At 67.5% G+C, this 230686-nt stretch carries 189 protein-coding genes, 2 tRNA genes and 5 pseudogenes (1 of these 196 only partly in view); 85 read left to right on the forward strand and 111 right to left on the reverse strand.

Annotated features, from left to right (window positions below):
- The 4 genes from hxsB to AC5Y43_RS11485 form a co-directional block, all read right to left on the reverse strand.
- Positions 1-604, reverse strand: partial view of a His-Xaa-Ser system radical SAM maturase HxsB gene (gene hxsB, locus AC5Y43_RS11470; protein ID WP_499972849.1) — the beginning only. The gene continues 851 nt to the left of window position 1, outside the view; the window shows 604 of its 1455 coding nt (coding positions 1-604); the start codon lies at positions 602-604; its stop codon lies off the left edge, out of view.
- 3 nt (positions 605-607) lie between these two features.
- Entirely contained in the window at positions 608-895 is a 288-nt protein-coding gene (locus tag AC5Y43_RS11475; RefSeq protein WP_499972403.1) for an HxsD-related protein, read from the reverse strand.
- Positions 895-1191 (reverse strand): His-Xaa-Ser repeat protein HxsA2, encoded by a 297-nt coding sequence (gene hxsA2, locus AC5Y43_RS11480; RefSeq protein WP_499972405.1) that lies wholly within the window; start codon positions 1189-1191, stop codon positions 895-897. Before hxsA2 ends, AC5Y43_RS11475 begins: the two co-directional genes overlap by 1 nt.
- A gap of 673 nt (positions 1192-1864) precedes the next feature.
- The gene (locus AC5Y43_RS11485) at positions 1865-2317 is read right to left on the reverse strand and encodes a VOC family protein (protein ID WP_499972407.1); all 453 of its coding nucleotides are present in this window, start codon (positions 2315-2317) and stop codon (positions 1865-1867) included.
- A 128-nt stretch (positions 2318-2445) separates the two neighbouring features.
- Here AC5Y43_RS11485 and AC5Y43_RS11490 point away from each other — a divergent pair, with 128 nt between their 5' ends.
- Positions 2446-3711, forward strand: a complete 1266-nt coding sequence (locus AC5Y43_RS11490; RefSeq protein ID WP_499972410.1) for a cytochrome P450 — start codon at positions 2446-2448, stop codon at positions 3709-3711.
- 105 nt (positions 3712-3816) lie between these two features.
- Here the strand turns inward: AC5Y43_RS11490 and AC5Y43_RS11495 are convergent, their stop codons facing one another.
- Positions 3817-5466 (reverse strand): SWIM zinc finger family protein, encoded by a 1650-nt coding sequence (locus AC5Y43_RS11495; protein ID WP_499972413.1) that lies wholly within the window; start codon positions 5464-5466, stop codon positions 3817-3819.
- Between the two features lie 48 nt (positions 5467-5514).
- Between AC5Y43_RS11495 and AC5Y43_RS11500 the strand changes: the two genes are divergently transcribed.
- From AC5Y43_RS11500 to AC5Y43_RS11510, 3 genes are all read left to right on the forward strand, one after another.
- Positions 5515-6849 carry a plasmid pRiA4b ORF-3 family protein gene (locus AC5Y43_RS11500; protein ID WP_499972414.1) on the forward strand — a complete coding sequence of 445 codons (1335 nt, stop codon included), beginning with the start codon at positions 5515-5517 and terminating at the stop codon, positions 6847-6849.
- Between the two features lie 67 nt (positions 6850-6916).
- The gene (locus AC5Y43_RS11505) at positions 6917-7777 is read left to right on the forward strand and encodes a phytanoyl-CoA dioxygenase family protein (protein ID WP_499972416.1); all 861 of its coding nucleotides are present in this window, start codon (positions 6917-6919) and stop codon (positions 7775-7777) included.
- Between the two features lie 146 nt (positions 7778-7923).
- The gene (locus AC5Y43_RS11510; RefSeq protein ID WP_499972418.1) at positions 7924-8955 is read left to right on the forward strand and encodes a TQO small subunit DoxD; all 1032 of its coding nucleotides are present in this window, start codon (positions 7924-7926) and stop codon (positions 8953-8955) included.
- 34 nt (positions 8956-8989) lie between these two features.
- On the opposite strand, the gene AC5Y43_RS11515 is transcribed toward AC5Y43_RS11510, so the two are convergent.
- Together AC5Y43_RS11515 and AC5Y43_RS11520 are read right to left on the reverse strand one after the other, a co-directional pair.
- Positions 8990-9394, reverse strand: coding sequence for a type II toxin-antitoxin system VapC family toxin (locus tag AC5Y43_RS11515; protein ID WP_499972419.1), 405 nt, complete (start codon positions 9392-9394; stop codon positions 8990-8992).
- Positions 9391-9651, reverse strand: a complete 261-nt coding sequence (locus AC5Y43_RS11520) for a type II toxin-antitoxin system Phd/YefM family antitoxin (RefSeq protein WP_499972420.1) — start codon at positions 9649-9651, stop codon at positions 9391-9393. The genes AC5Y43_RS11515 and AC5Y43_RS11520 overlap by 4 nt, the downstream gene beginning before the upstream one ends.
- 109 nt (positions 9652-9760) lie before the next feature.
- Between AC5Y43_RS11520 and AC5Y43_RS11525 the strand changes: the two genes are divergently transcribed.
- Positions 9761-11143 carry an FAD-binding oxidoreductase gene (locus tag AC5Y43_RS11525; RefSeq protein WP_499972422.1) on the forward strand — a complete coding sequence of 461 codons (1383 nt, stop codon included), beginning with the start codon at positions 9761-9763 and terminating at the stop codon, positions 11141-11143.
- On the opposite strand, the gene AC5Y43_RS11530 is transcribed toward AC5Y43_RS11525, so the two are convergent.
- A complete protein-coding gene (locus tag AC5Y43_RS11530) occupies positions 11140-11289 on the reverse strand; it encodes a hypothetical protein (RefSeq protein WP_499972423.1) in 150 nt (49 codons plus the stop codon). The genes AC5Y43_RS11525 and AC5Y43_RS11530 overlap by 4 nt on opposite strands.
- Before the next feature lie 195 nt (positions 11290-11484).
- Positions 11485-12120, reverse strand: a complete 636-nt coding sequence (locus tag AC5Y43_RS11535) for a TIGR03085 family metal-binding protein (RefSeq protein WP_499972424.1) — start codon at positions 12118-12120, stop codon at positions 11485-11487.
- 159 nt (positions 12121-12279) lie between these two features.
- Between AC5Y43_RS11535 and AC5Y43_RS11540 the strand changes: the two genes are divergently transcribed.
- Together AC5Y43_RS11540 and AC5Y43_RS11545 are read left to right on the forward strand one after the other, a co-directional pair.
- Positions 12280-13098: a PPE family protein, SVP subgroup gene (locus AC5Y43_RS11540; protein ID WP_499972426.1), complete on the forward strand. Its 819-nt coding sequence runs from the start codon at positions 12280-12282 to the stop codon at positions 13096-13098.
- Positions 13099-13149: 51 nt separating this feature from the next.
- Positions 13150-14283 (forward strand): PPE family protein, encoded by a 1134-nt coding sequence (locus tag AC5Y43_RS11545; protein ID WP_499972427.1) that lies wholly within the window; start codon positions 13150-13152, stop codon positions 14281-14283.
- Between the two features lie 14 nt (positions 14284-14297).
- On the opposite strand, the gene AC5Y43_RS11550 is transcribed toward AC5Y43_RS11545, so the two are convergent.
- On the reverse strand, positions 14298-14720 hold the full coding sequence (locus tag AC5Y43_RS11550) for a hypothetical protein (RefSeq protein ID WP_499972429.1): 423 nt from the start codon (positions 14718-14720) through the stop codon (positions 14298-14300).
- Between the two features lie 38 nt (positions 14721-14758).
- Here AC5Y43_RS11550 and AC5Y43_RS11555 point away from each other — a divergent pair, with 38 nt between their 5' ends.
- Complete coding sequence (locus AC5Y43_RS11555; RefSeq protein WP_499972431.1) at positions 14759-16033, forward strand: alpha/beta hydrolase fold domain-containing protein; 1275 nt, start codon at positions 14759-14761, stop codon at positions 16031-16033.
- 2 nt (positions 16034-16035) lie between these two features.
- Here AC5Y43_RS11555 and AC5Y43_RS11560 read toward each other — a convergent pair whose 3' ends face one another.
- Positions 16036-16470, reverse strand: a complete 435-nt coding sequence (locus AC5Y43_RS11560; protein ID WP_499972435.1) for a protease inhibitor I42 family protein — start codon at positions 16468-16470, stop codon at positions 16036-16038.
- Between the two features lie 168 nt (positions 16471-16638).
- On the opposite strand from AC5Y43_RS11560, the gene AC5Y43_RS11565 reads away from it, so the two are divergent.
- The 3 genes from AC5Y43_RS11565 to AC5Y43_RS11575 are packed head-to-tail and all read left to right on the forward strand — an operon-like array spanning position 16639 to position 20423.
- The gene (locus AC5Y43_RS11565) at positions 16639-18234 is read left to right on the forward strand and encodes a Na+/H+ antiporter (protein WP_499972437.1); all 1596 of its coding nucleotides are present in this window, start codon (positions 16639-16641) and stop codon (positions 18232-18234) included.
- Between the two features lie 55 nt (positions 18235-18289).
- Positions 18290-18922, forward strand: coding sequence for a TetR/AcrR family transcriptional regulator (locus AC5Y43_RS11570; protein ID WP_499972439.1), 633 nt, complete (start codon positions 18290-18292; stop codon positions 18920-18922).
- Complete coding sequence (locus AC5Y43_RS11575; RefSeq protein WP_499972441.1) at positions 18915-20423, forward strand: FAD-dependent monooxygenase; 1509 nt, start codon at positions 18915-18917, stop codon at positions 20421-20423. Before AC5Y43_RS11570 ends, AC5Y43_RS11575 begins: the two co-directional genes overlap by 8 nt.
- A gap of 5 nt (positions 20424-20428) precedes the next feature.
- On the opposite strand, the gene AC5Y43_RS11580 is transcribed toward AC5Y43_RS11575, so the two are convergent.
- Entirely contained in the window at positions 20429-20755 is a 327-nt protein-coding gene (locus AC5Y43_RS11580) for a DUF732 domain-containing protein (RefSeq protein WP_499972444.1), read from the reverse strand.
- Between the two features lie 220 nt (positions 20756-20975).
- Here AC5Y43_RS11580 and AC5Y43_RS11585 point away from each other — a divergent pair.
- Positions 20976-21806, forward strand: a pseudogene (locus tag AC5Y43_RS11585) (sulfurtransferase).
- 18 nt (positions 21807-21824) lie between these two features.
- Here AC5Y43_RS11585 and AC5Y43_RS11590 read toward each other — a convergent pair.
- Positions 21825-22649 carry a 5'-methylthioadenosine/S-adenosylhomocysteine nucleosidase family protein gene (locus tag AC5Y43_RS11590; RefSeq protein WP_499972445.1) on the reverse strand — a complete coding sequence of 275 codons (825 nt, stop codon included), beginning with the start codon at positions 22647-22649 and terminating at the stop codon, positions 21825-21827.
- 35 nt (positions 22650-22684) lie between these two features.
- Here AC5Y43_RS11590 and AC5Y43_RS11595 point away from each other — a divergent pair, with 35 nt between their 5' ends.
- From AC5Y43_RS11595 to AC5Y43_RS11605, 3 genes and pseudogenes are all read left to right on the forward strand, one after another.
- Positions 22685-23464, forward strand: coding sequence for an SDR family NAD(P)-dependent oxidoreductase (locus tag AC5Y43_RS11595; RefSeq protein WP_499972447.1), 780 nt, complete (start codon positions 22685-22687; stop codon positions 23462-23464).
- Between the two features lie 4 nt (positions 23465-23468).
- Positions 23469-23956, forward strand: a pseudogene (locus tag AC5Y43_RS11600) (hypothetical protein).
- 56 nt (positions 23957-24012) lie between these two features.
- The gene (locus AC5Y43_RS11605; RefSeq protein ID WP_499972449.1) at positions 24013-24528 is read left to right on the forward strand and encodes a lipoprotein LpqH; all 516 of its coding nucleotides are present in this window, start codon (positions 24013-24015) and stop codon (positions 24526-24528) included.
- An 18-nt stretch (positions 24529-24546) separates the two neighbouring features.
- On the opposite strand, the gene AC5Y43_RS11610 is transcribed toward AC5Y43_RS11605, so the two are convergent.
- Together AC5Y43_RS11610 and AC5Y43_RS11615 are read right to left on the reverse strand one after the other, a co-directional pair.
- A complete protein-coding gene (locus tag AC5Y43_RS11610; RefSeq protein ID WP_499972450.1) occupies positions 24547-25173 on the reverse strand; it encodes a TetR/AcrR family transcriptional regulator in 627 nt (208 codons plus the stop codon).
- Entirely contained in the window at positions 25173-25943 is a 771-nt protein-coding gene (locus AC5Y43_RS11615; RefSeq protein ID WP_499972453.1) for an SDR family NAD(P)-dependent oxidoreductase, read from the reverse strand. Before AC5Y43_RS11615 ends, AC5Y43_RS11610 begins: the two co-directional genes overlap by 1 nt.
- Before the next feature lie 42 nt (positions 25944-25985).
- Between AC5Y43_RS11615 and AC5Y43_RS11620 the strand changes: the two genes are divergently transcribed.
- The 5 genes from AC5Y43_RS11620 to AC5Y43_RS11640 are packed head-to-tail and all read left to right on the forward strand — an operon-like array spanning position 25986 to position 31172.
- The gene (locus AC5Y43_RS11620; RefSeq protein WP_499972455.1) at positions 25986-27230 is read left to right on the forward strand and encodes an alkyl sulfatase dimerization domain-containing protein; all 1245 of its coding nucleotides are present in this window, start codon (positions 25986-25988) and stop codon (positions 27228-27230) included.
- Positions 27227-27976: an SDR family NAD(P)-dependent oxidoreductase gene (locus AC5Y43_RS11625; protein ID WP_499972457.1), complete on the forward strand. Its 750-nt coding sequence runs from the start codon at positions 27227-27229 to the stop codon at positions 27974-27976. Before AC5Y43_RS11620 ends, AC5Y43_RS11625 begins: the two co-directional genes overlap by 4 nt.
- Positions 27977-27979: 3 nt before the next feature.
- On the forward strand, positions 27980-29155 hold the full coding sequence (locus tag AC5Y43_RS11630; RefSeq protein ID WP_499972459.1) for a sulfotransferase family protein: 1176 nt from the start codon (positions 27980-27982) through the stop codon (positions 29153-29155).
- Complete coding sequence (locus AC5Y43_RS11635) at positions 29152-30162, forward strand: zinc-dependent alcohol dehydrogenase (RefSeq protein WP_499972461.1); 1011 nt, start codon at positions 29152-29154, stop codon at positions 30160-30162. Before AC5Y43_RS11630 ends, AC5Y43_RS11635 begins: the two co-directional genes overlap by 4 nt.
- A gap of 20 nt (positions 30163-30182) precedes the next feature.
- On the forward strand, positions 30183-31172 hold the full coding sequence (locus AC5Y43_RS11640; RefSeq protein ID WP_499972463.1) for an alpha/beta fold hydrolase: 990 nt from the start codon (positions 30183-30185) through the stop codon (positions 31170-31172).
- A gap of 75 nt (positions 31173-31247) precedes the next feature.
- Here the strand turns inward: AC5Y43_RS11640 and AC5Y43_RS11645 are convergent, their stop codons facing one another.
- The gene (locus AC5Y43_RS11645) at positions 31248-32435 is read right to left on the reverse strand and encodes a cytochrome P450 (RefSeq protein WP_499972465.1); all 1188 of its coding nucleotides are present in this window, start codon (positions 32433-32435) and stop codon (positions 31248-31250) included.
- Between the two features lie 13 nt (positions 32436-32448).
- Complete coding sequence (locus tag AC5Y43_RS11650; protein ID WP_499972467.1) at positions 32449-33099, reverse strand: TetR/AcrR family transcriptional regulator; 651 nt, start codon at positions 33097-33099, stop codon at positions 32449-32451.
- 173 nt (positions 33100-33272) lie between these two features.
- On the opposite strand from AC5Y43_RS11650, the gene AC5Y43_RS11655 reads away from it, so the two are divergent.
- Positions 33273-34058 carry a spirocyclase AveC family protein gene (locus AC5Y43_RS11655; protein ID WP_499972468.1) on the forward strand — a complete coding sequence of 262 codons (786 nt, stop codon included), beginning with the start codon at positions 33273-33275 and terminating at the stop codon, positions 34056-34058.
- A gap of 10 nt (positions 34059-34068) precedes the next feature.
- Positions 34069-35180: pseudogene (locus AC5Y43_RS11660) on the forward strand (ABC transporter substrate-binding protein).
- Between the two features lie 145 nt (positions 35181-35325).
- On the opposite strand, the gene AC5Y43_RS11665 reads toward AC5Y43_RS11660, so the two are convergent.
- The 4 genes from AC5Y43_RS11665 to AC5Y43_RS11680 all read right to left on the reverse strand — a co-directional run bounded on the left by AC5Y43_RS11665 (position 35326) and on the right by AC5Y43_RS11680 (position 39603).
- Positions 35326-36522, reverse strand: coding sequence for a cytochrome P450 (locus AC5Y43_RS11665; protein ID WP_499972471.1), 1197 nt, complete (start codon positions 36520-36522; stop codon positions 35326-35328).
- A complete protein-coding gene (locus AC5Y43_RS11670; protein ID WP_499972474.1) occupies positions 36519-37511 on the reverse strand; it encodes an LLM class flavin-dependent oxidoreductase in 993 nt (330 codons plus the stop codon). The genes AC5Y43_RS11665 and AC5Y43_RS11670 overlap by 4 nt, the downstream gene beginning before the upstream one ends.
- Positions 37512-37580: 69 nt before the next feature.
- Positions 37581-38642 (reverse strand): NAD(P)H-dependent amine dehydrogenase family protein, encoded by a 1062-nt coding sequence (locus AC5Y43_RS11675; protein WP_499972476.1) that lies wholly within the window; start codon positions 38640-38642, stop codon positions 37581-37583.
- Between the two features lie 10 nt (positions 38643-38652).
- On the reverse strand, positions 38653-39603 hold the full coding sequence (locus AC5Y43_RS11680) for an LLM class flavin-dependent oxidoreductase (RefSeq protein ID WP_499972477.1): 951 nt from the start codon (positions 39601-39603) through the stop codon (positions 38653-38655).
- 90 nt (positions 39604-39693) lie between these two features.
- On the opposite strand from AC5Y43_RS11680, the gene AC5Y43_RS11685 reads away from it, so the two are divergent.
- Both AC5Y43_RS11685 and AC5Y43_RS11690 read left to right on the forward strand, forming a co-directional pair.
- Positions 39694-40788: an NAD(P)H-dependent amine dehydrogenase family protein gene (locus AC5Y43_RS11685; RefSeq protein WP_499972479.1), complete on the forward strand. Its 1095-nt coding sequence runs from the start codon at positions 39694-39696 to the stop codon at positions 40786-40788.
- A 9-nt stretch (positions 40789-40797) separates the two neighbouring features.
- Positions 40798-41991, forward strand: coding sequence for a MalY/PatB family protein (locus tag AC5Y43_RS11690; protein ID WP_499972481.1), 1194 nt, complete (start codon positions 40798-40800; stop codon positions 41989-41991).
- Positions 41992-42022: 31 nt separating this feature from the next.
- On the opposite strand, the gene AC5Y43_RS11695 is transcribed toward AC5Y43_RS11690, so the two are convergent.
- Complete coding sequence (locus tag AC5Y43_RS11695; protein ID WP_499972483.1) at positions 42023-42751, reverse strand: DUF2652 domain-containing protein; 729 nt, start codon at positions 42749-42751, stop codon at positions 42023-42025.
- 109 nt (positions 42752-42860) lie between these two features.
- Between AC5Y43_RS11695 and AC5Y43_RS11700 the strand changes: the two genes are divergently transcribed.
- On the forward strand, positions 42861-43766 hold the full coding sequence (locus AC5Y43_RS11700; RefSeq protein WP_499972484.1) for a haloalkane dehalogenase: 906 nt from the start codon (positions 42861-42863) through the stop codon (positions 43764-43766).
- Positions 43767-43770: 4 nt separating this feature from the next.
- Here AC5Y43_RS11700 and AC5Y43_RS11705 read toward each other — a convergent pair whose 3' ends face one another.
- Entirely contained in the window at positions 43771-44499 is a 729-nt protein-coding gene (locus tag AC5Y43_RS11705; protein WP_499972486.1) for a 3'(2'),5'-bisphosphate nucleotidase CysQ, read from the reverse strand.
- A 185-nt stretch (positions 44500-44684) separates the two neighbouring features.
- Between AC5Y43_RS11705 and AC5Y43_RS11710 the strand changes: the two genes are divergently transcribed.
- Positions 44685-45218: a hypothetical protein gene (locus tag AC5Y43_RS11710; protein ID WP_499972851.1), complete on the forward strand. Its 534-nt coding sequence runs from the start codon at positions 44685-44687 to the stop codon at positions 45216-45218.
- 52 nt (positions 45219-45270) lie between these two features.
- On the opposite strand, the gene AC5Y43_RS11715 is transcribed toward AC5Y43_RS11710, so the two are convergent.
- Positions 45271-46446, reverse strand: a complete 1176-nt coding sequence (locus AC5Y43_RS11715; protein ID WP_499972487.1) for a thiolase family protein — start codon at positions 46444-46446, stop codon at positions 45271-45273.
- A 116-nt stretch (positions 46447-46562) separates the two neighbouring features.
- On the opposite strand from AC5Y43_RS11715, the gene AC5Y43_RS11720 reads away from it, so the two are divergent.
- From AC5Y43_RS11720 to AC5Y43_RS11735, 4 genes are all read left to right on the forward strand, one after another.
- Positions 46563-47690 carry an NDMA-dependent alcohol dehydrogenase gene (locus AC5Y43_RS11720; RefSeq protein WP_499972489.1) on the forward strand — a complete coding sequence of 376 codons (1128 nt, stop codon included), beginning with the start codon at positions 46563-46565 and terminating at the stop codon, positions 47688-47690.
- Positions 47691-47749: 59 nt separating this feature from the next.
- The gene (locus AC5Y43_RS11725) at positions 47750-50425 is read left to right on the forward strand and encodes an ATP-binding protein (RefSeq protein WP_499972490.1); all 2676 of its coding nucleotides are present in this window, start codon (positions 47750-47752) and stop codon (positions 50423-50425) included.
- Positions 50426-50498: 73 nt separating this feature from the next.
- A complete protein-coding gene (locus AC5Y43_RS11730; RefSeq protein WP_499972492.1) occupies positions 50499-50888 on the forward strand; it encodes a DoxX family protein in 390 nt (129 codons plus the stop codon).
- 148 nt (positions 50889-51036) lie between these two features.
- Entirely contained in the window at positions 51037-51948 is a 912-nt protein-coding gene (locus AC5Y43_RS11735; protein WP_499972493.1) for a DMT family transporter, read from the forward strand.
- Here AC5Y43_RS11735 and AC5Y43_RS11740 read toward each other — a convergent pair.
- The 3 genes from AC5Y43_RS11740 to htpG are packed head-to-tail and all read right to left on the reverse strand — an operon-like array spanning position 51934 to position 54535.
- Complete coding sequence (locus tag AC5Y43_RS11740; RefSeq protein WP_499972853.1) at positions 51934-52293, reverse strand: bleomycin resistance protein; 360 nt, start codon at positions 52291-52293, stop codon at positions 51934-51936. The genes AC5Y43_RS11735 and AC5Y43_RS11740 overlap by 15 nt on opposite strands.
- Positions 52294-52322: 29 nt before the next feature.
- A complete protein-coding gene (locus AC5Y43_RS11745) occupies positions 52323-52538 on the reverse strand; it encodes a hypothetical protein (RefSeq protein WP_499972495.1) in 216 nt (71 codons plus the stop codon).
- 59 nt (positions 52539-52597) lie between these two features.
- A complete protein-coding gene (gene htpG, locus AC5Y43_RS11750) occupies positions 52598-54535 on the reverse strand; it encodes a molecular chaperone HtpG (protein WP_499972496.1) in 1938 nt (645 codons plus the stop codon).
- A gap of 91 nt (positions 54536-54626) precedes the next feature.
- Here htpG and AC5Y43_RS11755 point away from each other — a divergent pair, with 91 nt between their 5' ends.
- Positions 54627-55247 (forward strand): TIGR03085 family metal-binding protein, encoded by a 621-nt coding sequence (locus tag AC5Y43_RS11755; protein WP_499972498.1) that lies wholly within the window; start codon positions 54627-54629, stop codon positions 55245-55247.
- On the opposite strand, the gene AC5Y43_RS11760 is transcribed toward AC5Y43_RS11755, so the two are convergent.
- From AC5Y43_RS11760 to AC5Y43_RS11770, 3 genes are all read right to left on the reverse strand, one after another.
- Complete coding sequence (locus tag AC5Y43_RS11760; RefSeq protein ID WP_499972499.1) at positions 55242-56756, reverse strand: class I adenylate-forming enzyme family protein; 1515 nt, start codon at positions 56754-56756, stop codon at positions 55242-55244. The genes AC5Y43_RS11755 and AC5Y43_RS11760 overlap by 6 nt on opposite strands.
- Positions 56753-57535 carry an acyl-CoA thioesterase domain-containing protein gene (locus AC5Y43_RS11765; protein WP_499972855.1) on the reverse strand — a complete coding sequence of 261 codons (783 nt, stop codon included), beginning with the start codon at positions 57533-57535 and terminating at the stop codon, positions 56753-56755. Before AC5Y43_RS11765 ends, AC5Y43_RS11760 begins: the two co-directional genes overlap by 4 nt.
- Positions 57536-57670: 135 nt before the next feature.
- Positions 57671-58384 carry a VIT1/CCC1 transporter family protein gene (locus AC5Y43_RS11770; RefSeq protein ID WP_499972501.1) on the reverse strand — a complete coding sequence of 238 codons (714 nt, stop codon included), beginning with the start codon at positions 58382-58384 and terminating at the stop codon, positions 57671-57673.
- Positions 58385-58524: 140 nt separating this feature from the next.
- Here AC5Y43_RS11770 and AC5Y43_RS11775 point away from each other — a divergent pair, with 140 nt between their 5' ends.
- On the forward strand, positions 58525-59088 hold the full coding sequence (locus AC5Y43_RS11775) for a chitin-binding protein (protein WP_499972503.1): 564 nt from the start codon (positions 58525-58527) through the stop codon (positions 59086-59088).
- A 63-nt stretch (positions 59089-59151) separates the two neighbouring features.
- On the opposite strand, the gene AC5Y43_RS11780 is transcribed toward AC5Y43_RS11775, so the two are convergent.
- The 4 genes from AC5Y43_RS11780 to AC5Y43_RS11795 all read right to left on the reverse strand — a co-directional run bounded on the left by AC5Y43_RS11780 (position 59152) and on the right by AC5Y43_RS11795 (position 62219).
- Entirely contained in the window at positions 59152-60072 is a 921-nt protein-coding gene (locus AC5Y43_RS11780; protein WP_499972504.1) for a TIGR03619 family F420-dependent LLM class oxidoreductase, read from the reverse strand.
- Between the two features lie 217 nt (positions 60073-60289).
- A complete protein-coding gene (locus AC5Y43_RS11785) occupies positions 60290-60925 on the reverse strand; it encodes a class I SAM-dependent methyltransferase (RefSeq protein ID WP_499972505.1) in 636 nt (211 codons plus the stop codon).
- A complete protein-coding gene (locus AC5Y43_RS11790; protein WP_499972509.1) occupies positions 60922-61854 on the reverse strand; it encodes an SAM-dependent methyltransferase in 933 nt (310 codons plus the stop codon). The genes AC5Y43_RS11785 and AC5Y43_RS11790 overlap by 4 nt, the downstream gene beginning before the upstream one ends.
- 86 nt (positions 61855-61940) lie before the next feature.
- Positions 61941-62219, reverse strand: coding sequence for a hypothetical protein (locus AC5Y43_RS11795; RefSeq protein ID WP_499972512.1), 279 nt, complete (start codon positions 62217-62219; stop codon positions 61941-61943).
- A gap of 151 nt (positions 62220-62370) precedes the next feature.
- On the opposite strand from AC5Y43_RS11795, the gene AC5Y43_RS11800 reads away from it, so the two are divergent.
- Complete coding sequence (locus AC5Y43_RS11800; RefSeq protein ID WP_499972514.1) at positions 62371-63375, forward strand: YihY/virulence factor BrkB family protein; 1005 nt, start codon at positions 62371-62373, stop codon at positions 63373-63375.
- Between the two features lie 2 nt (positions 63376-63377).
- Here the strand turns inward: AC5Y43_RS11800 and AC5Y43_RS11805 are convergent, their stop codons facing one another.
- Genes AC5Y43_RS11805 through AC5Y43_RS11820 form a run of 4 tightly spaced genes read right to left on the reverse strand, consistent with a single transcriptional unit; the run spans position 63378 to position 69550 of the window.
- The gene (locus AC5Y43_RS11805) at positions 63378-64460 is read right to left on the reverse strand and encodes a PDR/VanB family oxidoreductase (protein ID WP_499972515.1); all 1083 of its coding nucleotides are present in this window, start codon (positions 64458-64460) and stop codon (positions 63378-63380) included.
- Positions 64461-64462: 2 nt separating this feature from the next.
- Positions 64463-65368 carry an alpha/beta fold hydrolase gene (locus tag AC5Y43_RS11810; RefSeq protein WP_499972517.1) on the reverse strand — a complete coding sequence of 302 codons (906 nt, stop codon included), beginning with the start codon at positions 65366-65368 and terminating at the stop codon, positions 64463-64465.
- A 20-nt stretch (positions 65369-65388) separates the two neighbouring features.
- On the reverse strand, positions 65389-66297 hold the full coding sequence (locus tag AC5Y43_RS11815; protein WP_499972856.1) for a metal-dependent hydrolase: 909 nt from the start codon (positions 66295-66297) through the stop codon (positions 65389-65391).
- 13 nt (positions 66298-66310) lie between these two features.
- Complete coding sequence (locus AC5Y43_RS11820; protein WP_499972858.1) at positions 66311-69550, reverse strand: thioester reductase domain-containing protein; 3240 nt, start codon at positions 69548-69550, stop codon at positions 66311-66313.
- A 568-nt stretch (positions 69551-70118) separates the two neighbouring features.
- Here AC5Y43_RS11820 and AC5Y43_RS11825 point away from each other — a divergent pair.
- Positions 70119-70427 carry a hypothetical protein gene (locus tag AC5Y43_RS11825; RefSeq protein ID WP_499972518.1) on the forward strand — a complete coding sequence of 103 codons (309 nt, stop codon included), beginning with the start codon at positions 70119-70121 and terminating at the stop codon, positions 70425-70427.
- A 10-nt stretch (positions 70428-70437) separates the two neighbouring features.
- On the opposite strand, the gene AC5Y43_RS11830 is transcribed toward AC5Y43_RS11825, so the two are convergent.
- Positions 70438-71427, reverse strand: a complete 990-nt coding sequence (locus AC5Y43_RS11830) for a diacylglycerol/lipid kinase family protein (RefSeq protein ID WP_499972520.1) — start codon at positions 71425-71427, stop codon at positions 70438-70440.
- Positions 71428-71616: 189 nt separating this feature from the next.
- Between AC5Y43_RS11830 and AC5Y43_RS11835 the strand changes: the two genes are divergently transcribed.
- The 5 genes from AC5Y43_RS11835 (at position 71617) to AC5Y43_RS11855 (ending at position 87246) form a co-directional block, all read left to right on the forward strand.
- Entirely contained in the window at positions 71617-72486 is an 870-nt protein-coding gene (locus AC5Y43_RS11835) for an oxidoreductase (RefSeq protein ID WP_499972522.1), read from the forward strand.
- Positions 72487-72562: 76 nt separating this feature from the next.
- Positions 72563-73480 carry a DMT family transporter gene (locus tag AC5Y43_RS11840; protein ID WP_499972524.1) on the forward strand — a complete coding sequence of 306 codons (918 nt, stop codon included), beginning with the start codon at positions 72563-72565 and terminating at the stop codon, positions 73478-73480.
- A gap of 121 nt (positions 73481-73601) precedes the next feature.
- Positions 73602-74285: an esterase gene (locus tag AC5Y43_RS11845; protein WP_499972526.1), complete on the forward strand. Its 684-nt coding sequence runs from the start codon at positions 73602-73604 to the stop codon at positions 74283-74285.
- 24 nt (positions 74286-74309) lie between these two features.
- Positions 74310-75542, forward strand: coding sequence for a hypothetical protein (locus tag AC5Y43_RS11850; protein WP_499972527.1), 1233 nt, complete (start codon positions 74310-74312; stop codon positions 75540-75542).
- A 172-nt stretch (positions 75543-75714) separates the two neighbouring features.
- Positions 75715-87246, forward strand: a complete 11532-nt coding sequence (locus AC5Y43_RS11855; protein ID WP_499972529.1) for a BTAD domain-containing putative transcriptional regulator — start codon at positions 75715-75717, stop codon at positions 87244-87246.
- Between the two features lie 19 nt (positions 87247-87265).
- Here AC5Y43_RS11855 and AC5Y43_RS11860 read toward each other — a convergent pair whose 3' ends face one another.
- The 8 genes from AC5Y43_RS11860 to AC5Y43_RS11895 all read right to left on the reverse strand — a co-directional run bounded on the left by AC5Y43_RS11860 (position 87266) and on the right by AC5Y43_RS11895 (position 94873).
- The gene (locus AC5Y43_RS11860; RefSeq protein WP_499972532.1) at positions 87266-87661 is read right to left on the reverse strand and encodes a type II toxin-antitoxin system VapC family toxin; all 396 of its coding nucleotides are present in this window, start codon (positions 87659-87661) and stop codon (positions 87266-87268) included.
- Entirely contained in the window at positions 87658-87921 is a 264-nt protein-coding gene (locus AC5Y43_RS11865) for an antitoxin (protein WP_499972536.1), read from the reverse strand. Before AC5Y43_RS11865 ends, AC5Y43_RS11860 begins: the two co-directional genes overlap by 4 nt.
- Before the next feature lie 57 nt (positions 87922-87978).
- Positions 87979-89580, reverse strand: a complete 1602-nt coding sequence (locus AC5Y43_RS11870) for a PPE family protein (protein ID WP_499972538.1) — start codon at positions 89578-89580, stop codon at positions 87979-87981.
- Positions 89581-89745: 165 nt separating this feature from the next.
- Complete coding sequence (locus AC5Y43_RS11875; protein WP_499972542.1) at positions 89746-90060, reverse strand: STAS domain-containing protein; 315 nt, start codon at positions 90058-90060, stop codon at positions 89746-89748.
- Positions 90060-92525 carry a SpoIIE family protein phosphatase gene (locus AC5Y43_RS11880; protein WP_499972860.1) on the reverse strand — a complete coding sequence of 822 codons (2466 nt, stop codon included), beginning with the start codon at positions 92523-92525 and terminating at the stop codon, positions 90060-90062. The genes AC5Y43_RS11875 and AC5Y43_RS11880 overlap by 1 nt, the downstream gene beginning before the upstream one ends.
- A gap of 276 nt (positions 92526-92801) precedes the next feature.
- On the reverse strand, positions 92802-92981 hold the full coding sequence (locus tag AC5Y43_RS11885; RefSeq protein WP_499972544.1) for a hypothetical protein: 180 nt from the start codon (positions 92979-92981) through the stop codon (positions 92802-92804).
- A gap of 93 nt (positions 92982-93074) precedes the next feature.
- A complete protein-coding gene (locus AC5Y43_RS11890) occupies positions 93075-93761 on the reverse strand; it encodes a TylF/MycF/NovP-related O-methyltransferase (protein WP_499972545.1) in 687 nt (228 codons plus the stop codon).
- 209 nt (positions 93762-93970) lie between these two features.
- Positions 93971-94873, reverse strand: coding sequence for a TPM domain-containing protein (locus AC5Y43_RS11895; protein WP_499972547.1), 903 nt, complete (start codon positions 94871-94873; stop codon positions 93971-93973).
- A 223-nt stretch (positions 94874-95096) separates the two neighbouring features.
- Between AC5Y43_RS11895 and AC5Y43_RS11900 the strand changes: the two genes are divergently transcribed.
- The 3 genes from AC5Y43_RS11900 (at position 95097) to AC5Y43_RS11910 (ending at position 97902) form a co-directional block, all read left to right on the forward strand.
- Positions 95097-95801: a nitroreductase family protein gene (locus AC5Y43_RS11900; protein ID WP_499972862.1), complete on the forward strand. Its 705-nt coding sequence runs from the start codon at positions 95097-95099 to the stop codon at positions 95799-95801.
- Between the two features lie 68 nt (positions 95802-95869).
- The gene (locus AC5Y43_RS11905; RefSeq protein WP_499972549.1) at positions 95870-96793 is read left to right on the forward strand and encodes an NADP-dependent oxidoreductase; all 924 of its coding nucleotides are present in this window, start codon (positions 95870-95872) and stop codon (positions 96791-96793) included.
- A 107-nt stretch (positions 96794-96900) separates the two neighbouring features.
- Complete coding sequence (locus tag AC5Y43_RS11910) at positions 96901-97902, forward strand: glycoside hydrolase family 6 protein (protein WP_499972551.1); 1002 nt, start codon at positions 96901-96903, stop codon at positions 97900-97902.
- Here AC5Y43_RS11910 and AC5Y43_RS11915 read toward each other — a convergent pair.
- Both AC5Y43_RS11915 and AC5Y43_RS11920 read right to left on the reverse strand, forming a co-directional pair.
- Positions 97899-100436, reverse strand: coding sequence for an excinuclease ABC subunit UvrA (locus AC5Y43_RS11915; protein WP_499972553.1), 2538 nt, complete (start codon positions 100434-100436; stop codon positions 97899-97901). The two genes, AC5Y43_RS11910 and AC5Y43_RS11915, sit on opposite strands and share 4 nt — an antisense overlap.
- 95 nt (positions 100437-100531) lie before the next feature.
- Positions 100532-102370, reverse strand: coding sequence for an N-acyl-D-amino-acid deacylase family protein (locus AC5Y43_RS11920; RefSeq protein ID WP_499972555.1), 1839 nt, complete (start codon positions 102368-102370; stop codon positions 100532-100534).
- 59 nt (positions 102371-102429) lie between these two features.
- Here AC5Y43_RS11920 and AC5Y43_RS11925 point away from each other — a divergent pair, with 59 nt between their 5' ends.
- Entirely contained in the window at positions 102430-103488 is a 1059-nt protein-coding gene (locus AC5Y43_RS11925) for an AraC family transcriptional regulator (protein WP_499972863.1), read from the forward strand.
- Positions 103489-103720: 232 nt separating this feature from the next.
- On the opposite strand, the gene AC5Y43_RS11930 is transcribed toward AC5Y43_RS11925, so the two are convergent.
- From AC5Y43_RS11930 to AC5Y43_RS11965, 8 genes and pseudogenes are all read right to left on the reverse strand, one after another.
- Positions 103721-104413, reverse strand: coding sequence for a TetR/AcrR family transcriptional regulator (locus AC5Y43_RS11930; protein WP_499972559.1), 693 nt, complete (start codon positions 104411-104413; stop codon positions 103721-103723).
- Entirely contained in the window at positions 104406-105659 is a 1254-nt protein-coding gene (locus AC5Y43_RS11935; RefSeq protein WP_499972562.1) for a cytochrome P450, read from the reverse strand. Before AC5Y43_RS11935 ends, AC5Y43_RS11930 begins: the two co-directional genes overlap by 8 nt.
- Before the next feature lie 686 nt (positions 105660-106345).
- A pseudogene (locus AC5Y43_RS11940) lies at positions 106346-107206 on the reverse strand (metallophosphoesterase family protein); the annotation flags it as partial.
- Between the two features lie 513 nt (positions 107207-107719).
- Positions 107720-107818, reverse strand: a pseudogene (locus AC5Y43_RS11945) (helix-turn-helix domain-containing protein); the annotation flags it as partial.
- Between the two features lie 666 nt (positions 107819-108484).
- A complete protein-coding gene (locus tag AC5Y43_RS11950) occupies positions 108485-109657 on the reverse strand; it encodes a CaiB/BaiF CoA transferase family protein (RefSeq protein WP_499972566.1) in 1173 nt (390 codons plus the stop codon).
- 27 nt (positions 109658-109684) lie between these two features.
- Positions 109685-111208 carry an aldehyde dehydrogenase family protein gene (locus AC5Y43_RS11955; RefSeq protein ID WP_499972570.1) on the reverse strand — a complete coding sequence of 508 codons (1524 nt, stop codon included), beginning with the start codon at positions 111206-111208 and terminating at the stop codon, positions 109685-109687.
- Between the two features lie 23 nt (positions 111209-111231).
- Entirely contained in the window at positions 111232-112326 is a 1095-nt protein-coding gene (locus AC5Y43_RS11960) for an amidohydrolase family protein (RefSeq protein ID WP_499972572.1), read from the reverse strand.
- Between the two features lie 155 nt (positions 112327-112481).
- On the reverse strand, positions 112482-113702 hold the full coding sequence (locus tag AC5Y43_RS11965; protein WP_499972573.1) for a cytochrome P450: 1221 nt from the start codon (positions 113700-113702) through the stop codon (positions 112482-112484).
- A gap of 336 nt (positions 113703-114038) precedes the next feature.
- On the opposite strand from AC5Y43_RS11965, the gene AC5Y43_RS11970 reads away from it, so the two are divergent.
- The 5 genes from AC5Y43_RS11970 (at position 114039) to AC5Y43_RS11990 (ending at position 119670) form a co-directional block, all read left to right on the forward strand.
- Complete coding sequence (locus AC5Y43_RS11970; RefSeq protein ID WP_499972574.1) at positions 114039-114728, forward strand: TetR/AcrR family transcriptional regulator; 690 nt, start codon at positions 114039-114041, stop codon at positions 114726-114728.
- A 217-nt stretch (positions 114729-114945) separates the two neighbouring features.
- The gene (locus AC5Y43_RS11975) at positions 114946-117294 is read left to right on the forward strand and encodes a CaiB/BaiF CoA transferase family protein (RefSeq protein ID WP_499972576.1); all 2349 of its coding nucleotides are present in this window, start codon (positions 114946-114948) and stop codon (positions 117292-117294) included.
- A gap of 5 nt (positions 117295-117299) precedes the next feature.
- The gene (locus tag AC5Y43_RS11980; RefSeq protein ID WP_499972579.1) at positions 117300-117500 is read left to right on the forward strand and encodes a ferredoxin; all 201 of its coding nucleotides are present in this window, start codon (positions 117300-117302) and stop codon (positions 117498-117500) included.
- Positions 117497-118612 carry an NDMA-dependent alcohol dehydrogenase gene (locus AC5Y43_RS11985; RefSeq protein WP_499972581.1) on the forward strand — a complete coding sequence of 372 codons (1116 nt, stop codon included), beginning with the start codon at positions 117497-117499 and terminating at the stop codon, positions 118610-118612. The genes AC5Y43_RS11980 and AC5Y43_RS11985 overlap by 4 nt, the downstream gene beginning before the upstream one ends.
- A gap of 353 nt (positions 118613-118965) precedes the next feature.
- On the forward strand, positions 118966-119670 hold the full coding sequence (locus AC5Y43_RS11990) for a TetR/AcrR family transcriptional regulator (RefSeq protein WP_499972583.1): 705 nt from the start codon (positions 118966-118968) through the stop codon (positions 119668-119670).
- Here AC5Y43_RS11990 and AC5Y43_RS11995 read toward each other — a convergent pair.
- Both AC5Y43_RS11995 and AC5Y43_RS12000 read right to left on the reverse strand, forming a co-directional pair.
- Positions 119656-121422: a class I adenylate-forming enzyme family protein gene (locus AC5Y43_RS11995; RefSeq protein ID WP_499972587.1), complete on the reverse strand. Its 1767-nt coding sequence runs from the start codon at positions 121420-121422 to the stop codon at positions 119656-119658. The two genes, AC5Y43_RS11990 and AC5Y43_RS11995, sit on opposite strands and share 15 nt — an antisense overlap.
- Before the next feature lie 16 nt (positions 121423-121438).
- On the reverse strand, positions 121439-122647 hold the full coding sequence (locus tag AC5Y43_RS12000; RefSeq protein ID WP_499972590.1) for a MaoC family dehydratase: 1209 nt from the start codon (positions 122645-122647) through the stop codon (positions 121439-121441).
- Between the two features lie 268 nt (positions 122648-122915).
- Here AC5Y43_RS12000 and AC5Y43_RS12005 point away from each other — a divergent pair, with 268 nt between their 5' ends.
- From AC5Y43_RS12005 to AC5Y43_RS12035, 7 genes are read left to right on the forward strand one after another with little or no spacing between them, the layout of a single operon-like run.
- Complete coding sequence (locus AC5Y43_RS12005) at positions 122916-123914, forward strand: acyl-CoA dehydrogenase family protein (protein ID WP_499972592.1); 999 nt, start codon at positions 122916-122918, stop codon at positions 123912-123914.
- Positions 123898-125070 carry an acyl-CoA dehydrogenase family protein gene (locus tag AC5Y43_RS12010; RefSeq protein WP_499972596.1) on the forward strand — a complete coding sequence of 391 codons (1173 nt, stop codon included), beginning with the start codon at positions 123898-123900 and terminating at the stop codon, positions 125068-125070. The genes AC5Y43_RS12005 and AC5Y43_RS12010 overlap by 17 nt, the downstream gene beginning before the upstream one ends.
- 26 nt (positions 125071-125096) lie before the next feature.
- Positions 125097-125951, forward strand: coding sequence for an enoyl-CoA hydratase/isomerase family protein (locus AC5Y43_RS12015; protein ID WP_499972599.1), 855 nt, complete (start codon positions 125097-125099; stop codon positions 125949-125951).
- Positions 125952-126009: 58 nt separating this feature from the next.
- Positions 126010-126378: a nuclear transport factor 2 family protein gene (locus AC5Y43_RS12020; RefSeq protein ID WP_499972601.1), complete on the forward strand. Its 369-nt coding sequence runs from the start codon at positions 126010-126012 to the stop codon at positions 126376-126378.
- A gap of 41 nt (positions 126379-126419) precedes the next feature.
- Positions 126420-128000: an AMP-binding protein gene (locus AC5Y43_RS12025; protein ID WP_499972602.1), complete on the forward strand. Its 1581-nt coding sequence runs from the start codon at positions 126420-126422 to the stop codon at positions 127998-128000.
- An 18-nt stretch (positions 128001-128018) separates the two neighbouring features.
- On the forward strand, positions 128019-129341 hold the full coding sequence (locus AC5Y43_RS12030) for a cytochrome P450 (protein ID WP_499972603.1): 1323 nt from the start codon (positions 128019-128021) through the stop codon (positions 129339-129341).
- Positions 129338-131191 (forward strand): flavin-containing monooxygenase, encoded by a 1854-nt coding sequence (locus AC5Y43_RS12035; RefSeq protein ID WP_499972605.1) that lies wholly within the window; start codon positions 129338-129340, stop codon positions 131189-131191. Before AC5Y43_RS12030 ends, AC5Y43_RS12035 begins: the two co-directional genes overlap by 4 nt.
- A gap of 291 nt (positions 131192-131482) precedes the next feature.
- Here the strand turns inward: AC5Y43_RS12035 and AC5Y43_RS12040 are convergent, their stop codons facing one another.
- The 4 genes from AC5Y43_RS12040 to AC5Y43_RS12055 all read right to left on the reverse strand — a co-directional run bounded on the left by AC5Y43_RS12040 (position 131483) and on the right by AC5Y43_RS12055 (position 134318).
- Positions 131483-131914 (reverse strand): hypothetical protein, encoded by a 432-nt coding sequence (locus tag AC5Y43_RS12040; protein WP_499972606.1) that lies wholly within the window; start codon positions 131912-131914, stop codon positions 131483-131485.
- Between the two features lie 22 nt (positions 131915-131936).
- Positions 131937-132677 (reverse strand): hypothetical protein, encoded by a 741-nt coding sequence (locus AC5Y43_RS12045; RefSeq protein WP_499972608.1) that lies wholly within the window; start codon positions 132675-132677, stop codon positions 131937-131939.
- On the reverse strand, positions 132674-132805 hold the full coding sequence (locus AC5Y43_RS12050; RefSeq protein ID WP_260060476.1) for a hypothetical protein: 132 nt from the start codon (positions 132803-132805) through the stop codon (positions 132674-132676). The genes AC5Y43_RS12045 and AC5Y43_RS12050 overlap by 4 nt, the downstream gene beginning before the upstream one ends.
- Before the next feature lie 295 nt (positions 132806-133100).
- Entirely contained in the window at positions 133101-134318 is a 1218-nt protein-coding gene (locus AC5Y43_RS12055) for a cytochrome P450 (protein WP_499972609.1), read from the reverse strand.
- 476 nt (positions 134319-134794) lie between these two features.
- Between AC5Y43_RS12055 and AC5Y43_RS12060 the strand changes: the two genes are divergently transcribed.
- The 8 genes from AC5Y43_RS12060 to AC5Y43_RS12095 all read left to right on the forward strand — a co-directional run bounded on the left by AC5Y43_RS12060 (position 134795) and on the right by AC5Y43_RS12095 (position 143601).
- The gene (locus tag AC5Y43_RS12060; protein WP_499972612.1) at positions 134795-135907 is read left to right on the forward strand and encodes an ABC transporter substrate-binding protein; all 1113 of its coding nucleotides are present in this window, start codon (positions 134795-134797) and stop codon (positions 135905-135907) included.
- Between the two features lie 4 nt (positions 135908-135911).
- A complete protein-coding gene (locus AC5Y43_RS12065; protein WP_499972613.1) occupies positions 135912-137057 on the forward strand; it encodes a spirocyclase AveC family protein in 1146 nt (381 codons plus the stop codon).
- Positions 137050-138063 carry an SDR family oxidoreductase gene (locus tag AC5Y43_RS12070; protein WP_499972614.1) on the forward strand — a complete coding sequence of 338 codons (1014 nt, stop codon included), beginning with the start codon at positions 137050-137052 and terminating at the stop codon, positions 138061-138063. Before AC5Y43_RS12065 ends, AC5Y43_RS12070 begins: the two co-directional genes overlap by 8 nt.
- A complete protein-coding gene (locus AC5Y43_RS12075) occupies positions 138056-139540 on the forward strand; it encodes an aldehyde dehydrogenase family protein (protein WP_499972616.1) in 1485 nt (494 codons plus the stop codon). Before AC5Y43_RS12070 ends, AC5Y43_RS12075 begins: the two co-directional genes overlap by 8 nt.
- A 10-nt stretch (positions 139541-139550) precedes the next feature.
- Complete coding sequence (locus AC5Y43_RS12080) at positions 139551-140765, forward strand: cytochrome P450 (protein ID WP_499972618.1); 1215 nt, start codon at positions 139551-139553, stop codon at positions 140763-140765.
- An 18-nt stretch (positions 140766-140783) separates the two neighbouring features.
- Positions 140784-142049 (forward strand): cytochrome P450, encoded by a 1266-nt coding sequence (locus tag AC5Y43_RS12085; protein WP_499972622.1) that lies wholly within the window; start codon positions 140784-140786, stop codon positions 142047-142049.
- 13 nt (positions 142050-142062) lie between these two features.
- Entirely contained in the window at positions 142063-143133 is a 1071-nt protein-coding gene (locus AC5Y43_RS12090; protein ID WP_499972623.1) for an NAD-dependent epimerase/dehydratase family protein, read from the forward strand.
- 81 nt (positions 143134-143214) lie between these two features.
- Positions 143215-143601, forward strand: a complete 387-nt coding sequence (locus tag AC5Y43_RS12095) for a nitroreductase family deazaflavin-dependent oxidoreductase (RefSeq protein ID WP_499972624.1) — start codon at positions 143215-143217, stop codon at positions 143599-143601.
- Between the two features lie 11 nt (positions 143602-143612).
- Here the strand turns inward: AC5Y43_RS12095 and AC5Y43_RS12100 are convergent, their stop codons facing one another.
- Positions 143613-144560 (reverse strand): SAM-dependent methyltransferase, encoded by a 948-nt coding sequence (locus tag AC5Y43_RS12100; protein ID WP_499972626.1) that lies wholly within the window; start codon positions 144558-144560, stop codon positions 143613-143615.
- The gene (locus AC5Y43_RS12105) at positions 144557-144976 is read right to left on the reverse strand and encodes a limonene-1,2-epoxide hydrolase family protein (RefSeq protein ID WP_499972628.1); all 420 of its coding nucleotides are present in this window, start codon (positions 144974-144976) and stop codon (positions 144557-144559) included. Before AC5Y43_RS12105 ends, AC5Y43_RS12100 begins: the two co-directional genes overlap by 4 nt.
- A gap of 105 nt (positions 144977-145081) precedes the next feature.
- Here AC5Y43_RS12105 and AC5Y43_RS12110 point away from each other — a divergent pair, with 105 nt between their 5' ends.
- A complete protein-coding gene (locus AC5Y43_RS12110) occupies positions 145082-145708 on the forward strand; it encodes a TetR/AcrR family transcriptional regulator (RefSeq protein WP_499972630.1) in 627 nt (208 codons plus the stop codon).
- A 519-nt stretch (positions 145709-146227) separates the two neighbouring features.
- On the opposite strand, the gene AC5Y43_RS12115 is transcribed toward AC5Y43_RS12110, so the two are convergent.
- The 6 genes from AC5Y43_RS12115 to AC5Y43_RS12140 form a co-directional block, all read right to left on the reverse strand.
- Positions 146228-146896 (reverse strand): hypothetical protein, encoded by a 669-nt coding sequence (locus AC5Y43_RS12115; RefSeq protein WP_499972631.1) that lies wholly within the window; start codon positions 146894-146896, stop codon positions 146228-146230.
- Between the two features lie 352 nt (positions 146897-147248).
- Positions 147249-147325 (reverse strand) — tRNA-Ile (locus AC5Y43_RS12120).
- A 25-nt stretch (positions 147326-147350) separates the two neighbouring features.
- Entirely contained in the window at positions 147351-147890 is a 540-nt protein-coding gene (locus AC5Y43_RS12125; RefSeq protein WP_499972633.1) for a nitroreductase family deazaflavin-dependent oxidoreductase, read from the reverse strand.
- 13 nt (positions 147891-147903) lie between these two features.
- On the reverse strand, positions 147904-148731 hold the full coding sequence (locus AC5Y43_RS12130) for a carboxymuconolactone decarboxylase family protein (protein ID WP_499972635.1): 828 nt from the start codon (positions 148729-148731) through the stop codon (positions 147904-147906).
- Positions 148732-148738: 7 nt separating this feature from the next.
- A complete protein-coding gene (locus AC5Y43_RS12135; protein ID WP_499972638.1) occupies positions 148739-150112 on the reverse strand; it encodes a metallopeptidase TldD-related protein in 1374 nt (457 codons plus the stop codon).
- Complete coding sequence (locus tag AC5Y43_RS12140; RefSeq protein ID WP_499972641.1) at positions 150109-151626, reverse strand: TldD/PmbA family protein; 1518 nt, start codon at positions 151624-151626, stop codon at positions 150109-150111. The genes AC5Y43_RS12135 and AC5Y43_RS12140 overlap by 4 nt, the downstream gene beginning before the upstream one ends.
- A 33-nt stretch (positions 151627-151659) precedes the next feature.
- On the opposite strand from AC5Y43_RS12140, the gene AC5Y43_RS12145 reads away from it, so the two are divergent.
- From AC5Y43_RS12145 to AC5Y43_RS12155, 3 genes are read left to right on the forward strand one after another with little or no spacing between them, the layout of a single operon-like run.
- Entirely contained in the window at positions 151660-152532 is an 873-nt protein-coding gene (locus AC5Y43_RS12145) for a carbohydrate ABC transporter permease (RefSeq protein ID WP_499972642.1), read from the forward strand.
- Complete coding sequence (locus AC5Y43_RS12150) at positions 152519-153343, forward strand: carbohydrate ABC transporter permease (protein WP_499972643.1); 825 nt, start codon at positions 152519-152521, stop codon at positions 153341-153343. The genes AC5Y43_RS12145 and AC5Y43_RS12150 overlap by 14 nt, the downstream gene beginning before the upstream one ends.
- The gene (locus AC5Y43_RS12155) at positions 153340-154674 is read left to right on the forward strand and encodes an ABC transporter substrate-binding protein (RefSeq protein WP_499972644.1); all 1335 of its coding nucleotides are present in this window, start codon (positions 153340-153342) and stop codon (positions 154672-154674) included. The genes AC5Y43_RS12150 and AC5Y43_RS12155 overlap by 4 nt, the downstream gene beginning before the upstream one ends.
- Here AC5Y43_RS12155 and AC5Y43_RS12160 read toward each other — a convergent pair.
- Positions 154671-155549 carry a universal stress protein gene (locus AC5Y43_RS12160; RefSeq protein WP_499972646.1) on the reverse strand — a complete coding sequence of 293 codons (879 nt, stop codon included), beginning with the start codon at positions 155547-155549 and terminating at the stop codon, positions 154671-154673. The two genes, AC5Y43_RS12155 and AC5Y43_RS12160, sit on opposite strands and share 4 nt — an antisense overlap.
- Positions 155546-156985 carry an amino acid permease gene (locus AC5Y43_RS12165; protein WP_499972647.1) on the reverse strand — a complete coding sequence of 480 codons (1440 nt, stop codon included), beginning with the start codon at positions 156983-156985 and terminating at the stop codon, positions 155546-155548. Before AC5Y43_RS12165 ends, AC5Y43_RS12160 begins: the two co-directional genes overlap by 4 nt.
- A gap of 125 nt (positions 156986-157110) precedes the next feature.
- Here AC5Y43_RS12165 and AC5Y43_RS12170 point away from each other — a divergent pair, with 125 nt between their 5' ends.
- On the forward strand, positions 157111-158262 hold the full coding sequence (locus tag AC5Y43_RS12170; protein ID WP_499972648.1) for an alpha/beta fold hydrolase: 1152 nt from the start codon (positions 157111-157113) through the stop codon (positions 158260-158262).
- Here AC5Y43_RS12170 and AC5Y43_RS12175 read toward each other — a convergent pair.
- From AC5Y43_RS12175 to AC5Y43_RS12190, 4 genes are read right to left on the reverse strand one after another with little or no spacing between them, the layout of a single operon-like run.
- Positions 158259-160025, reverse strand: a complete 1767-nt coding sequence (locus AC5Y43_RS12175; protein WP_499972650.1) for a sulfatase-like hydrolase/transferase — start codon at positions 160023-160025, stop codon at positions 158259-158261. The two genes, AC5Y43_RS12170 and AC5Y43_RS12175, sit on opposite strands and share 4 nt — an antisense overlap.
- A complete protein-coding gene (locus AC5Y43_RS12180) occupies positions 160018-160470 on the reverse strand; it encodes an SRPBCC family protein (RefSeq protein WP_499972653.1) in 453 nt (150 codons plus the stop codon). The genes AC5Y43_RS12175 and AC5Y43_RS12180 overlap by 8 nt, the downstream gene beginning before the upstream one ends.
- Positions 160471-160491: 21 nt before the next feature.
- Positions 160492-161331: a CbiQ family ECF transporter T component gene (locus tag AC5Y43_RS12185; protein WP_499972655.1), complete on the reverse strand. Its 840-nt coding sequence runs from the start codon at positions 161329-161331 to the stop codon at positions 160492-160494.
- Positions 161328-163298 (reverse strand): ATP-binding cassette domain-containing protein, encoded by a 1971-nt coding sequence (locus tag AC5Y43_RS12190; protein ID WP_499972866.1) that lies wholly within the window; start codon positions 163296-163298, stop codon positions 161328-161330. The genes AC5Y43_RS12185 and AC5Y43_RS12190 overlap by 4 nt, the downstream gene beginning before the upstream one ends.
- 196 nt (positions 163299-163494) lie before the next feature.
- Between AC5Y43_RS12190 and AC5Y43_RS12195 the strand changes: the two genes are divergently transcribed.
- Complete coding sequence (locus AC5Y43_RS12195; RefSeq protein WP_499972656.1) at positions 163495-163992, forward strand: MarR family winged helix-turn-helix transcriptional regulator; 498 nt, start codon at positions 163495-163497, stop codon at positions 163990-163992.
- A gap of 84 nt (positions 163993-164076) precedes the next feature.
- A complete protein-coding gene (locus AC5Y43_RS12200) occupies positions 164077-166275 on the forward strand; it encodes an ABC transporter permease (protein ID WP_499972867.1) in 2199 nt (732 codons plus the stop codon).
- A 128-nt stretch (positions 166276-166403) separates the two neighbouring features.
- Here the strand turns inward: AC5Y43_RS12200 and AC5Y43_RS12205 are convergent, their stop codons facing one another.
- Entirely contained in the window at positions 166404-166970 is a 567-nt protein-coding gene (locus AC5Y43_RS12205; protein ID WP_499972657.1) for a methyltransferase family protein, read from the reverse strand.
- Positions 166971-167034: 64 nt separating this feature from the next.
- Between AC5Y43_RS12205 and AC5Y43_RS12210 the strand changes: the two genes are divergently transcribed.
- Positions 167035-168984, forward strand: a complete 1950-nt coding sequence (locus AC5Y43_RS12210; protein ID WP_499972659.1) for an acyl-CoA dehydrogenase family protein — start codon at positions 167035-167037, stop codon at positions 168982-168984.
- A gap of 26 nt (positions 168985-169010) precedes the next feature.
- On the opposite strand, the gene AC5Y43_RS12215 is transcribed toward AC5Y43_RS12210, so the two are convergent.
- A complete protein-coding gene (locus AC5Y43_RS12215) occupies positions 169011-169490 on the reverse strand; it encodes an LppP/LprE family lipoprotein (protein WP_499972870.1) in 480 nt (159 codons plus the stop codon).
- A 291-nt stretch (positions 169491-169781) separates the two neighbouring features.
- On the opposite strand from AC5Y43_RS12215, the gene AC5Y43_RS12220 reads away from it, so the two are divergent.
- From AC5Y43_RS12220 to AC5Y43_RS12245, 6 genes are all read left to right on the forward strand, one after another.
- Positions 169782-173927 carry a bifunctional nitrate reductase/sulfite reductase flavoprotein subunit alpha gene (locus AC5Y43_RS12220; protein WP_499972660.1) on the forward strand — a complete coding sequence of 1382 codons (4146 nt, stop codon included), beginning with the start codon at positions 169782-169784 and terminating at the stop codon, positions 173925-173927.
- 69 nt (positions 173928-173996) lie between these two features.
- Positions 173997-174200 (forward strand): hypothetical protein, encoded by a 204-nt coding sequence (locus tag AC5Y43_RS12225; RefSeq protein WP_499972661.1) that lies wholly within the window; start codon positions 173997-173999, stop codon positions 174198-174200.
- 232 nt (positions 174201-174432) lie between these two features.
- The gene (gene cysK / locus AC5Y43_RS12230) at positions 174433-175365 is read left to right on the forward strand and encodes a cysteine synthase A (protein WP_499972663.1); all 933 of its coding nucleotides are present in this window, start codon (positions 174433-174435) and stop codon (positions 175363-175365) included.
- A gap of 2 nt (positions 175366-175367) precedes the next feature.
- Complete coding sequence (gene cysE, locus AC5Y43_RS12235) at positions 175368-176063, forward strand: serine O-acetyltransferase (RefSeq protein ID WP_499972664.1); 696 nt, start codon at positions 175368-175370, stop codon at positions 176061-176063.
- Between the two features lie 31 nt (positions 176064-176094).
- A complete protein-coding gene (locus AC5Y43_RS12240) occupies positions 176095-177744 on the forward strand; it encodes an NAD-dependent malic enzyme (protein WP_499972665.1) in 1650 nt (549 codons plus the stop codon).
- A gap of 66 nt (positions 177745-177810) precedes the next feature.
- On the forward strand, positions 177811-178323 hold the full coding sequence (locus tag AC5Y43_RS12245) for a nuclear transport factor 2 family protein (protein ID WP_499972667.1): 513 nt from the start codon (positions 177811-177813) through the stop codon (positions 178321-178323).
- A 285-nt stretch (positions 178324-178608) separates the two neighbouring features.
- On the opposite strand, the gene AC5Y43_RS12250 is transcribed toward AC5Y43_RS12245, so the two are convergent.
- Positions 178609-178681, reverse strand: a tRNA-Asn gene (locus tag AC5Y43_RS12250).
- 105 nt (positions 178682-178786) lie between these two features.
- Between AC5Y43_RS12250 and AC5Y43_RS12255 the strand changes: the two genes are divergently transcribed.
- Positions 178787-179071 (forward strand): hypothetical protein, encoded by a 285-nt coding sequence (locus tag AC5Y43_RS12255; RefSeq protein ID WP_499972871.1) that lies wholly within the window; start codon positions 178787-178789, stop codon positions 179069-179071.
- Here AC5Y43_RS12255 and dnaG read toward each other — a convergent pair.
- The 3 genes from dnaG to AC5Y43_RS12270 all read right to left on the reverse strand — a co-directional run bounded on the left by dnaG (position 179046) and on the right by AC5Y43_RS12270 (position 182968).
- Entirely contained in the window at positions 179046-180968 is a 1923-nt protein-coding gene (gene dnaG, locus AC5Y43_RS12260) for a DNA primase (RefSeq protein WP_499972669.1), read from the reverse strand. The genes AC5Y43_RS12255 and dnaG overlap by 26 nt on opposite strands.
- 99 nt (positions 180969-181067) lie before the next feature.
- Positions 181068-181679, reverse strand: a complete 612-nt coding sequence (gene sodC / locus AC5Y43_RS12265) for a superoxide dismutase[Cu-Zn] (RefSeq protein ID WP_499972672.1) — start codon at positions 181677-181679, stop codon at positions 181068-181070.
- An 11-nt stretch (positions 181680-181690) separates the two neighbouring features.
- Positions 181691-182968, reverse strand: a complete 1278-nt coding sequence (locus AC5Y43_RS12270; protein WP_499972675.1) for a deoxyguanosinetriphosphate triphosphohydrolase — start codon at positions 182966-182968, stop codon at positions 181691-181693.
- 52 nt (positions 182969-183020) lie between these two features.
- Between AC5Y43_RS12270 and AC5Y43_RS12275 the strand changes: the two genes are divergently transcribed.
- Positions 183021-185006: a TPM domain-containing protein gene (locus tag AC5Y43_RS12275; protein ID WP_499972678.1), complete on the forward strand. Its 1986-nt coding sequence runs from the start codon at positions 183021-183023 to the stop codon at positions 185004-185006.
- A 64-nt stretch (positions 185007-185070) separates the two neighbouring features.
- Here the strand turns inward: AC5Y43_RS12275 and AC5Y43_RS12280 are convergent, their stop codons facing one another.
- The 5 genes from AC5Y43_RS12280 to AC5Y43_RS12300 all read right to left on the reverse strand — a co-directional run bounded on the left by AC5Y43_RS12280 (position 185071) and on the right by AC5Y43_RS12300 (position 189865).
- Positions 185071-185355, reverse strand: a complete 285-nt coding sequence (locus AC5Y43_RS12280; protein WP_046182844.1) for a WXG100 family type VII secretion target — start codon at positions 185353-185355, stop codon at positions 185071-185073.
- Between the two features lie 38 nt (positions 185356-185393).
- A complete protein-coding gene (locus AC5Y43_RS12285; RefSeq protein WP_499971240.1) occupies positions 185394-185690 on the reverse strand; it encodes a WXG100 family type VII secretion target in 297 nt (98 codons plus the stop codon).
- A 119-nt stretch (positions 185691-185809) separates the two neighbouring features.
- Complete coding sequence (locus AC5Y43_RS12290; protein WP_499972873.1) at positions 185810-186070, reverse strand: hypothetical protein; 261 nt, start codon at positions 186068-186070, stop codon at positions 185810-185812.
- Between the two features lie 511 nt (positions 186071-186581).
- Positions 186582-187784 carry a PPE family protein gene (locus tag AC5Y43_RS12295; RefSeq protein ID WP_499972680.1) on the reverse strand — a complete coding sequence of 401 codons (1203 nt, stop codon included), beginning with the start codon at positions 187782-187784 and terminating at the stop codon, positions 186582-186584.
- 683 nt (positions 187785-188467) lie between these two features.
- Positions 188468-189865: a glycine--tRNA ligase gene (locus AC5Y43_RS12300; protein ID WP_499972683.1), complete on the reverse strand. Its 1398-nt coding sequence runs from the start codon at positions 189863-189865 to the stop codon at positions 188468-188470.
- Positions 189866-190053: 188 nt separating this feature from the next.
- Between AC5Y43_RS12300 and AC5Y43_RS12305 the strand changes: the two genes are divergently transcribed.
- Positions 190054-190464, forward strand: coding sequence for an ArsR/SmtB family transcription factor (locus AC5Y43_RS12305; RefSeq protein WP_499972685.1), 411 nt, complete (start codon positions 190054-190056; stop codon positions 190462-190464).
- Positions 190461-190853, forward strand: coding sequence for a Fur family transcriptional regulator (locus AC5Y43_RS12310; RefSeq protein WP_499972686.1), 393 nt, complete (start codon positions 190461-190463; stop codon positions 190851-190853). Before AC5Y43_RS12305 ends, AC5Y43_RS12310 begins: the two co-directional genes overlap by 4 nt.
- Before the next feature lie 15 nt (positions 190854-190868).
- On the opposite strand, the gene AC5Y43_RS12315 is transcribed toward AC5Y43_RS12310, so the two are convergent.
- The 3 genes from AC5Y43_RS12315 to recO are packed head-to-tail and all read right to left on the reverse strand — an operon-like array spanning position 190869 to position 192977.
- Entirely contained in the window at positions 190869-191297 is a 429-nt protein-coding gene (locus tag AC5Y43_RS12315; protein ID WP_499972688.1) for a hypothetical protein, read from the reverse strand.
- Positions 191297-192187 (reverse strand): decaprenyl diphosphate synthase, encoded by an 891-nt coding sequence (locus AC5Y43_RS12320; RefSeq protein WP_499972689.1) that lies wholly within the window; start codon positions 192185-192187, stop codon positions 191297-191299. The genes AC5Y43_RS12315 and AC5Y43_RS12320 overlap by 1 nt, the downstream gene beginning before the upstream one ends.
- Complete coding sequence (recO, locus tag AC5Y43_RS12325; RefSeq protein ID WP_499972691.1) at positions 192180-192977, reverse strand: DNA repair protein RecO; 798 nt, start codon at positions 192975-192977, stop codon at positions 192180-192182. The genes AC5Y43_RS12320 and recO overlap by 8 nt, the downstream gene beginning before the upstream one ends.
- Before the next feature lie 62 nt (positions 192978-193039).
- Between recO and AC5Y43_RS12330 the strand changes: the two genes are divergently transcribed.
- A complete protein-coding gene (locus AC5Y43_RS12330; protein WP_499972693.1) occupies positions 193040-194533 on the forward strand; it encodes an amidase in 1494 nt (497 codons plus the stop codon).
- 114 nt (positions 194534-194647) lie between these two features.
- Positions 194648-196114: an aminotransferase class I/II-fold pyridoxal phosphate-dependent enzyme gene (locus AC5Y43_RS12335; RefSeq protein ID WP_499972695.1), complete on the forward strand. Its 1467-nt coding sequence runs from the start codon at positions 194648-194650 to the stop codon at positions 196112-196114.
- Between the two features lie 42 nt (positions 196115-196156).
- On the opposite strand, the gene era is transcribed toward AC5Y43_RS12335, so the two are convergent.
- The 10 genes from era to hrcA all read right to left on the reverse strand — a co-directional run bounded on the left by era (position 196157) and on the right by hrcA (position 205912).
- Positions 196157-197056, reverse strand: a complete 900-nt coding sequence (era, locus tag AC5Y43_RS12340) for a GTPase Era (protein ID WP_499972696.1) — start codon at positions 197054-197056, stop codon at positions 196157-196159.
- 28 nt (positions 197057-197084) lie between these two features.
- Complete coding sequence (locus tag AC5Y43_RS12345) at positions 197085-198371, reverse strand: hemolysin family protein (protein WP_499972698.1); 1287 nt, start codon at positions 198369-198371, stop codon at positions 197085-197087.
- Positions 198368-198901, reverse strand: coding sequence for an rRNA maturation RNase YbeY (ybeY, locus tag AC5Y43_RS12350; protein WP_499972699.1), 534 nt, complete (start codon positions 198899-198901; stop codon positions 198368-198370). The genes AC5Y43_RS12345 and ybeY overlap by 4 nt, the downstream gene beginning before the upstream one ends.
- Positions 198902-198905: 4 nt before the next feature.
- Positions 198906-199955 carry a PhoH family protein gene (locus AC5Y43_RS12355; protein ID WP_499972701.1) on the reverse strand — a complete coding sequence of 350 codons (1050 nt, stop codon included), beginning with the start codon at positions 199953-199955 and terminating at the stop codon, positions 198906-198908.
- Between the two features lie 111 nt (positions 199956-200066).
- On the reverse strand, positions 200067-201500 hold the full coding sequence (locus AC5Y43_RS12360; protein ID WP_499972703.1) for a cytochrome P450: 1434 nt from the start codon (positions 201498-201500) through the stop codon (positions 200067-200069).
- Positions 201493-202284: a phthiotriol/phenolphthiotriol dimycocerosates methyltransferase gene (locus AC5Y43_RS12365; RefSeq protein WP_499972706.1), complete on the reverse strand. Its 792-nt coding sequence runs from the start codon at positions 202282-202284 to the stop codon at positions 201493-201495. The genes AC5Y43_RS12360 and AC5Y43_RS12365 overlap by 8 nt, the downstream gene beginning before the upstream one ends.
- A gap of 28 nt (positions 202285-202312) precedes the next feature.
- A complete protein-coding gene (locus tag AC5Y43_RS12370; RefSeq protein WP_499972708.1) occupies positions 202313-202816 on the reverse strand; it encodes a hypothetical protein in 504 nt (167 codons plus the stop codon).
- Positions 202817-202862: 46 nt separating this feature from the next.
- The gene (locus AC5Y43_RS12375) at positions 202863-203624 is read right to left on the reverse strand and encodes a 16S rRNA (uracil(1498)-N(3))-methyltransferase (RefSeq protein WP_499972710.1); all 762 of its coding nucleotides are present in this window, start codon (positions 203622-203624) and stop codon (positions 202863-202865) included.
- Positions 203625-203649: 25 nt separating this feature from the next.
- Complete coding sequence (gene dnaJ / locus AC5Y43_RS12380; protein ID WP_499972712.1) at positions 203650-204795, reverse strand: molecular chaperone DnaJ; 1146 nt, start codon at positions 204793-204795, stop codon at positions 203650-203652.
- Between the two features lie 73 nt (positions 204796-204868).
- Complete coding sequence (gene hrcA, locus AC5Y43_RS12385) at positions 204869-205912, reverse strand: heat-inducible transcriptional repressor HrcA (protein ID WP_499972714.1); 1044 nt, start codon at positions 205910-205912, stop codon at positions 204869-204871.
- A gap of 135 nt (positions 205913-206047) precedes the next feature.
- Here hrcA and AC5Y43_RS12390 point away from each other — a divergent pair, with 135 nt between their 5' ends.
- Positions 206048-206347 (forward strand): type II toxin-antitoxin system VapB family antitoxin, encoded by a 300-nt coding sequence (locus AC5Y43_RS12390; RefSeq protein WP_499972716.1) that lies wholly within the window; start codon positions 206048-206050, stop codon positions 206345-206347.
- Positions 206348-206697: 350 nt separating this feature from the next.
- Here AC5Y43_RS12390 and AC5Y43_RS12395 read toward each other — a convergent pair whose 3' ends face one another.
- The 9 genes from AC5Y43_RS12395 to AC5Y43_RS12435 all read right to left on the reverse strand — a co-directional run bounded on the left by AC5Y43_RS12395 (position 206698) and on the right by AC5Y43_RS12435 (position 227465).
- On the reverse strand, positions 206698-207213 hold the full coding sequence (locus AC5Y43_RS12395) for an MTB12 family secreted protein (RefSeq protein ID WP_499972717.1): 516 nt from the start codon (positions 207211-207213) through the stop codon (positions 206698-206700).
- 35 nt (positions 207214-207248) lie between these two features.
- Positions 207249-207758 carry an MTB12 family secreted protein gene (locus AC5Y43_RS12400; protein ID WP_499972718.1) on the reverse strand — a complete coding sequence of 170 codons (510 nt, stop codon included), beginning with the start codon at positions 207756-207758 and terminating at the stop codon, positions 207249-207251.
- 153 nt (positions 207759-207911) lie between these two features.
- Positions 207912-208127, reverse strand: coding sequence for an MbtH family protein (locus AC5Y43_RS12405; protein ID WP_499972720.1), 216 nt, complete (start codon positions 208125-208127; stop codon positions 207912-207914).
- Positions 208105-209400, reverse strand: a complete 1296-nt coding sequence (gene mbtG, locus AC5Y43_RS12410) for an NADPH-dependent L-lysine N(6)-monooxygenase MbtG (RefSeq protein WP_499972722.1) — start codon at positions 209398-209400, stop codon at positions 208105-208107. The genes AC5Y43_RS12405 and mbtG overlap by 23 nt, the downstream gene beginning before the upstream one ends.
- The gene (locus tag AC5Y43_RS12415; protein ID WP_499972875.1) at positions 209397-213716 is read right to left on the reverse strand and encodes an amino acid adenylation domain-containing protein; all 4320 of its coding nucleotides are present in this window, start codon (positions 213714-213716) and stop codon (positions 209397-209399) included. Before AC5Y43_RS12415 ends, mbtG begins: the two co-directional genes overlap by 4 nt.
- A 35-nt stretch (positions 213717-213751) precedes the next feature.
- Positions 213752-218935, reverse strand: a complete 5184-nt coding sequence (locus AC5Y43_RS12420; protein ID WP_499972723.1) for an amino acid adenylation domain-containing protein — start codon at positions 218933-218935, stop codon at positions 213752-213754.
- Positions 218928-221906, reverse strand: coding sequence for a mycobactin polyketide synthase MbtD (mbtD, locus tag AC5Y43_RS12425; protein ID WP_499972725.1), 2979 nt, complete (start codon positions 221904-221906; stop codon positions 218928-218930). Before mbtD ends, AC5Y43_RS12420 begins: the two co-directional genes overlap by 8 nt.
- A complete protein-coding gene (locus AC5Y43_RS12430) occupies positions 221906-223219 on the reverse strand; it encodes a beta-ketoacyl [acyl carrier protein] synthase domain-containing protein (RefSeq protein ID WP_499972727.1) in 1314 nt (437 codons plus the stop codon). Before AC5Y43_RS12430 ends, mbtD begins: the two co-directional genes overlap by 1 nt.
- A complete protein-coding gene (locus tag AC5Y43_RS12435) occupies positions 223209-227465 on the reverse strand; it encodes an amino acid adenylation domain-containing protein (RefSeq protein WP_499972728.1) in 4257 nt (1418 codons plus the stop codon). The genes AC5Y43_RS12430 and AC5Y43_RS12435 overlap by 11 nt, the downstream gene beginning before the upstream one ends.
- A 129-nt stretch (positions 227466-227594) precedes the next feature.
- On the opposite strand from AC5Y43_RS12435, the gene AC5Y43_RS12440 reads away from it, so the two are divergent.
- The gene (locus AC5Y43_RS12440) at positions 227595-229223 is read left to right on the forward strand and encodes a (2,3-dihydroxybenzoyl)adenylate synthase (protein WP_499972729.1); all 1629 of its coding nucleotides are present in this window, start codon (positions 227595-227597) and stop codon (positions 229221-229223) included.
- Here the strand turns inward: AC5Y43_RS12440 and AC5Y43_RS12445 are convergent.
- Entirely contained in the window at positions 229220-230668 is a 1449-nt protein-coding gene (locus tag AC5Y43_RS12445) for an FAD-binding oxidoreductase (protein ID WP_499972730.1), read from the reverse strand. The genes AC5Y43_RS12440 and AC5Y43_RS12445 overlap by 4 nt on opposite strands.
- Between the last annotated feature and the right edge of the window lie 18 nt (positions 230669-230686).

The following is a 230686-nucleotide window of genomic DNA, read 5'->3' on the forward strand; positions in this document are numbered from 1 at the left end:
GTATCTCGTCATTCAGCAGCGCCAGGTTGGTCGTGATGACGAACTGAAGTAGTTTCCCGCGAGCGGCCGCACGGTCCTCGGCAGCAAGGACAATCCATTGGATTAGTTCGAAGTTGAGGAACGGCTCGCCCCCCTGAAACTCGATCTTGATCAGCGGAGCTGGCGCGGAAAGCGCAATATCCAGCGCCTTCGAGGCCGTGGCCTGGTCCATGTCGTAGCGGGAGCGGTCCTTGCTTTGCCTGGACACTTGGCAATACGGGCAGGAGTGCTCGCAACGCAGTGTGACCACGAACAGGTGAAGTGGCGTGGCTGCTCGCAAGAAGCTCAGCCGGCTACGCAAACGAAGCGCTAGGAGCTGCTGCTGGGTCGGTTGCTCAACCGACCCGACGAAGAGCTTTTCGAACGCACGCTCATATAGGCCGTCGCCTGCTTGGAGGTCGAGCGCACACAGGCGGTCCAGCTCGACTTGGGTCATCTCCAGCATGTCGCCAACCAAATTGCCTACAAGGAAGCGGTCCTCGCCGAGCCGCTCAAAACGGATTGGCAGAAGTTGAATCGCCGACGCGTGGGGTACAAAGGCGTCTGTTCCGGCGAAGCCTCCCAGGAGTCACCCCTCCTCCACTAGGGAACCAAAGGCTAAAGCGACGATGACGTCGCGGAGCCGATCAGTCTCTCGGCTCACTTTCTCGCGAAGATTTTCATCTGTAACGAGATTCAAAAAGTGAATCCTCAGCTCGTCAGCTTTATGCGGCTGAGACGGTGAGAGCCGACAAACATATCGCCCGTCCGCTTTGTCTATCTGGCAAGCGGCCAGCCCGATCAAGCGATACGCAGCCTCTTGCAGTGCACCGAGCGACTGCATCGATGCGTTGAAGTCGACAATGACATCCGACATCAATACGAGCTGGAAGCATGCGACGCATGCGATGCGTGAGAACCATGCGATGCGTGAGATCCATGCTGCGGGACCATTATGCCGTCGCTGTTCTGGTGAACGGTGAAGCTCATAAGGTCTTGGCCAAGCGGAGGGCTTGCCGTGGCCTTCGTCTCAACTTCGGCGGCGGTCGCAGACCCTTCTGCGATAAGCGCTTCGTCGCACTTGGCCTCGTTCGCGACTGTTGGCGCGGCGGCCGGTGCCGCGAGGGCGCCAAGCGCGGTAGCAAGGTTCACGACTTTCGTAGTCCTACGCACGTAACATCCTCTCAAGCTTGCCTAATGTCCCGTTTGGCGGTCCTCATGTCCGGTGACGTGCAGCCCGATTCGTCGATGAGAGCGTAAACGGTGCCACGCTTATCCATATCGGGATTTCTGAAAATTTTTTGCAGGTTGTCGCCGCCGTTATCAGATCCCAACTAAACGCGCGGCGTCCGCCAGCGGCGCGTCCACTACACCTATCGACAGAAGCGGCCCGTACGCCTATCGGCAGCAGCGGCCCGCGCGCTTCGCTCCCGCGCCCGCACCTGCGAAGAGTCGCCGCCAACGACGGCGTGGCGTCGACGCTTCCAATGTCGCGCATGCGCGAAGCAAGAGATCGGCCGTTCGCGGCACTTCTCCGCGCGCGTCAGATAGAGGCGGAGGATCAACTGAAAATGTGGTCTGTCATGTCGAGCCACCTCTAGCATCGGGCTGGCACCACCGCGAGGGGATTTCGTAACTTTTCCAATCGATCGTCGAAATTTCCCCGGCCAAATCGACCTGAGCCTGACTTTCCGATCCGTGGCGCTGAGCCAGACCGCTCGACGCGTGATCGCGTTCCGTTTTCCAGGCTGCCACTCGCGACGCCTCGAATCCGCTCGTCGGTTGCACCCGTTTGTCCAATTCGGGCATGCACGGCCACGTCAACCGCCGAATACAGCCCGCAATGTTATGGGCGCCGCGGCAGCATCGAAAGCCACCCCTCCGAAAGCAACTCCAGCAGCTGCCCATCCGGATCCCGAATCATCGCGGCTCCCTCGGACACCGACCCCTCGACCACAGCTCCCCCGAACTCGGCCACCTTCGCCAACACACCCGGCAGATCCGACACCGAAAACGAGATATGCGTCAGCCCGATCTGGTCCATGGTGCGCTCGGACCCGGCATGCACCCGGCGCTTCGAGTAGTCCATCAGCTCGAGCACTAACCCGTCCCGCACCAAGTACGTCGCGTGCACACCGAGCGGCTCAGGCAGCCCGACGAGCTGGGCGGTCATGTTGTCCGGCGGGTCGAGTTCCCACCAGAACTGGAAACCGAGCAGGCCCTCGTAGAACCGGCGCGACCGCTCGCGATCCGAGACGCACAACCCCACATGGTTGAAAACCGTTCGATGACTAGCCATTCCAACCTCCGTCGCGAGCCGCCCCCAGCCCTATCTGCACACACCCAAAAGCGTGACAATGCGAAGATAGCCGAACACGCGGCCACGACCGGCAAATAAGCACACCGCTTCGCTTGGAGGGCTCCCCGATGGCCACCCGCCCCGACGTCACCGACGACGCCGTCGTCGACTTCGACCATCACTCCGACGACTTCAACCTCCACGAACTGGCCATCAACGCCGACCTCCGAAGCAAATGCCCCGTCGCCTGGAACACCAACTACGACGGGTTCTGGTACCTGGCCAGCTACGCCGCGGTCAGCCACGCGGCACGAGACGGCGACACGTTCGCCCACAAATACGAGCCGAACGCCCAAGACGGCGTCGACTACCAGGGCGAGATGGGCGTCCCGCGCCCCGAAGGCCAACCGGCCCTGGGCATCGGCGAGGTCGACGGCCCCTACCACCAGGCCCTGCGCCACGCCCTGGCCCCGTTCTTCTCCCCCGGCGCCGTCCACAAACTCAAGCCGTTCATGGAACAAAAAGCCCATGAGTTCCTCGACGCAAAAATCCACGACGGACGCATGGACCTCGTGCTCGACTACGCCAGCCCCGTCCCGGCCATCCTCACCATGAAGCTGATGAACCTGCCGTACGACAACTGGCACCTCTACGCCAACCTCTTCCACTCCGTCATGGCCGTCCCCCAGGACAGCCCCGCCTACCTCGACGCCATCGCCCAAGTCCCCGCCATGATGCAAGGCGTCCTCGACCACGCGGCCACCCGGCGCGCCAGCCCCGAGGACGACCTGACCAGCTTCCTCATCCAGTTCGAATTCGACGGTCGGCGCCTGTCCGACGAGCAGCTGCTCAACATCATCTGGAACCTCATCGGCGGCGGCGTCGACACCACCACCTCCCAGACCGCGCTGACGCTGCAGCATCTGGGCACGCATCCGGCCCTAAGACAGCAACTCATCGACCACCCGGAGCTCTACCGCACCGCCATCGACGAATTCCTGCGCTACTTCTCGGTCAACCAAACCCTGAGCCGCACCGTCACGAAAGACGTCGAGCTGCACGGCCAGCGCCTACGCAGGAACGACAAAGTCGTCATCAGCTGGCTCTCGGCCAACCACGACGAGAAAGAATTCGACAAGCCCGACGAGGTCATCCTCGACCGAACACCCAACCGCCACCTCGCCTTTGGGCTCGGGCCGCACCGCTGCATCGGCTCACACCTCGCGCGCTCGATGTCCGAAACCATGGTCAAGGCGGTCCTCGACCGCATCCCCGACTACCAAGTCGACGTCGACAACGTCCACCAATACCTGGGCAACCCGAGCATGACCGGGCTGGGCACGCTGCCGGTCACCTTCACGCCCGGAGCGACGCGCGGCTCAACGAACGCGTGACCGACACCGTCGTCGTCAAGGTCAAGCCGGGCCGCCGCGAGGGCCTCGGCGAGCGCTGGCGGCATTAAATGCGACGCAAGTAGGGCGACGAAAATGCGACGTCGCTCAGAGCCCCCTCGCCTTGAGCGCCTTCATCAGCGAGGGGCGCCTGCCGTAGCCTTGGCGGATCTTGGCGATGTGCGACGCGAAATCTGCACTGCGACCGCCCCTTTCATACAGCTTGGCCATCGTTGCCAGCGTCGCAGCAATGCCCGGGTAGAGCCTGGTGTTGGGAAACCGCAGGTCGTTCTCGAGCTGCGGCCAGTACAGATCAGCGGCGGCCACCGGCCGGGCTCCGGCTCCTTGGGTAGCGAGTTCCTTCCATGCCCATCCGGGACCGTAGCGGTCGGCGGCCTCCCAGGCGGCGTCCACGTCTCCCTCGCTCAGGGCGAGCTGGACCAGGACCGCCCCCGAGCCGGGGCCACCAGCGAGTTCTCGCGCCTGGTCGAACGCCCAGGTGCGTTCGGCATCCGCGCGATCGACCGTGGCGGCAAAGTCCAGCAATGACCGAAATGCCTGGACCGTAGGCCGCTTGACGAAATCGTTGCGCAGGACGGCGATCGCGTCGTCGACGCGGCCGAGGTCTCGGTACGTCTCGGCTACGGCCGATGGGCTCAGCCAGTAGTCATTACCGCCGCCGTGACCGCTTACCCGGCCTTCGGCAACCGCCCGATCGATCCAGCTCACTACCTCGTCGTCACGTCCCGCTTCCCGCAAACGGGCAGTGATCGCACCGTACTGCGGGTGCTCGCGTTCGTTCAGCAGCTCAATAGCTCGATCGACGTCGCCGTCGTGATCGGCGAGCTCCAGCAACATGGCGTCGACTTCAAACCGGTGCCAGTGGTCGGCACCTGCGTGCTGGCGGTCCAAGTCCGCGACCGCCGCGCGGTAGATCTTGAGGGCATGGTCGTCGAATACGTCGACGAAATCGGCGAGCACCACCGTCGGCCATCCCGGCGAGGTTGCACGAAACGTCGCCAGCCACTCTGCGAGTTCGGCTGGGTCCGGTGCGCCCAGTCGACATGCCCGTGCGAATAGTTCGGCGGCCCGCGCGCATGCACCGCCGAGCACCCCCGACGAGTCGTCAGCATTTCCGGTGATCGTGCGCAACAGGGTCAGCGCGCACAGCAGGGCAGGCCGCACGATTTCGGCGGACCCTGCGTTCAGGTGAGTCTCGAGTTCGTCGAGTACCTGGCCGGCGGTTTCCGCAGCCGCGTAGGACTCGCGATAGTCGATGAATCCGCGGAATTCCAGGGCGTTTCGCACATAGGCTTCGAATTCGGCCTTCGCGGTCGTGTCGTCACCGGATGCGGCCGTGGCACGAACCTCCAGCATGCGGCGCACTTCGCCGTCGCGGCGGGCGAGGGTCAGGACGAGTTCGCGAAGCTCGTCGACGCCCATCGCCTGCACGGTCGCTTCCAGCGCCGACTCCACCCGAGCGGCGTCGGCGACGGCGCCGCCGTCGATCACGGCGAGTCCGACCGCGACCAGGTGCTTGCAGAAGTGACCATTGCCGGCGTGCGGGCACGTGCAGAAACCATCGGGCTGCGGACCCGACCAATCAAGCTCCACGGCGTAGACCCGCTTGGCCTGGACCGAGGCGTAGGCCGTATCGGCGGTGATCCGAAGTCCTCGGACGTAGCGGACATAGTCTTCGCCTCGCACGTAGCTCCGGTCACCGGCCACCTCGAGCAGCGCCCGCTCCGACAACGGCATACCGACATGGTGCCCGATCGACTCGGCAACGGCTCTAAGGTGGGCGACATGAGCGCGCGCCCACCCCTGCATCTGGTGCCGGAACCGGTATCGCGCCCCGATCTGCGTCGCGCGCGACGGCGTGATGTCGTCGTCTACCGGGTCCGGGTGCACCTCGACGACAGCGATCCGGCGATCTGGCGACGGCTGGACCTGCGCTCGAACCTGACGCTGGACCTGGTCCACCAGGTCCTGCAGGTGGCGTTCGACTGGACCGACTCGCACCTGCATCGCTTCTCACTCGGCGGCGACGCCTTCGACCACCACAGCCAGCTGTTCCTGTGCCCGTACGACGTGGACAACAAGGAGTGGCCCGAAGACGACGACGGCCTGCCCGCCGCCGAGACGCGACTCGACGAAACCCTCAGTGCGCCCGGCGATGTCCTGCACTACCTCTACGATTACGGCGACAACTGGGAGTTGACGCTGTGTCTCGAAGACGTACTTCCCGCCGAGACCAACTGTCCCGCGGCAGTTGTCGTCGACGGTGAGCGAGCCGCGCCGCCGGAAGACTGCGGGCACTTGGTCGACGCCGACAGCCTCGCCGAGGTGCTCCCCGACCCCGCGCTGTTCGAGCCCGAACGGGTCAACAAGGGGTTCGGCGACGCATACTTCGTGCTGCGGGAGGCGGGCATCGACGTCCGCCTGGTCGACCTGGTTCATCAGCTCACGTACACTCCGTATGGCGACGACCTGAGGAAGGCGACGCTCACGCTGGCCGGTGCGCCACCGCTGGACACGATCGCCGTTGCCGACAATATGCGGGCGTATCAGTGGTTTTTGGACCGCGCCAAGGGCGGCGGCATTCCGTTGACGGCCGCCGGATACCTCAAGCCGGCTGACGTCGAGGAAGCCGCCAAAGTCGTTCCCGTAATGGATGATTGGCCTGGCACGCGCAACCGCGAGGTCGATTGCTACCCACTGCTGCGGTTCCGCGAAGGCGTGCAGTCGTTGGGACTGCTGCGCAAGCACAAGGGCACGCTGTTGCTGACGAAGGCCGGCGTGGCGGCCCAGCGTGATCCCGACAGACTATGGGAGCATCTGGCCGATCGGTTGATTCCCAAGTCCGACCCGAAGTTCGAGGAGCAGGCCACCCTGCTGATGCTGGCCTTTGCGGCGGCTTCGGCCGGTTCCAGACTGCCGTTCGACAAAGTGGTGGCGCTGCTGGCCGAACTCGGCTGGCGCTACTCCGACGGCCGGTCTATCTCCGAGTCGCCGCTGCACCACCTTCCCGTCTACCAAGTCCTGATCAACGTGACCAACCAGCCCGTCACCCGGGCGCTACGGGATGTCGTGAGTCCAGCGGCAGCGGCATTGGCGCGCAGGGCGCTGACCCGCGCGTGACGCTCATAGGACTCACGGGCCACCACCCCACTTGACCAGCGGGCCAGCGGGGTCCAGGGTCGGACATATGAGCATCGACGACGACCCCGTCACGACGCTGGACGACCTCAAGACCGATCTCGCGGGCCGGCACAAGTGGACGACGAGCGCCGGCGCCTCGGTGGACCCCGCGCTCGTCGACGCCGACATGGCGGCCCTCGACCGCGACGGCTACCTCATCTGGGAAAACCTGCTCTCCGCCGAGGAATGCCAGCAGATCCGCGACACCGTCGCACCCTCGCTCGGGCCCACCGGACGCAACTCCTTCGAGGGACGAAGCACCCAGCGGATCTACAGCGTGCTGAGCCGCACCCGCGCGTGCGATCCCCTGGTCGATCACCCGCGCGTGCTGGCGGTGCTCGACCGGCTGCTGATGGCCAACTATCTGCTTTCGGCGTTGCAGGCCATCAACATTCAGCCCGGCGAGTCCGCACAGCTGCCGCATCACGACGACGGCTTCTACCCGATCCCGCGGCCGCGGGAGCCGCTGGCCGCCGCGACGATCTGGGCCATCGACGACTTCACCGCCGACAACGGCGCCACCGTCCTCTATCCCGGCAGCCACCGCTGGGGCCGGCGCCCGCCGGGCCCCGACGACCCCGTGCTGCCTGTCGTCATGCCCGCCGGATCGTGCGTCTTCTTCGTCGGCACCCTGTGGCACGGCGGCGGCGCGAACACCACCGGGCGCGCGCGCCTGGCCGTCACCGCCCAGTACTGCCAACCGTGGCTGCGCCCGATGGAGGCGTTCACGCTGTCGATCCCGCGCGACGTCGCCCGCACCGTCTCCGACGACATCAAACGCATGCTCGGCTACAGCATCCACCCGCCGTTCGTCGGCGCCGTCGACGGCCTGCACCCGCTGCGGTTGTTGGACGAGCCCGTGCGATAGGCTTTGCGAACCGGAGGTCACCCGGAAGAGACTGCGGCACAACGCCTCCACCGACAACGTGCTCGGGCAGCACGAAAAATCGAGGCTAAGGTGGCGGGGACATCCCGCGTACGCGCGTCATCGCCGACTGACAAAGGCCACCTCACATGACCGCCACCAACACCGACAACACCCACGCGTGCACGAACACCGCGGCGCTGATCACCTTGCCGATTCGGCTGGTCATCGGATGGACATATTTTTCGGCGTTCTGGCGGCGAGTGGCCCTGGCCGACAAACTTGACCGCGACCTCCCCGGCTACATCGGCGAAAAGTTCAACCACTTCTTGCCCAACTCACTCGGGATCAAGCCGATCATCGAGCATCTGCTGACCCACCCCGACCAGCTGCGGGTAGCCATGACGGTGTTCACCATGGTGGAAGGCCTTGTGGGGGCCTGCATCATGGTGGGGCTGTTTACCCGCATTATGAGCGCGGCTGTCCTGGGCCTGGCGTTCGGGATCCTGATCAGCGCGGGATGGCTGGGCACTACCTGCTTGGACGAATGGCAGATCGGAATCTTGGGCGTCGCGGGCGGATTCACACTGCTTTTCAGCGGCGGCGGACGCTATTCGCTCGATTACCTGCTGGCCCGACGCCCTACTCGGCTCACACACACCGCGTGGTTCAACTGGGCGGCCTCCGGGCCGGTGACGCTGAAAGCGCCCGTGGTGCTCACCGTGGCGGCCGCGGCTTTGGCGCTCACACTATTCACCAACCAGTACTTTCATGGCGGTGTCTACGGCCCGCTGCACAACAAGTCGGTCGCCCCGCGCCTCGAAGTCTCGGACGCTCGAATCGCCGATGACACACTGCAATTCGAGGTGTACCGCACCGAGGGCGCCGACGTGTACGGGTCGTTTTTGATCGGTGTCGCCGTCATCGACGACGCGACCGGCGCCAAAGCCCTCGACGTGCACGCGGACCGACTCAGTGCGCTGCCCAAGCAGGCCATCACCAACCGCTACGTCGCCAAGGTGAAGTCCGGCGCGCACAGCCTCGTCGTGCCCCTGGGCGCCAGGGCTCGGGTGGCGATCGCGACCGGCGCCGCACGGTTCGACAGCGGCCACCACTACGCGTTGGTGCTGACTGACGTCAGCGGGGCCACCTGGACGACCCCGGTCGAGATCGCCGGCTGATGATGCTGTTGGTCGAACTGGAGTCTCCCCAGCCTTAGACCCGGATGATCGTCACGTTGGGGGCGCCCTCCAGGGCGGCGAAGTCGTCATCCTGCGTGACGACCGGCAGTCCTCTCGATGCCGCGATGGCAGCGATCCACAGATCGTTGATCCGTACCCTCCGGCCGCTCTCGGCTAGATAGATCCGCAGCCGCGCCCACGTTCGGGCCGCTTCATCGTTGACCGGCAATGTCTCGATATCCGCGACGGCATCCAGTGTGGCGAGACGTTGCGCCCGCACGTCGGAGGTCTTCGCGGCCAGCACGCCGGCGTGAAGTTCGGCGAGCGTGACGACGGTGGTGGCGACCTCGTCAGGGATCAGCGTCTCGTTCAGTGGCCGGCTGGTTTCGCTCGCGATGAACACCGAGGTGTCAAGCACCCCGGCCGTCGTCGCAGTCACCGGAGCGGCCCGAGATCGTCAGTGGTGTCGCCTGCTAGCGCCGCGAGGTCCTGACGCAGCCCCGGATCGGCTTGAGCGCGGCGCAATCGCGATAGAAATTCCGCTTTGCTCAGCCAACGCCTGCGTGGAACCCCAACCGCGGAAAGAACCGCAACAGGGCGGCCATTGACAGTGACGGTGACGTCCTCCCCGTCCCGCACGCGTCGCAGCACACCAGCCGTATCGTTGCGCAGCTCACGGGACGCCACTTCAGACATGCTACGATCGTAGCACAACTGTAGGCGTCCAAATCATGATGCTGATTCTTGTTCGGCTGCAACGAATTTCGCTGTGGCCGACTGACCAGCCGAGAAGGTGAGGCCTTCGATGAGCAACTTGACGGCCCGGTTCGCCGAGATCGTCGGCGACCAGAACCTGCTCACGGGCGACGCGATCCCGGACGACTACGCCCACGACGAGGAACTCACGCAGCCACCACAGAAACCGGCGTACGTCGCCAAACCGGCCACCGCGGAAGAGGTTTCGCAGCTACTGAAAGCCGCAACCGAACACAACGTCCCCGTGACCGCCCGCGGCTCCGGCACCGGCCTGTCGGGCGCGGCCATCCCCCGCGAGGACGGGCTGGTCATCTCCTTTGAGCGGATGAACGCCGTCCTGGACGTCGACACCACCAACCAGGTCGCCGTCGTCCAACCCGGCGTGACGCTCACCGCCCTCGACGCCGCCACCGCCGACACCGGCCTGCGCTACATGGTCCACCCCGGCGAGCTGTCCTCCAGCGTCGGCGGCAACGTCGGCACCAACGCCGGCGGGATGCGCGCGGTCAAGTACGGCATCGCCCGCCACAACGTGCTCGGACTGCAGGCGGTGTTGCCGACGGGCGAGATCATCCGCACCGGCGGCAAGATCGCCAAGGTGTCCACCGGCTACGACCTCACCCAGCTCATCGTCGGCTCCGAGGGCACCCTGGCCCTGGCCACCGAGGTCATCGTCAAGCTGCACCCGCGCCTCGACCACGCCGCCACCGTGCTCGCCCCGTTCGCCGACTTCGACCAGGTGATGGAGGCGGTACCCAAGGTCCTGGCCAGCGGCCTGGGGCCCTACATCCTGGAATACATCGACAACATGACGATGGCCGCGCTCATTCACACCCAGAACCTCGAGCTCGGCATCCCCGATGCGATTCGCGACAGCTGCCAGGCGTATCTCGTTGTGGCCCTGGAGAACCGGACTTCGACCCGAATGGACGAGGACGTCGAACGCGCCGGTGAGCTGCTGGCCGCGCTCGGAGCCGTCGATGCCTATGTGCTGGAAGGCGTTTCGGCGCGCAAGCTGATCGAGGCGCGCGAGAAGGCGTTCTGGACGGCCAAGGCGATCGGTGCCGACGACATCGTCGACACCGTCGTACCGCGCTCGGCGATGCCGAAGTTCCTTGCCGGCGCGCGGGGTCTGGCTTTGGAGGCGGGCGGGGCCGCGGCGGGCTGCGGACACGCCGGCGACGGCAACGTGCACCTGGCCATCATCTGCACGGACCCCGTGCAGCGCAAGCAGCTGATGACCGACATCTACGCGCTGGCAATGGAATTGGGCGGTGCGATCTCCGGCGAGCATGGGCTCGGTCGCGCCAAGACACCGTACTATTTGCGGCTCGAAGACCCGGCGAAGGTGGCGCTTTTGCGCCGCATCAAGCAGAGCTTCGACCCGGCGGGGATTTTGAACCCGGACGTTCTGTTTGCCGCGCGAGATTAACCGGAATCGCGGTCGGCTCGAACGTACTCAGCGGCATCTTGAAAGGAAATCCGGCCACCACGGCGCTTCGCGACACGCTCGAGCACCTCGTCGACAGTGGGGCGGTTCTCGTCGGGGCGCTCCTCGGGAATCTCTTTGCTTCCCATGGCGGACATCATGTCATCTGGGCTCGATCGGCTCAATCGCTGCCAAACCCCATGCGTCACAAGACATCAGACATATGCTAATGCCCGCCTCAGAGCGACAACCCGAGGCCACCTCGGCACTTGTCGCTATGAGGCGGGCAAACATAGTGCCGGCTTTTCCAGAGACGCATGAGGCGGATGTGACACAACGCCGCCCTACATCCCGAAGTGCGCACCACGCACCAGAGCGACGGCCTCCACCGCCCCGCTCACCTCAACCCCGGCCACCGCCTGCCGCCCAAACAAATACAACAGCAGCTCCCCCGGCGAGCCGCTGAGCACAGCCGAAGGCGCGCCACCGCGCACCACGACGCGCGAGCCGCCCCACGAGACCTCGAGGCCGCAACCTAGCCGCCGCGAAAGGTACCGACCCCCGCGGCACACGTTTCGCCACAACGCCGCGTCCATCTGAGACCCGAGTTCACGAGGCCCGAGCCCGTTGGCCCGGCGCACGTCCTCGTGGTGGATGAAGAACTCGTTGAGGTTGGCCAACGAGCGCACCCATCCGAGGCGGAAGAACCCAAAAGGCGGCCCGCCCCGCACCCGCGCGACAAGCGACGAAAACTCCCGACGCCGCGCCAACGACACCCGCCGCCGCTCGGCGAACCGCCCGAAGGGACCGGGCAACACCAGACACGGGCCGGCGACGGCGTCGTGTTCGCGCAGCACGAGATGCGCGACGAGATCGTGCGTGGTCCAGCCGTCGAGCAGGGTGGGAGCCGACGGGCCCAGGCCCAGTAACAGCTCACACAGCTCCCGACGCTCCCGCGCATCCAGCGGAACCTCAGCCATACCCGGCAGGCTCCGAAACATATGAAATGCCAATGTGTTTAGCCGTCAACCACAGGCCCAACGGAATACTCCTTCCCGGCGGAAACCCAGACCTCGAAATGCTTGAGTGCGCTGGCAATGCGTTGGACCATTAATACACACCCGACACAGGAGGCACTCATGTCTTTCCTCACCGCACACCCTGAAGCGTTGCTCTATGCGGTCGGCCAGCTGCAAACTCTCGGCTCCGCGATGGCCGCCGAGAGCGCGGCCGCCGCGACGCCCACCACGGGCGTGGTCCCCGCGGCCGCCGATGAGGTATCAGCGCTGCAAGCAACGATTTTCACGGCGTACGGCACGCTGTACCAGTCCGTCAACGCCCAGGCCGCGGCGATTCACGACCTGTTCGTGAACACCCTGGGCGCCAGCGCCGGCTCCTACGCGGCCACCGAGTCCGCCAACTCCGCCGCGACCGCTTCGCCCCTGTCACAAGGGGTGTCGAATCTCGTCGGTGCGGCCACCAACGCGGCCGCAGCCGATCCGCCGCCCGGCAGCGCGTTGGCCAATATCCTCGACGTCGGGTTTGGGAACTGGGGTTCGGCCTCGTCGGACATGGCCGCGCTGTTCGGCGGCGCCATCCTTCCCGCTGTCAACGAGACCGGCGTGCCCGTCGGCGACGTAGCCGGCTTGGAGGGAGCAGCCCTCGCGGGCGCCACCACAGGGCCCACCGGCTTCGGCACCGTCCCGGTGATGCCGGCGCTGGGCCAGGCGGCCTCGGTCGGCGGGTTGTCGGTGCCACCCAGTTGGGCGGCCGGGCCGGCCGCGGCGGCAAGCCCCGTGACAACCGCGGGCTGGACCGCCCCGGCCGCCCACAGTGCGCCGGCGACAGCCGTGCCCGCAGGGGTGCCCGCGATGGCCACCGCCGGGAAGTCCGGCGGCCTGGGTGCGCCGCGGTACGGCGTCCGGCCCACCGTGATGGGGCGCCCGCCGGGCGTCTAACGCGCAATTCGTTTGCAGGGACAGGGATTTACTCATAGGAGGGACACAGAAATGGACTTCGGAGCGTTACCCCCAGAGATCAACTCCGCACGCATGTACGCCGGTCCGGGTGCGGCACCGATGATGGCCGCCGCCACGGCATGGAACAGCCTGGCCGCCGAACTGAGTTCCACGGCGGCCGGCTACCAATCGGTGATCACCGAGCTCACCGGCGAGCAATGGCACGGCCCGGCGTCGGCATCGATGGCCGCCGCCGTCCAGCCCTACGTGACATGGATGAACCTCACCGCCGGGCACGCCCAGCACGCGGCCGCGCAGGCGACGGCGTCGGCGGCCGCGTTCGAAGCCGCCTTCGCGGCGACGATTCCGCCGCCGCTCGTCGCGGCCAACAGGGCCCAGCTGGCCGCGCTGGTCGCGACGAACGTCCTGGGCATCAACACCCCGGCGATCATGGCCACCGAGGCCCACTACGCGGAGATGTGGGCCCAGGACGCCGCCGCCATGTACGGTTACGCCGCCGCCTCGGCCGGCGCCGGGGTGCTGAGCCCATTGATCCCGCCCGCGCCGACCGCCAACCCCGCGGGGCTGGCCGGCCAGGCCGCCGCGGTCGCCAACGCCGGTGCCACAACCGGCACGCAGGCGGGCCTGATGCAGACCATCTCGAGCCTGCCCAATGCGGTTGCCGCACTGGCGACCCCGGCCGCCGCGGTACCCGCTCAGGCCACGCCCGTCCTGGGCCTGCCGATCGTGTCGAACACCATTAACGGGGCAGTGAACACGGCAGCGTGGTGGATGATGAACATCATCGCCAACGGGGCACTCCTGGGCCACGCCATGACTAGTGCCCCGGCAACCGTCGCCGCAGCCGGCGGCGCGGGCGGATTGGGGATAGCGGGTCCGATCGGCGCTCCCGGCTTCAGCGCGGCGCCGATGCTGGCGGGATTGGGCCAGGCGTCAACGGTCGGCGGTTTGTCGGTGCCGAGCAGTTGGTCTGCGGCCGCCCCGGCGACAAGCTCCACGGTGCTGGCCGGCTCGAGTTGGGCCGCCGCCCCGGAGGAAGCGGCCCAGATGACGGCGGTGCCGACCGGCATGCCGGCGATGGCCACGGCCGGGACGTCCAACGGCTTCGGCGGTCCGCGGTACGGATTCAAACCGACCGTGATGCCCAAATCGGTTCTCGTGTAACGGATCCGGCTGCGTCACTGACGCCGCAGTTGTATCTGGTTGGTTTGGGTGTATCCCGGCGGACGGCCGCAAGCCGCCTGCGCGTAAACCTGTTGATCCGTGCCCGCAAGGGTATTCGGGTCCCACGTCAGGTGCGCGTTGATGGCGTAGGAGACCCTGACGCCGTCCGCGCAGCGCACGTTGTCGAACATGTCCAGCACCCACTGACCGTCGACCAGCTGCGCCCGGCTGGTTCCCACCCCCGCCTTGATGTCGAGGCATCCCTCACCACAGGGGTTGACATTCCAATTGGTGACGAAAGCTTGGCCGGCCGGGTTGGTCTCGGTGAGGACGTAATCGCCCATCATCCCCGGAGCGGCCGACGCGGTCCCCCCGGCCGCCACGGCAACCCCGGCGACCACGGTCGCGACCACGGAGACCCGCTTTTTGCTCCCCATCCTTCGACTGTAGAGACAGCTCGGGCAAAATTGGGCGGATGCAGAAGGCTCGACTCATCCACCAGGCCCGCCAGGCAGCGTCGCTTCTCGTCACGGCCATCACCGCCGCGTCCACCGTCAACGCCTACCGACCGCTGGCCCGCAAAAGCTACCCGTCGCTGTTCTCGTGGATGTTCGGCCTCGTGGTCACCGAGCTGCCCCTGCAAACGCTGGCCAGCCAGCTCACCGGACTGGCGCTGACGACTCGCCGCCTCACCCGGCCGGTCAAAGCCCTAGCCTGGCTCACCGCGGCCGTCTCCGCGCTGGGCCTGCTGAACTTCAACCGCGCCGGCCACCAGGCCAACGTGCCGCTCACCAAGGCCCTCGACAAAGACCTGGGCCCCGCCCGGCGCACCGACTCCGAGGGCCTGTGGCGCCGGCCCCAAGGCCCCGGCACCGCCAAGGCCCCCGGACTTCTGCGCATGCTGCGCATCTACAACGACTACGCCCACGACTCCGACATCAGCTACGGCCCCTTCGGCGGCGCCAACCACCTCGACATCTGGCGGCGCCCCGACCTCGACCCCCACGGCAAGGCGCCGGTGCTCTTCCAGATCCCCGGCGGCGCCTGGACCACGGGAAACAAACGCGGACAAGCACATCCGCTGATGAGCCACCTCGCCGAACTCGGCTGGGTGTGCGTGGCGATCAACTACCGGCACAGCCCGCGCAACACCTGGCCCGACCACATCGTCGACGTCAAGCGCGCCCTGGCCTGGGTCAAGCAGCACATCGCCGACTACGGCGGCGACCCCGAGTTCATCGCCATCACCGGCGGCTCGGCCGGCGGCCACCTATCGTCGCTCGCGGCGCTCACCCCCAACGAGCCGCAGTTCCAGCCCGGATTCGAGGACGCCGACACCCGGGTGCAGGCGGCCATCCCCTTCTACGGCATCTACGACTTCACCCAGTTCGACGACACGCTGCACGCGATGATGCCCGGGCTGCTGATCAAGTCGATCATCAAGCAGAAGCCGGCGACGCACCTGCAGACGTACACCGCCGCGTCACCGATCCACCATGTAAACCCCGACGCCCCACCGTTTTTCGTGTTGCACGGGACCAACGACTCACTGGCCTTCGTCGAACAGGCGCGCGCCTTCACCACCGAACTGCGCAACGTCAGCAACAACCCCGTCGTCTACGCCGAATTGCCCTACACCCAGCACGCTTTCGACATCTTCGGCTCGGCCCGCGCCGCGCACACGGCCGTCGCCGTCGAGCACTTCCTGGCCGAGGTATACACCGCAAAACTCAAGGCCAACGTCGCCTGAAACTACTCCACCGTCACGTTCGCCGTGTAGGTGCACGTGGGCTTGGCGTCCTTGCCCACGATGCTGGCGTAGGCGGTTGAGATCGTCGTCGTCCCGGGCTTCAGCGCCGTGAACGTCCACATCTCCATGCCCGGGGCGCCCAGCGCGTCGGAAGTCGGTTGGACGAACTCGTGGCCGGTTTGCTTCAGGACCGCCGGGTCGCCGATCGTCGTGTCGATCGTCCACCGGTACGGCGTGCTGTAGTTCGAGCCCAACTTCACCGTCAGCGTGTTGCCGACCCCCAGCGTCACGCTCTGCGCGATCGGGCTCTGCTTCAGCACCTCGCTCATGGGCACCTCGAGCGTCTGGCTCGTCGGCGGGTTCCTCGACCCGAAGTGGCAGCCCACGACCATCGACGCCACGAGCACGGCGACGGCCAGCAGCGGCCTGGTCTTCACGAAAGCCCCCTTCGGTTTCGTCTCCGAACCCTAATATCTTGCGCTGACTCTGCGCTGAGGGTGCGCCCCACTCGCACTTTCGCGCCCTGGGCGCAGAGTCAACGTCAAGCGGCGGCCTCGGCGGGCGCCGCTGCGGCGCAAGCCAACCCGATCCGGCAGGATTGACCCGTGTTTGGCCTCGTCCTGATCGTCGCGCTGGTGTCCACCGTCATTGTGGGGACGGTCATCGGCCGCCGCTATCGCGTGGGTCCTCCGGTGCTGCTCATCGTGCTCGGCGCGCTGCTGGGCCTGATCCCCCACTTCGGCCACGTGCACGTCGACGGCGAGGTCGTGCTGCTGCTGTTCCTGCCCGCAATCCTGTACTGGGAGGGCCTGAACACCAGCTTCCGCGAGATCCGAGCCAACGCGCGCATCATCGTGTTCCTCAGCGTCGTCCTGGTCATCGCGACCGCCGCGGCGGTGTCGTGGACGGCGCGGGCGCTGGGCATGGACCCGCACGCGGCGGGCGTGCTGGGCGCGGTGCTGTCCCCCACCGACGCCGCCGCCGTGGCCGGCCTCGCCAAAAAACTGCCGCGACGCTCGCTGACCGTGCTCAAGGCCGAGAGCCTCATCAACGACGGCACTGCGCTGGTCCTGTTCGCGCTCAGCGTCCAGGTCGCGATCGGCGGGGCGGCGATCAGCCCACCGCAGATCGCCGGCCGGTTCGCCCTCTCGTACGTCGGCGGCATCACCGCCGGGCTGGTCGTCGGCCTCCTGGCCACCCTGGTGCGCAAACGCCTCGACGCGCCGCAGGAGGAAGGCGCGCTCAGCCTGCTGACCCCGTTCGCGGCGTTCCTGTTGGCCGAGGCCGTGCATTGCAGCGGCGTGGTCGCGGTCATGGTCTCGGCGCTGGTGCTCGCCTACGCCGGGCCGGTGGTGATCCGCGCCCCGTCGCGCCTGGCCGCCTTCGGCTTCTGGGACATCGCGACGTTCCTCATCAACGGCTCGCTGTGGGTGTTCGTCGGCGTCCAGATCCCCGGCGCGATACACGGCATCGCCAACGTCGGCGGCGGACTGCGCCACGCCGCCTACCTCGCGCTGGCCATCACCGGCGTCGTGATCGCGTCGCGCATCGTGTGGGGCGAAGCCACCACCGTGCTGATTCGCCTGCTCGACCGCCGCGCGGTGCAGCGCGAGCGCCGCGTCAGCCTGCGCCAGCGTTTCGTCACCGCCTGGGCGGGATTCCGCGGCGCCGTGTCGCTGGCCGCGGCGCTGGCCGTGCCCGCGACGACGCTCAGCGGCGCGCCGTTCCCCGACCGCAACCTGCTGATCTTCATCGTCGTCGTCGTCATCCTGGTGACCGTGCTGGTGCAGGGCACCACGCTGCCGGCCGTGGTCCGCTGGGCCCGGATGCCCGACGACACCAGCCACGCCGAGGAGCTGCAGCTGGCCCGCACCCGCGGCTCGCAGGCGGCCCTGGAGGCGCTACCGGCGGTGGCCGACGAGGTCGGCGTCGGCGACGACCTGCGCCGGCGGTTGCAAAAGGAATACGAGGAGAAGGCGGCGCTGGTGCTGGCCACCGAGGACGCGTCGACGCAGGCCCGTCTGTTCAAGGGCAGGGAGAAGGTGCGGCGGGTGCGGCTGGGCGTGCTCGATCGCAAGCGCCGCGAGATCACCGCCCTGCGCAACCAGAACCTGATCGACGACATCGTGCTGCGCGAGCTGCAAACTGAGATGGACCTCGAGGAAGTGCAGCTGCTCAACGCCGCCGACGACGAGACCTGAACCTGCCCGCCAGGCAATATTACCCACCGTGCATTTTTCACGTACGGTGGTGCCCATGACGGGGCTGCGCGAACGCAAGAAGGCCGACACCCGGCGCGCGCTCAGCGACGCCGCGCTGAGCCTGGCCTTCGAGCGGGGGCTGGAAAACGTGACGCGCGACGAGATCGCCAACCTGGCCGGCGTCTCGCTGCGCACCTTCAACAACTACTTCGCCGGCAAGTACGAGGCGGTCGCCTACCGGCAGACCGAACGCATGCGCCGCAGCGTCGCCGCCTTGCGGCAACGCCCGGCCGACGAGCCGCTGTGGACGTCGATCAGCCACGTCGTGGTCGAAACCCTCGAGGCCGATTTCGGCGACGTCTACGGCGCGGAGAATCGGGTGCCGACGCGCCAGGAGCTCGTCGAGGTCCGCAAGCTGCTGATGAATCCGCTGGTTCGAAACGCGTTGCCGCAGCGGGTGTTCGACGAGTGGCTCGAAGTGATCGCCGAGCGCACCGGCACCGACCCCGATCGCGACCTGTACCCGCGGCTGGTCGTCGCGGTGGTGCGCGCCGTCGGCGACGCGGCGGCCGACGCCTACGGGAACGCGGACCCGCCGGTGGCGATCACCGACCTGATCCGCGACGGCTTCGCCGCCGTGAGCGCGGGCCTTCCGGAACCGACATCCAAGGCGGTGCGCCATGGCTGACGAACACGCCGACATCGTCATCGCCGGCGCCGGACCCAACGGGCTGATGCTGGCCTGCGAGCTCGCCCTGGCCGGGATCCGGCCCGTCGTGCTCGACGCCCTGCCCGGCCCCAGCTCCGAGCCCAAGGCCAACGGCCTTGTCGGGCAGGTGGTTCGGATGTTGGACATGCGCGGCCTGTACCGGGAGTTCACCGGCGACATCAATCCGCCCCGGCCCGCGGGCGGCTGGATATTCGCGGCGATGACGCTCAACTTCGCGGGGATGCCCGACAACCCGATGTACGCGATGCCCATGCAGCAACCCCGCCTGGTGCGGCTGCTGGAGAAGCGCGCCCGCGACCTCGGGGTCGACCTGCGCTGGGGCCACGAACTCGTCGACCTTTGGCAGGATCCGGAATCCGTTGCGGTGACGGTGCGTTCGCCCGAGCGCGAATACGTCATTGAAGCCGGCCATTTGGTGGGTGCCGACGGCGGGCGCAGCCTGGTCCGCAAGACCGTGGGCATCGACTTCCCCGGCACCACCTCCGATTTCGTGGGCCGGCTCGCCCACGTACACATCCCCGACGAGCTGCGCCGCACCGACGGCGGCATCGACATCCCGGGATTCGGCCGGATCGGGTTCGGCCACAATCGCTTCGATGGCGGCGGGGTGATATTCGCCGAGTTCGAGGCGGGCCGGCCGCTGTTCGGCACCTTCGAGTTCGGCCCGCCGGTCGAGGACGTCCCGATGAGCCTGGGCGAGCTGCGCGACAGCGCGCGCCGCGTGCTCGGCGTTGACGTCCCCCTCGAGGAGCCCAAAGGCCCTGGGCCACATGCCCTGCGCCGGATCAACGGGCAGAACACCCGCCACGCGGCGCACTACCGCGCCCAACGGGTGCTGCTGCTCGGCGACGCCGCCCACGTGCACAGCGCCATCGGCGGGCCCGGCCTGAACCTGGGCCTGCAGGACGCGATGAACCTCGGCTGGAAGCTCGCCGCCCACCTCGACGGCTGGGCACCGCCCAGATTGCTCGACACCTACGAATCCGAGCGCCACCCCGTGGGCGAGCGCGTCATGATGCACTCGCAGGCCCAGATCGCGCTGATGTCACCGGGACCCGAAGTCGCCGCGCTGCGAATACTTTTGGGCGAGCTGTTCGCCATTCCCGACGCCGCGCAGCACATGGCGCGGCTGCTGGCCGGCAACGACGTGCGCTACGACGTCGGCGACGACCACCCGGTGTCCGGGTGGCCGGTACCCGAGCTGACCCTCGACGACGGCCGCCGCGTCGCCGAGCTGCTGCACGACGCCCGCTTCGTGCTGCTCGACCTCGATGGTGGGTTCGGCGCCGCGGCGCGCGGATGGGCCGACCGGGTCGACATCGTCACCGCGACCGCCGCCGACCGACCCGCCGCGGCCCTGCTCATCCGGCCCGACGGGTACGTCGCCTGGGCGGCCGGTGCCGAGGCGGGCCTGCGAGCGGCGCTGCACCGCTGGGCCGGGCCCGAGGCGGGCCCGTAAGTCCCCTACTTGCCGGCCGGCTTGGCCCCACTGTGCTTGCCCGGGCAGTAGTCCGCGGTGGCCGCGCCGATGAAGGTCTCGGCCTGCGCCTGCGACAGGTGGCCCGCCCCGGTCAGCTGGTCGACCTCGTCTTTCTGGCTGTAGCCCGCCTCGAGGTCCTGACACATCACGCGCGCCATGTTCACCGCCTGGGCGGAACCGAGGCTGATGCCGTGCGCGGTCAGGTAGTTGGTGAAGTCCTGGTCGGTCTGGTCGGCGTGCGCGGTCCCGGTAGGCACCACCATCACGGCCAGCAGCGTGCCGAATGCGTACGCGGAGATCTTCTTTTTCATGCCCCCATCACTTCCGATGTTCGACTGGATCGATCGTTGCGCGGTAGCGCACCGGTGGTCAACGGCCCCTCCTCCGCGGGGCCTGCCGAAACCCAAAGTTCAATCCGCAGTTCATGTTTTAATTCTCATCGAGTTTAAATCGGGTGCGCGGCGTGGCTCGCCCGGGCAACATGAAGTTCACCTTCATTTTCGATCGCGTTTACGCCCAGGGGGTGCGCAGTTGGGGGCACGGGAGCGGGTGCTGATCACGGTCACCGAGTTGGCCGCCCTCATCGATGCCGGCCGCCCGCCGGCGATCCTCGACGTGCGCTGGCGCCTCGACGAGCCCGACGGCTGGGCGGCCCACCTGACGGGCCACCTGCCGGGCGCGGTGTACGTCTCGCTCGAGGACGACCTCAGCGACCACGGCGTCGCCGGCCGCGGCCGCCATCCGCTGCCGTCCGGCCCCAGCCTCCAGGCCGCCGCACGGCGCTGGGGCATCCGGCAGGGCGACGCGATCGTCGTCTAGGACGACTGGAACCGGGCCGGCTCGGCGCGCGCCTGGTGGGTGCTCACCGCGGCCGGGCTGCCGGACGTGCGCATCCTCGACGGCGGCCTGCCCGCCTGGCGCGCGACCGGCCGCGCCCTCGAGACCGGCCCCGTCGACCCACCGCCGGGCGACGTGAGCGTGCCCCACGACGACCTGTACGCCGGGGCCCTGCCCACGCTGACCGCCGAGCAGGTCGGCGGCGTCGCGCTGCTCGACGCGCGCGCACCCGAGCGATTCCGCGGTGACGTCGAACCCCTCGACCCCGTCGCCGGCCACATCCCCGGCGCCGCAAACCTTCCCAGCGGCGCGGTGCTGTCGGGCGACGGCACGTTTGCCGGCAACGACACGCTCGGGCAGCTAGTGCCCGACGGTGCCGTGGGTGTCTATTGCGGCTCGGGCGTCACCGCGGCCATCACGATCGCCGCGCTGGCCGCCGCGGGCCGCGAGGCCGCGCTGTACCCGGGGTCGTGGTCGGAGTGGTGTTCGGATCCGGCCCGTCCGGTCGCCCGCGGCCCGAACTGACCTGCGCCCCAAGCCCATTCAGGCACCGGCCCAGCTACGCAGGAATGCCACGGTCACCCGGGCGGCGTTGGCGGCCGCGACCCGCTTGTAACGGAAGAACTGGAACGGGAAGCCCGGCAGGTGCAGCGGGTCGCCGGCGCCGTCCGAGATGCCGCGGATCCCCAGGAATGGGGTCGCGTGCGCGTCGGCGACGGCCTGCACCGCGGTGGTTTCGTTGTCGGTCGCGTCGAAGGCCGGGTCCCCCGTCAAGGCGATGTTGGCGTTGGAAAGCAACGAGTGGCGCAGCCACGGCCCCACGTCCCGGAAGAAGTTGCCGGTGTAGAAGAGCGAGCGGTCCGGCGCGCGGCGGGGCTGGCACCCGAACACGTCGCCGCCGTTCGGGATGCACGGGAACGCCCGGCCGTTGTGGTTGTCCGCGCTGCACCCGTCGCCGCCGACCACCAGCCGCGTGCGGCGCTTCGGGTCGACCGTAAGCTCCCGGGCCGCGGCCAGCATCCCGGGATCGACTGGGCGGAAGGTCGCGCCGCCGTCGGAGGTCCATCGGGCCGGTACGGCGACGTCGGCGATGTTGAGGCCCGCCCCGCCGCCCGCGACACCCGAGAACACCACGGCCCCAATCGAAAACGGCGAGGAGAACGCGGTCCGGGCCGTCTCGGTCGCGTTGACCAGGCCGATGCCGGTCATCGCCACGATCACCTTCGCGCCGCCGATCGAGCCGAGGTAGAAGTGCCGGCGGTCGGCCACCACCACCGGATCGGGGTCGAGCGCGGTGTGCGAGAGCACCGCGTCCGCCTCGGCCGGGAACGCGGACAGCACCAGCGTGCGCCGCTGACGGGCTGGCATGAGATCAGATTTTCGCCTATCGCTAGTGTCGACGCGTGCACAGGCTCGACGGCAAGGTCGCGATCATCACCGGGGCGAGCACCGGCCTCGGGCCGGTGATGGGCAAGCTGTTCGTCGCCGAGGGCGCCCGGGTGCTGCTGGCCGCGAGGCGCGAAGAGCTGGTCCGCGAGGCCGCGGCAGCGGCGGGGCCCGGCGCCATCGCGATGCGCGCCGACGTCACCGACGAGGACGACGTGGCTGCCATGGTGGCACGGGCGGTCGACGAATTCGGTCACGTCGACATCCTGTGCAACAACGCCGCCGCGCCCGGGCGGGACCGCTGGATCTGGGAACAGACGCTGGACAACTGGAACTCCACCCTCGCCATCGACGTCACGGCGGCGATGCTGTGCACCCGCGAGGTGCTCAACCAGTCGATGCTGCAACGCCGGCAAGGGGTGATCCTGAACTTCTCCTCGACCGTCGGCTACACCGGGATGGTCCGCAAGACCCACTACGTCACCGCCAAGGCGTCGCTGCGGGCGTTCACCAAAGCCGTTGCGCTAGAGGTCGGCCCGCACGGCATCCGGTGCAACTGCATCGTGCCGGGCGTCATCGACACCGACCTGTGGCGCAACTGGATGCAACGCACCGCCGACGAGCAGGGCGTCGACGTCGCCGCCGTGCGCGAACGCACGCTCAAAGCCGTGCCCTTGCAGGACGTTTCGTCACCGGACGACGTCGCCAACCTGGCGCTGTTCCTGGCCGGCGACGAGAGCCGCACCATCACCGGCCAATCGATACCCGTCGACGCCGGCGGGTACATGCAGGGCTGAGCGCGTGAACCGAGTCAAGGCAGGCTTTTTCAGCCTCACCGCCCCCACCCCGCTCGGGGGCGACGACGGCTACCTGCGCTGGCACCTGCTGGACCACATGCCCGAGCAATACCAGCTGCCCGGCATCGTGCACGGGCCGCGCTGGATCGCCGACGGCGACTATCCCGATCACCGCCTGGCGGCCGACGGGCCGCTGGGGCAGGTCGGCAACGCGGTGCACTACCTGGTCGGCGACCCCGTCGAGCAAACCTTCGACGACTTCGTCGCGCTCGGCCGCACGCTGCGCGAGAACGGCCGCTTCCCCGTCACCCGGCCGTCGCTGCAGGTGGCCGGGCTGCGCCTGCTACAGTGCCACGCCGCGCCGCACGCGCTGGTGTCCGCGGAGCCGCAGCCCTGGCTCCGCTCATCGAGGAGCGGTGGCGCTCGGGCGCGGTGCGGCCCGCGTTCGCCGGGCCGTTGCCCAGCATGGTCAGCTGGGAGGCATGGCGCTGACACCCGGGCTCTATAGTCCTCGTGGTGCTCTGGCAAGGGGGCAGAGGGGGAACGTGATGGCCTATTCATGCCGGCGGCGGGTTTTTCGCGCCGCCGCCGGGCTCGGCGTGCTCGTGTGCGGGGCCGGTCTGCCGGCCTGCTCCGGCCACAGCGCTCAGGCGCCGTCCGCCACGAGTTCGAGCGCGCCCCCGCCGGCCACGACCGTGATGGCGGGCGGCGACAAGCACACCATCACGACCAAGGTCGACTGCCAGCGCTCGGCCGCGCAGGCCGACGCGAACCCGCCCGAGTCGGGAACCCTGACCACCCGCATCACCGTGCGCGACGACTCGGCCTCGGTGTCACTGACGCTGTCGGACGAACAGCCGCCCACCGTCGACGGCTTCGGCTTCTCGCTCAAGGCGGCATCCGGGCAGTATCACGTGCCCTTTCAAATTCCGCAGTCCGCGACACAGGTCCACGCCGCCAAGGACGGCAACAGTTACACGGTGACCGGGACGGGTGACGGCGTGTCACCGAATCAGGGCGACGTGCACCCGGTGACGTTCGGGATTCACGTGACCTGTCCGTGAGACCCGCTGCGGCACTTGCTATGTGACGTCCGATGCAAAGCCAGCGCCCACCGCGACCACGACGGCCTGCAGCAGCCTCGCGAACTGCCCGGCGTCGCCGATCGTGCGGTCCCCGGCGGCCAGCCGCGCGAACACGCCCGCGATGAACGTCGTGACGGCCGTGGTCTGCGCGTCGAGCAGCGCGGGGTCGTCGGTGTCGGGCTGCAGGTGGGCGACGGCCTCGCGGGCCATCGCGTTGATCCGCGCGACGAACCCCTGTGACGTCTCGGCGAGGCCGGGGTCCCGCGCGGCGCCCAGGAGCAGTTCGTGGCGCGCCCGGTTCAGCATCAGCCCGGGCCCGTCGGCCTGCATCATGGTCAGCTCCGCCAGGTGCGCGAACGGCGACTGCGGGTCGAGCGGCCGGTCGATCACCGACTTCAGGTTGGCGATGTCGATCTCGGCGACGCGCTTGCCGACACCGCGCAGCAGCGCCTCGCGGGTGCGGTAGTAGTACGACGTGGTGCCGTCGGGGACGTCCGCGTCGCGGTCGACCCGCCCGTGGGTCAGCCCGCGAGACCCGTGCTCGGCCAGCACCCGGATCGCCGCGTCACACAGCGCCCGGCGGCGTTCGTCGCCGTCGCGTTTGCGTGGTGTGCTGCCGGCCATCAGCGCAGGACGGTCCCGCCGTCGATGTTGATGACCTGCCCGTTGATCCAGAAGCCTTCCTCCGACAGCAAAAACGCGACCAGCGACGCGATGTCGGTGGGCTCCCCCACCCGGGTCCCGCGTATCCGTTTCAGCGCACCGGCTTCCAGGTCCGGCCACTGCGGCACCGACCGAATCGCCTCGGTCGCGGTGAACCCCGGCGCGACCGCGTTGCACCGGATGTTCTCCTTGCCCCACCGGGACGCGACATGCCGGGTGAGCGCGCCGATTCCGGCCTTCGCGGTGGCATAGGCAGGCCGCGCGGGCTCGCCCTGGAACGCGGCGGCCGAGGACATGTTGACGATCGCCCCGCCGCCGCGGCCCAGCATCGACGGGATCGCGTACTTCATCGCCGCCACATACCCACGCAGGCTCACCGCCATCACGCGATCCCACACGTCGAAAGCGATGTCGACCACGTCGGTGTCCGACCGGATCGTGCTCATGTCGGCGCCGACGTTGAACAGCAGGTCGACGCCGCCGTAGCCGTCGGCGGCGGCGCGCATCAGGTCGGCGACCGACCCGGGATCCGCCAGGTCGAAGGCGACGTGGGTCGCCGTCCCGCCCGCCGCGGTGATGCGCTCGGCGGTCTGGCGCGCCGCCTCGGCGGCGATGTCGCCGACGACCACCCGGCAGCCCTCCTCGCCGAGCCGCGCGGCCGTCGCCGCGCCGATGCCCGTCGCGCCGCCGACCACGACCGCGACCTTGTCCGTCAAACCCCGCAACGTCATGGTTGTTGACTTTACCTCTAGAACTGTAGAGGATCGCCAGTCATGGCCGGAATTCATCGGGAGCGCCCGGGCGCCGAGGATCTCGCGGCGGCGTCCGACACCCCCGCGCTGCCGCTGGGCGACGACGTCTGGATGTCGCCGGGCGTCTCCAACGCGTACGCGGTCGGCACCGGCGACGGGAGGGTCATCGTCAACAGCGGGCTGGTGTTCGAAGGCCCGTTGCACCGCAAGGCATTTGCCGACGTGCCCGGGCCGACGCGCGCCATCGTCGTCACCCAGGGCCACGCCGATCACTGGGGCGGGGTGCACTCGCTGCGCGACGACGACACCGAAGTGATCATGCACCGCAACTACCGGTACTGGCGCGACGACAACCAACGCCTGATGGGCTATCGCGTGCCCAAAACGTCGTTCGCGTTCCAGAAGTTCTCCGACGCCATGCTCGAGCACTTCGAGACCCTCGACCCCGCCACCATCGACTTCTCCTTCCCCGAGCCGACCACCACGTTCGACCAGCGGCACGAGCTGACGATCGGCGGGCGCACCTTCGAGCTGGCGTGGACGCCCGGCGGCGAGACCACCGACGCGCTGGTGGTGTGGCTGCCCGAGGACCGGATCCTGTTCAGCGGCAACCTGTTCGGCCCGCTGTTCGGGCACGTGCCGAACCTGATGACCATTCGCGGCGACCGCTATCGCGACCCCGTGCTCTACATCGAGTCGCTGAACACCGTGCTGGAATACGGGCCGCGCCGGCTGATCACCGGCCACTTCGACCCCATCGAGGGCGCCGACCGCATCGCCGAGGAGGTCACCGCCATGCGCGACGCCATGCAGGCCGTGCACGAGCGCACCCTCGAGCTGATGAACTCCGGTGCCGACCTGCACACCGCCATGCGCGAGGTCGCGGTGCCCGAACACCTCGACATCGGCGAGGGCTACGGCAAGACCTCGTGGAACGTGCGCGCGATCTGGGAGATGTACACCGGCTGGTTCCGGCACCGCTCCACGACCGAGCTCTACGGGGTGGCACCGGATTCCGTCGCCGCCGACGTGGTCGAGGCCGCCGGCCCCGACGCGCTCGTCGATGCCGCGCGCACCCACGCCGCCGCCGGGCGGGCGGTGCAGGCGATACACCTGACCGACCTGATCCTGGCCGCGCGGCCCGGCCATGCCGCGGCGCGCGCGGTCGCCGCCGACGCCCACGAGGCGCTGCTCGGCGACACCGAAAACTTTTGGGAAAAGGCCTGGCTCACCAGGAACATCGACGAATTGAGGGCGCGCGAATGAACACCGTCAGCTTCGACTTCACCGGCGCCAACGTGCTGGTGACCGGCGGCACCAGCGGCATCGGCAACGCGATCGCCGCCGAGTTCGCCAAGGCCGGCGCCGCGGTCACGGTGACCGGCACCCGCGTGGCGGCCGCGGACTACACCGACACAGACCTGGCCGCGTTCACCTATCAGCAGTGTCAGATCCAGGAGCCCGACTCCGTCGACGCCCTGGTGGAATCCCTGGGCGCACTGGACATCCTGGTCAACAACGCCGGCGGGCCCTATCCCGCGGGCGACGAATACGACCCGGACGGCTACGTCGCGTCGGTGGCCCAGAACATGTTCGGCCCGATGCGGCTGACCATGCGCTGCCACGAGCGCCTGAAGGCGAGCGAGGCGCCCGGCGGGGCCAGCGTCGTCAGCGTCGTGTCGATGTCGGCCTTCCGGTCGGCGGTGTTCGTGCCCGGCTACGCCTCGTCGAAGATGGGCCTGCTCGCGCTGACGATGAACCTCTCGCGCCGCTGGGCCGACGACGGGATCCGGGTCAACGCGATCGCGCCCGGGCTGATCGACACCCGAATGACGCACCCCGCCATGGGGATTCCCGAGGTGATGGACGTCGAGATCGGCTTCCACACCCCACTCGGCCGGCCCGGGACACCCCAGGACTGCGCGGGCGCGACGCTGTTCCTGTGTACCGACGCCGCCTCGTACATCACCGGCAGCACCATCGCCGTCGACGGCGGATACCTGACGGTCTAAACCATGGACTCGATCAGCACCCCCGACGACGTCTTCAAGCTGGCCGCGCAGCGCACCGGGCTCAGCGAGGTCGACTCCGATTCGTGGCGCGAGGGCCTGCAGCTCATCCTCGACGACGTCAACGACTCGCCGGCGTTCACGCCGTTCGGCCGCGAACGCATCCTCACCGACGCCACCGACGCGCTGGGCCGCCGGCTGCAGGTGCACGCCTACATCCAGGCCCACCCCGAGGTCCTCGACGCACCCGTCGAGCGGCCCCTGTTCGTGCTCGGCATGCCCCGCACCGGCACCACGGTCATCAGCTACCTGCTCGACCAGGACCCGGGCCGCCGCTCGCTTTTGCACTGGCAGTGCGTCGACCCGATCCCGCCGGCCCCCACCGAGACGCTGCGCACCGACCCGCGGTGCCTGGCCCTGCTCGAGGAGCAGCGCAAGATCCTCGACATGGTCACGCAGGCGAAAGTCGCGCTGCCGCACTGGGAAGACGCCGACGGCCCCACCGAGGACATGTTCATCCACAACCAGGACTTCAAGGGCCTGTCCTGGGACTCGTTCCTGTCGACCCCGCGATATGCCGAGTGGCTGTTCCACGAGACCGACATGACCAGCACCTACGAGTACCAGAAGCGCTACCTGCAGGTGCTGCAGTCCACCGCGCCGGGCGCGTGGAGCCTGAAGATGCCGTCGCATTCGGTGCACATCGACGCGCTGCTCAAGGTCTTCCCCGACGCCCGGCTGGTGTGGGCGCATCGCGACCCCTACAAGGCGACCGGCTCGCTGTGCAACCTGTGGAAGCTGCCCAAGGGGATGGTGCTGCACCCCGACGCCGTCGATCCGAATGCCCTGGGCCGCAACGCCATGGCGCAGATGCGATACCACGTCGAGCGGCCGCTGCGGGCGCGCGACCGCATCGGCGACGACCGCTTCTTCCACATGTACTACCACGAGATGATGCGCGACCCGATGGACGTGATGCGTCGCATCTACGAATGGGCCGACCAGCCGCTGACCGCGGAAACCGAAGCGCGCATGCGGGATTGGCTCGCCGGGCATCCGCAGGACCGGTTCGCCCTCAACGCGTACAGCCTCGACCAGTACGGGCTGACCGTGCAACAGCTCGAGCCGATCTTCGCCGAATACCTCGATACCTTCGACATCGAACTGGAAGGAACGCCATGAAGGCGGCAATGGTGACGGGCCCGGGCAAGACCGACGTCGTCGAGGCCGACCGCCCGCGGGTCGGCCCGCGCGACGTCCTCGTCGCGATGCGCGCCTGCGGCATCTGCGGGTCCGACGCGTTCTACATCACGATCGGCGGGGTCCCGCCGCGCCAGGGGCACATGCCGCTCGGCCACGAGCCCGCCGGGGAGGTCGTCGAGGTCGGCGACGACGTCACCGGCATCACCGTCGGCGATCACGTCGTCGTCAACCCCATGACCGCCCCCAGCGGCATCATCGGCAACGGCGGCGCCACCGGCGGGCTCGCCGAGTACCTGCTGATCGAGAACGCCGTGCGCGGAACGAGCTTGGAGGTCATCCCCGACCACATCCCGTGGGAAGTCGCCGCGCTCAACGAGCCGATGGCCGTCGGCCGCCACGGGGTCAACCGCTGCAGTCCCAAACCGTCGGACAAGGTCGTCGTGTTCGGCGCCGGCCCGGTCGGCCTCGGCGCGGTGCTGGCCTTCAAATCCCTTGGCGTCAGCCACGTCGTGGTCGCCGACCTGGTGCAGGCGCGGCTGTCGAAGGCGCTGCTGATCGGCGCCGACGCCGTCGTCAACGCCGCCGACGAGGACGTCGTGAAGCGCCTCATCGAATTGCACGGCGAGGGCGAAAGCATGTTTCCCGGCAAGGCGGGCACCGACATCTACCTCGACGCCGCGGGCGCGTCCGCCGTCGTCAACACCGCGCTGGCCGCCGCGAAGAAGGGGGCCACGCTGGGCATCGTCGGTGTCCACAAGGAGCCGGTGCCCGTCGAGCTGGTCAACGTGATGAGCAACGAGATCAACATCGTCGGCTGCATGGGCTACCCCGACGAGATCTTCGAGGTCACCGCGGATCTGGTGGAGAACTGGGAGCGCTACGCGCTGATCGTCAGCCACACCGTCCCGTTCGAGAACCTCGACGCCGCACTCGAATTGGCGAGCACGCCCGGCGCCGCCGACAAGGTCGTCGTCACGTTTCCCTGACGCGCGTCTATGCTGGCAGCTTGGACATCTTCGCGGAGTGGCAAAACCGCGGCACCGAGCTGCGCTGGCGCTCGACGACGGCCGCCAACGAGGGCCGCGAACTGTCGGTGTTCACCCGCCGGCGCGGCACCTCCGGGGCACCCGCCCTGGTGCTGGTGCACGGATTTCCGACGTCGAGCATCGACTACTTCGCCCTGACCCGCGAGCTGGGCGCCGATTTCGACATCTACGCGCTGGACTTTCCCGGGTACGGGTTGTCCGACAAGCCGCCCGCGCCGCACGTCTACTCGCTCTACGACGATGCGCGGCTGCTGGTCTACGCGATCACCCAGGTGTGGCAGCTGCCCGAATTCCGGATGCTCGCCCACGACCGCGGCAGCAGCGTGGCCATGATCGCGCTCGAGATGCTGGCCGCCCAAGATCCTCCCGCCGCGCCGGTCGATCTGTTCCTGACCAACGCCAACATCTATCTCCCACTGTCGAATCTGACGGTCTTCCAGACCGCGCTGCTCGATCCCGCCACCGGGCGCGACACCGCGGCCGCGACGACGCCCGAAACGCTCGCGGCCGGCCTCGGGTTCAGCACCTTCATGCCGCGCCGCACGCTCGAGGACCCCGAGATCGCCGCGCTGGCCAAGTGCTTCGCGCACAACGACGGGATCCGCGTGCTGCCGGACACGATCCAATACCTCAACGAACGCGCCGCCGACGAAACCGGTTGGCTGGAGGCGCTTTCCGCGAGCAACGTCGACACCACGGTGGTGTGGGGCATCCACGACAACGTTTCGCCGCTGCGGGTCCCCAACTTTGTCTGGCACACCTATTTGAAGAACAAGCCGGGCCGCAACCGCTACTGGGTGGTGCCCGGCGCCGACCACTACCTGCAGTGCGACGCGCCCGCGCAGTTGGCCCAGATCGTGCGCCTCACCGCCGGGGGCGAGGACCTCGCGCTGCAGACGCTCGGCAACCGGCCCGACGGCGCCGTCCTGGTGGACGCAAGCGCCTCCTGACCGCCGCGAGCGTGCTGCTGGCCGCACGGTCGAGTTCGAATGTGCGGCTGGCCGCACATTCGCGCGTCGAGAACGTCATCGCGTGACGACCGGCAGGCGCGCCCAACCGCGCACGCTGGCGGTGTGCGCGCGCTCGGCGTTGGCGTAGTCGACCTCCCAGTCGGGCCAACGCTTGAGCACCTCCTCGAACGCCACCCGGGCCTCCATGCGCGCCAGCGCCGAGCCGAGGCAGAAGTGCACGCCCTGCCCGAAGCTGAGGTGGCTGCCCTGGCGGTGGATGTCGAAGCGGTCCGGGTCCGCGAACTGGCGCGGGTCGCGGTTGGCGGAACCGTTGAGCAGCAACATGAATGAGCCCTCGGGCACGGCGCGGCCGTAGTGCTCGGCGTCGCGGGCCACGTAGCGCGCCTGCACCGGCGACGGGGGCTCGTAGCGCAGCGTCTCCTCGACCGCGCCGGGGATCAGCGACGGATCGGCGACGAGCTCGCGGCGCTGGTCCGGGTGATCCGACAGCAGCTGGCCCATGAAACCGATGAGCCGGGCGGTGGTTTCGTTGCCGGCGCCGGCGATCATCGCGGTGTAGGCCAGCACCTCGGTGCGCGACAGCGGGCGCCGCGTGCCGTCGGCTTCGTCGATCTCGGCGCGCAGCAACTCGGTCATCAGGTCGTCGGACGGATGGTTGGCGCGCCACTCGATGTACTCGGCGAACATGATGATGGAATCCTCGAACACCTTCTGGGTGACCTCGCCGGGGTCGCGGCTCTCGATGAACGACTGGTTGCGATCCCGGATGGCCTCTTGGTCGGCCTCGGGGATGCCCAACAGGTAGCCGATGGTGCGCATCGGCATCATCGCCCCGAGGTCGGCGATGAAATCGAACCCGCCCGCCCCGACCAACGGATCCAGTTCGCGCACACAGAATCCCCGCACCAGATCCTCGACGGCCAACATGCGCCGGGGCGTGAACACGCGCGACAGCAGGCGGCGGTGCAGGTCGTGCAGCGGCGGATCCTCGAACAGCAGGATGCCCGGCGGCACCTCCAGGTTGTTGAACAGGATGTCGGCGGTGGTCCCGCGTCCGGACCGGTAGGTCTCCCAGTTCGGCAGCTCGCGCGCCACGTCCTCGTAGCGGCTCAGCGCGAAGAAGTTGTACTTCTCGTTGTAATACAGCGGCGCCTCTTCGCGCATCCGCTTCCACACGGGATACGGATCGTCGTCGATCTCGACGTCGAACGGGTCGTAGTACAACTCGATCGCACTGGTCATTCTTCGTTACCTTTCAACCGTTCCGGTGCAGGAAGCCGTGCAGGATGGCCTGGACGAGTTCGTCGACGATGGTCTCCCGCGGCGGCGGCTTCGTGCCGAAGTACGTCGAGCGCAGGGCGGCCATGCCGGCGATCATGGCCACCGTCGAATGTGCCGGCAGGTCAGGGTGATCCGAGCGCAGCCCGCGCAGATGCATGCCCTCGGCGCTGATCTGGCCGAGCGCCGTGATCGCCTGGCGGATCTCGGCGATGCCCGCGTCGGCCTTCTCCTCCTCGCTGAGGGCCTCGGAGGCCATCAGCGTCAACAGCAGGCCCTGATGTTCGACGAACACGTCGTAGAGCTGCCCGACGAAGCGGCGCGCCAGCTCCTCCTCGTCGGTCTCCTCGGGTACGACCGCCCGCCACGTCTGGCCGAACTCCTCGACGAAGTCGGTGAACGGCAGCACGAGCGCCTCACGGAACAGCGCCGCCTTCGAGCCGAAGTGGCGGAACAACAGGTGCTCGGTGACGCCCGCGGCCTGGGCGATTTCCCGCGTCGTCGTGCTGCGATAGTCCTGCCGCGCGAACCGGGCCCGGGCGGTGTCCAGCAGCAGCTTGCGCGGGGCGCCGCGGGCGCGGCGCGTCGCCGGCTCGCTCGACTCGGCGGGGGCGGCTCGCTGGGGCACGACTTTTAAGATAGCATCCACTATCTACAGATTCGAACTCCGATCGGAAGGGGTGCGACCGTGGGCGCCGTCATCATGCTGGGCACGCTGTTCGGATTGATCGTCCTGATATTCGGGCTGGTGCTGCGCTTCGATCCCGAGGCGCGGCGCGCGCCGAGCGACGAGGGCCGCCAGTGAGCACCCAGATGACGCCGGTGATGGCCGGGGCGCAGTACTTTTCCTACGCCGCGAGCATCGCGTTCCTGATCGCGGGGATCTTGCTGAGCTACCGGCGCCGCCGCATCCACCCGCTGTTGTTGCTCGGCATTTCGGCGATCTCGTTCTCCTGGATCGAGTCACCGTATGACTGGGCGATGTACGCGCAGTTTCCGCCCGGCCTCCCCCGCATGCCGTCCTGGTGGCCGCTGAACGTGACCTGGGGCGGGTTGCCGCTGGCTGTGCCGATCGGCTACGTCTCCTACTTCATCATTCCCGCGGTGACCGCGGCCGCCCTGGGGCGATGGCTGAGCGCAAAGTTCAACTGGCGCAGGCCGATTACCCTGCTAGTCGTCGGCCTCGTCGTCGGTTTCTGCTGGGCGTTGTTCTTCAACGGGTACACCGGGGCGCAGCTCGGCAACTTCTACTACGGCTACGTGATTCCCGGCCTCGCGATCTTCGAGGGCACCAAGCACCAGTACCCGCTGTACGACTCGTTGGCCATGGGCATCCAGATGATGCTTTTCACCTATCTGCTCGGGCGCACGGATGCCGAAGGACGAAACGTCATCGACATGTGGGCCGACAAGCGATCGAAGACCCGGGGGCAGTCGGCGGCGCTGTCGGTCGTGGCCGTCATCGCCATCGGCCACCTGGTGTACGGCGCGGTATTTGCACCACACCTGATTACCAAGCTGGGCGGCTACGTGACCGCGGGCCCGACGGAGCAGCTGTACCCCGGCGTGCCGAACCAGCCCAAGTAACGGAGAGCGCGTGAGCTACGAGAGCACCGCCGAGCCGATCAAAATCGGTTACCTGATGGACTTTTTGCTGCCCGAGGGTTTCCCCAAGGCGTACTTCGAGGACCTGACGAAGCCGTTCGATCTCGTCTTCGCCCAGGGCGTCGAGCAGGGGCTGATCGACCGGCCGATCGAGATCATCTACCGCGAGGTCGAGGGCCTGCCCAAGGGTTCGGTCAAGGCGGTCATCGACGCCTACGGCGAGCTGTGCGACGAGGGCTGCCTGGCCGTCTTCGGCCCGAACATCGCCGACAACACGATCCCGGCCCGCGAGGCGATCGAGGAGCGCTTCAAGGTTCCCTGCATCAGCGTGACGGGATCCGATGTCGCGCTGGGTGAATGGCTGTTCGCGTTTCCGATGGGTTCGCACACCGACGAGCCGATCTTCTGGTCGGACCTGCTGGCCAAGGGCGGGCACACCGAGGTCGGGGTCCTCATGGAGCAGTCGGTGGTCGGCGAGACCTACCTCAAGCACTTCCGGGAAGCCTGCAAGCGCAAGGGCATTCGCATCGTCGCGGAGGCCACCATCGCGCAGACCGCCGCCGACGTGACCGCCGCCGTCACCGCGCTGCACGACGCGAAGGCGCAGGCCATCGTGCACTGCGGGTCGGGTTCGGAATCGTGTTCGTCAACCCCGCGCTGGAGGCCCTGGGCTGGGACCCGCCCCGATTCTGCGGCACCGCCTTCCAGAACGCCTGGCTCAACCCCATCATGTGGAACGCCTTCATGGGCTGGACCGGCGTCGACCAGTACGACGAGGGCAACATGGTCGGCCAGAACTTCCTCGACGAGTACAACAAGGCCTACGGCCGGCGCCCGGAATGGTGTGTGCCCGTGGTCAATCGGGACGTCGCGTGGACGTTGCTGCGGGCGCTGGCCGACGCGCACCCGCTCAGCCCGCGCGGGGTGAAGGAGGCGCTCGAGCGCGTCAAGATGCTGCCCGCCGCGTCCGGCGCGCCCGGGACGCGCGTGTCATTCGGCAACTGGACCCGCCGGGCGTGGATGGGCGCGGGCTATCTGGTGGCGCGCCGGCTCGACGCCGACGGCGTCAACTCCCATCTCGTCGACCGCTTCGGCGTCGAGTAGCGATAGTCACACCGCCCACTTCCGCACCCAGAACGGGCGGCATGATGCGCGCCGCAAACTGATGTCGCATGTGATGTCGAGTTGGAGAAGATGTTGTGCCGACCGGCGCAGTGACACATGTGACTGGTGAGACGGCAGACGGCCGCTACCCCGTGAAGACCGGCAGCTTCTCCCAGCCCCGCACGCTCGACGTGTGCGCCTTGCGGGCGTTCGCGTAGTCGACTTCCCACTCCGGCCAGCGCGCCAGGACTTCCTCCAAAGCGACGCGCGCCTGCATGCGCGCCAGCGCCGAGCCGAGGCAGAAGTGCAGCCCGTGCCCGAAGCTCAGGTGGGTGGCGCCGCGATGGATGTCGAACTTCTCCGCGTCGGGATACCGGCGCTCGTCGCGGTTGGCGGATCCGTTGAGCAGCAACATGATCGAGCCCTCGGGAACCGTCGTGCCGTGGCATTCGACATCGCGGGCGACGTAGCGCGCCTGCACCGGCGAGGGCGCCTCGTAGCGCAGCACCTCCTCGATGGCCGCCGGGATCAGCGACGGGTCGGCGACGAGTTGGCGGCGCTGGTCGGGGTGCGCGGCCAGCAGCTGGCCCATGAACCCGATGAGCCGCGTCGTGGTCTCGTTGCCCGCGCCGGCGATCATGCTGGTGTACAGCAGTACCTCGGACCGGGTCAGCGGCCGCGCCCCGTCACCGTCGGGGACCTCGGCGTTGAGCAACTGCGTCATCAGATCGTCGGAGGGGTGGTCGACGCGCCAGTCGATGTAGTTGGCGAACATCTCGTGGCTGTGCTCCAGAAAGTCCTGCGGCACAGCGCGAAACGTCCCCTCCTTCAGGGTGAGCTGGCTGCCGCCCTTGTCGCGGATCGCCTCCTGGTCGTCCTCGGGGATGCCCAGCAGGTAGCCGATGGTGCGCATAGGCACCATCGCGCCCAGGTTCTCGACGAAGTCGAACCGCCCCGTCCCCACCAACGGGTCGAGCGCGCGCACACAGAACGCCCGCGTGAGCGGCTCGATGGCCTCCATCCGCCGCGGGGTGAAAACCTTCGAGAGCACGTGGCGATGGACGTCGTGGATCGGCGGGTCCTCGAACAGGATGACGCCGGGCGGCAGCTCGATGCCGCTCATGATGATGTCCATCGTGGTGCCGCGGCCGGACTGGAAGACCTCGAAGTTCATCAGCTCGCGGGAGACGTCGTCGTAGCGGCTCAGCGCGTAGAAGTCGTACTTGTCGTTGCGGTACAGCGGGGCCTCGTCGCGCAGCCGCTTCCAGATCGGGTACGGATCGTCGTCGATGTCGAAATCGAACGGGTCGTAGTAAACCTCGGCGGTGCTTGCTCCCGTCACCGCGGCGCCTTTCTCTCCGACAGGGCCTCGGGCAACACGACTTCGCCCACGCGCTTGAGATAGGGCCACGCGACTTCCGGCGGCAGTCCACCGCACAGCGGCGACAGGTTGAGCACCTGGCCGGCACGAACCCGCGAGATCGCCTCGGGCACAGAGATGATCACGTGCGACGTCGGCGCGGCGCGCAGCTCCTCGACGGTCTGCACGTGCGAGAACCCGGCCGAGACCTCGTTGCCGGGATTCCATGCGGCATAGGTCTTCACGTCGTGCAGAAGGTGCTCACCGAGCTCCGCCCAGGCGTGCTCCACGTCGTCGGCGACGAACACGACCGACGGGTGGTCACGGGCGGGCAGCAGCGTCGGGCCGGGCTGGTGACCGTGCTCTCGGCAGGCGGCCTCGTACGCTTCGGCCATGCCTGGCACGTTGGCGTTCGCCAACAGACCCAGCCCGTACCGTCCCGCGCGACGCGCGGCCGCCACCGTCCCGCCTCCCCACATCATCGACGGACCGCCCGCGCTCAGCGGCGTGGGCGTCACCGTGATGCGGCGCCCGTCATCGTTCACAGATTCCCCGGCGAGCAACCGGCGCAGCAGCCCGAGCTTTTCGTCGGCGAGCCTGCCGCGCTTGCTGATGTCCAGGCCGAAGTGCTCGAACTCCTCGGGCCGGTAGCCCAGCGCCAGGGTGTAGGACGCCCGCCCGGCGCTGACGAGGTCGAGGACCGCCATTTCCTCGGCCAGCCGGACCGGGTCGTAGAACGGCAGGATCAGGATGAGGTTCATCGGGAGCCGTCGGGTGCGCGCCGCGATGGCCGGCGCCAGGATCATCGGCGAGGGCAGGTAGCCGTCCTCGGACCCGTGGTGCTCACACAGCACGGCGGCCAGGCCGCCGTGATCCTCGGCCCATGCGCACATCTCGGGCACGGCGCCGTACAGCGCTACGGGCGGGGCTCCCCACGACGGGGCTCGCATGTCGAAGCGCAGCGTGTACACACCCAACTCCTAGACAACCTAATCTTTGTGCCACGTACGGTACGTGGCCCGCGAGAGCGGCGTCAACGGTTAGGCAAACACGTGCCGCGGCAAGGTCGTCGGGATGTCCAGCGAGCTGAGCAGCCCCGGCGGCGCCTCGACGACGTAGGGGATCGCGTTGACCACCCGCATGGCCGTGGACGCCATCGCGGCGTGGCCCGCGCCGTGGCCCTCGGCCTCCCCGAGGGTCATGACGCAGTGGATGTCGGGGTCGCCCTCGATGTCGACCCGATAGGTCGCGTCGCACTCCGAGCGCGGCCAGTCGGGCGCGACGTCGCGGGCCATCCGGATGACGTGCTCGACGACGATGGCCTCGCGGCCGTCGACCACGCCCGCCGCGCGGGTGCGCACCGCCCCGCAGGTGCCCGCCGGCACGGTGCCGAACGCCACCTCGATGTCCCGGTGGGTCAGCTCCCGATCGAGGGAACCGTTGATGTGTTCGACCTCGACCCCGAGCCCGGCGGCCATCATGTGTATCGGTGCCTTCCAAGCCATTTCGATGAAGCCGGGCTGGCTCATCATCGGTGCGAAGTCCAGTGGGCGGGCGAATCCCAGCCCGTCCATCATCACGTCGGCCACTGGGTAGTGGTCGTTGAGTGCGACCTCGCTGGCGGTGATGGTGCGGATGCGCTTCGACTGCGTCGTCATCAGCAGTGCCAGCTGATCGGAGGCGAAGCCGGGAAAGATGCCCGAGCCGTAGAGCGAGGCGCCGCCCGCCTCGGCCGCCGCGTCGAGCTGGTCGCGCCAGTCCGGGGCGAAGTACGACGGCGGATACACCAGGCTCGTCGACGACGTCGACACCACGTTGATGCCGGCCTCCAGCAGCCGCACGTAATCCGGAACCGCGGCGCCGTCGCGGTCCGGGCCGCTGGCGGCGTACACCACGACGTCGGGTGCCAGCGCGATCAGCGCGTCGGCGTCATCGGTGGCCGCCACCCCGATCGGCCCGATGCCGGCCAGCTCGCCGGCGTCCTTGCCGACCTTGTCGGGCGAATGCACCCATACGCCAACCAGTTCCAGGTCCGGGCGGCGGTTGACGGCATCGATCGCGATCGAGCCCACTCCCCCCGTCGACCACACGACAACACGCACATCAATCTCCTTACTTGCAGGCCGCTGCGCGTTCGAGGTAGGGCCACGCCACCTCGGGTGGCACGCCGCCGCACAGCGGGTGCAGCGGCAGGGGCCGCCCGCCGCGCACGTACTCCGTCGCCTCGTCGGGGCTGAATATGCGGTACGGGCCGCCCTCGGCGCGCAGCGCGTCGACGCTGTCGGCGCGGGTGATGCTGGCCACCGAATCGTCGTGCGGGCGGTACGACGCCGCCGTCACCGCGTCGTGCACCAGGTACGGACCCAGCGCGTCCCACGCCGCGTCCGGGTTGTCGGCGACGAAAACCGTTGTCGGCGTGTCCTTTGCGGGGAACTGGATCGGCCCGGGTTCGTGGCCGTGGGCGCGGCACTGCTGCTCGTAGAACTCCTTCAGGCCCGGCAGCTCGGTCTGGGAGACGAACCCGAGGCCCAGGGCGCCCGCGCGCCGCGCGGCCGCCTTGCTGCCCCCGGCGATCAGCATCATCGGCCCGTCACACGGCGGCGTCACGCGCACCGTGCGCCCCCGATACTCGACCGGCTCGCCGCGCACCAACGGGCCCAGCACGGCCAGGATCTCGTCGGCCACGCGACCGCGGGTGGCCATGTCGACCCCGAAGTGCTCGTATTCCTCGCGCCGATGTCCGACCCCGAACACGTAGGACACCCGGCCCCGGCTGATCAGGTGCAGGACGCTCATCTCCTCGGCGAGCCGGACGGGGTCCCAGAACGGGATCGGCACCGCGGCCAGCAGGATCGCCAGGCTAGATGTCCTGCCCGCGATCGCCGACGCCAGCATCAGCGGCGCGGGCAGGTGACCGTCCTCGGCGCCGTGATGCTCGGACAGGATGGCGAGCACCGCGCCGCGCGTCTCGGCCCATGCGCACATGCCGATCGCCGCGGCGTAGAGCTCGGTGGCCGGTGCGGCCCAGTTCGGGGCCCGCATGTCGAACCGGAGCGTGAACATCGACAGCAACCCTAACCTAAAATTTGTTCGTTAAGATAGTGTCTGCTTTCTTAACCCTGGAAAGTGCGGACTACCCAAGGAGGAACTTCGATGACGGCTCATCGCGTGGTGGTGTGGGCGACCGGCGGCATCGGGTCGATCGCGATCCGCACCATCCAACAGCGCCCGAACCTGGACCTCGTCGGCGTCTGGGTGCACTCCGAGGACAAGGTCGGCAAGGACGCCGGCGAGCTCGCCAACGGCGAGCCGATCGGCTTAAAAGCCACCAACGACGCGGACGCGCTGATCGCGCTGAAACCCGACTGCGTGATCTACGCGGCCAGCGGCCCGGAACGCGATGCGCTGGCCATCCCCGACTACGTCCGGCTGCTCGAAGCCGGGATCAACGTCGTCACCACCAGCACGACGCGGTTGGTCAACCCGCACGCCTACACACCCGACGAGTGGCGCGACCAACTGGTCGCCGCAGCCAAGCAGGGCCGGGTGTCGTTGTACGCGTCGGGGATCGAGCCGGGCTTCGCCGCCGACTACCTGCCGTTGGTGCTGTCCACGCAGTCGTCGTCGATCGAGAAGATCCACGCGTTCGAGATCGGCCTGTACGACGACTACGGCGTTCCCGACATCATGAGCGACGCGCTGGGATTCGGCCGCCCGCTCGACTACCAGCCCTGGATCAGCTTCGAGGGCGCGATCGCCGGCGAATGGCAGGGCCAGATCCGGTTGGTCGCCGACGCCCTCGGCGTCGAAGTGCAGGAGGTCCGCGAAGAATTCGACCGCGCGGTCACCAACCGGACCCTGGAGGTCGCGATGGGCACGGTGGAGGCCGGAACCTGTGGGGCGCTGCGGATGAAGGCGATCGGCGTGGTCGACGGCCGCGAGGCCATCGTCATCGAGCACGTCACCCGGCTGGCCCACGACGTCGCCCCGGACTGGCCGACCGGGATCGGCGACCTGTCCTACCGCGTCATGATCAGCGGCGACCCGGACATCGACTGCACGCTGGCCGCGACGCTCAAGGACCCGGCCAAGGCCGGGGTCGGGGGCATGACCTCCGGGGCCGGCGCGATGGTCGCCACCGCGATGCGCGTCGTCAACGCCGTGCCGTATGTCGTCGCCGCGGACCCGGGGCTGTTGAGCTCGGTCGACCTGCCCCTGACGATTCCCAAGCATGCGTTCGGCTCGTAATCTGCCCGAGTGACGGCTAATCCACTCGAGGACTTCACGCTCGAGCAGCTGCGACTGCGCACCAGCATGAAGTGGCGTGCGCACCCCGACGACGTGCTGCCGCTGTGGGTCGCCGAGATGGACGTCAACCTGGCGCCGACCGTGGCCGACGCGTTGCGCCGGGCCGTCGACATCGGTGACACCGGATACCCCTGCGGCACCGCGTTCGCCGAAGCGGTCGCCGAATTCGCCTCGCGGCGTTGGCAATGGCACGACCTGGAGGTCGGTCGCACCGCGCTGGTTCCCGACGTCATGCTCGGGGTCGTCGAGATGTTGCGCCTGGTCACCGAGCGCGGCGACGCCGTCGTCGTCAACCCGCCCGTTTACGCCCCCTTCTACGCGTTCGTGTCGCACGACGGTCGCCGGGTGATCGAGGCACCGCTCGGCGCCGACGGCCGAATCGACTTGGGCGCCTTGGCAGAAGCGTTCGCGCGCGCCGGCGCCCCGGACCGCAGGGTCGCCTACCTGTTGTGCAATCCGCACAACCCGACCGGGACGGTGCACACGGCCGAGGAGCTGCGCGCGGTGGCCGAGCTGGCGCGGCGGTTCGGTGTCCGGGTGGTCTCCGACGAGATCCACGCGCCCGTCGTGCTGGCGGGCGCGCGGTTCGTGCCGTACCTGACCGTGCCCGGCGCGGAGGACGCCCTGGCCCTGACGTCCGGCTCCAAGGCGTGGAACCTGTCCGGGCTGAAGGCGGCGCTGGCCGTCGCCGGCCCGGAGGCGGCCTCGGACCTGCGCCGGATGCCCGAGGAGGTCGGCCACGGCCCGAGCCACCTGGGCGTGATCGCGCACGCCGAGGCGTTCCGCAGCGGCGGCGAGTGGCTCGACGCGCTGCTCGACGGGCTGGACGCCAACCGCGCGTTGCTGGGTGAGCTGGTCGCCGAGCACCTGCCCGGGGTGAAATACCTATGGCCGCAGGGCACTTACCTCGCCTGGCTGGACTGCCGGGACCTCGGCTTCGAGGAGGAGGCGTCCGACGGGCTGGCGGTGGTGGCCGACCTGGCCGGGCCGGCGCGCTGGTTCCTCGACCACGCAAGGGTCGCGCTCAGCTCCGGGCACGTCTTCGGAACCGGTGGCGACGGGCACGTGCGGCTGAACTTCGCGACCTCGACGGCCATCCTCGAGGAGGCCGTCTCGCGCATGGGACGGGCGTTGCAGCGGTAGCGCAATCAGCTTCGGGGGTCTGGCTTTTCGGTTATGCGGGTATGTCCTCGGCACCGCGGTCGAGGTTGCGGAAGCCCGCCGCGGGCTTCTTGAGGCCCACCAGGAACGGCAGCGAGCTCAACTCGAATTTCGCCGTCGCCCCGAACCGGCCGAAGAAACCGCGATCAGTCGGCACGGTCGGCACCTCGGAGGTGGCCAGGTCGATGTAGTGCGTCGACGTTTGCCCGATGCCCTCGAAGTGGTGGAGCAGCGGCCGGCACATCCCGCGCACCGGTTCGTCGAGGCACGCCGCGACCGGGTCGGTCATCAGCACGTACTCGACCACCGGCACCGTGTTTTTCAGCATCCGGTGCACCAGGATGACGTCGACCCCGGCCAGTTCGGCGTGCCGCTTGACCCGTTGCTCCGCCACCTCGCCGAGGTGGACGACGAACTTGAGCGACAGGTTGTCCAGCTGCGAGCAACTCGCGCATTCGCAGGCGATGTCGCGTTTGAACCGCTCGCGCCGCGTGAGGAACGCCTGACGCATCCGTGACAGCCGGTCGCACACCAGCACTTTGGCGTTCCCGTCCGGCTCCCAGAAGAACGCGGCGTCACCCTCGAGCTTGGCCAGCTTCAGGCCTTTGCCGGCGTCGATGACCGACTCCAGCAGTCCGGCCACCGTCTGTTGCGCGTGCGCCAGGTGGGTGCGGTTCCAGTGCATGTAGTGCGTGTAGCCGCCGATGTCGGCGATGAGCAGGACCGCGCGCCGGATGGCCATGATGTGGGCAGCTTAGTGGTTGCCGACCACCGCCTCAACGAATTCCCCACTGGACGAAAGCGCCGCGCCGCGAGAGGCTTGCACAGGTGCCACCCCGGAGGAGCCGAATATGCGTGTGCTGCGAACGCCCGAATCCCGATTCGAAAATCTGGAGGGCTATCCGTTCGTAGCGAATTACGTTGAGGTGGCGGCCAGCGACACCCGCCCGCTGCGCATGCACTTCCTCGACGAGGGTCCGTTCGATGGCCCGCCGATCGTGCTGCTGCATGGCGAGCCCACGTGGAGCTACCTGTACCGCACGATGATTCCGCCGCTCGCCGATGCCGGGAGCCGCGTGCTGGCGCCCGACCTCATCGGTTTCGGGCGTTCCGACAAGCCCAGCGAGATCGCGGATTACACCTACCAGCGGCACGTCGAGTGGGTGACCGCCTGGTTCGAGCGCCTCAACCTGAGGAACGTCACCCTCGTCGTGCAGGACTGGGGATCGCTCATCGGGTTGCGCATCGCCGCCGAGCAGGGCGAGCGCATCGCCCGGCTGGTGGTGGCCAACGGCTTCCTGCCCACGGCGGAGCGGCGCACGCCCCCGGCCTTCTACGCCTGGCGGGCCTTCGCGCGCTACTCGCCCGTGCTGCCCGCCGGTCGCATCGTGTCCGTCGGCACCGTGCGCAGGGTGCCGGCCAAGGTGCGCGCCGGCTACGACGCACCCTTCCCGGACAAGACCTATCAGGCCGGGGCCCGCGCGTTTCCTCAGCTGGTGCCGACGTCGCCGTACGATCCGGCGATCCCGGCCAACCGCGCGGCCTGGAAGGTCTTGGGCGGCTGGGAAAAGCCGTTTTTGGCCATCTTCGGCGCGCGTGACCCCATCCTCGGGCAGGGCGACCGTCCGCTGATCAAGCACATTCCCGGCGCGGTCGGGCAGCCGCACGCGCGGATCAACGCCAGCCATTTCATCCAGGAAGACGCCGGGCCGGAACTGGCCGAGCGGGTGCTGTCCTGGCAGCAGGCGCTGCGCTGAGCCATTAGCCCGTGACGGCGAGCACCCTCGCGGCCAGCTCCGGGCGGCACACCACCACGTCCGGCAGCTTGGGGTCGGGCTGGTTGTAGGCCAGCGCCGACCCGTCGATGCGGGAGGTGTGCAAGCCGGCGGCCCGGGCCACCGCGACGGGAGCGGCCGAGTCCCATTCGAACTGGCCGCCGGCGTGCACGTACACGTCGGACAGGCCCTGGACGATCGACGCCACTTTCGCTCCGGCAGAACCCATTTCCACCAGGACACCGTCCAGCGCGTCGCGCACGGCCAGCGCGATCGCGGGCGGGCGGGTCCGCGAGACCACGATGCGCGGCTGGTCGGGCGCGGCGGGGGGCGCGGCGACGTGCGGTGTCGCCAGCGTGGCGCCCTGCGCCGGCAGCGCCACGGCGCCCGCGACGAGCTCACCGGCCTGCCACAGCGCGACATGCACCGCCCAGTCGTCGCGGCCGAGCTCGGAGAATTCGCGCGTCCCGTCGAGCGGGTCGACGATCCACACCCGCTCCGAGCGCAGCCGCACCGGGTCGTCGGCGCCCTCCTCCGACAGCACCGCGTCGGAGGGCCGCTCGCCGGTCAGCGCCTGCATCAGGAAGTCGTGGGACCGCTTGTCCCCCGCGGCTTTTCGCTCGCCGGCGTCGGCGTCGGCGAATTCCTCCCGAACCGCCAGCAGCAGTCGCCCCGCCTCGGTGGCCAACCGCGCGGCCAGTTCGTGATCGTTCATGCGTTGCCAATCCTCAAGTTGGTAGTTTTGGCCAAATTTACCCTGCTATGACTCGCGTGCCGGACGCCACCCACGCCCGCCGTTTCTGACTTAACCTGGTCTTTGTGAGCGGGGGCAACGTCTCATCCTCGAACAGGTTGCGGTTTCCGGGGGGACACCCGGGAGTGGCCGGCGCCGTCGTCGGCGTGCTGCTGATCGCTGCGGCCGTGTTCGCCGGGATCAAGCTGACCCAGGGCAACGACAGCGCCCCGGCGCCGGCGACCCCACCGGCCCCGCCGAGCTACTTCGCCATTCCGGGCTGCTACAACCCGTCGGTCCCGCCGACCGAGCGCCCGAAGAAGCTCAACGTGCTGGGGTGCGCCAGCGTAGCCGTTGCGCTGCAAGACATGTCGTGGAGCTCATGGGGCCCGGACGGCGCAGACGGCAACGGAACCGCCGTTTTCAAGATCTGCGAACCCAATTGCGCGACCGGCTATCAGCTCACCGACCCTGTCGTCGTGCACGCATGGAACCCGCAGCCGCCGCGGCCCGACGCGATCTGCCAGGCGGGGCTGAAGATCTACGCCGACATGGTCCTGGCGTTCCCCAAGGCGCCCCCACCGCCGTCCGCGCAGAAGACCAACACGCAGTACAACGGGATGCCCGCGGTGCATTACGTCGACTACTCGGGCGCCAACGGCCGCGACGCCCAGTTCATCGGCTACACGTTCTGCAACTAGACCTGACGGCGGCGACCCGCTTCGCCCGACTCTGCCGCGCTCGCGATCGCCGCTAGACCTCGATGACGACGGCGCCGCCCTGGCCCCCGCCCGCGCACATCGCGGCGACGCCGATGCCGCCGCCGCGGCGGGCCAGCTCGTAGGCCAGCGTGGTGACCATGCGGGCGCCCGAGGCGGCGATGGGGTGGCCGAGGCTGCAGCCGCTGCCGGAGAAGTTGACCTTCTCCTCGTCGATGCCGTGCTCGCGGCACGCCGCGATCGGCACGGAGGCGAACGCCTCGTTGATCTCCCACAGCGCAACGTCATTCACCGACAGCCCGGCGCGCTGCAGCACCTTGCCGATCACCTTGACCGCACCGAGTCCGGTGTCCCGCGGCGCCACGCCCGCCGCGGCCCATGCCCGCACGGTGCCCATCACGTTGAGCTTTTCGGCCTCGGCGTAGTCGCGGTCGACGAGCGCGATGGCCGCGGCGGCGTCGTTGGTGCCGCTGCTGTTGCCCGCGGTGATCGAGAACCCCTCGATCTCGGGATGCAGCACCTTGAGGCCGGCCAGCTTCTCGACGGTGGTGTCGCGGCGGGGGTGCTCGTCGACGGAGAACTCGGTCACCGACCCGTCGGGCTGGGTGATCTTCAGCGGGACGATCTCGTCGAGGAACTTGCCCGCGTCGATGGCGGCGATGGCCCGCTGGTGCGAGCGGGCGGCCCAGGCGTCCATGTCCTCGCGGCTGATGCCGGCCGCCTGCGCGGTGTTCCATCCGACGGTGATCGACATGTCCTTGGTGGGGGCGTCGGGCGCCTCGACGTGGGTGGGCGGCATCCAGCGTTCCTCGAACTTGAGCTCGGGGCCGGGGATGCGCTGGGTCATCAGCGGGGTCATCGACAGCGACTGCACGCCGCCGGCGATGAGCACGCGCTCCATCCCGGAGCCGATCTGGGCCGCGGCGTTGCCGATGGCCGTCAGGCTGCCCGCGCAATGCCGGTTCACAGACTGGCCGGGGATGTCCTCCAGACCCGTCGCCGCGGCGGCATATCGCGCCAAATCGCCTCCGCCGTAATGGGATTCGGCGAAGATCAGGTCGTCGATGGCCGACGGGTCGATGCCGGAGCGGCGCACCACCTCGGGCAGCAGCGTGGTGATCAGCGTCTCCGGCGGCGTGTTGACCAGCGTCCCCTTGAAGGAGCGGCCGATCGCCGTCCGGGCGGCTCCGACGATCACGGGAGTAGCCATGTTCTCAACCTCGCTGTAAGTGGGCTTGTATGCAGACCTCGTAGCCGCGAATCGTATCAAATACTGTATGAGCAATAGTAACGGGCTAAGTTCCCGACCAGGGCGGAGGTCGACCGTTGAGAACCAAGGGCGCATTGATCTGGGAGACGAACCGGCCGTGGTCGGTCGAGGAGATCGAAATCGGCGATCCCCGCCGCGGCGAGGTGACGGTCCAGTTGGAGACCGCCGGGCTGTGTCACTCCGACCACCACCTGCTGACCGGCGACTTCCCCATCCCGAGCTTTCCCGTCCTGGGCGGTCACGAGGGCGCGGGCATCGTCACCGAGATCGGTGAGGGCGTCGAGAACCTGGCGGTAGGCGATCACGTGGTGATGTCGTTCATCCCGTCCTGCGGCACCTGCATTCCGTGCCAGACCGGGCTGCGCAACCTGTGTGACCTCGGGATGGGACTGCTGTCGGGCGCCTCGGTGTCCGACGGGTCCTTCCGGGTGACGGCCGGCGGTCGCGACGTCATCCCGATGTCGCTGCTGGGGACGTTTGCGCCGTACGTGGTCGTGCACCACACCTCGGTGGTCAAGATCGACCCGACGATTCCGTTCGACGTGGCCTGCCTGGTGGGCTGCGGAGTGACGACCGGCTTCGGCTCGGCGGTGCGCAGCGCGGCGGTCGGCCCGGGCGACGACGTGGTTGTCGTCGGCATCGGCGGGGTCGGCGTCGCCGCGCTGCAGGGCGCCCGGATCGCCGGTGCCCGGCGGGTGTTCGCCGTCGACCCGGTCGAGTGGAAACGCGAGCAGGCGCTCAAGTTCGGCGCCACCGAGGCGTTCGCGGATGTCACCGAGGGCTTCGCCCGCATCGCCGAGGCCACCTCCGGTCGCATGTGCCACAAGGTGATCGTCACGGCGGGCCGGTGCGAGGGCCACGAGGTCGAGTCGTGGATGGGGCTGACGGCCAAGGGCGGGGTGTGCGTGCTGACGTCGATGGGCAGCGTGATGGCCACCGACGTCACACTGAACCTCGCGGGGCTATCGCTGCTGCAGAAGAGCTTGCAGGGCAGCCTGTTTGGTGGTGGCAACCCGCAATACGACATCCCCGAGATCCTCGAGCTCTACCGGCTGGGGCAGCTCGAACTCGACGCGATGGTCACCCGCGAGTACACGCTCGAGCAGATCAACGACGGCTACAGCGACATGCTCGAGGGCCGCAACATCCGCGGCGTCATCCGCTTCACCGACGCCGACCGCTGAGTCCGCACACTTTCCAGCAAATTCGAGCCTGAGCGAGTTTGCTGTGGCATTCTGCGTGGATGCCCGCTGAACCGGGGGATTCGCCTTCGGGGATCGTGACGTTCCTGTTCACCGATGTTGAGGGATCGACCCGCCGGTGGGAAGCCGACCCTGATCGGATGCGGGCGGCCCTTGCCACCCACGACCGGGTCCTACGGCACGCGATCGCAACAAACGGCGGCTCATTGTTCAAGCACACCGGGGACGGCGTGTGCGCCGCGTTCGCCTCACCGAAGGCCGCGGTCGACGCGGCCATCGCCGCGCAGCTCGCACTCGAATTGCCGGTGCGGATGGGGTTGGCGACCGGCGAAGCCGAGTTGCGGGACGGCGACTATTTCGGTGCGGTGCTCAACCGCGCCGCCCGTGTGATGGCCGCCGGTCACGGCGGGCAGATCCTCATGACCGATTCGACCGCGGGTCTGCTGAGTGGAATCGACCTGGTCGATCTCGGCCCTCGCCGCCTGCGCGACCTTCCCGCACCTGTCGGCGTGCTGCAGGTCCGAGCGCCCGGGCTACGCGCCGAATTTCCCGCACTGCGGGCCGTGGACACGAGTCCCGGAAATCTGCGTCCGGCACTTACCAGCTTCATCGGTCGCGAGTCCGAAGTGGACCAGGTGCAGGCGGTGCTCAAGGTCCACCGATTGGTGACGTTGACCGGGGTCGGCGGGGTCGGCAAGACCCGGCTGGCGCTGGAGGTCGCTGCACGAGTTGCCGACGAATTCCCCGATGGCGTATGGGTTTTCGAACTCGCCGCGGTGGCCGACCCCGCGGCGGTACCCGACGCGGTGGCGGCGGTCTTGGGCGTGTCCCAACAACCCGGCAAGAATGTGACAGAGAGCGTGGCTACCGCGCTGGAAGGCAGAATCCGGTTGTTGGTGTTCGACAATTGCGAGCACCTGCGAGACGCGGTCGCCGACCTGGTCGAAACCATCCTCGCTTGTTCTACGACGGTGCGCATCCTGGCTACCAGCCGCGAGCGGTTGGAAGTCGCCGACGAGCAGCTATGGTCGGTGCCCTCGCTGCACGTCGGCGACGACATCGACTCCCCGGCCGGCAACCTGTTCGTGGCACGCGCCCAAAGCGTTTCGGCGCGCTTCTCGGTGACCGAACCCGGCGATGCGACCGCCGTCGTCGAGATCTGCCGCCGCCTCGACGGCATCCCGTTGGCCATCGAGCTCGCCGCCTCGCGCATGGCGTCCATGACGCCGATCGAGGTGCGTGATCGCCTCGACCACCGGTTCCGGTTGCTGGTCGGTTCGAGGCGCGGCCTGGGCCGCCATCAAACGCTGCGCCACGCCGTGGCGTGGTCATATGACCACCTCGACGACGCGGAAAGGTCCCTGCTGGAACGTTGTTCGGTGTTCTCCGGCGGATTCGACCTCGACAGTGCCTGTCCGATAGCCGGTTTCGACCACGGGGATGACTACGAGGTCTTGGACCTGCTGGACGCTTTGGTGCGAAAGTCGCTACTCGTCGTCAACCGGATTGCCGGGCGGTCCCGGTATTCAATGCTGGAGACGATCCGCGAATTCGCCGAGGAGCAACTCGTCAATCGCGGTGAGGCGTCGGCGATTCGGGACGCACATAGCCGCCACTTCGCCGAGCGAATCACCGAGGTCATGGCCATGTGGGACAGCCCGAGCCAAAGCGACGCCTACGCATGGTTCACCACCGAACTGGCCAATCTGCGCACCGCCTTCCGCTGGAGCGCTGATCACGACGACCTCGACGTCGCCGCCGCCATCGCCACCTACGCGGCTTTTCTGGGTTATCTGGTCGATAAGTTCGAGCCGATCACGTGGGCCGAAGAACTGCTCGAACCCGCTCGGGCGGCCGACCATCCCAGCCTCACGTTCCTCTACGTGTTGGGGTCGATGTGCTATTCGGCCGGCCGGATCGAGGATGCCGTGCGCTACGCCGACGTCGCCACGGAGCTCCTCGACGGCGGCCGGGGCGCCCTGCCCTACGGCATCGAGGGCTGGCCCGGCGGTGTATTCACCGTCAGCGGAATCCCACGACGGGCGATCGAGCTGTGCCGCGGCCAGCTCGCCCGCGGACGCGACAGCCATACCATCACCAGGGGGTGCCTGGCCTTCGCCTTGTCGATCGAGGGCCCCATCGCCGAGGCCGTGGCGCTGGCCGACTGTCTGAGCGAGGCCGCCGAGGCCACCCGAAACCCCATGGCGCTGTCGTTTGCGCTGCTCGCCGAGGGCTTCGCTTTTCGCGACACCGAGCCCACCCGCGCCCTCAAGGCCCTGCGCCGCGGCCTGGCGGTCTCGCAAGAGACCGGCAACCAGAACAGCCTGACGCACATAGCGGCCGTGCTGTGCCGCGTCGAGGCGAAATACGGTGACCCGCTGGCCGCGCTCGACAACTTCGAATTGGCGATCCGCAACCACCACGAATCGGGCAACGTCGCCATGATGAGCACGCCGCTGGCCATCCTCGCGGCCTTTCTCCAACGGCTGGGACGGCACGAGGCGGCGGCCACGATCGCCGGTTTCGCATTCAGCCCCGTTACCGCGGCGTCCTTTCCCGAACTCGGCACCACCATCGCACACCTACGCGAGGTGCTCGGCGGCGACGCCTACGAATCGCTCGCGCACGCGGGTGCGGCCATGACCACCGCTGCCATGGCCAACTACGCGTACGGCCAAATCGACGAAACCCGAACAGAATTAAAAGAGAGCACCTGATGTCGGATGCGGATTGCCGCGCGGGACGACCACCGCGGTGCGGCTCCGCCGGCACACAGGACACAATAGGTCGATGACCACCACCCCGCTGATTGCACGAGACACCCGGACGGCCGCCCGCCGAGTCGGCGCGATGCTGATGAGCATCGGCACCGTCCACTTCCTGGCGCCCAAGCCGTTCGACGACATCGTTCCCGCCGAGCTGCCCGGAGATGCGCGGCTCTACACCTACGCCTCCGGCGTCGCCGAGGTGGCGATCGGTGCGCTGCTGCTGCCGCGGCGCACCCGGCGAGTGGCCGCGCTGGCGGCCGTCCTACTTTTCGTCGGGGTCTTCCCGGCGAACGTCAACATGGTGCGGTTGTGGTGGGGCAAGCCCTGGCCGATGCGCGCCGTAGCCCTGGCCCGGCTGCCACTGCAGATTCCGATGATCACCACGGCGCTCAAGATCAGACGCGACAGCTGATCGTCTCGGGGCGACGGCACGTTGCCGCTGCGAGGCGGGCACTTTGTGTGGTGTCCCGGAGGCAGGGACTCCTGAGGCAGCGTGACCACAGTGGCGCAGCCTCTCAAACCCGTTGGAACACGGACGGATAGGCGCGCGGGAGGTTGCGATGGGGAGCACGAGCATCGCGGTTCTGCTCGCCCTAGCCGCCGCCCTGATGATCGGCATCGGCGACGTCATCCAGCAGCAATCCGCCCAGCAGGTCACCGACGAAAACGTCGGCACCGTCGCCCTGTTCGGCCGGCTGCTGCGCGACCGGCGGTGGTGGGCGGGCAGCCTGGTGGCGGCCGCGGGTTTCGGGCTGCAGGCCGCGGCGCTGGGCATGGGCTCGGTGGTACTCGTCCAGGCGCTGCTGGTGACCTCGTTGCTGTTCGCTCTCGTCATCAGCGCGAAGGTCCACCACCGCAAAATCACTCGCTCGCAAGGGATCTGGGCCGTACTGCTCGCAGCCGCCGTCACGGTCGTGGTGATCGTCGGCAACCCACAGGCCGGGCAGCCCCGCGGGTCCCTTGGGACCTGGGCAATCGTGGCGTTGGTCATGGGTCCGGCGGCGATCGCGTGTGTGGTTGGCGCGCGGGTCTTTTCGGGTTGGGCCAGCGCGCTGCTGTTGGGAGTGCTATCCGGCTCATTGTGGGGCCTGTTCTCGGTGTTGACCAAGGGCGTGGTCGACGAACTCGACCGCGGCATCCCGGCCGTGCTGCGCCTACCCGAGCTGTATGCATTGGCGGTGCTGGCGATCGCCGCGACGGCCTGGGAACAGTCGGCGTTTCGCGCCGGCCCGCTGACCGCGTCGCTGCCCGCGGTGACGGTCGCCGAGCCGCTCGTCGGGTCGCTGCTCGGCGTCGCCGTGCTGGGCGAGACGCTCAGCGCCAAGGGCGCCGGCCTGATCCCACTCGCGATGTCGGCCGTGGTGGTGATCGCCGCGACGGTCGCGCTGGCCCACAGCCAGGCCGCCGCCGCCCCGGCGACCGGCGAGCCCGCCGACCCCGCCGATCCGGCGGCGCACTCAGGTCTGCCGTGAACCGATGCGGTGCAGGGTGCCGTCGGGATCGATATAGGCGAATTCCCTTAAGCCGTAGGGTGTCTCGTGCGGCGCGGTCAAGCGGCCTTCGAGGCCGTCCAGCGCTTGCCACTCCGCGTGCAGCGCGTCGGCGTCGCTGACGTAGAGGTACACGCTGGCGGCCGTGCGCAATGGATCGTGCTCGGCCCATTCGGTCAGGTGTATCGAGACCGACCCGCGGCCGGTGAACCCGTAACGTTCGGGGCCCTCGTAGCCGCGGGCATCGAATCCGAGTCTTCGGTAACGGTCGAGGGCGACATCCAGGTTCCGGACGGGGACGATCGGGGACACGGAGTCGAACGCGATTTCGGGCACACCGACAGGCTAGAGCGCATTCAACGTTGCAGGGGACGGCGACTGGCCGGCGCGGTGAACCCTTGGGTGTCGTCGAAGAACGCCCACCGCCCGGCGTCGTCGACCTCCATGCGCCAGCCCAGCTCGGTGCTCCCGGCGCACGCGTCGGTGAACCACGCGTGTGCGGCCTCGGCGCTGTCGAAATTCTTGGTCGCCACGACCTGGCCGTGTGGGTCGAGAATCCGGAACTTGGCCATGCGGTGCGGTTATCCCTTCCACCCGCATTTAACCGCATGTCAGGCCGGCTGGCCAGCGCTCAGACGGTGCGGGCCAGGCGATCGGCGAGCAGCTCGGCGAACCGGGCCGGATCCTCCAGCGCGCCACCCTCGGCGAGAAGCGCTGTCCCGTAAAGCAGCTCGGCTGTCTCGGCGAGCGCCGCATCGTCGGCCGCGTTCTTGTGCGCGTCCCGCAGGCGCGTCACGAGCGGGTGATTCGCGTTGAGTTCGAGGATCCGCTTGCCGACCGGAATATCCTGTCCCGACGCGCGATACAGGCGCGCGAGCGCCGGGGTGATCCCGAAGGCGTCGGTGATCAGGCAGGCCGGCGAATCGGTCAGCCGGGTCGACAGCCGCACCTCCTTGACGTGCTCGCTCAACGTCTCGGTCAGCCAGGCCAGCAGGTCGGAGAACTCCTTCTGCTGCTCTTCGCGCTCGGCCTCGCTGGTGTCGTCGCCGGAATCGAGGTCGACCTCGCCCTTGGCCACCGACTGCAACGGCTTGCCGTCGAACTCGGTCACGGTACCCACCCACACCTCGTCGACGGGGTCGGTGAGCAGCAGCACCTCGTAGCCCTTGGCCTTGAATGCCTCGAGGTGCGGTGACTTCAGCAGTTGCTGCCGGGATTCGCCGGTGGCATAGAAGATCTGGGTCTGGCCGTCTTTCATGCGCCCGACGTATTCGGCCAACGTGGTGGGTTCCTCGTCGCTGTGCGTCGAGGCGAACGAGGCCACCCGCAGCAGCGTGTCCTGGTTGTCGAAGTCGCTCAGCAGGCCCTCCTTGAGGACCCGGCCGAACTGGGACCAGAAGGTGCGATAGTCGTCCGGTCGCTCCGACTGCAGTTCCTTGATCGTGGACAGGACCTTCTTGGTCAGCCGGCGGCGGATGGCCTTGATCTGCCGGTCCTGCTGCAGGATTTCCCGAGACACGTTGAGCGACAAGTCTTGTGCGTCGACGACGCCCTTGACGAAGCGCAGGTACTCGGGCATCAGCTCGTCGCAGTCGCCCATGATGAACACGCGCTTGACGTAGAGCTGGACCCCGGTGGTTGCGTCGCGGTTGAACAGGTCGAACGGCGCGCGCGACGGAATGAACAGCAGCGCCTGGTATTCGAACGTGCCCTCGGCCTTCATCGCGATGACCTCCAGCGGGTCATCCCACGCATGCGCGATGTGCTTGTAGAACTCCTTGTACTCCTCGTCGGAGACCTCGTCCTTGGGCCGGGCCCACAGCGCCTTCATCGAGTTGAGGGTCTCGACTTCGGTGGTGACGGTCTCCTCGCCGCCCTCGTCATCGGCAGCCGGCTCTCGTTTCTCGACCTCCATCCGGATGGGCCAGGCGATGAAGTCGGAGTACTTCTTGACCAGGTTGCGGATCTTCCACTCCGCGGTGTAGTCGTGCAGCTCGTCCTCGGCGTCCTCGGGCTTGAGGTGCAGGGTGACGGAGGTGCCCTGCGGGGCGCCCTCGACGGATTCGATGGTGTAGGTGCCCTCGCCGCTGGACTCCCAGCGGGTGGCGTCGCTGTCGCCGGCCTTGCGCGTGAGCAGCTCGACCTTGTCGGCGACCATGAAGCTCGAGTAGAAGCCGATGCCGAACTGGCCGATCAGCTCCTCGGACGCCGCTGTGCTTTTAGCGTTCTGGGCCTCCCTGAGCTGCTGGCGCAGCTCGGCCGTGCCCGACTTGGCCAGCGTGCCGATCAGGTCCACCACCTCGTCGCGCGTCATCCCGATGCCGTTGTCGCGAACGGTCAGCGTCCTGGCGCCTTTGTCGACGTCGATCTCGATGTGCAGATCGGAGGTGTCGACCTCGAGGTCCTTGTTGCGGAACGCTTCCAGGCGCAGCTTGTCCAGCGCGTCGGAGGCGTTCGAGATCAGCTCCCGCAGAAACGAATCCTTGTTGGAGTAGACCGAGTGGACCATCAGATCCAGCAGTTGCCGGGCCTCCGCCTGAAACTCCAGCTGCTCGACACGCGCGTTCATGGCATTCCCTGCACTTTCTTCCGGACACGACGCCTCAAATTTACCGAGATGCCCATGGCCGGCGCCCGGGGGCTGGTCCTACCCTGAACGCATGTCCGTTGCGCAACGCGAACGTGCTGCCCTCGTCCAGACCATGCGCGCCGTGGGACCCGACGCCCCCACCCTGTGCGAGGGCTGGACCACCCGAGACCTCGCCGCCCACCTGGTGATCCGGGAGTACCGGCCCGACGCCGCGCCGGGCATCCTGATCCCGTTCTTCGCCGCCCACACCGAGAAGGTGCAAAACGAGGTGGCCGGGCGCAACGAGTGGGACGAGCTGCTGGACAAGGTCGCGTCCGGTCCCCCGGTCTACTCCCCGTTCAAGCTGCTCGACCCGGTGGCCAACGTCGCCGAGATGTTCATCCACCACGAGGACGTGCGCCGCGCCCAGCCGCGCTGGGAGCCCCGCGTCCTCGAACAAGCGCTGGCGGAGTCGCTGCGCCGCACGCTGCGGCTGATGGCCCGGATGACGCTCGGGAAGGTCCCCGGCCGGGTGGCGCTGCGGACGCCGGAGGGCAAGACGGTGCTGACGGCGGGCTCCGGGCCGGCGGTCGTGGTGACCGGCCCGCCCGAGGAGCTGTTGCTGTTCTCAGTCGGGCGGCAGGCGCGGGTCGAGTTCGGCGGCGACGCCGCCGCGATACAGGCCGTGCGCGACGCGCCCAAAGGGCTATAGCCGGCCGTAGGCCTCGCGCAGGTCCTTCTTGACGACCTTACCGAACTGGTTGCGCGGCAAGGCGTCGACGATCACCAGGCGCTCGGGATGTTTGTAGCGGCTCAGCCCAAGCGAACGGCAGTGCGCTACAAGGGATTCCAGCGACACCCCGTCGGCCGAGGCGGATACCACCACGGCGCACACCCGTTCGCCGGTGCGCGCGTCGGGGACCCCGATGACCGCGACGTCGGCGACGGCGGGATGGGTGGCCAGCGCGTTTTCCACTTCGAGGGCCGAGACGTTCTCCGCGTTGCGGATGATCGCGTCCTTGATCCGGCCCGTGACGCGGACGTTGCCGTCGGCGTCGACCATCCCGAGATCGCCCGTGCGCAGCCAGCCTTCGGCGTCGAACCCGTCGGCGTCGAGGCCGGCGTCGGCGTAGCCGAGGAAGCATTGGGGGCCCTTGAGCCGCAGCTCCCCGTCGACCACCCGGACGCTGACCCCGGGCCCCGGGGCGCCGACGGTGTGGTCGAGCACGTCGGGCGCGGCGGTGAGCGACGGCGAGGTCGCCACCGGGAACTCGGTGAGTCCCCATGCGTTGGAGATGCCGGGCAGGCCGAAGGTTTCGCGGATCTGATGGCCCAGCTCGGCGGTGATCGGGGCGCCGCCGGCCAGACAGCCCCGCAGGAACGGGAACAGCGGCGTAACCCCTTGTGCCCGTTGGGCTTCCAGGAAGACGACGAAGAACGGGGTGGCGGTGCCCAGGAACGTCGGGTGGTGCTCGGCGATCGCCAACGGGGTCGTTGCCGGGTCGAAGGCCTCGAACAGGGCCAGCCGCATGCCGGTCAGCAGCGCGGTGGCGAGCATCACGGCCCCGCCGATGTGCGCGATCGGGAAGGCGATCGGATCCACGTCGCTGCTGGTGATGCCGATCATCTGGGCCAGCCCGCGTGCGGGGGCGATCACCGAGGCGTCGCTGTGGCGGATCCCCTTGGGGGCGGCGGTGGTTCCCGACGAGTAGTAGATCCATCGGGCGTCGGCCGCGGGTTCCGGCGGGGGGCCCAGGACAGCGGCGTCCGCACGCGGCAGCCGAAGCCCGCCGGACGCCGGCGGTGTGTCCAGGTCGACGGTGACAACCTTGAAGCCGCCGTCCGCGGACAGCCCCCGGGCCAGCCCCTCGTAGTCGAAATCTCGCCAAAGCTGGGGCACCACAAGGAATTCGGAGGACAGCTGCGCGGTGATGAAGCCGACCTCGTGCTCGCGCAGGATCGGGATGATCGGGTTTTGCACCGCACCCAACCGTGCCAGCGCGGCCATGACGACCGTGGTTTCCAGGGTGGTGGGCAGCTGCCACGACACGACGGTGCCCGCGCCGATCCCCCGCGCGGCGAACGCGGCGGCCGTCGCGCAGGCCGCGTCGTGGAGCTGGCGCGCGGTCAGGGCCCGCCCGTACTCGTCGGCGAGCAGAGGCCGGCCCGAATCGCGCCGCGCCGCGTCGGCGATCAGCCGCCAGAAGGTGACGCCGCTCATCCTTCCGGCAGCGTGGTGGTGGGCCGAAATCCGGAGTGCGCGATCGCGACGGACACCGCGGTGCCGATCGGGCCCGTTTGGTCGACGAGGATGGCCGACCCGGTGGCCACGCCGTCGTGGCTGTAGTGCGTGAGCGAGGCCAGGCCGACGTACGGCCCGTCCGGCAGCCGGGTGAGCGTGAGCGTGTAGTCGGCGTTGATGAACTGCAATCCGCTGGTTCCCCAATTGGCCAGCGACGCGGTGATGTCGGCGGACATCGCCGCGCGGGTGAACGCGCTCAGCGGCTCGCCGGCGATCAGGGAGCGCGTGTCGTGCAGCCAGGTGTATTTCGGGCCGGGGGTGTCTGCCCATTCCGGGTCGGGGTTTTGCAGGTCGGTGCCCCAGCCGTAGGTCCGCATGAACAGCGAGGGCGCGGGTTCGTCGCCGATGGGCAGCGGCGGCATCGACACCGGCGGCGACCACACCTGCCCGTCGGGCTGCGGGCCGCGCCGCAGAAACAGCGCGCTGCCCCGCGCGACGGGGGCACCGCGCTGGGCGAGGACCACCTCGACGAGCCGCAGCCGTTTGCGGTCGTGGTGCACCTGCGTGCGCACCTCGATCGGCTCGAGCGCGACCGGGGCGGGAAGGTCGACGGTCAGCCGCGCGGGCTGGAATTGCGGGTCGTCGACCGCGCCTTCGGCCGCCCAGCCCAACAGGCCGCCGACGACGTGACCGCTGAGCGACGGCCCCCATCCCCCGCGCGCGATTTCATTTGGTACGAAACGGCTTTCGTCGCGGATGAAATAGGGCGTGGGCGTCGCGGAATCAACGTCTTGCTGTGGCGCGACATTCGTCTGGCTCAAGGCACGACTCTTTTCGGTGAGGACAGCAACAGTAGATATTACAGTTTCTGTTCCAGTCAGGATGCGGCGTGCTCAGGCGATCGTGGCGCCGACCAGGTGGCCGATCGCGTAGGTGACCGCCAGCGCCAGCCCGCCGCCGACGACGTTTCGGGCCACCGCCCGGCCCGGCGGTGCGCCGCCCACTCCCGCCGACACCGCGCCGGTGAGCACCAGGGCCAGCAGCACGGCGACGACGGTGGCCGGGATTCGCCACGTCGTCGGCGGCACCAAAATCACGATCAGCGGCAGCAGGGCGCCCACGGTGAACGAGAGCGCCGAGGACAACGCGGCCTGCCAGGGGTTGGTCAGCTCCTCGGGATCGATGCCCAGCTCGACCTCGGCGTGGGCAAGGAAGGGATTGCGGTCGGTGAGCTCTTCGGCGACCGTGCGCGCGGTTGCCGGCGACAGGCCCTTGCCTTCGTAGAGTTCGGCGAGTTCGTCGAGTTCGGCGGCCGGGTCGTCGCGCAACTCCCGGCGCTCCTTGGCCAACAGCGCCCGCTCGGTGTCGCGCTGGGTGCTGACGGAGACGTATTCGCCCAACGCCATCGACACCGCCCCGGCGGTCAGCCCGGCGATGCCGGCGGTCAGGATCGGGCCGCGTTGCACCGTCGCGGCCGCGACCCCGACGACGATGCCGGCCACCGACACGATCCCGTCGTTGGCGCCCAGCACCCCGGCGCGCAGCCAGTTCAGCTTCGACAGCACCGAACCCTCATGGGGCTCGGCGGGATGTGACGCGGTCGACACGCGCCCACGATATAGCGAGGCAAGGCCGCGCGTCCCAAAAGCTCTGCATGGGTCCGACACAGCCGATCCATAGCTTCGCTAAATAGCTTCGGGTTCGTCGGGGGGTCAAGCTGACTCGCGTAATAGATAGGTGAACGACCATGAAACTGAAGCAACTGATCGCGGGGGGAGCCATCGCCGGTGCCCTGGGCGCCGCGGCGCTGGGGATGGGTGCCGGTTCGGCGTTCGCCGCGCCGGGGCCACCGCCGGGTCCCGGCGGCAACCACGGCGGTCCGGCGCCCGGGGGTTCCCATGCCCCGACCGGGCCCAACGATCCGGGCGGACCCGGCGGCCCCGGCGGTCCCGGCCAACCGGGCGGACCCGGCGGACCTGGTGGTCCCCAGGGCGGACCGGGTGGCCCCGGCGGTCCGCCACCCGGCCACCCGGGCGGACCAGGCGGCCCGGGCGGGCCTGGCGGACCCGGCGGCCCCTGGCACGGCGATCCGCAGCGCGGCTACTTCCACGGTGCGCCGTGGGGTGACGGGCCCGGGCCGTGGGGATACGGCGAGCCGCCGCGCCCGGCGTGGGACAGGCCCCTTCCGCCGCCCGGCGGGCATTGGGGGTACGGCCCGATCAACTACTTCGGCTACAACGAAACCCCTATGTGGAACCCCGGGTTCAACCAGTGGGGCTTCTGGTTCTTCGGGGTCTGGATCCCGCTGTAAGCGGTTCGGCCCACGCGATGCCCGCCTCAGCACCGGGGCGGGCATCGTCGGGTTCGGTTGGCGTCAGGCCACTTTGGGCTTGATTTCCTCGATCACCCACTGGGCGTAGTCGAGGTACTCGTCGACGCCGCGGACGGCGGGGACGGGCACCGCGCTGTACGTCACGCCCTGCTCGGCGAGCGCATTGAGGCGGTCGACGATCTCCTGCGCGCTCGCGCCGGCGCGGGCGCGCGGGTCCTGCACGACGCGATGCCCCTCCCCCACCCGGGTGGTGCCCAGCCCGTGCATGACTTCGAACGGGCGCCCGTCGTAGCCGGGTTGGCTCTTGAGGAACTCGACCCGCTCGCCGAGCTTGTCCGGCGGGGTCAAAAAGGGCCACCAGCCAGAGGCGAATCGCGCGGCGCGCTGGAGGGCGGCGTCGGCGTCGCCCCCGATCCACACCGGAAGATGGGGTTTCTGGACGGGTTTGGGCTCGAATGCCATGTCCCGAAACGACACGTATCTGCCCTCGAAGCGCGGCGACTCGCTGGTCCACAGTTCGACGATCGCCGCAAGGTACTCGTCGGCGATGCGGCCGCGTTCGCCAAACGGCACCCCCAGCGTTTCGAATTCGGGTTGCAGCCAACCGACCCCGAAGGTGACCATCATGCGCCCGCTGCTCATCCAGTCGGCGGTCGCCAGCGCCTTGGCCAGCACGATGGGATGCTGCAGCGGCAGCACGGTGACACAGGAATTCAGGCGGATCTTCTCGGTGGCGCCCGCGATGTAGGCCTGGGCGACGGTCGACTGCAAATAGTGCGGGCCGGATAGCTCGACGTGGTCGGCGGGGATGACGAAATGCTCGGGGATGGCGATCATGTCGTAGCCCATCGCCTCGGCGCGCTTGACCATCCGGGTCTGATCCGCGCCCGTGACCCCGGCCTCCCACGGCTGGGTGAGCGCCTTGAGACGCAGCATGTGCGGGAGGGGAAAGGCGAATTTCACCCTCGCATTCTGACCGGTCGGCCGGCCAGCGGGCATCGATATAGCAGAACTGCTATGCGAGCGGGCCCTTCGCACTTCCCCTCTCGCCGAGCGTGTTCTCATGGCGGGCTTTCGGCCGTTTTTGGCCGTTTTTGCGCCCTCACGTCACGCTCGGCGCGGCTGGGCGCGGCTGGGCGCGGCCCGGCGCGGCCCGGCCCGGCCCGGCCCGACGACGGGGCTAGCTTCTGGTGCCTACGGTGATCAGATCGGACACGATGCGCGCCCACACCGGCCGCTTGATGCGGTGCTGGTCGCTGACGGTGAACCCGGCACCCTCGAACAAACTGCGCATCTCGCCCGGCGACGCGTTGTGTTGCGGCTTCCACCGGTTGGTCGCAGGTGACTGCAACAGCGGTTGCCGGGTGCTCAGCGCCGACACGGCCACCAGCCCACCGGGCGCCAGCACGCGATGGAATTCCCGCAGGGCCGCCGGCTGGTCGAAGAAGTGAAACGCCGACGTCGTCACGACGGCGTCGAGCGCCCCGTCGTCGAACGGCAGCTGCTCGGCCGGCCCACGCATCCACTGCACCCGGTCGGACCTGGCGCGGGCCTGGGCGAGCATGCCGTCGGACATGTCGACGCCGTAGATCGCGTCGGGCTGCAGTTCGCGCTGGATCCGGTCGCTGAGAATGCCGGTGCCGCAGGCGATGTCGGCGATCTTGCGGGAGTTGTGGGCGCGCAGCTGCGCGATCACCTCGTCGTGCGGTGGGCGGTACACCCACTGCTGCAAAAACGGGAGGTCGTAGGCCGGGGCGAGGAAAGTCCACATCCGGGTGACCGCGTCGTTGAGCCCGCGGCGCTGCGCTGCCGTCATCGGCTAAGTATGGCCGTGTAGTAGACGGTGTCGGCAGCCGATACCGAGTCATTGGTCTGCGGGATCGCCGACAGGCCGAATTCGGCCAGCAGCTCGCGCATCGGGGTGGCCTCGGTGCGCCATCCCAGCTTTTGCAGATAGGCGTCCACGTCGTTGCGCTCGCCCTCGAAGCCGAGGTCGGCGAACTCGAGGTCCAGGCCATGCTCGCGCCATTTGACGGCGGCTTGGCGCATCAGCTCCCGCGCGCGTTCGCGGTCCACGTGCGGCAGGTCCGGGACGGCCTCGCAGGCCAGCCGGCTGCCGTCGGCGCTGAGAACGGTGACGTTGTCCAGCAGGCTGTCCTGCGCGTCCGGCGGCAGGTAACCAAACAGCCCCTCGGCGATCCATGCCGTCGGCCGCGTGGCGTCGAATCCCGCTTCCCGCAACGCCTTCGGCCAGTCGTGGCGCAAATCGATTGACACGGTGCGCAAGTCGACGCCCGGCGCGGCACCCAGCGTCTTCAGGGTCGCGGCCTTGAACTCGATGACCTCGGGCTGGTCGATTTCGAACAGGGTCAGGTCCGCCGGCCAGTCCAACCGGTAGGCGCGCGCGTCAAGCCCCGACGCCAGGATCACGGCTTGGCGGATCCCGGCGTCGGTCGCGTCCTTGAAGAAAGCGTCGAAGAAGCGGGTGCGGGCGGCCATCGTCTCGGGCATGTGCCCGAGCTTCCAGCCGGATTCGTCGTGGTCGAAGTCGGAGGTGCTCAGGTCGCCGTCGACCCATCGCGTGAAGAACTCCACGCCGACGGCGCGAATCAACGGCTCGGCGAAGCGGTCCTCGATCAGCGGTTTGTCGGCGTTGGTGGCGATGGCTCGGGCGGCTGCGACCATCGTGGCCGTCACGCCCACGCTGGTGGCCAGGTCCCAGGTGTCGTTGTCAGTGCGTGGCATGCGCCTGCTCTCCGGTGTCGTATCAAGCTTTTATTTAGCCAGTATAACAACTACCGGAGGCTGGCCCGCCGCTCTGGCGGTTACTGCTAGCGCGGGCCCGGTCCGCCCGGCCCGCCGGGGCCGCCCGGTCCGCCGGGTCCGCCCGGTCCCCCGGGACCACCCGGCCCCCCGGGGCCGTTCGCGGTCGGCAGCCACAACACGCACTGGTTGAGGTCCACGCTCCATACCCACCCGGGCGCGCACGCAGGGTCAGCCCTGCTGACCGCCGGCGCGGCGATCGCGGTCACCGGCAAGACCGGCAGCGCGACGGCGAACGCGCCGATCGCGCAGCGCGTCAGGAACTGCTTCACAGGTGTCTCGGTCACGCCGGTCCTCCTCCTGCCGTATGGTTCGATGCCCGCTGAACCGATTTAATCGCCGCGCGCGTCCGGCCGACCGGCGTTTCCCGATTTTCAGGGGCGCACGACGGCCAGACCAGCGCGGTTGACAGCCGCGGGATCGGGGTATGACCCGGCAATGGTCGGCTGGCTGGACAGGCTGCAGCGACGCAACCGCGCGGTCGGTGTGGCGGTCGCCGTCATCTACAAATACCTCGACGATCAGGGCGGCTACCTGGCCGCGTTGATCACCTACTACGGCTTCGTGTCGCTGTTCCCCCTGCTGCTGCTGTTGACCACGGGCCTCGGGGTGGTTTTGGCGGGCCGGCCCGACCTGCAGGAGCAGATCGTGCACAGCACGCTGAGCCAATTCCCCGTCATCGGAAGCCAGCTGCATCAGCCCGAGGGGCTCAGCGGCGGGACCGTCGCCGTGGTCGTCGGCGTCGTGGGTGCGCTCTACGGCGGCCTGGGCGTCGGCCAGGCGGTGCAGAACGCGATGGACTCGGTGTGGGCCGTGCCGAGGAACAAGCGCCCCAACCCCATCCGGTCGCGGCTGCGCAGCTCGCTGCTGCTGGTGGTGCTCGGCTCGGCCGCCATCACCGCCACCGTCTTGTCCGCGGTCGGTCAGGCCACCGTGGGGCTGGGCGTCCTCGGCCAGCTCGGCCTCGCCCTCGCGGCCATCACGATCAACGGGTTGATCTGCCTGGTGATATTTCGCGTGACGACCGCGCGACAACTCACCTACCGCCAGGTGTGGCCCGGAGCCCTTGCGGCGGCGGTGGTTTGGCAGATCTTGCAGCGGTTCGGCGCCGGCTACGTCCAGCACACGGTCAAGACGGCCAGCGCCACCAACAGCGTATTCGCGCTGGTGCTGGGGATGCTGGCCTTCCTGTTCCTCGTGTCGACGACGCTGGTGCTGTGCGCCGAGATCAACGTGGTGCTGGTCGAGCGCCTTTACCCGCGCGCGTTGCTCACCCCGTTCACCGACGACGTGGACCTCACCCCGGCCGACCGCCGGACCTACACCAAGAAGGCAAAAGCCGAGCGGGTCAAGGCTTTTCAGCGGGTCAGCGTGCGGTTCCGCGACCTCACCCACAAGACCCCGCCGCCCACGCCGACCATCGGCGGCGGACCCGCCACCTGACCTCAGGCGTCGATCACCACGCGACCGCTCTTGACCCGCGAGACGCACACCAGCATCTCGTCGTCGCCCTCGACGGTGCGCCCCCGCCGGTCGACGTCTCCGGCGAGCACCTTGACCTTGCAGGTTCCGCAGAAGCCCTGCTGGCACGAATACGGGGTCGCCGGGTCGCCGTCGAGCATCACGGCCAGCGCCGAGCGGTTGGATGGAACGCTGAGCACCCGCTGCGACCGCGCGAGTTCCAGCTCGAACGGGACGCCGTTGACGACCGGCGGCGGGCTGAAGCGCTCGTAATGCAGTGGCGCGCCGACGTATTCGTCCCGCGCCGCGCGGACCGCCTCCAGCACCGCCGTGGGCGCGCACACGTAGACCGACGTCTTGGGGCCCGCACCGGCCAGCAGCTCCTCGGTGGTCGGGAATCGTCCCCGCTCGTCGTCGGCCCACACGGTCACCCGATCGGCGTCGATCGCCCGCACCTCGTCCAGCAGCGGCATGTAGTCGCGGCCCCTGCCCGCATAGACTGCGCGCCAATTGATTCCGTGCTGCTGGGCGACCTGGATCATCGGCAGGATGGGCGTCACCCCGATGCCGCCGATGACGAACAACACGTCCTGCTCGTCGGTCACCAGATAAAAGGCGTTGCGGGGGCCTTCGAACACGAAACTGTCGCCGACGTCGAAGGTGTCGTGCATCTCCATCGACCCGCCGCCACCGTCGGCGATCCGGCGCACGGCGATGCGGTAGTCGGTGCGCCGCCCGGGCGGACCGCACAGCGAGTACTGCCGGCGGCGACCCGACGGCAGCCGGACGTCGATGTGCGCGCCCGGCGTCCAGGACGGCAGCAATCCGCCGTCGGGATCGGCCACCGTCAACGCGACCACGTCGGGCGTGAGCAGTTCACGTTTGGTCACCACGGCGGTGGTGGTGCGCTGCACCGGAACCACCCGCGATGGCGTCCACCGCGACGCCGACGCCAGGCCGCCGAACAGCGTGCCCACGCCCCACAACGCCGTGTACAGGCGGTCGCGCTTGCGCCGGCCGTACAGATCGGCGGGCCTGCTGTCCCAAATGCCCTGTGACACACTCATCCTCATGCTCCGCGAACGCTGCGACGGTCGCTGACCGACTCGATCCACTCGCCGGTGAGATCGGCGATGACGCCGGGATGCGAGGCCACCACCCAGTGCCCGCCCTCGATCGGCAGGATCCTGCCGCCGGGCGGAATCGAGCCGGTGAAGCGCTGCAGGGCCGGCGTCACGAAGTGGTCCTGGCGCGCGATGAGAACCTGCACGGGGACGCTCGTCTGCGGCAGCCACGACCCGGGCGAAAGGATCGCGCCGGGCATGTTGGCGCGGTAGAGATTCAGCCCGTTGAGGTAGTCGCGGACCGAGCGCAGCGGCGCGGCGCGGCGCGGACTCTCGGCGCCGGAGCGTCCGATGCGTTCCACGGCCGCAAAGACTTTCATCGTCGCCCCCGAGCGGATCGCCAGCTCGGGCACCGCCGGGCACAGGAAGAACCAGATGTACCCGGAGGCCAGGAACTGCCGCACCACGTCGGCCACGGCGCGCGGGCTGCGCGCTGATCGCAGGAACCTGCCCGCGTAGTTCAGGTGCGGCCCCGAGATCGAGGTGTAGGAGGCGATCTTGGACGCGACCGACTCGTCGGTGACGGCCGCCCAGCCCTGGATCGAGCCCCAGTCGTGGCCCAGCAGATGCACCGAGTCCACTCCCAGGCTGTCGATCACGGCGCCGACGTCGGCGGCCAGCTGGGGTAGCCGATACCCGGATCGGCTTGCCGGCGCTGACGATTCGCCGGCGCCGCGCACGTCGTAGGCGACGAAATTGACCCGGCCGGCCAGTTTCTCGGCGACCGCGTCCCACACATGGTGGTTGTCGGGGTAGCCGTGGATGGCAAGGATGGTCGGGCGTCGCCCGTCGATCTCGCTGTAGGGGTGGACGGCGAGCGTGACGCCGTCCGACGCGGTCACAGTGCTCATAGGGTCATCGTCCCCTGATCTCAGTACGAGGCGCGGGCGGCGGGCGAGCGGGCCAGGTAGTCGACCGCGCGTCCGACCCCGCCCAGCTGCGACGGATGGAAGCTGGGTTTGTAGTAGGCGCCGATGACGCCGAGGAACTCGAAGGGTCCGGGCACCAGACCCCGCCGGGCCGCGCGGAAGTAGTCGCGCCAGCGCACCTTGGTGCCGGGCGGAAGGTTCGGGTCCACGGAGTACATGAACCGCACGCCGCGGACGAACAACCACAGCAGCGCCGGCGTCACCAGCAGCTGGGTGCGCACCTGGCGCCAATACCCGGCGCGCAGATGCTTCATGGTGTCGAACGCCACCGCTTTGTGCTCGACCTCTTCGGCGCCGTGCCAGCGCAGCAGGTCGAGCATCACCGGATCCGTGCCCATGGCGTCGTGCTGCGGGGTGTCGAGGATCCATTCGCCCAGGATCGCGGTGTAGTGCTCCAAAGCGGCCACCATCGACACCCGCTCGAGCAACCAGCTCGTGCGTCGTCGCCCGCCCCAGCGGGGCCGCTCGCCGACCAGTCTGTCGAACAGCCAGCGGATCTGGTCGGTGAACGGTGTCACGTCGATGCCCTTGGCCGCGAAGTGCCCGAGCACCCCGGAGTGCGCCTGGGAGTGCATGGCCTCCTGGCTGATGAAGCCCTGCACGTCCAGGCGCAGCTGATCGTCCTTGATCAGCGGCAACGACTTCTTGAACGTGTCGACGATCCACTCCTCACCCGCCGGCAGCAGCAGGTGCAGGATGTTGCAGAAGTGGGTGGCGAAGGGCTCGTCGGGCACGTAGTAGAACGGCAGCGCCGCCCAATCGAACTCGACGTCGCGCGCCTGCAGGACGATCCGCTCGTGATCCAGCGACGCGTCATGCGGACCCGTTGCCTTGTCGTCGACCGTGAACATCGTGGACTCCATGCTAAGCACTCCGTTGCGCCTCGGCCTCAGCCTCCGTGATCAGCCGCTCGCTGCGCAAGAACCGGACCAGATTGTCGACGGTCTCGGTCAGCGGGGCCTCGTGCTTGCGAACCTTGACCAGGCCGCGCGCGTGTTGGTACTGGCTGTTGCCGTACCGCTTGTCGCGCATGGCCGCGATCTTGTCCGCCGAGCGGGTGAGGAAGTCCACCAGCGGGTAGATCGGATCGCGTGGCGTGCACCGCCGGTTCATCTCCGCGGCGAACGCGGGGATGTCGTAGTAGTCGAAGCGGTATCCGTACCGTTCGGACAGGATCCGGGTGAGGTCCGTCAGGTTGTAGTAGTCATCCGCGGTCATGTTGAAGATGGTCCCAGCCTCGGGTGCCAGATCCATCAGCGCGACGATGTGGTCGGCGATCAGGTCCGCCGGCAGCAGGCTGAGCTGGTTGAGCGCGTCCGCGGCGATCCCGTGCTCGATCATGAACGCCATGGTGCGCACCAGGATGTCGTCCTGGCTGCCGAAGCCCGCGTTGGTCGGTGAGATCAGCGACGGCCGGTAGATGCGCACGTCGAGCCCCTGTCGCTGCGCGGCCAGCGTCAGCTGCTCGGCGACCCACTTGGTCTGCGAGTAGCCGAAGTCCAGCGCGTTCATCTCCGCGTTCACGTCGGACTCCCCGACCACCGGCTTGACGCTCCACCCGTAGATGAACGTGCTCGAAACCAGGTGGAAGGCCTTGCGGTGCGACGTCATCGCCAGCCGCAAAAGCTGTTGCGTGCCAAGCACATTGGCGGGCCGCAGGGCGTCGTAGGTGCGGACGTAGTTGACCAGGGCGCCGTTGTGCACGATGGCGTCCATGCTCTCGGCCAGCCGCTGGAACTCCGCGGCACCGATGCCGAGGTCGGGTTCGGCGAGGTCGCCGCAGATCACCCGCACCCGGGAGCGGACCTTGGCCTCCAGCGCGGGGGACCACAGCTTCGCCTTGCGCAGCGAGGCGACGATGCGGTCCAGGCCGTGCTCGGCGTCCGTCGCGCGGATCAGCGCGTGCAGGGTGTAGGACGTGTTGCCGAGCAGGCTGCTCACCAGGAACGGCCCCAGGAATCCGGTCACGCCGGTGACCAGGACGTCGTGCACGTCGCCGGAGCCCGCCGCCGGCAGCTCCGGCAGGGGCAGCCGCGCATCGGCACGCATCTGCGTGATCTCGTACGCCTCGTACTCGGCGGAGATCTGATCCAGCGCGCTGCGCAACGCGTCGAGCGGTTGGCCCGAGCCCTCGCCGAACCGGCGCATCAGCCCGAAGAACTCGGCGACCGTGAGCCGCTGCAGCAGCCGGGTGTTGACCTCGTCGGCCAGCTCGCCGGCGCCGTGCTCTTCGAGCAGGGCCTGCAGGTCCGCACGGAGCTCGGCCAGGGCCAGCGAGTCGATGCCGAGGTCGGCGAAGGAGCAATCCTCCTCACCGGTGAGGTCGTAGCTCTCGATGAGGTGGCGGAAGCGGCCGAGGGGGCCCGCGCTGGCGTCCGGCCCGTCGTGGGTGTGGTGGGCATAGGTCGCCAGCACGGGCAGCTTGCCGTCCAGCCAAAGCTGGCGGGTCTGGGCACGCCGGATCTTCCCCGACGTGGTCTTGGGGATGCTGCGCGGCGGCGCGAACACGATGGTGTGCGGGTCGATGTGGCAGTGCCGCCGGATGGCGCGCGCCAGGGCTTTTCCATCTGGCAACGCGTTTGCGTCGCGCACCTCGGCGACTACGACCAGTGTTTCCTGGTCGTCACGCTCGACCGCGAACGCGGCGACGCAGCCGTTGCGGATCTGCCCGGCCGAGCGTTCGACGACGGCCTCGATGTCCGACGGGTAGCAGTTGACGCCGCGGACGATGATCAGGTCCTTGGTCCGGCCGCAGACGAACAGCTCGCCCTCGTAGAGGAAGCCGAGGTCGCCCGTGCGCAGGTAGGTGTGTTCGTCCTCGCCGGCGATGCGGGCACCGAACATTTCCGCGGTGACGTCCGGGCGGTGCCAGTAGCCACCCGCCTTGGACGGCCCGTCCACCCAGATCTCGCCGACGCGGCCCTCGTTCAGGGCCTCGCGGGTCTGAGGATCGACGATGCGCACGACGCTTTCGGCGACGGGCTTGCCGCTGCTCACCAGCGGGGTCTGGTTGTTGTTCTCGCGCAGGGCCTTTTCGACCCGCACGAAGTTCTGCTGCAGGGCGCGCTTGTTCACGGCGAGGGTCTGGCGCCCGCGCAGGGTGACGCCCAGGGTGTTCTCGGCGAGGCCATACGCGCCGGTGACCGCGTCGGGTCGCAGACCGTAGGGGGCGAAGCGCTCCCGGAAACGGGCGAACGTCTTGGCGCGCAACGGTTCGGCCCCGATGACCATGGACTCGAGGCTGCTCAGGTCGATGCCGTCGAGCTCGGCGGCCGGCAGCTTGTCTTCGCGAAGGCAGTACTCGAGCGCGAAGTTCGGCGCGGGCGTGCGGGTGCCGCGCACCTCGCTGATGAGTCGCAGCCACGACGACGGCCGCTTGAGGAAGTCCTCCGGCGACATCCCGTGCGTCGACCCGCCGATCACCACGACGAACAGGTAGGCGGAGATCAGGCCCATGTCGTGGTGCTGCGGCAGCCAGCTGACGGCCACTTCGCTGTCGGGAAAGGCCGATGCGTTGGCGATGACGTTGGCGTGGCTGACCACCACGCCCTTGGGGTCGCTGGTGGACCCGGAGGTGTATTGCAGGAACAGCACCCGGCCGGGGGCATCCGGCACCCGGGGTCCGCCGAAGTCGCGCGTGCTGTCGGTGGCGACCCAGGGCAGATCGGGGAGCCGCTCGGCATCGGCCCACGGCAGCGCGCCCTGACGGTGGCCGAGCAGCTCACGGAAGCCGTGCTCGAGTTCCTTCGTCGCCAGCACCGCCTTAGCCTGGGAGTCCCGCGCGATGAAGCCGAGCTTGGCCAGCCCCGCCTCGAACGCCATCGGCAGCGGCGGGCTGACCGGCACGGCGATCACACCGATGCGCGCGCAGGCGTAGAACGCCGCGACCATCTCCAGGCCCGGCGGGTAGACCAGCAGCGCGCGATCGCCGGCCTTGAGCCCGGCCTCTGCGGACAGGTAGGCCGCCAGCTCACGCGTGCGCTCGGCGAAGGTCTCGTAGGTGTAGCTCTCGAGTTCTCGGCCGTCGGCATCGACGAACCGGAAGAGGGTCTCGTGCGGCTTCCGCGCTGCCCACATCTGTAAGTAATCGATCAGCGTCTCCATGGTGGGAGCCACTCCCCCTTCCAGGTCATCGGACGATCTGAAAACAAATAAGCAATTTCTATTACCACGGTAACGCCACACATCACCTCGACAAAGCCATTTTGTAAGTGCACATTGATTTCACAGGCTGGGCGTGATCCACCGCACAGCCGCATCGAATTACGACGTATATTTGTACATACTGGGATCAGTAGCTCAGTACGGTTATCCGCAGCGTTAACCCAGCTCATTGCCCGGCTACGCCGATACTGATCTACGTACATGCACCTTTCCGTAAACAATGACCGTCCGAATATGCACGCGTCAATTAGGCGGTTTTGTTTTGGCGATTCGGTGCAAGCATGAATGGCGTCCACCGCCCGGACGAGTACGGGCCCCCTGCATTGCAGAAAGCCGTCGAATTGCGGAATTGACGACGGCGACGACCGACGCCGCAGGGGCCAGGGGCAGCCGGCAACCCGAGCCCCGCCGGCGCCGGCCAGCGCTCAGAATCTCCGCATATACTGAAAACTGACTTACTGATTTTCGTCCCACGCATGAGGAACGCCCGAGAGAAAGGCGACGCCCGATGAGCCCTACGGACCGCACCGCCGACATCGGCCGTCGCGACTACCCGTCGGGGGTCACACCCGCGGTTGCCTCGGCGCTGACCGAACCCTTCGCCGTCGGACGAACGCGCCTGCAGCGAACGCGACGAACGGTCGACCTCACCCACGCCCAGCACCGGGCGCTCGACATCTGGCAGCGCGAGGCCGCCGACCGCCTGGGTGTCGCCCGCGTCACCGGGCAAGACGTGCTCGCCACCCTCGTCGACCAGTTGCTGAACGACCCCAAGCTGTCGGCCCAGATCATTCGCGGCCTCCAGGCCCGCCGCTAGCGCGGACCTACTACCCGTTCACCTGGGCGATGCGGATGGGCGGCCCGGCGCGGGCAACGAGCCGGGCGATGCCCAGGAAACGTTCGCCGTCGATGATCGGCGCGAGCATCTCGCCCTCGGCCTCGATGATCATCTCTTTGCCGTTGACGTCGCGCAGCCGGTCGCCGCGCAGGGTGCCGTTGGTCAGCGCCATCGGAAAGCGCACGACGATCTTCGACGGCCTCATCTCCCCCGCCTGGAAATGCAGCGCGCCCGGCTCGGACGCCTTGGGGAACAGCCGGAACGGCCCGCCGATGTGGAGGTCGATCGCGCCCGCGTGCAGCAGCCGGTGGGTGCGCGTCGGCACCTCCTCGCCATCGATGACCACGCGGGCCTGCGTCGGCGCGAACAGACTGGACGCGTAGTTAGGCTTGTCGGAGTGGACGACTTTGTTGGTCAGGTAGTCGCGCAACGAGCGGGCGATCACCCGGACGACGTCCGCGCGGCCGTGGGTGTGGTTGTCGTAGTAGCGCTCGTAAAACCGGTTGCCCACTCCTCCGGCGGCCAGCCCGAAGCAGATTCGGTGGAAGGCCGCGCCGTCGGCGGTTTCACCGTCCAGCGTCAGGGTGTCCAGAGCCACCTCTGGGGGCGGGCGGTCCGACTCGGCGGCCGCCGTCAGCGCGCGCAGGATCGCTTCCGGGCGCCCGCGCACACGTGCCTTGCGCGCCACGGCGTTGACGCTGCCCCCGTTGGTGGGCACGAACGTCGGCCACCGGCCGGGGTCGCCGACGCAATGCTCGGTTTCGTTGATCAACCAGTTCAGCGACCCGTCGCCGCCGTCGCACACGAGGTGAGTGGCCCGCGTACACAGCTTGTCCAGGGCTGCGCGCAGGTCCTCGACCGAGGCCGTCTCGACCACCTCGCCGCACGCGCCCACGATGGCGCGCAGGTCGGCGATGCGATCACCGGGAGCGTCCCGGTTCTGGCGCGCGAGCGGGTTGACGATGACCCCTAGATACATCCGCTTGTCCCCGACCTGACAACGCCCCGCCCCGAGCGTGAACGTGCCGACGCGTCCGCGGCGAGTCGCGTCGTGAAATTCACACTCGCGCCCAACAAGAGGGGGACCATTCCCGCACGATACCTGCGGTGTCTGGGTGCCGGCTCAGCGCCCGATGCGCGCTTCCTGGGTGCGGCTAAGGTTGCTGGCATGCCTGGTTGGACCGCCGCAGACCTGCCGTCGTTCGCCGGCCGCTCCGTGATCGTCACCGGCGCCAACGCCGGACTCGGTGAGGTGACCGCGCGTGAGCTGGCCCGGGTCGGCGCCCACGTCGTCCTGGCCGTCCGCGACACCGACAAGGGGCGCGCCGCGGCAGGGCGCATGACCGGACACGTCGAGGTTCGCCCGCTCGACCTGCAGGACCTGTCCTCGGTGCGACGTTTCGCCGACGACGTCGATCGGGCCGACGTCCTGGTCAACAACGCCGGCATCATGGCCACCAAACACGCGGTCACCGTCGACGGGTTCGAGGGCCAGATCGGCACCAACCACCTCGGGCACTTCGCGCTGACCAACCTGCTGCTGCCCAAGCTCACCGACCGGGTCGTGACGGTGTCCTCCCTGATGCACCACATCGGCTACATCAGCCTCAAGGACCTCAACTGGGAGTCCCGCCCGTACTCGGCGTGGCTCGCCTACGGCCAGTCGAAGCTGGCCAACCTGCTGCTCACCAGCGAGCTGCAGCGTCGCCTGGATAGTGTCGGCTCTCCGTTGCGCGCGCTGGCCGCCCACCCGGGCTGGTCGCACACGAATTTGCAGGGCAGCTCCGGCCGCAAACTCGGTGACGCGCTGGTGCTGGCCGTCGACCGTCTGGTGTCCACCGACGCCGACTTCGGCGCCAGGCAGACGTTGTACGCGGCGTCCCAGGACCTGCCGGGCAACACGTTCGTCGGCCCCCGATTCGGCCTGTACGGCCGCACCCAACCGACCTGGCGCACCTGGCCGGCCAAGCGCGCGGGCACCGCCGCCGCGTTGTGGGAGTTGTCCGAGCAACTGACCGATACCAAATTCCCGCTCTGAAACGGCGGTCGGCCCGTCCGCCCGGATCGCGGCTAGATTGGTGAAATCAGCTAACAGCGGGTGAGGAGGTCGTGCCGTGTCAAGAGCGGATATGGCGGCGCTTCTCGCCTTGCTGGCGGCGCTGGCATCCGCGATCGGCAACGTGATTCGTCAGCGGTCCGCGCAGGAGGTCACCGACAAGCAGGTCGGCCACCTGACGTTGTTCGGCATGCTGTTGCGCGACAAACGCTGGTGGGTCGGCGGCCTGGGCGACATCTCGAGCTACCTTCTGCTCGCGGCGGCGCTCGACAAGGGCTCGGTGTTGCTGGTCATGTCGCTGCAAGTGACGGCGCTGCTGTTCGCGTTGCCGATCTACGCGCGGGTGACGCGCCATCCGGTAACCCGGCGCGAATGGCTGTGGGCGATCCTGCTGGCCCTGGCGCTGGCGGTTGTGATCGCGGTCGGCGACCCGACCGGCGGACAGCAACGCGCGCCGCTGCGCACGTGGGTCGTCGTCGCCGCCGTGATGGGCCCGGCGTTGGTGCTGTGTCTGGTGGCCGCCCGAATCTGGCGGAACCGTCCGGTGGCGGCGGTGCTGCTGGCGGCGGTCGCCGGTTCGCTGCTGGCAACCTTCGCCGTCCTGATGAAGGGCGTCGTCGACATCATCGAGCACAGCCCCGACCGGCTGTGGCACTCACCGGAGCTGTATGGGTTCGTGTTCTGCGGCGTGGCCGGGATGATCTATCACCAGTCGGCGTATCGCGCCGGCGCGCTGACCGCGTCGCTGCCGACGATCATCGCCGCCAAGCCCCTGGTGGGCGGGGTGCTGGGGATCGTGGTTCTCGGTGAGGCCGTGGTGGCAGGCGGCAGCCACTGGTTCGTCCTGGCGATCGCAACGGTGATGGTGTTCGTCGCGACGGTGGGCCTGGCCCGCGGCGAGGCCGCGACTATGGCCGCCGGCGCGGGGCGTGACATGAAAGTCGCCGACCCGTTGCAGCCGGCGCCGCAGGCCTGAGCGGCTGACAGCGGCCAGTCGGCCGTCGCAAGAATCCCGCAAGAATCACACAAATCGTTCGTCGCATCCTGCTACGTGACCGGCCACCAGCGCCGACACCAGGGAAGGAACGCGACCGGCGATGACCAGCTGCCCTCTGATTCGCTTGGCCGGGGCGGCGATCGCCCTGGCCACCCTCACATCGGCTGCGGCGCAAGGACAGTCCGTGTGCGCCGACATCGGCGGGACCGTCGGCCCCGACCGGACTTGCCACATCCGCAGTTCCACGAAAGCCTACGACGTCGACATCACCTTTCCGCTCGACTATCCCGACCTGCCGGCGGTCGCCGGTTTCGTGACACGCGACCGCGATGAATTCACCGGCTGGGTCGCCAGATTCGGGCCGGGCGCCGCGCGCGGTCGTCAGTATCACTACGCCGTCACCGCCGAGACCTACCGGTCGGGCACGCCGGGCTCCGGCACCCAAAGCCTGGTGCTCACCATCGACAACGACACCGGCCTGGCCAACGAGGGCCACCCGAGCACGACGGTCCGGGCGTTCAACTTCGACCTCGCCGAAAATGCCCCCATCACCTTCGGCACACTGTTCAGGCCCGGGACAAGCCCGCTCGAGGTGCTCAACCCGATCGTGCGGCGCGCGCTGGACGCGCCGTCGGCCGAACTCACCGGGCAGACCTACCAAAACTTCGCGATCACGGACGCCGCGGTCACCTTCTTCTTTGGACAAAACCAAGTGGCGCAAGACAACAACGGGCCCCGCCAGGTCTCGGTGCCCCGTGCCGACCTGGCACCGCTGCTCGCCTAGCACATCTGTGGAAAAGGAATAGCCATGAACCACAAACACATTCGGTTCCGGATGGGTCTCGTCGCGGCCGCGGCGATGCTCGCCGCCGGTTGCGCATCGTCGACCGGATCCACCGTAGCTCACCGCCCGCCGGTCAGCCCGCCGACGGTCGCGCAGGCCGCCGCGCTCGGTGTCGAGGCGCCGATCGGGTCCATCCCGTGGGCGCGGGTCGGCCCCGGCTGGATGCTCGCCATGTGGAGCCAGGCCGTCGCGCACCGCCCCGGCGAGAAGCCCGGGCCCGACGAAACCTCCTGGGACAAGGCCACTTCCACGCTCTACCTCGTCGCTCCCGCTGGCGGCCGCTACCCGATCACCACCCTCCGGCCCGGCACCACCGCCCGAGTGGTCGACTGGTCGGTTGATCGCAGCCATGCTCTGTTGCAAGCGCCCGCACCCGGGTCGGTATCGAACTACGCGGTTACCTCGGTCGACCTCCGCGACGGCAAACTGACCTCGTTCCCCGTCGTCGACGGCGGCGCGATGGGCTACGCGCGCGCCGACGGGACGGCGGTGCTGATCGGCAAGGGCCACTATCGCGACCGGCCGTCGCTCGAACGCGTCGACCTCGCTGGCAACAGCGAGCTGACGTATCCGGTGGGACCGGACTACCAGGGCGGGGCGCTCGCGACGCAAGACGGTGCGCAACTGGTTCTCGGCTCGTCGCGGGGGCTCGCCTTGATGGGCACCGACGGGACGCCCGGTCCGGCGCTGCCGGTGCCGGGCAAGCTCACCGCGTGCTCGCCGGTCCGGTGGTGGACGCCGACGGTGGTCCTCGCCCGCTGCGGGGTGGCCGAGCGGTCCTCGACCGGTCAGCTCTGGCGGGTGCCCGTCGACGGCGCGGCGCCGAGCGCGCTCACCGCAATCAACTCGGCGCAGGGCGACGACCCCGGATTCAGCGGCGACTACGGCGACACCGACGCGTGGGAGTTGCCGAGCGGCACGTTCCTGCAGTCACTCGGCGCGTGCGGCACGGTGTTCCTGTCCCGCCTGACCCCCGACGGGCACACCACGCGGGTCAAGATTCCCGGCGTCTCCAACAGCGTGGTCGTCGACGGCGTGAGCGGTGACAAGCTGGTGCTGGTGGCCACGGCGGGCTGCGGTCCGGGCACCTCGCTGCTGGCCTACGACCCGGCCGCCAACGCCTTCACCACCCTGTTGGGGCCCGGGGTCAATGGCGGCAGCGTGACCGAAGCGATCGTTTATCCGTGGCGCAGGTGATTGCGTTGCCCGTCTCTCCGAGATAGAAGCGGCTTTGCAGTGACTGCGGCCGAGGTCGCGCGCTAGAACGAATCCGCAGCCGGAAACCCCAGGCCGAAGCACCCTTTACCCGATCTTGACCGCTTGTTGAATCCGCTTACCGAAGATTGCGGACATGACTACGCTTCGAGGGGTGGAACTGGGGGTTTTGGGACCTCTCCAGGTCCGGCAGCATGGCTCGCCGGTCGCGATTCCCGGCGCCAAACCCCGCGCCGTCCTGACGATGCTCGGGTTGCACGGCGGCTCCCTCGTGCCGGCCGAGACGCTCGTCGAGCTGCTCTGGGGCGAGGACCCGCCGCGCACCGCGGCCAAGGCTCTGCAAACGCACATCTCCGCGCTGCGCCGCACCCTCGGCGACGGCTTCGTCCTGACGCACGGCGCGGGCTGGACCCTGGCCGAGACCGACGTCGACGCCGCGCGTTACAAGACCGCCGCCCGGCTGGCGCGCGACGCCGCCGCCGCCGGCGACACCGGTCAGGCGATGGCCCGCTTCGAGGAGGCGCTTGCCCTGTGGCGCGGCATCCCCGAGCTGCCCGACGGGCGGCGCGGAACCTCGGAGAAGACGCGGTGGATCGAGGGCCACGCCGCGCTGGTGGAGGACCGGGCCGACGCGCTGCTCGCGACGGGCCGCGCCGCGGAGATCATCGGCGAGCTCGAGGCCGCGGTGGCCGAGGCGCCGCTGCGCGAAAGACGCTGGGGCCAGCTGATGCTCGCCCTCTACCGCGCCGGCCGCCAAGGCGAGGCGCTCGGCGCCTACCAGCGGGCGCGCGCGCAGCTGGTCAGCGAGCTGGGTGTCGATCCGGGGCCCGAGCTGCGGCGCCTCGAGGCCGCGATCGTCGTACAGGATTCGTCGCTGGATATCCTTGTGGCACAACAGCTTCCGTCGGTGACCCGCGCGGTAACCTTCCTGCTCACCGACATCGAAGGATCGACGGCGGCCTGGGAGGCGGACGCCGACGCGATGGCGGTGGCCCTCGCGCGCCACGACGAGCTCGTCGAACAGGTCGTCACGTCGCGCGGTGGGCGGCTGATCAAGACCCGCGGCGAGGGCGACGCGACGTTCTCGGTGTTCGAGCGGCCGTCCGCGGCCGCCGCGGCCGCCATCGAGCTGCAAGACGCGATCGCTCACGAGCCCTGGGCGCTGGCCCAGCCCATGCGAATTCGCGTCGCGCTGCACACCGGCGAGGTCGAGCTGCGCGACGGCGACTACTTCGGCCGGGCGGTCAACCGGGCCGCGCGGTTGCGATCGCTGGCCGAGGGCGGCCAGATCCTGTGCTCGGGCGCCACCGCCGAGCTCGTCATCGACTCCCTGCCCGACGACGTCATGCTCGCCGACCTGGGAATGCGCCAGCTGCGCAACCTTCCCCGCCCGGAGCACGTCTTCGAGCTTCGCCTGGAAACCGGTGAGCTCGGCCCCCGGCCGGACGTCGCCGAAGCGCCCATGGAACGGCCCGCGCTGCCCGCGGTGCTGGTCGGCCCGGGGCCGTTCGTCGGTCGTGGCCGCGAACTCGACGGGCTGCTGTCGGCGTGGCAGGCCGCGCTCGTCGGTGGCATGCAGGCGATGCTGATCGCGGGCGAGCCGGGGGTGGGCAAGACACGGCTGGCCGGCGAATGGTCGCGGCGGGCCTACGAACAGGGGGCGGTCGTGCTGTACGGCCGCTGCGATGAGGATCTCGGTGCGCCGTATCAGCCGTTCGCCGAGGCGCTGCGTTCGCTGGTGCCCTGCGCCGGCCCGGACCGGCTGCGGGGGTTGCGCGGGGTCGAGGCGCTGCTTCCGCTGGTTCCCGGGCTGACCGATGTCCTGCCCGACGTGGCCGCGCCGACGCGCGCGGATCCCGACACCGAGCGTTACGCGCTTTTCGACGCCGTTGTCGCGTTGTTGGGAGTCGCATCTGCCAGCGTGCCGGTCGTCCTGATCCTCGACGACCTGCACTGGGCGGCCAAACCCACGCTGCTGTTGTTGCGGCACCTGTTGCGGTTCGGTGAGCACGCCCGCGTGCAGATCGTCGGCACGTACCGCAGCACCGACCTCGACCGCTCCCATCCCCTGGCGGCGATGCTCGCCGACCTGCACCGTGACGGAACCGCAAATCGCCTGCAGCTCAGCGGCCTTGACGAGGACGACGTCACCGCCTACGTCGCCGAGGCCGGCTACAACGACGAGGAGCTGGCCCGGGCGCTGGCGTCGGTGACGGGCGGCAACCCGTTCTTCTTGATCGAGGCTCTGCGTCACGTCGACGAGAGCGGCGGCCGCTGGGATCCGAGCACGCTGCCGCAGGGTGTGCGGGAAGCCGTGAGCCGCAGGCTGTCCCGGCTTGCCGCGGAGACGAACAAGGGCCTTGCCGCCGCGGCGGTCGTCGGCAGCCGGTTTGCTTTGGAACTGGTCGAACGCGTAGTCGATCAGGATCTCGTCGATGCGTTCGACGAGGCGGCCAAGGCCGGCATCGTCATCGAAGAGTCCGGCGGGCACTACCGGTTCAACCACGCCCTTGTGCGCCAGTCGCTGCTCGCCGAGCTGCCGTCGGTGCGGCGCATGCGGCTGCACCAGCGCATCGCCGCAACGCTGGAAAGCCAGCCCGGCGCCGACGACGAGCTGCTCGCCGAACTGGCCTATCACTACTTCGAATGCGCCTGGGCGGGCAACGCCGCCAAGGCCGTCGAATACTGCCGGCGCGCCGCGGACCAGGCCATGGCCCGGTTGGCCTACGAAGGCGCCGCCGACCTCTACGACCGGGCACTGCACGCGCTGGAGGAGATCGACGACGAGCTGCCCGACCGCGACGACCAGGTCGCCGAGCTGCTGATCGCGCGCTGCGAGGCGCTGCTCGCCGCGGGCGACGTGGCCTCGGCGGCGGGTGCGGTTTCGCAATTGCAGGAAGCGACGATCGATTCGGCGCGCTTGGCCGCTTGGGCGACGTGCTTCGACGGTCAGCTGTCGATGCTGATCCATCCCGAGCGACTGGACCAGATCGAGGCCGCCGCGAGTGCCGCCGCGGACAAATTGGCCCAGATCGCCGACGCCGCCGGAGAAGCCAAGGCGCACACCGTTCGTGCCGGGTGCCTCGCCCGGCTCGGACGAATCGGCGACTGCGAAATCGCTCTGGACGACGCCCTGACGGCGGCGCGACGCGCGCGCGAACACCGCCGGGTCAATGCGGTGTTGGCGAACGCGCCGCTCGCGGCGCTGTGGGGGCCCAATCCGGTTCCGCGGGCGGGCGGCCGGTGTCTTGACGTGGTGCGACTGCTGCGGATCACGACCGACTCGCCGGCGGTCGAGGCGACCTCGACGCGATGCCAGGCCGTGTTGGAGGCCTTCCGCGGCCGTGCCGCGGCGGCGCAACGGATGATCGACTCGGCGCGGCGCATGGTCACCGAGCTCGGCCTTCGCCATGCCGTCCTGGAGGTCGAGCAGTTCGCCGGCATCGTCGAACTTGTTGGCGACGATCCAGCCGCGGCCGAGCCGCATCTGCGCAAGGCCTACAACGGTTTTCGTCGCATGGGCCTGGATGCCGACACCGCCGAGACCGCCGCGCTGCTGGGACGCACCTGCCTCACGCTCGGCCGCGACGCCGAGGCCGACGAATTGTGTTCGGAGAGCCAGCGTCTCGCCGGCCATGCGCTGAAGGCGGCGATCGCCTGGCGCACCCTCCGGGCGCAGTTGCTGTCACGCGGTGGTGATCACGACGAAGCCCGGCGCGTCGCCGAGGCCGCCGTTGCCCTGGCCGAACGCACCGATTTCCTGGTCGACCACGGTGACGCGTGTCTCACGCTGGCGACGGTATTGAGTGCCGCCGGCGACGCCACGGCGGCGCGTGCCGCCGCAGAGCGGGCCGCGGGCTTGTACGAACGGAAAGGCGCTGCGGCACTTGCGGAGAGGGCGCGCGGCATCCTCGGCGAGCGCGCGGTCCCGGTGGCGCCGCCTGTGCCCGAAGCGGTGAGCGCCGAACTGGACAACGCGTGCGTGCGTGCGCTAGGCCAGGTGGTTGCCGCTGTCGATCGCGAAGACTGGGACGAGCTAGAGCAGATCTTTGCTCCTGACGTCATCGTCGAAAGTCGCCGGAAAGTAGTCCACTTCAGCCTGAGCGACCTCTCGCCTGACGCATGGCCACGCGAAGTAAGACGTCTCAGCGAGAACGGCGCGCTACGGTTCCAGATCGTCGTTGTTCTCGCCGTACGGGGGGAGCTTCTGGCCCTTACCCGACTGAAGGTGGGCACGGCCGACATGAGTCCCGGTGCCCCGCAGGATGAATTGCTGCAGCTATGCCTCCTTGACGAGAAGGGCCGAATCTGCCTACAGGTGGTGTTCGACGTCGAAGACATGGACGGGGCGCTGGCCGAACTCGATGCCGCACACGCCCGATTCGAGAAGCCACACCTTGAAGCTCGGCGGCTCGAAACCGCGGCGACCGGGGTATGCCGACGCTTCGCGTCGTATCTCGTCGCCGCCGACTGGGCTGCCTTGGCTGAATCGCTGGCCGACAACATCGCCCAGGAGGATCGCCGAAGGTTGGTGGGCGGGGGGCTTCAACGCGGCCGCGATGCCGTGCTGGCCGAAATTGCTGTAGTCGCCCCGGGGCTCAAGAGCATGACGACGGACGTCATCGCGACCCGTGGTGCGCATCTCGTTCTGAATCGAGTCCGATCCGCGTTCCGCGACGAGCGTCCAGACGCATTCGGCATCGATGTCCTCGACGTCGTCGAGATCGACGCCGACGAACGGGTCGTGGCGCGCGTCGTGTTCGACCTTGACGACTTCGCAGCAGCCATCGAGGAGCTCGACGCGCGATACCTCGCCGGCGAAGCGGCCGCCCACGCCCGCACATGGTCGATGATCGCGGAATCCTATGCCGCGCTTAGCCGGCAGGAATTTCCGGCGATCAGCCCAGACTCCGTGTTTGTTGACCACCGCCAGGCAGCAGTGTTCGGAACCACTGACTTGACGACCTATGTCCGCGCCGGGTGGCAGCTCGGCCAACACATCCGGCCTTACATCAAGGCTGTTTACCGGCTGAGCAATCTCGGAGCGGTCTGCAGCTATGCAGCGCAAGGTGTTTCGGATCAGGGCTTCGACGCCGAGTGGCAGGGAGTGATGTTTGCGACGGTCGAAGGCGACTTGTTCAACCGCTGCGAGCTCTTCGACGAGGCGGATATCGATGCCGCGCTCGCGCGGTTCGATCAGCTAAGTCGGCCGACGCGACGGCTCCAAAACGCTGCCAGCCAGGTTTACGAGCGCTACAAGATGTACTTCGCCGCCCGCGACTGGGCCGCGATGGAGCAAATACTGGCCGGCGACATCCGCACCGACGATCGCCGACGAACCGTAAACGCCGGGGTCCGACAGGGTCGAGATGTCAATATCGCGGACAATCGAGCCCTCGCTGAGGTCGGGGCAAACATGTCGTCGGCCGTCCTCGCGGTCCGGGGGGAGCGACTTGCCCTATGCAAGTCCCGTTTCTCGGGACGGGACCTGGGGCCCAAGGCGTTTCATGGCGAGTTGCTCAACGTCATCGAGATCGACGCCGACAACCGGATCGTGACCGGCGTCGTGTTCGATCTCGACGACATCGACGCCGCCTTCGAGGAACTCGACGCCCGCTACCTCGCCGGCGAAGCAGCCGCCCGCGCACAGACCTGGTCGGTTCTCCTGCGTGCGCTCGCGGCGTTCAACAGACACGAGCTCCCCACGACGACGCCGGACTGGGTGAATATCGACCACCGCCGAGGAAGGGCGTTCTCGCCCGGTGACTTGATCCCATACATCGGTGCCACATGGGAGGTCGCGCCGCAAGCCAGGATCCATATCGAGGCGGTGCATCGGCTGAGCAGCCTCGGGGCCGTCGTCACCCAGTCGACGCGTGGGACGTCGCCGGAGGGCTTCGACGCCGAATGGCTAGAGGTCACCATTCTGGCTGTCGAAGGCGACCTGATGAGCCGCTGCGAAGTCTTCGACGAGGACGACCTCGACGCCGCGATCGCGAAGTTCGAACAGCTGAGCCGGCCGGCACCGCGGCTGGACAACGCGGCCCGCCGATCATGTGAGCGCATGCAAGCGTGCTTCACCGCCCGCGACTGGGACGCCCTGGCCGACACGCTTGTCGACGATTTCCACAACGAAGATCGCCGCCGAGTGGTCAATGCGGGCGTCCAACGGGGCCGAAACGCCGCGGTCGACACGATGCGGTCGGCGGCCGACCTTGGGGTTACGCACGCGACGTCAAGCGTCATTGCCACCCGGGGAGAGCGCCTCGTCCTGGCCCATGCGCGATTCTCGCAGGGCGACGAGCGGCCCGAGACATTTCGCGCCGAAGCCCTGCAGATAGCCGAGGTCGGCGACGACGGGCGAATCACTGCAATCATCATGTTCGACCCCGATGACGTCGACGGCGCACTCACGGAACTCGACGCGCGATACGTCGCCGGTGAAGCGGCCGCCTATTCGCAGGCGTGGTCGGTCGTATCGCAGACATACGCGGCAACGAACAAGCAACAACTGCGATTGACGGCCGACTGCGTAAGCATCGATCACCGACGAGCGAGAGCGTTCGCGCCCGGTGAGTTAACCGAATACATGCACGCGACATGGGACATCGCGCCGACCTTCAGGGGCTACATCGAAACCGTTCATCGGCTGGGCGACATCGGCGCTGTCGTCACGCACGTGGTGCGTGGAAGCTCGCACGACGGCTTCGATGCCGAATGGCGGGAAGTCATCCTGGCCACATTTGAAGGCGATCTGATCAACCGCGGCGAGATATTCGACGAGGCAGATATCGATGCCGCGATCAGGAGGTTCGAACAACTAAGCCGGCCGGCACCACGGCTGCAAAACACAGCGAGCCATGTGTACGACCTCGTGACCTCGTACTTCACGGCCCGGAACTGGGATGCGATGGCAACCGCCATAGCGGAGAACATGCTCAACGACGACCGTCGCCACCTGGTGAATTCCGGCATTCGGCTGGGCCGGGATAGCGAAATAGCCAACGGTCAAGCCTTCGTGGAGATCGGCGGCGAGACGCTTGCGTCGACCGTCATCGCGACCCGCGGCGGGCGCCTCGCGCTATGTCGTTCGTCAATCTTCGGGCACGGCCGGCAAGATGAGGCATTTCGTGTGGACTTTCTCAGCGTCGTCGAAGTCGACGCCAACGACCGGTTGGCAGCCCATGTTGCCTTCGACATGGACGAATTCGACGCCGCCGTTGCGGAGCTCGATGCGCGCTACGTCGCCGGGGAAGCCGCCGCCCACGCGCACACGTGGTCGGCCTTCATGAACGGCTATGCCGCCCTCAACCGACGCGAGCTGCCGCCGACTGCGCCCAACTTTGTCAGCGTCGATCACCGGCGTGGAACATCATTCGGGTCCGGCGAGTTGCTCGAATATCTGCGCGCCGGCTGGGATCTCGAGCAGGATGTCAGGCCCTTCATCGAGGCCGTGCATCGGCTGAGCGATATCGGAGCTGTGATTACCCACGCGGCACGCGGGACGTCGCGTGAGGGTTTCGACGCCGAGTGGCGAGAGGTCAACCTTTCGACGATTGAAGGCGACACGTTCACTCGGTCCGAGCTGTTCGACGAACCTGATCTCGACGCCGCGATGGAGAGTTTCGATCAACTCAGCCAGGCAGCCTCACGCCTCGCAAACGCGGCAACTCGAGCCGAGGAATGGGGCCTCGCTTCTTTCGCTGCGCGCGACTGGGACGGTTTTGCCGCGATCCTGGCCGACGAGTTTTACAGTGACGATCGCCGTCCTGTGGTGAATGTGGGGATCCGGCATGGCCGCGACGTAGCGCTCGCCAACATGCAGACAAGCGCCGAACTCGGGATCGCGTTCGGGACGTCATGCCCCATCGCGACCCGCGGCGACCGACTTGCCCTCAGTCGTTACCGCTGGTCGTGGTCGGGTCAGGGATCCGATGCCTTCCACACCGACGTCCTCAGCATCGTTGAACTCGGTGCCGACGAGCGGATCGCGGCGCGTGTCTGGTTCGACGCCAACGACGTCGACGCCGCCTTCGAGGAACTCGACGCCCGGTACCTCGCCGGCGAAGCGGCACCCCACGCGCGCACGTGGTCGGCCGTCGCGGAGGCCTGCGCCGCGCTCAATCGACACGAGCTGCCGCACACGACACCGGACTTGGTCGACATCGACCGCCGCCGCCTCGTCATGATCGAACCCGGGGGCATGCAGGACTACCTGCGTGCCACGTTCGAGGCCACGTCCCGCGTCAGCGTCCGCATCAAGGTCGTACATCGCCTCAGCGACTCCGGAGCGGTCATCACGCACCGATCGCAGGCGACCTCGCAGGAGGGGCTCGACGCCGAATGGCAGGACGTCGATGTTCTGACGATCAGAGACGACATGATCAGCCGCTGGGAGTTGTTCGACGAGACGGACATTGACGCTGCGACTGCGCGTTTTGACGAGTTACATCCGCCGGTGCGGAGACTGGACAACGCGGCAAGCCAAGTGAGCGAACGCTTTCTGGCGCACTTCGCAAACCACGAGTGGGACGCCATGGCGGAGCTATTGGCCGACGACTACTACCTCGACGATCACAGAAGTGTCGTGAACGCCGGGATCCGGCACGGTCGCGACGCGGCTATCGCCAACATGCGCGCCGTCGCCGGCCTCGAGATCGCGAACGTCGAAGTGACCGCCATCGCGACGCGCGGAGAGCGCCTCATCATCACCCGCAGCATCTTTTCGTTCGGGGATCAAGGCCCCGAGGCGTTCGTCGCCGAGCAACTCGACGTCGGGGAGATCAACTCCGATGGGCGGGTCGTGGCCAACGTCTCTTTCGACGGCGACGACATCGACGCCGCCTTCGAGGAACTCGATCGCCGGTACCTTGCCGGTGACGCCGCGGCGCACTCGCGTACATGGTTGGTCGTCGCAGGAGCGTGCGCCGCACTCAACCGTCGCGAGCTCTTTCCGACGACGCCCGATTGGGTGAGCATCGACCACAGACCAGGCATCGCGTTTACACCCGGCGACCTGACGGAGTACATCCATGCGGCATGGAACCTGATGTCAGACGGCGGCGTCTATGTCGAGACAGTGCACCGCCTTGGCCAGTCGGGAGCGGTTGTCACGTGGTCGGGATTTGCAAAATCGCCCGACGGTTTCGACGCCGAGTTTCGCGGGATCAACGTGTTGGCCGTCGAAGGCGACCTCATTAGCCGCTGCGAAATCTTCGACGAGGCAGACATCGACATCGCACTCGCCCGCTTCGACGAACTGCAGCCACAGGTGCCACGCTTGAAAAGCGCAGTGGCACAACGCTTCGCTGCGCACTTCGCCGCCCGCGATTGGGATGCGATGGCACAGATGTTCACCGACGACTACTACAACGACGATCGCCGTCGAGTCGTGAATGCCGGGGTCCGACATGGCCGAGATGCCGCCATAGAAGATCTACGAGTTTCCTCCGAGGTCGGGTTATTGTCTAAGATCACGGTGGAACTCATCGCGGGCCGCGGGGAACGCCTCATTCTCACGCGTTTTCGAGCTTCGGGGCCTGACCACGACGCGATTCAGCTTGATGTGCTTCAGGTTACCGAACACGATGCCGACGAACGGATAACGGCGGCAGTGTTGTTCGACGTTGACGACCTCGTCGCCGCCATCGAGGAGCTCGACGCCCGCTATCTCGCCGGGGAAGCGGCCGAGCACGCGCACACCTGGTCGGTGGTCGCGGCGAGCTACGCCGCACTGAACCGGCACGAACTTCCCATAACGAGTCCCGAGTGGCTGACTGTAGACCACCGCCGAGAGACGGCGTTTCAACCTGGCGACGTGATCGCATACCTCCGCGCCGGGTGGGATGTCGACCAAGACATCAATATCTATGTCGAGGTTGCGCATCGGCTAGACGGCAGCGGAGCAGTCGTGACCTACGCGGCGGACGAGACTTCGCGCGAGGGCTTTCACGCCGAGTGGCGCGGGATCGCGGTTTTCACGGTCGAAGGCGAGATGATCACCCGCACTGAGGTGTTCGACGAAGCGGAACTCGACGCTGCGCTCGCCCGCTTCGACGAACTGCACCGTCCAGCGCGGCGGCTGGAAAACGCGGCCAGCCGGATAGTTGACCGGCATTATGCGTCCTTCCGTACCCGCGACTGGGCGGCGATCAACGAAATCCTGACCGACGACACTTTCGTCGACGACCGTCGTCACCTGACGAGCTCCGGGTTCTGGGGCGGTCGCGATGTCGTAGTGGCCAACCTGCAAGCCCTGGCCGACGCGGCGCCGGTATCGTGGGCGGTCATCGCGACCCGTGGTGAGCGCCTCGCCCTCACTCGCATCTGTTCCCCCAACCGCGACGAGGGGCAGGGGGAGTTCAGTAGCGACATGCTCATCCTCGTCGAGATCGACGCTCACGAGCGCATTGCGGCGCAACTCGCGTTCGATCTCGACGATATCGACTCCGCCATCGCAGAACTCGACGCCCGATACCTCGCCGGGGAAGCGGCGGCTCAGTCGCGCGTGTGGTCGTCGATAGCGCGCGCCCAAGCGGGGTTCATTCACCACGAACTCCCGGCGACGACGCCGAATCCCGTTTTCATCGACCATCGACGACTGGTCACGACTGAGGCGGTCGATCTGGCGACATACCTTCGCACGGTGTGGGACCTCATTCCGGATGCCGGCGTCTACATCGAGGCGGTCCATCGCCTCTCCGAACTCGGAGCCGTCGTTACTCAGGCACTGAAGGGGACCTCGCACGAGGGGTTTGACGCGGAGTGGCGGATGATCAACATCTACACCGTCGACGGTGACCTGATCAGTCGCTGCGAAACCTACGACGAAGCAGACCTCGACGCCGCGCTCGCCCACTTTGACGAGTTGCACCAGCAAACGCGGCGGCTGGAGAACGCGGCAAGCCGAGCAGTCGATCGCTTTCTGTCGTACTTTGCGGCGGGCGACTGGGACGCAATGCGAGAGCTACTGTCCGACAACCTCTCCAACGATGATCGTCGTCCTGTGGTCGGTGCGGGCGTCCGCTACGGTCGCGAGGCGCAAATCGCGGATATGCGGGCGACGGCCGACGTGTGGAGCACGCACATATCGGCCACGGTCGTGGCAACACGCGGAGAGCGACTCGCCCTCATGCGCCACGGCTTCCGGAACCGCGATCAGGGAGCCGGGGCGTTCCAGACAGAGATACTCGGCATCCTGGAAATCGACGCCGACGGGCGGGCCGTCGCGCTCGTCACCTTCGATGCCAACGATATCGACGCCGCCTTCGAGGAACTCGACGCCCGCTACCTCGCCGGGGAGGCGGCGGCTCACTCGCACACGTGGTCGGTCGTCGCGCGCGCATACTCCGCGCTCAACCGGCGCGAGGCACTTCTGACGACGCCGGACTGGGTCAACGTCGACCATCGGGTTGGGGTGTCGTTTGGCTCCGGTGAACTGCCTGCATTACTCGACTCGTGGCTCCTGGCACCCGACACGTACAGCTCCGTCGAGGTTGTGCATCGCCTGAACGACTTTGGAGCAGTAGTCGCTTCCGTGTCGCATGAGACGTCGCAAGATGGCGTGAACGCCGAGTGGCGGGTGATCAACATTCTCACGGTCGAAGGCAACTTGCTCAACCGCTTGGAAGTCTTCGACGAGGAAGACCTTGACGCAGCGCTCGCGCGGTTCGACGAGCTGAACTGACCGATGCGATCAAAGCGCGTCAGCTCAGGCGACTGATCCCCGGATACTCGTCGAAGCCGCGATCGAAGCTCATCAGGCGCGTGATGTCATGACGCGCCATCACGGCGAGGTGCAGGGCGTCCCTCGCAGAGACGCTCCGATACCGCAGCACAATGTCCTTGGCTTGCTCGACGTCGATACGCGAGATCGGTAGGACGTCGTCCACGACAGCAAGGGCGGCATCGAATGCCGGCTGGATCGCCTCGCGCCTGTCGATGGCGACGTAGCGATGGCAGATTTCTTGGAGTACCTCAGCGTCGGTGACCAAACGCTCGCCAGCGGACACGGCTGATTCCAAGAGGCGCTGAGCATCAAGCTTGTGACGGTGGGCAGCGCCCACCAAGTACATGGGGATGTTCGAGTCGACCAATATCATGGCCGGGTTTCCGGCAGCTGCGCGCGGCCGCGCTCGACGTCCTCGAGCATCTGCTCGATGTCAGCTGTCGGAAATTCATGCCGTGCGGCCGACCTGATCGCGCGCAACTTGGTGCCCAGGTCACCACTGGGCTCTCGTTCCCACCCCTCGCGCAACGTCCGACGGACCCAGTCCGACACGGTCGTGTGGTGTCGGCGGGCGACCACCCGTAGCTGTTCCCATTCCTCTGGGTCGAGAAGAACCTGCAGCCGCTTACTCATCGCATGAGTATATCTGGAGCATCGCAGAATCAAATTCACTGAACCCATACAGTTCGCTCAGGCGTCGCCGTCGATATCCGCCGCATCGCCCGCGCGGTCCGACTCCCACGTGCCTGGCATCATCGGCGCCCTGGGCCCACCGCCGAACTCGTCACCGGCGAGCGTGGTCAGCCCCGCCGCGTCGGTCACGCCCGGAGTGCGCGCGGTTCCGGCAAGGCCCTGCGCTCCCGCGGCCCGATCCGAGGCGGCGGTCGACGTCACACCCCACCCCTGCGCTTCCGCGCCGCCGGGGCCGGTGTCATCCTCGAGGTCCATGTATTCATAGCCGCGGCCAAGCTGTTTGGCCGTCGCGCGTTGACGGCGACGCGCCCGGTTTCGTTCCGCGGCTGCCGCGGCCACCGCGGCGGCCGTCGGTACCGCGGCTTTGTCGGAGGCCGGCGCGTGAGCCCGGACGCTCATGCCAGATCCGAACCCGACGCCGGGAGGCGCCACCAGGTAGGGGTAGGCAGCAGCCTCCACCCCCGTCGTCGGCGGCGGTAGTGGCGGGGACGTTGCCGGCGGTGCGGTGGGCGCCGGAGCGGGGGCGGGCGCCGGGGCCGGCGCCCCGGCCGGGCTCAGGGCGATTGGGGTGATCGCGGCGGGCGGCGGCAGCGGGGGTCCTGCCGCGACCGGAATCGGTGCCGGGGCGACGGCCGGTGGTGCGACGGGCGTCAACCCCGCGAAGCCGGCGAAGCTGCCGAGCGCTCCGAGCGGGGCGGTCACCACCGGCAGCGCGACTGCCAGCAATTGCGGGAAGTTGTAGAGGAGTTGGACGATGTCGAAGATCCGATGCGTGATGAGCTGGGTCCCGGCGATGAGAAGAACCGCCATCAGCTGCGCGGGGTTGTGCGCGAATGCCAGTGTCTGCGGGTCGTAGACAAACAGTCCCTCGTAAAAGCTTGTCCAGATGTCGGCGAGTGCCTGAGAAAAATTCGTTCCCGGAGAGTACGACGTGAAGGGATTGCCCGGCCAAATGAGTTCGAGCAGGCTGTTTCCGCCCTCGAAGTTGAAGAGGTCGTTGAGGAGGCCTTGCAGCCCGAACGGATCGCCGGGGCTCGGTGACGCGGCGGATGCTGCGGCGGCTTTCATGATCGGGGGCGCTGGGGCGGTGCGCGGGGCGGCGGTGACCGCCGCGGTCGAGACCGCCTGGTAGGTGCCCATGGTGGTGGCGGCCTGAATCCACATCCGGAGGTAGTCGGCTTCGTTGAGCGCGATCGGGATGGCGTTGATCCCAAAGAAGTTCGTGGACACCAACACTGCGTGGGTCACGTGGTTGGCGGCGAGCTCGGGCAACGTCGGCATTGCCGCTAACGCCGCGGTGTATGCCGCGGCCGCGCTTTCCTGCCGGGCGGCCGTTGCGGCGCTGTTGGCACTGGCCTGCAACAGCCACGCCACATACGGAAAGTGCGCAGCCGCATACGATTCCGCGCTCGAGCCGTGCCATGCCTCGGCCCGCACCGCGGCCAATGAGCCACTGAGTTCATCGGCCGCAGAGGCGTATTCGGCGCTGAGCGAGTGCCAGGCGGCCGCGGCTGCCAGCAGCGGCCCCGGCCCCGCCCCGCTGGACAGCAGCGCCGAATGCACCTCTGGTGGCGTGGCCATCCAGATGGGGGCGGTCATGCGTCGGCGATATGTGACGATGCCGTGCCGGGCGTGACCAACCTTTCCGGAATCACTTGCAATGCCATCACTTTCACCCCTGGCAGGGTAACCCGCACGCAGGAGTTGATGCAAATGATTTGCAAGACATATGCACCGACCACGCGTCCGCGCGTGCGGGGTTGGTCAGCCCTCGGCAGCCGATTCAGTGGTGACCAGTTCGGTGAGGCCGCTGATCCTCAGAATCGGCATCAGGAGCGGATGCGCGACGACATGAATGTTGTCGGCGTGGGTGAACAACGAGTTGATCGCGGCGCTGTCCAGATACTCGACGGCGCTGAGGTCGACGGTGAGCCGTCGGCCGCTGCCGGCGGATTCGGTAGCAGCGATGAGGGCTTGGTTGAACGCGTCGATGTTGCTGAGATCGATTTCCCCCGCGGCGATCAGTTTCAGTTTCCCGTCATTGCCATGAGCGGTGTCGAGCGTAAGCAACGTGGACATCAGGTGATCCTCGCGGACAGGTGAACGGTGGTTCCAGTAGCGTCGGGCTGAATGTTGACGTCGTGCATCAGCTCTCGCATGAGCGTGATGCCACGGCCACGCCCCGGGTAGGTGGGCGGTTGGGGAGGCTTCCACGAGCCGCTGTCAGTGATGGTCAACTGCACCTGGTCGACCAGTACGGTCGCGCCCAGGGTGACCGTGCCCCCGGGTCTATGGCGGTGGCCGTGCTCGATGGCATTGGCGACGGCCTCGCCGGCGGCGATGAGCACGTCCATCGTCTGATCTGGATGCAGCCGGGCACGGGTCAACCAGCTGCGCAAGGCGGCCCGGGTCGGGGCGAGCTGGTTGACGTCGGCGGGGAAAGTCAACTCCAACGGGGCGGGATGGCGGTAGAGCAACAGGACCACGTCGTCCTGATAGCCGCCGTCCGGTACGAGGCGGGACATGATCTCATTGGCCAGATCATCCAGTGCGGCAGCGCGGCCGTCCTGCGCGACGCCGGCAACGCGGGAGATGCCGTCGCTCAACGCAATACGACGACGTTCGACGAGGCCGTCGGTGTAGAGCAGCAGCGTCGAGCGCGCGGGGATGGTCACCTGGGCTTCGGGGCGCGACCAGTCGGGGCGCACTCCCAGCGCAATGGTGTGGCCCCCGTCGAGCATCTCGGTAGTGCCGTCCGCGTGCACCAGGATGGGCGGCGGATGACCGGCGCTGGAGTACACCAGGTCGCCGGTGTCGGGGTTCAGCACGGCGCAGACGGCGGTGGTGCATTGCGCGCCGGGCAGCCGCGCGGCGAAGCGGTCCAGCCGGGAAAGGACGGCGGCGGGGTTCGGGTAGTCGAACAGCAGGGCGCGCCAGGCGCTGCGCACCTGCCCCATCACGGTGGCGGCGGCCAGGCCATGCCCGACGCAGTCACCGACGATCAAGGCGATGCGCCCGTCCTCCAGGTCGACGATGTCGTACCAGTCACCGCCCACCTGCAGCGGCCGCGTGGCGGCCTGATAGCGCACCGCGAACCCGCTCGGCAGCTGGGCGGGGCCAAGGATCGCGTGCTGCAGCGCCAGCGCGGTTTCGCGCTGCTGGTCCACCTGATGCACCCGCTGCAGGCCCTGGCCGAGGCGGCCGGCCAGCACGGTCAGCAAGGTCTGGTCCTCGAGGGTGAACGCCCGCTGCTCGGCCAGATCGATCCAGACCACGAGCACGCCCTGGGGATGCTGCAGCGCGATGCCCGCGCTCCCGGTTTGGGTTGCATTGGGGGTGAGGAGGTCGCCGTCGCGCAGTGAGCCAAGCATCTGTTGTGTCTCCGACGGCAGATCGGTCCACTGCACGGGCTCGCCCACCGACACCACTTGCGGTGCGCCAAAGGCGATTTCGGAAGCGCCGCGCTGGACCGGGAAGGTGACCGCCAGCACGCGGCGCGCCCGCCATAGCCGATGCAGCTCCTCGGCTGCGACGTTCACCGCTTCTTCGACGGTGTCAGTCTCGGCGAGTTCCTGGTTGAGCGCGTGTTCGCGACCGGCCGCCAGCGCCAAGGCGATGGCGGCGTGGCGGGCGAAGTCGCTGACGAGATCGAGGTAATCGTGACCGAACGGGGGTCGCTTCGGGTCGCGGGCCACCGCGATCACACCGAGCGCCACATCGTCGGCGATCAGCGGCATGACGACCGCCGAGCGCTCGCCGGCATCGGTGAATCCCTCGATCGGGTATTGAAAGGAATCGGTAATCAACGGCATGCCGCGACGGGCAACCCCGCCGGTGGTCGAGCCGTCCATCGGAACCTGCCGACCGATCACCTCCTTGGAGTACCGGCCGGCGGTCACGGCCACGACGAGGGTGTCGGCTTCGTCGGCCGGCGAATCGGGCTCCCCCGGCACCAGCAAGATCGCCTGCTCGGCATCCGCCAACTCCAGCGCCCTGTTCACGATGAGCTGCAACGGCCCCGTCTGGGGATCGCCGGACAACAGCGCGGTGGTGATCTCGCGGCTGGCCTTGGTCCATTTCGCCGATTCGCGTTCGCGCTCGAAGAGCCGCGCGTTGTCGATGGCGGCGGCGGCCGCGGTCGCCATCGCCCGCACCGCCGCTTCCTGGGAGTCGGAGAACGTTCGACCGGGCCGGTCGTCGATCAGGTAGAGGCTGCCGAATTCGGCGCCGCGGACTGTGATGGGGATCCCGAGCAGTGTGCGCATCGCCGGATCGTGGGTGTGCAGGTCGCCGGCCTGCGGCTCAGTGCTCAGATCGTCGATGCGAAGACCGTCGCCCAGCGGCAGATCGCCGAGTCGTCGCGCGGTCTCGGCGCCGATGCCCGCGCGGATGAACGAGACCAGGCTGCCGTCGGCCGCGCGGATGCCCAGGGTTCCGTAAGGGGCGCCGGTGAGCTCCATCGCCGCCTTGACGACTCGATGCAACGTCACATCCAGGTTGAGGTCCGAACCGATCTCGACGATGACCCGCACCAGTTGTTCCATCTGGCCGTGCGCCGCGGCCAGCTGTTCGTTGTCCCGGCTCACCGACGCGCACCGGTCCTGTCCGCAGCGTCCTCCCCGTTGCTGTGCATAGCTATAAACTTATAGGTCGATCGAGTGCCCATGTTCCTCTTCGTCGAAGCCGGGTCGGGCGAAGGTAATCGTTCGTTGCCCTTACCCGCCAGGACATATCTGAAACGGCGCATCAACACTTGCTGACCAACCGGTCTCCGTCGACTTATCCGGTGAGATCCAGCGGCGTGCCCCTCCCCCGAGTCGTCAGATTTCGGCAAAAGCGTGGTCGACGACGACTGCCGGCGGGGCATTCCCGCGCGAAAAGCCTTCCAGCAGCGCCCATTCCACCCCGATCGCAAACGCCGACTCCTCGCTGGCGCCCCCGGCTCGCTCGAGGCCGATCGACGCGTCATGATCGGTTGACCAGCCGCGTCCCCGGCACACGGTTCATCGTCACGGTGCGCGGTGCTTTTCGCGCATGCACTGACGCGGGCGCCTTCCTGAACGCCTAACGCTGCCCGCGTCGGGCCAGTTCTCTCACAATATCTGGACAACCGCTTGTTCAAAATACTGATTAAATGCAAGGTAGACAGGTTTCTTCCCGGTCCGGTCCAGGAATTCTTGAAATGCCTTGAATTCATGCTCCTCAGCACCCGGGTAGTTATAGAATTCATCGAAGACGATCACGGTTCCCGAGACGATATTATCCGCCAACTGGTCGAAGATCTCCTTTGCAGACGAATAGATGTCGCAATCGACATGCAAGAAGGCGATGGGAGCCGATTTCAGAACGTTCTTCTTGAACTGCGGAAGCGTCGCCTGGAACAGGCCCTTCACCAGGGTCACGTTGTGCAGGACCGGCGGCATCCACCCCTCGGCGTTGACCCGAAACGTGCCTTGTGGGACAGCGATATCGGTGCGGGCCCACTGTTCGGGAAGCCCGTCAAAGGAATCGAATCCCCAGATCTTTTGCTCTGGATTCAGAGCGGCTATGAAGTTGATGGTCTTACCGGTGCACACGCCCATTTCTAAAAACGCGCCGCGCAAGGCGACGCGGTCAGAGCCGAATTTGAGCACCGCGGCATCTGTGTTGAGAGCCTCGGCATTGCCGAAGTGATTCGTCACCGTCGCTCGCGCCGCGGGCGAATCCCGATAGTCCTTGTCCATCGGGTAGAAGTTCAGAACCTGGTGCCCTTTGTGCCACTCTTCGCTGACGGTGGGCATCTTGACCAACTGTTCCCAGTCGAATCCCGTGGTATGTGCAGAGTCTGATGTCATCGACGGTCTCTTTTCGTGTCAACCCAGCACGGCGAAGGCGAGCAATTCCACGGGCTCAACCTCCTTGCCGGATGACGCAGCATGATTCATCGGCAGCGTAAGGGCTCAGCGAGTAATTCACACCGGAATCGTCAAGGTGCCGGCCGCGTCAGCGGTCATCGCGAAGACGAGGTGCCGCGCCGCCGGTGCGGGCGGTGGGCGCCGAGGACGTCCTCGTTGGCCAGCGTTTGTGCCTGAGCGGCCAGCGTCGAGGCGCGGTTGGCGTAGGCAATTGCGTCGGCCTCGTTTGTTGCTTGCGTGCCTTCTGCGGCCGCCACATACCGTTTCGCCTCTTCGAAGCGGGCCAGCGCGTCCGATCCGATGCCGTCGCGATGCCGGGCGACGTAGCCGGAGATCTGGCGCACTCGGGCGTAGGCGGTGGACAACGCCTGCCCCGACGACGTATCGCGCCCGTCGATGCTCACCTGATTGTCGGATCCGGTGCGCCGGCGCCGGCGCAGGCGGTAGACCACGAAGATCACCACGGCCACGGCGACGACGGCGACGATGACGCCGAAGACGACCAGCGGCCAGATCGACTCTGACGAGCTCGCCTGTTTGTCCAGTCCGTCGGCCGCGGCGACCGCGGCACCGCTCCAGTCTTTGGCGTTCACCGCGGGTTCAATGTGGTTGCCGCGCAGGTCGTTCAACTCCGCTTCGGTGAGACCCTGCACCGTCGGCGGCACGTTGAACGTGTACAGCTTGGTGTTCGTGGCCACGGCCAGCAGCACGTCGCGGCCGCCCATTTTGCTCGCGCTGCGGGTTTGGTCGGCCCAGTTGTCGGGCTTGAACCGGTTGAAGTTGTCGACGTAGACCACCCACAGTTGAATGTGCCGGTCGCGGGCGAGCCAGTCGATCGCCGAGCTGACCGCCGCCCGATCGGAATCCGTCAGCACCCCGGTGTTGTCGGTGACGTGGTTGGTGAGCTTGGACGGCGGTTGCGCGCCGGCCGGGGCCGTCAACAGCAACCCCGCTGTGAGGATCGAGACGGCGGCACCGAACAGGCGAAGCATGCGCATACGGGTAATTTAGCCGTCCATTCACGACGCGGGCGGGTCCAACTGGTGTCGCATTTTGTGGGAAGAACGGCTCGATAGCCCGCGGTGGGTTGCGTCGCACCGGCGCAAACTCAATCGAAGTTGTCCATCCGAGGAGATTGATCACGACAAGGTGTGCCGGGCATCGCCTGGTCGACAGCATTTTCAGCAGCACTCGGCCCGAGTGACGGAAGGGAGCAGACAAATGGATATCTATGAAGCGCTGTACACCACCAGGATGATGCGGCGGTTGCGGCCCGATCCCATTCCGCTGGAAACCCAGGCCCGGATCCTCGATGCGGCCGTTCGCGCGCCAAACGGCGCAAACACCCAGCGCTGGCACTTTGTGGCCGTTGACGATCGGGAACTCATCCGCCAGTTCGCCGAGCTGTTCCGGCAGGCGCGCGCCCTCGAATACGAGAAGTTCAGGACGGGGACGGGACCGATGGTAGCGACGGCGCCCGGTGCGGACCCGTCCGCCCACGCCGAGACGATGCGGCGAGTGAAGGGCTCAGGGAACTACCTGGCCGACCACTTCGAGGAAGTCCCCCTGCTGCTCTTCGTCTTCGCGATCGACGACCTCGGCGGTGCCAACATCTACCCGGCGATCTGGAGTGTGTTGCTCGCCGCCCGTGCCGAGGGCGTCGGCGGCGTCATGACGATGGTGCTCCGAAATTTCGAGGACCGGGTCAACGAGTTACTGGGCGTACCCGTTGAGGAAGGCTGGACGATGTCGGCCATGCTGACCCTCGGCTACCCACGGGGCAAATGGGGTGTCGCAGCCAATCGGCGTCCCGTGCAGGAGGTTTCGTCCCGCAATCGCTGGGATGCGCCGTTCGGTGTCGAAGTGCCGCAGCCGCTGTGGCCGCCTCAGGGCGCCATGACGGGCGGTCTGGCCGCGGTAGGCTGAACTTTCGTCGGAAGGGGATTGGCTGTGCGCGATCTGAGCGACCGCCGCCCTCGGGGGTGAGCACCGCTGTGCAAGCGATCATCGCAGTTGACCGTGGCGCCGGTCCTCGTGGGCTTTCTCTGGCCGAAGTGCCCTACCCCCATGCCGCGGAAAACGACGTCATCGTCCGGGTCCATGCCGCGGGCTTTACTCCGGGCGAGCTCGACTGGCCGGCGACCTGGACCGACCGTGCGGGGCGGGACCGATCTCCCACCATTCCGGGACACGAAGTCTCTGGAGTCGTCGCCGAGTTGGGCTACGGGACAACGGGGTTGACCGTGGGCCAGCGGGTCTTTGGGATCACCGACTGGGCCCGAAACGGCACGCTCGCCGAATACGTCGCGGTGGAGGCCCGCAATCTTGCGCCGTTATCGGCACACATTGACCACACAGTGGCTGCCGCGTTGCCGATTTCCGGACTGGCCGCGTGGCAGGGATTGTTCGCTCACGCGCATCTTGTCACCGGCCAGACCGTACTGGTTCATGGCGCCGCCGGCGCCGTTGGTTCCATCGCGGTGCAACTCGCCCGCGAGGCCGGAGCGCGCGTGATCGGCAGCGGCCGTACCGACCACAAGGGCACGGTGCTGGGTCTCGGGGCCGACGCGTTCCTGGATCTGCAGCAGGATCGGCTGGAGGATGCCGGCCAGGTCGACGTGGTGTTCGACGTACTCGGCGGTGAAATCCTCGAGCGTTCAGCGCAATTAGTGCGTGCCGGCGGTGCGTTGATCACGATCGCTGAACCACCGCAGGTTCAGCCGGAGCACGCACGCACAGTCTTCTTTGTCGTCGAACCCGACCGGGCCACTCTCGTCGCCCTGGAGCGCAGAGTTGGTGACGGCCGGCTGCGCCCGATCGTCGGAGCGGTATGTTCATTGGACGAAGCGCCCTCGCCATTCGATCCCGCGTCTCGCAGCCGCGGCAAGACCATCATCGTCGTCACCGACGCGGATTAGCCAGGTGGGGATCGGTGAACGCGCCGTCGCCTACCTCATCTGGGTGTCGAGGATCAACCGAAACACCGTCAGGCCCGGCGGATGGCACTCAATGCTAGTTTCCTCCGGTGATGTTCTCAGCTACTGGTGCAGTCGCGCGGTGGATCGCCCCCTTCCTCACGGTTGCGGCCGTTGCCGGCACGGGTCTTCTGGCTGACCCGGTGCAGGCCGGTCGCGCTCCCGCAGTGCGCCTGGCCAGCGATGCCAACCCGTTGGCCGGCGCTCCGTTCTACGTCAATCCGTCGTCGGCGGCTATGCGCGCCGCGCAGCACGCCGATCCGCCGAGTCCCGAGCTGACGGCAATCGCCAATACGCCGCAGGCGTACTGGATTGTCCCCGGCGGTTCGGCCGGAACGGTCGGGAAGTACGTCGGCGACGCGAATGCCGCCGGTGCCATCCCGGTGCTGGCGATCTATGGGATTCCCCACCGCGACTGCGGCAGTTTCGCCGCGGGCGGGATGGGATCCGGCGCCGACTACCGGGGCTGGATCGACGGCATCGCCGCCGGCGTCGGCACCTCGCGGGTGGCGATCGTCGTCGAACCCGACGCGCTCGCCATGGCCGACTGCCTGTCGGGCGACCAGCGCCAGGAGCGCTACGACTTGGTTCGCTACGCCGTCGACACGCTGACCCGGGACCCGAACGCGGCCGTCTACGTCGACGCCGGTCACTTGCGCTGGCACAGCGCCGACGACATGGCCGCCCGGCTCAACCAAGCCGGTGTCGGTCACGCGCGGGGCTTCAGCCTCAACACGGCGAACTTCTTCACCACCGAGGACGAAATCGGTTACGGCGAAGCGATTTCGGGGCTCACGAACGGCTCGCACTATGTGATCGACACCTCGCGCAACGGTGCCGGGCCCGCGCCCGACTCCGAGCTCAACTGGTGCAACCCCAGCGGCCGGGCGCTGGGCGCTCCGCCTACCGCGGCCACCGCGGGCGCGCATGCCGACGCCTACTTGTGGATCAAGCGTCCCGGTGAATCCGACGGGACGTGCGGCAAAGGGGATCCGCCGGCGGGCACCTTCGTCAATCAGTACGCCATCGATCTGGCCCGCAAAGCGGGCTAGGGTTCGCGAAACCGCTTCGCCAGATACGGCGCCGTCCGACTGTGTTTCGCGCGTGCCACCTTCTTCGGCGGGCCCGCCGCAACGACCCGGCCGCCGTCGCTGCCGGCTCCCGGCCCCAGGTCGATCACCCAGTCCGCGCCCGCGACCATCCGCATGTCGTGTTCGGCCACCACGACCGTGTTTCCCGCGTCGACCAGGCGGTGCAGTTGACCATCGAGCAGATCCACGTCGGCGGGATGAAGCCCGGTCGTCGGCTCGTCGAGGACGTAGAGGGTATGCCCTCGCCGGGGTCTTTGCAGTTCGGCGGCGAGCTTGATCCGCTGCGCCTCGCCACCCGACAGCTCGGTCGCGGGCTGTCCGAGACGCAGATACCCCAGTCCGACCTCTTGCAGTGTGGTCAGGCTCCGCGCCGCGGCGGCGACGTCGGCAAAAAACGCCGCGGCCTCATCGACGGTCATCGCAAGCACGTCGGCGATCGTACGGTCCCGATAGCGCACCTCGAGTGTCTCGTCGGAGTAACGCGCTCCTTGACACGCCGGACAGGTCGCGTATGTGCCTGGCAGGAACAACAATTCGACCGATACGAACCCCTCCCCCTGGCAGGTGGGGCAGCGACCTTCGGCCACGTTGAAGGAAAACCTGCCCGCCGTCCACCCGCGGCGACGTGCCTTTGGGGTCGCGGCGAACTCGCGGCGCACGGCGTCGAACAAGCCGGTGTAGGTCGCCAGCGTCGAGCGCGGCGTGCGTCCGATGGGGCGCTGGTCGACTGATACCAGCCGGTTGATCTCCTCGGCCCCCTCTGCAGTCACCCCGACACTCGCGTCGTGATCGAGATCGACGATGCCGCCGTCGGTTTCGTCGTCGTCCGACTCGGTCGGCTCGGCTGTTCGTCCCATGCCGAGGTGGCTGTGCACGACATCGCCGAGGACTTTGACGACGAGCGTCGACTTGCCTGAACCGGACACCCCGGTGACCGCGGTGTACACACCCAGTGGCAGCTCGACGTCGAGGTCTCTCAAATTGTGGAAGCAGATTCCGCGCAGTCGCAGCCACCCGGACTGTGTGCGGGGTTGACGAGACGGCGGCCTGGTCTTCTCGAATAGGTACCTGCGAGTGATCGACATCTCGATGTCGGCCAGGCCCGCCACCGGCCCGCTGTAGAGCACGTCCCCGCCAATCTCCCCCGCCCCGGGCCCAACGTCGACGATCCAGTCGGCACGGCGTACAACATCCATGTCGTGTTCGACCACGAATAACGAATTGCCTGCGCGCCGCAGGCGATCGAGCACCTCGAGTAGCGGTTCGGCGTCGGCGGGGTGCAGTCCGGCCGACGGCTCGTCGAGCACATAGAGCACGCCGAACAAGCCGGCGCGCAGTTGAGTGGCGAGGCGCAACCGCTGCAGTTCACCGGGTGACACCGTCGGTGTGCGGCGACTAAGGGTGAGATAGCCGAGGCCGAGATCGACGAGCACCTGCAGGCGCGCGACGAGGTCGGCGGCGATCATGGTCGCCACTTCGGTCAGCTCACCGGATTGCGTGGACTCGTAGGCGGCGGCGGCATCGGTCCGAGAAGCCGTCGGGCGCAACGTGTCAGCGAGGTCGGCCAGCGGCATCGCCGTGTAGTCGGCGATGGTGCGTCCGGCGAATGTCACTTGCAGCGCCTCCGGCCGCAGCCCGGAACCGTCGCATATCGGGCACTCGACGCTGTCGACGAATTGCAGTACACGGCGACGCATCATCGCGCTGTGGGAGTTGGCCAGCGTGTGGCGGACGTGGCGTTCGGCGCTGGAGAACGTGCCGTTGTAGTAATAGTCGGCCTGCACGGGGTGCTGGCTGGGATCGATTTCGACTGTCGGCTGGTCGTCGGTGAACAGGATCCAATTGCGTTGCCGCTTAGGCAGTTTCCGCCACGGCTTGTCGATGTCGTACCCGAGCGTGACGAGGATGTCGCGGAGGTTCTGGCCCTGCCACGCGCCCGGCCATGCGGCGACGGCGCCTTCGCGGATGGTCAGCGAGGGGTCTGGTACCAGCGTCTCTTCGGTCACCCGATGGATTCGTCCCAACCCGTGGCATTCCGGGCACGCCCCCACCGCGGTGTTCGGCGAGAACGCATCGGAGTCCAGTCGTTCCGTGGCCCCGCGCGGGTAGGTGCCGGCGCGGGAGAACAGCATCCTCAGCAGGTTCGACAAGGTGGTGACGGTGCCCACGGTCGATCGCGACGTCGCCGAACCCCGGCGCTGCTGCAGCGCGACGGCGGGTGGTAGCCCGGTGATGTCATCGACCTTGGGCGCGCCGGTGGGCAACAGCAGGCGACGGGCGTACGGCGCGACCGATTCGAAGTAGCGGCGCTGGGCCTCGGCGTAGATGGTCCCGAAGGCCAACGACGATTTGCCGGATCCCGAGATCCCGGTGAAGGCGACCAGCGCGTCACGCGGCGCCACGACGTCGACACCCCGCAGATTGTGGACCCGCGCTCCGTAAACGCGCACACAAGGGTCGATGTCGTCGGTGCTCCGGTGGGACATTTTCGTCATGTTGCTCAGCCGAGTACCCCTGCTGCGGCCGCACAAAGCACACGTGGTGCGGGGCGGGGCCCTGCCAGCGCCGCCGATGTCTCCGGCAGGCCGAGCTAGACGACGGCGGAAACCGGCTCGGTCACGGTCCGCGTGGTCGCGGGAGTGGAGGTGGCGGCGCGCAGGAAGCTGCCGGTTCGCTGCGTGCCGACCACGTCGGTGGGCTGTCCGTTGAGGAACACCGCGCGCCCCGCGACGAGCACGGCGCTGACAGTGTCGTCATTGCGGTTGACCATCCGCGACATTCCGCCGTACTGCTCAACCTTTTCCTCGGCGTAGCCGTCCAGCGAATCGTCGAGCTGCGCCGGGTCGACGATCACCACGTCGGCACGATCGCCCATCCGCAGATGACCGGCGTCGATTCGATACCAGTCGGCCAATTCACCGGTGAGGCGATGCACCGCCTGCTCGATGGTCATAAACGGTGCGCCGGCCTGCTGGGCGTCGTGGACGTGGCGCAGCAACCTCAGACCGAAGTTGTAGAACGCCATGTTGCGCAGGTGTGCGCCCGCGTCGGAGAACCCCATCTGAACGCCCGGCTCGCGGGCCATCTTCTTGAGCACCTCGGGACGGTGGTTGGAGATCGTGGTGCGCCACCGCAGCGCGGTGCCGTGCTCGAGAACCAGGTCCAGGAAGGCATCAACGGGGTGCAGCCCGCCGCGGTCAATGCCGACCTGCCCGAAGGATTTTCCGATGACGGACGCATCGGGGCAGCCGACGATTTCGGCGTCGAAGAAGTCGCGGTGCCACACCCGAAGCCCGTATTTGCTGTCGTAGTCCTTGCGGAACTGCCGACGGTAGTTCTCGTCGCGCAAGAGATCGTTGCGCTGCGCCACCTGTTCTTTCAGATGCATCGCGGCCGCGCCGGAGCCGAACTCTTCGAAGATCACCAGATCGATGCCGTCGGCGTACACCTCGAATGGCACCGGCAGGTGTTGCCAGCGGAAGTTGCCGCCCAGCTTGTTGATCAGGCGGGCCGCCGGGCCCAGCGTCGCGATCACAAACGGGTTGGCCTTGATGTCGGCGGCCGAAAGCAGAGTGGTCTTGAGCTGCCTGCGGCCGATGCCCAACGACTGCATCGCCTGAGAGACGATGTTGATCGGGTTCTGAATGTCGGGACCCGCCTGCAGGATCCGCCCGCTGCGCCGCAGCAGCGACTTCAGCCGGCGAAGCTCGCGCGGTTTGGCATACGTCGAGGGCAGCGTGCGCGAGCGGCAGGCCTCGCCGTCGAGCTTGTCGAAAAGCAATTGCTGCGAAGACATCCCGACGAACCCGGCCCTCAGCGCCTCGGCCAGCATTTCCTCCATTCGTGACTGCTCGGCCTTGGTGGGTCGGATTTGCTTGCGGGTGGCGCGGTCCAAGCCCATGGTCGCTGCGCGCATGTCCGAATGCCCGATGAAGGCAGCCACATTGGGCCCCAGCGGGCGCGCCTCCAGCGCGGCGATGTACTCCTCGCAGCCGCTCCACGTCTTGTGGTGGTTGACCGTGCTGATCACGTGCTCGCGCGGAATCGCCTCCACTCGGGCGAACAGGTCACCTGCGTCTTGGCCGTCGACGTGAATGGTCGAAAGCGAGCACGAACCGACCATCACCGTCGTCACGCCGTGGCGCAGTGACTCCGACAACGACGGAGCGGTCAGCACCTCGACGTCGTAGTGGGTGTGAATGTCGACCAGCCCGGGCAGCACCCACTTGCCCTGGGCGTCGATCACCTGCGGACAGCCGGCTTCGTCGAGCGGCTGCGCGCTGATGGCCGCGACGTGACCGTCGCGGATGCCGATGTGGCGGATTGCCGAAGGTGCGCCGGTGCCGTCGAACCATCGGCCGTCCCGGATTACGGTGTCGAAGCTCACGAGGATGTTCCTCTCCTTGGGCGGCTCGTTGGCTCCCAGCATGCGGCCGCGACGGTCGCGAAGTCTTGACAGTTGCGGACGATTATTTGACAGTTGTTGACATGTCGGTGGTGCGCGGAACCTCGCTGTCGGGTTATCCGCACCTGGTCGGCGAACTAGGCGGCGATCCGTCCGAGCTGCTGCGCGCCGCCGGCATCCGGCCCCAAGATGTCGGTGACCACGAAGTCTTTCTGCCCTACCGCAGTCTCATCGTGGCCGTCGAGACTGCGGCGACGGCGACGGCATGTCCCGATTTCGGGCGGCGGCTGGCGCTGCGGCAGGGCATCGAAATCCTTGGTCCGGTCGGGGTGGCCGCGCGCACCGCGGCCACCGTCGGCGACGCCTTCGCGATTCTCCAAACCTTCCTGGCGGCCTACAGCCCGGCCATCTCCGGGCGCATCGCCCCGACTGCCACCGCCGGACAGTCGTTCTACGTATTCGAGGTTCTGATCGAGCGCCCACCCCCGCATCCACAGACCCTCGAACTGTCCCTCGGAGTATCACTGCGGATCATGCGGTTCCTGCTCGGCGCGCAGTACGCACCGTTGTCGGTGCACCTCCCGCACGAGCCGCTCACCGCGACCGCCGACTACCTCACCTACTTCGGCTGCCGGCCGGTTTTCGCGCAGCCGGCGGCAGGCTTCACCTTTCGCACAACCGATCTCGCGCGCTCACTAAACCCGGACGCGCTCGCCCATCAAGCGGTCGTGCAGTACCTGAGGGGGATCACCACACAGCAACCCGGCATGACCCAGTCGGTGCGCACCATGGTCCGCCAACTCCTGCCCACCGGTACCGCAAGCCTCGAGTTGATCGCCGCCCAATTTGATCTGCATCCCCGGGCGCTGCATCGCCGGCTGGCAGCGGAGAACACCACTTTCGGCGAACTCATCGACAGCGTGCGCCGCGAAACCGCCGAACACTACCTGCGCGACACCGACATCAGCCTGTCGCACCTGACCCGCGAACTCGGCTACGCCGAGCAGAGCGTGCTCAGCCGGTCGTGTCGGCGCTGGTTCGGTTGCGGTCCCAGCAATTACCGCAACGCGGTCCGCTCTGTCGCATCGAGCCACACCCCACCGGGGCGGAATTCCTCGGACGCGGGACGGGCTCGACCTTAGCTGATCGCGGCGAATCGCTTGCAAGACAGCGCTTTCGGGTATTGCCACCCGGTCGCGGTACGCCTCTGCTAATCGCCGGTGCGGACGCTGTCAGCTGGCCGCGCCGTTCTTGTCGCAGACGAAGCAAGTTCCCACCAGACCATCATTTCTGCCCTAAGGGTGGGCTCGTGCTTGTCGACGGCGATCACCGGGGGGCATTCAGCGGCGGACTTTACGGCTGCGGGGCCCCGAACTAATCATGAACACGTTGCGACAGCGATCTGCGCGTTTCTGCTTCGATGTGCCAGTCCGATGATGCGTGTCGTTCGGGGATCGACAGCGACGTCATCCGTGGATAGAGGATCGCTGGACCCAGCCATCGCGCGATAAAGCGGCGTAGTTCGATTCCGTCGCGCGGCTGCTGGCCGGGGTCGGTCAGGAGGGACTGCACTGTGCGCAGGGTCATTTCGGCAAGTTCATGAAGCGCGGTGGTATCGAAGCCGTGAAGCTTCCAGTCGACTTCGAGGCGGCGGAAGACCGACAAACAGAATGCGATCGCCGTGTCGGACGTCAGCGAGGTGACGGCCTCGCCCTCAATCCGCCGAGTCAGCAAATTCTCCAGCTGTGGATCACCAGCGAGATTCTCGATTCCAAACGACAGGCTTTCGACGATTGCGGTGACGGGGTCGTTCAGTCCGCGAACGTGTTCTGCGACTTGGTCAATAAAGCCGTCGACTGCACGCATTGAGCTGGCGATGAGCAGCGCGTCAGCGTTCGGAAAGTAGCGGTACACCGTCTGGCGGGTGACACCGAGCCTGCGGGCGATGTCGGCAAGGCGTATCGCCGATCCGTGCTCGGCGACCTCTTCGTCTACCGCAGTCAGAATTCGTGAAATCGCCTCCTCGTCCGATGAGGGTGTCGAACCCGCCCAGCCACGACTACGCATCCGCCGTCACAAGCCTTGCGCTGGTGAATTCGATCGGCAGAGTCGTCGGACCGGTCATTCCCAGCAGGGATTTCCACGGTGCCGGACCGACGCGACGGGTGGCGGGGAGGCGGCGGGTGAGGACTGTGAGTGCTTCCGCCAGTTCGCGGCGTGCGAGGTTCGCCCCGAGACAGTAGTGCGCGCCACCGCCGAAGGTCAGGATTGCGGGTACGTCCTTGCGAGCGATGTCGAAGCGGTCAGCATCGTCATAGATCGCCGGATCGCGGTTGGCTGCAAAGGTGTTCGCGAGTACGAAGGTCCCTGCCGGAAACATGTAGCCACCGAACTCGACATCCTCGACGGCGGCTCGCGGCACGATAGAGGCCGCAGGCGAGTGGCGCATGCTCTCCTCGACCGCCTGCATGGCAAGTTCTGGATGGTCGCGCAGCTTCGCCCATTGATCTGGATGCTCGCAGAGCACCTGCACCGACGCGGCTAGTTGGTTCCGAGTCGTATCCGTTCCGGCCATCAAGAAGCCGGCCACCAGCATGCGGAGTTCGTCGAGGTTGAGCCGGTCACCGTCGCTTTCAGCGCGGATGAGTTCGGAGAGCAGATCATCAGTGAGACTGTTTCGGCGGGCGGCGACCATGTCGTCGACGTAGGCGTCGAGTTCGCCCCATGCGCGCATGATTGCAGACTCATCGAAGGTGGCATCCGGCTGGAAGTTGAGGGCTTTGAAGATCTCCTCAGTCCAGTCCGCGAACAGCTGCCAATCCTCGCGAGGCGCGCCGAGCAGCGCGCACATGATCGGGGTCGGATAGGGACGCGCGATGTCGGTCACGACGTCGCACCGTCCGGTGTCCGCCACCCGATCGATCAGCCCGTTCACCACTTCGTGGATCGTGTCTTGCAGACGTGATGTCGCGCGCGGAGTGAACGCCTTGGAAACCAGTTTGCGTAACCGAACATGTGGGGCGCCCTCCAACCCCAGGAGGCTATTCGCCATCTTGTCGTACAACGGGCCCGAGGTGATGCCTTGCGCCGCCAGAGTGATACCGGGCGGGAGGCGGAATCTATTGTCGCGCAATATTTCCCGAGCCAAATCGTAGGACAGGATTTCCGGACCGAGGGGTCCGATGGCAATGGGCGCGCACGATTGCGCCTTTCGGACATCCTCGAGAATGTCGTGCGGAGTGGCGGTGAGGCTGTAATTGAACGTGGGGAGGCCAGCGTCGAAGACGTTGGGAGCGGTGCGGTTCACGTTCATCGGTGTCTCGACTTCCATTAGCGACCAGACGGGCGATCGTACGGACATATATGCCATCAATGTATGACCAAGCCTCAGACTTCGTCAAGGCAGGACCATATATTGCAAGGTCAGTCAACTCATCCACTGCTGCGGTCATACACGTTGCAGCTCGACGTCGCGTCGCCACATCAGGGGGGCCGGAGGGGCGGCCATGTGCTGAGCCGTCCGGTTAGCCGCAGTGGGCAGCCGTCTGGGTTAGAGCACTGTTACCTCGCGACGTTGAACGGCACACCGCTGATCAGCGCGAGTTGGCTGGCGCCGAGCACGCTCGCCTGCGCGCCGGCAAAAAAAACTGAAGTGCTCCACCTGGGCGTTTACAAGTGCTCATCATGATGCATGGTCCCGGACTCGTCGATGTACCGGACGTGCATATCGCGTCCGTCGAGGTCGATCACGGCGAAACCGAAAGTGTTCCAAGGTTCGACGCCATGTCCGGCCAGCCGCAACGCGCAACGGAGAATCCGGCGCACGGCGCTGCTCCACCGGTTGACCGGGCTCGCCCTCGAAATATGACGCTTGCGATACTCGTACTTCAGATAGGGGTCACCCGAGGCGGCGATCAAGTATGACGGGATACCGCCATGGCCCACGCATGACGTGAATTGCACACCGTCTCGGGGCTTGTACACCAGGCATCGGTGTTCATGGCCCCAGAACCAAGCATCAACGTCCCCGGTGGCGAGAATGTGGCCGATTTGTTTGCACAGCCCTTGGCCCGTGGGCCTGTAAGCGCTCCATAGCGGGTGATGCGAAAGCATCGTCGTGCGATGGTTGGGAGCCGCATTGAGTTGGCCCTCAATCCATTGGACCTGACCGTTCGATAACCGTTTGTTCCCGTACGCTGTGTCGAGCCCGAGGAGTTGCCAATTGTCGTTGCGTAGCGCGAACACGCTCTTGCGGTCCTGCTGTGCAAACCGGGAGTCGGCTAACGCTGTCCCGTAATAAGCATGGCCACCGCGGTACATGTCATGGTTGCCGCAGATGATGAACGAGCCGATGTCCTCGCCGTGTTTCACCGGCCAGTATCGCAAGAAGTTCTTTTCGTACTCTTTCTTGGAGCCGGTGAAATACACATCGCCAAGATGAATGACATATTGCTCTTTGCCCTCGTCGAGACCCTTTTTCAAAATTTTTCGGATTTCGCGCGCCACTTTCTTTGCGCGCTTGTGGCCAGAACCCCAATCACCGACGAGGACGATGCGAGCTTTGTTGGCAATCGTCACTGGCTGTGCCGGCAGCCCGCCGAAATCGACTTTGTCGTCCTTCAACTGGTACCAGAGCTTAACCACCTCCATCCATAGCCAACGCGGGTCGCCGAATATCGGCGGGTCTGTGACCTCGTACGGGCCCCAAAGATGCGTTATGCGTATCTGATCCGGCGTTTGGGCGATCCGCCCATCGACGTTGTCCTCGTCCAGTCTTGCAAAGGCCCAGGGTAGTTGCTCGAAGGCAGTGGTTAGTTCACTTTGCAATATCGCGAGGATCGGGATGCTCGGGATGCACATCCCATCCGACTCTCGGTCGCGTTCGCTCGAGAGTTCGTCACAAGCGCGATCGAGTTCGTCGATAACCTCCTGTATTTGTTCAGCGGAGAACTCGGCCAACGGTCCGCCCTCTATGTCTACGGCGGCATAGGCCGGCGGTTCGTCCTCTATGTCTACTGCGCCGGCATAGGCCAGCTCTCGGTCGTCACGTAGCTGTCGTAGCCCCCGCCCCTCGATCACTTTTTGCAAGTTAAGGCGCGTGCGTTCGGCCGTCACGAGCAAGTAGTCATAATTCACGACGTCAGCAAACACGCGCCCACTCCTGTGATGTGCCCCAACCCATTGATCGCGTCCCTTCTTGCTATCCGCACCTAACTATGACGTTGGCGGCGTGCGTTTTTGGCCTGCGACACAGATCGACGGCCATCCGGAAACATCCGGCGATTAGTGTGCCCGCCAATCGCCGATTGGATCCTAATCCTCAGCTTCCGCGTGCGGAATAGGAAACTGGATGGCCCTGATCCGGCCACGCGTTCACTCGGCCAGCACGCGGTACACAGTCGCCCGGCTTACTACAAGCGTTCCCGCGATCGTGCCGGCCGGTTCACCGCTAGCGTGCATCCGCTGAACCATTGTGAAGATTCTGACGGCATGATTCCGCCACCGTATCTCGGAAAAACTTTCCCCGCCAACCACTCTCACTACATCGTGAGCGGATCAGATGTCGTATGGCGTAGCCGCAAACAGTCAGCTTATCGCATTCGTCAATGAACAAGAGGCGGACGAAATTTCGAAGTTCCGAGCCGGTGAGGAAAACAACAACGGTGCAATCACCACAAGTTCGTTCATCCCGAGTCTTGGAGCACCGGCCTGGCTAACACCAGATCAGATCGTTGGTAAGCAAGCGCCGGCACAGGACAACGGGCTGAAAATCGACGGTTCGTATCAACCTCTGGGATCAGGCATCACCCGAAGACAACATGTCAAACATCAGCCGAGGCAATACACAGAAACGAGTGGGGCGGGCGGGCCTCGAACCCGCGACCAACGGATCATGAGTCCCTGGCCAGCGTCCATGCGACCAGGGAAAACGGTTAGCTAAGACAACCCGTGTCCCCTGCTAGATAACCAATCTCGCCGTTGCCGGCCCGGTGCCGGTACGCCCTCGGTAGGGCTACAAATCGGCCCCGGTCGCCGGGGTAGCGCCGGGGCGAGATGCGCGCGGGGCTGTTGGCTAGGATCCGCCGATTAGACGCCGAACCCCCCATAGCCGACTTTGGGTGGGACATGCGCCGGTGTTCAGATTGCGCCCGACGAACGAAGGCGCTCCATTCCGGCCGCGTCGTAGCCCGCCAGGGCGCCGAGTAACTCTTCCGTATGCTGCCCAACGCGCGGCGCTGCTGGCGGTGCAAATCGTTCGTCGGGTTTGGTCTTGATGCACGTCCCAATCAATCGCTGCGACGTCCCGTCCGGCTGAGCCTGCTCGTAGACGAGTCGGCGAGCCTTCGCGTGGTCGTCGTCGAAGAGGTCTGCTCCCAAAAATGCTGGTGCTCCTGCGATGTCAGTCGCAATGAAGAAGTCGGTCCATTCCCTGCGCGTGCGGCTCGCAAAAATTGCCGTCAACTCCTCGCGCAGCCGGGCCTCTGCCTCGACATCCTCCCCCGGCCTCCGGCGCCCCGGTTCATAGAGATCCATCCTCTCGAGTGACTCGCAGAATCTCAGCCAGAACTTGTCCTCCAGGGCGTTGAACACCACGTAGTTGCCGTCGTTCGTTTCGTAGTACTGGTAACGAAGCGAAGCGCGGATTCCCTCGCCGTAGGTGGGTTGACCGTTCGCCAGCGCTGTGAGGTGTTGGAAGTTCCAATTGATCGCAGCATCGACCTGCGCTACTTCGACGTACTGCGGCGTGCCGTCGCGCCCGGCGGCGTGCAGCGCGGCGAGTACGCCCATCGCTGCGTACAGCGGTCCCGCCAGAACACCCGTCGTCCCAGTCGCCGCCCCCGAAAGGCGTGGCGTTCCGTCGGCATCGATGATCGGCGGGCTCAGGCCGGCGAAACAATCGAAGGAAAGCCCGTGTGTGGCTAATCGGTTGTAGGGCCCATAGCTGCCCATGCCGTTGAGCACGCAGTACACCACTGTCGGGTTGACTGCGACGATGTCGTCGTAGCTGAAGCCGAGCCGGCGCGCGGTTCCGTAGCGTAGTCCGTCGATCACCACCGCCGATGTCGCGGCCAGGCGGCGAAACGCCTCTTGACCCGCAGGCGTTTTCAGGTTTATCACCACACTCTTTTTGCCGCGATTCCAGTGCGAGTCCTGCAGCTCGCCGCCGGACACCGCCGCACCGCGGAAACCGCCGCCACCAGGCGGCTCCACCTTGATCACCTCTGCGCCGAGGTCAGCCAGGTGCCCGCCCAGCGCATCCGCCGAGAACAGTGACACTTCGAGGACACGGACGTCTTTGAGAAATTCCAACACGCGACCTTTCAGAATGCGGTGCGGCTACATCATGGTGATCGACTTCAGCTCCGTGTATTCCTCGAAGCCCCAGCGCCCCTGCTCTCGGCCCAGTCCACTTTGCTTGAAGCCGCCGAATGGGCCCCCGCCGTTGAACATGCCGCGCGCCGGTAGAGACCAGCCGGGGCCCTGCCCTCCCCCTGGATTGGCTCCCAGATCGACACCGGGTGCGACAGTCTGCACCATGATGGTGCCGGTGCGGATCTGTCGGGCGACGTTGAATCCCCTTGCGGCACTGCGGGTCATCACCAGACCCGCCAGACCGTAGATGGAGTCGTTCGCGATGCGGATGGCTTCGTCTTCGGAGCGATATGTGATCACCGCCAGCACAGGACCGAACACCTCTTCCTGGCATAAGCGCATGTCGCCGCGGCAGTCGACGAATGCCGTCGGTTCGTAGTAGAAGCCGCGTTGAAGGTGTTCGGGACGTTTGCCGCCGACGACCAGCCGCGCGCCTTCCTGCAGGCCCGACTGAACGAAGGATTCAACTCTCTGACGCTGCTGATCCCTGATCAGTGGACCGACGACAGTGGCGGGATCACGCGGATCCCCGACGGTGATCATTGGAGCCATGGCTCTGACGCCCTCGACATACGCTTCGAGCAGGTGCACGGGCAACAGAAGTCTCGACGTGACGGTGCATGCTTGTCCGGCATGCATCAGCACCTGCCCGAATCCTATTCCCGCAACGTCACTTTCGTTGACATCGTCGAGAACAATATGCGCGCTCTTGCCGCCGAGTTCCAGCTGTACGCGTTTCATCGTTGCCGCCGAAAGCTCGCGGATGCGCCGCCCGGTCGCCGTCGAACCGGTGAACCCGATCATGTCGACGCCTCGGTGCGTACATAACTCCTCTCCCACGTCGGCACCGCCCACGACCACGTTGAACACTCCCGGCGGGAGGCCCGCTTCCTCGCCGACCCTGGCCAGCTCCAGGGCGTTCATCGGAGTCCAGGGGTGGGGCTTCAGTACCACAGTGCAGCCGACGGCCAACGCGGCCAAGCACTTCTGAATGTTGATCGAGAAAGGAAAGTTGAATGGAGTGATGACGCCGACCACCCCGACCGGTTCACGAACCACCGTCACGCCGCCCAGGCCAGTCGGCGAAACTATAGGCCCGCCCGGTGTCTCCACCCACGTCACATCGTGTTCGACGAACTCGCCGTAGTAGTGGGCCGCCTCGATGGCACCGCCAACCTGAATCAGGTCCGTGATGAAGCCGGTCGAGCCGATCTCGGCGACGACTAGCTCCCTAAGCTCCGCTTTGCGCTCATCGAGGATCTCAGCGAATCGCTTGATGATCTTCGCCCGCTCCCGGACGGACAGCCACGGCCACGGACCTTCGTCGAAAGCTCGCCGGGCAGCCTCGATCGCCATTGCCGCCTGCTTTGGGCCACCGTCGACGACTCGGCCGATCAACTCTTCATTGGACGGATCGATAACATCGATGGTGCCGACGGCGTTGTCGCTCAACCACTTACCGTCGATGAAGCTCTGGTACTCACGCATCAAACGAATCCGTCAGCCGCAGACTACGCCAGGGCCGGATACGCGGCGGGCTCAAAGTCGAAGACCCGGCGAGCATTACCCTGCAGCACTTTGTACTTGTCGAGGTCGGACCGGCCGTCGAGTGCCTTATGAGCGGCCTGAAGGGAGTTGGGCCACAGGCTGTCAGTGTGCGGATAATCCGTTTCGATCATCACATTGTCGACGCCGATGAAGTCGAGGTTCGCAGCCCCGAAGTCGTCCTCGATGAAGCACCCGTACATGTGGTCGCGGAAGAGCTGGCGCGGGGACTCGGGGAAAATTTCAGGATCGGTGGGCACCGGGGTCAAGCGCATCGTGGCGGGGTCAACCGCCCAGTTGTTGGCGCGCAGGTAGTGGTAGTCCGCGGCGACGTGTTCAGCACGCTCGATGAGGTACGGGATCCAGCCGATGCCGCCCTCGGCCAGCACGATCTTCAGGTCGGGGTATTTCTGCAGCTTGCCCGAGAACAGCCAGTCGGTGGTTGAGTTCGCCAAATTGAGGTTGATGTTGACGGCCTGAACGCCGAAAGGTGCGTCAGGTGATGTGGTCGGGCTAACCGAGGAAGATCCGATGTGGGTGCACAGCGGCATCTTCGTCTCGTTTACCACCGCGAAGAAATCGTCCCATGCTCCCGAGTGGATGGACGGAAAACCCAGCGGGTGCAAGTTTTCCGAGAAGGCGATGGCTTTGGCGCCCTTGCCGGCGCACCGCAGCGTCTCCTCGACGGCCAGTCGGGTATCCCACAACGGGACGATGACCATCGGGATGTAGCGACCGGGTGCCGCCGCGCACCACTCATCGATGACGAAGTCGTTGTACGCACGCACGCACTTGAGACCTAGGTCGCGGTCACCGAGATGGGCGAACATCTGACCACAGAACCGGGGGAAGAACGGAAAGTTCAGTCCCGCGATCACGTGATCCTCGTCCATGTCGGGGATGCGGGCCACCGGGTCGAAGTAGGCACGGGGCATCTCGTCGTAATTCACTGGCAGCGGGGAATACTCGGCCGGCCTTTGGTGGGCCGCGACCAAGATGCCCATCACCGACGCGCGCGCCTGGTCGTAGATCCACGTATCGACGCCGTCGATGCGCTCCACGTGTGGCACTCGATCGCGGTCGGCGGCCGACGCGCGCTCGACCCACACGTTCGGGGGCTCGATGATGTGGTCATCGACGGAGATCATCCATTGCAGATCTTGCTTGTCCACGGGTTCCTCCCTGATTTCGCTATTGGCGGTCGCCCGCCACCCACTCACTGGCCGACGCGGGCACCTGGCGTGAAGACGACGGGCAGGGCGCGGTAGCCCCGGGTGACCGAGTTCCCGTGAAAGTCAACTTTTGCCCCAGGGGGGATGGCGTAGTCAGGTATCCGATTCAGGGTCTGTTCGACGCCCACCCGAAACTCGAGTCGGGCGAGATTGGAGCCCAGACAGCGATGGACGCCAGCTCCGAACCCGAGGTGGCGGTTGGTCTGTCGATCGAGAATGCACTTGTTCGGCTCGTCGAACTCGCGCGCGTCGCGGTTGGCGGCCGCATAGTTCACGACGACCGTCTCTCCGGGACAGAACTTCTGGCCGCTTAGTTCAACCTCGTCCGCGACTGAGCGATGCAGTCCGTGGACCGAACCGGCGAACCGGATGAATTCCTCTATGGCCGTGGGCATCAACTCGGCATCGTGTACCAGTCGGTCGCGCTCCGGAGCATGGGTGCCCAAATAGAAGAAGGCGAACGACATTGCGCTAGAGGTTGTCTCAAGCCCCGCTTGCACCAGCAGAAGCGCATTCGCGACAGCGTCGTCGAAGCTCAACTTCTCGCCGTCGATCTCGGCGGCGAGTAAAACATCGATCAGGTCGTCACGCGGCGGTTCACCACGCCGTTTGTCGATCTCGTCGCGCACGCGATGGTAGAGATTCGTCATCGCACCGATTCGGACCTCTTCGCTCTCGCCATTGATCCCGAGGTCAGCGGCCTCGATGTAGAGCGGCACGTCCTCAACGGGCATGCCGAGCAAATGCCGGAAGAACACGATCCCCGGTTGCTGCCATGCGACGTCGGCGAGATCTCCGCGGCCCGATTCGATGAAGTTGTCGATCAACCCATCGGTAATCGCGCGCACCTGGGGCTCCAGGTCCTTCATCCGGCCCGGGGAAAAATATGGGTTGAGAACTTTGCGAAGCTGCTGCTGCCGTGGTGGATCCAAGTTGATCACGATGTCGCCAAACGACGTCGGGTTGCCCCCGACGGGCTTGCTGGAGAAGCTGCGCCAATCACGCAAGATCTCATAACAGTCGTCGTAGCGGGTGGCGACCCACGCGCCACCCGGAGTCTGTCCCAGGAAAGGGACATCCTGGTGGCTGAACGGTCCGTTCTCCCGCATCACCGCGTAGACCTCGTAGAGGAATTCTTGGTCGCCGAAATCTTCGTGACGAAGATCGAAATTCCGGGCATGCTCCTCCGGTGATTTGCTCACCATGGGTAGCCCCTTCCGCCCCCGGACGCGGGCATACCGACCCCGGGAGAACGCCAGCGGTCAGCCTGGACAGGCAGCCCCCAACTAGGGGCCGTCCACATTGCAGGTACGCCGCAATCGTGCCACCGTCCACGTGCCATCTGCGCCGGCCCTCGGATTTCTTGCACACGCCGAAATTAGCTTTGGCAGCACAGTAAATCGTCGGCTATATGGAGGTCAAGTCGCACTCGATAACTACCTGACAGCACTTAGGATCGACGCGCCCGCGCAGTGCGCGCGAACGGGCGGCGCGCGTGCAGGCTTCCCCCCAGCTGACGGGTGCTCGCTAAAGTATGTGCGATGACCACAGGCGCGCGGCGGCGAGTTCGTGACAAGGACGGCAAACAACGAGCGCTCCTTGAAGCGGCTGCCGAGGTCTTTGCCGAAGCGGGATACGCGGCCGCGGCGACAAAAGAGATCGCTCGTCGCGCCAACTGCTCGGAGGCAATGCTGTTCCACTACTTCGGGGACAAGCGAGGCATCTTCGAGCAAGTCGTTTCTCGGCAAATCGCGGACCTGGTCAGTGAGGCCGAAGAGCAAGTCGTGGCGGACCTGCCCGCGCGCTTCGAGGACTACATCAAGCGGCTTTTCTTCGCGAGACTAAGGATCGATGACAGGGACAGCGGTGTTCCCGGCTGGGACATTTCCGGTAGGGCGTTATCGGATCCGGACTTCTCGCTGCGCGTGCTGCAACCCAATCACGCACGCCGCACGGCCGTTATTGCCGAAGGCGTTCGCCACTACCAAGCCGCGGGGCAGATCAAGGCCGACGTCGACGCCGAGCTGTTCGCCGAACTGCTGGCTAATTTCATCATTTTCACAACGAGCCTCGGACCGCGCTGGTTTGGGACCGGCGAGTCAGATATCCGCGCGCAGATCGAACTGGGTTCCCAGATCCTCGCCAAAGGCGTGAGCACGTCAACGGCGAATCCGCCCAACAAGCGAGGCGGGCGGGTCCAACGTGCCCCTAAGGTGCGTGCTGCCGACTAAAGCTCCGACGAACCCCGCGCGCGACCAAGGTTATCGAGTCACACTTGACACCTTGGCTTTCTCGTCGCTAGCGTCGTTGCCAGCCAGGGCGCAGCCATGCGGATGCAGAGCACCCTTGCTCGATCGGTACGAGCGTGAGGACAGAAGGTGGCGTGTGTGCACTCAACGACGCGGGTAACTCACGTTCGAAAACATTGACTCGGAAAGTCGCACGGCGATGAACGCCCTGCGTGGGGTTCGTGTTGTCGAGTGGGCGACGGAAATCGCCGGCCCGTACTGCACCAAGTTGTTCGCCGACCTGGGAGCAGAGGTCATCAAGATCGAAGCACCAGGCGGGGATCCGTTCCGCCACAGAACGTTTGGCGCTCAAAACGAGGCCGGCGCGCTGTTCAAGTTCTTGAACGCCGGCAAGCGATCAGTCGTTGGCACCTCGGTGGCCGACTTGCAAGCTCTAATCGACTCCGCCGATGTATTCGTCGATTCCCTCGGCCCGGGGGCACTCGACCGAGACGCGCTGTTACGCCGCGCGCCGCACCTGGTGATCGTGGCGTTGTCTCCATACGGCTTGACGGGACCGTACCGGGACCGGCCGTCGACGGAGTTCACGATCCAGGCCGAGAGCGGAACCCTGGCGTTGCGAGGCCGTCCGGACCAACCGCCCATTCAAGCGGGTGGTCGAGTCTTCGAATGGGTCATGGCCAGCTACGCCGCCGTCGGAGCGCTTGGCGCATTGCGGCGGGTTCAACTCGGCGGTGCTGGTGAAATCATCGACTGCTCGTTGCTGGAGACTTGCCACCTCAGCGCCAGCGGATTCGCCGACATCTATTTTGAGCTGGCCGGTCGTCCCCCGTTGACCGTGCCGGCCCGCCAGGTTGAGATCCCTTCCATCGAACCGACCGCGGACGGATGGGTGGGCTTTAACACCAATACCCGCCAACAATTCGAGTCTTTCCTGGCGATGATCGGCCGACTGGATCTGCTCGACGATGACCCGGCGTGGGCCCTCGCCACGACGCGGTGCGAACGGCGGGAGGAGTGGAATCAGATGGTGCGGGAATGGACGACGCAACGTTCCACAGACGAGATCGTCGCGTTGGCCTCCGATCTGCGGATCCCCGTCTCACCGGTCAACAATGGCCAGACCGTGTTGGACCACCCGCAGTTCGCGGCGCGCGGCGTGTGGGGCACGTACGCCGACCGCAGCTTCACCCACCCGTTGGCGCCCTACCAGATCAATGGCGTGCGGCCCGCCCCAACAACCGGTGCTCCTTTGCTCGGCGAAATGGCAAAAGCGCCCACCCACAGCAGGATTGCGACCTTTGCCGACCGTGCGCCGCGACTTCCACTGGAAGGCGTACGAATTCTCGACGCGACAGCGTGGTGGGCGGGCCCCTCCTCCACCCACGTTCTCGCCGCGCTAGGCGCTGACGTAATCCACCTCGAGTCGACGGATCACCCTGACGGCGCACGGATGGCGGCCGCAGCGTTCGCCGATCAGCCTCAGTGGTGGGAGCGGTCGGGGATGTACCTGGCGACCAACGCCAACAAGCGAGGACTCACCCTCGACCTGTCCTCTCCCGACGGGCGGGAGTTGTTGTTCGGACTCGTCGAATGCTCGGACATTCTGGTCGAGAACTTCTCGCCCCGCGTCTTCGACAATTTCGCCATCACGTGGGAGGCCGTGAGTGAGCGCAACCCTCGACTGGTGATGGTCCGGATGCCTGCGTTCGGGCTGGACGGACCATGGCGCAACAACGTGGGTTTCGCGCAAACGATGGAACAGATGACCGGGATGGCTTGGGTGACCGGCCACGTGTACGACCAGCCGCGAATCCCCCGCGGCCCGTGTGACCCACTGGCGGGAATGCATTCCGCTTTCGCCATGCTCGCAGGACTCCGGCGACGCGACGAGACCGGCCAGGGGTGCTTCATCGAAGTATCGATGGTTGAGTCCGCGCTCAACGCCGCCGCCGAGCAGGTTGTCGAGTTCACCGCCTATGGGAATCTGATACCGCGGCTGGGAAATCGCAGCCGTGAAGCCGCCCCACAAGGGCTCTATCAATGCGCGGGGACCGAGCAGTGGCTGGCCATTTCGGTCGCCACGGACGAGCAGTGGGGCCTATTGAAGTCGGCTCTGGGTGAACCGGATTGGGCGAATGACACCACGTTGGACAGTCACGAAGGGCGTGTGGGGGCACACGATCTGATCGATAAGCATCTCGAGCAATGGGCTGGCGACCGCGATTCCGCGGCCGCGGCAGAGTTGCTCGTTGAATATGGTGTTCCGGCTGCGGATTTAGCAGACGCCAGGGTCGGTTCGATGCACCCTCAGTTGGCCGCACGTGGCTTTTTCGAAAGCCTCGACCATCCCATCGTGGGAACACATCACGTGCCGGCGATTCCCTTCAAGTACCACAGCGTTGACAAGTGGTATCGCTCAGCGGCGCCGACGTTGGGCCAGCACAACGGGAGCATCCTCGGCGACCTACTCGGCCTCGACGCCGCATCCATCGCAGTGCTCACAGAAAAAGGAGTCATCGGAACCAGACCAGGCGGATTGGATTAGACAACGTGAAACTTCATGTCGACAGGGAAATGTGCCAGGGCCACAGCCGTTGTTACGCAACGTATCCCGAATTGTTCGACATCGACGACGAAGGGTACGCCTTCGTCACCATGGAAAATGTTCCCCCCGAATGGGAAGACCGGGCGCACAACGCGATCGCGAACTGTCCCGAGCGCGCCATACATATCGTCAAGGAGTCGCCGTGAAGACCAAGGGAGCAGTTCTTTGGGGGCTGAACGAGAAGTGGTCGGTGGAAGAGATCGAGCTCGATCCGCCGCAGGAAGGCGAGCTGCTCGTCGAGTTCGAAGCCACCGGCCTATGCCATTCCGACCACCACATCCGCACCGGCGACATGTACGGGGTGAGTTTTCCCTTGATAGGTGGACACGAAGGGGCGGGCGTCGTTCAAGAGGTTGGCCCGGGAGTGCGCGATGTGGCGGTGGGAGACCACGTGGTCACATCTTTCCTGCCGGCGTGCGGCCGCTGCCGCTGGTGCGCCACCGGCCGTCAAAACCTCTGTGATTACGGGGCGATCATCCTCGCGGGAGTTCAAGCCGACGGCACCTTCCGGCGCCGAGCGAGAGGACAGGGTATTGGCGCCCTCTCCGGCGTCGGAAGTTTCGCGCAGTGGGGGGTCCTGTCCGAAGCCTCAGTCGTCAAGATCGACAACGATGTGCCGCTATCGCGCGCATGTCTTCTCGGCTGCGGCGTAACCACCGGCTGGGGTTCGGCCGTCAATACCGCGAACATCAGTCCCGGCGACGTGGTGATCGTGTTGGGCTGCGGAGGGATCGGCAGCGGTGCCATTCAGGGCGCGCGGCTGGCGGGAGCGGAGCAAATCGTCGTGGTCGATATCGAACCGAGCAAGCGCGACAAAGCGTTTCAGTTCGGAGCTACTCACTTTGCCACCTCGATGGAGGAAGCAACCCAGTTAGTTGGCGAGATTACGCGTGGAGTCATGGCCGACTCGGCGATCCTGACGCCAGGCGTGCTCGAAGGGCCGATGATCAACGACGCGCTCAATGCGGTGCGGAAGGGCGGTGCCGTCGTGGCGACCGCCCTGGCGTCGATGTCCGACGTGACGCCGACCCTGCCGCTGACCTTGTTCACGCTGTTCCAGAAGCGCCTCCTGGGCAGCCTGTACGGCGAGGCCAACCCGCGGGCCGACATCCCACGACTGATCAACCTGTATCGAAGTGGCAAGCTGCTGCTCGACGAGACCGTCACCACCGAGTACAAGCTCGACGACATCAACGAGGCCTACGACGACATGCTCGCCGGCCGCAATATTCGAGGGGTGATAATTCATGAACACTGAGTCGCGTGGAAGGCAGATCCGCTCCGGTCGCTAGGCGCGCAGTTAGCTGCGAGCGCCCGTCTCGGGATGTCCCTCGAATGGACTGAGTGATCCCACGCCGAGTTTTTCGCCACTGGCCCGAACGCACGGTCGCGAGCGCGCTCAACGGGAGCTCGGGTAATGAGGATATCTGCGTACTGCCATTTGACAGTACCGGAAATGGGTATAGTAGATTTCCCGTCCGCGAGAGTATGCTTCTCGCTGCAGCTAATCAGGGGTCCGTCGACGCAGGCTGACGCAGCAGTGGTACGTCGACCCGCGAAGTTGGGGCAATATGGTGGTCCTATGGCGTCGTTCTGGATAGGGGGACAACTGTGACTTCAGGTGAACCCCTCGCTGAGACCGCTGGCGCCAGGGACAGCACGAGGGGCTGGCAGGAACGAGCGATCGAGCGTCGCCTCGGCGAGGCTCGCGCCTTGGCGGTCGCACGCAGTACGCAGTTCATGGCGACCGCCTTGGAATTGGTCCAGGAATCGGGCCAGGCGAACTTCACTCTGCAAGCTCTCGCAGATCGAGCGAATCTCAGTGTTCGCACCTTCTATCAACACTTCGCCGGGAAGGACGAACTCCTGCTGGCGTTGTACGAAGATGTGACCGCCCAGTACACCGAGGCGGTACGAGTTCAGGTGCAGGGAGCCGATGGCCCCATGGCGCAACTGGAGGCGTGGTGCCGTGCCGTTCTCTCGCGGCCGGGCGCGTCGCAAGAGGTAGGCGCCCGTCTGGTGCTGATTTACAACCTGAGCCTGGAACTGGATAACCCGGAAGCGTTTGCCAAAGTGTGGGAGCCACACCGTCAGTTGCTGACCCAGATCCTGACCGCATGTTCACAGGCAGACCTGATTCGACAAGACCTCACGGTGAAGCAGTTGACGTCTCTGCTGGGCTCGACGATGACATCTCTGGGGCAGTACAACGCGCTGCACGGCGGTATCGAGGAGACCGAGTTGACGGAGGATGTCGTCTGGTCCTGGTGCAAGAAAGCCGTTGCCCGGTCGACAGCGACGTCAGGCGACGGGTAGCGGCCCGCCGTCTTGTAGCGGCGGGCATCGGGGTGGGGTGTCAACCTCCGACAGGGGCTGTTGCGACTGCAGACGCGCGGCAGCTAGTTCACGTAACTCGCCGACTCTGACTTTGTCACTGCCGGTCAGCGAAATGTCGTCATCGTCGAAGAACAGCACGTGACGTGGCACCTTGTAACTCGCGAGGCGCTCCCGGAGAAACGTTCGTATCTCCTCGGCCTCCATACTCGAGTCGTCTTGTGCGACAACGCAAGCAACGACGACCTCACCCAGCGTCTCGTGCGGGACACCAACGGTTTTGGCCACCTTGACGCTGGGATACCGGGCCAAGATCTCGTCGACTTCCAGCGGCGAGACATTAGCACCGCCCGTCTTGATAATCTCGGTAAGCCGGCCCGTCCAGAACAACCGCCCGACCTCATCGAGGTACCCTCCGTCGCCAGTATGAAAGAAACCTTCGGCGTCGAGCGTCTCATCAAGCGGCGTGCCGATATAGCCGAGCATGAGCGTTGGCCCCTTGACACAGATCTCGCCGCTCGTACCTCGCGGCACAACGCCGCCGGTCAGGGGATCGACGATCTTCAACGTCACGCCTGGTAGCGCAACGCCCCAACTATTGGCGTGTTGCTCAGGTGGTGTGTTGAGGCCGAAAATTGTTGAGATCGTGAATGTTTCAGTATTACCGTAGGCATGGTCGGGCAGATACCACTCGTGGAAGACCGTTGGGTGACGTGCGATCGGCGTCTTGACGTCTGCGAATTTCATGCTGCTGAGATCGACAGAGGACCAGTTGGGGGCAGCCTCGATCTGGGCCCACTGGTGCGGCCATGCGAACGGGTAATTCACCCGCTCGGATGCCATCAACTCCAGCGCTTCGGCGGCAGCGAACGTCGACTGCAGCACCAAGCATCCGCCGGCAGCGAGCGTCGCGCCCAGCGACATGACGAAATTTCCCGACCAGAAGTAACCGTTGGCCGACCAGCAGCGAATGTTGTCTCCCGGCTCGAAGCCGCATACCCGCCGGAAACGCCACATCTGGATGGTCATGCCGCGATGCGCGTTGAGGATGCCCTTGGGCTTGCTGGTCGAGCCCGACGAAAAGAACAGGGCGCCTGCGTCACTCGGCTTCGCCGCCGTAGCCGTTGCGATGACCAGTTCGCGCGGTTGCCCGGCGCCGCGAGTCAAGAACGTGGCCCAGTCGTCGGCACCCGGACCCGGCTGACCGACCAGCACGAGATCGCGCAGGAACGGCAATTTCTCCGATTGCAGCGGCGCAGAGTGACTTTCAGCCAGCTCGGGCACGAGGTCGGCCAGCACCGCGAGGAAGTCCGTCTTCAGCACCTGACGTTCGAAGAGCAACAGCGCGACGTTCGATGCGGTGAGCAGATACTCGAGCTCGCCCGGTGTGGAAAAGGTGCTCAAAGCCACAGCAACACCGCCGGCCATCGAGATGCCGAAGAACGCAGCCACCCACTCGGGACGGTTGGTCATCAGCAGGCCTACCCGGGTGTCTTTCCCGACACCACTCGCTCGCAGGGCAGCCGCCACCTGCACGGCCTGCTCCCACAGCTCGTTATACGTCCACCGGGTGGTGTCCCCGTCCGCCGAGTGGAACACCAGAGCCTCGCGCTCGCCGTACATCGACGTGACGTCGCGCAGGAAACCGGGCAGTGTGAGTGCGCCGAGCCCGGGCTCCTCGCTCAGTGGCGGACCTGCCGAGATCGACGGAGCTGGTGCAATGTTGGTCGTCATCGAGGGCCTGGGTCGCTCAGAACGGCAATTCGATCTCGGCCGTGCACTTGACGAGCTCTTCACCGTTCTGGTTCTTCAGGTGCACCCTCACCTGAACGAGCGGCATACCCCACGCCGACTCTGACTGCTTGTCGATGACCTCGCCCTCGAAGTACGTCACGTCGCCTTCGAAAGCGGGGCCGCGGAAGTCGGCTTTGCTGTGCCGCACCATTCCGTTGTGGCCTGCCCAGTAGGCGAGATAGTCGGTACACCACGCCCCCATCGTCGCGCCGTAACCGTACGCGCGGACCATACCCACTTCGCTTGCGCGATCGGCGTCGATGTGGCCTCGTGACGGTCCGAGGTAAAGGCCGTCACGCTTGCGCGGATCGATAAACGCGTCTTCCTCGTCGAACGCGAAGTCTTTCCCGAAGCCCGGATTCTGATACACCCACGGGTCGTCGACACCTTCTGGCGCGACCCAGTAGAACGAGCCCCAGGTGTTGAAGACGAACGCGCGATACTCGGTGGTGAAAGTGGCGATGCTGTGCGGCCCGATGACCCGCCGCGGCAACGTATCCCCCACCTTGACCTCGTCGAAATGTGGGGAAATGCCGGCCCGATTGGATTCCAGCCAGTCCCGGCGGATCCGGTCGACCTCCTCGAGTTCCAACTGCGTCCAGCGCTTGATCTCGCCGAGTTGGTTTTCGAACATCCCGCGCTTGGTCGCCTCTTCGTAAAGGTAACGAATGGCAGTGGAACGTTCGCGGGCCACCAACACCCCGTGCTGGTTCTTGTGGACGGTGTCGCCTCGCGAAAACATCGTCGGCCCAGCGAATTTCGTCTCGACCACTTTGTAGTCATGGAAACGACGCTGCTGAAAGAGCTGGTCCCCCGGGCGCACCGGGCAGCCGTAGAACCACCATTCCTCGCCACCGAAGATCAAGTGACTCGTCGGGATGTGACCGACACAGGCAGGTGCCGCGCCGTGCCCGTAATCGAGTGCGACCGCAATGGACTGCGGAGCGATGAGGCCGCCGAAGGCCGAATCGCGAGCAAATCGCTCATCCCAGTGCAAGGGGTTCGGATAGTCCATCGCCATGACCCAGCGACGAATGTCCGATGAGCTGCACGGATCCCACAACTGTCCGCCGCCGATGGGCTTCCCGACCCGATGGTCGACGTCGGACACATCCATCTCGACACGCGACTCTTCATCCGCTGCCGAACTCGGCTGCCTTGCCATAATGCCTCTCCTGCTCGGTGGTAGCGGTGGCCGCGATGACCGGCGGGCCGCCCGGTCGTGCACTCAGCGCTCGCACGACGTCCTCGAGCAACTGCACAAAACCCGCCCGCGAGGCGATATCCGTCAGCCCAATACCGCTCATGACGAAGTGCGCTAACGCTGAATGCTGCTATTCGCTCACGTCGATTGTCAACCATTGCCTACGTTGACTTTCAATTCAGGAGAACAGTATTCTCACGGTCAGACCTTCAACGGAGACGGAGCGAGCGTGCTTCTTGAGCTCGACGACGACCAGCGCCTTTGGCGCGACACAGTCAGGGAAGCGGTGGACAAGCAGTGTCCGCCCTCCTTGGTCCGCCAAATCGCCGAAGGACGTTCGACCCCCGACGATCTGTGGCAGCGGTACCGCAATCAGGGCTGGACGGAACTGGCCGACGCAGACAACATGATCGAACTCATCCTCGTCCTCGAGGAGCTGGGACGCGCGTCCGATCCGACACCGTTTCTTGCTTCACTCACCCAGTTCGCGCCCTTGGCCGGGGACCACTACGACCCTTTCCAGGCCGGCACCGCGGTCTGGGAAGGGGTCACCACTCGCAGTCAAAGCGACGGCTGGGTCCTCGACGGTGTGGCCCGATTTGTCCTCGACGGTGATCGCGCAGATCGCCTCGCAGTCACCACTGCATCGGGGGTGTTCATCGTCGACCGAAGCGCGGTACTCGCCCGCCGGGTCACGACATTCGACCCCATCCTCCATGTCGCCGACCTCTGGTTCGATTCCGTCCCGGTCGACGAGCAGGATCGTGTCCGTACCGACGGCGAACGGGCGCTGCAGATCGCGCTCACCGGCGTCGCGATCACCACTGTCGGTGCGTGTCAACGCATTCTCGATCTGACCTTGGATCACCTCAAGCAGCGTCAGCAGTTCGGGGTCGTGATCGGGTCATTCCAGGCGCTCCAGCACAAGGCCGTGGACATGTACGTGGCGATCGAGCGCGCCCGCGCGCTGGCCTACTTCGCGGCGCTCACCATTGCCGCCGACGATCCGCGCCGTCGCCTCCTGGCCCGGATGGCGAAAGCCGCTGCAGGCGAGGCACAGTCGCAGGTCGTCCGCAGCGGGATGCAGTGCTTCGGTGCGATGGGACTGACCTGGGAGAACGATCTGCAGTTCGCCGTCAAGCGCGCCCGGGTAGGCGAAGTGTTGCTCGGCAGCGCCGAAGAGCACCGCGCATTCGTTGCGAAGGAGTATGGTGCAGCTGACTTTTGACGACGACGTCGAAGCCTTCCGGGCCGAGTTCGCGGCGTTCCTCGACGAGCATACGCCATCGGAAGCCCTCACCCGGGAGCGACCGCGCTCGGTGTCGCACATGCCGCAGTGGGCCAGGGACTGGCAGCGCCTGCTGTTCGACCAAGGGTGGCTGCTGCCCGCCCAACCACCGGAGTTCGGGGGGCGCAACGCGACGGTCCTCCAGCAGTTCGTCCATCTCGACGAACTGTGTCGCCGCAGGATCTTCCACAGCTTCAACCCGCAGGGCGTCAACATCGTTGCGACATCGTTGATCTCGTTCGGCACCTCCGAACAGAAGCAGCAGTGGGCCGTACCGGTGCTACGCGGTGAGAAGACAGCTTCGCTGGGCATGAGCGAGCCCAATGCCGGTTCCGACCTCGCCTCGCTACGGACACGCGCAGTCCGCGACGGCGACGATTTCATCGTCACCGGCCAGAAGGTGTGGACGTCGGGAGCCCACGACGCCGACTTCCTGCTCGCCTTCGTGCGCACCGATCCCGATGCGCCCAAGCACAAGGGCATTTCAGCGTTGGTGATCCCGACGGACAGCGAAGGCCTCGTCTGCCGGCCCTTCGGTGACATCGCCAGCGCCGACAATCTGGATTTCAACGAAGTGTTCTTTACCGATGTCCGCGTCCCCGCAGAGAACCTGGTTGGCGAGCTGAATCAGGGTTGGCGAGTGGCCAACGGTTCACTCGGCCAAGAGCGGACCATGATGTGGCTGCTGTTCGCCGACCGGCTCGACAACCTGATCGCCGACTGCCGACCACAGTCGCCAGTCGGGCAAGACCAGTACGCGTCGATGATCATCGACTACCACGCCCTACGCGCACTGGGTTCAGCCGCGCTGGGCCGGGCCGCGCGCGGTGAAGCCGACACCTCGTCGATCTCGTTACTCAAACTCCTCGGTTCCGAAGCCGAGTGTCGCGCCGCCGATGTCGTGCTGTCGACGTCCGGAATCGACGGCCTGCTCCATCCCGTCACCGGTCGCTATCAGCACATGAACAACGACGAATATTTCGCCAGCGGCTTCGAGCGCTACACCCGGGGCGTGGCGGCCACCATCGCGGGCGGAACGTCGGAGATCCAGCGCAACATCATTGCTCAACACGTACTCGGTCTTCCCCGTGGCTGATCACGTCGTAAGACAGGAGAAGCGCTGTGGCTGAGACTGATTGGTCAGGAATGGAATTCCTGGTGGTCCGTCGGCTCGGTGGTATCGTCACGGTCCGCCTGAACCGGCCGGCGAAAATGAATGCCATCAACAGCGGCATGGAGAAAGAATTCTACTCCGTCCTCGCCGACTGCAACCGCATCGACAGCGTCAAATGCGTGCTGCTCTCCGCAGAGGGCCCCAACTTCTCGTCGGGACACGACATCCAGCAAGTAGCCAACGAGACCGTCGGCGGACAGGAACCCGCGACAATCGAGGACAAGTACTGGGTCCACACCGGAGACCTGTTGCCTCCGTGGCGATTCACCAAAGGTCTCGTCGTCGCGGCCAAAGGCTTCGTCGGGCCCCACGCGAACACGTTCCTTCTCGCCGCCGACGTGGTCATCGCAGCCGAGAACACCCGCTTCAGCTGGGAAGAGTCTCGGGTGGGGGTCGGTGCTCCCTACGGACCCTACGCACTCATGCCGTTCCACTTCCCCATCCGAGTGATGAAGCAGCTGTGGATGACAGGGGGATGGCTGGACGCGCACACCGCGCGCGACCTGTTCTACGTGAACCGCGTCGTCCCGCTGGGCGAAGAAGAAGCCGTCGCGATGCGCTTCGCCGAGCAGATCGCGCAAATGGAGACCGGTGACCTGGTCGCAAACAAGCGCGGTACACACCGGCTTTACGAAGCGGCCGGGCTTTCGGCGATGGTCGATGTGGGCCGAGACCCCTATGCGCCCGACGCGCAGGCAGCCGTCGCCAAGGAACACCACCTCCGTCTCATCCACGAGAAAGGCGTCAAAGCTGCGGTGCAGGCGCGTGACTCGGGTTGGGACGACGAGGTGAGCAAAGTCTGACGTCCCCATGTTCCGCCATGATCTGCGCACCGAATGAATGTCGAGAGAGGTAACGCCAATGCCCGATGCTGACGCGATCGTCGCAGCGATCAACAATCACTGTGAAACGCTGAGCGACCACGACAAAGAGGGCTGGCTGGCGTTGTGGGCCGATGACGCCGTTCTGGAAGACCCGGTCGGGGTTGACACCTACACCGGGCTCGAGAGCCTGCGAACCACGTTCTGGGGCATGGTGTCTGATCTGTCACCGATGAAATTGTGGCTCGAGCGCGACATCGTCATCTGTGGCAACGAGGCGATTGCCATCCTGCAGGGTGTCGTCACCCGCAACGGCGCCTTGCAGCACGTCGGCCCACTGATCGACCACTTCAGCTTCAACGACGCCGGCAAGATCTCGATGATGCGCGCCTTCTGGAAGTACGCGTGACCTTGCCGACCCGGGAAACGTTGCCGGCCATCGTCAGTCGGATGGCCGCCACGGACCCGCGTCGGCACTTCATCCGGACCGTCGACGGCGACGCGGCAACGTGGGCCGAACTGCAGGAGTCGATGACGCTGTGGTCGGCACGCTTCCTCGCACTGGGCGTCGGCCGCGGGGATGTCGTGGTCACCGTCCTAGAAACCGGCCTGGACTCGGTGGCTGTGTGGCTGGGACTTGCGAGTATCGGCGCGGTCGACGCAGCCACCAACCCGGAATTCCGTGGCCGTATGCTCGCCTACACCATCAACAATTGCGCACCAGCGCTGCTCGTCGTCGCCGCACGCCACCTCAGCGTAGTGGACGCTGTCGCTGCTGAACTACAGACCGTCACAAGGGTTCTCGTCATCGACGACCATGACGAGCTACCGATCCCGGCGACCTCGCTTCCTGCCCCGACCCGGCCGGCCGACATCGACGCAGACCTCGCCGAGGCGAAGCGCGTGATGACCGAGCCGCAGTCCCACGACATTGCCTGTATCACCTACACGTCGGGAACCACCGGGCCCTCCAAGGCCGTGCGTCTGCCCTGGGGTCAACTCCACTCGATCAATTCCGGAACCTTCCCGCTCGAAGACCTCACGCCGGACGACGTCTTCTACTGCACGACGTCACATGCCCATTTCGGTTCCAAATCCATCCCCTTCAACGCTGCCATGGTCGGTGGCCAGGTCGTCATGCGCCCACGATTCGCGCTCAGCGCCTTCTGGCGCGACATACGCGAATTCGGCGTCACCACAGGCATGTTGGTCGGATCGATGGCCGACGTGCTGCTGCGCGATCCCAACAGTCCGGACGGCCCCACCACGTTGACCAACCTGTTCATGGCTCCGCTGGGCAACAGTTATCGACAGTTCAGCGAGAGATTCGGTGTACGCATCTGCACCGTGTACAACAGCACTGAGGGCGGCGTGGCGATCCGGTCGGGGTGGAACCCCGCCAACGCGCACACCGTGGGCCGACTCCGGCAGGGTTATCCGGATTTCGAGGTCCGGCTGGTGGACACCAACGATTACGAAGTTCCGGACGGCACCCCCGGAGAATGCGCGATCAGGGCGCGAGAGCCGTGGGTGATGAACGCCGGATACGTGAACGACGACAGCGCAACCGCGTCAGCGTGGCGCAACGGCTGGTTCCACACCGGGGACGCGCTCGTCCGAAACGCCGACGGCGAGTACACATTCGTCGACCGGCTCAAAGACGTGATCCGGCGACGGGGAGAGAACATCTCGTCGTTCGAAGTCGAAGCTGACGTGCTGCAGAATCCGGAGATTGTCGAGTGTGCCGCGGTCGCGGTTCCGGCGGACTCGGTGGAAGACGAGGTTCTTCTGTTCGCGGTGCGCCGTCCGGGTTCGTCGATCACCGCGCCCGAGTTGGCAGCGAACCTCGCGAGCCGGATGACCCGTTTCATGGTGCCCCGGTACATCGAGTTCATCGACGAACTGCCGAAGACCCAAGCAACGTTGCGCGTAATCAAGGCCGATCTTCGGCAACGCGGCATCGGCCCGCACACCTGGGACAGCCAGAACCAAACGGCTCGCATGTCGGCGAGCACGACTGCCAACAAGTGATCGAAAGTAGGCACACCCGTGACGACTGAGCATTCCAATGGCGCGACGAATTGCCCTGCCAACGGCGGATATTCGGATCTCTTGGAGAGCGTGTCCTTCATCGACCCGGCCGTGCAAGAGAAGCCGTTCGACTACTATCGCGCGCTACGTAACTGCGACCCGGTTCACTTCGAAGAAGACCTGGGCATGTATTTGGTGTCACGTCACGAAGACTTGATGACGGTGCTTCGCGACCCTGTGGTGTTCTCCCAAGAGCTCGGCTACTACAAGCACATGGCGAGCGGCCACCTCGACGCGATCAAAGAAGTGCTGGAGCGCGAGGGCGGCGGCTTCTTTCCCGACGTCGCCAACATCGATCCGCCCAAGCACACCCGGGTGCGCCGGCTGTTGTCCCAGGCGTTCAGCAAGAAGCGGATGAATTCCCTTCAACCCCAATTCGAAACTCTCGTCAACAGCTTGATCGACGGCTTCGTCCATCGTGGACGCGTCGACGGTTTGCACGATCTCGCGCTGCCGATGGCGATCGCGTTCAGCCAGCAGCAACTGCAGGTCGATGACCTCGACATGGCCACCATCAAGCGTTGGGGCAGTGCCTACCTGTCCCAATTCAGCCTGCAGAACACTCGAGAAGACATGATCGCCGCGGCGCATGACCTTGCCGAGATGCAGCGCTATCTCATCGATCTGGTGCGCCGACGCATTGACAAGCCGGAAGACGACATGCTCTCCGACATCATCACGGCACCCGCTTCCGACGAGGAACCGTTGAGTTTCGACGAGCTGGCCGCCACTGCACGCATGTTGCTGATCAACACCCACGACTCGATGTCGACAGCCTTCACCAACATCCTTTTCCAGGTCGCGACCAATTCGGAAATCGGCGAGCAGTTCTACGCGGCCGGCCACGACGACGCGCAGATGAGCAAACTCATCGAGGAGCTGTTGCGGCTCGAACCTCCGGTACGTGCCCTATCGCGGGTCACCACGGCCCCAGTGAACCTCGGTGGCGTCGAGTTACCGCAGGGCGCACATCTGCTCATCTTGTTCGCCTCGGCCAATGACGACGATTCCGTCTTCCAATGCCCGCGCCAGTTCGACACCAGCCGCATCAACCTCAGGAAGAGCATGACGTTCGGAGCCGGCACTCATTTGTGTCTGGGAATCGCATTGGCACGAATGCAGCTGCTGGCCGCGGCGCGACAGACCGCGCTGAGACTCCCCGACCTACGCCTGGCCGTGCCGGTCGAGGACATCAGATACCTTCCCAACGCCGCACTGCTGGCGATGGAAAGCCTCCCCCTGGCGTTCACCGTCCGACCGACAGAGGAGCCACGCCGATGACGTGTGAACCGACAACTCTGCCTGATACAGAAGGTGTGGACATCCCCGCCCTCCGCGAGCGGTACCGGTGGGAGCGCGACCGTCGGCTCCGGCCAGAAGGGCAGGCACAGTATGCCCCGGCATCGGAGACGAGCGCCGGACTCGACTACAGCGATCCACACCTGCCGCGGGTGTCACGCCCGGCGCTCAACGACGAGATGGATGTGGCAATCCTCGGCGGCGGTTGGGCCGGTGTCTTGGCCGGCTACCATCTGCGCAAGGCAGGGGTCGAAGACTGTCGGATCATCGAACAGGCCGGTGATTTCGGCGGAGTTTGGTACTGGAATCGCTATCCCGGCCTATCCTGCGACAACGACTCCTACTGTTATCTGCCGCTGCTGGAAGAGATGGGATCCGTTCCGTCGAAGAAATTTGCAGACGGCCTCGAGATCAGAACGTATTGCCAAAGTGTCGCCAAACGGTTCAATCTCTATCAAGGCGCGCTGTTTCACACCTGCGTCAACGCGTTGACCTGGGATGAGTCCATCTGCCGATGGCGCATCGGAACCGATCGGGGTGACGACCTACGGGCCCGGTTCGTGATCGTTGCCATGGGGCCGATCAACACGCCGAAGGTGCCGCGCGTGCCGGGTCTCGACGACTTCGAGGGCGAGATGTTCCACACCGCCCGTTGGAATTACGGCTACACCGGCGGCAGTCAAGAGGAGCCCATTCTGGACAAGCTGGGCGACAAGCGGGTGGCAATCGTCGGTACCGGCGCCTCGGCAATCCAGGCGATTCCCTATCTGGGGCGATACGCGCAACAGCTGTTCGTCCTCCAGCGCACAGCTTCCACCGTCGACGAGCGTCACAACACCCCGACCGACCCGGACTGGATAGCCGGCCTACAACCCGGCTGGCAACGAGAACGCCAAATGAACTTCCACCGGGCTGCGCTCGACGGTCTGATACCGGGTGAGCCGGACCGGATCTGCGACATCTGGACGGAGATCAACCGCAATCTCTCAGCGCAGTTCGAGCAGACCGGGTGGCCGCAATCACCGGAGGAGTTTCTCGCGGTACGTGAAGTCATGGACTATCGCGTGATGGAGCGACTGCGAGCTCGCGTCGACGAAACGGTGAAAGATCCCAATACAGCGGCGATCCTGAAGCCGTGGTACCGCCACATGTGCAAGCGGCCGGCGTCAAGCGACGATTACTACCCCACGTTCAACAGATCCAACGTCACGCTTCTCGACGTGTCACCCAAACAAGGTGTCGAGCGCATAACCAGGCGCGGCTTCATTCACGAGAACACCGAATACGAAATCGACTGCATGATCTTCGCCAGCGGCTTCGAAGTGACGAGCGACCTACAGCGAAGGTGGGGAATCGACAAGATCTCCGGGCGCGGCGGCCGGTCGCTTTACGACAACTGGGCGCACGAGTTTCGGACGCTGCACGGCGTGATGACACAGGGATTCCCGAACTCGTTCTACATGGGCTTCTTCCAAGGCGGCTTCAATGCCTCGACAACGGAAACGTTCAACAATCAGGCCCGCCACATCGCCTGGATCATCGAACAGGCATCGCAGCGCAATGCCGCGACAGTCGAGGCCACGTCGGAAGCCCAGGACGCATACGTGGACCATGTCCGCAGTGTCGCTGTCGACACCACCGACTTCATCCGCGAGTGCACACCGGGCTATTTCAACAATGACGGTCAGGAGATCGCCGATGGGAGCGGTGAACTACGGCCGCGCTCTTATACCGGTGAGTTGTACGGCTTGGGCTATTACGCGTTCGAGAAGCTTCTCCAGGATTGGCGCGATGCCGGGGACCTCTCAGGTGTCACGATCACGACACCGTGAAAGCAGGGCTCGCCTCATCACGGTTTTCCGAGGGTGCGTCAGTGTTTTGGGCCGATTCGGTCCTGGCGGTACCTCAGTCCAGGATGATCGGGGAACGTACGTCGCGCCGACCACGTGATGCGATAACCGCGACGGTCACCATACGGCGACAGCCAGTCTCGATTTGGCCGCTGCGACAACGATAAAGGTCACCATCGCGAAATTTTCGGGCGAGAGGCATTTAGCAGCCTGACAAACCGACTGCTCACCCTCTCAGCTGCCAGCAGTCGAACTCTCCACCGGCGCGGAACATCACGGCGCAGGAGCGCCGTGTACATGGGCGGCTTTGCGCGCCTCCCGCTCTTGGTGGATGCGAACCAGTTCACGGAAACCGATACGTTTGTACTTCGGCACCGGCTGTATGCCCCAGACATCTTGCGCGGTCTGCTTGGACGCAGCACCCTCGGGCGCGCCGAACATCGGGTAGGGGACCTTGCACTCCAGGCTGTCGTCGGAATACCGGACCTTGAGGAGCTCGCTGCAGATCTCGGTGAGGCTCAAAGTCGGGTAGCCGTAGTAAACCGCCATGAACGGAAGCGTGAAGGCGCCTTCGATGACGAGGGCGATCAGGCATACGAGAACGGCTCGCTTGATCCATTTGTGCATCCGCGCGTAGTAGGGCGTAGTCCCAGGAGGGAGGTCTTCCGCGGGATCGTTAGTCCCGACAGACGCCGAGGATGTCATTTTAATGCTCCTTCAGGCCCTCTTAGTCGGCGAAAATTTCGCGATTGACGGTGTGCAGGTACGGAATAGCCAGGAACGGGGTGATGTAGAAGATGTCGAAAGCCCACCAGCCCACCACCGGGAAGATGGTTCCTGCGTATCGGACATCGGCGTACAGCGTCATGTTGAATACGTAGGTCACCCAGATCACAACGCCCATCCAGCAGGTGATGATCATCCACTGATGGCCCCACCGCTTCATTTGCAAGAAGCCGATCGCGGCTGACACGCGCATAGCGAACACGGTCAAGATGAAGCCGAACACAAACGACTTCTCGCCGGGTCCGCCGGCGCCGCCAAGCCAAAGCTCGTTGTAGTGCCAGAAATAGCCACCGTCAAAAAGATAACCCCAGCCGGCGGTCAACACGCGATTGATGAGCGTGTGATTGGCAATCCAGTCCAGACCCCAACCCAGGGTGTTGAGCATCCCGTCGATCATCACCAGGTAGCCGATCAGAGTCACGATCATCGGCCGCATGGACAGTCCCTCGCGGGCGGCCTGGCGCTGTAAATAGATGCCCCGCATGAAGATGGGAAAGCCGAAGACGCCGGGTGCCCAACACCCCATGAGCCCGGCACCGATGATCATCCATTCGTCGGCGCGGCGCTGCGCGGCCCGCGACTTCTCGTCGTGTTCCTCAAGGCTGCGCGAGCTGTCCGGATCCGATCCCCTCGCCGCCGATGACTTCGACCGTGAAAGGCGTTCGATGAGAGGCAGATTCACAGATCCCACCACCCACGCGCGAAGGACATGTAGAGCTGGATGCCGAACATCAACGCCAGGTAGCCGTAGATCACTAGCTGGAAAACGATCAATGCCTTCTTGCGCTGTCGTTCCCGCTGGTCAACCATGAAATCCTCCTTCGGGGGGTGCCGCTTGTGTTCGATGCGCCCAGACCGGCACCAGCGGTCTCACGTAACCCGCGTGGATCTCCGACACGAGCGCCGGCTCCGAATCTCTGCGCGATGGGTTGGTCAAAAGGTGCCAATGTTGGCGAAGATCCAATACCAGAACCAGATGACCAAAACGACTCCGCCCCAGGCGAAAATGTATCGCGCGATCTCCCAGATCCAAGCCAACATGCTCGACCTTCTCTCATGTTCCAATGCCGCGGTACTTGATGACGCAAGCGCCGTTTCCCCCGGATCACTTTTTCCCTGGGGTGAATACGACGGGCCGGGCGCGGTAGCCGCGCGTGACCGAGTTGCCGTGAAAGTCGACTGGTAATTCGGGTGTGATGGTGTAGTCGGGGAGGCGATTCAGGACCTGTTCGATGCCGACCCGGAATTCGAGCCGCGCCAGATTCGAGCCTAGGCAGCGATGGACGCCGGCGCCGAACCCAAGGTGGCGGTTTGCTTGCCGGCCCAGGATGCAGTTGTCTGGTTGGTCGAACTCGCGCGGGTCGCGGTTGGCGGCGGCGTAGTTCACCACGACGGTCTGTCCGGGACAGAACTGATGGCCGCTGAGTTTGACCTCCTCTGCGACGGAGCGATTCAGTCCGTGGATCGAACCGGCGTAACGGATGAACTCTTCGATTGCGGTGGGGATCAGATCGGGGTCGCTAACCAAGCGATCGCGGTCGGTTGCCTTGGTGCCGAGATAGTGAAAGGCGAATGACATTGCGCTGGATGTTGTTTCCAGTCCCGCTTGAACCAAGAGCATGACATTGGCGACGACGTCGTCGAACCTGAGTTTCTCCCCGTCGATCTCGACGGAGAGCAACACATCGATGAGGTCGTCCCGCGGCGGTTCGTTGCGACGTTTGTCGATCTCTTCGCGCACCCGCAGGTACAGATTAGTCATCGACGCGTTGCGGATGTCTTCGGTCTCACCATTGACCGCGATGTCGGTGGTCTTGATATAGAACGACACGTCCTCCACCGGCATGCCGAGCAGATACCGGAAAAACACGATCCCGGGTTGCTGCCACGCGACGTCGGCGAGGTCGCCACGACCCGCCTCGACGAACTGGTCGATCAACCCATCGGTGACTGCACGCACCTGCGGCTCCAACTGCTTCATCCGGCCCGGCGAAAAGTACGGATTCAAGAATTTCCGCAGCTGCTGCTGGCGTGGGGGATCGATAGTAATCACGATGTCGCCGAACCACATTAACGAGCCATCCATCGTCAACGGTTTACTTGAGAAACTCTGCCAATTCCGTGCGATCTCGTAACAGTCGTCGTAGCGGGTGGCGACCCACGCACCGCCCGGCGTCGGGCCCACAAACGGAGAATCCTGATGAGTAAACGGCGCTCGCTCCCGCATCACCTCATAGACGTCATATAGAAGTTCCGGGTCGTTGAAATCCTCGTGGCGGAGATCGAGGTTCCGCGCATGCTCCCCCGGCGACTTGTGACCCATGATCAGTCCCTCCCGCCCCGCAGAGGGCCGCCGGCCTCGTTCCAAAACGCCAGTGGGCATCCCGACCGACGTATCCCTGGAGAGGGCCGTAACACCTCAACTGCGCCGCCAGTCGCGGTGCCGTCCACGCGCATTCGCGCCGGCCCTCGAACTTCTTCGCATACGCCCAAGCCGGCGTAGCCAGCACAGTAGATCTTTGCCTGCCACGAGTCAAGTCTCACTCGATAACTCTCCACGCTGATCGCGGCCCGGCCCGCCGCGCGGAACCGAAAGCGTTGCGGCAGAGGAAGTTCCGCAGATCCTCTGCTTCGCGAGACGGCGTGCAATGTCTTGCGATGCACGCGCCCCTTGACGAGCCGGTTAAGCCTGAATCCTGCTGTAGCCACATCTAGGTTGTCAATAACCGACAACGTTGACTTTCGTCAGAGGAGAACACTATTCTCATCTGCACCTGCGACGGAACCGGTGGAGGTGACGTGTCCTACGAGAGCAAAGCCCATCCGATCAAAGTCGGATATCTGATGGACTTCACGCTTGCTGCGGATTTCCCAAAGGAGCTGCTGGACTCGTTTGTCCAGTCCTTAGACCTCGTGTTCGAAGATGCCCTCGAGAAGGGGCTGTTGGATCGGCCCGTAGAGGTGATCTACAAGGAGGTCGAGGGCCTACCCAAGGGGACAGTCAAAGCAGTGATCGATGCCTACGCCGAACTCGTCGATGAGGGTTGCCTAGTCGTGTTCGGCCCTAACATCACTGACAACGTGGTGCCGATGCGTGAGGCGATCGAAGAGCGCTTCAAGGTGCCGGCGATCAGCGTCACTGGGACCGACGACTGGCTGGGTGAGTGGACCTTTTCGTTCCCTCAAGGCTCGATGACCGATGAGCCCATCTTCCTGGCTGACCTCATCGCCAAGAGAGGGTTGACCGCAGTCGGGGTCTTGGTCGAGCAGAACCTGATCGGCGAGACGTACCTGGGCAACTTTCGGCGCGCCTGCGTGCGCAAAGGTCTGCGGATTGTTGCTGAGGCACCGATCGCTCAGACGGCGCAAGACATTCATGCCGCGGTCGGCTCGCTTTACGAGGCGCGGGCCGAGGCGATCGTCCACTTCGGTTTTGGCTTCGGCATCGTTTTGGTCAATCCAGCGCTAGAAGCTGTTGACTGGGATCCGCCCCGCTTCTCGACCACCGCATGGCAGAACGCGTGGATCAATCCGGTGATGTGGCAGGCGTTCATGGGCTGGGTCGGCGTCGACCAATATGACGAAGCCAACCAACTTGGGCAAGACTTCCTCGACCGCTACGAGGCAAAGCACGGCAACCGTCCCGAATATTGCGTTTCCGTGGTCAACCACGACATCGCCTCGACCCTGGTGCGAGCGTTCGCCGATGCCCATCCGCTTAGCCCGCGCGGAGTCAAAGAGGCGCTCGAGCGAGTGAAGATGATGCCCGCGGCCTCGGGTGCGCCCGGTACGCGGGTGTCATTCGGCAAATGGACCCGCCGCGCCTGGATGGGCGCAGGCTACCTCGTCGCCCGCACGTTGGACGCCGACGGCGTCAACTCGCATCTTGTCGACCGATTTGGTCAGGAGTAATCGCATGAGTACCGAAGAATCCACGTCGCGCCCAATTAGCGCCAGGAAGGATTCACCTGCGGGACGGCCACGCTCTGGCAGCGTAGGTGCATGGCTGGCCGGTGTCGGCCTGCTCGCGTTCGTCGGATTGTTCGTTGCGGTTTCACGCACTGCACTCGATCCGCGAGTAGCCAACCCGAACACCGAGGGTAGGCCCCGTCCGGTCGAATACCTCTTCGGAGTCACCAGCTGGATGAATTTGATCCAGTTCGGTACGGCGCTCATGCTTGCGATCCTCGTCGTCGTCTTCATCGTCGGGTGGCGTCGCAACCCCGGTAGTCCGGTAATGCTGATGTTTTTGGTGACGACGCTGATTGTGTGGCAGGACCCCATCATGAATTGGGCGCCATACGCTGTCTACAATCCGGACCTCCTGCACTGGCCGGAGTCCTGGATTCTGATCATGATGTCACCGACGGTCGAACCGTTCATCGTGTTCGGTTACGTGACATTCTATTTCGGGCCTTACTTCGTCGCAGTGCGGGTACTGCGCCGGCTGCAAGCTGCGCGCGATCCGCAGGCTTTCGTCAGCAGGCATCCACTCCTCAGCCTGGGTGGTCTCGTACTGGTCATCGGCTTCGTGTTCGACGCATTCCTCGAAGTCGGCTCCATCAAGACCGGTCTCTACATCTATTCGCAGGTGATCCCATTTGGGTCGATCTATACGGGAACACCGTTCCAGTTCCCGCTGATCTGGGAGTCGCTCGGAGTGACCTTCGTGATGATCCCGGCGGCAATCCTTGTCTACCGCGATGACACGGGAAAGTCGGTGGCAGAAAAGCTGGCTGCGAAGGCCAAGCTGTTCCCGACGAGGCCCGTGCTGAGCACCTTCCTGGTGATGTTTGCGATCATCAACATCTCGTACTTCGCCTACGGTGGCTGGTTCTGGGCGATCAAGGCCAGCGGTGCCGCGACGTCGGTTGCGTGTCCGTGGCCGTATCCGGAAGCCAAGGTCTTCGACCCGCAAGGCTATTACGAGGAGAACGGGGCGAAAGGGCCCTACTCGGTGGGTAAGTGGTCCACCTGGCAGTACGCCCTGCCCCATGGTCGCCCCGACGTGCAGTTGGGCTCCAAGAGCAATCGCTGCGCGACTCAGGCCTCCAGTGGTTGATCGTCGTAGCGTCGTAATCACGGGTGCCTCGCGCGGGCTCGGCTTCGCCTCGGCAGTACGCCTCTATCGCGAGGGATGGCAGGTAATCGCCGCCATGCGGGCGCCTGAGCGGGGGATGGCGCTGTTGCGGGGAGCGACCGGAGCGGCCGAAGACGACGATCGGCTCCTCGGCGTCCAGCTCGATTTGATGGATGCGTCGTCAATTTCAGCGGCTGCCAAGGTGATCGAAGAACGTGTTGGCGCGCCGGACGCGATCGTGCACAACGCCGGAATATCGGCAGCCGGCATGGCCGAAGAAACTGATACAGCGTTGTGGCAGAACATGTTCACCACCCACGTAATCGCACCGGTTGCTCTGACCAAGGCGCTGCTGCCGTCGATGCGGGCGGCAGGGCGGGGCCGCGTCGTGCTTGTCAGCAGTGCGGCCGGCGTGCGCGGCCAGCCAGCCACGGGACCGTACTCAGCTAGTAAGGGCGCGATGGAACGGTGGGGTGAATCGCTTGCATTCGAGGTAGCGCCCTTCGGGATTGGGGTGACCGTTCTGGTCACCGGTACCTACGACACTGAGATCATCACGGACGCAGGCACGACCGACGATCGTGACTTCACCGGTCCCTACGCGCGTCACCATCAGACGATGAACAGCCGCGGCCGGTATGCGATCAAGTTCGCCCGCTCTCCTGAGCGTTTCACCGATGGATTGGTGAACGCACTGGCCGACCACGGCGCCTTCCGCCGCCATGGCGTCGGCCCCGATGCGTCGATGTTGTTGACCTTGAACAGGTTGCTCCCTGCGTCCGGGATGCACCACATGTCGCGAATCATCCTCGGAATTCCTCGTTTCGGCGCGATGCGCGACGGAGCATATCCACTGACAACTACGCAGCGCGTGATGGTCGCTGCCGCCAAAGTGCTCCCGCAGCGGGTCATGACTCAGTTGGCGTCGCTAGCGATGCGATTTTCGCGGACACAGTCCGCACCAAAGGAGGGTGGAAGCGATGACTGAGGCAACGACGGTCACGTTCGAGTCGAAGATGATGATCGACGGCGAGCTCGTCGACGGTGAGTCAGGCACGTTCACCAACATCAATCCGGCAAATGAAGACGTGCTCGGTGAGGTTGCGGATGCGTCCAAAGCCGATATGAATCGTGCGATCGATGCGGCGCGGCGATCGTTCGACGAGACCGACTGGTCGACCAATCGCGCGTTGCGGAAGCGCTGCCTTTTGCAACTGCACGACGCCATTCAAAGCGAGCTGGAAGAACTGCGCGAAGAACTCATCCTCGAGGTCGGCGCGCCCAGAGCGGTGACGCATGGTCCGCAGCTGGACGCGCCCCTGGAGGATGGGTTGAAGTTTCCGGCGCGGTTGATTGATTCTTTCGACTGGGAAACCGATCTCGGCGATGCGGTGGTGTCGTTGACCGGTGTGAACTCCGCTCGCAGAGTGTGGCGTGAGCCGGTGGGTGTGGTCGGCGCGATTATCCCGTGGAACTTCCCGTTCGAGGTGACGATCAACAAGCTCGGGCAGGCACTGGCCACAGGCAACACCGTGGTGCTCAAACCCGCCCCCGACACGCCGTTCAACGCTACCCGTTTGGGACGTTTGATCGCCGAAAAGACCGACATACCAGCCGGAGTCGTCAACGTGGTGACGGCGTCGGATCATCTCGTCGGTGAAGAGCTGACCTTGTCGCCGAAGGTCGACATGATCTCATTCACCGGATCCACGGCAGTGGGTAAACGCATCATGGAAAAGGGTGCGGGCACGATGAAGCGATTGTTCCTCGAACTTGGGGGAAAGTCGGCGACCATCGTGCTCGAGGACGCCGACTTCCCCACAGCGTGTCTGATCGGCATCGGTCCGTTGATGCATGCCGGCCAGGCGTGTGCGGCGCCGACGCGAATCTTGTTGCCGCGCAGCCGTTACGCCGAAGGTGTAGCGATTTTGCAGGGGATCTACGAAAACGTCAAAGCCGGCGACCCCCAGGACCCGGCCACCCTCTGTGGGCCAATCGTCTCAGCCAAACAGCAGCAACGCATTCTGGGTTACATACGTAAGGGTGTCGATGAGGGCGCGACCATGCTCGTCGGCAGCACAGAACCTCCGAGTGAGTTCGAGAAAGGGTTCTGGGTCAATCCGACCCTGTTCACCGATGTCGACAACTCGATGACCATTGCTCAGGAAGAGATCTTCGGGCCGGTGCTGGTAGCGATCCCCTACGACGACGAAGACGACGCGGTCCGTATCGCGAATGACAGTGCTTACGGTCTGGCCGGCATGGTCATGTCGGGGTCGACGGAGCGGGCATTGGCGGTAGCGCGCCGACTCCGTGCGGGGTTCATCGGGCTCAACGGCACCGCAGGGTACGGCGCCGACATGCCCTTCGGGGGCTACAAGCACAGCGGTGTAGGACGCCAGAACGGACTGGCGGGATTTCACCAATACACAGAGATCAAATCCGTGGCTTACCCCGCGAATTGACAGGAGCGAGATGTCAGAGCTATTCGACGAACTTGAAGACTTCGCGGCATTCGACGACGTCGTATCGGGCGATGTCCGCGAGCCGTACCCGGAGTTGGCAAAACAGCGTCACGACACTCCGATTCAACGAATCGATATGTCGACGATGCCCGGTGAGGAGGGCAAGCCGGTCTTCATCGTCTACCGCCACGAGGACATTCAGACGATGCTGCGTGACCACGAGACCTTCTCCTCGAGTGCCGTGATTCAGATATTCGGCGATGTTCTGGGCCACGGGGTGATGCTAGGCATGGATGAGCCCGTCCACGGCCGGCTGCGTTCGCTCGTGACCAAGGCATTCACCCAAAAGGCTTTGGCGCGTTGGGAAGACGAGATCGTCGGTCGCATCGGTAACGAACTGATCGACGGGTTTGCCGGCGACGGTGCCACCAACCTGGTGAAAACCTTCACGTTCCCGTATCCGAGCCGCATCATTGCCGCACTCCTCGGCCTCCCGGAGGAGGACTTCCCGCAGTTCCAGCGCTGGTCGGTGTCGATGTTGAGTTACACCATCAATCCCGAACGAGGATTGGCGGCGTCAAAGGCCCTCGTCGAGTACTTCACTCCCATTCTGGAGGCTCGCCGGGCGGAGCCTCGCGAGGATCTGATCAGTAGCCTCGCAGCCGCCGAGATCGACGGCGAAAAGCTTGCTGACGAAGACATTTACTCCTTCATCCGGCTGCTGCTTCCGGCTGGCGTGGAAACTACGTACCGTTCCCTGGGCAACTTGCTCTTTGCGCTACTCACCCACCCTGACCAGCTTGACGCCATCCGCGCCGACCGAACTCTCATACCGCAAGCCATCGAAGAAGGCGTGCGATGGGATGCGCCTCTGCTCAACATCACTCGCGTCGCCACTCGTGACACCCAATTGGCCGGAGTGCCCATCCCGCAAGGATCATCGGTGATGCCCATGCTCGGCGCAGCGAACCGCCAAGAAGATCGGTATACCAAACCTGATGACTTCGATATCTTCCGGCAGGCGAAGGTCCCCATCAGTTGGGGCTACGGAGTCCACGTCTGCCTCGGGATGCACCTGGCCCGACTTGAGATGCGCACTGCCATCAACCTGTTGTTGGATCGGCTACCCAATCTCCGCCTCGACCCTGACGGTGACGACCCGCACATTCGCGGCATGGTCTTCCGTTCACCGACGTCGCTGCCGGTGTTGTTCGACCCGGCCTGAAAGGATTGAAAGAAGCGCATGACCGACTTTGACGCAGTTGACTTTTTCACCGACGAAGATCTGGTGTCGGACCCCTACCGGTACTTCGACTTTCTACGGTCCCGATGTCCGGTGTCGAAGGCCACTCCCTTGAACGTCATGGCGGTCACAGGTTACGACGAAGCTATCGCGGTTTACAAAGACCCGGCCTTCTCGTCGTGCAACTCGCTCGCGGGCCCTTTTTCTGGATTTCCTTTTGGTCCCGACGGAGCCGACGATGTCTCCGATTTGATCGAGGAGTATCGCCACATCGCCCCGATGGCCGAGCACATCTCGAATCAAGACCCGCCGCTGCACACCCGGACCAGAAGCCTGATGAACAGGTTGATCACCCCCAAGCGCCTGAAAGAGAACGAGGAGTTCATGTGGCGGCTGGCGGATGAGCAACTGGACACATTCATCGAACGAGGGAGCTGCGAGTTCCTGGCAGACTACACAAAACCCTTTTCCCTGCTCGTCATCGCTGATCTGTTGGGCGTCCCTCAAGAAGATCATGAAGAGTTCAAAGCGCAATTCGGTGCCCAAGTCGCGGGCGAGCTCGGGGAGGGAACAACGGCTCACAATCCCCTGCAATGGCTCAACGAGAAGTTCTACGCCTACATCGAGGACCGCAGGCGCTCGCCGCGCGGTGACGTGCTGACCGAGTTGGCCCAGGCGAAGTACGAAGACGAGTCGACGCCCGAGATCGAGGACGTGATGAACTTATCGACGTTCCTCTTCGCCGCGGGAACCGAGACGACCACCAAGCTGGTCAGCGCAGCAGTACGTGTCGTCGGCGAGAACCCGGAGCTCCAGGCGTCCCTTCGCGAGGACCGAGCGAAGATTCCGGCTTTTCTCGAGGAAACGTTGCGCCTGGAAAGCCCTGTCAAGGCTCACTTCAGAATGGCCCGCAAGACGACCAACGTCGGCGGCGTGGAGGTGCCTGCGGGGACAACGGTCATGCTGCTGCCGGGAGCATGCAACCGTGATGACCGAAAGTTCGACGATCCCAACACATTCGATGTCAATCGATCGAATGTACGCGAACAGATTGCCTTCATTCGCGGCGTTCACTCTTGCCCTGGTGCTCCGTTGGCGAGGGCAGAAGGCCGGATCTCGATGAACCGAATCCTGGACCGTATGGCCGATATCGGACTTTCGGAGGCACACCACGGCCCGGCGGGTGCGCGCCGCTACGAGTTTGAGCCGACCTTCATCCTGCGCGGCCTCCGCGAACTGCACGTGACCTTCACCCCTATCGGCTGAATCGAGAGAACCTATGTCGGAAACTGTTCTGGTCACGGGCGGGTTGGGGCTGGTGGGCTCAGAAACCGTGCGGAGATTGGTCGAAATCGGTCAACGCGTGGTGGCTACAGATCTCGACACGAAAGCCAATCGGAAAGCCGCTGCGAGACTGCCGAGAGGTGTTGAATTCCGGCCGGCCGACCTCACCGATTCCGGGCAAGTGCGGCGTCTCCTCGCCGAGGTAGCTCCAGACGCGATCATCCATCTCGCGGCAGTGATCGCACCCGCGATCTACCCGATACCCAAGGTCGCGCGACGGGTGAACGTGGACGCCACTGAGAATCTGGTCCGCCTTGTCGAGGCGCTACCAAAGCAACCGCGATTCGTCCATGCCTCGAGCATCACCGTAATGGGTCCCCGGAATCCGCACCGCACAACGCCTCCGCTGAGGGCGGACCAACCGATGCGGCCCTACGACGTCTACAGCGGGCAGAAGTCCGAGGGCGAAGAGATTGTGCGGGGATCCAAGCTGGAGTGGGTGGTGCTGCGCCTGGGCGCAGTGCTCAGCCCGGATATGGGGGCATTGCCGGTCACCACTGATGCGATGTACTTCCAAGCCGCACTGCCCAGCGACGGTCGGGTGCAGACCGTCGACGTTCGCGACGTCGCCTGGGCGTTTGCTGCGGCCACCACCGCCGACGTCGCCCGCGAGATCCTGCTGATCGGCGGCGACGATTCCCACCGACTGACCTACACCGAGGTCACCTCGGGCCTCGTTGCCGCTCTGGGTATTCCGGGCGCCATGCCAGCGGGCCGGCCCGGCGATCCGAATAGCGACGACGACTGGTTCGTCACCGACTGGATGGACACCACTCGCGCCCAAGAGGCGTTGCAGTTTCAGCATCATTCGTGGTCCGACCTGACGGCCGAGTTGGCGGAAAAATACCGGCTGTTGCGCTACCCGGGCCGGCTCCTCGCCCCGATCGTGCGACGCGTCATGGCGCGACGGTCACCGTATCGAAAGGTACCGGGTCAGTACGCCGACCCGTGGGGTGCAATTCGCGCCAAGTTGGGCGAGCCTGCATGGGATCAACCCGACGCTTGACCCCGACGGCATAGCGTTCACCCCGGGCGCAATGCAGCCATCGCGGGCGGCCGGAAGTGCACGTGGTGAGAAAGGACATTCATGCGAGTGCCTCGTGCTGTCGCAAAGTTCAATCAACGTGTCACTAATCCCGTGGCTCGCTCGCTCACCCCATGGCTTCCATGTCTCGGGACGCTCGAGCACACGGGACGCAAGTCAGGCAGGCGCTATCGAACGCCCCTCTTGGTTTTCAAAACCCCAGACGGCTTCGTCATTCTCATCGGCTACGGGCTTCAATCGGACTGGCTCAAGAACGTATCGGCCGGCGGACCGACAGTGCTGCACAAGCGCGGAAAGGCTGTCGCGCTGGCCAACCCGCGGCTCGTCAGTAAGGCTGAGGCCGCACCCCTCATCAGACCGGCGCCCCGAATGTTTTATCGTCTGTTCCCCTATAACGAAGCAGCATTGGTGCTGACGAAAACCGCCTAGGCGCACTGACTTCAATCACTCGTCGCGCGTCCCAGCAGGACCGCAGTCACCAGGGAACTTGCGGGTGCCACGTCGATGAGCTCAGCCGGTATGGCACGACCGAGGCGTGCCATCTCGCTGCGACTGTCGAGGGAGTCGGTGACCCACCCGTGGTCGGTAAGCCACGACGCGGTGTCGGTAGCGTCTTCGTGTTTGATGAACGCCGTTACGTCAACGTCGACGCCTAGAACATCATCAATATCTGCGGCCCCATCTTTCCATCGTTGCAGGCGTTTCTTGCCGAAGTGAGTGGTTGCATGGTGATAGACCTCCGCCGCCAGCCGACTGTTATTTGCACTCAATCGGTCTACCGTTCGGAAAAGTCGGTCGTGCTCGCTGGATGACAGGTAAGGGAGAAGCCCCTCGACGACCCAGGCGGTAGGCATCAACTCGTCAAATCCGGCTTCCGTCAGCGCGATGGGCCAGTCGTCATTGCGGAGATCGACTGCGACTGAATGAATTTCGGCAAGTGGAGTTAGGCCGTGCGCGCCGAGAGTGGATTGCTTGAACTCCTGTACTGCTGGCTGGTCGATCTCGTAGACATGGACACCGGACAGACACGACAACCTATACGCCCTAGCGTCCAAGCCGGCCGCCAATATCACCACTTGTTCGATGCCGTCTTCAGTTGCCGACGCGCAGAACTCATCGAAGAACACGGTTCGAGTCGCTACATATTCTCGGCCAATTATCGCGGTGCGTCGTCCAAGCTCATCCTGCGAACCCATCCAGGAGAGATCGCCCCGAGCCATGGTCATCCATCCCGGCTCGTTCACGGCTGCTACCAGAATTGCGGCGAACTCGTCACGCACAAGGGGGTGTTGTTGTGCGGTCTCAGCAGCGCGCTGGGCGGCAACCGTTAGCGCGGTTGCTCCGAGATTTGTGGTTATATCCCAGCTTTCGCGCGCATCCTCAGTCATGTCGCAGACGCGGCCGGGACCAGCGCACTGATGTCTTCGCCTTGAAGGAGTTTGATTGTGAGGTTGAGATCGAAATAGTCCGTCCATCGGGTGATTTTGCCGTCATCTCCAACCTCGAAAGTTCCCATCACGGGAACGGCTGGCTTGGCTCCATCGGGAGTCTGGATGTAGTCGAGGCGTTCGGTCAGCACGACTGAACCGTCATTAGCGATGTTGACGATTTCGAATGCATAAGCGTCCGGGAACATCGAGAACTGCGCGCTCATGTTTTCGACGATGGCGTCGACTCCGGTGAAGGCTGGCATACCGACGTTTTGATAAACAGCGTTGTCAGCCAGCAAAGGGCGCAGAGCATCGGGATCGCGGCGTTCCATCAGGGCGCAGAACTCGCGGACCACCTCAACGGGGTTAGACATGGCGAACCTCCAATTTCTACGGACAACTAGGACACCCCACATGTCACCTGTATGTGACATACGCACTGTATGTCACATACATACTGTATGCAATACGCTATGGAAATGGCTCCAAGCGACGAGAGGCTCGATCCGAAGGCGCGACGCGCCGCACAAGCAGCGGCAACTCGCGCTGCACTGATCAGTGCTGCGGCGAGGCTGTTTGTCGACAAGGGGTACCACCACACCGGCACTGAGGAAGTTGTCGCCGAGGCCGATGTCGGCACGCGGGGTGCCCTCTATCACCACTTCGCCGACAAACACGCGCTTTTCGAGGCGGTGTTCATCGCGGTCGAAGAGGATCTCGTTTTGGAGGCCGCCAAGAACTTGGCCGATCCAGCAGACGGCGCATTCAACCAGTTGCGCCAGGGGCTCATTGGGTTCCTCGATGCATCGCTTACGCCCCAGGTTCAGCGGATTCTGCTGATCGACGGTCCTGCCGTCCTGGGCTGGCCCAGATGGCGCGAACTAGAAAGCGTGTACGGACTCGGAGCAATCCGCGCCATGCTCGAACGCGCCATCGAAGAAGGCGACCTAGCGGCTGGTCAGCCTGTTGCTGCACTCGCCCATATGCTTCTCGCCGCAGCGGAGGAAGCGGCGATGTTCATCGCAAATGCACCCGATCAGCAGGACGCGCGAAACGAGAGCGTCCAGGCGCTCAACGGGCTGTTGAACGGACTCCAGTCGCGCTAGTTCAAAGCAGGAGGTCTGCACAGTCACGGATTCAACCCGTCGACTTTCGACGACCATGCACCGGTATGGTGGGCCCGTTGCATCGGTGTCGGGACCCGTCATCGTGGCGCCGCTGTGGTGACTCAGATCAGAGCAACCGGCGACTACGTCGCCCCATCGATTCCTATGTGACTGGCGCGCTGACACATGAGCACAGCATCGAAATGGGTGGCTAGCAACCTAGCTGAGGTTATCGTCGCTCTGGCTCAGGCGGGGGCAACCCTAGCCGGCATTAAGCACCGTACTGCTGGTGCAAATCAGCCGGAGGAAGGGGCGCAGGATGCCGGGTTCATCTGACCACAACAGTCGGCACTCGATGGACTGGGATGGCATCGATGCTGAGGCGTCAGAATTCTCTTGGGGACCCGGTCTAGAACCGCCGCCCGTTCGTGGCAAACGGCCATCCGAAGGTGGCCGCTATCGCGGTACCACACCGCCGTGCGAGAACCGGGTCAACGTGTCCTAAGACCGGCGAACCCGTCACGGCGTTCCGGTGACGACGCAGCCGGGGTAGGCAGTCGACGCGTTCGTTATCGCCCTCCGCATCTCTCTGGGGCCGAAGTAATTCGGAAGTCCGAAGATCTGGTACAAGAACGAATAGCTCTGCGGCGTATAGCTACACACTTGGTGGGCGAAGCTGAGCATTTCTTCGCCACACTGTTCCCGATCCGAACCGTCAGTGCACGTCCACCCTTCTCGCGCCATCGCGTCGAGGTAGGCCTTGTTGTAGGCGGAGCCTCGTTCGTACACGTTTTGACCGGTCGTTGCGGTGGGCGGCGGTGGAGCAGCTGGGGACACGTTTGTGGTTGGTGGCGCGGCCGTGATGGTGACGGTGGCCGAAGGTGCTGGTGCTGCTGCCGCTGGTGAGGTGGTCGGCGCTGGCGGGGCTGGCGCCGGGCGATCTTTGTGGAGGACGATCCAGCCCAGCACTGCGACGACGGTCGCAACGGCAGCTCCGGCTGTGATCAGCATGGCGGCTTGCCCGGTGACCGCACTCCAAGGGTGGCGCTCAGGCCGATCCTCATCGTCATCGTCTTCCTGGGCAGCGTCAGACCATGCTTGCCGGGGAGTTTCGGCGTGCGGGCCGTCGATGCTTTCGGTCTCGTCGTTGGCCGCGCTTGCCTCGGTGTCAGGCTGCTTTTCGTCCATCGGTGATTGTTTTACCATCAGGTAGCTAACACCCCAATGCATAACGCCGTGTCGTTCGCGTTCCCACGTGCGTGCCGAGTGGACAGGCCGTTACATGAACGCAGGCCCTCACTTTGCCGGTGGTGCCGCTGGTCGGCGGCACAGCAGCAGCTGTACAGCCAATCGCATCAGCTGTCACCAGACCGGCCTACCTGCGGCTGCTTGAAAGGCCGAGGCTCGGCCGCAGCCAGGAACGTGGTCCGCTACCCAAAGCTGCCGGAATGTGGACGCGGTATGGACGCGACGCCCTTTTGGCGCCGAAACCGGCCAGCGCCAGCCAGCGCAAAAACAGGCTTTGAACTGCACAAAGAGATGGTGGGGCGGGCGGGGCTCGAACCCGCGACCAACGGATTATGAGTCCGCGGCTCTAACCAACTGAGCTACCGCCCCGGTATTGACGGAATCGACCTTAGCGTCAGCTCCCGGCCTCGGCGACGCCGTCGCCATCGGCCGACGGCCGGAGTCGGAAAATCCGGATCTGCCGGGGCGCGCAGTTCGCGCGGTAGTTCTCGTACCCGGCGTAGACGTCGACGGCCTTCGCCCACGCCGCGGCCCGCGAGTCGCCTTCCAATAGTTCGGCGCGATAGGGCCTCGGCGGACCATTGAGCTCGACGGTGCAGTCTGGGTGCGCGAGCAGGTTGGCGCTCCATCCGGGATGCTTCTCGCGGCCGTAATTCGACCCGATCGCGAGCAACCCGTCCCCGTCGTCGAGCAGTGCCAGCGGCTGCGGGCGGGGCTTGCCCGACTTGGCGCCGGTGGTCGTGACGATCCCGACCTTGTCGACCCCCATGGTGCTCAGATGGCCATTGGTCCGAGGTATCAGCACCTTGTCGACGCGGGGCGCCAAATGTTTTCCCAGCACCGAGCCGGCGCGGGTCATGGCCAAGCGCTCGAAGAGAACCTCGTCCCATCGCAACCGCCGGCCGCGGTAGGGACTGAATCGTCGTAGCGACACGGCCCAAGCCTAGTCAGCTGAACACCGTCTGGCCCTCGGCGTCGAGCAGGTAGCGCTCGGTGCCGTGCTCCACGCGCGGGGCGTCGGCGCCCAGCGACACGGCGACCTTGTTGCTGGCGTTGCGCATGACGTCGAAGGTGAGCTCCACGGCCTCGGCCTCCGAGAACCGGGAGCGCACCTCGGCGGCAACGTCGGCGACGAGGTGCGCAGGGGTCCAAATTAACCCATCGGTGTAGCGCAGCGCCGCTTTAACGCGCTCGGTCAGCGACGACGAGTCCTCGTAGCGCTCGATGTCGTCGTAGAGATCCTCCGACCCGCCGGCGTCGAGCGCGGTGGTCTCGCGCAGGGACTTGCACAGCCGGCAGTTGTGCTGCGCGGCTCCGCGCAATCGGACCAGCTCGGCGGTCACCGGGTCCAGCGCGCGCATCCGCGCCACCGCGGGCAGGAACTCGTTGAACACCACATCCGACGGCTCGGTCGCCCGGTCCCACGCGATCGGCCCGTCCACCCAGCCCAGATGCTCGGAGCCGACACCGAGGGCTTCCAGCCCGGCGCGCACCCGCGGCACGAAGTCGGCGATGTACATCTGCACCACGACGCCAAAGGTGCTGTCCCCCAACTGCTTCCACAGCCGCGAGCGCTGTTCGGCGGTGATCGCCGAGACGTCGACGCTGAACTGCTCGGCGAACTCGGCGACGACGGCTTCGGCCTCCGATTCGGGCCCCTCAACCGAGACGCACGACGGCAGCGGCGGCAACGACAGCGTCTGCGCGCACACCCGCCGCACCAGGCCCGTGATTCGTCCGTCACCCGGCGATAAAGCGACCAGTCGATCCAGCATCAGGACATTATTGCGCCTGGCTCACCGACGACATGTGAAAGTCCGGGATCCGCAGCGACGGCATCGCCGCGCGGGTGGCCCAGTCCCCCCACTCGCGCGGCAGCGTCTTCTCGCTGGCCCCGGCCTCGGTGGCCCGGCGCAGCAGGTCCAGCGGGCTCTCGTTGAAGCGGAAGTTGTTGACCGCCGCGGTGACCTGGCCGTCCTCGATCAGGTACACGCCGTCGCGGGTCAGCCCGGTCAGCAGCAGCGTGGTGGGGTCGACCTCGCGGATGTACCACAGCGTGCTCAGCAGCAGGCCGCGCTCGGTGGCCGCGATCATGTCGGCGAGCCCGGCCGACCCGCCCGTCATCATCAGGTTGTCGGCGGCCACGGCGACCTCCGCGCCGAACTTGGCGGCCGCGGCCCGCGGGTAGGCCAGCGCGTTGATCACCCCGTTGCGGATCCACTCCACCTGCGCGATCGCCATGCCGTTGTCGAACGCCGACACCGTCTCCGAGGAGTTACTCACCGCGACGAACGGCGTGCACGCCAGGCCCGGGGCCATCGCGTCGGAGAACAGCGTCAGCGGCAGATCGGTGAGCCGCTCCCCCACCCGCGTCCCGCCGCCGGGCGCCGAGAACGCGGTGCGGCCCTCCTGCGCGCCGCGCCCGGCCATCGACCACGCCAGGTAGATCATCATGTCGGCCACCGTCGAGGGCGGCATGATCGTCTCGTAACGCCCGGCGGGCAACTCGACGGTGCGCTCGGCCCAGCCGAGCCGCGTCGACAACTGCTCGAGCAGCGAATCGATCGGCACGTCAACGAAATCGGCGGTCCCGGTGCCCGCCCACGCGCTGGCGTCGCCGCGTTTGGCGTTGATCTCCACCGCGCCGGTGGGCTGGCTGTAACGACGCCGCAGCCCCGTCGAGGACGCGAGGAATGTCGTCGAAACGCTGTGGTGGGCAAAGCCATAGAGCCGATCGGCGCCGCGGAATCCCCGGCTCAACGAGTCGGCGACATCGGCGAACACCAGCGGCCCGGTGCCGGGTACCGGCGCGTCCCAGTCGGCGGGCTGGCCGGTGTCGGTCAGCAGCGGCGCGGCGTCGCCGGCCTCGGGCGCCGAGCGCGCCGCCTCCTGGGACGCCGCCACCAGACCGGGAATCACCCGCGGATCCACCTCGGCGGCGACCACCGTGCCGATACGGGCGCTATCGCCTTGACTCACAACGGAAATCACGGTGATGCTGCGGTTCACCGAAACCCCGTTGGTGGTCATCGAGTTGCCCGCCCACCGCAGGGTCGCCTCGACCTTGTCGGTGACCAGCACCATCGTCTCGCTGGCGCCGCCGAGCTTGGCCGCCTCCTCCAGCACCAGGTCGACGGCGTGCTGCGCGGTGATCATCGGCCGCCCTCGGTACGGGTGTTGAGCACGTTGACGCCGCGGAACAGCGCCGACGGGCAGCCGTGGCTGACCGGGGCGATCTGACCGGGCTGGGCCTTGCCGCAGTTGAACGCGCCGCCCAGCCGCCAGGTCGACGGCCCGGCCACGGCCTCCATGGAATTCCAGAAGTCGGTGGTGGTGGCCTGATACGCCACGTCGCGCAGCTGGCCGTCCAGCCGGCCGTTCCGGATGCGGAAGAACCGCTGCCCAGTGAACTGAAAGTTATAGCGCTGCATGTCGATTGACCAGGATTTGTCGCCGACGATGTAGATGCCGTCCTCGACGTGTCCGATCAGCTCGTCAGTGCTGATGTCCTCGGTGGCGGGCTGCAGCGAGACGTTGGCCATCCGCTGGATCGGCACGTGGTGCGGCGAGTCGGCGTACGAGCACCCGTTGGAGCGCGCCTGTCCCAGTCGCGGCGCGAAAACCCGGTCGAGCTGGTAGCCGACGAAGACACCGTCGCGCACCAGATCCCAGCTTTGGGCGGCCACGCCCTCGTCGTCGTAACCGACGCTGGCCAGGCCGTGTTCGACGGTGCGATCGGCCGTCACGTTCATCACCGGCGAGCCGTAGCGCATGCTGCCCAGCTTGTCGGGGGTGGCGAACGACGTCCCGGCGTAGGCAGCCTCGTAGCCGATAGCGCGGTCGTATTCGGTTGCGTGGCCGATGGATTCGTGGATGGTCAGCCACAGGTTGGTGGGATCGATGACCAGGTCGGTGGGGCCGGCGGTCACGCTGGGCGCCTTGACCTTCTCGGCCAGCAGCACCGGCAGCTGCGCGAGCTCTTCGGTCCAGTTCCACACGTCGTCGCCGGCCAGCACCTCCCAGCCGCGCCCCATCGGCCCGGCCAGCGTGCGCATCGATTCGAAACTGCCCGCCGCGGCGTCGACGGTCACCGCCTGCAGCGTCGGCTGCACCCGCACCCGCTGCTGGGTGATCGACGACCCGAAGCTGTCCGCGTAGAAGGTCTGCTCCTTGACCGCGGTCAGCACGGCCGACACGTGGTCGATGCCGTCGGAGCCCAGCAGCCGCCCGGAATACTCCTCGAGCGCGGCGATCTTGTCGGGGCCGGGGATGTCGAACGGGTCGATCAGGTAGTTCGACACCCACGTCGCGTCGGTGTACACCGGCTCGTCGGCGAGTTCGACGCGCTCGGCGTTGAGCACGGCCAGCGTGGTGGCCACCTGCACGGCGCGGCGCGCGGTCTCGGCCGCGACCGCGGGCGCCAGCTCCGCGTGCGAGGCGAATCCCCACGTGCCGTTGACGATCACCCGCACCGCCAGGCCGACCTCGCGGCTGACGACGGCGTTTTCCAGCTCGCCGTCGCGCAGCTGGACGATCTCGGTGCTGAGCCGGTGAATCCGCAGGTCGGCGTGGCTGGCCCCGGCCGCCTTGGCCGCCGACAGCGCAGCGTCGGCAAGCTCGCGGCGCGGCAGGTCTAGGAAGTCGGCATCGATCCCCCGGTTCGGTGTCACGGCTACACCGTATCGACCGGCTTTAATACACCCATGGCCGACGCGCCCCGCCGATCCCCCGCGCTGGGCTACGCCCTGCTGGCGCCCAGCCTGTTCGGGGTGCTCGCATTCTTGCTGCTGCCGATCTTCGTGGTGATCTGGCTGAGTCTGTACCGGTGGGACCTGCTGGGCCCGCTGCGCTATGTGGGCCTGGCCAACTGGCGCTCGGTGCTGGCCGACCCGGGGTTCGGCAACTCGCTGGTGGTCACCGCCGCGTTCGTGGCGATCGTCGTTCCCGCGCAGACGATCCTGGGGCTGGCGGCCGCGACGATGCTGGCCCGGAGCCTGCCCGGCACCGGGCTGTTTCGCACCGTCTACGTGTTGCCGTGGATCTGCGCGCCGCTGGCGATCGCGGTGCTGTGGCGCTGGATCCTGGCCCCCACCGACGGCGCCGTCAGCACCGTCCTCGGGCACAGCATCGGGTGGCTGTCCGACCCGAGCTTCGCGCTGCCGCTGGTGTCGGCCGTCGTCGTGTGGACCAACGTCGGGTACGTCTCGTTGTCGTTTTTGGCGGGCCTGCTGGCCATCCCCGGCGACGTGCACGCCGCCGCGCGCACCGACGGGGCCACCGCGTGGCAACGGTTCTGGCGCATCACGCTGCCCATGCTGCGCCCGACGATGTTCTTCGTGCTGGTAACCGGGATCGTCAGCACCGCACAGGTTTTCGACACCGTCTACGCCCTGACCGGCGGGGGGCCGGCGGGCAGCACCGACCTGGTGGCCCACCGCATCTACGCCGAGGCCTTCGGGTCGGCGGCGATCGGGCGGGCGTCGGTGATGGCGGTGGTGCTGTTCGTCATCCTGATCGGTGTCACCATCGTCCAGCACCTGTATTTCCGGCGGCGGATCAGCTATGACCTCGTCTAGCCGCTGGTTCAACGCGGTGGTCTATGCCGCGCTGGCGGTGGGCGCGCTGATCACGTTGGTGCCCTTCGTGCTTGGCCTGTTGACCTCGTTCACCTCGGCGCACCAGTTCGTGACGGGCACGCCGCTGCAGCTGCCGCGCCCACCCACCCTGGCCAACTACGCCGATCTGGGCGGCGTCGGATTCGGGCGCGCCGCGGCGGTGACCGCGCTGATGACGACGGTGATCCTGGTGGGGCAGCTGACGTTTTCGGTGCTGGCCGGATATGCGTTCGCGCGCTTGGATTTTCCCGGCCGCGACGCGCTGTTCTGGGTCTATCTCGCGACGCTGATGGTGCCCGCGACGGTCACCGTGGTGCCGATGTATTTGATGATGGCGCAGCTGGGTCTGCGCAACACGTTCTGGGCGCTGGTGCTGCCGTTCATGTTCGGGTCGCCGTATGCGATCTTCTTGCTGCGCGAGCACTTCCGCATCATCCCCAACGATCTGATCAACGCCGCGCGCCTCGACGGGGCCAACACCCTGGACGTGATCGTGCACGTGGTGATCCCGTCCAGCCGCCCGGTGCTGGCCGCCTTGACGCTGATCACGGTGGTCTCGCAGTGGAACAACTTCATGTGGCCGCTGGTGATCACCAGCGGGCACAAGTGGCGGGTGCTCACCGTCGCGACGGCCGACCTGCAGTCGCGGTTCAACTCGCAATGGACGCTGGTGATGGCGGCCACGACGCTCGCGATCGTCCCACTGATCACTGTCTTCGTGGGCTTCCAGCGCCACATCGTCGCCTCGATCGTCGTCTCGGGGCTCAAGTGAGGCCGCGCTTTTCGACGCTGGTCGCCGGGTCGCTGGTGCTCGTCGCCGTGCTGCTGGCAACCATGGCGGTGGCGCTGGACTATTCGGCCGAGTCCCACGGCGGCACGATCGTGGTCAAGGTGCGGCTGTGGGGTGAGCAGATCGCCGCGGCGTATCGGCAGTCGTTCGAGGCGTTTCACCGCGCGCATCCCGGCATCGAGGTACGCACCGACATCGTGGCGTATTCGACGTACTTCGACACCCTGCGCACCGACGTCGCCGGGGATAGCGCCGACGACATCTTCTGGGTGTCCAACGCCTACCTGGCCGCCTACGCCGACGACGGCCGGCTGCTGGACATCGGCAAGACGCTGGGCCCGGGTGCCGCCGCCGACTGGGAGCCGGCGGTGGTCGACCAGTTCACCCGCGGCGGCGTGCTGTGGGGGGTGCCGCAGCTGACCGACGCCGGCATCGCGCTGTACTACAACGCGGATCTGCTCGCGGCGGCCGGGGTGGACCCCGCGCAGCTCAACACCCTCCGCTGGGCCCCCGGCGCCGGCGACACGCTGCGTCCGCTGCTGGCGCGGCTGACCGTCGACGCCGACGGAAACGCCGCGGGCACACCGCGTTTCGACCCGGGTCGGGTCCGCCAGTGGGGCTACAACGCCGCCAACGACCCCCAGGGAATCTACCTGAACTACATCGGCTCGGCGGGCGGGGTGTTCCAGCGCGGCGACGAGTTCGCGTTCGACAACCCCGGAGCCGTGACGGCCTTCCGCTACCTGGTCGGCCTCATCAACGACGACCACGTCGCCCCGCCCGCCGCCGACACCAACGACAACGGCGACTTCTCCCGCAATCAGTTCCTCGCCGGCCGGATGGCGCTTTTTCAGTCCGGCACCTACAACCTGGAACCGGTGGCGCGCGACGCGCGGTTCCGCTGGGGTGTGGCGATGATGCCCGCCGGTCCCGGCGGGCGGGTCAGTGTCACCAACGGCATTGCCGCGGCGGGTAATTCGGCGACCAAGCATCCCGATGCGGTTCGCCAGGTGCTGGCCTGGATGGGCAGCCGGGAGGGCAACGCGTATTTGGGCCGCCACGGCGCGGCCATTCCCGCGGTGCTGTCGGCGCAGCCGGCCTACTTTGACCACTGGGCCGCCGAGGGCGTCGACGTCACACCCTTCTTCTCGGTGCTGAACGGCCCCCGCATTCCCGCCCCGGGCGGCGCCGGGTTCGCCGCCGGGTACACGGCCCTGCAGAGCTACTTCGACGAAATGTTCTTGGGCCGCGGCGATGTCGCCGCGACGCTGAAGAAGGCCCAGGCGGCGGCCAACGCCGCGGCGCAGCGCTAGCCGGGCAGCACCAGCACCGGCACCGGGCTCTCGCGGATGATCTTGGCGCCGCGGGAGCCGAGGAACACCCGGCGGATTTCCTCGCGCGGCCGGGTCCCCAACGCCAGGATCTCGCCGTCGCGCCAGTCCACCTTGCTCAGCGCTTCCCCCCAGTTATGGCCGGTAACCACTTGCAGCGCAACATCTTCGTCGACCACCCCATCAGCCTTCAGGCCGGCCAGGATGTCGCGGGCCTGCGCCGCCCACGCCTCGAGGATCTCGTCCTCGACGTCCAGCCCCACCTCGGGGGGATACATCGTCTTGCCGCGGACGGCGAAGGTCATCACGCGTAACGGCAACCCGAAGCGCTGCGCGGTCTCCGAACACCGGCGCACCACCTCGATCGAGTCGGGCGTGGCTGGGTAGGCGCACGTGATCCGCGTCAATCTGCCTGCGTGCGCCCGGTATCCGCGCGGGCTGATGGCCACCGGCACCCGCGAGGCGTGCAGCAGCCAGTCTGCGGTCGTGCCGATCACCACTTGCCCGCGCCCGCCGCTGGGCAACGAACCGAGCACCAGGACGTCGCCGCCGACCTCGTCGACCACCTCGATCAGACCGGCGGACACCGAGCGGTGCGCGCGGTGCAGGTATCCGATGTCGATGCCGTCGGCCACATCGCGCAGAAGGCGCGCGGCCTCCGTGGCCGACTCCGCGCCCAGATTGTCCGCCCACTGCTCGTATTCGGCGTCGACCCGCGCGAGCGACGGCGTCAGCCACGGCTTGGGCACGATGGTCGCCACGACGAGCGACGTACCCAACGTCCGCGCGGCGCGCACGGCCAGGTGCAGCCCCGACAGGCCGACTTCGCCGGCGCGGTAACCGACGACGACGGTCACGAACCGTCCTGGCCGCTGTCGTTGAGCGCGCTGTGGTGGCGACCCCACAAGAAGTAGAAGATCAGCGCCAGCGAGATCCATCCCGCGAACGCGATCCATGTGTACCAATGCAGGCTGAGCAGGATGTACCCGCACGCCAGCACCGAAAGCGCCGGCGTAACAGGGTAACCCGGCACTTTGAACGCCCGCGGCAGCTCGGGTTGGCGCACCCGCAGGATGACCACGCCCAGAGCCACCACGATGAACGCCGTCAGCGTGCCGATGGACACCAGGTCCGTCAGCTTGTCCAGCGGTACGAAGGCGGCCAGGCCGCCCGCCGCCGCCGCGACGATCACGGTGTTGTTCACCGGGGTCATGGTGCGCGCGTTCACGGTGGCGAAGCGTGACGGGAGCAGCCCGTCACGGCCCATGGCGAACAGGATGCGGGTCTGGCCGTACATGGTGACGAGCGTGACCGAGAAGATCGAGATCACGGCGCCGGCGGCCAGAATCGTGCCGGCCCACCGGCCGTGGGTGACGTGGTCGAGGATCGTGGCCAGGCCCGCCTCCTGCTGGCCGGCGAAGTCCCGCCACGATTGGGTGCCGAGCGCGGTCACGGCGACGAGCAGGTACACCGTGGTGACGGTGGCCAGCGCGGCGATGATGGCGCGCGGCATGGTCTTTTGCGGATCCCTCACCTCGTCGCCGGCCGTCGACACCGCGTCCAGGCCGATATACGAGAAGAAGATGGTGCCGGCCGCCGAGCCGATCCCCGCGACGCCGAACGGGGCGAAGTCCCTGAACCGGTCGGCGTCGAAGGCCGTGAACGCCACGAGCACGAACATGACGAGCACGCCCAGCTTGGTCAGCACCATGATCGCGTTGACCCGCGCCGATTCGCTGGCGCCGCGGATCAGCAACAGCGCGCACATCGCGATCAGGATGAGCGCCGGCAGGTTCACGTAGCCCGGCTGCGCGTCCCACGGCGCCGCGGACAAGACGTGCGGCAGCCGGAATCCGAACAGGTTGCTCAGCAGTTTGTCGAGGTAGCCGCTCCAGGTGACCGAGACCGCGGCGGTGGACACCCCGTATTCCAGCAACAGGCACGCCGCCACGCCCATCGCGACGACCTCACCCAGCGTCGTGTAGGCATAGGAGTACGACGAGCCTGAAACCGGTACCGCGGAAGCCAATTCGGCGTAGCAGATGGCCGCGAGCCCGGCCGCGATACCCGCGATCAGGAACGAGACGATCACCCCGGGACCGGCCTCGGGCACCGCCTGAGACATGACGAAAAAGATTCCGGTGCCAACCGTGGAGCCGACGCCGAACATGGTCAGCTGGAACGTGCCGATGCTGCGCTTGAGGTGATCCGCGGCGCCGCGCGCGACGTGCGCGCCGATGACGGGGCGACGCCGCAGCATCTGCTCCGTCAGGCTCGTCGAGGTGGATGGCAAGCGCCCCCCTTTGCTCGGTTCAGCCGATTATCATGCCTCCCGCCTCGCAACAGCGAACTGGTCCATCGCCGACACGCGTATTCCCCGTTTTGAGGCGCTGCCGCCCGGGAATCCCCGCTGTGCCCATGACGCAGCCATCACCAAGCCGTGTCCGCCTGAGCCATCACACCGTCGAACTCGATGACGGGCGGCGGATCGGCCTGTCAGTCGGCGGCCGCGGAGTGCCGTTGTTGTTCATGCACGGGCTCCTGCTGAGCCGTCGGGCATATTTGCGCATGCTCAGCCGGATCGCCGGTATGGGTTTTCTGGTCGTCGCCGTCGATGCCGCCGGGCACGGCGACACCGGGCGGTTGCCGAGCGATGCGTGCGGTTTCACCGATCGCGCCGATTCGGTGTTGCGCACGCTGGACGCCCTGGGCATCGGGCAAGCGTTGTTCGTCGGCCATTCGATGGGTGGGCGAATGACCATCCAGCTGGCCGCGCGCGCGCCCGAGCGGGTACTTGCGGCCGTGCTGTTCGACCCGGCGGCGGGGTCCCGATTCGACACCACCATCCCCAATTTGGTGAAGTCTCCAACCAAGGCGCTGGGTGCGGCCTACACCGCGGTGCGTGACACGCTGGGCGACCCGACGGAGCTCTCGGCCGGCGAACAGCTCGGGTACTTCCGCGTGCTGGCGGCGGTGGCGGTGCCCAATCTGCGGTATCCGGTCGGAGCCGTCCGGACGATCAAGGCCATCATCGAGTCCGGTGACTACACGCCGATGCTGCACACGATGCGCGACGAGGGGATGCCCACGTTGGTGGTGCACGCCGAAAAGGACATGATCGTGCCGTTCCCGTACGCGCGCGAAATCGCCAACGAGTCCGACGCCACGCTGTACCGGGTGCCGAGCGCGTACCACTCATGGATGATCGCCAATCCGCGGCAGGGCGCCGACGCTTTTCGTCAACTGCTTTCCGGCGAACTGGGCGAGGTGCTGCGCAACGCCGCTGACACGATGGGCATTGCGGACTTCGACGACCACGAGGCGTGGGAGCGCGAGTTGCTGGATCCCGACGCGCTGGTATTGGAGTTCATCCGCAGTCGCGACAGGATCGAAATCGGGACCGAGGAGCCCGACCATGTCGAACTCGAGCTGGTGCGCCGTACGGAGCGCCCGCACGAGCGGTTGTCGTGGTCGCAACGCATGTATCGCAGGTGGGCGGCCAAGCACCTGTATCAGGCCCGGTCCCTGATCCGGCAGAACACCCGGATTGAGCGGGACGGCCGCGACTAGCTACGCCGGGATCGCCGAGACACGTAGGGCCACGGCTGGTTTCGCTCCGGGACCGAACTGGCCCGGGCCTGCTTTAGCTGCGCCCGCAGGTGCGTGCGCAGGTCGTGCAGATCCGGATCGGTCCACCGGTTCTCGGCTTCGATCGGGTCGGCGGTCAGGTCGTATAGCTCCCACTGGTCATCCAGCGGGGACGTCCGGTAGGCGTCGCCGCCGAGCCCGTTGGCGGCGAGGTGGCGCACGCCGGGATCGGTCCAGGTGGCCGGGTCGTCGAAGGTGCGGACGAGCTTCCACAGGTGCCCGGCGCCGCCGGGCGCCGCCGCGTTCTCGACGCGGACCACCAGCCCCTCGAAATTGGACGCGGTGTGGGCGGGCACCCGAATCCGCAGCGGCGCGGGCGGATTGACGGTCCGCTTCAGCCGGCGCGCCAGGCCCGACGCGCCGCTGTCGCCCTCGAGCACGTTGTCGCGGGTCATCAGGTACACGGCCCGCGCGTCGTCTCCCGGTTCCCCGTCGACGGTCGGCATCAGGTCGCGGCCGGGCAGCTCGTGCACCTCCGAGAACGACTCGGCCAGCGTGGCCGCGACCGCCGCGACATCGACGCCCGCGGCCGAAAGCAGCGTCGGGACCAGGTCGACGTGCGACGTGGGCGCGGTGACGACGCGCGGCCTTGTCGTGCGGTCGCCGATGCGGGCGATCACGAACGGAACGCGGGTGGCCTCGTCGTAGAGGTTGAACCATTTCTGGTGCAGCCCGCCGTGGGCGCCGAGCAGATCCCCGTGATCGGCCGTGCGGACCAGTACCGCGTTGGCAGAGCCGCCCTCGGTGACGGCGCGCCGGACGCGGTCGATCGGCGCGTCCACCTCGGCGTGCAGGCGATAGTAGAGGTCGCGGTAGCGCTGGGCGTTGCGCTCGTAGGTTCGGTTGACGACGGGCGCAGGGCCGTATCCGGAGTAGTAGGACTCGCGGAAAGCGATTTGCGCGGCGGGTTTCGTCGACAGGTCTTCGTCGGCGGTGGGCGCCGGGGGCACCGGTGGCGGATCCAACGGTGACGGCTGTACCGGGCTTCGGCGCGACCATGCCGGGAACAGCACGATGTCGTGGGGGTTGACGAAGCTGGCGACCAACAGGAACGGGCGCAACGCGGCGGGATCACCGGCGCGGCGGCGCCCGTAGCGGTCGGCCAGCCAGGCGACGACGCGCTCGGCGATCAGGCGATCCCGGCGGATGCCCGCGTTGGCCAGCAGCGCCCCGTGCGGTTCCGGGCCCACCCATCCCGAAAAGCCATACGGCCCAAGCGGATCGGCGTCCAGGTAACGCCGCACCGCAGCCGCATCGACGACGCCGTCGTCGTCGTTGGTCGGCAGCGTAAGGCCGGTGGCAGGGTCGATGAGATCGGCGTGCGAGACGTGCCACTTGCCGTCGTAATGCGTGTCGTATCCCGCCGCCCGGAACCAGTTGCCCAGGGCGGGCACCTCGCCCCGGCGCAGCCACCGCATGCGGGAATCGCCGGCCGTCTTTCCGATGCCGTCGGTCTGGGTAACGCCGTGCAGGTCGGGATAGTGACCGGTGAAGATGGTCGGGCGGCTGGGCACGCAGGCCAGCGAGCCGGTGTAGTGCCGGCGGAAGCTGACGCCGTGATCGTCAAACCACTTGCGGCCGCGCAGCGTTCGATCGCGCCACGCCAGCACGTCGGGGGCCTCGTACGGCGGGACCGCGCGTTCCTCGTCAGTCATCACGATGACGACATCGGGGCGATCAGACACGGGCGTTCTCCGATCGGTTCGCGAGCCCGGCCAGCATCACGTCGGACTGTCGCGCGAGAAAGCGGCACAGGATGTGTTCGGCCACCTGTCGGGCTGGGCCAGGCCCGATTTCGATCGCGCTGGTCAACGTCACGGCTGTCGCGTCGGCCCCATCCGGCGCCAACGTCCAGCGGTTGCTCACCCGCCGCGCGGGCCGGGGTAAGCCCTCGATGTCGTAGGCCAGAGCGTGCGGCGGGTCGAACTCGGTGATGCGCTCGACGAAGGCGTCGCGTTTGACCTGAACCCGGCGGGCGGCGCCGATCTGTCCAGCGTTCGGGCCGGAAAACAGCATGCACGAGTGGTCGACGTTGTCAGCCCACGAAGCGATCGAGCCGAAGTCCGCAAGGACATCCCAGACCTGTTGGGGCAGGGCCGCAATGCGGCGGCTGCGGTGGATGTCGGCCACCCGCTCACGCTACGCGAATGCCTACGGCATCGTGTGGAAGATCGTCTCGATCACTACCGCCGAGGCGCTGATCGCGATCGTGATCGCGATCGTCACCCAGTCGGCCACCTTCGGCCGCGCCGGGTTGGCCGAGAGCTGACCGGTGCCGCCTCGGGCGGTGATCGCGTCACCCATCTCGTCGGCGCGCCGCAGCGTCACGGTGATGGCGGCGGCCATCATGTCGATCAGCTCCAAAGCGTGCCTGCGGCGACGGGCCTTGCGGCTGCGCGGTACACGTTTGGGCCGCAGCCGGCGGGCGGCGTAGAGCACCTGGAATTCGTCCATCAACATCGGGAAGGCCCGCAGTGCCAGGGCAAGCGCCGCCGCCCACTCGTCGACCGGGATCCGCAACAGTTTGAACGGCCGCCCCAAAGTGGCCAGCGCAGGCCCTATTTCGGCGACGTTGGTGGTCCACGACACCATCGCCCCGAGCCCGAGCAGCACGATCGACAGCGCGGTGATCCGCAGGAAGTTCAGTCCTCCCCCGAGCCCGATCTCGAGCCCGGCTATCGAGACTTTGGGCTTGCCGCCGGCCACCGCGGCGGTGATGCCGCCCAGGGCGATGACGACCCACAGCCACCGCGGTACCGACGGCACCACCCCGCGCGGGATGTGTGCGAGCCTCGCCGCCGCGAGCACCAGCGCCGCGACCAACCCGATCGTCACCCAGCCGGGATAAAACGTCAGCAGCACCGAAACACCGAAAACCACCAGGAGTTTGGTGCCCGCCCACAGGTCGTGGATGGTCGAGTTACCGGGCACCGGGACGAGCAGCACGACCGGGCGGCCGGGCCGCCGCGTCGGGGCGGAGGTCGCGGTCATGCCATGCCCCCCGCCGCGGCCGGCACCGGTTCCAGCGTGCCGTTGCGCAAATGCAGCGTGCGTGGGCACAGGTCCTCCAGCCCGACGAAGTCGTGCGAGATGACGACGACCGTCAGATCCTGCTCACGGCGCAGGTCTTCCAGCAGTCGCAGCAGGCCGCGCTGGCTGGCGGCATCCAACCCGGCCAGCGGCTCGTCGAGGATCAAAGCACGCGGCGAGCGGGCCAGCAGTCCGGCCAGCACGACGCGACGCATCTGGCCGCCACTGAGCTGGTCGATGGGCCGCCGCGCCAGCGTGGAGTCGAGCCCGACGACGGCGAGCGCTGCGGCGACACGGTCCGTCTCGCGGTGCGAAAAGCCCGCCGCCGAAGCCACTTCCAGATCGACGCGGCTGCGCATGAGTTGCAGCCGTGCCGCCTGGAAGGACAGCGCGACCGCCCCGACCTGCTCGTGGGTGGGCCGGCCGTCCATGAGGCAGGTGCCGGCGGTCGGGACCGTCAGCCCGGCGATGATCCACGCCAGCGTCGACTTGCCCGAGCCATTGCCGCCGTGGATCAGCACGCCGTCGCCCTGCTCCACGGTGAAGCTGACATCGCGCAGCGCGGTCTTGGCCCACGGGGTGCCGATGCCGTATTCGTGGCCGACACCGCGCACATCGATCACGGGCGCGTGCGGTCGGTGATCGACCGGGGCGGTCCGCGCCGGCGCGTCGGCGGTCTCGACCATGCCGGTGTTGTCGGGCGAATCGCTCAGATCGATTGCGCGGTCGGCGGAATCGGCCTCGTTGTTGTAGTGCGTGATGTGCACCAACGCGGTCCGGTGTCGCTTGGTGAGGCCGGACAGCACGCCCAGCAAGGCCTCCCGCCCCTGCTGATCGACCATGGTGGTGACCTCGTCGGCGATGAGCAGCGCGGGCTCGCGGGCCAGCGCGGCGGCGAGCGCGAGGCGCTGCAGTTCGCCGCCGGACAGGCTGCCGGTGTCGCGTTGGGCCAGCCCGTCGAGGCCGACCTCGCCCAGCAACCGGTCCACGTCGATCTTGGTGCCCGGCGGCAGGCCCCACACCACGTCGTCGGCGACGCGGGTGCCCAGCACCTGGCTTTCGGGGTGCTGCAGCACGAGTGCGGTGCCGCCCAACTTGCCCAGGCCCACCGCGCCCGGCCGTTCGACGGTGCCCGACGTCGGTTCCCGCCCGGCCAAAATCAGCATCAGCGTGGTCTTCCCGGAGCCGTTTGGTCCGGTGATCGCGACGTGCTCGCCGACCCGGAACTCCGTACTCACCTCGCGCAGCGCGTCCTGGTGGGCGCCGGGGTAACGGAACCGGACCTTGTCCAGCCGCACCGGAACGGGCCCGACGGCGCCCTGCTCGCCGTGGCTGCCGTCCCAGGCGTCCAGCTTGTGCACGTCGGGCAGACCGCGCATCCGATCCAGCAGGCGCGACAACGCCCACCAGCCGATCAGCGACACGACCATGATCCCCAGGCCGTAATAGGCCAGCACGATCCATTGCCAGTAGTGCAGTCCGACAGCGAAATACCGCTTCAGGTCGGCGGCGACGCCCTGCATGTGCATCCGGGTCAGGAAGCTGGCGATGCCGTTGACGTTCGCGGTGGCCACTTCGAAGATCAGGTGCCGCAGCCGGGTCATCACGGTCAGCGCGCCCACGTTCAACGCGCCGAACGCGAGGCCGGCGATCAGCGACGAGACGACGAGCGTGACCACCCCCCGCCCCTTGCGCTTGATGAACCCCGTCAGGCCGCCGATATAGACGCAGTGCACGACGGACATGAACCCGCCGAGGCCGGCGATCAGGAACGCGATCACCGCGGCGGCGACGGTCGCGGCCGTGAGTACCCGAAGCCGGTAGCGGTAGGCCAGTAGCCCGGTGGGCACGGTGCCCAGCAAGGCCAGGCCCGCCGCGAACGGGACGACGACGGAGATGATGGCGATCACCGCGCACAGTGCGCCCATCACCGCCGCCTGCGCCAACTCGACCGGCCGCAGCGCGCCACCCCGGCGGGGTTCGCGCAGGGATTTGGGGCCGGTCACTTCACCGATTCTGCCAGTCCGCGACGGCAACTACCCGCACCACACCACGCCGCCTGGGTTTTCCGGCCACGGCGGGTGGGACTCGTCTCGCTTAGCAAAGCTATGCAAGCATGGACGTATGAATGCATCCGCCGCCAACCACAACGACGTAGTTGACGCCGCAAACAACGAGCCGCAGTCCGGCCTGGGGGCCGACCTCCTCGCCGTGGTCGCCCGCCTCAACCGGCTGGCCACCCAGCGCATCCAGATGCCGCTGCCCGCGGCGCAGGCCAGGCTGCTGGCCACCATCGAGGCGCACGGTGAAGCCCGCATCGGCGACCTGGCGGGCGTCGACCACTGCTCGCAGCCGACGATGACCACGCAGGTGCGCCGGCTCGAGGACGCCGGCCTGGTCACCCGCACCGTCGACCCCGGTGACGCCCGGGCGGTGCGCATCCGCATCACCCCGCAGGGGATACGCACGCTCAACGCCGTTCGGGCCGACCGCGCCGCGGCGATCGAACCGCAATTGGCCCTGCTTGAGTCGACCGACCGCAAGGTGCTCAAGGAGGCGGTCGACGTGTTGCGGCGGCTTCTCGACAACGCCGCGACGACACCGCGCCGCCACACCCTCTAGATCCCTCGACGGTGGATAGACCCCCGCCGGCGGGTAGACACTGGACTCCATGTGTCTGACGAGTGGCGAAAGGCGGCGGGGATGATGCCGACGCAGGCTTCGGCCCCGCCCCTGACCGTCTGGGCCGGACCGACGAGGTATGTCTTTCCACCCGGCCGTGACGTGACGGTGGGCTATGGCCGCGACGCCGACGTTCCCCTGAGTCCTACGGGTGGTCCCGCCCCGCCGGAGCCGCATCCGGAGGTGGTGCTGCGGTTCACCGGGACCCATTGGGTGGCCGTCGACAGCGGCCCCCGCGGCATGTTCGTCGACGGCGCGCGGGTGTCGACAGTCGACATCCGGTCCGGGCAGGCGATCATGATCGGTGATCCCCAGCGGGGCCCGCGGCTGGTTTTCCAGGTCGGCCCCGCCGCGGGGCCGCCCGGCCCGGCGATTCGCGAGGATCCCAACCTGCTGGCCCCGACGGAGCGGCCCACCCAGCGGATGCGGGTCCCGACGGCCCAGCCGCCCCCGGTCGAGCCGCCCGGCCCGCCCGCCCCGGCGGCACCGCCGCCGCCCGTCGCGCCGGACGAACAGTCCGAGGGCCCGGGGCTGATCGAGCGGGTGATCACGCGCAAGTTGCGGGCCCCCCGCCCCTCCCCCCACCCCCCGGACGGCAACTCCACGTTCCGGCTGCCGCTGGCAACCGGCGCCCGCACCAGCGGCGTCGTCGCCTACCGGCTGGGCCTGACGGCCGACGGGCGCGAGGTGCTCACCGACGTGTCGTTCACGGCGGCCCTGGGGACGCTGACCGCGGTCGCGGGGCCGTCGGCGGCGCGCAACTCGGCGCTGCTCGAATTGCTCGCCGGCACCAGGCAACTCGGCTCCGGCCGGGCCACCGTGGACGGCCACGACGTACACGCCGAGCCCGAGTCGATGCGCACGCGCATCGGGATCGTGCAGCGCGACGAGCGCGTGCACGCGCGGCTCACCGTCGAGCAGGCCCTCGGGTACGCCGCCGACTTGCGTCTGCCGCCGGACACCGCGCCCGAGCACCGCCGCCGGGTCGTCGAGCAGATCCTCGAGGAGGTCGAGCTGGCGGCGCACCGCGCGACCCGGATCGGCAAGCTCCCGCCCGAGGTGCGCCGGTGCGTGTCGATCGCGGCCGAACTGATCACCCGCCCGACGCTGCTCGTGGTCGACGGCCCGGGTATCGGCCTGGATCCCGCGCAGCAACGCCACGTGATGGCAATCCTGCGGCGCCAGGCCGACATCGGCTGCGTCGTCGTGGTGGCGGTGCCCCCGCAGCCGCCGCCGGGCAACCTCGACCTGTGCGACCAGGTGGTCGTGCTCACAGCCAAGGGTGCCGTCGCGTTCGTCGGGCCTCCCGGGCAGGTGCAGTCCGCCACGAACCCGCAACCGGCGCCGGCTCCGCCCGCGCCGCCGGTGGTCGCCGCGCCGTGGCCGCGCCCGGCCCCGCTCGCCACTAAGCGGCAGGTCCGGCTGCTCGCCCGTCGCCAGCTGCGCCTCCTGTTCGCCGACCGCGCCTACTTGCTGTTCCTGGCGGTCCTGCCGTCGCTGCTGGCGGCGCTGACGGTGCTCATCCCCGGCCATTCCGGTCTGGCACGGCCCGACCCGGGCGCCACCAACCCGCACGAGGCCATCGAGATCTTGGCCGCGCTCAACATCGGCGCGGTGATCCTGGGCACCGCCCTGACCATCCGCGCGGTCGTCGAGGAGCGTCGCATCTTCCGCCGCGAGCAGGCGGTCGGGGTGTCGGCGCCGGCCTACCTGGCCGCCAAGGTGGTCGTCTTCGGTCTGGCCGCGATCGTCCTCACGGGCGTCTTCTTCGTGATCGTCACCCTCGCCAAGGGCGGCCCGGTGCACGGCGCCGTCCTGCTGGGCAACGCGACGGCCGAGCTCTATGTGAGCGTGGCGTTGACGGCGGTGGTGTCGGCGGTCGTGGGGCTGGCGCTGTCGACGATGGGCAACCGGCTGCGCGAGGTGCTGCCGCTGCTCGTGCCGGTGCTGCTGGCCTCGCTGCTGTTCAACGGGAGCCTGGTTCAGCTGACGAGCAAGTGGGGGCTACAGCAGATTTCGTGGTTCGTCCCGGCCCAGTGGGGGTTCGCGGCGTCGGCGTCCACCGTCGAGCTGCGCCGCGCCGACGCCCTGGCCGCCGACACGTTGATGTGGGCGCACTATTCGGGGTGGTGGGTGTTCGACGTGGTCATGCTGCTGGTCCTCGGCGCGGTCGCGGCCGGCTTCGCGCTGTATCGGCTGCGCCGAGTGCATCTTGGCTCTTGAGTGTGAACTGAGGCCCTCGAGGGTGAACTGAGGGTGCTGCCGGCGCGATTTTCCGCCACCACTTCACGCTGAAAGCCGTCGGCTCACACCCGATGTGGCCGGTCCCAGCCGGTCGGATGCCCCGCGACCTACAGATACCGCCTGACGTGGCGGCAGTAGTCGGCGTAGAGGTGGCCGTAGCGCTGCCGCATGAATTCCTCCTCGCGCAACACTTGGCGGTGGAACAACGCGGTGCCGGCCAATAGGTAGATCAGCGGAACCCAATTGGGAAACACCAGCAGCTGGCCGACCAGAAAGACGAAAAAGCCGACATAGATCGGGTTGCGGCTCACCCCGAAGATGCCCGTCGTCACCAACCGACCGGGCCGGTCGACGTCGATGCCCACCCGGAAGCTGTTGCCGAAGGACACCAGGCTGGCCACCAGGACCAGCACACCGACCAGGCAGAGCACCACACCCAGCCAGGCCAGAACGCTCGAGTGGAAAAATCGCTCGCGGCTAATCAGCGGCCAACCGAAGGCGGCCGCGAACACCGTATAGAAGTAGAACAGCGCCACCGGGGGGATCAGGAAGTCCGTCTTGTCCAGCTTTCCGAAATGCATTGCTCGGGTGCCGATTCTGCGCAGCAGCACGACTCTGACCACGACGGCGCCCAGCAGCAGCACGATCGCGACCGCGGCAAGGTATTGCGGCATCTCGTGATGATGACACCTTGCCGGCCTGTTTGCGCGGCCCGCTTGGCGGGTTACCGTCCTCTTTATGGCGCCAGACACTTCCGAGAGTTCCCGCACCGCCGAACACCTGCGCAACGCCCTGGACGGCCGTTGGCGTGACGTGAAGAACCGGATGCGCGACACGCTGACCGAGGACCTGTTCCGACCGCACTACACGCCCAACACCGTCATCGCCCGCACCAAGGTGGCCGAACAGCTGCGGATCATGGCCGCGTTCGGGGCCGCCGCCGACTCGTTCCGCAAGGAACACGGCGGGACCGGCGACGTGGGCGCGGCGATCACGATGATCGAGATGCTGGCGATGTCGGACCTGTCGCTCATGGTCAAGGCCGGCGTGCAGTGGGGACTGTTCGGCGGCGCCGTGGAGAACCTCGGCACCGAGCGCCACCATGAGACCTACGTGCCCAAGATCATCAGCCTCGAGCTGCGCGGCTGTTTCGCCATGACCGAGACCGGGCACGGCAGCGACGTCCAGGCGCTGGAGACCACCGCCACCTACGACGCCGAGACCGAAGAGTTCGTCATCGACTCCCCAACCCCGACCGCCCGCAAGGACTACATCGGTGGTGCCGCCGAAACCGCCACCATGGCATCGGTTTTCGCACAACTGATCACCTCCGAGGACGGCAAGCCCGTCAACCACGGCGTGCACTGCATTCTGGTGCCCATCCGCGACGAGGACGGCAACGACCTGCCCGGGGTGACCACGTCGGACTGCGACTACAAGGGTGGCCTGCCCGGTGTCGACAACGGCCGCATCGTGTTCGACCACGTGCGCGTCCCGCGGGTGAACCTGCTCAACAAGTACGGCGACGTCGCCGCCGACGGAACCTACAGTTCCCCCATCGACAACCCCAGCCGCCGGTTCTTCACCATGCTGGGCACCCTGGTGCGGGGCCGGATCACCGTGGGCGGCAGCGCGGGCGCCGCTGGCCGGGTCGCGCTCGACATCGCCACCCGATACGCGTTGGAGCGCAGGCAATTCAGCGCCCCCGACGCGGACTCCGAGGTGCTGATCATGGACTACCTGGTGCATCAACGCCGGCTGTTTCCGTTGATCGCGAGATCGTATGCGCTGCAGTTCGCCCAGAACGAATTGGTCAGCAAGTGCCACGACGTGCAGACGGCGGACGCACCCGACACCGAGGAGCAGCGCGAGTTGGAGGCGCGCGCCGCGGGACTCAAGGCCGCCAACACCTGGCACGCGTCGCGGGCCATCCAGGAGGCCCGGGAGGCGTGCGGCGGCGCGGGTTACATGGCCGAGAACCGGCTGATCGCGTTGCGCGGCGACACCGACGTGTTCACCACATTCGAAGGTGACAACCACGTGCTGACGCAACTGGTGGCCAAGGAACTGCTGACGGCCTACGCCGACGACATCCGCAGCATGAGCCCGGTCGAGTGGGTGCGCTTCGCCGCCAACACCGTCGGGGAGCGGGTGATGAAACGCACTGCCGCCGAAGCGATTATGCAGCGGATTGTCGACGCCCGCCAGGACAGCGAGGAGGAGGGCAGCCTGTTCAACCGCGGCACCCAGGTGACGATGTTCGAGGACCGCGAAAATTACCTGCTGTCTTCGGTCGCGCGCCGCCTGCAGGGCAAGTCCAAGGAGATGTCGGAGTTCGACGCCTTCAACGCCGTGCAGGATCACGTGCTGCACGCGGCGAACGCGCACATCGACCGGGTCGTGTTGGAGGCCTTCGTCGCCGGGATCGACTCATGTGAGGACGAGAAAGCCCGTGAACTGCTCGAGCTCGTCTGCGACCTGTACGCGCTGTCGGTGATCGAGGAAGACAAGGCCTGGTACATCGAGCACGGCTACCTGTCGACCGGGCGGGCCAAGGCGGTCACCCAGGGCATCAACGACCGGTGCCGCGCGCTGCGCCCGCACGCCAAGACGCTCGTCGACGGGTTCGGCATCCCGGAGCCGCTGCGCTACGCCGAGATGCTGCACCCGGAGAATCTGGCGGACTGACGCCCCGAAAGGGTTGTGCGCTAACGCTATTGGTGCTCCTGGTGCGGGATTTTGCCGAGTGCCTGCAGCTTGCCGTCCGGGCCGATCTGAAACTTCACCGTGCCGATCCCGGTCGGGCAGCAGGGTTGGTCCTTGCCCACCCGCCATCGGTACTGCACCGTGACGGTGTCGTCGGCGGGCGGCAGCACCGTGATGTACGGCTTCGGGTTGGGGGTCGGCGTACCCAGCGGGGTGTTGTGGTCGAAGAACACCAGTTGCTGCGGGGTCGACTCGTCGGCGATCGTCGGGATGATCTGCACCCAATACAAACGGCATTTCCTGGTGTGCCCGCGGGCGATTTCGACCCATGCCGTGCCCGGGTTCGTGATTGGGACCGCCGCGATGGCGCGTCGCACCGTGTCGGGCGTCGGCCCGTCGGACTTCTTGCACTTGTCGGGCGCCGTGGCGGGCGGAGCCGGCGCCTTCGAGCCGCACCCGGCGGCCAGCAGGATCATCAGGATCACCATCAGCCGGCGCACGCGGTGAGCTTAGCGAAGGCTGGGAATGTTCCCCGTGTTTGGTCACAACCCGCGTTCTGGACGGCCGAACGCGCGACGCCGCGGTAGCCTCGTGCTGGTCGGCCGGTCGATGAAGACCCGCCCTGAGCTGCGGAATTGCCGCGTATCACCACCTCACCGGCGCCCGGGCCGCGGTGAGAGAAAGCCGTAAAGCGCGGGAAACGCCGCATATCCGGTGCCGAAACACGCTGAACGCACTATTCACCGCAAGCCCGTCGCGCGCGAAGGAGGGACGGAGGCATGGCTACAGAGTCGACGGAGTCCACGGCGTCCGACCCGAACGCCATGCCCACCCTGTGCGCGTACTGCGGCGTCGGCTGCGGGATGGTGCTGCAACTCACAACCGACCCCGAAAGTGGACGGCGTCACGTCGCGAAGTCGGTTGGCAACAAACAGCACCCGGCCAATTTCGGACGGCTGTGCACCAAGGGCGCGTCCACCGCCGATATGCTCGCCGCCCCGGGCCGGATGGACACGGCATACGCGCGCGACGAACGCGGCGAACCACTGCGGCCCATCGACACGGACACCGCGATCACCCGCTGCGCCAACCGGTTACGGGCCATCATCGACGAGCACGGCCCCGACTCGTTCGCGATGTACGTGTCGGGCCAGATGTCCATCGAGGCCCAGTACCTGGCGAACAAGCTGACCAAGGGGTTCATCGGCACCAACCAGATCGAGTCGAACTCACGGCTGTGCATGGCCAGCGCGGGCTCCGGCTACAAGCTGTCCCTGGGCGCCGACGGTCCGCCCGGTTCGTACCGGGACTTCGACCGCGCCGACGTCTTCTTCGTCATCGGCGCCAACATGGCCGACTGCCACCCGATCCTGTTCCTGCGCATGATGGACCGCGTCAAGGCCGGCGCCAAGCTGATCGTGGTGGATCCGCGCCGCACCGCGACCGCGGAGAAGGCCGACCTGTTCCTGCAGATCGCCCCCGGCTCCGACCTCGCGCTGCTCAACGGGCTGTTGCACCTGATCGTCGTAAACGGTCACACCGATGCCGATTTCATCGCCGAATTCACCGAGGGCTGGGAGGTGATGCCCGGCTTCCTTGCGCAGTACACCCGCGACAGGGTCAGCGGAATCACCGGCATCCCAACCGAAGACATCCACGCGGCCGCCCGCATGATCGGCGAGGCCGCAAACTTCGTCAGCTGCTGGACGATGGGCCTCAACCAGAGCACCCACGGCACCTGGAACACCAACGCCATCTGCAACCTGCACCTGGCCACCGGCGCGATCTGCAAACCCGGCAGCGGCCCCTTCTCGCTCACCGGGCAGCCCAACGCGATGGGCGGCCGCGAGATGGGCTACCTGGGACCGGGTCTGCCGGGACAGCGGTCGGTGGCGTCGGCGGACGACCGCGAGTTCGTCGAGGACCGCTGGGGCCTGCCGCGCGGGACCCTGCGCACCGACGCCGGCGCCGGCACCGTCGACATGTTCTCCCGCATGGCCGACGGCCGAATCAAAGCCTGCTGGATCGTGTGCACCAATCCCGTTGCCTCCGTGGCGAATCGACGGACCGTGCTGGCCGGGCTCGAACGCGCCGAGCTGGTGATGGGCCAGGACGCCTATCTCGACACCGAGACCAACGAGTACGCCGACGTGTTGCTGCCGGCCGCCCTGTGGGCCGAATCCGAAGGGGTGATGGTCAACTCCGAGCGCAACATGACGCTGTTCCGGCCGGCGGTCACCGCGCCCGGCCAGGCCCTGCCGGACTGGCGGATCATCGCCCGGATCGCCTGCGAAATGGGCTTTTCGGATGCGTTCAGCTACGACAGCGCGGAGGACGTCTTCGCCGAGATCAAACGGTTCTCGAACCCGAGGACCGGCTACGACCTGCGCGGGGTCAGCTATGAGCGGCTGCGCCGGACGCCGTTGCAGTGGCCGTGCCCGCCCGACGGTGGTGACCGCAACCCGATCCGGTACCTGAACGACGGCGTCAGCCAGACCAAGTTGGTCCGCGAGGACGGCAGCGTGCCCCGGCTGGCCTTTCCGACCCCCACCGGCCGGGCGGCGTTCTTCGCCCGCCCGCACCTGCCGCCGGAGGAAATGCCCGACGACGATTACCCGTTCGTGTTGAACACCGGGCGCCTGCCCCACCAGTGGCACACGATGACCAAGACCGGCAAGGTCGCCAAGCTCAACAAGCTCAACCCCGGCCCGTTCGTCGAAATCCACCCCGACGACGCCGCCCGGCTGCAGATCGCCGACGACGACCCGGTCGAAATCGCTTCGCGCCGTGGCCGGGCCGTGCTGCCCGCGATGGTCAGCGACCGGGTGCGTCCGGGCGACTGCTTCGCCCCCTTCCACTGGAACGACGCGTTCGGCGAGTACCTGTCGATCAACGCTGTCACCAATGACGCGGTGGACCCGATATCGAACCAACCGGAATTCAAGGCGTGCGCCGTCACTTTGACGAAGGTCGCCGCCGCCCCACTGGTTACCGCGCCCGCACCGGAAGTCGGCGTGTCGCGGCTCGACTCCTTCGCCGAAATACTCGGCCTGGCAGCCCAACCCGTGCCGGAGCTCGACGAGCCGGGCCGCCGCTACCTCGCCGGGATGCTGACCGGGCTGCGCACCGAAGCCGGTCGGCGCGGGGGCGGGGTGCCCACCCTTCCCCACACCGCGCCGTTCGAGCCCCGCACCCGGCTGTGGGTGGACGGCCTGCTCGCCGGGCTGTTCTCGCGCGCCGAGGAATCCCAGCCGGCGCAGGCCATTCCGGAACCGACGAGCCCGAAACCGTCGCCCGTCGTGGTGCTGTGGGCCTCGCAGACCGGAAATGCCGAAGAGCTCGCCGCAGGTGTCGCCGCACAGTTCGGCGAGGCCGGGCTGGCGGTCGCGCTGCACGGCATGGACGACTTCCCGGTGTCCGAGCTGCCGGCGACGCGGGAGCTGCTGCTGATCACCAGCACCACCGGCGACGGCGACCCACCCGACAACGGCGCCGCCTTGTGGCGGGCGCTGACTTCCGAGGGCGCCCCGCGCCTCACCGATACCCGCTATGCCGTTCTGGCGCTGGGTGATTCGAACTACGACGATTTCTGCGGACACGGACGCAAGCTCGACGAGCGCCTCGCCGAGCTCGGGGCGACGCGCATCACCGGCCGGGTCGACTGCGAGCCCGACTACGAAGACGCGGCCGCCGGATGGGTCAGCGGAATCGTGCAGGCGCTGACGTGCGCGCCCGGCCCCGCCGGCCCCGACCGCGCCGGTCCAACGACCCCCGTCCGCGCGGCCCCGCCCCGGCCGGCGACGCACACCTACACCAAAAAGCATCCGCTGATCACCGACATGGCCCGCAACATCAAGCTGAGCCGGCCAAAGTCGGCAAAAGACGTGCGCCAGTTGGTGTTCAGCCTTCGGGACGGCACCGTGAGCTACGAGGCCGGCGACGCGCTCGGGGTATGGCCGCGCAACAGCGACCAGCTGGTCGACGAATGGCTGTCGGTCACCGGGCTGGACGCGCAGACCCCCGTCGAGGTCGGCGAGCACGGCCTGATGTCGCTGCGCTCGGCGCTGACCGAGCGCATCGAGATCGCCCACATCAGCCGCGACCTGGTGCGGTTCGTGCAGGAGCGCACCGGCGACGCCACACTCGCCGAGCTGCTGAAGCCGGAAAACAAAGCCGCCCTGGCCAATTGGGCGTGGGGCCGCCAGTCCATCGACCTGCTGGCGCAGCTGCCGGTCTACGCGTCGGCCCACGAGTGGGTGCGCGTCCTCAAACGCCTGCAGCCGCGGCTGTACTCGATTTCCTCGAGCCCCAAGGAGTTTCCGGGAGAGATCCACCTGACCGTCTCGCCGGTGCGCTACAACTTCCAGGGGGTGCCGCGCCGCGGGGTGTGTTCGACCTACCTCGCCGACCGCTCCCCCGGCGACCGGGTCGCCGTCTATCTGCAGCAGTCGAGCAACTTTCGGCCGCCCGCCGACCCGGGCACGCCGATGATCATGATCGGTCCCGGCACGGGGATCGCGCCATTCCGCGGGTTTCTGCAGGAACGCCGCGCGCTGGGGCACACGGGCCCCAACTGGCTGTTCTTCGGCGAGCAGCACGCCGAAACCGACTACTACTACCGCGACGAGATCGAGCAGATGCGCGCCGACGGGCTGCTGACCGAACTGGACCTGGCGTTCTCCCGAGACCAGCGCGACAAGGTGTACGTGCAGCACCTGATGCGCAAGCGCGGTGCGCAGCTGTGGCGCTGGCTGCAGGACGGCGCGCAACTGTACGTCTGCGGCACCGCCGACCCGATGGCCAAGGACGTCGATCGCGCCCTCCGCGATATCGCGGGCGAACACGGCGGCCTCGACACCGACGCCGCGACGGCGTACATCCAGTCGTTGAGCGCCGACAAGCGCTACCACCGCGACGTCTACTGACACGACCCGTAATGCGACGGAAACGTCGCACATCCGCCGCCGAAACATGGCCGTCGCACCATTTCACTCATGCAGAGCGACTGCCCACTGCTGTGCGCGAGGCGGGGCGCGTCGCCCGGCCGCATCGATTGGGCGGGGCTGCCCGCCAACCTGGATCTGGTGTTCTCGCGCGAGCAGCGCGACAAGGTCTATGCGCAGCACATGAGTCGCAGGCAGGGCAGCCGGGTGCGGCCGGACGGGGGCGCGCCGCGGTGCGCCTGCGAAAGCCGGTAACCGCAAACGAGCCAAATGGGTGCGACGTGCGGATGTCCTATAGTGGGGCTATGCAACAGGCCACACCGCCGCGCCTCGTCCGTACGCGCCGCCCCGCCGTGGACCCTTGTTGTTGTCGTTGTTGTTGATTCCTGACGCCATCCGATTCGCCGAGATTGGCCTCGCGCTTTCCCCCGAATGTGGGCGACACCACGCCGCGGGCTGAACCGATATCGCTAAGGAAGTTTCCCCAATGAGCATCGCTGAGGACGTCACCCAAGTAATCGGAAACACGCCGTTGGTCCGGCTGCGTCGGGTCACCGAAGGCGCCGTCGCCGACGTCGTCGCCAAGCTGGAATTCTTCAACCCCGGCAACAGCGTCAAGGACCGCATCGGGGTGGCCATGCTGGACGCGGCCGAACAGGCCGGGCTGATCAAGCCCGACACCGTCATCCTCGAGCCGACGAGCGGCAACACCGGCATCGCGCTGGCGATGGTGTGCGCTGCGCGCGGTTACCGGTGCGTGCTGACCATGCCCGAGACGATGAGCGTCGAGCGGCGGATGCTGTTGCGCGCCTACGGCGCCGAGATCGTCTTGACCCCCGGCCCAGACGGCATGCCGGGCGCCATCGCCAAAGCCGAGGAGCTGGCCAAGGCGGACCAGAAGTATTTCATTCCCCAGCAATTCGAGAATCCCGCCAACCCGGCGATCCACCGTGCCACGACGGCCGAGGAGGTGTGGCGCGACACCGACGGCAAGGTGGACATCTTCGTGTCCGGGGTCGGCACCGGAGGCACGATCACCGGCGTCGCGCAGGTCATCAAGGAGCGCAAGCCGTCGGCGCAATTCATCGCCGTGGAACCGGCCGCGTCGCCGGTGCTGTCCGGCGGGCAGAAGGGGCCCCACCCCATCCAGGGCCTCGGCGCGGGATTCGTGCCGGGGGTCCTCGACATGGACCTGGTCGACGAGGTCATCACCGTCGGCAACGACGATTCGCTGAACCTGGCGCGCCGGCTGGCCGCCGAGGAGGGCCTGCTGGTGGGCATCTCCTCGGGCGCGGCCGCGGTGGCCGCCCTGCAGGTGGCCCGCCGGCCGGAGAACGCCGGCAAGCTCGTCGTCGTGGTCCTGCCCGACTTCGGCGAGCGGTATCTGAGCACCCCGCTCTTCGCCGACATGGCGGACTGAGCATGCTTGCGGCCATGCGGCGCGACATCCGGGCGGCCAGGGAGCGCGATCCGGCCGCCCCGAGCACGCTGCAGGTCGTCCTCGCCTACCCCGGCGTGCACGCGATCTGGGGCCACCGGATCAGCCACCGGCTGTGGCGGCGCGGTGCGCGGGTGGCCGCGCGGACCTTCGCCGAAATCACCCGCATCTTCACCGGCGTGGACATCCACCCGGGCGCGGTGCTCGGTCCGGGCCTGTTCATCGACCACGCAACCGGCGTGGTGATCGGCGAGACGGCCGAAGTGGGCGAGGACGTCACGCTGTACCACGGCGTGACCCTCGGCGGCAGCGGCGCGGACACCGGCAAACGCCACCCGACCGTCGGCGACCGCGTGACCATCGGGGCGGGCGCCAAGGTGCTCGGCGCGATCAAGATCGGCGACGACAGCCGGATCGGCGCCAACGCCGTGGTGGTCAAGCCGGTGCCGTCGAGCTCGGTGGTCATCGGGGTCCCGGGGCAGGTCATCAGCCGCGCCGGACGGGGAACCCCGGACGACTCGATGATGCCCGACCTGGTGGGTGTCAGCCTGCAGTCCCTGCTCACCCGCGTGGCCAAGCTGGAGACGCTGAACGAACTGCCGCAGAACGGCCCCCAGAACGGCCGTGTGATCCGGCCGCCGGAGGCCGGCGTGTGGCACGGCGAGGACTTTTCTATCTGAGGTCTATCTGAGCGCATGACTCGAGGTGCCGATGAGCGATCCCTGCACACCGCGGATCCCGGCGGCGCTGGCCGCACCAAGCCTGAACCGCGGGGTCGGTTTCACCCACGAGGAACGGCGACGGTTGGGGCTCACCGGTCGCCTTCCGTCGGCGGTGCTCACACTCGATCAGCAGTCTGACCGGGTGTGGCATCAATTGCAAAGCCTCGCAACGGATCTGGGCCGCAACCTGTTGCTTGAGCAGCTGCATTACCGCCACGAGCTGCTGTACTACAAGGTGCTGGAAGACCATTTGACCGAGCTGATGCCGGTGGTCTACACGCCCACCGTCGGTGAGGCCATTCAGCGCTTCTCCGATGAATACCGCGGGCAGCGTGGCCTTTTCCTGAGCATCGACGAGCCCGACGAGATCGCGGAGGCCTTTCGCACGTTCGGTCTGGGCCCCGACGACGTCGACCTGATCGTGGCGACCGACGCCGAGGCGATCTTGGGCATCGGCGACTGGGGGGTGGGCGGCATCCAGATCGCCGTGGGCAAACTGGCGCTCTACACCGCCGGTAGCGGCATCGATCCCCGCCGCTGTATCGCGGTCTCGCTCGACGTCGGCACCGACAACGAACAGCTACTGGCCGACCCGTTCTACCTCGGCAATCGCCACGCCCGCCGCCGCGGCGAGGAATACGACGAGTTCATCGGGCGCTACGTCGACACCGCCCACCAGATGTTTCCGCACGCGATCCTGCATTTCGAGGATTTCGGGCCGCTCAATGCGCGCACGATCCTGCAGCGCTACGGCGACGACTACTGCGTGTTCAACGACGACATCCAGGGCACCGGCGCGGTGGTCGTGGCGGCGATGTACGGCGGGTGCCACGTCACCGGGACGCCGCTGCGCGACCAGAAGGTCATCGTCTTCGGCGCCGGGACCGCGGGCATCGGCATCGCCGATCAGATCCGCGACGCGATGGTCGCCGACGGCACCACCGTGGAGCAGGCCATCGCGCAGATCTGGCCGATCGACAAGCAGGGCTTGCTCTTCGACGACATGGACGACCTGCGCGGTTTCCAGGTGCCCTACGCCAAGGACCGCCGGCGGTTGGGCCTGGGCACCGGGCAGCGGGTCGGGTTGGTGGACGCGATCAGGCTGGCCGCACCGACCGTCCTGCTGGGTTCGTCCACCGTGTCGGGCGCGTTCAACCAGGAGGTCGTCGAGGCGATGACCGCCTCCTGCGCACGGCCAATGATCTTCCCGCTCTCCAACCCCACCTCACGGATGGAGGCCATGCCGGCCGACCTGCTGCGGTGGTCGGCGGGGCGGGCGCTGATCACCACCGGCACGCCGGTCCCGCCGCTGGAATACGACGGCATCGCCTACACCATCGGCCAGGCCAACAACGTGTTGGTCTTTCCCGGGATCGGGCTGGGCATCATCGTCGCCCGGGCCCGGCGGGTCACCCGGGGCATGCTGCAGGCCGCGGCGAGAGCCATTGTGCAGCAAGCCAATCCGACTAAGGCCGGGGACTCGCTGTTGCCGGACGTGCAGAACCTGCGCGACATCTCGGCGGCGGTCGCCGAGGCCGTCTATCGCGCCGCCGTCGAGGACGGGGTGGCCACCAGGACCCATGACGGGGACATCCGGCAAGCCGTTCTCGACACCATGTGGCGTCCGGTCTACGACTGAACCGTTGGGTTGCGGTGACCGCGGCGCTAAGGTCGCCTCAACGACGGACGAGGATGCGGAGAAAAGATGGTCGACGGGCTATCCGCGCTGAGCCAGACCGCGGTACTGCTGGAGATCGAGGCGATCAAACGGCTCAAGGCCCGGTACTGCCGCTACCTCGACACCAAGGACTGGGTGGCGTGGCGCACCATCTTCGCCGACGACTTCGTCAGCGACACGTCACCGGCGGGCGGCAAACTCATCGAGGGCGCCGACGAGTTCGTCGCGTTCACCCGCAAGAGCCTGCGCTCGCAGGCGACCGTCCATCAGGTCCACGCCCCGGACATCCAGCTGACCTCACCGACGACGGCCGAGGGCGTGTGGGCGTTGGAGGACGTCGTTCGTTTCGGTCCGGGTGTGAATCTGCGGGGCTACGGGCACTACGCCGAGACCTACGAGAAGGCCGGTGGCGCCTGGCGGATCAAGTCCTCGACGCTGACGCGGCTGCGCGAAGACGTCTTCAACGGCCTTGTCGCGCTGTACATCTCACCGCGGATTCGTGCGGTGCTGATGAAGCTGGCGCAGCGCGCAATCAAGTGAATTGTGTACGCCAGCCGGTTGAGGCTGAGTGTGAATCCTTGGCTTCGACTGTGAGCCGGTGGCGGCCCCGGGGCAATTTTCCCGCCCACGATTCACCATCGAAGCCCAAGATTCACACTCGAGCGCCGCAGCCGTCGGCCACGCACCGGCCGGTCGAGGTTTGACTGTGAGCTCACGGCTTCGGCTGTGTGCCGGTGGCGGCGCCGCGGCGATTTCCCCGCCCGGACCTCACAATCAAAGCCCAGGATTCACACTCGAGCACCGCGGCCGGCACGTTAGACACCGCTCCCCCGGGTGGACTCGAACCACCAACCCTTCGGTTAACAGCCGAATGCTCTGCCAATTGAGCTACAGGGGACCAACGCGATCGCTGGACGACTCTAGCGTACTGGCATCAGCCGCGCGACGCACCCCGCCGAGTGAGGCAGGATGGGTGGAGCCATCGATCGTCGGGAGGAACGCTTTGATCCGGTATGTCGTGGTGCTGGGACTGGGTTACGTGCTGGGCTCGAAGGCGGGGCGCCGCCGCTACGAGCAGCTCGTCGGCACCTATCGCGCGCTGACCAGCAGTCCGATGGCCAAATCGGCGATCGAGGGGGGGCGCCGCAAGATCGCCAACCGGATCTCCCCGGACACCGGGTTTGTGACCGTGGCCGAGATCGACGCCCAGACGGCCGTCCAGGAGCGCGAACAGCGCGCGCAGCGCGGGGCCGAGCCGGCCCTCACCCCGTCAGATCGTCGCCGCTAGCCTGCTCCAACAGGCTGCGCCGATAGGCCTCCATCGCGACCAGGTCGCCGAACAGGGCGTGATACTCGTCGCCCTGCTCGATGGGTGACATGCGCTGCAGCTTGGACTTGACCTCGGCGATCTGCCGGCCCATCCACACCTCCTGCAGGCGGGCCAGGACCCCGCCGATGTAGCGCGGCAGCTTCTCGTCGTCCACCTGGATGGCCTCCACTCCCAGCTCGCTGATCAGGCCGGCGGTCAGGGCCGAGGTGGTCTGCTGGCGCAACGCCTCGATCCACTCCGCCCCGGTGACGCCGATGGAGGTGCCGCCGGCGGCGTCGATGGCCGCGCGCACGGCCGCGTACCCGGGGTGGGTGAAGCTCTCGACGGTCAGCGTGTCGAACACCGGGCCCGCCAGCGCCGGATACTGCAGCGCCGACTTGAGCGCCTCGCGCTGAGGCCACAGGATCGGGTCGCGCGGGTCGGGGCGGGCGACCCGCGATTCGGCGGGTTCGGGTGCGGCGCTGGCCTGCGGCGCGGCGCGGCGGGGCGCTTCGGCGCCGCCTCGCGCCGCGGGCCTGGACTTCTTGGCCTCGCCACGCACTCGTCCGATGACCTGCGCGACGTCGTCCCAGCCGACCCAGCCGGCGAGCTGGCGGGCGTATTCGTCGCGCAGCGTCGGATCCTTGATCTGGCTCACCATGGGCACGCAGCGGCGCAGCGCTGCGACCCGGCCCTCGGCGCTGTCCAGGTCCATCTCGGCGATGGTGCTGCGAATCGCGAACTCGAACAACGGGGTTCGGCGCGCGACCAGATCGCGCAGCGCGGCCTCGCCGGCCTTCAGCCGCAAGTCGCAGGGGTCCATGCCGTCCGGGGCGACGGCGACGAAGGACTGCCCGGCCAGGTTCTGCTCGCCGCCGAACGCCTTCAGCGCGGCGGCGCGCCCGGCCGCGTCGCCGTCGAACACGTAGATGAGCTCGCCGCGAAAGAAGCTGTCGTCCATCATCAGCCGGCGCAGCATAGCCAGGTGCTCGTCGCCGAATGCGGTGCCGCAGGAGGCGACGGCGGTGGTGACCCCGGCCAGGTGCATCGCCATCACGTCGGTGTAGCCCTCGACGACGACGGCCTGGTGCCCCTTGGCGATGTCCCGCTTGGCCAGGTCGATGCCGAACATCACCGCCGACTTCTTGTACAGCAACGTCTCGGGGGTATTGATGTACTTGGCCTCCATCGGGTCGTCGTCGAAGATCCGCCGGGCCCCGAACCCGATCACTTCCCCGGCCGAGCTGCGGATGGGCCACAGCAGCCGCCGGTGGAAGCGGTCCATCGGGCCGCGGCGGCCCTCCCGGGACAGGCCGGCCGCCTCCAGCTCCTTGAACTCGAAACCCTTGCGCTGCAGGTGTTTTGTCAACGAGTCCCAGCCGGACGGGGCGAATCCGCAGCCGAAGTGCCGGGCGGCCTGCCCGTCGAAGTTGCGTTCGGTCAGGTACTGGCGCGCCGGCGCCGCCTCGTCGGACTCCAGCGCCGCGGCGTAAAACTCGGCCGCGGCCGCGTTCGCCGCGACGAGCCTGCTGCGGCTGCCGCGGTCGCGCTGCACGTTGGTGGCCGCGGCGCCGGTGTAGGTGAGGGTGTAGCTGATCCGGTCGGCAAGCAGTTCGACGGCCTCGACGAAGCTGACGTGTTCGATCTTCTGCACGAACGCGTACACGTCGCCGCCCTCGCCGCAACCGAAGCAGTGGAACTGACGGTGGTTGGGACGGACGTGAAACGACGGCGACTTCTCGTTGTGGAAGGGGCACAGGCCCTTCAGCGAGTCGGCGCCGGCCCGTTTCAGCTGGACGTAGTCCTCGACGACATCCTCGATGCGGACCTTCTCGCGGATGGCGGCGATATCGCGATCAGAGATCCGGCCGGCCATCGGCTCAGTCTAGGACGCCGGCGTCGGCGACGATGACGGCCGGCTTAACCCGATGGCGGCGACCCGCAGCGCCCGGCGTCGCCGCGCTCGCGATCGCCGCTAGCCGGTCCCGATCACCCCGCAGGCGACCCGCTCCATCGCGTTGTCGGTGCCGTCGGCGCCGTGGATCATCAGGGCCGTCTTCTCCCCGGCGAGCAGCTGGTCCCTGGTGAACGCGTCGCTGGTGGTCACCAGGTACGCCGAGCCGTCCTGGCGCACCTCGAGCGTGGACAGGTCACCGCTTTCGGGCATCCCGGTGTGCCCGGGCGCCTGGAAGTGCCCGCCGGCGGACAGGAAGTTGCCGGGCGGGCCCCCGTTCGGGGCGACCGAGTTGGGCTCGCATTTGCCGATCGCGTGGATGTGCATGCCGTGTAAACCGGGGGCCAGGATGCCGCTGGCGACGGTCTTGACGGTGACGGTGGCGTAGCCGCTACCGAAATCGAAGGTGGCCGTGGCCACTTCCCGCCCGTCGGGCGCCTTCAGCTGCGCGGACAACGACCCCGGGGCGGGCTGCGCGGTGGTGGTCCCCGTCGATTGCAGCGGCTCACCAGGACCACTGTGCACCGGCGGCGTGGTGCCCGGCTGGCTGCTCGGATGCTGGGGCGAACTGCAGGCGCTGATGGCCACGACGGGAAGCGAGAGGAGGGCCGCGACGGCGGTGGGTTTGATCATGGACGGTAACGCTATCGGGTCGCCTGACGGGCGTCGATACGCTCCAGCCTGCCCTCGGTGTAGGAGGCGACCTGATCGACGATCACCCGCAGCCGCGCGCGGTCGTCGGCGGCGGTGACGAACGTCGCGGCGAACATGGGATCGAGCGTGCCGGGCGCGCCGGAGTACAGCCACCGCGCCACCCGGTGAATGCGGTCGCGTTGCCGGGCCTGCGTTTCCAGGTGCCGCGGGTCGGACATGATGAACTGCAGCGCCAGGATTTTCAGCAGCGCGACCTCGGCGCGCACCAGGTCGGGCACCTGCAGCTCCGCGCGGTAGCGCACCAGCGGGCCGGGACCGGCGGCCGCGCGCGTCGTCGCGATCGCGGCCGAGGCAAACCTGCCCACCAGTTCACTGGTCAATCGCTTGAGCGCGACCGAGGCCGCCAGCGTGGCATCGTACTTGCCGACCGCCGCGACCACCGGCAGGCCCGACAGCCGTCGCGCGGCCGCCATGAAGTCGTCGGCGCTGACCCGGGAGAATTCGCTCTCCCCCAGCTTGGCCAGTGCGGCCGCCTCGTCGTCGTCGGCCAGCACCCGCAGGTCGATGCGTTGCGAAACGACGCCGTCCTCGACGTCGTGCACCGAATAGGCGATGTCGTCGGCCCAGTCCATCACCTGGGCCTCCAGGCACGTCCGATCGGCCGGCGCGCCCGAGCGCACCCAGGCCGCCGGCTCGCGGTCCTCGTCGTAGAAGCCGAACTTGCGTATGCCCTCGAGGCGGGCCCACGGATATTTGGTGACCGCGTCCAGCGACGCCCGGGTCAGGTTAAGTCCGGCGCTATTGCCTTGCCTATCAAGGACTTTGGGCTCGAGGCTGGTGAGGATCCGGAAATTTTGGGCATTGCCCTCGAAGCCGCCGTGGGCGGCCGCGAACTCGTCGAGAGCGCGCTCGCCGTTGTGACCGTAGGGCGGGTGCCCGATGTCGTGGGCCAGGCCGGCCAGTTCCACCAGGTCGAGGTCGCAGCCCAGCCCGACGGCCATGCCCCGCCCGATCTGGGCGACCTCCAGCGAGTGCGTCAACCGGGTGCGCGGGGTGTCCCCCTCCCGGGGGCCGACCACCTGGGTCTTGTCCGCGAGCCGGCGCAGCGCGGCACTGTGCAACACCCGGGCGCGGTCGCGCGCAAAGTCGGTGCGGTGCTGGCCTTCGGTCCCCGGCAGACCCGCGGTCTTGGGCGCTTCGGGTACCCGCCGCTGACGGTCGAAGTCGTCGTAGGGGTCGTGCTGCTTCGTGTTCGCCTCCTTGGTCACCGCAGCACAGTCTGCCAGCCAAAGGCGGGCCGCATTCGAGCTACATTGACGTATGCGCACCGCTCGGCTGCTCGGCGCGACGCTGGCGATCCTCGCGGCACTGTGCGGGGGGCTGCTGCTGGCGCCGCCGGCCGGCGCGCAGCCCCCGCTCCGGCTGCCCGATCAGGTCACGGACAACGCGAACGCGCTGTCGGGTTCCGGTCGCGTCGCGCTGACGTCGGCCGTCGACAAGCTCTACGCCGACCGCCACATCAGGCTGTGGGTGGTCTACGTCGACGACTTCTCCGGCGAGTCCCCGGTGGACTGGGCGAATCGCACCAGAAGCCTCAGCGACCTGGGCGACTACGACGCGATGCTCGCGGTGGCGACCGCCGGGCGCGCCTACGCCTTTTTGGTGCCGTCCGCGATCAAGAGCATCAGCGCGAGCCAGGTCAGCCAGCTGCGCCGCACCAAGATCGAACCCGCGCTGCACGACGGCGACTGGAGCGGTGCCGCGGTGGCGGCGGCCAACGGGCTCGACGCGCCGCCCCCGTCGTCGGGGCGCGTGTTCCTGCTGGTCGCGCTGTGTGTCATCGGCGTCGGCGTGGCGGCCCTGCTGGTCGTGATGCGCTATCGCCGCGGGCGAAGGCGCGCCGCCGCGCTGGCCGCGGCGCGGCGCGTCGACCCCACCGATGCCGACGCGCTGGCCGCGGTGCCGCTGGAGGCCCTCGACGACCTGTCCCGCTCGATGGTGGTGGATGTCGACAACGCGATGCGCACCAGCGCCAACGAACTGGCGCTGGCGATCGACGAGTTCGGTGCGGAGCGGACCCAGCCGTTCACCCAGGCGGTGGACAACGCCAAAGCGGCGCTGTCGCAAGCCTTTACCGTCCGCCAGCAGCTCGACGACAGCATTCCGGAGACGCCGGCGCAGCAGCGCGAGCTGCTGACCCGGGTGATCGTGTCGGCGGGGCGCGCCGACCGCGAGCTGGAATCGCAGACCGAGGCGTTCGAGAAGCTGCGGGACTTGGTGATCAACGCGCCGTCCCGGCTGGACGGACTGACCCAGCGGTACGTCGAACTCACCGGCCGCATCCCCGCAGCCGAACAGCGCATGGCCGAGCTGCACCGGGAATTTGAGACTGCGGCACTGAGTCCGGTGGTCGGCAACGTCGCCGCCGCCAAGGAACGGTTGGCGTTTGCCGACCGCAACATCGGCACGGCCCGTGACCTGGCCGGGCGCGCCGAGAGCGGAAAGCAGAGCGGATTGGTGGACGCCTACCACGCCGCGGAGTCGGCGCTCGGGCAGGCGCGCTCGCTGCTGGACGCTGTGGACACCGCGGCCGACGACATCCGGCACGCCATCGCCACGCTGCCCGCGGTCATCGATGACATCCAGGCGGGCCTGCGGCGCACCGACGAGCAGTTGCGCAAGCCGGCGTCGGCCCACACCGCCGAACTGACCGCCGCGCGCGACGCCGCGGTTGGCGCCCTGGCCGGCGCCCGCGCCGGCGGCTCCGCCGATCCCCTCGGCGCGTTCGCCCGGCTCACCAAAGCCGACGCCGACCTCGACCGGGCGCTGGCCGCCGTGGCCCAGGAGCAGGCCACCGCCGAGCGGCTCGTCCGCTCCCTGGAGCAGGCGTTGTTCACCGCGGACTCGCGGGTGCGCGGCGTTTCGGAATACATCGACACCCGGCGGGGCAGCATCGGTGCCGAGGCGCGCACCCGGCTCGCCGAGGCCGGGCGGCACCTGCAGGCCGCGCGCGACAAGAGCGCGACCGACCCGACCGAGGCGATTGCACACGCCAACGCCGCGTCTACCCTGGCCGCCAACGCCCAGGCCCTGGCGAACGCCGACGTGGTGGCGGCCCAGCGCGTCTATGCCCGCCGCGGCGGCGGCGACACCGGCGCGATGATCGGCGGAATCATCATCGGCGACCTGCTCGGCGGGGGCATGCGGGGTGGATTCGGCGGCTGGAGCCCGACGTCGTTTGGACCGTCCGGCTCGTTCGGAGGCTCATCGGGCGGCGGCATGATGGGCGGCGGCGGGCGCTTCTGATCGCGCTCTAGACAAACCGATCCCCGGGCACCGGGTGCCCGGGGATCGGCGTTGCGTTACGGCGTCAGGCCCAGCTGGACCCGACGGCGCTGTCGGTGCTGGCCATGTTGCTGCCGGCGCTTTGCACCTTCTGGCCGTGGGCGTTGGCCTGCTCGTAGATCACCTGGAAGTTACGACCCAACTGGGTGATGAACTCCTGGCAGGCCACCGAACCGGCGCCACCCCAAAAGTCACCGGCAGCCAGCACATCGCGCACGATGGCCTGGTGCTCGGCCTCCAACGACGCGGCCTGCGCACGAATCAACGCGCCGTGGGCATCCACATCGCCAAACTGATAATTGATGGTCATGTTTGCGTCCTCCTGAAATAAAAGAGTGAGACCCGGCGCTAGCTGCCGAGGATTTGCTGCGAAGTCTGCTCTTGCTGCTCGTAGTTGTTCGCGTCGCGCACCAGGCCATCCCGCACCCCGTGCAGCATGTTCACGATGTTGCGAAACGCCTGATTCATCTGACCCATCGTGTCGTAGGACGTCGCCTGCGCCGTACCACTCCAGCCGGCACCGGCGATGTTCATCGACGACGCCCACATCTTGCGGGCCTCGTCCTCGACGGTCTGCGCGTGGACCTCAAAACGGCCCGCCATCGCCCGCATCTCATGCGGGTCAGTCATAAAACGTGTTGCCATGTTGCCTTTCTCCTTCTGGATAATTTTCTGGACTTATCTGCAGGTCGGCCTTCGTAGCTGGCTGCTACGCGGTTACCTGCGCCGCCGATCGCGTGTGACACGCATGCGGCTGCCGTCTCTCACCCGGCCGCCGGAGAATGCGGTACCACGCTGCTAGTCCGCGGCATGTCGAAGCGGGGCTCGGCTTCGCCTTGCCACTCGCTCCATTCGCTCCATTCGTTCCACTCGTCCATGCCCTCGTCGGCGACCTCCGGGCTCACCCCGTCGGCCACCTTGTCACCGGGGTCGGCGCCGTCTTCCGGCTCCGGCGCCCAGTGGTCATAGTCATCCGGCGGCACGGCCACCCCCCACTTCAGGGGAACCGATAAGCCGCCAAGCATCCCCGACTCGCCACGCTTCGCCGCCACTGCATCGTCCGGCAGCGGCGAACCAAGAGGCAAAAGCACGTTGCCCCCTTCCACTTGCCGTCAGTAGTACATTTCGCACCGGGTGGCGAAGTATTCACCACCAAGCACTCCGCATCGTAAGTCAATTCTGAGGACAATATCCGGGTTTGGGCGATTTCGCTCTATTTGGAACACGCGCGCGGCCACGGACGAACCCGGGGGCGAAACCGGCGGTCAGGACACCCCGCTCGGGGTTCCGCGGGCGGGCGGGGTTTCCTGGGTCGGCATTGTCTGCGGAGATACGGCACCCGATAAGGGATTGACGTCTCGAGGGTCGAGCCCAATATCGCGTTGGGAACCCATTGCGGCAGCTTGGGCAGGGCCGCCAGCCATGGGTGATTCAATTGGGTCATCAATTCGGTCGCACCGACATGCCGAAGGCGCGGGCGACACCGAATTTCCCCCCCGAGGTGTCACCCGCGCCTTTGGTGGCTTACCAGTGCGCCTAGCCGACGCCGATTCGCGGCACCACGCTGGGCCGTGCCTGCACGACGTGGTTCGGGCTGGCCCCGCCGCGGCCGAGCATCCCGCCGGGCATACCGGCTCCGGCGCCGCCCATGCCCATCGGCATCGGCATCATCGGCATACCGCCCATGGGCGCACCCGCGGCCGCGGCGGCGGCGGGCATCTCGCCCATTCCCGACATCGCCGCGCTGACCATCCGCGCCGGCGCAGACCCCTGCCACGTCGGGGGCACCGACATCGCCCCGACCAGGCGCGCCTTGCCCAAGCCGGCGGAGGCCGCTCCCAGGCCGCCCATGCCGGCACCACCCAGGCCCTTGGGAACGGCGCTGCTGACGAACTTCGCCCCGTCGGCCCCGGCCACATCGCTGACCAGGCCGGCCGGCGCGGCGTGCGCGGCACCCATGCCGGCCTGAGCGGCCATCATGATCGGCGACATCATCATGCTCGCCGGGTACATGGCGATCTGGGCCACCGACATGATCGAGGACATCGGGAGCTCGGAGGACAACGCCGACACCGTCGACGCGACGCCCCCGGCCATTCCCGTCACCGTCGACACCGGGGCCGCGATCGCGTTGGTTACCAACGCCCCCACCCCGGCGGCCTGCGACGCCAAGCCGCCCAGCGGGGTCGACAGCAACCCGGTCAGGCCGCTGAGGACCGGGGGCAGGCTGAACGACTGCAGCCCGGCAGCCACCGCCGTGGCCCCGCCGTGGTAGCCGACCATCGCGGCCACGTCCTGGGCCCACATCTCCATGTACTCGAACTCTTTCATGAAGATGGCCGGGGTGTTCTGGCCGAGGATGTTCGTCGCGATCAGCGTCACCTGCGTGATGCGGTTCTGGGCGACGGCGGGCGTGGGCACCGTGGCCGCCAGCGCGGTCTCGAACGCGGTCGCCGCCGTCCGGGCCTGCAGGGCCGCGGCCTCGGCCTGTCCCGCGGCCGCGCTCAGCCAGCCGACGTAGGGCGTCGCGGCCGCGGCCATCGACACCGACGCCGGGCCCGCCCAGGGGCCGTCGGTCAGCCCGGTGACCACCGACTGAAACGACGCCGCCGCACCCGCCAGGTCCGACGCCAACCCATCCCAGGCCGTCGCCGCCATGTGCAGCGGGCCCGAACCCGCGCCGGCGAACATCAACGCCGAGTTGATCTCCGGGGGGAAGAACGTAAAGCCAGGAATCATTCCAACCTCGACACATCCAGCCGCCTCGGCGGCTCCGACAACCACGTAGCTAACGTTCACCTGCGACGGCTCTACACGTGCCTACCGCCACCGCTGGATCGTAAGTCACCGCGGCGTCGAAAATTGGCGATTTCACGAAATCAATTCGTCTACCGTGCGGCAGCCGGTAGCCCGCGGCCACGTATCCCCGCAGACCGGACATCTGTCCAGGTAGCGGACCTGCGGATGTGTGCGCCCGCGGCCAAAAATCTGAACAAAATCTGTGGTGTTTCTGAGGCTTTTTCAGCGCCACGCCGCGAGAGGCCAAAAAGCCCGGAAATCGCTGAAGCACGGCGGTGAAGAAACCGGAGACGCCGTCGCCCGAGACGAGCACGCCGGACCTACCCTCAACGTGGCGAACTCCGCCCGCATCTTGGGCCTGTTTGCCCAGGGGGCGGGCAAACCGGAAGTTGCGAAACCGGTGTTCGAGTTGCCCGAGTTGAAAAAGCCGGTGTCCCTGGCGCCCGAATTCCCGAAGCCGAAGTTCGGAAAGCCGGCGTTAAAGCTGCCGGGATTGCCGTTCCCGACGTCGAAGAAGCCCAGGTTGTCGAAGAAGCCCAGGTTTCGCGCGCCCCTCGTCCACCGGATCATTCCCGCGGCGGCGCAAACCCGTTACGCGACACAACCAGCGCTGTCGGCCCGGGCTAGCAGCCCTTCAGGCGGACCGCCAGGTAATCGGCGACGGCGCCGATCGGGACCCGGTCCTGGGTCATGGCGTCGCGCTCGCGCACGGTCACGGCGCCGTCGGAGAGCGTGTCGAAATCCACCGTCACGCAATACGGCGTGCCGACCTCGTCCTGGCGGCGGTAGCGGCGCCCGATGGCGCCGGCGTCGTCGAAGTCGATGTTCCAGCATTTGCGCAATTCGGCCGCCAGGTCGCGGGCCATGGGGCTCAGGTCGGCGTGCCGCGACAGCGGCAGCACCGCGGCCTTGACCGGCGAGAGCCGCGGGTCGAGCCGAAGCACCGTGCGTTTTTCCATGCCGCCCTTGGCGTTTGGCGCCTCGTCCTCGTTGTAGGCGTCGATCAGAAATGCCATGAACGAGCGGGTCAGCCCGGCCGCGGGCTCGATGACGTACGGCGTGTAGCGGGTGTCGGAGACCTGGTCGTAGAAAGACAGGTCGGCACCGGAATGCTTTGCGTGCGTTGACAAGTCGAAGTCGGTACGGTTTGCGACACCCTCGAGCTCGCCCCACGGATTGCCGACGAAACCGAACTTGTACTCGATGTCGACGGTGCGGTCGGAGTAGTGCGACAGCTTCTCCGCGGGGTGCTCATACAGGCGCAGGTTCTGCGGATCGATGCCGAGATCGACATACCACTGCAGCCGGGTGTCGATCCAATACTGGTGCCAGTGTCTGGCCGTCGACGGCTCGACGAAGAACTCCATCTCCATCTGCTCGAACTCCCGGGTCCGGAAGATGAAGTTGCCCGGGGTGATCTCGTTGCGGAAGCTCTTGCCGATCTGCCCGATCCCGAACGGCGGCTTGCGCCGCGCGGTCGTCACCACGTTGGCGAAGTTGACGAAGATGCCCTGCGCGGTCTCGGGACGCAGGTAGTGCAGCCCTTCCTCGGTCTCGATGGGCCCCAGGTAGGTCTTGAGCATCATGTTGAATTCGCGGGGCTCGGTCCACTGCCCCTTGGTGCCGCAGTCGGGGCAGACGATCTCGGTCATCGCCACCGAATCGGGGTCGGCGATCCCCTTCTTCGCCGCGTAGGCCTCCTGCATGTGGTCCTGGCGATGCCGGCGGTGGCAGTTCAGGCACTCGACCAGGGGGTCGTGGAAGACCTCGACGTGGCCGGAGGCCACCCAGACCTGCCGCGGCAGGATGATCGACGAGTCGAGTCCCACCACGTCGTCGCGGCCGGTGACCACCGCGCGCCACCACTGGCGTTTGATGTTCTCCTTGAGCTCCACCCCCAGCGGCCCGTAGTCCCACGCCGATTTGGTGCCGCCGTAGATCTCCCCCGAGGGAAAGACGAAGCCGCGCCGTTTGGCCAGGTTGACTACGGTGTCGATGACAGACGCCACGGGGCGGTGCACTCCTTATCGAAGATCAGGCAGACGGGCGCCACGGTGAACCGCCGCGTGCGCCGCTCGCAAAACACCAGTCATGGTATCGACCGGCGCCGCGATCTTTGACATGCGTCATCATGCATGTGACAGTGGAAGGCGCCCGGCATGGACCGCGCGCTTTCGTATCCGGCACTTCTCGAGGTGAGGACACTCCCATGGCGATGTCGTCCTCCACGTCAACCGCCGCCGGTGGCGACACGGGGTCCGACGTGAGCGAGGTGTCCCACGAGCACGGCACGGCCGGGCACGCGGCGTTCCCCGACTATCCCGTGCCGCCGCCGCGGGAGATTCTCGACGCCGCCGGCGAGCTGCTGCGCGCGCTGGCCGCACCGGTGCGGATCGCCATCGTGCTGCAGCTGCGCGAGTCCCACCGTTGCGTGCACGAACTGGTCGATGCGCTGGGCGTGCCGCAGCCCTTGGTCAGCCAGCACCTGAAGATCCTCAAGGCGGCGGGCGTGGTCGCCGGGGAGCGGTCCGGGCGCGAAGTGCTCTACCGGCTCGCCGACCACCACCTGGCGCACATCGTCGTCGACGCCGTGGCCCACGCCAGCGAGGACACCCCGTGACTGGCACGAGTGTGCGGTCCACCCGGCAGCGGGCGGCGATCTTCACCCTGCTGGAAACGCTCGACGAATTCCGCTCGGCCCAGGAGCTGCACGACGAGCTGCGCCGCCGCGGCGAGAACATCGGCCTGACGACCGTGTACCGCACCCTGCAGTCGATGGCCGCGACGGGAATGCTCGACACGCTGCGCACCGACACCGGCGAGTCGGTCTACCGCCGCTGCTCGGAGCACCATCACCACCACCTGGTGTGCCGCGGGTGCGGTTCCACTATCGAGGTCGGCGACCACGAGGTCGAACAGTGGGCCGCGCAGGTGGCCGCCAAGCACGGCTTCTCCGACGTCAGCCACACCATCGAGATCTTCGGCACCTGTGCCCAGTGCGGCTCCTGAGCCGAATCAGAAGCTCTAAGCCGTGAGCGAGCGGCGGATCTCGACGCCGGTGTCGAGCACCAGCAGGACCAGGGTGCGCAGCGCGTCGTCGGTCAGCCCGCCCCCGGGAAAGTTGTAGCGCAGCATCACGTCACCGATTTTGGACGCGCCCTTGCCGGAGTTGCGTTGCCCCGCTTGCTCGTTGGCCTTCTCGACCAGGGTGACGCTGCCGAAGTTGCTGTCGTGCGCCTGCTTGGCGATCTGGTCGCGCACCTTCTTGGTCAGCGGCAGATCCCAGGCCAAGATCTGGGTCAGCGATACCAGGTCGAGGCCCTCGGCGATGTTGACCACCCGCAGCGACGCCAGGGTTCCGTTGTGGCGCAGGGTCAGCGCGCCATCGGGCTCCTCGTCGACGGCGAGGGTGTCGCGCAATATCGACGCCAAACGCTCCTGCAGCGAGGGCATCAGGCGCTCCCGAACCGTCGATTGCGAAACGCGTATTCCTCGCACGCCGCCCACAGGTCGCGACGGTCGTAGTCGGGCCACAGCTTGTCGGAGAAGATGTACTCGGCGTACGCCGCCTGCCACAGCATGAAATTGCTGGACCGCTGCTCCCCCGACGTCCGCAGGAAAAGGTCGACGTCGGGGATGTCGGGTCGCTGCAGGTGACGCGAGATCGTCGCCTCGTTGATGCGCTCCGGATTGAGCCGGCCGGCCTCGACCAGGCGGGCGATATCCTTTGCGGCCTCGGCGATTTCAGCGCGGCCGCCGTAGTTCACGCAGTAGTTCACCGTGATCACGTCGTTGCCGGCCGTCATCGCCTCGGCGATGGCCAGTTCGTTGATGACGCTGCGCCACAGCCGCGGCCGCGACCCCACCCAGCGGATCTTCACCCCGATCGCGTTGAGGTTCACCCGGCGCATGCGCACCACGTCGCGGTTGAACCCCATCAGGAAGCGGACCTCCTCGGGGGAACGCTTCCAGTTCTCGGTGGAGAACGCGTAGAGGCTGAGCCATTTGATGCCGAGTTCGATGGCGCCACAGACGATGTCGATCACCACCGCCTCGCCGGCCTGGTGGCCGTCGGTGCGGCTGAGCCCGCGCTGGGTGGCCCAGCGGCCGTTGCCGTCCATCACGATGGCGACGTGAAAGGGCAAGCGGTCGGCGGGAATTCGCGGCGCGGCCGCCTTCGAGGTGTGCTGCGGTGGGCGGCGCGGGCCGCCACCGTCGGCCGGCGGCAGCTCCGGAAAGGCAACCGGCCACGTCGACGTGTCGGGAAAGACCGGGTAATCGTCGGGCGCGGGGGGCAGCTGCGGGAAGTCGGTTGACTTCAGCTTGCGCTCGGCTTTAGCCACAGGCCATATCCTGCCCGATCAGCGCTGCGCGCCGGTCGGCGATGGTGCGGTCGACGTGATACGTCCGCTCTACCAGCGGCAGCGTTTTGAGCTGCCGTTCCAGGTGCCACTGCAGGTGGGCGGCCACCAATCCGCTGACGTGGTTGCGGTGCGATTGCGGCGACGCCTCGGCGGCCTCCCAGTCGCCGTCGTGCAGCGCCGCCATCAGATCCAGCACACCCGGCGGTGGGGTGGTCGAACCCGCCGGGCGGCAATGCGGGCAGACGCTGCCCCCGGCCCCGACGTGAAATGCCCGGTGCGGACCCGGGGTGGCGCACCGTGCGCACTCGGTGAGCGCCGGCGCCCATCCGGCGATGCCCATGGCACGCAGCAGATAGGCGTCCAGCAACAGGTCCCGCGGCCGGCGTCCGTCGGCCACCGCACGCAGCGCGCCCACGGTGAGTCGGTGCAGGGCCGGCGCCGGGGCGCGCTCCTCGCCGGCGAGGCGTTCGGCGGTCTCCAGCATCGCGCACCCGCACGTGTACCGGCCGTAGTCGCTGACGATGTCGGTCGCGAACGCGTCGATGGACACGACCTGGGTGACGATGTCGAGATTGCGGCCGGGATGCAGCTGCGCGTCGATATGAGCAAACGGCTCCAGCCGGGCACCGAATTTGCTGCGGGTGCGCCGGACGCCCTTGGCCACCGCGCGAACCAGCCCGTGGTCGCGGGTCAGCAGGGTGACGATCCGGTCGGCTTCGCCGAGCTTGTGCTGGCGCAGCACAACAGCCCGGTCTCGATATAGCCGCATCACCATAGTTTTGCACCCCGCCGCGACAATCCGGGTATCCGCGCCGTCTAGTCTCGTACCCCGTGATTGGCGCTTCCGGGTCGGGAGTCGGGTCCATCTCCGGATCCGGCGGCCAGCGCCTGCCCACCCTGACTGACCTGCTCTATCAGTTGGCCAGCCGCGCCGTGACGTCCACCACACTGGTCAGCCGCTCCCTGCACGCCATCCACACCAGCCAGTCGACGCTGAACGCCTTTCGGGTGGTGCTCACCGAGTCGGCGCTGGCCGACGCGGCCGAGGCCGACCGGCGCAGGGCGGCCGGGGACACCGCCCCGCTGCTGGGCATCCCGATCGCGGTCAAGGACGACGTCGACGTCGCCGGCATTCCGACGGCCTTCGGCACCGAGGGGCATGTCGCGCCCGCGGCCCACGACGCCGAGGTGGTGCGCCGGCTCAAGGCCGCCGGCGCGGTGATCGTCGGTAAGACCAACACCTGCGAACTGGGCCAATGGCCGTTCACCAGCGGGCCCGGCTTCGGACACACCCGCAACCCCTGGTCGCGCCGGCACACCCCGGGCGGGTCGTCGGGGGGCAGCGCCGCCGCGGTGGCCTCCGGCCTGGTCACCGCCGCCATCGGCTCCGACGGCGCGGGCAGCGTGCGCATCCCCGCGGCGTGGACCCACCTGGTCGGTATCAAGCCGCAGCGCGGCCGCATCTCGACCTGGCCGCTGCCGGAGGCGTTCAACGGCATCACCGTCAACGGCGTGCTGGCCCGCACGGTGGCCGACGCGGCGCTGGTGCTCGACGCCGCGTCCGGCAATGTCGAGGGCGACCGGCACAAACCACCGCCGATCACGGCATCCGACTACGTCGGCAAGGCGCCGGGCCCGCTGAACATCGCCCTGTCAACCCGGTTCCCCTACACCGGCTTTCGGGCCAAGCTGCATCCGGAGATCCTGGCCGCGACGCGCGCAGTGGCCAAGCAACTCGAGCTGCTCGGGCACACCGTGGTGCCCGGCAACCCGGACTACGGCCTGCGGCTGTCGTGGAATTTTCTGGCGCGCTCCACCGCGGGCCTGCTGGATTGGGAAGAACGGCTCGGCGACGGGGTGATCCTGGATCCGCGCACCCTGGCCAACCTGCGCATGGGCCAGGTGTTGGGCCAGGCCATCCTGCGCAGCGCCCGCCGCCACGAGGCGGCCGACCAGCACCGGGTGGGCTCGATATTCGACATCGTCGACGTCGTGCTGGCACCGACGACGGCCCAGCCGCCGCCGTTGGCGCGCGCCTTCGACCGGTTGAGCGGGCTGGCCACCGACCGCACCATGATCGCCGCGTGCCCGTTGACCTGGCCGTGGAACGTGCTGGGCTGGCCGTCGATCAACGTGCCGGCGGGATTCACCTCGGAGGGTTTGCCGATCGGAGTGCAGCTGATGGGTCCGGCAAACAGCGAGGGCCTGCTGATCTCGCTGGCCGCCGAGCTGGAGGCCGTGTGCGGCTGGGCGGCCAGGCAGCCGACGGTGTGGTGGCACGCCGGCACGGACACGCCGTCGGCCGGCGCGCCGCCGCGTCGATGAGGTGACGCGGCGATCGCAAGCGCGGCGATGGGGGTGCCCCCGCGGAGCTGGGGGACCGGGCGCTGCGGGTCGCCGCAATGTGACGCCCCGCCCGAACGGGGGTACATCCCCGGGATGGACCAATCCGAAGCCCCCCTGCTGGATGCGGTGGCCGACTACCGCGACAAGAACCGCTACGGGTTCACCCCGCCCGGGCACCGCCAGGGCCGCGGCGTCGACGAGCGGGTGCTGGCGGTGCTGGGCCGCGAACCGTTCCTCGATGACATGCTGGCCAACGGCGGGCTGGACGACCGCAAGAGCAGCAACGGCTACCTGAAGCGGGCCGAGGACCTGATGGCCGACGCCGTGGGCGCCGACATGGCGTGGTTTTCCACCTGCGGCAGTTCGCTGTCGGTACGGGCGGCGATGATGGCCGTGGCCGGCTCCGGAGACTCCGGCGGCAGCCTGCTGGTCAGCCGGGACAGCCACAAATCCATCGTGGCGGGCCTCATTTTCTCCGGCGTGCAGCCGCGCTGGATCACGCCCCGCTGGGACGCCGCGCATCACTTTTCCCACCCGCCATCACCGCGGCAGGTCGAGGAGACCTGGGCCAAACACCCCGACGCCGCCGGGGCGCTCATCGTCAGCCCGAGCCCCTACGGCACCTGCGCAGACATCGCCGGGATCGCCGAGGTCTGCCATGCGCGCGGCAAGCCGCTGATCATCGACGAGGCGTGGGGGGCGCACCTGCCGTTCCACCGGGACCTGCCGACGTGGGCGATGGACGCGGGCGCGGACATCTGCGTGGTCAGCGTGCACAAGATGGGGGCGGGTTTCGAACAGGGCTCGGTGTTCCACCTGCAGGGTGATCGGATCGACCGTGACCGCCTGTCGGCCTGTGCGGACCTGCTGATGACCACCAGCCCCAGCGTGCTGCTGTACGCCGCGATCGACGGTTGGCGGCGGCAAATGGTCGAGCGCGGCCACGACTTGCTCGGTGCCGCACTGGATTTGGCGGCTCAGCTGCGGGAGGACATCGAACTGGTTCCGGAGGTGGAGGTGCTCGACGACGAGCTGCTCGGCGTGGAGGCGTCACACGACCTGGACCGGATGCAGGTGATGATGGACGTGTCGGCCACCGGCACCTCCGGTTATCAGGCCGCCGACTGGCTGCGCGAGCATGCGCACATCGACGTCGGGATGAGCGATCACCGCCGCATTCTGGCGACGCTGTCCTTCGCCGACGACAAGACCAGCGGCGCCCGCCTCACCGAGGCGCTGGCCGAATGGCGCAGGGACGCAAGCGACTTCGATCCGCCTCCGCAGATCGACCTGCCGTCGCCCGAGGAACTGGAGCTGGAAACCGTCTGCCCGCCACGCGATGCGTTCTTCGGGCGGGTCGAGGAAGTGCCCACCGACCAGGCCGCGGGCCGGATCTCCGCCGAGCAGTGCACGCCGTATCCCCCGGGGATTCCTGCCGTCGTGCCCGGCGAGCGCCTCAACGACGCCGTGCTGAACTACCTGTGCACGGGCGTGCGCGCCGGGATGAACGTGCCGGACGCCGCGGACCCGTCGCTGCAGACCATTCGCGTGGTGGCGTGACCGGCGGCTTTGACCGAGTCGGGCAGCCTTGCCGCCTTGCCGCTAGAAGCCCAGCCGACCAAGCTGTTTGGGGTCGCTCTGCCAGTTTTTGGCCACCTTGACCCGCAGATCGAGGTAGATCTTGGTGCCCAGCAGCTTCTCGATCTGGGCGCGCGCGGCGGTGCCCACTTCCCGCAGCCGCGCGCCGCGCTTGCCGATGACGATGCCCTTCTGGCTGTCGCGCTCGACGTAGAGGATGGCGTGGACGTCGATCAGATCGTCGCGGCCTTCGCGGGGCTCGACCTCGTCGATCACCACCGCCAACGAATGCGGCAGCTCGTCGCGGACCCCCTCCAGCGCGGCCTCGCGGATGAGCTCGGCCATCAGGACCTCCTCGGGTTCGTCGGTCAGCTCGCCGTCCGGGTAATAGGCCGGGCCGACGGGCAGCGCCGCGGCCAGCACGTCGATCAGCACGTCGACCTGCGCGCCGGTGGCCGCCGACACCGGGACGATTTCGGCCGCCGCGCCGACCAGCTCGCTGACGGCCACCAACTGCGCGGCCACCCGGTCCCTGGGGACCTTGTCGATCTTGGTGACGACGGCCAGCAGCGTGGTCTTGGGGGCCACCGCGCGGATCTGCTCGACGATCCACCGGTCGCCCGGGCCGATCGCCTCGTCGGCGGGGATGCACAATCCGATGACGTCGACCTCGGCGTAGGTGTCGCGGACCAGGTCGTTGAGCCGCTTGCCCAGCAGCGTCCGCGGCCGGTGCAGGCCCGGGGTGTCGACCAGGATGATCTGGAATTGGTCGCGGTGCACGATCCCGCGGATGGTGTGGCGGGTGGTCTGCGGGCGCGTCGAGGTGATCGCCACCTTGGCGCCGACGAGCGCGTTGGTCAGCGTCGACTTGCCGGTGTTGGGCCGGCCCACCAAACACACGAAGCCGGAACGGAATTCGGTCATGACGCCCCGATCGCCGAGCGTGAACGCGTCATGGGATGTTCCCGTCCGTCTCGGCGGGGCTGAGCAGGACGGTGTTGATCCGCACCCGGCCGCGGTGATCGGGGCCGCCCTCGGCGCGCAGCCGCAGCCCGTGCGAGACCACCTCGGCGCCCGGCAGCGGCACCCGCCCCAGCTCCAGGGCCACCAGCCCGCCCACCGTGTCGACGTCGAGGTCGTCGTCGAACTCCACGTCGTACAGCTCGCCGACGTCTTCGATCGGCAGCCGCGCGGAAACCCGAAAGCGTCTGTCCCCCAACTCTTCGATGGGCGCCGTCTCCGCCTCGTCGTACTCGTCGGCGATCTCGCCGACGATCTCTTCCAGCACGTCCTCGATGCTGACCAGGCCCGCGATGGCGCCGTACTCGTCGACGAGCAGGGCCATGTGGATGCGGTCGCGCTGCATCTCGCGCAGCAGCGCGTCCAGCGGCTTGGAGTCCGGCACGAACACCGCGGGGCGCATCACCTGCGACACCTTGGTGTCGCGGCCGCCGTCGGGCGACAGGAACGTCTGCTGGACAAGGTCTTTGAGGTACACCACCCCGACGACGTCGTCGACGTTCTCCCCGATCACCGGGAGGCGGGAATGCCCGCTGCGCACGGCCAGGTTGGTGGCCTGGCTGGCGTACTTGTCGCTTTCGATCCAGATCATCTCGGTGCGCGGCACCATCACCTCGCGGGCGGGGGTGTCGCCGAGCTCGAAGACCGACTCGATCATGCGCCGCTCGTCGGCGGCGACCACGCCGCGCTGCTGGGCCAGATCGACGACCTCGCGTAGCTCGATCTCGGAGGCGAACGGCCCGTTGCGCAGGCCGCGGCCCGGAGTGAGCGCGTTACCCAGCACCACCAGCAGCCGGCTGAGCGGCATCAGCAGCCACGAAATCACCCGCAGCGGCAGGGCCGTCGTCAGCGAGATGGAGTAGGCGTGCTGGCGGCCGAGGGTGCGCGGTCCCACCCCGATGACGACGAAGCTGGTCACCACCATGATGGTCGCCGCACCGAACAACGCCCACCGCATGCCGAAGTTGTCGTAGAGGAACACCACCAGCAGCACGGTCGCGGTGATCTCGCAGATGATGCGCAGCAGCACCACCAGGTTGATGTAGCGCGGCCGCTCGTTCATCACCTTGAACAGCGACATCGCGCCGGGGCGCTCGCCGCGCAGCAGTTCCTGCACCCGCGCCAGCGACACCGTGCTGATGGCCGCATCGATTGCCGCGAAAAGGCCGCCCAAAGCGATCAGGGCGATCGCGCCGAGCAGCTGGGGAAGCGCGGTCAATTCTCGAAATACCTTGACTTGTCCAGCAACCGGCGGTCGCGTTCCTCCTGGCGATCCAGCCGGTAGGCCTCGACCTGCTCGGCGACCCACTCCTCGAGCAACCGGTCCTGCAGGGCGAACATCTCCCGTTCCTCGTCCGGCTCGCCGTGGTCGTAGCCGAGCAGGTGCAGCACACCGTGAATCGTCAACAGCGCCAACTCATGTCCGAGGCTGTGGCCCGCGGCGGTGGCCTGCTCGGCGGCGAACTCCGGGCACAGCACGATGTCGCCGAGCATCGCGGGCCCCGGCTCGGGCGCGTCGGGGCGGCCGCCGGGCTCGAGCTCGTCCATCGGAAAGCTCATCACGTCGGTGGGGCCGGGCAGGTCCATCCAGCGCATGTGCAGGTCGGCCATGGCGGCGGTGTCCAGCAGCACCATCGACAGCTCGGCGCTGGGGTTGACGTCCATCCGGGCGATGACGAACCGCGCGACGCTGACCAGTTCGGCCTCGGAGACGTCGACGCCCGACTCGTTGGATACCTCGATGCTCATAAGATCACCGCCGATTGCGGGCACCGCCGGCCCGGCGAGCCGCCCGATTCATGCCCAGGCCGGGTTCTTCGAATTTCGCGTAGGCGTCGACGATTTCGGAGACCAGCCGGTGGCGCACCACGTCCACGCTGGTCAGCTCGGCGACGTGGATGTCGTCCACGCTGTCCAGGATCTCCATCGCCGACCGCAGGCCGGACCTGGCGCCACCCGGGAGGTCGACCTGGGTGATGTCCCCCGTGACAACGATCTTCGACCCGAAACCCAGTCGGGTGAGGAACATTTTCATCTGTTCGGCGGTGGTGTTCTGCGCCTCGTCCAGAACGATGAACGCGGAATTCAACGAGCGGCCTCGCATATATGCCAGCGGCGCGACCTCAATGACGCCGGCGGACATCAGCTTTGGGATCAGCTCGGCATCCATCATGTCGTACAGCGCGTCATACAGCGGGCGCAGATACGGGTCGATCTTCTCGCTGAGCGTGCCCGGCAAAAAGCCCAGGCGCTCACCGGCTTCCACCGCCGGCCGGGTCAAGATGATGCGCGTGACCTGCTTGGTCTGCAGCGCGTTGACCGCCTTGGCCATCGCCAGGTACGTCTTGCCGGTGCCCGCCGGCCCGATCCCGAAGACGATGGTGTTGGCGTCGATGGCGTCGACGTAGCGCTTCTGGTTGAGCGTCTTGGGGCGGATCGTCTTGCCTCGCCGCGACAAGATGTCGAGGGTGAGCACTTCCGCCGGCGACTCGTTGCCGGTGCCGACCAACATGGCGACGCTGTGGCGCACCACCTCCGGGGTCATCGGCTGCCCGCTGGCCACGATCGCGACCAGTTCGGAGATCACCCGCTCGCCGAGCGCGACGTCGGCCGGTTCACCCGAGAGCGTGACGGTGTTGCCGCGCACGTGCAGGTTGGCGGCCAACATCCGTTCGAGGGCGCGCAGATTCTCGTCGGCGGAACCCAGTAAACCCACGACTAGGTCGGGCGGAACATCAATGCTGCTGCGAACCTGAGATGAGGCCGATGACGAGGTAGCAGCCTTGGTTTCGCGGGGCGTCACGTGGTTACCAAGACCTTCGGGTGCCTGCTTTCTGTGTTCTCGAGCGCCGACAGACGGTAGCCAAGTCTACCGCCCAGGAGGCGCAATGGTCCCGGTGTGCTGCGAACGCCGTCAGGCGGCGGACGCGGTCGTGAGAACGGCGGGCACGCCGCCTTTTACCGGCCACGGCAGGGCGGGGTCATGTTGGGGGCCCCAGCCGGCGGGAGTCTGTATCCGGAACCGTTGATGGATCTGCGCGAGCAGAAACTGCGCCTCCAGGTAGCCCATCGCCGCACCGAAACAGCGGTGTGGGCCGGCGCCGAAGGGCATGAAGGCCAGGTTCGGCCGCCCCGCGGCGACGTCCTTGTCGTAGAACCGGGCGGGCTCGTAGCGGTCGGCGTCGGGACCCCACCAGCGCGGATCGCGCTGTAGCGCGTAGATCGGCAGCCCCACCAGCGTTCCGCGCCGGATGCGGTAGCCCCCGACGACGTCGTCGATCATGGCGAACCGCGGCTGCAGCAGCAGGCCCTGCAGGCGCTGGCCCTCGTCGAAGCACGCCTTGGCCCACTGCAGCCTGTCCAGGTCGGCGTAGGTGGGCGGCGCCCCGTCGAGGCCGCCGATCTCGTCGTAGAGCCGCTGCTGGGCGCGCGGATTCTGCGGGAGGAAAGCCAGCGTCCAGGCCAGCGCGGCGACGACGGTTTCGTAGCCGCCGCCGATCAGCATGATGGCCTCGGTGATGACGTCACGCCTGCTGATGGGGGTGCCGTCCTCGTACCGGGCGTCGAGGAGCACCTGCAGCAGGTCGTCGTGCGGCCGCGGGTCCGCCCGTCGTTCCTCGACCCGCCGTGTCACCCAGCGCCGCATCCGCAGCCACGCCTGCACGGGGTTGCCGTCGCCCGGCAGCAGCCTCGGTGAACGGCCGAGCAGCAGGGGCGACGACGCGCTCTGCATCAGGGTGCGGACGTCGATGTCGAGGCGGTGCAGCTCGGCGTCGGAAAGCTTCAGGCTGAACATCGCGCGCATGAAGCCCGGGATCACCACGCCGTTGATCTCGTGCTGCAGGTCGATCGGTTCGCCGGTGGCGGCGAACCGCTCCCACTTCGCCAACCGCGCGGCGAACTCGTCGGCGACGACGGCGGCGACACGCGTGAGCTGGTGGCGACCCATCATCGGGGTGAGCGGCTTGCGCCGGCGGCGGAACTCGGGGCCCTCCATCATCTGCATGGAGGCGCCCAGCAGTTTCCTGGCCGCCCCGGCGGCGGGGCCGATGAGGCTGTACTCGCCGTCGCGATGGCTGACGATGTGCCGGACGTGGTCGGGGTGGTTCATGACCACGACGTCATACAGCGGCAGCGGCAGCCGGTAGATGTCGCCGTAAACCTTCCCGAGATGCTGCAGGTATCCGAACGGATCGGCCTTGAGCTCGGGGAGCACGCCCACGAAGGGATGCCCCCGCGGCCCCGGTGGCCGCGGCGGGTCGCCTGTGCGGCGCCGGGACCGCATCGCGTCCCGCGCGCGGCCGACGGGGTTGCGGGTGCCCCAGAAGGGGTCGGGTGTCTCAAACATTCTCGAAGCAATAGATCCGGTAGGAACTCTCCCCGCTTCGCAGCCCGTCGCAGACCTTGGACACCGACGCGGCCACCGCGCCGCGCACCGGGCCGCGCAACACGGCCGGGGTCCGGCGGGTGAACATGTGCTGCGAGCGCGGCAAGCTCAATTGCAGTCCGCGGACGACCTGCTCGTTGATGATCTCTTTCGCACGCATCTGCAGCGGGCCGTCCGCCAATTCGGCCTCCCAGGCCGCGATGCGGTCGCAGCGCCGAACGTCGGCGTACAGGAGATGCCCGCCCGGCCGCAGCACCCGCGCGACCTCGGTGAGGAAACCCGGGAGCGACGGATAGCAGTGCGAGGCTTCGATGTTGATCACCGCGTCGAAGGCCTGGTCGCCGAACGGAAGGTTCACGGCGTCGCCCTGGACGAAGCCCAAGCCCGGCTGGTGGTGCATTTTTCGGCAGACCTCGATGCCGGCGGGGTTGAGGTCCAGGCCGGTGTAGGAGGCCGGGCGCAGCGTGCGCGACAGGTAGGACGCCCCGCCGCCGTGGCCGCAGCTGACCTCGAGCACCCGTTTGCCGGCGAGGTCGGCCTGGGTCGCGGTGCGGTGATAGAGCTGGATGCAATACCGATCCGGCTCGTCGGACTCCGACAGCGGCACGGCCATCGGCGGGTCCTCTTCGTAGCCCAGGTTCAGAAACGCCACGTCATCGGCGCCGTGGCGGGTGATGAAGGGGTAGTAGTACTTCGCGAAGAGCTTCCACGCCGGGGTGGAGACCATTCGTGTTGCAAGGCCCATCGGCGAGGGGTGCCCAAAAGCTGTCCGGCTACACGCCGAGAACCTTGCGGGCTTGGTCGGCGCCGGTGACCGGCAGCAGCGCCGGGTCGAGCAGTCCCACCTGCACCAGCAGCGACGCCTGGTCCCAGTAGATCCGCTCGTAGGCCACCTTGGGCGGCTCCGAGCCGTCGAACCCCATCACGACCACCACCGGCAGCAGGACCGCGCGGCCGGTGGGCGCGACGCCCGGCAGGAAGGTGGGCATCGCGACGTCGTGCGTGAACGACATGATCATCTCGTCGACGACGCGGTCGGCGCCGACGGTGCGGCAGACCGGGATGATCGCGGTGTCGGCCGGCCAGTGCCCGATGAAGCACTTGGCGTAGAACTCCGCGACCGCGCCGGCGCCGACTCCGCCCATCATGGTGGGCACGTGGTTCACGAAGGCGTTCGCGGTCATCGTCGCCATGGTGGCGGCGACGTCCTTGGTGACGAACTCGTGGCCGACGTGCTCGTCGAAGATGGCGCTCAGATCGTGGGCAGTCTCTGCCATCAGCGCAAGATAACTCCGCGAAGCCGCAGCCGTACAGGGTAAGCCGTCACAGGCTCGACGAATCGTCCCAGCGTGGCGTCAGCACGCCCAGCGCGCCCAGCGCCACCGCCGCCGCGGTGGACGTCCGCAGCACCTGCGGGCCCAGCCGGACCGCCACCGCGCCCGCCCCGGTCAGCGACGCCAGCTCATCGGGGGCGATGCCGCCCTCGGGTCCAATCACCAACAGCACCGAATCCGCTTGCGCCACATGGGTATTCGCGAGGCGGTCGGCCGCCGATTCGTGCAGGGCCAGCACCGCCGACCCGGCCGTCACCTCGTCGCGAACGCGCTGGACAAGGGCCGTCGTGGACAGCACGCCCTCGACCGGGGGGATGTGCGCGCGGCGCGACTGCCGGGCCGCCGCGCGGGCCACCGCGCGCCACCGGCGCAGGCCCTTGTCGACCCGCGGGCCCTCCCAGCTGGCCACGCAGCGGGCCGCCCGCCAGGCCACGAACGCGTCGGCCCCGGCCTCGGTGGCCAGCTCGACGGCCAGCTCCGAGCGATCCGACTTGGGCAGCGCCTGCACCACCGTCACCGCCGGGCGGCCGGGCTCGACGCTCCAGCGCCCGAGCACCCGCGCGCGCAGGCCGTCGCGCCCGGCGTGCTCGACCTCGCACCGGGCCAGCCCGCCGGCGCCGTCGCCGAGTACCAGCTGCTCGCCGGGCCGGATCCGGCGCACCGTGGCGGCGTGGAAGCCCTCGTCGCCGTCGACGACGGCCAGCGCTCCGGTGTCGGGCAGTGCGTCAACGTAGAACAGCGTCGCCACCATGTGTGGGGCCCCCGGAATCGCCCGGCTAGCGCCCGGTGAAGGTTTCGCGCAGGCGGCTGAACAGCCCGCCGCCGCCGTGGGTCGACCGGACCTCGGCCACGTCGCGGCCGCGGCGGTTCTTCAGCTCACGCAGCAGCTCCGCGTCCTGGTGATCGAGCCGGGTGGGCACCACCACGTCGACGTGGACGTGCAGGTTGCCCCGCGCTCCCGAGCGCAGGTGCGGCATGCCGTGGCCGCGCAGCGTGATGATCGAGGCGGGCTGGGTGCCGGGCGGAATGGTGATTTCGCTCTTGCCGTCCAGGATCGCGTCGAGGGTAACGGTGGTGCCCAGCGCCGCGTCGACCATCGGCACCGAGACCGTGCAGTGCAGGTCGTCGCCCTCGCGGACGAAGATGTCGTGGGACTGCTCGTGGACCTCGACGTACAGGTCGCCGGCCGGTCCGCCCCCGGGCCCGACCTCGCCCTGGGCGGCCAGCCGCACCCGCATGCCGTCGCCGACGCCGGCCGGGATCTTGACGCTGATCTCCCGGCGGGCGCGCACCCGGCCGTCGCCCATGCACTGGTGGCACGGGTCGGGGATGACCGTCCCCACGCCACGGCAGGTCGGGCACGGCCGCGAGGTCACCATCTGGCCCAGTAGCGACCGCTGCACCGTCTGCACCTCCCCGCGGCCACCGCAGGTGTCGCAGGGCACCGGCACGGAATCGCCGTTGGTGCCCTTGCCCTGGCACCGGTCGCACAGGACCGCGGTGTCGACGGTGACCTGCTTGGTCACGCCGGTCGCGCACTCTTCGAGGTCCAGCCGCATGCGCAGCAGCGAGTCCGAGCCCGGCCGCACCCGCCCGGCGGGTCCGCGCGAGCCCGCCCCGGCGCTGAAGCCCCCGCCGAAGAAGGCCTCGAATACGTCGCCCAGGTTGCCGAAGCCGCCGAACCCGCCGCCGGCCGACGCGGCGCTTTCCAGCGGGTCGCCGCCCAGGTCGACGATCCGGCGTTTCTCGGGATCGCTGAGCACCTCGTAGGCGGCGCTGATCTCCTTGAACTTCGCCTGCGCGGCCTCGTCGGGGTTGACGTCGGGATGCAGCTCGCGCGCCAACTTGCGGTAGGCGCGCTTGATCTCCGCATCGCTGGCGTTTCTGCTCACGCCGAGCAGCCCGTAGTAGTCGCGTGCCACGCCTGACTCTCCTGAAAGGTCTCAAGCCGCGGTTACGCGGCCGTCCATGCAAAGGGTGCTGACGGGTGCACGGTCATCGGGCACCCAGAACTTCGCCGATGTAAAGAGCAACCGCGGCCACGCTGGCGATAGTTCCCGGATAGTCCATCCGGGTGGGGCCCAGCACGCCCATGCCTCCGTACACCGTATCGGAGCTGCCGTAGGCGGTGGTCACCATCGAGGTGCCGGCCATCTGCTCGGCGGCCGTCTCGTGGCCGATGCGCACGGTCACCTTGCCGGCCTGCTGCTGGGCCGCGAGCAACCGCAGCACCACCACCTGCTCCTCTAGGGCCTCGAGGATGGACCGCAGCGAGCCGCCGAAGTCCGCGGCGTTGCGGGTCAGGTTGGCGGTGCCGCCCATCAGCAGGCGCTCCTCGGTGTGTTCCACTAGCGACTCCAGCAGCACCGTCGCGGAGCGGCCGACGGCGTCGCTGAGGTTGTTGGCCAGCCCGCTGCGGCCGTGCAGCTCCCCCGCCAGGTCGGCGACGGCGGTGGACGCCGCGGCGAGCCTCTTGCCCACCAGCGCCTGGCCGAGCATCTCCCGCAGCTGGGCGAGCTGATGGTCGTCGATCACGTCGCCGAGTTCGACGATGCGCTGGTCCACCCGGCCGGAGTCGGTGATGACCACCATCAGCAGCCGCGCCGGCGTCAGCCCGATCACTTCCAGGTGGCGAACGGTCGACGCGGACAGCGTCGGGTACTGCACGACGGCCACCTGACGCGTCAGTTGGGACAACAGCCGCACCGCTCGCCGCAGCACGTCGTCGAGGTCGACGCCGGACTCGAGGAAGCTTTGGATGGCGCTGCGCTCGGCCGACGAGAGCGGTTTGACGTCGTCGAGCCGGTCGACGAATTCGCGGTAGCCCTTTTCGGTGGGCACCCGCCCGGAGCTGGTGTGGGGCTGGGTGATGTAGCCCTCGGCCTCCAGCACGGCCATGTCGTTGCGGACCGTGGCCGACGACACGCCCAGGTTGTGCCGTTCCACCAAGGACTTCGAACCGATCGGCTCCTTGGTGGCGACGAAGTCGGCGACGATGGCGCGCAGCACCTCAAAGCGACGGTCATCGGCGCTTCGCATCGGCGTCCACCTCCTTGATCGCGACCATTTTACGGGGTCGCGGGGACGCCGCTCGCCATTAGCGGGCGTCGGGCGAAGACCCGCGCCGGGTTCCCGACTAACGTGTCCAAGCGACGCGTCACGAAAGGCCGGCCGATGATCTTCAAGGGCGTGCGCGACGGCAAGCCGTATCCCGAGCACGGGCTGTCCTACCGGGACTGGTCCCAGATCCCGCCGCAGCAGATCCGGCTCGACGAGTTGGTCACGACGACGACGGTGCTCGCCCTGGATCGCCTGCTGTCCGAGGACTCCACCTTCTATGGCGACCTGTTCCCGCACGCCGTGCGGTGGCGGGGCATCACCTATCTCGAGGACGGACTGCACCGTGCGGTGCGCGCGGCGCTGCGGAATCGCACCGTGCTGCACGCGCGGGTGTTCGACATGGACATGGCCTAGCGTCCGTTGGGCCCGCGGTGTTCTGATACCTCAGCCGTCACATGCGTCTCTGCGCGGGTGGGCTCTCTCGTTTGCCCATCTACGAGCGACAAATTGCCAAGCCGGTGCTGAGCCCCGTCATCGATTGTGAAGCGTGGGATTTGATTGTGAAGCGAGGGCGGGATCCGAGCCGAGATCCCGCCCTGCCTTCACTCCGAAAACCGTGGATTCACAGTCAATGCCTGACCGGGCCCGCGGCGCCGGGCCCCCGGCGCCTAGCCGGCGGCTAGTACGTCGCCGAACGTGAAACTGCGGTGGAAAAATCGCGAAATTTTCGCACTGTCCGCACGCTCGGCGCAGCGGCGGTGTGGCTAGTTCGTCGCCGTCGCGGCCTGAATGAGGGCGATCGCGGCGTCGTGCTGCATCACCCAGGTGCCACCCTGATTGACAAACGCGAGGTTCTTGGTGACGGGCCCGGCGAACCTCGGGCCGGAGATGGCCACGTCGGCGGTGGCCAGATTCGGCCCGGCGGCGTGGATGTTGGTCACGGCGAACTGCTCGGGGAAATTGCCGTTGCGGTAGGCCTTACGCAGGTCGTGATCGGCCACGTGGCCCTCGTCGGGGGCGATCCCGTTCTCGACCAGATTGGTCTTGGTCGTGTACGACACGCCGGGATCGGTCACCTGGTTGCAGAGATTCGTCAACTGGTCGGGCGTGGGTAGGTTGTTCTGCCCCGGCGCCGGCGGCGGGTCCTGCGGCAACGGCGCGCCGACCGCGGCCAGTTGCACCTGGGGGCTCGGCGTGGAGACGAACCCTGGGACGGAACCAAACCCGGCGACGCCGCCGATGACGGCGAACGCGGCCACGCTGCTAGCTACGAAGTTCACGGTTTCCCCTTACTTGTGGATGTGACCTGTGTGAGTCAGTGTCCTGCGGCCTGCAACAACTGCATAGCCGAGGCGCGGGACAGCATCCAGCTGCCCTGGTTGACGAACGTGACGCTCTGCGTGACCGGGCTGGGGATCTTCGGGCCCGAAACCGCGACGTCGGCCGTGGCCGAACCCGGCGCGCCCTGCTGGATGTTGCTGACGTTGAACGCCAGCGGCAGGTCCCCGTTCTTGGCCGCCTTCTTCAGCTGGTGATCGGCCATGTGCGCCGTCGTCCCGCTGATGCCGCCCTCGACCAGGTTGCTCTTGTTGGCAAACGGAACATTCGGGTCCGCGAGGCTGTTCAGCAAGCCGGTCAACTGGCCGGGGGTCGGCAGGCTTGCGTCCGGGGCCGGGGCCGGTGGCGGGCTCTGCGGCAATGGCGCGCCGACGGCGGCCAACTGCACCTGGGCAGGCGTAACCGACGCGGCGCCGACGGCCGCCGCGCTCACGGCTCCCACAGCCGCCACGCCGGCAACGAAGTAATTGATCGATTTGGCTCGCACGGTCGGGCCCTCCCCTTCTGAATCCCTCCGAGTGTGCGCTCTGCGACGAGTGTTCTGTGTCTCGGGCCCATCACGTTACGAGCACGCTATGTGCGCAGGCGTTGAGCAATCTGTGCGTGCGCTGTGTGGCAGCCCAGCGGCTCAGCCGGTCGCTCAGTGATTCGCCATGGCCTCACGCAGGCTTTTGGGCCGGGTGTCGGCCCAGTTCTGTTCGATGTAGTCCAGGCACGCCGTCCGACTGGCCTCGCCGTGCGCGACGGTCCAGCCGGACGGGATTTCGGCGAACACCGGCCACAGGCTGTGCTGCTCCTCGTCGTTAATCAGCACGTAGAACGCGCCACCGTCGTCATCGAAGGGATTGGTGCTCATCGCTTCTCCTCATCGCTCGGTGCTTGACGGCGACCGCCGACCCCAGCACGCGGTCGGACAGCAATCCCAGGCAGCTCAGGTTGGGAAAGCCGGGGCCCTGGGTCAGCCCGGACAGGTTGGGCAGGAACAGCTTCGGGACGACGTCGGTGACGGCCAGGTCATAGCCGATCGCCTCCTGCAGGCTGTCGGCGGTCAGCGGATTGCCCAGCCCGAGCTCGAGCAGGTCGCGCACGTCCTGGCTGAACAGGGAGGTGAACCAGAGCGGGTCGGCGCCGGAGCCGTCGATGACCAGATCGAAACCGTGCACCGTTTCCAGGTTTTCGCTGCCCCGGTTCGTCGACAGGGTCAACCGGATCTGGCCGTCCCGCCCGACGGCGTGGGCGACCCGGCCGCGCAGGTGGCGAATGCGGTCATCGGCCAGCAGCGCCTCCTGCACGTTGGCCGAGAACACGCCGCGGTCGGTGCGGGCCAGCGCGTCGCGGCGTTCGGCCAGCGTCAGGGCGGTCCAGTCGGTGGGGTCGGAGAACAGGGAATTCTCGAAGAAGCCCTCGCCCCGGGTGAACAGCGTCACCTGCGGCGAGATGACGGTGATCGTCGAAACCCGATGCCGGAAGAGCTCGTTGAGCATCGACGCGGCGGTCTCGCCGCCCCCGATCACCGCGACCCGTTCGGCGCTGATCCGGTCGTCGCCCGCGGCGCGGTCCCAGAACTGCGCGATCGACAGCATGCGCGGATTGCCCGGCAGCAACGACTTCTCGGCCTGGCCGGGCCCGGTGATCAGCAAAGCGTCTGCGGGCACGGCGGTTTCGTGGGTGTGCAGGGTCCAGCGGTCGCCGCTGACGGTGAGCCGTTCCACCTCGCCGTGCACGACCTTGAGGCCGACCTGGTCGGCCACCCAGCCCAGATACTGACTCCATCGGCGGTGGGTCGGCGCCGGCCTGCCGCGGTCGATCCATTCGGCGAACGACGCCGTGGCGATGAGGTAGGACTGCCAGCTGTAGCGGGTCATCCGCTTGTCGAGTTCGGCGTTGTGACGCGGCACCAGCGCGGAGCGGTAGGGAAATCCGACGTCCTTTTCCGGGCTGGTGCCCAGCCGGTGCGCCCCGTCGGTCCAGCCGCCGCTGGCCTGCCAGTTGGCGCCGACCCCGATGCGCTCGACGGCGACGACGTCCGGGACGTCCAGGCCGTCGACGCCCATGTCGCGCAGCACGGATGCCTTGGCCGCGACGGCCACCGCCTTGGCGCCTGCGCCCAGGACCGCCAGTGTGCTCATGTCGTCATCTCCCTCAGGCAGTCTGTCCAAAGTCGTTGCAGCACAGTAAGGTCAGCGTCGCTGAGGATGTCGGGCAGGGTGCGCCACTGCGCCCCGAGGATTCGCCGCTCCCCCACCGTGAGCACGACTGCGAGGATGGTCAGCTCGTGGCGCACGGCCAGTCCGGGCTCGGGGACCGGCGACAGGCCGGCCAACAGGTCCCGGTCGAGCTGTAGGCCGGTGCCTGTGCCGTGGGCGGCGCCGAGGTAATTCAGTAACAGCTGCGGGCCCGGATATTTTGCGAGTTGCCCGGCGGTGTCGGCGCGCAGGTAGCGCAGCAGCCCGTAGTCCAGACCGTCGCCCGGGATCGCGGCAAGCTGCTGCCCGGCGTCGCGCGTCGGGTCCACCCGCAGCGGGTAGATCGAGCTGAGCAGCCCCACCGTGTCGCCGGTGTCGATGTCGCGGTCCCCGACCAATCCGTCTGCGCGGCCGTGGGTTTCGAGCGCGAGCAGCGGCGGTGGCGTGGCCTGGCGGCGCGCCTGCCGCCAGCGCGTCACCATCGCCGCGGTCGCGGCGACGAGCAGCTCCGGCAGCGGCACACCGGAATTCAGCAGCCGGCCGCTGACGTCGGCGTCGACGAAGGCCGTGCTGACGATCAGGTCGCGGGCCAGATCCTGGCCCGGACGTAGGCGACGGGACCCGATGTCGGGATCGTCGCCCTCGAGTTGGGCGCGCCAGAAGCCGAGGGTGTCGAGCCTTTGCGCGCGCTGGGTGAGCGCGGCGGCCCAGCGCCGATAGCTGGTGTGCTCGCGTACCGGCGCGGGCGGACGGCCGGCCGCCGAAGCCCGCAGGGCGGCGTCCAGCTCGCCGAGCACCACCCGCCACGACGCCGGGTCCATCGCCAGCACATGGCCACTCAGCAGCAGCACGCTCGCCCCGGTCGGCGGACGCAGCCACACCGCGGCGAGCAGCGTTCCGCGCTCGGGGTCGAGGCGCTCGACGGCCCGGGCGGCGTGCGCGGTGACCGCCGTGTCCAGATCGTCGATGTCGGCCTCGGTGAGGATGTCGGCGGCGTGGCCGGCGACCAGGGTCATGGTCGTGCGGTCCAGCCGGGCGCGGAGCACCTCGTGCCCGTCGACGATGCTCGCCAGCGCGGCGCGCAGCTGCTCGCGGGTGACGGTATCGGGCAGCCGGATGGCTTCGGTCTGCGCCAGCCGGCGGGGGTCACCGTACTCGTAGAGCCAGCGCGCGTTGGGCAACAACGGGATTGGGCCGTCTTCCTCGGCCGCCCCGCCGGGGGACGCGTGCCGCAGGGTGTCGGAATCGATCGCGGCGGCGAGTTCGCGGATGGTTTCGCACTCCACCATCAATCGGGCCCGCAGCGCGATGCCGCGGCGGCGGGCGGCCTGCACCACCGACAGGGCCACGATGCTGTCCAGGCCCATTTCCAGGAAGCCGGCCGTGACGTCGATTTCCGCGGCTTCCAGGACGTCGGTGAACGCCCCGGCCAGCGCAATCTCGGTCGGCGTCTCGGGCGGTGTGGTCCGGCCGTCGTCGAGACCGATTGCCGCCAGGGCGTTTTCGTCGACCTTGCCGTGCGGGGTCAGCGGCAACTCGTCGAGCACGACGATGTGATGCGGGACCAGGTAGCGGGGCAGCCGCTCGATGAGCATCGCCCGCAGCTCGTTGGCCGCCGGCGGGTTCGCCCCGCCGGCCACGTACGCGGTGAGCCGGGGGCCATTGGCGTGGCGGCGGGTGGTCACGTGGGCGCCGCGGACCGCGTCGTGGCTGTTGAGCACCGCGGCGATCTCGCCCGGTTCGACGCGAAAGCCGCGGATCTTCAGCTGGTCGTCGCTGCGGCCGAGGAACTCCAGGCCGCCGTCGGGCATGCGGCGCACCACATCTCCGGTGCGGTACATGCGGCCGCCGTGGGCGTTCGGGTCGGCGACGAACCGCGCGGCGGTCTCGGGCGCCCTCCCGAGGTAGCCGCGGGTCAGCTGAGCGCCGGCGACGTACAGCTCGCCGGCGACGCCGTCGGGCACCGGTCGCAGCCAGGCGTCCAGGACGTAGGCGCGGGTGGTCCGCGTCGGGCGCCCGATCGTCGGTCGGGGGTGTTCGTCGATGGCGGCGACGACGGCCTCGACGGTGGTCTCGGTGGGTCCGTAGCAGTTGAACGCGGTCATGCCGGTGCGGGCGCATTCCCGTTGGATCGCTTGCCATGCGGTGCTGCCCAGGGCTTCGCCGCCGAGTGCGAGCACCGCCAGCGGCACGCGGCGCAGCAGTCCCGCGTTGTGCAGCTGGGCGAACATCGACGGTGTCGTGTCGATCATGTCCAGGCCGAACCGGTCGATGGTCTCGACCAGCGCCTCGGCGTCGCGCTGGCGGTCGTCGTCGACGATGTGCACCGAGTGGCCGTCGAGCAGCGCCGCCAGCGGCTGCCATGCCGCGTCGAAGGTGAACGACCACGCATGGGCGACGCGCAGCGGTCGCCCGAGGCGCGCGGCGGCCGGGCGAAGGACGCGCTCGATGTGGTCGTCGACGTATGCCGTAAGCGCCCGGTGGGTGCCGACGACGCCCTTGGGTGCGCCGGTGGTGCCGGAGGTGAAGACCGCGTACGCCCCGTGCTCGGGCGGCACGGCGACCGCGCGGTAGCCGTCGGGGGTGGCTGAGCCGTTGGCAGCGAACCATTTCTCGTCGATGACGAGGGGGGCCGAGGTTTGCCGGAGGATCTCGGCGACGCGCTCGTCGGGCATCGCCGGATCCAGGGGCACGATCATGCCGCCGGCCTTGAGGATGGCCAGCATCGCGACCACGTAGTGCGGGCCGCGGGGCAGCAGTACCGCGACCGGGGTTTCGTGGTCGATCCCAGAGTGGGTCAGCGCGGCGGCCGCCCGGTCGGCGAGCGCGTCGAGGTCGCGGTAGTCCAGCCGGCCGTCGGCCCAGCTGAGTGCGACCGAATCCGGTTGCGCCGCCGCGGTTTCGGCGAATCGCAGATGCACCGCCGTCTCCGGCGCGTCGACGTCTGGCGCGGCGGGCTCGGTCGAGTCCCGCTCGTCGTCGAGCACGACGTCGAGCTCACGCAGGGGCCGGTCCCACGCGGCCACCAGGCGCTGCGCCACCGCCAGCAGCCGCCCGCCGAGGGCCTCGGGCGCCGCCGTGCCCAGCGCGCCGTCGAGCGCCTCCACCAGCACCGTGAGCTCCCCCGCGCTCAGGTGTGCGGCGACGGTCACCGGGAAATGGGACACGCTCTCCAGCGCCACCGGGCGGAACGTCGCGCCGTTGGCGGCGAACTCGGTGGCCCCCACTACCTCGCCGGGCGGGAAGTTCTCGTACACCAGCAGGGTGTCGAACATCTCGCCGATGCCCGCGAGTGAGCGCAGTTCGGCGAGTCCCAGGTAGCTGTGGTCCCGCAGCGCGGCGGATTCCCGTTGCAGGGCAAGGCATTGCGCCCCGACCGTGCTGCGGGGCTCCAGCCGAACCCGTAACGGCACGGTGTTGATGAACATGCCGACCATGGCCTCCACGCCCGACAGTTCGCCCGGCCGGCCGGACACGGTCACCCCGAACGTCACATCCGTGCGTCCGGTGAACGCCGAAAGGATTGCCGCCCAAGCCATCTGGACGATGGTGTTGAGCGTGATCCCGCGTGCGCGGGCGGCCTCGCCGAGCGCGGTGGTGGCCTCGCGGTCGAGGCGCAGCGTGGTGCGGCGCGGGATGCCCGCCGGCGGCGGGGTGGCGGTCAGGGCGGGCGACAACAGGGTCGGGCCGTCGAGGCCCTCGAGGTGCTCGGCCCACAGCGCCCGGCTGCCGGTCTGGTCGCGGCCGGCCAGCCAGCCGATGTAGTCGCGGTAGGGCCGCGGCGGCGGCGGCAGGGCGCCGGCGTCCCCGCCGGCGCGGTACAGGGCAAGCAGCTCGGAGACGAACAGCGGCAACGACCAGCCGTCGATGACGATGTGGTGCGCGACCACAGCCAAACGCCAACGCTGGCTCGAAAGTTCGATGAGCAAGAACCGGATCAGCGGCCCGCGGTCCAAATCGAAGCGGCAGCGGCGCTCCTCGGCCTCCAGCGCGTCGACGTCCTCGGGCGCCGCGCGCACGCATCGCCACGGGAGCTCGACGCTGCTCGGGATCACCTGCACGGGTCGGCTCAGATTGCCGTGGACGAAGCTGGCCCGCAGGTTCGGGTGCCGGGTCAGCATCGTCGCGGCGCACTCCCGCAGCAGGCCGACGTCGAGTGGGCCCGTGATGTCGGCGGCCATCGCGATGACGTAGGGGTCGGTCTCATCCGATAGCGCCGCCATCGAGAACAGCCCCAGCTGCAAGGGGCTAAGCGCCATCACGTCTTCGATGGCCGGACGCGCGTCGGCCCGGGTCACGGTTGCCGGCCCCAGGATGCGGTGAGGTCCGCCAGTTCGTCGGCGGACAGCCCGGAGGTGCTCATCGGCGCGTGCTGCGCGTCGTGGTCGGGTTCGGTTGCGCACCCTTGCGCCTTGGCGTCCAGCGCGGCGGCGAGATCTTGCAGCACGGGATGTTCGAACACCATCCGCGGGGTCAGCGGCAGTCCGGCATCGCGGGCCTGCGCGGCCACCCGCACCGCGAGGATGCTGTCACCGCCGAGGCTGAAGAATTCGTCGTCGCGGCCGATTTCCCCGGCGTCGAGCACGCCGGCGAGGATGGCCGCCAGGGCCCGTTCGGTGGCGGTTTCTGGCGCTGCGGCGGTTGCGGTGTCTGCCGGCGCGGGTGGCGCGGGTGTCTCCGGCGGTTGCGTGCCGGCCAGCAACTCCAGTTGGCCGTCGCGCGTCCACATTCCGCGCTCGCCGTTGCGGTAGAGCCGCGAGCCCGGTTGCGCGGCAAACGAGTCGGCGACAAAGCGGGTGGCGGTCGCCGAGGCTGTCGCCAGGCGGCCGCGGACGGCCGGGCCCCCGCCGTAGTAGACGTCGCCGACGACCCCTTCCGGGACGGGCTTCAGCGCGGCGTCCAGCAGGTGCACGCGCGCCGCGTTGGACCGGTCCAGAATGCGTTGTCGCTCTTGGGTGCTCGCGAGCTCGACCTCGCGCAGCGTCCGGTCGGGATCGTGGGCGAAGGCCTCGATGACGCGAACCAGCCATTCGGCGAACCGTTGCGCGGTGCTCCGCCGATACAGTTCGGGGCGGTAGATGACGTGGCCCTTGTAGCCGTCGGCCGATGCGAAGAAGTTGACCGACATGTCGGCGTGCGCGACGTCGAACGTCGGCTCCAGGGCGGTGAACGTGGTGGCGCCGGCCGGACCGCTGTCGACGACGTTGTCCTGCGGCAGGTCTTCGCGAACGTGCACCACGACGTCGAACAGTGGGTTGCGCGACAACGAGCGGGCCGGCCTGACCGCGTCCACCACTTGATCGAACGGCAGGTCCTGGTGCGCGTAGCCGGCCAGCGCCATCTCCCTGGTCCGCCTCAGTACTTCGCGCAGGGTCGGGTTGCCGCGTAGGTCGTTGCGCAGCACCAGCATGTTGATGAAGAACCCGATCAGCCGGTCCAGTTCGGATTCGTTGCGGCCGGCCACCGGGGTGCCGATCGGGATGTCCGCGCTGCCGCCGGCCTTGTGCAGCACCACCGCGACGGCGGTTTGCAGCAGCATGAACTCGGTGATGCCGAGCTCGCGGCACAGCGCTGACAGCCGGGCGCGGGTCGACGCCCCGAAGCCGAACTCGACGACGTTGCCGATGCCGGTGAGCGCGGCGGGGCGCGAAAAGTCCGGACGCAGACCACTTTCGGTCGCCAGCCCGGCGAGTTGGCCGACCCAGTAGTCGCGCTGCGGGCCGGTGACGCCGGCGTCGTCGTCGAGCAGCGTCGCCTGCCACGCGGCGTAATCCGCGTACTGCACCGGCAGCGGCTCCCAGGACGGCGGCTGTCCGCCGCTGCGGGCGCGGTAGGCGGTCAGCAGGTCGGTGAACAGCACGCCGGCGGACCAGTGGTCGCCGGCGATGTGGTGGACCACCAGCGACAGGACGTGCTGCCCCGGTACGTGCAGCAGGGCGGCCCGGATCGGCCAGTCGGTCTCCAGGTCGAAGACGTGGCGCCGTTCGTTGTCCAGTTCGGTTTGCAGCCAGCCCTCGTCGGGGCCGTCGGCGCGGCGCACCGGCAGTTCGGCGGCCGGGTGGACGATCTGGTGGGGCACGCCGTCGATTTCGCGGTAGGTGGTGCGCAAGATCTCGTGGCGCGCCACGACGTCGGTGATGGCCGCCACCAGTGCCTCGGTGTCGCAGGGGCCGCGCAGCGCGGCGGCGAAGGGAATGTTGTGGACGGCGTTGGGGCCGTCGAAGCGGTAGGTGAACCAGCTGCGCAGCTGTGACGACGACAGCCGCACCGGCCCGTCGTGGCTCGCTGGGGCCAGACGCGGCCGGGCCGGACCCGGCATCGCGATGGTGGCCACAATGTCAATGTGCTCGGCGATCCTGGCGACCGTCGCCAGCTCGAAGATCTCCCGCACGCCGACGTCGACACCGAACGTATTGCGCAATGCCGCAACGAATTTAGTGGCGAGCAGGGAGTGACCGCCGAGGTCGAAGAACGAGTCGTCGGCGCCGACCCGGCCGCGGCCGAGCAACTCGGCGAACAGCTCGGCAACGCCGCGTTCGGTATCCGTATCCGGTTCGCGGAACTCCGCGCCGGACGCGACCTCGGGTTCAGGCAGCGCGGCGCGGTCGATCTTGCCGTGGGCGGTGATCGGAATCTCGTCGAGCACAACGTATGCCGCCGGCACCATGTATTCGGGCAGTGCCGCCGCCACCCGGGCGCGGATGCGGTCGACGTCAACCTCGGCGCGTTCGTCGTCGCCGCCGGCCGCGGGCGTGACGTAACCCACCAGGCTCTTGCCCAGCCGGGGCAGGTCGCTGACGACCACGACGGCCCGCCCGACCGTGGGATCGACGGAGATGGCCGCGGCGACGTCCCCCAGCTCGATGCGGAAACCGCGGATCTTGACCTGTTCGTCGGCGCGGCCCACGAACTCGACGTCGCCGTCGGCGTTGCGGCGAGCCAGGTCGCCCGTGCGATACATCCGGGCGCCGGGGCGAAACGGGTCGGCGACGAACCGCTCGGCGGTCAGCCGCGCGCGGCGGTGGTATCCGTGCGCCAGATGCGTTCCGCCGAGGTAGATCTCGCCGATGACGCCGACCGGCACGGGCTGCAGCGCGTCGTCGAGCAGGTACATCGTGGTATTGATCTTGGGTCGGCCGATGGGCACGATGCGGGTGCCTTGCGGGCCCTCCACCATGTACCGGCTGGCATTGATCACCGTTTCGGTCGGGCCGTAGAAGTTGTGCAGCAGCGCGTCGAAGGTGGCGTGGAACTTGTCGGCCACCTCGCCGGGCAGCGGCTCGCCGCCGATGGGCACCCGCCGCAGCGTGCGCCACTGGTTCACCCCCGGCAGCGACAGGAACAGGCCAAGCAGGGACGGCACGAAATGCATTGCCGTGATGCCCTCGTCGCGCAACAGGGCGGTGAGATAGCCGATGTCGTTGAGCCCGCCGGGCCGCGGGATCACCATCCGCGCCCCGCAGGCCAGGGTGCCGAAGATCTCGGCGATCGACACGTCGAAGCTCGGCGAGGCGACCTGCAGCAGCCGGTCGGTGTGGTCGACCCCGTATTCGCCCTTGAACCACACGAAGTACTCGGCGACGGGGCGGTTCGGCACCGCGACGCCCTTGGGCAATCCGGTGGTACCCGAGGTGTAGATCAGGTAGGCGGTGTTGTCCCGTCGCAGCGGGCGGACCCGGTCGGCGTCGGTCGGGTCGTCGGCGCGCTGCGCGGCCAGGTCGGCCACCGGTTCGCGCAGCACCAGCTTCGGGTCGCAGTCACCGAGAATGAAGTCCAGCCGATCCTGCGGGTAGGTCGGGTCCACGGGCACGTACACCGCGCCGGCCTTGGCGATGCCCAGCGCGGTGACGACCAGGTCCGGCGACTTGTCGAGCAGCACGGCGACCCGGTCCTCGCCGCCGATTCCCCGCCCGATCAGCCAGTGCGCCAAGCGGTTTGCCGTCTCGTTGATCTCGCGGTAGGTGAACCGGCGGCCCTCGTACACGACGGCGACCGCGTCGGGGGTCCGCGCGGCCTGCTCGGACACCAGGCCGGCGAGCGTCGCGGCGGCGGTGTCGAACGCCTCGCCGCGCGACGCCGCGCGCAGCCACTCGGTGTCGGCTTCGCCCATCAGCGCCAGCCCGGACAGCGGCGTGTCCGGTCGGGCCAGGGCGTCGTCGACGAGGACGGCGAAGTGATCCAGCATCTGTCGCGCCAGGGCGGGCTCGAGGATCTCCAGCAGGTGTTCGGCCTCGACCAGCGCGCCGGTGCTGTCGAATTCGACCATGAACCCCAGCGGCAGCTGGGTGAGGTTGCCGCGCAGGTCGTAGCGCTCGCACGCGACGCCGGGTGGGCAGAAGCCGCCGCCGTCGGCCTCGCGAAATCCGAAGCTGACCCGGGTCATTCGTTCGGCGCCGTGCCGGCGATCGGGGTTCAACTCGCGCACCGCGCGGTCGAGGCTGACCCGTTGGTGGGCGAAGGCGCCGGTCGCCATGTCGCGCGTGGATTTCAGCAACTCGCGGAAGCTCATCGCGGGCCGCGGTCGCAGCCGAACCGCGACGGTGTTGCCGAAATAGCCGATGGTGTCGTCGGTTCCGGCGCCGCGGTTGAGCACCGGCGTGGCCACGAGCACGTCGTCGCTGTGCGTATAGCGGTGCAGCAGGGCCCCGAAGGCCGCCAGCAGCACCATGTAGGGGGTGCAGCCGGTGTCGCGCGCCAGCGCCGCCACGCGTTGGGTGGTCTCGCCGGGCAGTCGCCGGGTGCTGCGGGCGGCGCGCCAGTTGGTGGGCATCGCCGTGCCGGCCGGGCCGGGCAGCTCGAGCGGTTCCGGCGGGTCGGCCATGACGGCGCGCCAGTAGTCGAGATCGGCCTCGGTGGTGTCCGGCCCGGACGGGCCGGACGGGTGACGTTCGGGCCCGAGTTCGGCGCCCCCATAGGCGCGGGTGAGGTCGGCGAAGAACACCCGCCACGAACCGTCGTCCCAGGCGATGTGGTGGGCGACCAGCAGCAGCACGTGTTCGTCGGGTGCCGTGCGCACGGCGGTGATGCGCAGCGGTGCGTCGGTGGAAAGGTCGAAGGGCGCGTTGAATTCGCGTTGGGCCAGCACCTCGAGCCGAAGCCGGCGCGCGTGCTCGGACAGGTCGGTCAGGTCGTGTTGCGCCCACCCCGGGCGCAGGTCGTCGTGCACCGTGGGCCGCGGGTCGCCCTCGTCGCTGACGGCATAGGTGGTGCGCAGCACCCGGTGGCGGCGCGCGACGGCGTCGACGGCGTCGTGTAGCCGGCCCAGATCGACGTCGCCGCTGATCCGATAGGACACACAGACGTTGAGCAAAGCGCCGCTGGGGTCGGCCATCTGCACGAACCACATCCGGGCCTGGCCGTCGGTGAGCCGGTCGTCGTCGAGAGGACGCGGCTCCGCAGCGTCACCGGAGAGGCCGCGTTCGGCGAGCTTGCGCCGCAGCAGCTCCAGTCGGGCGCCGGTGTCGACGATGTCAGTCACGCGAAATGTCCACTTTCTGTGAGGCTTCAAGAGATTCGGCTGAGCGCTGGTCTGCGCCGTCGAGCTTCTCGACAAGTTCGTCGCCGGTGATCTCGTCCATCAGCGTCGCGAGGGACACTGTCCGGCCGATCGTGCGCTTGAGACGTTTTCGCAGATCCAGCGCCAGCATCGAGTCGATGCCAAGGTCGAAAAGCGAGTCCTGCAGGTTCAGCTCGGCGGGCTCGATACCGAGCACGGCCGCCAACTCGCCGCGCACCGCGTCGATCGCGCGCACCGGCGCGCCGGCGACTTCCGCCGGCCGACGGCGCCCGCCGCCCAGGAAGACCCGCAACCGGGCCGCGTCGGCGGCGAACACCAGCGGATCCTCGGCCCAGTCGCGCAGGCTCGCCTCGATCGCCGCCCGCGGTCCCATCGGGCGCAGGCCGGCGCGCTCGATGTCCGCGATGCCGGCCGACTCGGCGATGCCGCGGCCCGCTTCCCCGTCGGAGGGGCTTTGCCACAGGCCCCACTTCACCGCGACGCAGTGCCTGCCCCGGTCGCGCAGCCGTGCCGCCGTCACGTCCAGCAGGCGGTTGGCCGCCGAGTACGGCGCGTGCCCGCGACCGCCCCACACCCCGGATACCGAGGAGCACAACAGCATTCGCGTGTCCGGTCGCACCGGCCAGAGCTCGATCAGGTGAGCGAGGCCGGTGACCTTGGCGGCGAAGGTGTCGGCGACGGCGGCCGGGGTAAGCCCGGCAGCGCCGAAGGTGGCGCTGCCCGCCGCGTGCACGATCAGCGAGGCGCCGGCGCCGCCGTATTCCGCGGCAACGCGTGACAATTGGGCCGCATCGGTGATATCGCAGGGCGGCGATACCACCTCGGTGCCGCATTTCGCGGCCAGGGCCTGCAGCGTGGCGGGGTCGGCCGGGCGGCGGCTGAGCAGGACGACGCGCCGCGCGCCGTGCTCGGCGAAATAGCGGGCATAGTGCAGGCCGACGACGCCCGCACCGCCGGTGATCACGACCTCGTCGTGCACACCGGGGTCCAGCGGCCAACGCGGCGCGGCCGGCGCGTCGCGAAACGAGCGCTCGAACAACGCGTAGCCGTCCGGCGAATCCCGCACCGCCACCTCACCGGAACCGGACAGCAATCCGTCGACGGCGGCCCGGCCGGCGACCGGCCCCAGCTCTCCCGATGGCAGGTCTACCCGGGTAAAAACCCGCTCAGGATAATCGAATCCGATGCTGCGGTGCATCGCGGCCAGCGCCGCGTGGCCGGGTGACGGCGGCGCGTCCTGGCGGGTGACGCGGTCGGCGCCCACGGTGACCAGACACACCGTGTGGCAGCTCGGGCCGGGCCCTTGTGCGTAGTCGAGCAGGCCCGCTTCGATCAGCCCGGTGAGGGACTCGGCGTCGGCGCTTTCGAGTGCGGGCGCGATCGCCACCAAGACTTCCGCGTCTCGCGCTGCACTGAGTGCGGCCGCGGGGTGCGATTCGATTGCGGAGCACAGCAGTTGGGCCAGAGCGCCGTCACCGCCGAGGTCGAGCACCGAGCAAGCCACCGGCGATGCCGCGGCCGGCGACGATATCGGCTCCCAATGTTCGAGGGCGATGGTCAATCCGGGCTGGGAAGCCGCCGGCAGCGGCTCGGGGTGTGCCCACATCGGGATCGCGCGCATCGGCGCGTTGGGAAAGCCGGGCAAATCCGCCGGCCCGTCCAGGTAGCCGTCCCACGCGTAGCCGGGGTCGGCCACCGCGGCGGTGACGATGTTGGCCGACAGCGCGTCGATCAACGGCTGGTCGTTGCGGGCCGATCCGACCAGCACCGCCGGGTCGTCGGGGACGTCGGCCTCGAAGATCTGGCCGATCGAGAACAGCAGCGCCGGATGCGCCGACACTTCGATGAACGATCGTGCGCCACAACGGATCGCCGACGCGACCGCGCGATCCATGCGGACCGTGTTGCGCAGGTTTGCGTACCAGTAGTCGGCGAAGGGCGTGCCCGGGGCCACCACGTCGCCGGTGGCGCCGCCGATGAACTGGACCGGGGTCTCCGCGAATTCCGCGGCGGGCAGCTGCGCGCGCAGTTCGTCGCGTAGCGGCTCGAGCAGGCTGGTGTGCCCCGGAAAGCCCGCGGTGATTTCGCGGGCGAACTGGCCGCGGGAGCGGACCGCGTCGACGATGGTCAGCACCGCGTCGCGATCACCCGACACCGCGACGGTCGAGGCGGAGTAGACCACGGACAGCTCCGCCCAGCCGTCGGTGGCGTCGATCAGCGAGGCGGCCGTCGCGGCGCCGGTCCCCAGCGTCGCCATCGCGTAGCGGCCGGGCAGGCGGTCGACCGCCCGGGCGCGGGCCGCGACCACGGCGACGGCGTCCGGCAGCGCGATGCCGCCGGCGACGACGGCCGCGGCGACCTCCCCGAGGCTCTGCCCGATAGTGAGGTCGGGCAGGACACCGCAGGAGCGCCACACCTCCGCCAGCGCCACGGCGTGGACGAATTGCGCGCCTTGGACGGCGATTTCGGAGAAGTTGGGTGAGTCGTCACCGGCGGTCAGGTAGGGCAGCGGCGACTCCACACCGGCGGCTTCGAATGCCGCCGCGCAGCGATCGGCCGCGGTCCGGTAGCCCGGAAGGGTCCGGTAGGCGACGGCGCCCATGCCCGGCCAGTGGCGACCCTGGCCGGGAAACACGAACGCCTGCCGCGGGGCCGAACTCAGCGCCGACGCGGCGACCAGCGGATGCTCGCTGCCGGCGGCCAGCGCCCGCAACCCGTCGACGAGCTCGCTCCGGTCCGAGGCGCGGACCACCGCGCGGTGCCGGCGGAGCCGACGGGTACTCCGCAGCTGCCGCGCCACCTGGGCCACGGTCGTTTCCGGATGGCGGTCGAGGTAGTCGGCGATCGCCTGCGCGTCCGCGGAGACGAGTTCGTCGGCGTGCGCGCTGAGCACCACGGGGATCCGCCCGTCGGGCAGTCGTCTGGGAGTCATCACGCGACCCCGGTATCGGGCATCGAAACGATGACGTGCGTGTTGGTGCCGCTCATCCCGAACGCTGATACCGCCGCGGTCCGCCATCCGTGGCGGGCCGGCCACGGCGTCAGCTTCTTCGCCAGCCGCAAACCCTGGCTTTCCCAATCGATTTCGCGGCTGGGCTCGTCGACGTGCAGGGTCGGAGGTACGGCGGCGTGTTGCGCGGACAGGATGGCCTTGGCCAGACCCAGCGCGCCCGCCGCGGCCTGCGCGTGCCCGATGTTGGATTTGACCGATCCCAGCAGTGGCCCGCGCCCGGCCGGCGCCCTGCCGTAACTGGCCGCCAGGGACAGCAATTCGGTCCGGTCCCCGAGCCGGGTCCCGGTGGCGTGTCCCTCGACCATCCCGACCTCAGTGGGTTCGATCCCGGCCTGCGCGATCGCGCGGTCAAACAGGCGCAGCTGCGCGTCGCCGCTGGGCGCCATCAGCCCGCTGCTGCGACCGTCGGAGTTCAGGCAGCTGGCGCGCACCTCGGCGAGGATGCGGCGCCCGTCGGCCACCGCCCTAGACCGCCGCTGCAGCACGAACATGCCCGCGCCCTCCGCCCAGACGGTTCCGCTGGCGTGCGCGCTGTAGGGCCGGCAGTGGCCGTCGTCGGACAGGGCGTGCTTCTTGGAGAACTCGACGAAATAGCCAGGGGTGCCCATCACGCAGACGCCGCCGGCGATCGCGAGGTCGCAGTCGCCGGCCCGGATCGCCTGGACCGCGGTGTGAAACGCCGCCAGCGCCGACGAGCATGCGGTGTCGACCGTCAGCGCCGGGCCCGCCAGGTCCAGCGTGTAGGCGATGCGCCCGGAGATGACCCCCAGCGACGTCCCGGTCATCAAATGCCCGCTGTGTTCCGAGAACTCGGCGAGGCCGGGACCGTATTCGAGCGTGGAGGCGCCGACATAGCAGCCGACGTCGTGGCCGGCGAGGTCGTCGGGGTTGATGCCGCTGTTCTCGATGCTGCGCCAGGCCAGCCGCAGTGCGACGCGCTGCTGGGGGTCCATGGCCGCCGCTTCCCGCCGCGAGATGCCGAAGAACTCGGGATCGAATACGGTTGCGCTGGAAAGGAATCCACCGAGGTTGTGAATCGGCTTGAATCCGTCGCGCCGCGACCCGTCGAACAACTCGCGAAGCTCCCAGCCCCGATCGGTGGGGAACGGGCCGAGCGCCTCCCGCTGTTCGGCCAGCAATGCCCAGAAGTCGTCGGGGGTCTCGACGCCGCCCGGCGCTTCCAGCGCCATCCCGACGATGACGATCGGGTCGACGGGGTCGTTATCGGACATCGGCGCTCACCATCCGCGCCACCGCGTCGAGGTGATCGTCGAGGTAGAAGTGGCCCCCGTCGAATTCCGTCACCGTGAACCGGCCGGACGTGTGGGATTCCCAGCTGTTCAGGATCTTTCGGTCGATCCGGTGGTCACGGCTGCCGCCGAGCGCATGGATGTCGGCGCGGATGCGTACGTCGGGTGCGCACGAATACGTGTTCAGCGCGCGGTAGTCGGCCTGCACCGCCCGCACCAGCAACTCGACGAATTCCTCGTCCTCCAGCAGGGCGGGGTCGGTGCCACCCAGGTCGACCATGTCCGCCAGCACACCGCCGGCACTCGTGGGCAGCCGCCCGTACCCGGCGACCGTCGAGGGCGCCTGCCCGGCCGACGCCCACAGCACCTGCACGGGAACCCCGTTGGCTTCGGCGAGGCGGGCGAACTCGAAAGCGACCACCGCGCCCATGCAGTGGCCGAACAGACTCAGCGGGGCCGCCGAAGCCCAGTCGCCGGCCTCGAAGAGCTCCAGCGCCAGGGCCTCGACGGTGTCCGCCGCGGCGTGATTGCGCCGGTCGGCCCGCTGCGGGTACTGCACCACGTAGGTGTCGACACCGTTGGACGACAACGCCTTCGCCAGCGAGCGGTAGGCCGCGGCGGCCCCGCCGGCGTGCGGGAACGCCACCACCGAGCCGCGCCCCGCAGCACCGGTGAACCGCTTGACCCAGGGCTGGAACTCCCGCCGCACCGGCTCGGCCGTCGCTTCGAGCGCGGAAAGCACGTCGGAACTCGACATCTCCGCGATTTCCAGGTAGACGTCGGCCACCAGCTCGAGCCGGCCAGCTTGGTTACGGGGGTCCTCCCGCCCAACGAGCAATTCGGCCAGGGCGGCGACGCTCCGGGCGGCAAAGACGTCGGCGACCATCAGGCTCGGCGAATCGAGCCACTGCCGGATCGCGGCGACGGCCTGGGTGGCGAGCACCGAATCGCCACCGAGGGAGAAGAAGTCGTCGTGGACGCCGACGGCGCCGGCGTCGCGGTGAAGCAGGCCCGCGACGATGCGGCAGAGCGCCCGCTCCAGCTTGGTGCGCGGCGCTTCGAGCAGCGCGGCCACATCCCCGGGCTGCTCGGCCTCGGCCGTCAGCTGGCGGGCGACGGCGCGCCGGTCGATCTTGCCGCCGTCGGTGAACGGGATGCGCTCGACCACCGAGATATGCGTCGGGATCATGTGTGCGGGAACGAGATCGGCGAGGAACTCGCGGATCAGTGTGGCGGTCAGCGTGGGGTCGTCCAGCCGGACGGCCGCGGCCAGCACCTCGGCGGCGCCCGGCCCGGGCACCGCGGCGGCCACCGCCGCGCGCACGCCGGGCACCCGCCGCAGGGCCGCCTCGATCTCGCCGAGTTCGACGCGGTATCCGCTGACCTTGATGCGGTGATCGGCGCGGCCGACGAACTCGAGGGTGCCGTCGGGCCGGTAGCGGGCCAGATCGCCGGTGCGATACCAGATCCGGCCGTCGTGGGCGACGAAGCGCTCGGCGGTCAGCTCAGGACGCCCGCGGTAGCCGCGGGCGATACCGCGTCCGGACACCCACAGCTCGCCGGGCACCCAGTCGGGGCAATCGACGCCGGTATCGCTGACGACCCGGCACGCGATGTTGGGAAACGGTTTGCCGTAGGGCACCGCGGTCCAGTCGGCCGGCATATCCTCGTCCACCTCGAAAATGGTTGCGTGGACGGCGGTTTCGGTGGCACCCCCGAGCCCGGCGAAGCGCACACCGGGCGCCTGCGCCTGAAGCCGGCGGGCCAGGCCGGGGCGCACCCAGTCGCCCCCGGTGGGCACCGCGCGCACCGACGACAGGCGCCGCTCGGGCGAGGCCTCGTCGACCTCGACCAGCATTTCCAGCCAGCCGGGCAGAAAGTTCAGCACGCTGACCTGGTGGGTGTCGATCAGCCGGGCCCACGCGTCTGGGTCGCGGCGCTGCGCCTCCTCGACGACCACGATCGCCCCGCCGGCGCGCAGGGTGGCGAAGACGTCCAGCACCGACAGGTCGCATTCCAGGGTCGCCAGGAGCAGGCACCGATCGGCGGCACCGAGGTCGAAGTGGCCGCTGAGGAACTCTACGGTGTTCATCGCGCCGTCGTGCGTCATCTCGACGCCCTTGGGCTCGCCCGTCGACCCGGAGGTGAACAACACATAGGCGAGCTCGGCGGGATCCGTTCTCGTGGCGGTGATCTCGGGCACGGACGGCGTGTCGCGGAGTACTTCGGCGAGCACCAGGCTCGGCACCGCCAGCGGCAACGGCCGCCCGCCGCACACCAGCGCCAGGCTCACCCCACCGGTGGACAGGATGCGCTCGGCGCGGTCGCGTGGTTGGTCGACGCCGATCGGCAGGTAGACGCCGCCGGCGGCCAGGATGCCCAGCAGCGCCGGCAATTGTTCGGCCGTCTTCGGGCCCATCACCGCGACCGTGTTGCCGGCGCCGATTCCGGCCGCGCGCAACGCCTTCGCGACCGCCAAGGCCTGATCGCCCAGCTGCCGGTAGGTGAGGTCGCCGGAGCCGGCGAACACCGCGGGCGCGTCGGGCTGCCGCTCGGCGCGGCGAAAGAACCCGTCGTGCAAGGCTTCCCCGCTGGGCGCGGCGCTGCGACCGTTGGCCGCGTCGCGCACCGCGCGCTGCGCGTCCGGCAGCGCCGGCGGGCCGGGGGCGTCCCAGGCGTCGTCGGCGGCGGCCAGCCGCGCCAGCTCGTCGATGTGGTGGGCGAACATCGCGTCGATGACGCCGGGCGCGAAGACGCCGTCGCGCACGTCCCAGTTCACCAGCACGCCGCCGTCGAACTCGGTGACCTGCGCGTCGAGCAACACCTGCGGGCCCTGCGAAATGATCCACGCGGGCGTTCCGAATTGCGTTGTGACGTCGGCATTGAACAGCTCCCCGAGGCCCAGCGCGCTGGTGAAGACGACCGGCGCCAGGACCTGGGTGCCGCGATGACGGCTGAGGTCGCGCAGCACCGACAGCCCGGGGTAGGCGGCGTGGGCGGCGGCGATGCGCATGGCGTCCTGCATGGCGTGCGCCCGCGCCGCCGACGTGGCCGCACCGGTGAGGTCGACATCCAGCAGCAGCGAGGAGGTGAAGTCGCCGACCAACGAGTCGACGTCGGGATGCAGGGCCTGGCGCCCGAACAGCGGGACGTTCAGCAGGAACCGCGAGGTGGACCAGTTCGCCAGGGCGTTGGAGAACGCGGCGGCCAGCGCCATCGCCGGCGTGATCCCGCGCGCCCGGGCGCGCGCGAACAGCGCGTCGCGGGTGGCCGGGTCCAGCCAGTGCCAGCGCCGGGTGCTGGTGCGCGAGTCGCGGCCGCCGACCATCGGCGGTGCCGGCGGGTCCGGCAGCTGCGGGATGCGTCGCGCCCACCACTCCCGGTCGGCGTCGCGCTCCGGTTGCGGCCGGCCCTCCGCCGCGAGCACGGCCTGGCGGTATTCGCGGTAGGTGTAGCCCAGTTCGGGAAGCTCGCGGCCGAGGTAGAGGGCGGCCAGGTCGGCCATCAGGGTGCGGTAGCTCATCGCGTCGGCGGCCTGCATGTCCAGGTCGACGTGCAGCCGCGAACGCCCGCCGGGCAACAGCGTCAGCGCCAGCTCGAACACCGCGCCGTCGAGCTGCTGGTGCGATTTGGCGTCGCGCAGGGCCGCCAGTCGCGCGTCAACGCCTTCCTCGTCGCGCAGGTCTGCCACCGCGACCGGAAAGTCCCCGCATTCGCCGGGCGCCGCGATCCGCTGGGTGCCGTCGGGCAGGAACCGCACCCGCAGCATTGGGTGGCGCTCGGCCAGCCGGGTGGCCGCCGCGCGCAGGCGGCCGGGGTCGATCGGGCCGCCGTCGAACTCGACGTAGAGGTGCCCGGCCACGCCGCCGAACTGCTGGTTGTCCTGGCGGCCGACCCACATCGCGTGCTGCATCGGGGCCAGCGGAAAGGGCGCCCAGGCGTCCCCGGCGTCCCCGGCTTCAAGCGGGGCGGTCAACTCGACGACGGTGGGCTCCGGGGCGGTGGCCACCAGCTCGGACCAGGCCTCGACCGTCGGCGACGCGGACAGCGTGGCGAAATCGACATCGATGCCGTGGCGGCGCCAGCGCCCGGCCAGCGTCATCATCCGGATGGAGTCCAGGCCCTGGCCGATCAGGTTGTGACCTGGGTGGATGGCGTCGGCGCGGACGCCGAGCAGCTCGGCCACCTCCGCACGGATGTCCTCCGAGCACGCCGGGGCACGCACCACGGATCCTCCTGAATTAGCAAAGGCTGCCCTAACTTGCTTGGTTACCCTATCCTCGATCCCTACGCCGCCGCTACCGGCCCCCCGCCAACCCGGCGAACCCCCGTTCAAGGAAGACACCCAAGGAGACAAATGCCCCCGAACAGCGCGCAGCCCCCGGGATTCGTGCCGTTCCCGGCCGGCCGGGCCGCGTCCTATCGGGTGGCTGGCTACTGGGCCGGGCGAACCCTGGACACGGTCCTGTCCGACGCGGCGCGGCGCCGGCCCGGCCACACCGCCGTCGTCGACGCGACCGCGGATGCCGGATTGAGCTACGCCCAGCTCGACGATCGGGCCGACCGCGTGGCGGCCGGGCTGCGGCGCCTCGGCATCGCGCCCGGCGACCGGGTACTGCTGCAGCTGCCCAACAGCTGCCGGTTCGCGGTGACGCTGTTCGGGCTGCTGCGGGCGGGGGCGACACCCGTGATGTGCCTGCCCGGCCACCGCGCCGCCGAACTGGGCCACTTCGCCGCGCTCAGCGACGCCACCGCGCTCCTGATCCCCGACGCCGCAGGCGGCTTCGACTATCGGGCGATGGCGCGCGACCTCGTCGACCACCACCCGGCGCTGCGGCACGTCATCGTCGACGGCGACGCCGGCGCGTTCACCCCGTGGGCGCAGCTGTGCGAAGACATCCCAACCGATCCGCCGCTGCCGCCGGCCGACCCCGAAACGCCGGCCCTGCTACTGGTTTCCGGCGGGACCACGGGCATGCCCAAGCTGATCCCCCGCACCCACGTCGACTACCTGTTCAACGCGACCGCCAGCGCCGAGGTCTGCGGGCTCCGTCCCGACGACGCCTACCTGGCGGTGCTGCCCGCCGGCCACAACTTTCCGCTGGCCTGTCCCGGCCTGCTGGGCGCGATGGCGGCGGGCGCCACAACGGTCTTCGGCGCCGACCCCAGCCCGGAGGCCGCCTTTGCCGCCATCGAAAAACACGGCGTCACGGTCACCGCCCTGGTGCCGGCACTGGCCAAGTTATGGGCGCAGGCCTGCGAGTGGGAGCCGGTGACGCCAAAGTCGTTGCGGCTCCTGCAGGTTGGCGGCGCCCGGCTGGAGCCGGCGGACGCCCGCCTGGTGCGCACCGCGCTGACGCCGGGACTGCAGCAGGTGTTCGGCATGGCCGAGGGCCTGCTGTGCTTCACCCGCCCGAACGATCCGCCGGACGTCGTCGAGCACACCCAGGGCCGGCCGCTGTGCGCCGACGACGAAGTGCGCATCGTCGACGGCGCGGGCGAGCCGGTGGCGCCCGGCGACGAGGGCGAGCTGTTGGTGCGCGGCCCGTACACGATCAACGGCTACTTCCGGGCCGAGCGCGACAACGAGCGCAGCTTCGATCCCGACGGGTTCTACCGCAGCGGCGACCTCGTGCGTCGCAGGAGCGACGGCTATCTGGTGGTCACCGGCCGGGTCAAGGACGTCATCTCCCGCGGCGGCGAAACCATCGCCGCGCCCGAGCTCGAGGACCACCTGCTGAGCCATCCCGCGATCCGCGCGGCGGCGGCGGTCGCGCTGCCCGACGAATACCTGGGCGAAAAGATTTGTGCCGCGCTGGTTTTCACCGGTGAGCCGATCACCCTCGCCGCGTTGAACGCGTATCTGGATCAGCGCGGGGTGGCCGCCCATGCCCGCCCCGACATGCTAATCGCGATGGCGGCGCTGCCCACCACGCCGATCGGCAAGGTCGACAAGAAGGCGATCGCGCGCCAGCTCGCCCGCTAGTAATTGAGCCCGGAGAACATGATTCGGCCCGGGTCGTACTTCTGCCGTACGGCGCTGAGCCGGGCCAGGTTCGGGCCGAAGTAACGCGACGCGGGCTGGTTCGCCTCGACGTAGTTGACGTAGCCGCCGACCGAATACGCTTGCACCGCTTGGTGCGCGGTCTGCAGCCAGCCGGTCGCCGCCGCCGGGTCGCCGGTCTCGACGTACCACTGCACCAGCGCGGACTGGCGCCGCCAGGGGTACGCGGTGGCTCCCGGCGCCACGGTGGCCAGCGCGCCGTCGAGGGCGTGCATGATCGCCAGCATGCGGCCCGCGCCGCGGGGAAAGGCGTCGACCGCCGCGGCGATCCCCTGGGCGGCCGCCGGGGTGATCGTCGTGAAAACGTCGGAGCCGCCGACATATCCGAGCGGCGACGGGTTGAGGTTCCCGACGGCGAGATAGTTCACCAGGTCCAGGTAGTTGAACGTGTGATTCTCGGTGCCGGTCGGTTGCAGACCCACCGCCTTGGTGATCGCGGCGGCCACGCTGTTTCCCGATCCGGCCGGGCAGGTCGCCAGAATCCGGCAATGGGTGCCCATCGGGTCGACGGTGGCATCGGCCAGTGCCCAACTGTTCTGGTCGGCGGTGCGCAACCAGTTCTGCCAGCCGACGAGGACCTGCGCGAACGACTGTGCCGGGAAATTGAGGTTCACGGCGTCGACGTCCTTGGTGGGGAATGTCGCGAAGGTCAGCGCCGTAGTGACCCCGAAGTTGCCGCCACCGCCGCCGCGCAGCGCCCAGAACAGGTCGGGGTTGCTGGCGGGCGACGCGGCGACCGCCTGGCCGTTGGGCAGGACCACCGACGCCGACGTCAGCTGGTCGCACAGCAGGCCCGCGTGGCGCGATTGGGCGCCCATCCCGCCGCCCAGGGCGTGCCCCGCGGCCCCGACCGACGGACACGTCCCGGTCTGGACGCCGCGGCCGACCGCGGCCAGCGTCCGGTGCATCGTGTACAGACTCGTCGCCGGCGTCACGGTGATCTGCCCGGTCGAGGCGTCGTAGTGGGCATCCCCGGGCAGCTGGCGCAGGTCGAGCACCATGGTCCCGTTGGCCGTGGACGCGCCGATGTAGGAGTGCCCGCCACTGCGCGGAGCCACCTTGAGGTTGTGTGCGGCGGCGAACGCCATGGCCTTTTGCACGTCCGCCGCCGAGGTCGGCGTCACGATCGCCGCGGGGGTCAGGCCGTTGTAGTTGGTATTGAAAACCTGCTTGGCCCCGGCGAATTGGGGGCTGTCGGGCAGCAGCACCTTCCCGCCGAGCGCGGTGGACAGACCGTCCCACCCCGACGCGCTGGGAGCCGCGGCGGCCGGCACCGAGCCGACCCGTCCCGACCCGAGCATCGCGCCGGCGGCCAGCGCTCCGGCGGCGCCGCGCAGAAACGCCTGCCGCGATATTTCACGCGCCAACGCCGGGCTCCCGCGACT

Source organism: Mycobacterium sp. NGS57, from assembly GCF_059812405.1.

Excerpts from the sequence above, each read along its gene's own strand:
- AC5Y43_RS11475 (WP_499972403.1), bottom strand. The coding sequence starts at position 895 with ATGTCGGATGTCATTGTCGACTTCAACGCATCGATGCAGTCGCTCGGT.
- AC5Y43_RS11485 (WP_499972407.1), bottom strand. The coding sequence starts at position 2,317 with ATGGCTAGTCATCGAACGGTTTTCAACCATGTGGGGTTGTGCGTCTCG.
- AC5Y43_RS11490 (WP_499972410.1), top strand. The coding sequence starts at position 2,446 with ATGGCCACCCGCCCCGACGTCACCGACGACGCCGTCGTCGACTTCGAC.
- AC5Y43_RS11495 (WP_499972413.1), bottom strand. The coding sequence starts at position 5,466 with ATGCCGTTGTCGGAGCGGGCGCTGCTCGAGGTGGCCGGTGACCGGAGC.
- AC5Y43_RS11500 (WP_499972414.1), top strand. The coding sequence starts at position 5,515 with ATGAGCGCGCGCCCACCCCTGCATCTGGTGCCGGAACCGGTATCGCGC.
- AC5Y43_RS11505 (WP_499972416.1), top strand. The coding sequence starts at position 6,917 with ATGAGCATCGACGACGACCCCGTCACGACGCTGGACGACCTCAAGACC.
- AC5Y43_RS11510 (WP_499972418.1), top strand. The coding sequence starts at position 7,924 with ATGACCGCCACCAACACCGACAACACCCACGCGTGCACGAACACCGCG.
- AC5Y43_RS11520 (WP_499972420.1), bottom strand. The coding sequence starts at position 9,651 with ATGTCTGAAGTGGCGTCCCGTGAGCTGCGCAACGATACGGCTGGTGTG.
- AC5Y43_RS11525 (WP_499972422.1), top strand. The coding sequence starts at position 9,761 with ATGAGCAACTTGACGGCCCGGTTCGCCGAGATCGTCGGCGACCAGAAC.
- AC5Y43_RS11530 (WP_499972423.1), bottom strand. The coding sequence starts at position 11,289 with ATGGGAAGCAAAGAGATTCCCGAGGAGCGCCCCGACGAGAACCGCCCC.
- AC5Y43_RS11535 (WP_499972424.1), bottom strand. The coding sequence starts at position 12,120 with ATGGCTGAGGTTCCGCTGGATGCGCGGGAGCGTCGGGAGCTGTGTGAG.
- AC5Y43_RS11540 (WP_499972426.1), top strand. The coding sequence starts at position 12,280 with ATGTCTTTCCTCACCGCACACCCTGAAGCGTTGCTCTATGCGGTCGGC.
- AC5Y43_RS11545 (WP_499972427.1), top strand. The coding sequence starts at position 13,150 with ATGGACTTCGGAGCGTTACCCCCAGAGATCAACTCCGCACGCATGTAC.
- AC5Y43_RS11550 (WP_499972429.1), bottom strand. The coding sequence starts at position 14,720 with ATGGGGAGCAAAAAGCGGGTCTCCGTGGTCGCGACCGTGGTCGCCGGG.
- AC5Y43_RS11555 (WP_499972431.1), top strand. The coding sequence starts at position 14,759 with ATGCAGAAGGCTCGACTCATCCACCAGGCCCGCCAGGCAGCGTCGCTT.
- AC5Y43_RS11570 (WP_499972439.1), top strand. The coding sequence starts at position 18,290 with ATGACGGGGCTGCGCGAACGCAAGAAGGCCGACACCCGGCGCGCGCTC.
- AC5Y43_RS11575 (WP_499972441.1), top strand. The coding sequence starts at position 18,915 with ATGGCTGACGAACACGCCGACATCGTCATCGCCGGCGCCGGACCCAAC.
- AC5Y43_RS11580 (WP_499972444.1), bottom strand. The coding sequence starts at position 20,755 with ATGAAAAAGAAGATCTCCGCGTACGCATTCGGCACGCTGCTGGCCGTG.
- AC5Y43_RS11590 (WP_499972445.1), bottom strand. The coding sequence starts at position 22,649 with ATGCCAGCCCGTCAGCGGCGCACGCTGGTGCTGTCCGCGTTCCCGGCC.
- AC5Y43_RS11605 (WP_499972449.1), top strand. The coding sequence starts at position 24,013 with ATGGCCTATTCATGCCGGCGGCGGGTTTTTCGCGCCGCCGCCGGGCTC.
- AC5Y43_RS11610 (WP_499972450.1), bottom strand. The coding sequence starts at position 25,173 with ATGGCCGGCAGCACACCACGCAAACGCGACGGCGACGAACGCCGCCGG.
- AC5Y43_RS11615 (WP_499972453.1), bottom strand. The coding sequence starts at position 25,943 with ATGACGTTGCGGGGTTTGACGGACAAGGTCGCGGTCGTGGTCGGCGGC.
- AC5Y43_RS11620 (WP_499972455.1), top strand. The coding sequence starts at position 25,986 with ATGGCCGGAATTCATCGGGAGCGCCCGGGCGCCGAGGATCTCGCGGCG.
- AC5Y43_RS11625 (WP_499972457.1), top strand. The coding sequence starts at position 27,227 with ATGAACACCGTCAGCTTCGACTTCACCGGCGCCAACGTGCTGGTGACC.
- AC5Y43_RS11630 (WP_499972459.1), top strand. The coding sequence starts at position 27,980 with ATGGACTCGATCAGCACCCCCGACGACGTCTTCAAGCTGGCCGCGCAG.
- AC5Y43_RS11635 (WP_499972461.1), top strand. The coding sequence starts at position 29,152 with ATGAAGGCGGCAATGGTGACGGGCCCGGGCAAGACCGACGTCGTCGAG.
- AC5Y43_RS11645 (WP_499972465.1), bottom strand. The coding sequence starts at position 32,435 with ATGACCAGTGCGATCGAGTTGTACTACGACCCGTTCGACGTCGAGATC.
- AC5Y43_RS11680 (WP_499972477.1), bottom strand. The coding sequence starts at position 39,603 with ATGTTCACGCTCCGGTTCGACATGCGGGCCCCGAACTGGGCCGCACCG.
- AC5Y43_RS11685 (WP_499972479.1), top strand. The coding sequence starts at position 39,694 with ATGACGGCTCATCGCGTGGTGGTGTGGGCGACCGGCGGCATCGGGTCG.
- AC5Y43_RS11695 (WP_499972483.1), bottom strand. The coding sequence starts at position 42,751 with ATGGCCATCCGGCGCGCGGTCCTGCTCATCGCCGACATCGGCGGCTAC.
- AC5Y43_RS11700 (WP_499972484.1), top strand. The coding sequence starts at position 42,861 with ATGCGTGTGCTGCGAACGCCCGAATCCCGATTCGAAAATCTGGAGGGC.
- AC5Y43_RS11705 (WP_499972486.1), bottom strand. The coding sequence starts at position 44,499 with ATGAACGATCACGAACTGGCCGCGCGGTTGGCCACCGAGGCGGGGCGA.
- AC5Y43_RS11715 (WP_499972487.1), bottom strand. The coding sequence starts at position 46,446 with ATGGCTACTCCCGTGATCGTCGGAGCCGCCCGGACGGCGATCGGCCGC.
- AC5Y43_RS11725 (WP_499972490.1), top strand. The coding sequence starts at position 47,750 with ATGCCCGCTGAACCGGGGGATTCGCCTTCGGGGATCGTGACGTTCCTG.
- AC5Y43_RS11730 (WP_499972492.1), top strand. The coding sequence starts at position 50,499 with ATGACCACCACCCCGCTGATTGCACGAGACACCCGGACGGCCGCCCGC.
- AC5Y43_RS11735 (WP_499972493.1), top strand. The coding sequence starts at position 51,037 with ATGGGGAGCACGAGCATCGCGGTTCTGCTCGCCCTAGCCGCCGCCCTG.
- AC5Y43_RS11745 (WP_499972495.1), bottom strand. The coding sequence starts at position 52,538 with ATGGCCAAGTTCCGGATTCTCGACCCACACGGCCAGGTCGTGGCGACC.
- htpG (WP_499972496.1), bottom strand. The coding sequence starts at position 54,535 with ATGAACGCGCGTGTCGAGCAGCTGGAGTTTCAGGCGGAGGCCCGGCAA.
- AC5Y43_RS11755 (WP_499972498.1), top strand. The coding sequence starts at position 54,627 with ATGTCCGTTGCGCAACGCGAACGTGCTGCCCTCGTCCAGACCATGCGC.
- AC5Y43_RS11760 (WP_499972499.1), bottom strand. The coding sequence starts at position 56,756 with ATGAGCGGCGTCACCTTCTGGCGGCTGATCGCCGACGCGGCGCGGCGC.
- AC5Y43_RS11775 (WP_499972503.1), top strand. The coding sequence starts at position 58,525 with ATGAAACTGAAGCAACTGATCGCGGGGGGAGCCATCGCCGGTGCCCTG.
- AC5Y43_RS11785 (WP_499972505.1), bottom strand. The coding sequence starts at position 60,925 with ATGACGGCAGCGCAGCGCCGCGGGCTCAACGACGCGGTCACCCGGATG.
- AC5Y43_RS11790 (WP_499972509.1), bottom strand. The coding sequence starts at position 61,854 with ATGCCACGCACTGACAACGACACCTGGGACCTGGCCACCAGCGTGGGC.
- AC5Y43_RS11800 (WP_499972514.1), top strand. The coding sequence starts at position 62,371 with ATGGTCGGCTGGCTGGACAGGCTGCAGCGACGCAACCGCGCGGTCGGT.
- AC5Y43_RS11805 (WP_499972515.1), bottom strand. The coding sequence starts at position 64,460 with ATGAGTGTGTCACAGGGCATTTGGGACAGCAGGCCCGCCGATCTGTAC.
- AC5Y43_RS11810 (WP_499972517.1), bottom strand. The coding sequence starts at position 65,368 with ATGAGCACTGTGACCGCGTCGGACGGCGTCACGCTCGCCGTCCACCCC.
- AC5Y43_RS11815 (WP_499972856.1), bottom strand. The coding sequence starts at position 66,297 with ATGTTCACGGTCGACGACAAGGCAACGGGTCCGCATGACGCGTCGCTG.
- AC5Y43_RS11820 (WP_499972858.1), bottom strand. The coding sequence starts at position 69,550 with ATGGAGACGCTGATCGATTACTTACAGATGTGGGCAGCGCGGAAGCCG.
- AC5Y43_RS11825 (WP_499972518.1), top strand. The coding sequence starts at position 70,119 with ATGAGCCCTACGGACCGCACCGCCGACATCGGCCGTCGCGACTACCCG.
- AC5Y43_RS11830 (WP_499972520.1), bottom strand. The coding sequence starts at position 71,427 with ATGTATCTAGGGGTCATCGTCAACCCGCTCGCGCGCCAGAACCGGGAC.
- AC5Y43_RS11835 (WP_499972522.1), top strand. The coding sequence starts at position 71,617 with ATGCCTGGTTGGACCGCCGCAGACCTGCCGTCGTTCGCCGGCCGCTCC.
- AC5Y43_RS11845 (WP_499972526.1), top strand. The coding sequence starts at position 73,602 with ATGACCAGCTGCCCTCTGATTCGCTTGGCCGGGGCGGCGATCGCCCTG.
- AC5Y43_RS11850 (WP_499972527.1), top strand. The coding sequence starts at position 74,310 with ATGAACCACAAACACATTCGGTTCCGGATGGGTCTCGTCGCGGCCGCG.
- AC5Y43_RS11860 (WP_499972532.1), bottom strand. The coding sequence starts at position 87,661 with ATGATATTGGTCGACTCGAACATCCCCATGTACTTGGTGGGCGCTGCC.
- AC5Y43_RS11865 (WP_499972536.1), bottom strand. The coding sequence starts at position 87,921 with ATGAGTAAGCGGCTGCAGGTTCTTCTCGACCCAGAGGAATGGGAACAG.
- AC5Y43_RS11870 (WP_499972538.1), bottom strand. The coding sequence starts at position 89,580 with ATGACCGCCCCCATCTGGATGGCCACGCCACCAGAGGTGCATTCGGCG.
- AC5Y43_RS11875 (WP_499972542.1), bottom strand. The coding sequence starts at position 90,060 with ATGTCCACGTTGCTTACGCTCGACACCGCTCATGGCAATGACGGGAAA.
- AC5Y43_RS11880 (WP_499972860.1), bottom strand. The coding sequence starts at position 92,525 with ATGGAACAACTGGTGCGGGTCATCGTCGAGATCGGTTCGGACCTCAAC.
- AC5Y43_RS11890 (WP_499972545.1), bottom strand. The coding sequence starts at position 93,761 with ATGCCCACCGTCAGCGAAGAGTGGCACAAAGGGCACCAGGTTCTGAAC.
- AC5Y43_RS11895 (WP_499972547.1), bottom strand. The coding sequence starts at position 94,873 with ATGCGCATGCTTCGCCTGTTCGGTGCCGCCGTCTCGATCCTCACAGCG.
- AC5Y43_RS11900 (WP_499972862.1), top strand. The coding sequence starts at position 95,097 with ATGGATATCTATGAAGCGCTGTACACCACCAGGATGATGCGGCGGTTG.
- AC5Y43_RS11915 (WP_499972553.1), bottom strand. The coding sequence starts at position 100,436 with ATGACGAAAATGTCCCACCGGAGCACCGACGACATCGACCCTTGTGTG.
- AC5Y43_RS11920 (WP_499972555.1), bottom strand. The coding sequence starts at position 102,370 with ATGCTGGGAGCCAACGAGCCGCCCAAGGAGAGGAACATCCTCGTGAGC.
- AC5Y43_RS11925 (WP_499972863.1), top strand. The coding sequence starts at position 102,430 with ATGTCGGTGGTGCGCGGAACCTCGCTGTCGGGTTATCCGCACCTGGTC.
- AC5Y43_RS11930 (WP_499972559.1), bottom strand. The coding sequence starts at position 104,413 with ATGCGTAGTCGTGGCTGGGCGGGTTCGACACCCTCATCGGACGAGGAG.
- AC5Y43_RS11935 (WP_499972562.1), bottom strand. The coding sequence starts at position 105,659 with ATGAACGTGAACCGCACCGCTCCCAACGTCTTCGACGCTGGCCTCCCC.
- AC5Y43_RS11955 (WP_499972570.1), bottom strand. The coding sequence starts at position 111,208 with ATGCGTGAGTACCAGAGCTTCATCGACGGTAAGTGGTTGAGCGACAAC.
- AC5Y43_RS11965 (WP_499972573.1), bottom strand. The coding sequence starts at position 113,702 with ATGGTGAGCAAATCACCGGAGGAGCATGCCCGGAATTTCGATCTTCGT.
- AC5Y43_RS11970 (WP_499972574.1), top strand. The coding sequence starts at position 114,039 with ATGACCACAGGCGCGCGGCGGCGAGTTCGTGACAAGGACGGCAAACAA.
- AC5Y43_RS11975 (WP_499972576.1), top strand. The coding sequence starts at position 114,946 with ATGAACGCCCTGCGTGGGGTTCGTGTTGTCGAGTGGGCGACGGAAATC.
- AC5Y43_RS11995 (WP_499972587.1), bottom strand. The coding sequence starts at position 121,422 with ATGACGACCAACATTGCACCAGCTCCGTCGATCTCGGCAGGTCCGCCA.
- AC5Y43_RS12000 (WP_499972590.1), bottom strand. The coding sequence starts at position 122,647 with ATGGCAAGGCAGCCGAGTTCGGCAGCGGATGAAGAGTCGCGTGTCGAG.
- AC5Y43_RS12020 (WP_499972601.1), top strand. The coding sequence starts at position 126,010 with ATGCCCGATGCTGACGCGATCGTCGCAGCGATCAACAATCACTGTGAA.
- AC5Y43_RS12025 (WP_499972602.1), top strand. The coding sequence starts at position 126,420 with ATGGCCGCCACGGACCCGCGTCGGCACTTCATCCGGACCGTCGACGGC.
- AC5Y43_RS12035 (WP_499972605.1), top strand. The coding sequence starts at position 129,338 with ATGACGTGTGAACCGACAACTCTGCCTGATACAGAAGGTGTGGACATC.
- AC5Y43_RS12040 (WP_499972606.1), bottom strand. The coding sequence starts at position 131,914 with ATGACATCCTCGGCGTCTGTCGGGACTAACGATCCCGCGGAAGACCTC.
- AC5Y43_RS12050 (WP_260060476.1), bottom strand. The coding sequence starts at position 132,805 with ATGGTTGACCAGCGGGAACGACAGCGCAAGAAGGCATTGATCGTTTTC.
- AC5Y43_RS12055 (WP_499972609.1), bottom strand. The coding sequence starts at position 134,318 with ATGGGTCACAAGTCGCCGGGGGAGCATGCGCGGAACCTCGATCTCCGC.
- AC5Y43_RS12065 (WP_499972613.1), top strand. The coding sequence starts at position 135,912 with ATGAGTACCGAAGAATCCACGTCGCGCCCAATTAGCGCCAGGAAGGAT.
- AC5Y43_RS12075 (WP_499972616.1), top strand. The coding sequence starts at position 138,056 with ATGACTGAGGCAACGACGGTCACGTTCGAGTCGAAGATGATGATCGAC.
- AC5Y43_RS12080 (WP_499972618.1), top strand. The coding sequence starts at position 139,551 with ATGTCAGAGCTATTCGACGAACTTGAAGACTTCGCGGCATTCGACGAC.
- AC5Y43_RS12085 (WP_499972622.1), top strand. The coding sequence starts at position 140,784 with ATGACCGACTTTGACGCAGTTGACTTTTTCACCGACGAAGATCTGGTG.
- AC5Y43_RS12090 (WP_499972623.1), top strand. The coding sequence starts at position 142,063 with ATGTCGGAAACTGTTCTGGTCACGGGCGGGTTGGGGCTGGTGGGCTCA.
- AC5Y43_RS12095 (WP_499972624.1), top strand. The coding sequence starts at position 143,215 with ATGCGAGTGCCTCGTGCTGTCGCAAAGTTCAATCAACGTGTCACTAAT.
- AC5Y43_RS12100 (WP_499972626.1), bottom strand. The coding sequence starts at position 144,560 with ATGACTGAGGATGCGCGCGAAAGCTGGGATATAACCACAAATCTCGGA.
- AC5Y43_RS12105 (WP_499972628.1), bottom strand. The coding sequence starts at position 144,976 with ATGTCTAACCCCGTTGAGGTGGTCCGCGAGTTCTGCGCCCTGATGGAA.
- AC5Y43_RS12110 (WP_499972630.1), top strand. The coding sequence starts at position 145,082 with ATGGCTCCAAGCGACGAGAGGCTCGATCCGAAGGCGCGACGCGCCGCA.
- AC5Y43_RS12115 (WP_499972631.1), bottom strand. The coding sequence starts at position 146,896 with ATGGACGAAAAGCAGCCTGACACCGAGGCAAGCGCGGCCAACGACGAG.
- AC5Y43_RS12130 (WP_499972635.1), bottom strand. The coding sequence starts at position 148,731 with ATGCTGGATCGACTGGTCGCTTTATCGCCGGGTGACGGACGAATCACG.
- AC5Y43_RS12135 (WP_499972638.1), bottom strand. The coding sequence starts at position 150,112 with ATGATCACCGCGCAGCACGCCGTCGACCTGGTGCTGGAGGAGGCGGCC.
- AC5Y43_RS12145 (WP_499972642.1), top strand. The coding sequence starts at position 151,660 with ATGGCCGACGCGCCCCGCCGATCCCCCGCGCTGGGCTACGCCCTGCTG.
- AC5Y43_RS12150 (WP_499972643.1), top strand. The coding sequence starts at position 152,519 with ATGACCTCGTCTAGCCGCTGGTTCAACGCGGTGGTCTATGCCGCGCTG.
- AC5Y43_RS12170 (WP_499972648.1), top strand. The coding sequence starts at position 157,111 with ATGACGCAGCCATCACCAAGCCGTGTCCGCCTGAGCCATCACACCGTC.
- AC5Y43_RS12185 (WP_499972655.1), bottom strand. The coding sequence starts at position 161,331 with ATGACCGCGACCTCCGCCCCGACGCGGCGGCCCGGCCGCCCGGTCGTG.
- AC5Y43_RS12190 (WP_499972866.1), bottom strand. The coding sequence starts at position 163,298 with ATGGGCGCACTGTGCGCGGTGATCGCCATCATCTCCGTCGTCGTCCCG.
- AC5Y43_RS12195 (WP_499972656.1), top strand. The coding sequence starts at position 163,495 with ATGAATGCATCCGCCGCCAACCACAACGACGTAGTTGACGCCGCAAAC.
- AC5Y43_RS12200 (WP_499972867.1), top strand. The coding sequence starts at position 164,077 with ATGCCGACGCAGGCTTCGGCCCCGCCCCTGACCGTCTGGGCCGGACCG.
- AC5Y43_RS12205 (WP_499972657.1), bottom strand. The coding sequence starts at position 166,970 with ATGCCGCAATACCTTGCCGCGGTCGCGATCGTGCTGCTGCTGGGCGCC.
- AC5Y43_RS12210 (WP_499972659.1), top strand. The coding sequence starts at position 167,035 with ATGGCGCCAGACACTTCCGAGAGTTCCCGCACCGCCGAACACCTGCGC.
- AC5Y43_RS12215 (WP_499972870.1), bottom strand. The coding sequence starts at position 169,490 with ATGGTGATCCTGATGATCCTGCTGGCCGCCGGGTGCGGCTCGAAGGCG.
- AC5Y43_RS12220 (WP_499972660.1), top strand. The coding sequence starts at position 169,782 with ATGGCTACAGAGTCGACGGAGTCCACGGCGTCCGACCCGAACGCCATG.
- AC5Y43_RS12225 (WP_499972661.1), top strand. The coding sequence starts at position 173,997 with ATGCAGAGCGACTGCCCACTGCTGTGCGCGAGGCGGGGCGCGTCGCCC.
- cysK (WP_499972663.1), top strand. The coding sequence starts at position 174,433 with ATGAGCATCGCTGAGGACGTCACCCAAGTAATCGGAAACACGCCGTTG.
- cysE (WP_499972664.1), top strand. The coding sequence starts at position 175,368 with ATGCTTGCGGCCATGCGGCGCGACATCCGGGCGGCCAGGGAGCGCGAT.
- AC5Y43_RS12240 (WP_499972665.1), top strand. The coding sequence starts at position 176,095 with ATGAGCGATCCCTGCACACCGCGGATCCCGGCGGCGCTGGCCGCACCA.
- AC5Y43_RS12245 (WP_499972667.1), top strand. The coding sequence starts at position 177,811 with ATGGTCGACGGGCTATCCGCGCTGAGCCAGACCGCGGTACTGCTGGAG.
- dnaG (WP_499972669.1), bottom strand. The coding sequence starts at position 180,968 with ATGGCCGGCCGGATCTCTGATCGCGATATCGCCGCCATCCGCGAGAAG.
- sodC (WP_499972672.1), bottom strand. The coding sequence starts at position 181,679 with ATGATCAAACCCACCGCCGTCGCGGCCCTCCTCTCGCTTCCCGTCGTG.
- AC5Y43_RS12275 (WP_499972678.1), top strand. The coding sequence starts at position 183,021 with ATGCGCACCGCTCGGCTGCTCGGCGCGACGCTGGCGATCCTCGCGGCA.
- AC5Y43_RS12280 (WP_046182844.1), bottom strand. The coding sequence starts at position 185,355 with ATGACCATCAATTATCAGTTTGGCGATGTGGATGCCCACGGCGCGTTG.
- AC5Y43_RS12285 (WP_499971240.1), bottom strand. The coding sequence starts at position 185,690 with ATGGCAACACGTTTTATGACTGACCCGCATGAGATGCGGGCGATGGCG.
- AC5Y43_RS12290 (WP_499972873.1), bottom strand. The coding sequence starts at position 186,070 with ATGCTTGGCGGCTTATCGGTTCCCCTGAAGTGGGGGGTGGCCGTGCCG.
- AC5Y43_RS12295 (WP_499972680.1), bottom strand. The coding sequence starts at position 187,784 with ATGATTCCTGGCTTTACGTTCTTCCCCCCGGAGATCAACTCGGCGTTG.
- AC5Y43_RS12305 (WP_499972685.1), top strand. The coding sequence starts at position 190,054 with ATGGCGATGTCGTCCTCCACGTCAACCGCCGCCGGTGGCGACACGGGG.
- AC5Y43_RS12315 (WP_499972688.1), bottom strand. The coding sequence starts at position 191,297 with ATGCCCTCGCTGCAGGAGCGTTTGGCGTCGATATTGCGCGACACCCTC.
- recO (WP_499972691.1), bottom strand. The coding sequence starts at position 192,977 with ATGCGGCTATATCGAGACCGGGCTGTTGTGCTGCGCCAGCACAAGCTC.
- AC5Y43_RS12335 (WP_499972695.1), top strand. The coding sequence starts at position 194,648 with ATGGACCAATCCGAAGCCCCCCTGCTGGATGCGGTGGCCGACTACCGC.
- era (WP_499972696.1), bottom strand. The coding sequence starts at position 197,056 with ATGACCGAATTCCGTTCCGGCTTCGTGTGTTTGGTGGGCCGGCCCAAC.
- ybeY (WP_499972699.1), bottom strand. The coding sequence starts at position 198,901 with ATGAGCATCGAGGTATCCAACGAGTCGGGCGTCGACGTCTCCGAGGCC.
- AC5Y43_RS12360 (WP_499972703.1), bottom strand. The coding sequence starts at position 201,500 with ATGTTTGAGACACCCGACCCCTTCTGGGGCACCCGCAACCCCGTCGGC.
- AC5Y43_RS12365 (WP_499972706.1), bottom strand. The coding sequence starts at position 202,284 with ATGGGCCTTGCAACACGAATGGTCTCCACCCCGGCGTGGAAGCTCTTC.
- AC5Y43_RS12370 (WP_499972708.1), bottom strand. The coding sequence starts at position 202,816 with ATGGCAGAGACTGCCCACGATCTGAGCGCCATCTTCGACGAGCACGTC.
- AC5Y43_RS12375 (WP_499972710.1), bottom strand. The coding sequence starts at position 203,624 with ATGGTGGCGACGCTGTTCTACGTTGACGCACTGCCCGACACCGGAGCG.
- hrcA (WP_499972714.1), bottom strand. The coding sequence starts at position 205,912 with ATGCGAAGCGCCGATGACCGTCGCTTTGAGGTGCTGCGCGCCATCGTC.
- AC5Y43_RS12390 (WP_499972716.1), top strand. The coding sequence starts at position 206,048 with ATGATCTTCAAGGGCGTGCGCGACGGCAAGCCGTATCCCGAGCACGGG.
- AC5Y43_RS12405 (WP_499972720.1), bottom strand. The coding sequence starts at position 208,127 with ATGAGCACCAATCCCTTCGATGACGACGGTGGCGCGTTCTACGTGCTG.
- mbtG (WP_499972722.1), bottom strand. The coding sequence starts at position 209,400 with ATGAGCACACTGGCGGTCCTGGGCGCAGGCGCCAAGGCGGTGGCCGTC.
- AC5Y43_RS12415 (WP_499972875.1), bottom strand. The coding sequence starts at position 213,716 with ATGGCGCTTAGCCCCTTGCAGCTGGGGCTGTTCTCGATGGCGGCGCTA.
- mbtD (WP_499972725.1), bottom strand. The coding sequence starts at position 221,906 with ATGACTCCCAGACGACTGCCCGACGGGCGGATCCCCGTGGTGCTCAGC.
- AC5Y43_RS12430 (WP_499972727.1), bottom strand. The coding sequence starts at position 223,219 with ATGTCCGATAACGACCCCGTCGACCCGATCGTCATCGTCGGGATGGCG.
- AC5Y43_RS12440 (WP_499972729.1), top strand. The coding sequence starts at position 227,595 with ATGCCCCCGAACAGCGCGCAGCCCCCGGGATTCGTGCCGTTCCCGGCC.